This is a genomic window from Pseudomonas sp. m6p, assembly GCF_055760375.1.
In genome coordinates, this window is record NZ_CM147084.1 from 846574 (window position 1) to 1076473 (window position 229900).

205 protein-coding genes, 3 pseudogenes and 1 riboswitch (2 of these 209 running past the window's edge) are annotated in these 229900 nt (G+C 60.2%); of the genes and pseudogenes, 146 read left to right on the plus strand and 62 right to left on the minus strand.

Annotation, left to right across the window (positions count from 1 at the left end; all coding sequences use genetic code 11):
- From ACYZUM_RS04050 to ACYZUM_RS04065, 4 genes are all read left to right on the plus strand, one after another.
- Window positions 1-7145: the 3' portion of a retention module-containing protein gene (locus ACYZUM_RS04050; protein WP_108181998.1), read on the plus strand. It extends 2203 nt beyond the left edge of the window; the window shows 7145 of its 9348 coding nt (coding positions 2204-9348); its start codon lies off the left edge, out of view; its stop codon occupies window positions 7143-7145.
- A 605-nt stretch (window positions 7146-7750) separates the two neighbouring features.
- Window positions 7751-9682 (plus strand): hypothetical protein, encoded by a 1932-nt coding sequence (locus ACYZUM_RS04055; RefSeq protein WP_108181999.1) that lies wholly within the window; start codon window positions 7751-7753, stop codon window positions 9680-9682.
- 103 nt (window positions 9683-9785) lie between these two features.
- Entirely contained in the window at window positions 9786-11711 is a 1926-nt protein-coding gene (locus ACYZUM_RS04060; RefSeq protein ID WP_108182000.1) for a hypothetical protein, read from the plus strand.
- Between the two features lie 290 nt (window positions 11712-12001).
- A complete protein-coding gene (locus ACYZUM_RS04065) occupies window positions 12002-14194 on the plus strand; it encodes an autotransporter outer membrane beta-barrel domain-containing protein (RefSeq protein ID WP_262948073.1) in 2193 nt (730 codons plus the stop codon).
- 68 nt (window positions 14195-14262) lie between these two features.
- Here the strand turns inward: ACYZUM_RS04065 and ACYZUM_RS04070 are convergent, their stop codons facing one another.
- From ACYZUM_RS04070 to ACYZUM_RS04095, 6 genes are all read right to left on the minus strand, one after another.
- Window positions 14263-18783, minus strand: a complete 4521-nt coding sequence (locus ACYZUM_RS04070; RefSeq protein ID WP_108182002.1) for a hypothetical protein — start codon at window positions 18781-18783, stop codon at window positions 14263-14265.
- A gap of 170 nt (window positions 18784-18953) precedes the next feature.
- On the minus strand, window positions 18954-20582 hold the full coding sequence (locus ACYZUM_RS04075; RefSeq protein ID WP_108182003.1) for a hypothetical protein: 1629 nt from the start codon (window positions 20580-20582) through the stop codon (window positions 18954-18956).
- A 32-nt stretch (window positions 20583-20614) separates the two neighbouring features.
- Window positions 20615-21520, minus strand: a complete 906-nt coding sequence (locus ACYZUM_RS04080; protein WP_108182004.1) for a hypothetical protein — start codon at window positions 21518-21520, stop codon at window positions 20615-20617.
- A 70-nt stretch (window positions 21521-21590) separates the two neighbouring features.
- A complete protein-coding gene (locus ACYZUM_RS04085; protein ID WP_108182005.1) occupies window positions 21591-25598 on the minus strand; it encodes an RCC1 domain-containing protein in 4008 nt (1335 codons plus the stop codon).
- Between the two features lie 118 nt (window positions 25599-25716).
- A complete protein-coding gene (locus ACYZUM_RS04090; protein WP_108182006.1) occupies window positions 25717-26112 on the minus strand; it encodes a YbaN family protein in 396 nt (131 codons plus the stop codon).
- Between the two features lie 10 nt (window positions 26113-26122).
- On the minus strand, window positions 26123-26710 hold the full coding sequence (locus ACYZUM_RS04095; RefSeq protein ID WP_007962155.1) for a UPF0149 family protein: 588 nt from the start codon (window positions 26708-26710) through the stop codon (window positions 26123-26125).
- Window positions 26711-27098: 388 nt separating this feature from the next.
- On the opposite strand from ACYZUM_RS04095, the gene recQ reads away from it, so the two are divergent.
- The 3 genes from recQ (at window position 27099) to ACYZUM_RS04110 (ending at window position 31702) form a co-directional block, all read left to right on the plus strand.
- Window positions 27099-29228: a DNA helicase RecQ gene (recQ, locus tag ACYZUM_RS04100; RefSeq protein WP_108182007.1), complete on the plus strand. Its 2130-nt coding sequence runs from the start codon at window positions 27099-27101 to the stop codon at window positions 29226-29228.
- Window positions 29229-29361: 133 nt separating this feature from the next.
- Window positions 29362-29796 carry a MarR family transcriptional regulator gene (locus ACYZUM_RS04105; RefSeq protein ID WP_027613988.1) on the plus strand — a complete coding sequence of 145 codons (435 nt, stop codon included), beginning with the start codon at window positions 29362-29364 and terminating at the stop codon, window positions 29794-29796.
- 127 nt (window positions 29797-29923) lie between these two features.
- Window positions 29924-31702 (plus strand): motility hub landmark protein FimV, encoded by a 1779-nt coding sequence (locus ACYZUM_RS04110; RefSeq protein ID WP_108182008.1) that lies wholly within the window; start codon window positions 29924-29926, stop codon window positions 31700-31702.
- Between the two features lie 142 nt (window positions 31703-31844).
- On the opposite strand, the gene ACYZUM_RS04115 is transcribed toward ACYZUM_RS04110, so the two are convergent.
- Window positions 31845-34034, minus strand: a complete 2190-nt coding sequence (locus tag ACYZUM_RS04115) for a patatin-like phospholipase family protein (RefSeq protein ID WP_041073095.1) — start codon at window positions 34032-34034, stop codon at window positions 31845-31847.
- 71 nt (window positions 34035-34105) lie between these two features.
- Between ACYZUM_RS04115 and ACYZUM_RS04120 the strand changes: the two genes are divergently transcribed.
- A complete protein-coding gene (locus ACYZUM_RS04120) occupies window positions 34106-34393 on the plus strand; it encodes an Rdx family protein (RefSeq protein WP_027613985.1) in 288 nt (95 codons plus the stop codon).
- Here the strand turns inward: ACYZUM_RS04120 and ACYZUM_RS04125 are convergent.
- Both ACYZUM_RS04125 and ACYZUM_RS04130 read right to left on the minus strand, forming a co-directional pair.
- Entirely contained in the window at window positions 34387-35280 is an 894-nt protein-coding gene (locus ACYZUM_RS04125) for a DMT family transporter (protein ID WP_108182009.1), read from the minus strand. The genes ACYZUM_RS04120 and ACYZUM_RS04125 overlap by 7 nt on opposite strands.
- Before the next feature lie 175 nt (window positions 35281-35455).
- Window positions 35456-36220 carry an AraC family transcriptional regulator gene (locus tag ACYZUM_RS04130; protein ID WP_108182010.1) on the minus strand — a complete coding sequence of 255 codons (765 nt, stop codon included), beginning with the start codon at window positions 36218-36220 and terminating at the stop codon, window positions 35456-35458.
- A gap of 135 nt (window positions 36221-36355) precedes the next feature.
- Between ACYZUM_RS04130 and ACYZUM_RS04135 the strand changes: the two genes are divergently transcribed.
- On the plus strand, window positions 36356-37171 hold the full coding sequence (locus ACYZUM_RS04135; RefSeq protein WP_041073087.1) for a UDP-2,3-diacylglucosamine diphosphatase: 816 nt from the start codon (window positions 36356-36358) through the stop codon (window positions 37169-37171).
- Between the two features lie 77 nt (window positions 37172-37248).
- Here the strand turns inward: ACYZUM_RS04135 and ACYZUM_RS04140 are convergent, their stop codons facing one another.
- Window positions 37249-37839: an HD domain-containing protein gene (locus tag ACYZUM_RS04140; RefSeq protein ID WP_108182011.1), complete on the minus strand. Its 591-nt coding sequence runs from the start codon at window positions 37837-37839 to the stop codon at window positions 37249-37251.
- A gap of 26 nt (window positions 37840-37865) precedes the next feature.
- Window positions 37866-38177 (minus strand): Mpo1-like protein, encoded by a 312-nt coding sequence (locus ACYZUM_RS04145; protein ID WP_047292440.1) that lies wholly within the window; start codon window positions 38175-38177, stop codon window positions 37866-37868.
- Window positions 38178-38341: 164 nt separating this feature from the next.
- Here ACYZUM_RS04145 and ACYZUM_RS04150 point away from each other — a divergent pair, with 164 nt between their 5' ends.
- Window positions 38342-39397 carry an AraC family transcriptional regulator gene (locus ACYZUM_RS04150; RefSeq protein ID WP_198759098.1) on the plus strand — a complete coding sequence of 352 codons (1056 nt, stop codon included), beginning with the start codon at window positions 38342-38344 and terminating at the stop codon, window positions 39395-39397.
- Here the strand turns inward: ACYZUM_RS04150 and ACYZUM_RS04155 are convergent.
- Window positions 39354-40808 (minus strand): TrkH family potassium uptake protein, encoded by a 1455-nt coding sequence (locus tag ACYZUM_RS04155; RefSeq protein ID WP_047292446.1) that lies wholly within the window; start codon window positions 40806-40808, stop codon window positions 39354-39356. The genes ACYZUM_RS04150 and ACYZUM_RS04155 overlap by 44 nt on opposite strands.
- Window positions 40809-40929: 121 nt before the next feature.
- On the opposite strand from ACYZUM_RS04155, the gene ACYZUM_RS04160 reads away from it, so the two are divergent.
- Window positions 40930-41496 carry a nitroreductase family protein gene (locus tag ACYZUM_RS04160; protein ID WP_108182012.1) on the plus strand — a complete coding sequence of 189 codons (567 nt, stop codon included), beginning with the start codon at window positions 40930-40932 and terminating at the stop codon, window positions 41494-41496.
- A 90-nt stretch (window positions 41497-41586) separates the two neighbouring features.
- Here ACYZUM_RS04160 and ACYZUM_RS04165 read toward each other — a convergent pair whose 3' ends face one another.
- The 6 genes from ACYZUM_RS04165 to ACYZUM_RS04190 form a co-directional block, all read right to left on the minus strand.
- Window positions 41587-42927, minus strand: coding sequence for a sensor histidine kinase (locus ACYZUM_RS04165; protein ID WP_041073074.1), 1341 nt, complete (start codon window positions 42925-42927; stop codon window positions 41587-41589).
- Window positions 42928-43097: 170 nt separating this feature from the next.
- Window positions 43098-43547, minus strand: coding sequence for a Spy/CpxP family protein refolding chaperone (locus ACYZUM_RS04170; RefSeq protein WP_108182013.1), 450 nt, complete (start codon window positions 43545-43547; stop codon window positions 43098-43100).
- 217 nt (window positions 43548-43764) lie between these two features.
- Entirely contained in the window at window positions 43765-44442 is a 678-nt protein-coding gene (locus tag ACYZUM_RS04175; protein WP_041073070.1) for a response regulator transcription factor, read from the minus strand.
- Window positions 44443-44449: 7 nt separating this feature from the next.
- Entirely contained in the window at window positions 44450-44860 is a 411-nt protein-coding gene (locus ACYZUM_RS04180; protein ID WP_041073068.1) for an SH3 domain-containing protein, read from the minus strand.
- Between the two features lie 287 nt (window positions 44861-45147).
- Window positions 45148-45447 carry a YciI family protein gene (locus ACYZUM_RS04185; RefSeq protein ID WP_025110562.1) on the minus strand — a complete coding sequence of 100 codons (300 nt, stop codon included), beginning with the start codon at window positions 45445-45447 and terminating at the stop codon, window positions 45148-45150.
- Between the two features lies 1 nt (window position 45448).
- A complete protein-coding gene (locus tag ACYZUM_RS04190; protein ID WP_027613975.1) occupies window positions 45449-46045 on the minus strand; it encodes a septation protein A in 597 nt (198 codons plus the stop codon).
- A gap of 87 nt (window positions 46046-46132) precedes the next feature.
- On the opposite strand from ACYZUM_RS04190, the gene ACYZUM_RS04195 reads away from it, so the two are divergent.
- The 6 genes from ACYZUM_RS04195 to rluB all read left to right on the plus strand — a co-directional run bounded on the left by ACYZUM_RS04195 (window position 46133) and on the right by rluB (window position 51108).
- Window positions 46133-46996 carry a PHP domain-containing protein gene (locus ACYZUM_RS04195; RefSeq protein WP_041073066.1) on the plus strand — a complete coding sequence of 288 codons (864 nt, stop codon included), beginning with the start codon at window positions 46133-46135 and terminating at the stop codon, window positions 46994-46996.
- A gap of 13 nt (window positions 46997-47009) precedes the next feature.
- Complete coding sequence (locus ACYZUM_RS04200) at window positions 47010-47639, plus strand: L-threonylcarbamoyladenylate synthase (protein ID WP_007966016.1); 630 nt, start codon at window positions 47010-47012, stop codon at window positions 47637-47639.
- Between the two features lie 123 nt (window positions 47640-47762).
- The gene (locus ACYZUM_RS04205; protein ID WP_171061841.1) at window positions 47763-48461 is read left to right on the plus strand and encodes a segregation and condensation protein A; all 699 of its coding nucleotides are present in this window, start codon (window positions 47763-47765) and stop codon (window positions 48459-48461) included.
- Between the two features lie 11 nt (window positions 48462-48472).
- Window positions 48473-49450 (plus strand): SMC-Scp complex subunit ScpB, encoded by a 978-nt coding sequence (gene scpB / locus ACYZUM_RS04210; RefSeq protein WP_108182014.1) that lies wholly within the window; start codon window positions 48473-48475, stop codon window positions 49448-49450.
- A gap of 103 nt (window positions 49451-49553) precedes the next feature.
- Window positions 49554-49745, plus strand: a complete 192-nt coding sequence (locus ACYZUM_RS04215; protein WP_003222773.1) for a DUF1289 domain-containing protein — start codon at window positions 49554-49556, stop codon at window positions 49743-49745.
- Window positions 49746-49887: 142 nt separating this feature from the next.
- Window positions 49888-51108 (plus strand): 23S rRNA pseudouridine(2605) synthase RluB, encoded by a 1221-nt coding sequence (rluB, locus tag ACYZUM_RS04220; RefSeq protein ID WP_003222775.1) that lies wholly within the window; start codon window positions 49888-49890, stop codon window positions 51106-51108.
- A gap of 177 nt (window positions 51109-51285) precedes the next feature.
- Here rluB and ACYZUM_RS04225 read toward each other — a convergent pair whose 3' ends face one another.
- Both ACYZUM_RS04225 and ACYZUM_RS04230 read right to left on the minus strand, forming a co-directional pair.
- The gene (locus tag ACYZUM_RS04225) at window positions 51286-52251 is read right to left on the minus strand and encodes a M29 family metallopeptidase (protein WP_108182015.1); all 966 of its coding nucleotides are present in this window, start codon (window positions 52249-52251) and stop codon (window positions 51286-51288) included.
- A gap of 70 nt (window positions 52252-52321) precedes the next feature.
- The gene (locus ACYZUM_RS04230; protein WP_003222780.1) at window positions 52322-52459 is read right to left on the minus strand and encodes a hypothetical protein; all 138 of its coding nucleotides are present in this window, start codon (window positions 52457-52459) and stop codon (window positions 52322-52324) included.
- 893 nt (window positions 52460-53352) lie between these two features.
- On the opposite strand from ACYZUM_RS04230, the gene ACYZUM_RS04235 reads away from it, so the two are divergent.
- The 3 genes from ACYZUM_RS04235 (at window position 53353) to ACYZUM_RS04245 (ending at window position 56798) form a co-directional block, all read left to right on the plus strand.
- A complete protein-coding gene (locus ACYZUM_RS04235) occupies window positions 53353-54771 on the plus strand; it encodes an amino acid permease (protein WP_041073059.1) in 1419 nt (472 codons plus the stop codon).
- 115 nt (window positions 54772-54886) lie between these two features.
- Window positions 54887-55300 (plus strand): alternative ribosome rescue aminoacyl-tRNA hydrolase ArfB, encoded by a 414-nt coding sequence (arfB, locus tag ACYZUM_RS04240; RefSeq protein ID WP_041073058.1) that lies wholly within the window; start codon window positions 54887-54889, stop codon window positions 55298-55300.
- Between the two features lie 199 nt (window positions 55301-55499).
- Window positions 55500-56798 (plus strand): hypothetical protein, encoded by a 1299-nt coding sequence (locus ACYZUM_RS04245; protein WP_108182016.1) that lies wholly within the window; start codon window positions 55500-55502, stop codon window positions 56796-56798.
- A gap of 63 nt (window positions 56799-56861) precedes the next feature.
- On the opposite strand, the gene ACYZUM_RS04250 is transcribed toward ACYZUM_RS04245, so the two are convergent.
- The 6 genes from ACYZUM_RS04250 to phhA form a co-directional block, all read right to left on the minus strand.
- Window positions 56862-58061, minus strand: coding sequence for an MFS transporter (locus ACYZUM_RS04250; RefSeq protein WP_108182017.1), 1200 nt, complete (start codon window positions 58059-58061; stop codon window positions 56862-56864).
- A 103-nt stretch (window positions 58062-58164) separates the two neighbouring features.
- Window positions 58165-58347, minus strand: a complete 183-nt coding sequence (locus ACYZUM_RS04255) for a hypothetical protein (RefSeq protein WP_007965516.1) — start codon at window positions 58345-58347, stop codon at window positions 58165-58167.
- 70 nt (window positions 58348-58417) lie between these two features.
- The gene (locus ACYZUM_RS04260) at window positions 58418-58549 is read right to left on the minus strand and encodes a hypothetical protein (protein ID WP_256198933.1); all 132 of its coding nucleotides are present in this window, start codon (window positions 58547-58549) and stop codon (window positions 58418-58420) included.
- 258 nt (window positions 58550-58807) lie between these two features.
- Window positions 58808-60001: an amino acid aminotransferase gene (locus ACYZUM_RS04265; protein WP_108182018.1), complete on the minus strand. Its 1194-nt coding sequence runs from the start codon at window positions 59999-60001 to the stop codon at window positions 58808-58810.
- Window positions 60001-60357: a 4a-hydroxytetrahydrobiopterin dehydratase gene (locus ACYZUM_RS04270; RefSeq protein ID WP_003222798.1), complete on the minus strand. Its 357-nt coding sequence runs from the start codon at window positions 60355-60357 to the stop codon at window positions 60001-60003. The genes ACYZUM_RS04265 and ACYZUM_RS04270 overlap by 1 nt, the downstream gene beginning before the upstream one ends.
- A gap of 118 nt (window positions 60358-60475) precedes the next feature.
- Entirely contained in the window at window positions 60476-61267 is a 792-nt protein-coding gene (phhA, locus tag ACYZUM_RS04275) for a phenylalanine 4-monooxygenase (RefSeq protein WP_108182019.1), read from the minus strand.
- Between the two features lie 384 nt (window positions 61268-61651).
- On the opposite strand from phhA, the gene ACYZUM_RS04280 reads away from it, so the two are divergent.
- The 41 genes from ACYZUM_RS04280 to fliJ all read left to right on the plus strand — a co-directional run bounded on the left by ACYZUM_RS04280 (window position 61652) and on the right by fliJ (window position 110361).
- Complete coding sequence (locus ACYZUM_RS04280) at window positions 61652-63214, plus strand: sigma-54-dependent transcriptional regulator (protein WP_108182020.1); 1563 nt, start codon at window positions 61652-61654, stop codon at window positions 63212-63214.
- Between the two features lie 271 nt (window positions 63215-63485).
- A complete protein-coding gene (locus tag ACYZUM_RS04285; RefSeq protein ID WP_007965507.1) occupies window positions 63486-64226 on the plus strand; it encodes a flagellar basal body rod protein FlgF in 741 nt (246 codons plus the stop codon).
- Window positions 64227-64271: 45 nt separating this feature from the next.
- Window positions 64272-65057 (plus strand): flagellar basal-body rod protein FlgG, encoded by a 786-nt coding sequence (flgG, locus tag ACYZUM_RS04290; RefSeq protein ID WP_003222804.1) that lies wholly within the window; start codon window positions 64272-64274, stop codon window positions 65055-65057.
- Between the two features lie 51 nt (window positions 65058-65108).
- Window positions 65109-65804 (plus strand): flagellar basal body L-ring protein FlgH, encoded by a 696-nt coding sequence (gene flgH, locus ACYZUM_RS04295; RefSeq protein WP_007965503.1) that lies wholly within the window; start codon window positions 65109-65111, stop codon window positions 65802-65804.
- Window positions 65805-65831: 27 nt separating this feature from the next.
- Window positions 65832-66920 (plus strand): flagellar basal body P-ring protein FlgI, encoded by a 1089-nt coding sequence (locus ACYZUM_RS04300; RefSeq protein ID WP_161794916.1) that lies wholly within the window; start codon window positions 65832-65834, stop codon window positions 66918-66920.
- Window positions 66921-66931: 11 nt separating this feature from the next.
- The gene (gene flgJ / locus ACYZUM_RS04305; RefSeq protein ID WP_108182021.1) at window positions 66932-68218 is read left to right on the plus strand and encodes a flagellar assembly peptidoglycan hydrolase FlgJ; all 1287 of its coding nucleotides are present in this window, start codon (window positions 66932-66934) and stop codon (window positions 68216-68218) included.
- 21 nt (window positions 68219-68239) lie between these two features.
- Window positions 68240-70285 (plus strand): flagellar hook-associated protein FlgK, encoded by a 2046-nt coding sequence (gene flgK / locus ACYZUM_RS04310; protein ID WP_041073045.1) that lies wholly within the window; start codon window positions 68240-68242, stop codon window positions 70283-70285.
- A gap of 13 nt (window positions 70286-70298) precedes the next feature.
- Window positions 70299-71870, plus strand: coding sequence for a flagellar hook-associated protein 3 (locus tag ACYZUM_RS04315; protein ID WP_473061297.1), 1572 nt, complete (start codon window positions 70299-70301; stop codon window positions 71868-71870).
- Window positions 71871-71979: 109 nt separating this feature from the next.
- Window positions 71980-75573, plus strand: a complete 3594-nt coding sequence (locus ACYZUM_RS04320) for a glycosyltransferase (RefSeq protein WP_108182023.1) — start codon at window positions 71980-71982, stop codon at window positions 75571-75573.
- 220 nt (window positions 75574-75793) lie between these two features.
- The gene (locus ACYZUM_RS04325) at window positions 75794-77800 is read left to right on the plus strand and encodes a calcium-binding protein (protein WP_108182024.1); all 2007 of its coding nucleotides are present in this window, start codon (window positions 75794-75796) and stop codon (window positions 77798-77800) included.
- Window positions 77801-78055: 255 nt separating this feature from the next.
- A complete protein-coding gene (rfbF, locus tag ACYZUM_RS04330; protein ID WP_108182025.1) occupies window positions 78056-78829 on the plus strand; it encodes a glucose-1-phosphate cytidylyltransferase in 774 nt (257 codons plus the stop codon).
- Window positions 78811-79893, plus strand: a complete 1083-nt coding sequence (gene rfbG / locus ACYZUM_RS04335; protein WP_108182026.1) for a CDP-glucose 4,6-dehydratase — start codon at window positions 78811-78813, stop codon at window positions 79891-79893. Before rfbF ends, rfbG begins: the two co-directional genes overlap by 19 nt.
- Complete coding sequence (locus tag ACYZUM_RS04340) at window positions 79890-80450, plus strand: dTDP-4-dehydrorhamnose 3,5-epimerase family protein (RefSeq protein WP_108182027.1); 561 nt, start codon at window positions 79890-79892, stop codon at window positions 80448-80450. Before rfbG ends, ACYZUM_RS04340 begins: the two co-directional genes overlap by 4 nt.
- Window positions 80447-81673 (plus strand): class I SAM-dependent methyltransferase, encoded by a 1227-nt coding sequence (locus ACYZUM_RS04345; RefSeq protein ID WP_108182028.1) that lies wholly within the window; start codon window positions 80447-80449, stop codon window positions 81671-81673. The genes ACYZUM_RS04340 and ACYZUM_RS04345 overlap by 4 nt, the downstream gene beginning before the upstream one ends.
- Entirely contained in the window at window positions 81670-82521 is an 852-nt protein-coding gene (locus ACYZUM_RS04350; RefSeq protein WP_108182029.1) for an NAD-dependent epimerase/dehydratase family protein, read from the plus strand. Before ACYZUM_RS04345 ends, ACYZUM_RS04350 begins: the two co-directional genes overlap by 4 nt.
- Window positions 82518-83588: a class I SAM-dependent methyltransferase gene (locus ACYZUM_RS04355; protein WP_108182030.1), complete on the plus strand. Its 1071-nt coding sequence runs from the start codon at window positions 82518-82520 to the stop codon at window positions 83586-83588. The genes ACYZUM_RS04350 and ACYZUM_RS04355 overlap by 4 nt, the downstream gene beginning before the upstream one ends.
- Window positions 83589-83605: 17 nt before the next feature.
- Window positions 83606-84343 (plus strand): cephalosporin hydroxylase family protein, encoded by a 738-nt coding sequence (locus ACYZUM_RS04360; protein WP_047292500.1) that lies wholly within the window; start codon window positions 83606-83608, stop codon window positions 84341-84343.
- 55 nt (window positions 84344-84398) lie between these two features.
- Window positions 84399-87314, plus strand: coding sequence for a TIGR00180 family glycosyltransferase (locus tag ACYZUM_RS04365; RefSeq protein WP_108182031.1), 2916 nt, complete (start codon window positions 84399-84401; stop codon window positions 87312-87314).
- 30 nt (window positions 87315-87344) lie between these two features.
- Complete coding sequence (gene pseB / locus ACYZUM_RS04370) at window positions 87345-88346, plus strand: UDP-N-acetylglucosamine 4,6-dehydratase (inverting) (RefSeq protein ID WP_108182032.1); 1002 nt, start codon at window positions 87345-87347, stop codon at window positions 88344-88346.
- A complete protein-coding gene (gene pseC, locus ACYZUM_RS04375; protein WP_108182033.1) occupies window positions 88343-89500 on the plus strand; it encodes a UDP-4-amino-4,6-dideoxy-N-acetyl-beta-L-altrosamine transaminase in 1158 nt (385 codons plus the stop codon). Before pseB ends, pseC begins: the two co-directional genes overlap by 4 nt.
- A 31-nt stretch (window positions 89501-89531) precedes the next feature.
- Window positions 89532-90152 carry a pseudaminic acid biosynthesis-associated methylase gene (locus ACYZUM_RS04380; RefSeq protein ID WP_047292509.1) on the plus strand — a complete coding sequence of 207 codons (621 nt, stop codon included), beginning with the start codon at window positions 89532-89534 and terminating at the stop codon, window positions 90150-90152.
- The gene (pseF, locus tag ACYZUM_RS04385) at window positions 90149-90844 is read left to right on the plus strand and encodes a pseudaminic acid cytidylyltransferase (RefSeq protein ID WP_108182034.1); all 696 of its coding nucleotides are present in this window, start codon (window positions 90149-90151) and stop codon (window positions 90842-90844) included. The genes ACYZUM_RS04380 and pseF overlap by 4 nt, the downstream gene beginning before the upstream one ends.
- Window positions 90841-92346, plus strand: a complete 1506-nt coding sequence (gene pseG / locus ACYZUM_RS04390) for a UDP-2,4-diacetamido-2,4,6-trideoxy-beta-L-altropyranose hydrolase (protein ID WP_108182035.1) — start codon at window positions 90841-90843, stop codon at window positions 92344-92346. Before pseF ends, pseG begins: the two co-directional genes overlap by 4 nt.
- Window positions 92339-93391, plus strand: coding sequence for a pseudaminic acid synthase (pseI, locus tag ACYZUM_RS04395; RefSeq protein WP_108182036.1), 1053 nt, complete (start codon window positions 92339-92341; stop codon window positions 93389-93391). The genes pseG and pseI overlap by 8 nt, the downstream gene beginning before the upstream one ends.
- Before the next feature lie 227 nt (window positions 93392-93618).
- Complete coding sequence (locus ACYZUM_RS04400; protein WP_108182037.1) at window positions 93619-94545, plus strand: ketoacyl-ACP synthase III; 927 nt, start codon at window positions 93619-93621, stop codon at window positions 94543-94545.
- A gap of 86 nt (window positions 94546-94631) precedes the next feature.
- Window positions 94632-95921, plus strand: a complete 1290-nt coding sequence (locus ACYZUM_RS04405) for a motility associated factor glycosyltransferase family protein (protein WP_108182038.1) — start codon at window positions 94632-94634, stop codon at window positions 95919-95921.
- Window positions 95918-96190, plus strand: a complete 273-nt coding sequence (locus tag ACYZUM_RS04410) for a hypothetical protein (protein ID WP_108182039.1) — start codon at window positions 95918-95920, stop codon at window positions 96188-96190. Before ACYZUM_RS04405 ends, ACYZUM_RS04410 begins: the two co-directional genes overlap by 4 nt.
- A gap of 235 nt (window positions 96191-96425) precedes the next feature.
- The gene (locus tag ACYZUM_RS04415; protein ID WP_007958307.1) at window positions 96426-97286 is read left to right on the plus strand and encodes a flagellin domain-containing protein; all 861 of its coding nucleotides are present in this window, start codon (window positions 96426-96428) and stop codon (window positions 97284-97286) included.
- A gap of 72 nt (window positions 97287-97358) precedes the next feature.
- On the plus strand, window positions 97359-97718 hold the full coding sequence (locus ACYZUM_RS04420) for a flagellar protein FlaG (protein WP_047292524.1): 360 nt from the start codon (window positions 97359-97361) through the stop codon (window positions 97716-97718).
- Between the two features lie 83 nt (window positions 97719-97801).
- Window positions 97802-99274, plus strand: coding sequence for a flagellar filament capping protein FliD (gene fliD / locus ACYZUM_RS04425; protein WP_047292526.1), 1473 nt, complete (start codon window positions 97802-97804; stop codon window positions 99272-99274).
- A gap of 129 nt (window positions 99275-99403) precedes the next feature.
- A complete protein-coding gene (fliS, locus tag ACYZUM_RS04430) occupies window positions 99404-99802 on the plus strand; it encodes a flagellar export chaperone FliS (protein ID WP_027614233.1) in 399 nt (132 codons plus the stop codon).
- Window positions 99803-99813: 11 nt separating this feature from the next.
- Window positions 99814-100110, plus strand: coding sequence for a flagellar protein FliT (gene fliT / locus ACYZUM_RS04435; protein WP_041073003.1), 297 nt, complete (start codon window positions 99814-99816; stop codon window positions 100108-100110).
- 172 nt (window positions 100111-100282) lie between these two features.
- A complete protein-coding gene (locus tag ACYZUM_RS04440; protein ID WP_108182040.1) occupies window positions 100283-101758 on the plus strand; it encodes a sigma-54 dependent transcriptional regulator in 1476 nt (491 codons plus the stop codon).
- A gap of 125 nt (window positions 101759-101883) precedes the next feature.
- Window positions 101884-103077: a sensor histidine kinase gene (locus ACYZUM_RS04445; RefSeq protein ID WP_179294989.1), complete on the plus strand. Its 1194-nt coding sequence runs from the start codon at window positions 101884-101886 to the stop codon at window positions 103075-103077.
- 5 nt (window positions 103078-103082) lie between these two features.
- The gene (locus tag ACYZUM_RS04450) at window positions 103083-104474 is read left to right on the plus strand and encodes a sigma-54-dependent transcriptional regulator (protein ID WP_108182041.1); all 1392 of its coding nucleotides are present in this window, start codon (window positions 103083-103085) and stop codon (window positions 104472-104474) included.
- A 127-nt stretch (window positions 104475-104601) separates the two neighbouring features.
- Window positions 104602-104931, plus strand: a complete 330-nt coding sequence (fliE, locus tag ACYZUM_RS04455; RefSeq protein WP_003222869.1) for a flagellar hook-basal body complex protein FliE — start codon at window positions 104602-104604, stop codon at window positions 104929-104931.
- Between the two features lie 15 nt (window positions 104932-104946).
- The gene (gene fliF, locus ACYZUM_RS04460) at window positions 104947-106734 is read left to right on the plus strand and encodes a flagellar basal-body MS-ring/collar protein FliF (RefSeq protein ID WP_027614236.1); all 1788 of its coding nucleotides are present in this window, start codon (window positions 104947-104949) and stop codon (window positions 106732-106734) included.
- The gene (fliG, locus tag ACYZUM_RS04465) at window positions 106727-107746 is read left to right on the plus strand and encodes a flagellar motor switch protein FliG (protein ID WP_007920042.1); all 1020 of its coding nucleotides are present in this window, start codon (window positions 106727-106729) and stop codon (window positions 107744-107746) included. Before fliF ends, fliG begins: the two co-directional genes overlap by 8 nt.
- A 4-nt stretch (window positions 107747-107750) precedes the next feature.
- Window positions 107751-108557, plus strand: coding sequence for a flagellar assembly protein FliH (gene fliH, locus ACYZUM_RS04470; protein WP_108182042.1), 807 nt, complete (start codon window positions 107751-107753; stop codon window positions 108555-108557).
- Window positions 108547-109905, plus strand: a complete 1359-nt coding sequence (gene fliI / locus ACYZUM_RS04475; protein WP_047292537.1) for a flagellar protein export ATPase FliI — start codon at window positions 108547-108549, stop codon at window positions 109903-109905. The genes fliH and fliI overlap by 11 nt, the downstream gene beginning before the upstream one ends.
- 6 nt (window positions 109906-109911) lie before the next feature.
- The gene (gene fliJ / locus ACYZUM_RS04480; protein ID WP_108182043.1) at window positions 109912-110361 is read left to right on the plus strand and encodes a flagellar export protein FliJ; all 450 of its coding nucleotides are present in this window, start codon (window positions 109912-109914) and stop codon (window positions 110359-110361) included.
- Window positions 110362-110398: 37 nt separating this feature from the next.
- On the opposite strand, the gene ACYZUM_RS04485 is transcribed toward fliJ, so the two are convergent.
- Complete coding sequence (locus ACYZUM_RS04485) at window positions 110399-110752, minus strand: hypothetical protein (RefSeq protein ID WP_108182044.1); 354 nt, start codon at window positions 110750-110752, stop codon at window positions 110399-110401.
- A 218-nt stretch (window positions 110753-110970) separates the two neighbouring features.
- Here ACYZUM_RS04485 and ACYZUM_RS04490 point away from each other — a divergent pair, with 218 nt between their 5' ends.
- The 12 genes from ACYZUM_RS04490 (at window position 110971) to flhB (ending at window position 120495) form a co-directional block, all read left to right on the plus strand.
- The gene (locus ACYZUM_RS04490) at window positions 110971-111276 is read left to right on the plus strand and encodes an STAS domain-containing protein (protein WP_108182045.1); all 306 of its coding nucleotides are present in this window, start codon (window positions 110971-110973) and stop codon (window positions 111274-111276) included.
- 5 nt (window positions 111277-111281) lie between these two features.
- The gene (locus tag ACYZUM_RS04495; RefSeq protein WP_108182046.1) at window positions 111282-112985 is read left to right on the plus strand and encodes an ATP-binding SpoIIE family protein phosphatase; all 1704 of its coding nucleotides are present in this window, start codon (window positions 111282-111284) and stop codon (window positions 112983-112985) included.
- A gap of 30 nt (window positions 112986-113015) precedes the next feature.
- Window positions 113016-113363: an Hpt domain-containing protein gene (locus tag ACYZUM_RS04500; RefSeq protein WP_108182047.1), complete on the plus strand. Its 348-nt coding sequence runs from the start codon at window positions 113016-113018 to the stop codon at window positions 113361-113363.
- Between the two features lie 106 nt (window positions 113364-113469).
- Complete coding sequence (locus ACYZUM_RS04505) at window positions 113470-114864, plus strand: flagellar hook-length control protein FliK (RefSeq protein ID WP_142580034.1); 1395 nt, start codon at window positions 113470-113472, stop codon at window positions 114862-114864.
- Window positions 114865-115089: 225 nt separating this feature from the next.
- On the plus strand, window positions 115090-115593 hold the full coding sequence (gene fliL, locus ACYZUM_RS04510) for a flagellar basal body-associated protein FliL (RefSeq protein WP_041072981.1): 504 nt from the start codon (window positions 115090-115092) through the stop codon (window positions 115591-115593).
- 9 nt (window positions 115594-115602) lie between these two features.
- The gene (gene fliM / locus ACYZUM_RS04515) at window positions 115603-116571 is read left to right on the plus strand and encodes a flagellar motor switch protein FliM (RefSeq protein ID WP_003222890.1); all 969 of its coding nucleotides are present in this window, start codon (window positions 115603-115605) and stop codon (window positions 116569-116571) included.
- A 56-nt stretch (window positions 116572-116627) separates the two neighbouring features.
- A complete protein-coding gene (fliN, locus tag ACYZUM_RS04520) occupies window positions 116628-117086 on the plus strand; it encodes a flagellar motor switch protein FliN (RefSeq protein ID WP_003222891.1) in 459 nt (152 codons plus the stop codon).
- Window positions 117087-117539, plus strand: a complete 453-nt coding sequence (fliO, locus tag ACYZUM_RS04525) for a flagellar biosynthetic protein FliO (protein ID WP_095139378.1) — start codon at window positions 117087-117089, stop codon at window positions 117537-117539.
- Window positions 117539-118297, plus strand: coding sequence for a flagellar type III secretion system pore protein FliP (gene fliP / locus ACYZUM_RS04530; protein ID WP_041072977.1), 759 nt, complete (start codon window positions 117539-117541; stop codon window positions 118295-118297). Before fliO ends, fliP begins: the two co-directional genes overlap by 1 nt.
- A complete protein-coding gene (gene fliQ, locus ACYZUM_RS04535; RefSeq protein WP_041072975.1) occupies window positions 118294-118563 on the plus strand; it encodes a flagellar biosynthesis protein FliQ in 270 nt (89 codons plus the stop codon). The genes fliP and fliQ overlap by 4 nt, the downstream gene beginning before the upstream one ends.
- A 3-nt stretch (window positions 118564-118566) precedes the next feature.
- A complete protein-coding gene (gene fliR, locus ACYZUM_RS04540) occupies window positions 118567-119352 on the plus strand; it encodes a flagellar biosynthetic protein FliR (protein ID WP_108182049.1) in 786 nt (261 codons plus the stop codon).
- Window positions 119353-119355: 3 nt separating this feature from the next.
- Window positions 119356-120495 (plus strand): flagellar biosynthesis protein FlhB, encoded by a 1140-nt coding sequence (gene flhB / locus ACYZUM_RS04545; protein ID WP_108182050.1) that lies wholly within the window; start codon window positions 119356-119358, stop codon window positions 120493-120495.
- A gap of 245 nt (window positions 120496-120740) precedes the next feature.
- Here flhB and ACYZUM_RS04550 read toward each other — a convergent pair whose 3' ends face one another.
- Window positions 120741-121100: a DUF6124 family protein gene (locus ACYZUM_RS04550; RefSeq protein ID WP_108182051.1), complete on the minus strand. Its 360-nt coding sequence runs from the start codon at window positions 121098-121100 to the stop codon at window positions 120741-120743.
- 541 nt (window positions 121101-121641) lie between these two features.
- On the opposite strand from ACYZUM_RS04550, the pseudogene ACYZUM_RS04555 reads away from it, so the two are divergent.
- Window positions 121642-121728, plus strand: a pseudogene (locus tag ACYZUM_RS04555) (hypothetical protein); the annotation flags it as partial.
- A 39-nt stretch (window positions 121729-121767) separates the two neighbouring features.
- Here ACYZUM_RS04555 and ACYZUM_RS04560 read toward each other — a convergent pair.
- The 4 genes and pseudogenes from ACYZUM_RS04560 to ACYZUM_RS04575 form a co-directional block, all read right to left on the minus strand.
- Window positions 121768-122136: a hypothetical protein gene (locus tag ACYZUM_RS04560; protein ID WP_473061298.1), complete on the minus strand. Its 369-nt coding sequence runs from the start codon at window positions 122134-122136 to the stop codon at window positions 121768-121770.
- Window positions 122137-122406: 270 nt separating this feature from the next.
- Window positions 122407-123387, minus strand: coding sequence for an IS5-like element IS1384 family transposase (locus ACYZUM_RS04565; RefSeq protein ID WP_010466230.1), 981 nt, complete (start codon window positions 123385-123387; stop codon window positions 122407-122409).
- 39 nt (window positions 123388-123426) lie between these two features.
- Window positions 123427-125904: a hypothetical protein gene (locus ACYZUM_RS04570; protein ID WP_473061299.1), complete on the minus strand. Its 2478-nt coding sequence runs from the start codon at window positions 125902-125904 to the stop codon at window positions 123427-123429.
- 342 nt (window positions 125905-126246) lie between these two features.
- Window positions 126247-126360 (minus strand): annotated as a pseudogene (locus tag ACYZUM_RS04575) (DUF6124 family protein); the annotation flags it as partial.
- A gap of 221 nt (window positions 126361-126581) precedes the next feature.
- On the opposite strand from ACYZUM_RS04575, the gene ACYZUM_RS04580 reads away from it, so the two are divergent.
- The 15 genes from ACYZUM_RS04580 to ACYZUM_RS04650 all read left to right on the plus strand — a co-directional run bounded on the left by ACYZUM_RS04580 (window position 126582) and on the right by ACYZUM_RS04650 (window position 142025).
- A complete protein-coding gene (locus ACYZUM_RS04580; RefSeq protein ID WP_108182054.1) occupies window positions 126582-127244 on the plus strand; it encodes a hypothetical protein in 663 nt (220 codons plus the stop codon).
- A gap of 221 nt (window positions 127245-127465) precedes the next feature.
- Window positions 127466-129595: a flagellar biosynthesis protein FlhA gene (gene flhA, locus ACYZUM_RS04585; RefSeq protein ID WP_041072957.1), complete on the plus strand. Its 2130-nt coding sequence runs from the start codon at window positions 127466-127468 to the stop codon at window positions 129593-129595.
- A gap of 11 nt (window positions 129596-129606) precedes the next feature.
- Window positions 129607-130947, plus strand: a complete 1341-nt coding sequence (flhF, locus tag ACYZUM_RS04590) for a flagellar biosynthesis protein FlhF (RefSeq protein ID WP_041072955.1) — start codon at window positions 129607-129609, stop codon at window positions 130945-130947.
- 113 nt (window positions 130948-131060) lie between these two features.
- Window positions 131061-131891, plus strand: coding sequence for a flagellar synthesis regulator FleN (gene fleN / locus ACYZUM_RS04595; RefSeq protein WP_003222917.1), 831 nt, complete (start codon window positions 131061-131063; stop codon window positions 131889-131891).
- Window positions 131888-132628 (plus strand): RNA polymerase sigma factor FliA, encoded by a 741-nt coding sequence (gene fliA, locus ACYZUM_RS04600; protein ID WP_007920004.1) that lies wholly within the window; start codon window positions 131888-131890, stop codon window positions 132626-132628. The genes fleN and fliA overlap by 4 nt, the downstream gene beginning before the upstream one ends.
- A gap of 167 nt (window positions 132629-132795) precedes the next feature.
- The gene (locus ACYZUM_RS04605; protein WP_003183998.1) at window positions 132796-133167 is read left to right on the plus strand and encodes a chemotaxis response regulator CheY; all 372 of its coding nucleotides are present in this window, start codon (window positions 132796-132798) and stop codon (window positions 133165-133167) included.
- Between the two features lie 18 nt (window positions 133168-133185).
- Complete coding sequence (locus ACYZUM_RS04610) at window positions 133186-133974, plus strand: protein phosphatase CheZ (RefSeq protein ID WP_027613919.1); 789 nt, start codon at window positions 133186-133188, stop codon at window positions 133972-133974.
- A gap of 54 nt (window positions 133975-134028) precedes the next feature.
- Window positions 134029-136311, plus strand: coding sequence for a chemotaxis protein CheA (locus ACYZUM_RS04615; protein WP_108182055.1), 2283 nt, complete (start codon window positions 134029-134031; stop codon window positions 136309-136311).
- A 49-nt stretch (window positions 136312-136360) separates the two neighbouring features.
- Entirely contained in the window at window positions 136361-137497 is a 1137-nt protein-coding gene (locus ACYZUM_RS04620; protein WP_041072948.1) for a protein-glutamate methylesterase/protein-glutamine glutaminase, read from the plus strand.
- Complete coding sequence (locus ACYZUM_RS04625; protein WP_007967839.1) at window positions 137497-138237, plus strand: flagellar motor protein; 741 nt, start codon at window positions 137497-137499, stop codon at window positions 138235-138237. The genes ACYZUM_RS04620 and ACYZUM_RS04625 overlap by 1 nt, the downstream gene beginning before the upstream one ends.
- Before the next feature lie 15 nt (window positions 138238-138252).
- Window positions 138253-139143 (plus strand): flagellar motor protein MotD, encoded by an 891-nt coding sequence (motD, locus tag ACYZUM_RS04630; RefSeq protein ID WP_003222931.1) that lies wholly within the window; start codon window positions 138253-138255, stop codon window positions 139141-139143.
- Window positions 139144-139186: 43 nt separating this feature from the next.
- Complete coding sequence (locus ACYZUM_RS04635; RefSeq protein WP_003222933.1) at window positions 139187-139975, plus strand: ParA family protein; 789 nt, start codon at window positions 139187-139189, stop codon at window positions 139973-139975.
- A 118-nt stretch (window positions 139976-140093) separates the two neighbouring features.
- Window positions 140094-141056: a CheW domain-containing protein gene (locus ACYZUM_RS04640; RefSeq protein ID WP_108182056.1), complete on the plus strand. Its 963-nt coding sequence runs from the start codon at window positions 140094-140096 to the stop codon at window positions 141054-141056.
- Window positions 141057-141146: 90 nt separating this feature from the next.
- The gene (locus ACYZUM_RS04645; RefSeq protein ID WP_003222936.1) at window positions 141147-141632 is read left to right on the plus strand and encodes a chemotaxis protein CheW; all 486 of its coding nucleotides are present in this window, start codon (window positions 141147-141149) and stop codon (window positions 141630-141632) included.
- Window positions 141633-142025 (plus strand): DUF2802 domain-containing protein, encoded by a 393-nt coding sequence (locus tag ACYZUM_RS04650; protein ID WP_007961680.1) that lies wholly within the window; start codon window positions 141633-141635, stop codon window positions 142023-142025. It abuts the gene before it with no gap.
- A 92-nt stretch (window positions 142026-142117) separates the two neighbouring features.
- Here ACYZUM_RS04650 and ACYZUM_RS04655 read toward each other — a convergent pair whose 3' ends face one another.
- Together ACYZUM_RS04655 and fliK are read right to left on the minus strand one after the other, a co-directional pair.
- Window positions 142118-142447, minus strand: a complete 330-nt coding sequence (locus ACYZUM_RS04655; RefSeq protein ID WP_108182057.1) for an EscU/YscU/HrcU family type III secretion system export apparatus switch protein — start codon at window positions 142445-142447, stop codon at window positions 142118-142120.
- On the minus strand, window positions 142444-144024 hold the full coding sequence (fliK, locus tag ACYZUM_RS04660; protein ID WP_108182058.1) for a flagellar hook-length control protein FliK: 1581 nt from the start codon (window positions 144022-144024) through the stop codon (window positions 142444-142446). Before fliK ends, ACYZUM_RS04655 begins: the two co-directional genes overlap by 4 nt.
- Window positions 144025-144221: 197 nt before the next feature.
- Between fliK and ccmA the strand changes: the two genes are divergently transcribed.
- The 10 genes from ccmA (at window position 144222) to ACYZUM_RS04710 (ending at window position 151603) form a co-directional block, all read left to right on the plus strand.
- Window positions 144222-144857, plus strand: coding sequence for a cytochrome c biogenesis heme-transporting ATPase CcmA (gene ccmA, locus ACYZUM_RS04665; protein WP_045122041.1), 636 nt, complete (start codon window positions 144222-144224; stop codon window positions 144855-144857).
- Window positions 144854-145522: a heme exporter protein CcmB gene (gene ccmB, locus ACYZUM_RS04670; RefSeq protein ID WP_108182059.1), complete on the plus strand. Its 669-nt coding sequence runs from the start codon at window positions 144854-144856 to the stop codon at window positions 145520-145522. Before ccmA ends, ccmB begins: the two co-directional genes overlap by 4 nt.
- A gap of 77 nt (window positions 145523-145599) precedes the next feature.
- Complete coding sequence (locus ACYZUM_RS04675) at window positions 145600-146355, plus strand: heme ABC transporter permease (RefSeq protein ID WP_108182060.1); 756 nt, start codon at window positions 145600-145602, stop codon at window positions 146353-146355.
- A complete protein-coding gene (gene ccmD / locus ACYZUM_RS04680) occupies window positions 146352-146528 on the plus strand; it encodes a heme exporter protein CcmD (RefSeq protein WP_108182061.1) in 177 nt (58 codons plus the stop codon). The genes ACYZUM_RS04675 and ccmD overlap by 4 nt, the downstream gene beginning before the upstream one ends.
- On the plus strand, window positions 146525-146980 hold the full coding sequence (gene ccmE / locus ACYZUM_RS04685; protein WP_041072935.1) for a cytochrome c maturation protein CcmE: 456 nt from the start codon (window positions 146525-146527) through the stop codon (window positions 146978-146980). Before ccmD ends, ccmE begins: the two co-directional genes overlap by 4 nt.
- A gap of 3 nt (window positions 146981-146983) precedes the next feature.
- Entirely contained in the window at window positions 146984-148972 is a 1989-nt protein-coding gene (locus ACYZUM_RS04690; protein WP_108182062.1) for a heme lyase CcmF/NrfE family subunit, read from the plus strand.
- Window positions 148969-149505 carry a DsbE family thiol:disulfide interchange protein gene (locus ACYZUM_RS04695; protein WP_041072930.1) on the plus strand — a complete coding sequence of 179 codons (537 nt, stop codon included), beginning with the start codon at window positions 148969-148971 and terminating at the stop codon, window positions 149503-149505. Before ACYZUM_RS04690 ends, ACYZUM_RS04695 begins: the two co-directional genes overlap by 4 nt.
- A complete protein-coding gene (locus ACYZUM_RS04700) occupies window positions 149502-149972 on the plus strand; it encodes a cytochrome c-type biogenesis protein (protein WP_108182063.1) in 471 nt (156 codons plus the stop codon). Before ACYZUM_RS04695 ends, ACYZUM_RS04700 begins: the two co-directional genes overlap by 4 nt.
- Window positions 149969-151171, plus strand: a complete 1203-nt coding sequence (gene ccmI / locus ACYZUM_RS04705; protein WP_047292588.1) for a c-type cytochrome biogenesis protein CcmI — start codon at window positions 149969-149971, stop codon at window positions 151169-151171. Before ACYZUM_RS04700 ends, ccmI begins: the two co-directional genes overlap by 4 nt.
- A gap of 27 nt (window positions 151172-151198) precedes the next feature.
- Window positions 151199-151603, plus strand: a complete 405-nt coding sequence (locus tag ACYZUM_RS04710; RefSeq protein WP_041072925.1) for a hypothetical protein — start codon at window positions 151199-151201, stop codon at window positions 151601-151603.
- A 58-nt stretch (window positions 151604-151661) separates the two neighbouring features.
- Here the strand turns inward: ACYZUM_RS04710 and ACYZUM_RS04715 are convergent, their stop codons facing one another.
- From ACYZUM_RS04715 to ACYZUM_RS04730, 4 genes are all read right to left on the minus strand, one after another.
- Window positions 151662-152237, minus strand: coding sequence for a PIN domain-containing protein (locus ACYZUM_RS04715; RefSeq protein ID WP_047292593.1), 576 nt, complete (start codon window positions 152235-152237; stop codon window positions 151662-151664).
- Window positions 152234-152701: a helix-turn-helix domain-containing protein gene (locus ACYZUM_RS04720; protein ID WP_047599956.1), complete on the minus strand. Its 468-nt coding sequence runs from the start codon at window positions 152699-152701 to the stop codon at window positions 152234-152236. The genes ACYZUM_RS04715 and ACYZUM_RS04720 overlap by 4 nt, the downstream gene beginning before the upstream one ends.
- Window positions 152702-152785: 84 nt before the next feature.
- The gene (locus ACYZUM_RS04725) at window positions 152786-153673 is read right to left on the minus strand and encodes a LysR family transcriptional regulator (RefSeq protein ID WP_108182064.1); all 888 of its coding nucleotides are present in this window, start codon (window positions 153671-153673) and stop codon (window positions 152786-152788) included.
- 183 nt (window positions 153674-153856) lie between these two features.
- Entirely contained in the window at window positions 153857-155044 is a 1188-nt protein-coding gene (locus tag ACYZUM_RS04730) for an MFS transporter (protein WP_047292599.1), read from the minus strand.
- A gap of 243 nt (window positions 155045-155287) precedes the next feature.
- Here ACYZUM_RS04730 and ACYZUM_RS04735 point away from each other — a divergent pair.
- Window positions 155288-155908, plus strand: a pseudogene (locus tag ACYZUM_RS04735) (DUF5666 domain-containing protein).
- Between the two features lie 144 nt (window positions 155909-156052).
- On the opposite strand, the gene ACYZUM_RS04740 reads toward ACYZUM_RS04735, so the two are convergent.
- The 8 genes from ACYZUM_RS04740 to gcl all read right to left on the minus strand — a co-directional run bounded on the left by ACYZUM_RS04740 (window position 156053) and on the right by gcl (window position 165800).
- Window positions 156053-157048 carry a sulfate ABC transporter substrate-binding protein gene (locus ACYZUM_RS04740; protein ID WP_041072913.1) on the minus strand — a complete coding sequence of 332 codons (996 nt, stop codon included), beginning with the start codon at window positions 157046-157048 and terminating at the stop codon, window positions 156053-156055.
- A 178-nt stretch (window positions 157049-157226) separates the two neighbouring features.
- Window positions 157227-158051, minus strand: a complete 825-nt coding sequence (locus tag ACYZUM_RS04745; RefSeq protein WP_086791480.1) for an ion transporter — start codon at window positions 158049-158051, stop codon at window positions 157227-157229.
- A 21-nt stretch (window positions 158052-158072) separates the two neighbouring features.
- Entirely contained in the window at window positions 158073-158987 is a 915-nt protein-coding gene (locus ACYZUM_RS04750) for an urea transporter (protein ID WP_108182065.1), read from the minus strand.
- Between the two features lie 209 nt (window positions 158988-159196).
- A complete protein-coding gene (pyk, locus tag ACYZUM_RS04755; RefSeq protein ID WP_108182066.1) occupies window positions 159197-160612 on the minus strand; it encodes a pyruvate kinase in 1416 nt (471 codons plus the stop codon).
- Window positions 160609-161883 (minus strand): glycerate kinase type-2 family protein, encoded by a 1275-nt coding sequence (locus ACYZUM_RS04760; protein ID WP_108182067.1) that lies wholly within the window; start codon window positions 161881-161883, stop codon window positions 160609-160611. Before ACYZUM_RS04760 ends, pyk begins: the two co-directional genes overlap by 4 nt.
- Window positions 161884-162053: 170 nt before the next feature.
- A complete protein-coding gene (locus ACYZUM_RS04765) occupies window positions 162054-162947 on the minus strand; it encodes a 2-hydroxy-3-oxopropionate reductase (RefSeq protein ID WP_003222962.1) in 894 nt (297 codons plus the stop codon).
- 139 nt (window positions 162948-163086) lie between these two features.
- A complete protein-coding gene (hyi, locus tag ACYZUM_RS04770) occupies window positions 163087-163869 on the minus strand; it encodes a hydroxypyruvate isomerase (protein ID WP_108182068.1) in 783 nt (260 codons plus the stop codon).
- Between the two features lie 155 nt (window positions 163870-164024).
- A complete protein-coding gene (gene gcl / locus ACYZUM_RS04775) occupies window positions 164025-165800 on the minus strand; it encodes a glyoxylate carboligase (protein ID WP_041072901.1) in 1776 nt (591 codons plus the stop codon).
- A 269-nt stretch (window positions 165801-166069) separates the two neighbouring features.
- On the opposite strand from gcl, the gene ACYZUM_RS04780 reads away from it, so the two are divergent.
- Entirely contained in the window at window positions 166070-166510 is a 441-nt protein-coding gene (locus tag ACYZUM_RS04780) for a GlcG/HbpS family heme-binding protein (protein WP_095667156.1), read from the plus strand.
- A gap of 212 nt (window positions 166511-166722) precedes the next feature.
- Window positions 166723-167181, plus strand: coding sequence for an REP-associated tyrosine transposase (locus ACYZUM_RS04785; protein ID WP_108182069.1), 459 nt, complete (start codon window positions 166723-166725; stop codon window positions 167179-167181).
- Between the two features lie 112 nt (window positions 167182-167293).
- Here the strand turns inward: ACYZUM_RS04785 and ACYZUM_RS04790 are convergent, their stop codons facing one another.
- Complete coding sequence (locus ACYZUM_RS04790; protein ID WP_007969638.1) at window positions 167294-167899, minus strand: TetR/AcrR family transcriptional regulator; 606 nt, start codon at window positions 167897-167899, stop codon at window positions 167294-167296.
- 134 nt (window positions 167900-168033) lie between these two features.
- On the opposite strand from ACYZUM_RS04790, the gene ACYZUM_RS04795 reads away from it, so the two are divergent.
- Window positions 168034-168948 carry a DUF808 domain-containing protein gene (locus tag ACYZUM_RS04795; RefSeq protein WP_108182070.1) on the plus strand — a complete coding sequence of 305 codons (915 nt, stop codon included), beginning with the start codon at window positions 168034-168036 and terminating at the stop codon, window positions 168946-168948.
- Window positions 168949-169121: 173 nt separating this feature from the next.
- Here the strand turns inward: ACYZUM_RS04795 and ACYZUM_RS04800 are convergent, their stop codons facing one another.
- Both ACYZUM_RS04800 and ACYZUM_RS04805 read right to left on the minus strand, forming a co-directional pair.
- On the minus strand, window positions 169122-169910 hold the full coding sequence (locus ACYZUM_RS04800) for an MlaA family lipoprotein (protein ID WP_108182071.1): 789 nt from the start codon (window positions 169908-169910) through the stop codon (window positions 169122-169124).
- Complete coding sequence (locus tag ACYZUM_RS04805) at window positions 169903-171201, minus strand: serine/threonine protein kinase (RefSeq protein WP_041072894.1); 1299 nt, start codon at window positions 171199-171201, stop codon at window positions 169903-169905. The genes ACYZUM_RS04800 and ACYZUM_RS04805 overlap by 8 nt, the downstream gene beginning before the upstream one ends.
- A gap of 223 nt (window positions 171202-171424) precedes the next feature.
- Between ACYZUM_RS04805 and ACYZUM_RS04810 the strand changes: the two genes are divergently transcribed.
- Window positions 171425-171793 (plus strand): hypothetical protein, encoded by a 369-nt coding sequence (locus ACYZUM_RS04810; protein ID WP_108182072.1) that lies wholly within the window; start codon window positions 171425-171427, stop codon window positions 171791-171793.
- A gap of 93 nt (window positions 171794-171886) precedes the next feature.
- Here ACYZUM_RS04810 and ACYZUM_RS04815 read toward each other — a convergent pair whose 3' ends face one another.
- Complete coding sequence (locus ACYZUM_RS04815) at window positions 171887-173482, minus strand: glycoside hydrolase family 17 protein (RefSeq protein WP_108182073.1); 1596 nt, start codon at window positions 173480-173482, stop codon at window positions 171887-171889.
- 301 nt (window positions 173483-173783) lie between these two features.
- Here ACYZUM_RS04815 and ACYZUM_RS04820 point away from each other — a divergent pair, with 301 nt between their 5' ends.
- The 3 genes from ACYZUM_RS04820 to ACYZUM_RS04830 all read left to right on the plus strand — a co-directional run bounded on the left by ACYZUM_RS04820 (window position 173784) and on the right by ACYZUM_RS04830 (window position 176844).
- The gene (locus ACYZUM_RS04820) at window positions 173784-174635 is read left to right on the plus strand and encodes a glycine betaine ABC transporter substrate-binding protein (protein WP_041072889.1); all 852 of its coding nucleotides are present in this window, start codon (window positions 173784-173786) and stop codon (window positions 174633-174635) included.
- A gap of 242 nt (window positions 174636-174877) precedes the next feature.
- A complete protein-coding gene (locus tag ACYZUM_RS04825) occupies window positions 174878-175189 on the plus strand; it encodes a DUF485 domain-containing protein (RefSeq protein WP_041072887.1) in 312 nt (103 codons plus the stop codon).
- On the plus strand, window positions 175186-176844 hold the full coding sequence (locus ACYZUM_RS04830; protein ID WP_041072885.1) for a cation acetate symporter: 1659 nt from the start codon (window positions 175186-175188) through the stop codon (window positions 176842-176844). Before ACYZUM_RS04825 ends, ACYZUM_RS04830 begins: the two co-directional genes overlap by 4 nt.
- A gap of 971 nt (window positions 176845-177815) precedes the next feature.
- On the opposite strand, the gene gltA is transcribed toward ACYZUM_RS04830, so the two are convergent.
- A complete protein-coding gene (gene gltA, locus ACYZUM_RS04835; RefSeq protein ID WP_003222994.1) occupies window positions 177816-179105 on the minus strand; it encodes a citrate synthase in 1290 nt (429 codons plus the stop codon).
- 363 nt (window positions 179106-179468) lie between these two features.
- On the opposite strand from gltA, the gene sdhC reads away from it, so the two are divergent.
- The 12 genes from sdhC (at window position 179469) to ACYZUM_RS04895 (ending at window position 193935) form a co-directional block, all read left to right on the plus strand.
- Window positions 179469-179843 carry a succinate dehydrogenase, cytochrome b556 subunit gene (sdhC, locus tag ACYZUM_RS04840; protein WP_016773673.1) on the plus strand — a complete coding sequence of 125 codons (375 nt, stop codon included), beginning with the start codon at window positions 179469-179471 and terminating at the stop codon, window positions 179841-179843.
- On the plus strand, window positions 179837-180205 hold the full coding sequence (gene sdhD, locus ACYZUM_RS04845) for a succinate dehydrogenase, hydrophobic membrane anchor protein (protein WP_003222999.1): 369 nt from the start codon (window positions 179837-179839) through the stop codon (window positions 180203-180205). Before sdhC ends, sdhD begins: the two co-directional genes overlap by 7 nt.
- A 3-nt stretch (window positions 180206-180208) precedes the next feature.
- Window positions 180209-181981, plus strand: a complete 1773-nt coding sequence (gene sdhA / locus ACYZUM_RS04850) for a succinate dehydrogenase flavoprotein subunit (protein ID WP_007962857.1) — start codon at window positions 180209-180211, stop codon at window positions 181979-181981.
- 11 nt (window positions 181982-181992) lie between these two features.
- Window positions 181993-182697, plus strand: coding sequence for a succinate dehydrogenase iron-sulfur subunit (locus ACYZUM_RS04855; protein ID WP_003223007.1), 705 nt, complete (start codon window positions 181993-181995; stop codon window positions 182695-182697).
- A 259-nt stretch (window positions 182698-182956) separates the two neighbouring features.
- Window positions 182957-185788, plus strand: a complete 2832-nt coding sequence (locus ACYZUM_RS04860) for a 2-oxoglutarate dehydrogenase E1 component (RefSeq protein ID WP_086794958.1) — start codon at window positions 182957-182959, stop codon at window positions 185786-185788.
- Between the two features lie 42 nt (window positions 185789-185830).
- Window positions 185831-187054 carry a 2-oxoglutarate dehydrogenase complex dihydrolipoyllysine-residue succinyltransferase gene (gene odhB / locus ACYZUM_RS04865; RefSeq protein ID WP_041074387.1) on the plus strand — a complete coding sequence of 408 codons (1224 nt, stop codon included), beginning with the start codon at window positions 185831-185833 and terminating at the stop codon, window positions 187052-187054.
- Window positions 187055-187151: 97 nt separating this feature from the next.
- Entirely contained in the window at window positions 187152-188588 is a 1437-nt protein-coding gene (gene lpdA, locus ACYZUM_RS04870; protein ID WP_041074385.1) for a dihydrolipoyl dehydrogenase, read from the plus strand.
- 201 nt (window positions 188589-188789) lie between these two features.
- Window positions 188790-189956: an ADP-forming succinate--CoA ligase subunit beta gene (gene sucC / locus ACYZUM_RS04875; RefSeq protein WP_003223015.1), complete on the plus strand. Its 1167-nt coding sequence runs from the start codon at window positions 188790-188792 to the stop codon at window positions 189954-189956.
- Window positions 189956-190837, plus strand: coding sequence for a succinate--CoA ligase subunit alpha (gene sucD, locus ACYZUM_RS04880; RefSeq protein WP_003223019.1), 882 nt, complete (start codon window positions 189956-189958; stop codon window positions 190835-190837). The genes sucC and sucD overlap by 1 nt, the downstream gene beginning before the upstream one ends.
- Window positions 190838-191225: 388 nt before the next feature.
- Entirely contained in the window at window positions 191226-192539 is a 1314-nt protein-coding gene (gene brnQ, locus ACYZUM_RS04885; protein ID WP_047292845.1) for a branched-chain amino acid transport system II carrier protein, read from the plus strand.
- 257 nt (window positions 192540-192796) lie between these two features.
- Window positions 192797-193534, plus strand: coding sequence for a DUF599 domain-containing protein (locus tag ACYZUM_RS04890; protein ID WP_108182074.1), 738 nt, complete (start codon window positions 192797-192799; stop codon window positions 193532-193534).
- Window positions 193534-193935, plus strand: coding sequence for an MAPEG family protein (locus ACYZUM_RS04895; protein WP_041074377.1), 402 nt, complete (start codon window positions 193534-193536; stop codon window positions 193933-193935). The genes ACYZUM_RS04890 and ACYZUM_RS04895 overlap by 1 nt, the downstream gene beginning before the upstream one ends.
- Before the next feature lie 88 nt (window positions 193936-194023).
- Here ACYZUM_RS04895 and ACYZUM_RS04900 read toward each other — a convergent pair whose 3' ends face one another.
- Window positions 194024-194260 (minus strand): hypothetical protein, encoded by a 237-nt coding sequence (locus ACYZUM_RS04900; RefSeq protein ID WP_007962865.1) that lies wholly within the window; start codon window positions 194258-194260, stop codon window positions 194024-194026.
- A 158-nt stretch (window positions 194261-194418) separates the two neighbouring features.
- On the opposite strand from ACYZUM_RS04900, the gene ACYZUM_RS04905 reads away from it, so the two are divergent.
- The 4 genes from ACYZUM_RS04905 (at window position 194419) to ACYZUM_RS04920 (ending at window position 198127) form a co-directional block, all read left to right on the plus strand.
- On the plus strand, window positions 194419-194895 hold the full coding sequence (locus ACYZUM_RS04905; protein WP_108182075.1) for a PaaI family thioesterase: 477 nt from the start codon (window positions 194419-194421) through the stop codon (window positions 194893-194895).
- Window positions 194892-195344, plus strand: a complete 453-nt coding sequence (locus ACYZUM_RS04910; protein WP_108182076.1) for a PaaI family thioesterase — start codon at window positions 194892-194894, stop codon at window positions 195342-195344. The genes ACYZUM_RS04905 and ACYZUM_RS04910 overlap by 4 nt, the downstream gene beginning before the upstream one ends.
- Window positions 195345-195425: 81 nt before the next feature.
- A complete protein-coding gene (gene htpG, locus ACYZUM_RS04915) occupies window positions 195426-197330 on the plus strand; it encodes a molecular chaperone HtpG (RefSeq protein ID WP_108184369.1) in 1905 nt (634 codons plus the stop codon).
- A gap of 68 nt (window positions 197331-197398) precedes the next feature.
- Window positions 197399-198127: a dienelactone hydrolase family protein gene (locus tag ACYZUM_RS04920; RefSeq protein ID WP_108182077.1), complete on the plus strand. Its 729-nt coding sequence runs from the start codon at window positions 197399-197401 to the stop codon at window positions 198125-198127.
- Between the two features lie 157 nt (window positions 198128-198284).
- Here ACYZUM_RS04920 and ACYZUM_RS04925 read toward each other — a convergent pair whose 3' ends face one another.
- Together ACYZUM_RS04925 and ACYZUM_RS04930 are read right to left on the minus strand one after the other, a co-directional pair.
- A complete protein-coding gene (locus tag ACYZUM_RS04925; protein WP_108182078.1) occupies window positions 198285-199148 on the minus strand; it encodes a pirin family protein in 864 nt (287 codons plus the stop codon).
- Between the two features lie 61 nt (window positions 199149-199209).
- The gene (locus ACYZUM_RS04930; protein WP_027614046.1) at window positions 199210-199626 is read right to left on the minus strand and encodes an OsmC family protein; all 417 of its coding nucleotides are present in this window, start codon (window positions 199624-199626) and stop codon (window positions 199210-199212) included.
- A 129-nt stretch (window positions 199627-199755) separates the two neighbouring features.
- On the opposite strand from ACYZUM_RS04930, the gene ACYZUM_RS04935 reads away from it, so the two are divergent.
- Both ACYZUM_RS04935 and ACYZUM_RS04940 read left to right on the plus strand, forming a co-directional pair.
- A complete protein-coding gene (locus ACYZUM_RS04935) occupies window positions 199756-200811 on the plus strand; it encodes an amidohydrolase family protein (RefSeq protein WP_108182079.1) in 1056 nt (351 codons plus the stop codon).
- Between the two features lie 130 nt (window positions 200812-200941).
- A complete protein-coding gene (locus ACYZUM_RS04940) occupies window positions 200942-202567 on the plus strand; it encodes a methyl-accepting chemotaxis protein (protein WP_108182080.1) in 1626 nt (541 codons plus the stop codon).
- Window positions 202568-202760: 193 nt separating this feature from the next.
- Here ACYZUM_RS04940 and ACYZUM_RS04945 read toward each other — a convergent pair whose 3' ends face one another.
- The 3 genes from ACYZUM_RS04945 to purM are packed head-to-tail and all read right to left on the minus strand — an operon-like array spanning window position 202761 to window position 205191.
- On the minus strand, window positions 202761-203474 hold the full coding sequence (locus ACYZUM_RS04945) for a DUF3108 domain-containing protein (RefSeq protein ID WP_007962880.1): 714 nt from the start codon (window positions 203472-203474) through the stop codon (window positions 202761-202763).
- Window positions 203475-203482: 8 nt separating this feature from the next.
- Complete coding sequence (purN, locus tag ACYZUM_RS04950; RefSeq protein WP_108182081.1) at window positions 203483-204133, minus strand: phosphoribosylglycinamide formyltransferase; 651 nt, start codon at window positions 204131-204133, stop codon at window positions 203483-203485.
- Complete coding sequence (gene purM / locus ACYZUM_RS04955; RefSeq protein WP_047292867.1) at window positions 204133-205191, minus strand: phosphoribosylformylglycinamidine cyclo-ligase; 1059 nt, start codon at window positions 205189-205191, stop codon at window positions 204133-204135. The genes purN and purM overlap by 1 nt, the downstream gene beginning before the upstream one ends.
- 374 nt (window positions 205192-205565) lie before the next feature.
- Between purM and ACYZUM_RS04960 the strand changes: the two genes are divergently transcribed.
- The 5 genes from ACYZUM_RS04960 to ACYZUM_RS04980 all read left to right on the plus strand — a co-directional run bounded on the left by ACYZUM_RS04960 (window position 205566) and on the right by ACYZUM_RS04980 (window position 210244).
- Window positions 205566-206618: a DUF2066 domain-containing protein gene (locus ACYZUM_RS04960; protein WP_108182082.1), complete on the plus strand. Its 1053-nt coding sequence runs from the start codon at window positions 205566-205568 to the stop codon at window positions 206616-206618.
- A 31-nt stretch (window positions 206619-206649) separates the two neighbouring features.
- Window positions 206650-207723 carry an AI-2E family transporter gene (locus tag ACYZUM_RS04965; protein ID WP_041074356.1) on the plus strand — a complete coding sequence of 358 codons (1074 nt, stop codon included), beginning with the start codon at window positions 206650-206652 and terminating at the stop codon, window positions 207721-207723.
- A 219-nt stretch (window positions 207724-207942) separates the two neighbouring features.
- Window positions 207943-208647, plus strand: coding sequence for a DnaA regulatory inactivator Hda (hda, locus tag ACYZUM_RS04970; RefSeq protein ID WP_025111852.1), 705 nt, complete (start codon window positions 207943-207945; stop codon window positions 208645-208647).
- A gap of 225 nt (window positions 208648-208872) precedes the next feature.
- Entirely contained in the window at window positions 208873-209487 is a 615-nt protein-coding gene (locus ACYZUM_RS04975; protein WP_108182083.1) for a C40 family peptidase, read from the plus strand.
- Window positions 209488-209707: 220 nt separating this feature from the next.
- On the plus strand, window positions 209708-210244 hold the full coding sequence (locus ACYZUM_RS04980) for a C40 family peptidase (protein ID WP_034156233.1): 537 nt from the start codon (window positions 209708-209710) through the stop codon (window positions 210242-210244).
- Between the two features lie 132 nt (window positions 210245-210376).
- Here ACYZUM_RS04980 and ACYZUM_RS04985 read toward each other — a convergent pair whose 3' ends face one another.
- Both ACYZUM_RS04985 and ACYZUM_RS04990 read right to left on the minus strand, forming a co-directional pair.
- Complete coding sequence (locus ACYZUM_RS04985; protein ID WP_108182084.1) at window positions 210377-211690, minus strand: PQQ-dependent sugar dehydrogenase; 1314 nt, start codon at window positions 211688-211690, stop codon at window positions 210377-210379.
- A gap of 66 nt (window positions 211691-211756) precedes the next feature.
- Window positions 211757-212341 (minus strand): hypothetical protein, encoded by a 585-nt coding sequence (locus ACYZUM_RS04990; RefSeq protein ID WP_041074348.1) that lies wholly within the window; start codon window positions 212339-212341, stop codon window positions 211757-211759.
- Between the two features lie 164 nt (window positions 212342-212505).
- A riboswitch (cobalamin riboswitch) is annotated at window positions 212506-212736 on the plus strand.
- An 81-nt stretch (window positions 212737-212817) separates the two neighbouring features.
- Between ACYZUM_RS04990 and cobO the strand changes: the two genes are divergently transcribed.
- The 14 genes from cobO to ACYZUM_RS05060 all read left to right on the plus strand — a co-directional run bounded on the left by cobO (window position 212818) and on the right by ACYZUM_RS05060 (window position 224523).
- Window positions 212818-213429: a cob(I)yrinic acid a,c-diamide adenosyltransferase gene (gene cobO, locus ACYZUM_RS04995; protein WP_041074346.1), complete on the plus strand. Its 612-nt coding sequence runs from the start codon at window positions 212818-212820 to the stop codon at window positions 213427-213429.
- Window positions 213426-214826 carry a cobyrinate a,c-diamide synthase gene (locus ACYZUM_RS05000; RefSeq protein WP_108182085.1) on the plus strand — a complete coding sequence of 467 codons (1401 nt, stop codon included), beginning with the start codon at window positions 213426-213428 and terminating at the stop codon, window positions 214824-214826. Before cobO ends, ACYZUM_RS05000 begins: the two co-directional genes overlap by 4 nt.
- Entirely contained in the window at window positions 214823-215473 is a 651-nt protein-coding gene (gene bluB / locus ACYZUM_RS05005; protein ID WP_086794931.1) for a 5,6-dimethylbenzimidazole synthase, read from the plus strand. The genes ACYZUM_RS05000 and bluB overlap by 4 nt, the downstream gene beginning before the upstream one ends.
- Window positions 215470-216378, plus strand: a complete 909-nt coding sequence (cbiB, locus tag ACYZUM_RS05010) for an adenosylcobinamide-phosphate synthase CbiB (RefSeq protein ID WP_108182086.1) — start codon at window positions 215470-215472, stop codon at window positions 216376-216378. The genes bluB and cbiB overlap by 4 nt, the downstream gene beginning before the upstream one ends.
- A complete protein-coding gene (cobD, locus tag ACYZUM_RS05015; protein ID WP_108182087.1) occupies window positions 216371-217363 on the plus strand; it encodes a threonine-phosphate decarboxylase CobD in 993 nt (330 codons plus the stop codon). Before cbiB ends, cobD begins: the two co-directional genes overlap by 8 nt.
- The gene (locus tag ACYZUM_RS05020; RefSeq protein ID WP_108182088.1) at window positions 217360-218811 is read left to right on the plus strand and encodes a cobyric acid synthase; all 1452 of its coding nucleotides are present in this window, start codon (window positions 217360-217362) and stop codon (window positions 218809-218811) included. Before cobD ends, ACYZUM_RS05020 begins: the two co-directional genes overlap by 4 nt.
- Window positions 218812-219039: 228 nt before the next feature.
- Window positions 219040-219561, plus strand: a complete 522-nt coding sequence (cobU, locus tag ACYZUM_RS05025; RefSeq protein WP_108182089.1) for a bifunctional adenosylcobinamide kinase/adenosylcobinamide-phosphate guanylyltransferase — start codon at window positions 219040-219042, stop codon at window positions 219559-219561.
- Window positions 219558-220613 carry a nicotinate-nucleotide--dimethylbenzimidazole phosphoribosyltransferase gene (gene cobT, locus ACYZUM_RS05030; protein WP_108182090.1) on the plus strand — a complete coding sequence of 352 codons (1056 nt, stop codon included), beginning with the start codon at window positions 219558-219560 and terminating at the stop codon, window positions 220611-220613. Before cobU ends, cobT begins: the two co-directional genes overlap by 4 nt.
- Entirely contained in the window at window positions 220610-221185 is a 576-nt protein-coding gene (cobC, locus tag ACYZUM_RS05035) for an alpha-ribazole phosphatase family protein (protein WP_108182091.1), read from the plus strand. The genes cobT and cobC overlap by 4 nt, the downstream gene beginning before the upstream one ends.
- A gap of 1 nt (window position 221186) precedes the next feature.
- Window positions 221187-221918, plus strand: a complete 732-nt coding sequence (locus tag ACYZUM_RS05040; RefSeq protein WP_108182092.1) for an adenosylcobinamide-GDP ribazoletransferase — start codon at window positions 221187-221189, stop codon at window positions 221916-221918.
- 201 nt (window positions 221919-222119) lie between these two features.
- A complete protein-coding gene (locus ACYZUM_RS05045) occupies window positions 222120-222524 on the plus strand; it encodes a MarR family winged helix-turn-helix transcriptional regulator (protein ID WP_007950413.1) in 405 nt (134 codons plus the stop codon).
- Between the two features lie 53 nt (window positions 222525-222577).
- Window positions 222578-223786, plus strand: coding sequence for an MFS transporter (locus ACYZUM_RS05050; protein ID WP_108182093.1), 1209 nt, complete (start codon window positions 222578-222580; stop codon window positions 223784-223786).
- A complete protein-coding gene (locus ACYZUM_RS05055) occupies window positions 223783-223908 on the plus strand; it encodes a hypothetical protein (RefSeq protein WP_256198942.1) in 126 nt (41 codons plus the stop codon). Before ACYZUM_RS05050 ends, ACYZUM_RS05055 begins: the two co-directional genes overlap by 4 nt.
- A gap of 54 nt (window positions 223909-223962) precedes the next feature.
- The gene (locus tag ACYZUM_RS05060) at window positions 223963-224523 is read left to right on the plus strand and encodes a glutathione peroxidase (protein ID WP_108182094.1); all 561 of its coding nucleotides are present in this window, start codon (window positions 223963-223965) and stop codon (window positions 224521-224523) included.
- A 180-nt stretch (window positions 224524-224703) separates the two neighbouring features.
- Here ACYZUM_RS05060 and ACYZUM_RS05065 read toward each other — a convergent pair whose 3' ends face one another.
- From ACYZUM_RS05065 to ACYZUM_RS05075, 3 genes are all read right to left on the minus strand, one after another.
- Entirely contained in the window at window positions 224704-225975 is a 1272-nt protein-coding gene (locus tag ACYZUM_RS05065; RefSeq protein WP_142580144.1) for an outer membrane protein transport protein, read from the minus strand.
- A 146-nt stretch (window positions 225976-226121) separates the two neighbouring features.
- Window positions 226122-226604 carry a hypothetical protein gene (locus tag ACYZUM_RS05070; protein WP_108182096.1) on the minus strand — a complete coding sequence of 161 codons (483 nt, stop codon included), beginning with the start codon at window positions 226602-226604 and terminating at the stop codon, window positions 226122-226124.
- A 274-nt stretch (window positions 226605-226878) separates the two neighbouring features.
- Window positions 226879-227103: a hypothetical protein gene (locus ACYZUM_RS05075; protein WP_007962908.1), complete on the minus strand. Its 225-nt coding sequence runs from the start codon at window positions 227101-227103 to the stop codon at window positions 226879-226881.
- Window positions 227104-228113: 1010 nt separating this feature from the next.
- Here ACYZUM_RS05075 and ACYZUM_RS05080 point away from each other — a divergent pair.
- Together ACYZUM_RS05080 and ACYZUM_RS05085 are read left to right on the plus strand one after the other, a co-directional pair.
- On the plus strand, window positions 228114-228437 hold the full coding sequence (locus ACYZUM_RS05080) for an SEL1-like repeat protein (protein WP_084234297.1): 324 nt from the start codon (window positions 228114-228116) through the stop codon (window positions 228435-228437).
- A gap of 175 nt (window positions 228438-228612) precedes the next feature.
- Window positions 228613-229900, plus strand: partial view of a DNA recombination protein RmuC gene (locus tag ACYZUM_RS05085; protein ID WP_473061353.1) — the 5' portion only. The gene runs 77 nt beyond the window's last position; the window shows 1288 of its 1365 coding nt (coding positions 1-1288); the start codon lies at window positions 228613-228615; its stop codon lies off the right edge, out of view.

Consider the following 229900-nt stretch of genomic DNA (forward strand, 5'->3'; position numbering starts at 1 on the left):
TCACTAACGGTGTGGCCGCCGGCTTCCCACAATCGGTGACCACGCCGCTCGGCAGCACACTGACCATCACAGGTTTCAACGCAGCGACCGGTGTGGTCAGCTACAGCTACACCCTCGACCACAACGACGCCCATCCAACCGCCAACGGCGCCAACAACCTGCCTGAACAATTTGCCGTCACCGTGGTGGACGACAACGGCACGACTGCCAATGCGACCCTCGATGTGAACATCATCGACGACCTGCCAAAAGCGGTGAACGATTCCAACGCCAACACCGCTTCGGAAACCCTGCTGACCCTGACAGGCAACGTGCTGACCAACGACGTACAAGGCGCCGACCGCGTACCCACCGGCCCGGTCACCGCCGGTACCTTCACCGGCACCTATGGCACCCTGGAGCTGCACACCGACGGCACTTACACCTACACGCTCAACCCGACCGATGCCGACTTCAAGAATCTGCACGGCGGCGGTAACGGCACAGAGACGTTCACTTACACCATCACCGATTCTGACGGTGACACCAGCACCGCGAATCTGGTGCTGCAGATCCACAACAACGACGATCCGGTGGTCCTCAACGGTCTCGACGTCAACGGCGGCGAACTCACGGTCTACGAGAAAAACCTCAGCACCGGCAGCGCTCCTGACCCAACCGCGCTGACCCAAAGCGGCACCTTCACGATTACCGCTTTGGACGGCGTCACCACGCTGACCGTCGGCGGCATCGCGGTCGTCACCAATGGTGTGGCCGCCGGCTTCCCACAATCGGTGACCACGCCGCTCGGCAGCACACTGACCATCACAGGTTTCAACGCAGCGACCGGTGTGGTCAGCTACAGCTACACCCTCGACCACAACGACGCCCATCCAACCACCAACGGCGCCAACAACCTGCCTGAACAATTTGCCGTCACCGTGGTGGACGACAACGGCACGACTGCCAATGCGACCCTCGATGTGAACATCATCGATGACCTGCCAAAAGCGGTGAATGACAGCAACGCCAATACCGCTTCGGAAATTAACCTCACGCTGACCGGCAACGTCCTCACCAACGACGTACAAGGCGCCGACCGCGTACCGAGCGGCCCGGTCACCGCCGGTACCTTCACCGGCACCTATGGCACCCTGGAGCTGCACACCGACGGCACTTACACCTACACGCTCAACCCGACCGATGCCGACTTCAAGAATCTGCACGGCGGTGGAAATGGTACAGAGACGTTCACCTACACCATCACCGATTCTGACGGTGACACCAGCACTGCGAATCTGGTGCTGCAGATTCACAACAACGACGATCCGGTGGTCATCAGCGGCCTGGACGTGAACGGCGGCGAACTGACGGTCTACGAGAAAAACCTCAGCGACGGCAGCGCGCCGGATTCCTCGGCACTGACCCAAAGCGGCACGTTCACCATCACCGCTCTGGATGGCGTCACCACGCTGACCGTCGGCGGCATTGCTGTGGTGACTAATGGTGTGGCTGCTGGCTTCCCGCAATCGGTGACTACACCGTTGGGCAGCACGTTGACCATCACCGGTTTCAACGCAGCAACCGGTGTCGTCAGCTACAGCTACACCCTCGATCACAACGATGCGCATCCAACCGGCAACGGTGCCAATACCTTGCCTGAGCAATTTGCCGTAACGGTGGTGGATGACAACGGCACCACCGCCAACGCGACCCTCGACGTCAATGTGGTCGACGATCTGCCTAAAGCCGTGGATGACAGCAACACCGGCACCGCCTCGGAAAGCCAGTTGATCCTGACCGGCAATGTCCTGACCAACGACGTCCAGGGCGCCGACCGCGTGCCGACCGGCCCAGTGACTGCCGGGACTTTTACCGGTACCTACGGCACGCTGGAACTGCACACTGACGGCACTTACACCTACACACTGAACACCAACGACGCCGACTTCAAAAACCTGCACGGTGGCGGCAACGGCACCGAAAATTTCACCTACACCCTCACTGATTCCGACGGCGATACCAGCACCGCCAACCTCGTCCTGCAGATCCACAACAACGACGATCCGGTGATCCTCAACGGTCTCGACGTGAATGGTGGCGAACTCACGGTCTATGAGAAAAACCTCAGCGACGGCACCAGTCCCGATGCATCGGCGCTGACTCAGAGCGGTACCTTCACCGTGACCGCGCTCGACGGTCTGCAAACCCTGACCGTGGGCGGCATCAACGTCGTCACCGGTGGTGTGGCCGCAGGTTTCCCGCAATCAACCGTCACGCCGTTGGGCAGCACGCTGACCATCACCGGCTACAACCCGGCGACCGGCGTGGTCAGCTACAGCTACACCCTGGTCGATAACGAAACCCATCCGAACGGCAATGGCGCCAACAGCATCACCGAGAACTTCAACGTGGTGGCGACTGACACTGACGGCAGCACCGCCAGCGGCCAGATCAACGTCAACATCATTGATGATCTGCCGAGCGCGCACGCCGATTCCGCCTCGGTGGCGGAGGGCGGCACCGTCAGCGGCAACGTGCTCGACAATGACATCGGCGGCGCCGACGGCCCGGCGGTGACCGGCGCGGTGGTCGGTGTGCGCGCCGGCTCCGACACCTCGACCTCGGCCATTGGCGGCCTCAACAGCAACATCAATGGCACCTACGGTTACCTGACGCTGGACGCCAACGGCAACGCGGTCTATCACAGCAACCCTAATGCCGTGAACGGCCCCGGTGCGGTGGATGTGTTCACCTACACCGTGCGCGATTCCGATGGCGATGAAAGCACCACCACCATCACCATCGATGTCGCCAACAGCAAGCTGTATGCGACCAGCGACACCGACGTCACCGTCTACGAAAAAGCCCTCGACCTGACCAAGGACGGCGCCGATCTGGCCCCGGGTACGGTCACCGGCAGCGACCCGACCAATACGGGCGAAACCGCCTCCGGCACACTGGTCGGTTCGGTCACCGGTGCGGTCGGCGCCATCAGCTATGCGCTGGTCGGCAGTGCCACCGGCAACTACGGGCAGATCGTGCTCAACCCCAACGGCACTTACACCTACACCCTGACCTCGCCCGCGACCACCACACCGCATGCCGACGACGGGGCCAATACCCTGACTGAAACCTTCACCTATCAGGCCACCGATTCGCTGGGCAATGTGGTCACCAGCACCATCGTCGTCAGCATCGTCGATGACGTGCCCAAAGCCCTCAACGACAGCAACGCCACCAGTGCCTCGGAAACCCAGCTGACCCTGACCGGCAACGTGCTGACTAACGACGTGCAAGGCGCGGACGTGGTCGCCATCGGACCGAATGCCGGGCCGATCACTGCCGGTACGTTCACCGGGACTTACGGTACGCTGGTGCTCAATGCCAACGGCACTTACACCTACACGCTTAACCCGGCTGACGCCGCTTTCAAGGCGCTGCACGGCGGTGGAAACGGCACCGAGACATTCACCTACACGCTCACCGATGCCGACGGCGATACCAGCACCGCCAACCTGGTGCTGAACATCCACAACAACGACGATCCGGTGGTGCTCAACGGCCTCGACGTCAATGGCGGCGAACTCACCGTCTACGAGAAAAACCTCAGTGACGGCACCAGCCCTGACACCCCGGCGCTGACACAGAGCGGTACGTTCACCGTCACGGCCCTGGATGGCCTGCAAACCCTCACTGTCGGTGGCATTGCCGTCGTGACCAACGGGGTCGCCGCAGGCTTCCCGCAATCGGTGGTGTCGCCGCTGGGCAGTACGTTCACCGTCACCGGTTACAACCCGGCGACCGGCGTGGTCAGTTACAGCTACACCCTGGTGGATAACGAAAATCACCCGACCGGCAACGGCGCCAACAGCCTCACCGAAAACTTCAACGTGGTCGCGACTGACACCGACGGCAGCACCGCCAGCGGCCAGATCAACATCAACATCATCGATGACCTGCCGACCGCCAAGGCCGACACCGGCTCGGTGGTGGAGGGCGGTACGGTGAATGTCAGTGTGTTGGGCAATGACGTCACTGGTGCGGACGGCGCAACGGCGGGTGGTGCTGTGGTCGGCGTGCGCGCCGGCGGCGACACCTCAAGCTCGGCGATCGGCGGCCTCAACAGCAACATCAACGGCACTTACGGCTACCTGACGCTGGACGCGGCGGGCAACGCCATTTACCACAGCAATCCAAACTCGGTGAACCCACCGGGCGCCACCGACACGTTCACCTACACCATCCGCGACGGCGACGGTGATGAAAGCACCACCACCCTCACCATCAATGTCGCCGACAGTAAACTGATTGCGTCGGTCGATCAGGACGTGACGGTCTACGAAAAAGCCCTCGACCTGACCAAGGACGGCCAGGACCTGGCGCCCGGCACGGTCACCGGCAGCGACCCGAGCAACACCGGCGAAACCGCCACCGGTACGCTGGTCGGTGCGGTCACCGGCGGCAGCGGGGCAATCACCTATACCCTGGTCGGCAGCGCCACCGGCACCTACGGGCAGATCCAGCTCAACGCCGACGGCACCTACACTTACACCCTGACCTCAGCACCGAAAACCACGCCGAACGCCAACGACGGCGCCAACACCCTGAGCGAAAGTTTCACCTACAAAGCCACCGATGCGCTGGGCAACAGCACCACCAGCACCCTCGTGGTCAACATCGTCGATGACGTGCCCAAAGCCGTGGCGTCGGACCGCTCGGTGGCGGCGGTGGAGATCGATTCCAATCTGCTGATCGTCCTCGATATTTCCGGCAGCATGGTCGACCCGTCCGGCGTGCCGGGCCTGTCGCGGCTGGATCTGGCGAAACAGGCGATCAGTGCCTTGCTCGACAAATATGACGACCTCGGCGACGTCAAGGTGCAACTCGTCACCTTCAGCAGCAGCGCCACCGACAGGACCTCGGTGTGGGTTGACGTAGCGACCGCCAAATCGATTCTCGCCGGCCTCTCGGCGGGCGGCGGCACCAACTACGATGCGGCGGTGGCGATGATGCAAACCGCCTTCAATACCTCCGGCAAACTCACCGGGGCGCAGAACGTCGGTTACTTCTTCTCCGATGGCAAACCGACCACCGGCCAGGAAATCGGCACCGCCGACGAGACCGCGCTGAAGAACTTCCTCGATGCCAACAGCATCAAGAACTACGCCATCGGCCTGGGCAGTGGTGTGAGCAACGCCAACCTCGACCCGCTGGCCTATGACGGTATCAGCCACACCGATACCAACGCGGTGGTCGTCACCGACCTCAATCAGCTCAATTCGGTGCTGTCGGGCACTGTGGAAGGTGCGCCAGTCACCGGTTCGCTACTGGGCGAGGGCGGTACCTTCGGCGCCGATGGCGGCTTCATCAAATCCATCGTGGTCGACGGCACCACCTACACCTATGACCCGCGCGCCAACAGCGGCCAGGGTTCATTGACCGCCAGCGGCGGCACCAACCACGGTACGTTCAATACCGTGAACAACACGATCAGCATCGCCACCAACAACAGCGGCACCCTGGTAATCAACCTCGACACCGGCGACTACAGCTACACCTCGCAGAAAACCACGACCACGGTGATCACCGAGAACATCGGTTTCACCCTCAGCGACAATGACGGCGACCTCGCCAGCTCGACGCTGACCGTGAAAGTGATCCCCAACTCGCCACCAGTGGCGGTGGACGACCACGTCATCACCAACGTGCTGTCGAGCAGCGTCACGGTGCCGGGCGAACTGTTGCTGGCCAACGACACCGACCCGGATGGCGACACGCTCAACGCCTCACCAACCACCTTCAACACCGGGTGGGTGGCCAAGGGCGCGGACTTCACCGGTACCGGCGCGATCACGTTCAACGGCACCAGCAACACGGCGGCCAACCAGAACCTGGCCGACGTGCGTAACGCGTTCGCGGCGAACACCGCCGCGATGACCGCGGTGCTGGTGGTCAGCGGTTACCTCGGTGCGGTGACCAACGCCAATGCCAACGATGAGGACTTGATCACCGTCAAACTGAAGCAGGGCGAAACCCTCAACCTGGATCACAACCTGGCGGCCGGCCACGTCACCATGGAGTACTCGGTCAACGGCGGCGCGTTCGTCAGCATCGCCGACGGCGACACCATCACCGCCAGCGCCGACGGTACGTACCAGATCCACGTGACTAACATCAGCAACACCAGCGGCAGCAACCCGACGGCAGCGGAAAATTACCAACTGACCATGACGGTCAACTACGCCGGCGCCCACGACGTGACGCCGGACTTCAACGGCACCTACACCGCCAACGACAACCATGGCGGCAGCGACACCGCCAACGTCAACATCACCTATCAGGATGGCCACACCCTCACCGGTACTGCCGGGGATGACATTCTGGTAGCAGGCAGCGGCAACAACCTCCTCAATGGTGGCGACGGCAACGACGTACTGACCGCCGGTTCCGGCAACAACGAGATGCACGGCGGTGCGGGCAACGACTTGCTCTACAGCGGTCCGGGCAACGACATTCTCGACGGCGGTACCGGCATCGACACGGTCAGCTATGCCCATGCCACCGCCGGGGTTACGGTCAACCTCGGCCTGCTCGGTGCGCAAAACACCATCGGCGCCGGCACTGACACGATCAGCAACATCGAAAACCTGGTCGGCTCGAACTTCAACGACACCCTGACCGGCGACAACAATAACAACGTGATCAACGGCGGGCTGGGCAACGACATCCTCAACGGTGGTGGTGGCGATGACCTGCTGATCGGCGGCATGGGCAACAACACCCTGACCGGTGGAGCGGGAGCGGACACCTTCCAGTACCTCAAGGGCAACACTGGCCACGACACCATCACCGACTTCACCCCCGGCACCGACAAGCTCGACCTGTCACAACTGCTGCAAGGTGAAAACGGCACCACCGCGTCGCTCGACGACTACTTGCACTTCACCGTCACGGGCAGCGGCGCCTCGGTGCTCACCAGCATCGACGTCAGCGCCCTGGCCGGCGCCACGCCGAACCAGACCATCGACCTGGCTGGCGTCAACCTCGCCAGTCATTACGGTGTAACGCCAGGGGCAGGTGGAGTGGTAGCCGGTGGGCACGACACGGCGACGATCATCAGCGGCATGCTCAATGATCATTCGTTGAAGGTGGACACGGTGTGATCAAGGCCTGAAGCGACAAAACCCGCCGTCCCGATCATCGAGGCGGCGGGTTTTTTCTGTCTGGAGAACTGCGTTGCCAGTGAGTCAGACTTCGCGAGCAGGCTCGCACACATTGAATTTATGGTGCTCACCATTTTGTGAGCAACAAAGCTCCCCTGTGGGAGCGAGCCTCACAGTCGAGCAATCCCCCGACTGAATGCAATCGGTCAATTGTGGGAACTGGCTTGCCAGCGATGGCGGCCTACCAGCCGACCAATCCCCACCTGAATACACGCATTCCAACTGTGGGAGCGGGCTTGCTCGCGAACAGGCCGGCACTTTCAACATCACTGATGTCTGACCTGACGCCTTCGCGAGCAATCCCGGCCCACAGGGGACTGTCGTCGGACACAACACTGTGACTACACGGCTACGAGGTGGGCGCGAACTTCGTTTCGGATAAACGCCACTGCATTTTGCGTCGAATACCATGGTCGTTTCCGACGGGCGGTAGCAATACCTGTAATTTCTGACAGTAGGCAGGGCTTTTTACCCGGCATTAAATGAGGCCGTCACCCAGACAGCCCAAATCGCGCTGCCGTGATTGTCGAAAAGGAAGGCCGGAGATGGCGAAGTCCAAAGAACCTGGCGAACAGGCATCCGTTGACGATGCGACTCTGGAAGCTGTGCAGATCGACGCGCCGAAGGTGCCTGCCGTGCTGGATCCCGATGACCCGTGGGGGCTACTGCCTTTGTCGGCACTGGGTGATGATCTGGCCGTCACGTTCATGGATTTTCAACAGGGGGCTCCTGGGCCGGGCGAGGCCGATCTGGTCGAGCTGGGATTCATGTCTAAAGGTGCGGCTTTTCAAATGGTCGATGAAAAGTGGTATCCGACAAGCGATCCCATTGATTTTCCGCAAACACTGAAAGTGCCGAGTTATCGGCTCAAGGAAGGTGTTTACGAGGTGGCGATCCGGATTTCCAGGTACGGCAACAATCCGGTCGAAGGTGATCGCAAAACCCTGACCATCGATACCAGCAAACCCAATTTCGGCAACACACCTGGCCCGGTGGTATTCCCTGCCGAGTTGGGCGGAGTCGTTACCGAAACCTATCTCATCCAGGAGGGCGAGGTCAGTGTGCTGGTGCCCTGGTATATCGATGCAGCAGTGGGCGACCGTGCCGAGTATTACTGGACCGATAACGCCAGCCCGCCGGACTCTGAAGTGCCGATACGCGAGCAAGAGTTCAGCCCGGAAGATATCGCCGACAAACGCCTGCGCATCACCGTGTACGCCGATGAGATTCGTGTCTGGGGCCCGGGTCGTCGCGCCCTCTATTACTATCTGAGGGACCGGGCCGGTAACGAAGGGCCCCGCTCCATTCTTTCGTGGATCGAGGTTGACCTGTCGCCCGCACCGGGTGCGCTGCAACCGCCCAAAGTGCCGCTGTCCGACCGGGGAGTGCTTGATCGGCAACAGGCGCGTGACGGTGTGGTCGTGGAAATCCCCGAGTACGACTTTGCAGACGCTACACACTGCGCTGCCATCTACTGGGATGACATTCTGGTCGATGAAATTCCAATCGATCCTGCGGACTTTCCGGCGATTGTCCCGGTGCCATGGTTGAACTTGCACGCCAGGGGCGACGGACCGCGCCAGGCCAGTGTCTATTACCGGATTCGCCAAGGCTCGACGTATGGGCCTCCTTCTCCGTCGACTTTGGTTGCCGTCGACTTGACGCTGGCAGGACAGGACCATGCCAACGCACCGGCGCTGCTCAACGCAGAGCTGGCGCTGGTTGAGGTGTATGGAGAAAAAACCCTCACCCTCAATACCTTGCTCAGCGCCGATTACGGTTATCCGGCCACGGTAAAACTGAAACTGTATGACGCCCCGCAGGCCGGCCAGGTACTTGAGCTTTATTGGGGAAGCTACCCCGGTTTCGTTGCTCGCTATGTGGTCAAGGCTTCAGATGTGGCCGGCAAAACAATCTGGCTTTCAGTGCCCTGGAATGTCATCGATACCGATAAGGAGAATCCGGCACTGCCCGTTTATTACACCACCAGTAATGGCGTGAATCAGCAGCAGTCGCTGCCAACTCCAGTCAGGGTGCAGATATCGAATCTGAAAGAGCCGGTCTTTCCAGATGCGGGAAAAGAAGGGGTGCTTCATTGCTGTTCCAGACCCCGACTCTGGGAGGGCGTCAAAGTCAGAGTCCGGGCCGATGTACGCATCGAACAGGGCGATACCATCACCCTGGTCTGGCAAGGTTGTGCCGGGCCCAACGGCACCCAGCCGATTGAAGGTACTTACGCAGAAATGAGAAGGGAGTTGACGACGTACCAGCCCGGGGAGGATGTCGACATAGTCGTAGACGACTACGACACCCTGATTGCACCCATGGTCAATCGAGGTTCTGCACTGGTTCATTATCGGTTGAAAAAGCGCGATGGTGACCGAGGTAACTCGCTTGCAGACTTCGTGATCATCAATCGCACCCTGCCCAGCGGTGAAATATGTTCACCCACCAACGATTTATGTAACGAAAACTGACGAGTTTCGCTTCGTGCAAGAGCAGTAAATGCCGGGTGTCTGTCTGGGAATCTGCAGTGGGAACAGATGGCTTGGCGAATCCATTTGATCAGGAGAACAGGCAATGAACAACTTGAAGATGTTATCCAAGGCAGAGGCTGCCCGTAGAAAACTGTATGTGTTGCGCCAGTCGCTGGGGACTCGGGCGGGCATACCGCCGGAAGTTGAAAATTTATTGCCGGCACTTCCAGGCGATAACGTGAAAAAGTTGCAGTCGGCTCGTCAGGGAAGAGACTGCGATGTGGATGTTAAGGATGTGCAAGGACCTGAAGGTTCAAAGCCAGAAGAATTATGGATTGCGTTGTTCAAGGGAGACGAGAAGTTAACAGAGTATAAACAAGTGCCGTTTCCAAATGTTGATTTTAAAATGATCTTGCCAGGGCTTCATACTGCAACCCCTGGTCCATTCAGGATGAAATATATAGTTGATTATGGTGGTGTCCAAAATATATCTGACGAGTCGCTGTTTTATATTGACAACGTACCGCCCAACCATGGTAACCCGGGTGGCGTTGCGACACCGCCCGACGAAGTAATTGATGGGGTGTTGACGCGTGAAATTCTTGATGCAGGCGAGTATATAACTATGACAGTGCCTGCACCCGATGATGTCGCACAGGGTGATATTTATCGTGGTTATTATGGACGTCTGAAGGAAGGTATTCTTGTTGATACTTTTATAGTTGAGGAGGACTCTACTTCTCCTATCCTAATGAATATTCCTACGAGTCTGATTAAGGGTGTGGGTGAAGGGGAGTTTAATTTTTACTGTGTGTATCAAGATCGGGTAGGAAATGTCGGGAAGGATGGCGAACCATTTAAATTCACCGTGGAACTGACACCAAGACCCAGCGGTTTGCAGCCACCAGAGGTACCAGTGAACGATGACGGTGTAACCGATCTGAAGGATGCCTACCCTGTTCTGGATGTGGTTATTCCAACATTTGACAATGGCTTGCCAACTGACAAGGCCGTGGTCACTTTCGATGGAAAACCTCAGACTGGCATACCTACCGACGGCACGAGTGAAGTGATCGTCAGCGTTCCTTTTGCGGATGTGGCGCTCGGTGGCGACGGACCTCGGGAGGCAACGGTGACTTACGCAATCGTTCGCAATGGCAAGGAATTCCCGGGACCAACAGGGGTGACAGTCGACATTGATTTTACTATCCCCGGCCCGTCTAATCCGCAACCCGACCCGGATTTGGGCAACCCGAACCTGGGCGAACTGGTAGTCAAGGGCTCAAGCAAAGATGATGAATTGGTGGAAGACGACATTGGCACTGATGTCGATATAGATCTGGATCTTCCAACTGGGCTCAAGGCCACCGATGTTATCACCCTGGTCTGGGAAGGCCAGAAAGTTGCCGCACCCGAAGGTGTGTATACAGTAACTGGATTGGAAGATCCTGATTTCAAGGTCCCACTCACACTTAAATCGGAGGTGTTTGAAGCAACCAAAAACGGCAGGAAAACAGCTCGTTATGTGATTACCAATCCGGCCAATGGTGAAAATGAAAATCCATCCCTGCCTACCCCAGTCAAAGTCGCTATATATCCCGTGTCCTTGCCTGCTCCGGTCATCCAGCATCTTTATACCAATCCGGGGGGCATCGTGTATCTGAATTGCAATTCGCTTCGGGATATACCCGTCATTGGGTCGGCTGCAGTTGTCCGGGTCGCTGGTGGTGGCTCTCTTGTAGCAGACATGAAATTGGATTTTGTCTGGTCGCGAAGCAAGCTTGAGCCGGGAGCGCCTGATATTGAGGATTATACGTTCGAGAAGCAATTGCAGGGCAGTGAACATTTAAATGGGTTCGAAGTTTACTTGCCATTCGCTGATGCACTTCGCCCGATCAAGGACGGGAATGGCAAAATTGTATATTCAACGGTGATCGATGGGGACACTCATTCCTCTGCAGAACAAGCGGTCAGGGTCGTTGTCGCGGATTTCGACGGTAAATATTGTGACGGATCCACAGGCGCGTAAACGTGTCTTTTGAAGGGGGGGCGTGTATTGCGCTTCCCTCCTTCTGTCTGTCCGTGTACCGGGTATTAATCTCTATCAAGTTCAGGATTATTCCTACAGAAATGATGATGGGCTTCTTGTACATTGCCCCGCAGTTTTGCTGGTAATTCAGCGCAAGTATTTCCCTCGAAAAGTGGTAAGGAGGTCATATGGGTTGTCGTACATGTCTGTTTTTGTCAACGTGGTCAGGAACACGTCTGGCATGGTTGTCCCTGGTGCCAGTTTTCTCTACCAGCCCTCTTGTTTTTGCCTTGACGTCGGTTGGAGCAGGGCAAACGCAGAATATCGATCAGAACACTGCGCCGGATAATTACATTGCCCGCGATGGCGGCGTATTGAACGCCAGTGGTGCGAGTACTTTTGAGGTATCGATCAACTCGGGAGCGCAGTTCAATGCCTTGGGCGGGACTTATTCGGGCAGGCTTGGCAGCGCGGGCATTGCCGTCAGCAACGCCGCTGCCAATGTGTCTGATGCCACGGTGACGGGCTCGCGCATGGGCATGTTCATCGGACGTAACAGTGGTACCACCACCGGTTCAACCGCTGTGATCAGCGGCAGTCGGATCACTGGCCAGACGTCGGGGATCGAAACCAGTGGCGGCAGTGATATTCAACTGACCGATACCCACCTGAGCGCCACTGGGGCAAGCGGTGTGGGTCTGAACGCCTTCGGTGCAGAGGTCCGGGCGGTGGGGGGCAGCATGACGGGGGGCATGAACGGTATCCGGTTGCGTCCGGATCTCGGTGGGGTCGGCAATGGTGCCAATGTGTCTCTGGACCATGTCCTGGTGCAAGGACTCAGCGGGGCAGCGATCCTCGCGAATTCTGGAGTCAATGCGCAGATACGCGTGCTGAACGGAACCCAACTGCTTGCCGGCAATAGTGTGCTGCTTGACGTACAGGATGCCTCGACCGTGATCATGTCCGTGGAGGGCAGTACGCTGGAAGGCAATATCAACATTGCCGGCAACAGCACCGGCAACCTGACCTTCGATCAAGGCCGGATGACCGGCGATGTGCTGGTCGAAAACGGTTCGACCGCCAACGTCACCCTGCAGAACAGTTCGCAGTTTACCGGCCGTCTCGACAAGGTCGATGGCGTGACCGTCAACAGCGGTTCGATCTGGACCCTGACGGGCAACGACACCGTAGGAACTCTCGCGATGAGTGGTGGGACGGTTCGCTTTGGTGCGCAGGATGTACCGAATACCTTCTACCAATTGAACGTCGGTACGCTCGCCGGTTCGCCGGACGGTTCCAGCACCTTCGCGATGAAGGGCAACTTCGCCACGGGCCAGCATGACTTGCTCAATGTCACAGGTGTGGCGACCGGGTCGTTCGGGTTGCTGGTGGCGGCGTCCGGTCTGGATGCCGTGAATCCGCAGCAACTGACTCTGGTGCGCACCGCCGCTGGTGATGCGCAATTTGCTTTGACGGGCGGGCGAGTGGATCTCGGTGCCTGGTCCTATGACCTGGCCCAACGACAAGGTGGAACGGGCGGTACGGAATGGTTCCTCGACCCGACCACCCAGGTGATCAGCCCCGGCGCCAGTGCGGTACTGGCCTTGTTCAATTCTCCGATTACCCTGTTGTACGGCGAAGCCAGCTCATTGCGCAGCCGCATGGGTGAGTTGCGGTTCAACGGTGGCCAGTCGGGCGCCTGGGTACGCACCTATGGCAACCAGTACAACGTGTCCGAAAGTTCCGGTGTGGCGTACAAGCAGAACCAGCAAGGGCTTTCCCTCGGGGCCGACGCCCGACTCAATGACAGCGATGTACTGGGGGGCGTGATGGTGGGCTTTAGTGAGTCCGATCTGAGTCTTGAACATGGCACCTCGGGCACGGTCAAGAGTTACTACTTCGGGCCCTATGTGACGTGGATGGACCGCGACACCGGTTACTACGTTGACGGTGTGCTGAAATTCAACCGTTTCCGGAACGAGGCCAAGGTCGGTTTGAGCGACGGCACCCGTGCCAAGGGCGATTACGATAACTGGGGTGTCAGCGCATCGGTTGAAGGCGGTCGTCACATCAAGTTGAGCAACGATTACTTCATTGAACCCTTCGTTCAGTTTTCGGCAGCGCAGATCCAGGGCAAACGCTTCAGCCTGGACAACGACATGCAGGCCGATGGTGATCGTACCCGCTCTTTCCTGGGCAAGGCAGGCGCCACAGCCGGGCGCAACTTCGACATTGGCAATGGTGCCGTTGCGCAACCTTATGTACGTGCAGCGATAGCTCACGAATTTGCCAAAAACAACGAAGTGCAGGTCAACAACAACGTGTTCAACAATGACCTGTCGGGTTCACGGGCGGAGTTCGGCGCTGGTGTGGCGGTGGCCATGTCGGACAAATGGCAGGTGCATGTCGATCTGGATTATGCCAATGGCGAGCATATCGAACAGCCTTGGGGAGGGAATGTAGGGGTGCGGTATAGCTGGTAAGTCACGGCCCCCGAATACAGGAAAGCCGCTACTCCTTCAGAGAGTAGCGGCTTTTTTGTGCCTGGCCTTTATGCGCGTCGAATGCCTACGCCACCGGCGGTTGCGCCGGCGCCACCGAAATCGGGTCGGGTCTCAGTCTGGCCTGTGGCCGGGTAGATCACCATCCGTTTGGCGAAGCCGCCCGAGTCAGACGCCCAGCACCAGCCCTCGATGGTGCGTTGACCGGCGTAGTTATTGATATAGGCTCGCCATTCGGCCAGAGAAGGAATTCTTCCTCCCATACCGGCCGCCGCGTTTGCACATTGGGTGTAGGTATTGAAGACGCCTGTGCCAAACAAATGGTCCACGTTTGAAGTGGTGACGGTGTAACTGGCGGTTTGATTGGCACCGTCCGTAACCGTGATGGTTGCCGAATCGTTGCCCTTGGAAATGACGCGCCCGCTGCTGACGTTGACTTCCGCAACGTTGGGGTTGCTGGAAGCATATCTGTAGGGAGGCACGCCGCCACTTGCCGATCTGTCGCCAAAGGCGCCGGAAGGAGGGTTGGTTGGTGTGTTGCCATCCCTGAAGTGCCAGGCATTCAGACTCATGGGTGCCGGGTTGATGGTCAGTGGCGGAATCGGTGAGATAACCCTGAACGTGCGCGCCCCCGAGAACTGCCCGGTGCTCACGGCCTTCGCCGTGATCGAGTGCGAGCCCAGCCCAACACCCAGTGTTGTGGTCCAGGTACTGCCTATGGCACGCACTGTGTGTTTGGGCGAGTTGTTGTCGTGGATTTGCACTTCGAAATCAGGGGTGACATTACCTCGCAGTGTGACGGAGGTGCTTTTGGTTTCCGCACCGTTCAGCAGCTCGCTGATGCCATCGTGCACAGACGTGATCGTCACTGGGGTGTGGGCGGCCACATTGAAGTTGAACGGCTGACTTTCGACCGGATCAACGGGGTAGAGCGCCTTTGCCGACAGGCTGTGTGACGTCACTCCCAACCCTGTGACAGTCGAGCGCCATTGCCGATCGACACCGACAGTGACGGGCGGGCCGATAGCTGTACCTTTGTTGTAAACCTGAATCTGTTCTTTGGGTGTCGCCTGTCCCAGCAGAGCAACCGTTGAGTCATAGGTGGTTTCGTTCTGCCTTAACGGCCCTCTGCTGTCGGTCACCGAGGTGATGCTCGGGGAAATGAACGCGGCAACGGTGAACGCCCTCGGTGGTGCAGATATGGGTTCGCTGCCGTACTCGGCTTTGGCCGTCAGACTGTACGTTTTTAACGTCAGATTGCCGTAGGAATATTCCCAGTCGCCGCTGGGTTTGACATCTATCGTGTCTATCGGAGTGTTTCCATCGCTAAGCGTGATCTTTTCATTGAGACTGGCTTTGCCGTGCAGCGTGACACTCTTGTAGTAGGTCGTCCCGCCCGCATCGACGTCGCCTTTCACATCGACCACACGAGAAATGGTCGGTGTGACGGCTTGCCCGACGCGAAAAGGATAGGGGGGGCTCAGCTCTGGCTGAATGTCATAAAGCGCCTTGGCATTGAGTACGTAACTTTTCACCGTCAATCCGGAAAGTGTATGTCGCCAGACTCCGCTTGTGTCGACAGGGAGGTCGATGATTGGTGTCCCGCTTTGTTGAAGCTGAATCCACTCGTTGAGTGTAGCGCTGCCTTCGATCATGACACTGTTGTCGTAGGTGATGGCGTTGGGTTCGACCAGACCTCTGGAGTCGGTCACTGTGTTGATCTCCGGGGTTTCAGCGAACTTGACCTCGAAGGTCCTGGGATTGCTGGTGACCGGATCGGCGTCGTACAACGCCTTGGCGGTAATGCTGTAGGGTTTCTCGGTCAAACCGCTGATGATGCGGGTCCATTCGCCTTTTTCATCTACGGCCGCGGTGCCCAGGGATGTCGAAACTGCATCGAAAAGTTCAACTGTTTCATCGCGAGTTGCAGTGCCTTTGACAGTGACCTCCTTGTAACGGGTTTTCCCCCCTTCGGGTACGTCGCCACGGGCATCTGTCACGCGGGTGATGGCAGGCGTCACCCAGTCGTATCGGGTTCTGATCGTCAGCGGCAATCTCGGAAACTCAATCACATCGGCTTCTTGAGCGCTGCCATCGAACGAGACTTTGCAAATCACGTTTGCCGGTGTGGAATGTCCCAGTTTCATCAATTCGCTTCTGAGCAGGATTTCATTCAGCCCGCTGCCGACCTGCGCCGGAGTGATCTCGTCGCCCTCGAGCATCCGGATGACGTAGTCGCCGCCCGCCGTTGTCTTGCCTTCCACCTTGAGCCAGAGGCGTTGTTTGAGGGCAATGTAATGCCACTTGGCAACGAGCGTTGTGGCGTTCCCGTTGAACGTCATCAGATCCAGGATCCGGTTGTTGTCTGACTCAGATACGTCGGGGCGAGGCAGATCCTTCTCAGGGTCGTCGAATCCCGTGACTCTCAGGCCCAGCGACTCTGATTCAGTCTCGTGGCCATAGCGGCGCACGAAGTACTTCACGTCCACGGTTTTGTTGATGTTGGGGCCAATGAGCGTTGGAGGAAGATGAACGTCCACGCTGCCACTGCTGTGCCCGGGAAGCTCAAGATCTGTTGATGTGCCGGCGCCTGGCGTTCCGATCCAGTGCAGGGGGATGATATCGAGGGCCGGATCCATACTGTCGTAGCTGACGTTGACGTCCACCCCGTTCAACCCATCCATTGCTTTGAGTACGGCGTTCGGTGCCTGTTTGACTTGCGGCGGTGGCAATTCACCTACCAGCGACCCGATCAGCAGATTGAGTACGGCGGAGTGACTGTATAAACCTGTGGTCGCGTGCTTTAACGAGTAACGCACCTTGACGTACTGCCCGATACTGATCGTCACGAAGTTCGCGGGCACTCGAAATCGCAGCGTTTTACCGGCGCTCAGCGAGGTGATGGGCAGCCAGTCGCTGGTGCTGCCGAACGGGTGGGTCGCTTGCCAGTACCAGGTCACGATGTCGTCTTTTTGCGTTGGCGGATTTTCGATGAGTATGTGGACGACATCGTAGACTTTGGAAGGGTCGAGCACATCGGGGTTCTTGTCGGCTTCCTCCACCTCGGGCCTGGTCAGTGTCGCGGTGACGGCTTGCACCTTGACCAACAGATGCTCTGAATCACTGACGCCGAAGAGCTCCGACTTGTCATTGGACACGGTGTACCAAAGATCGAGACTGCCGTTGTGGAGCACGCCGATGTGCTCTGCGTCGATGTAGGCAGTGAAAAAGCCTTCTTTCGCCTCGTTGGCACTGACGGTGTGCGTGAGTTCATGGACATAGGGCTGATCGTTGGACTTTTTTCCTATCCAGTGAATGGCGACCAGATCGCCATTGGCAATGCTCAGGTACTTGATCAGTACCGTGGCGTAAGGCCTGTCCGACTCGAGTAGGTCACCCAGCAACTCGACAATCGTCGGTGCGTCCGGCATCGAAACCTCACCCACCACGTCGGCGAATTCGCGTTTGGAGGATAACGGCGGACTCCCGTCTGCCTTCGTCAGCACGTAGGAGGCATCAGCCCGGCCCATGGCGATGGCGCGGACTTGCGCGTACGGCACCTTGAATTCCATGACGCTCGGAATGTTCTCCACCGGTTTGGTTTCGGTGTGAATCAACGGATTTCCGGTGAAGGGGGTGCCGATCCAGGTCATTTTCACAGAGTCGTTCAGCGCGAAATCCGAGCCCTGGATGTGGACCTGGACCGTGACGTCCTCCTTGTTCAAGTTGATGATCGTGATGATCTGATTGACCGATTCCTTGATAATCGGGGCATCCAGCCGCCAGGCGCCGGCGTCGACGGCGACCCGCGTGCGTTTGGAGTGCCGGGAAGACCAGTTCCATACTTCATCGTGAGGGTCGTACTTGACTTCCAGTGTCGCGCTGTCGCCACCGGCCAGAATGTCTTCCTGTGTGGCGACGATCACGATGGGATCCTTGCCTTCCGCCTGCGTGAGTGTGACGAGGTGCGGCGCCAGGGTATGGCTGCCCCAGCGCATCAGAATCGTGTCTCGCACCCTGATTTCCGGATAAGCAGGAACCGTGAGGGGAACGCCTTTTTTTGCCCACTCTGCGTCGATCAAGCCCTGATCGATGATTTCCTGTGGCAATTGGGCGATGTGCAGTTCGGAGTGCCCGTCGGGCAGATGAGGTTCCCTGTCTCGGCCACCGGGGCTGGTGAGCTTGACGAAAAACAGCGACACCACAGAGGGATCGTCCGGCGCGGTTTCGCCGAACCGGGTCAACTCATAAAAACACTCATGCAGACCGGGGGTGAACAACGCTTTGTCCAGATAAAAGAACAGGTGCGTGTCTTTTTCCCCCGCTTCAACCTTTCGGGTGAACACCGGAACGTCGTCCCAGTAAACGACATTTTCATCACCCTCCAGCATGTCGAGGTACGCCACGATTACGCACAGCACACCGCTGGCGTTTTCCTCGACCACTGCAATATTGATCCCGCCATCGGCCTCCTCGACTGGCGTGACTGCGCCGCTGATCTGCATGGGCCGAAGCGCCAGGGTGACCGGCTGGTCGAGATGGGGAAACAGAAGCGGACTGGGGGTGAGCATGACGAAACTCCTGAACGAGCACGCAATGGGATCGCAGACGGTTTTTTATTGAACCTGAGGGGCGGGGAGAGGGGTACTGTCAGATCTGACAGGTGCGCAGGGTCTTTCGACCAACGGTTCCAGGATCATGGTCTGCGTGCGTAGCCGTTCTGGATCCCGGGGCTATCACCCTAGTCGTCCCGCATCGCCCTTGGCTGGAACGGGATTGCTGTCGACAAAGCCTGCGTGCTCGAATCTCCCAGAGCCTGATCCTCGACGTCATAAGCGAACGTCGAACCAGGTGCTGCCGTTAACAGCACACGCACGACCGGAAGGAAGCGCCCCGTGACCTGGAAATAATCGCGTTGAATGTATCGAGCCCCTACCAGCCCGTCTCCAGCTTGTAGAGAGGGGGTGAAAACGGCGAACGCCTCGAGTGGCAGGTGTTGCGGATCGTCTTCGGTCCACGCCGCCATGATCAATTCGTTCCAGCCCAAAGGATCAGTGGCGTCGGGCCGTACCGTGGTCGCCAGCTGAAAGTTTTGCGCTTGGGTGTTGAACGCGCACGTGCGGGTGGGGCCGGTGGCGTAACGTGCGATCCACAGCTCCCGGGTGGTGATACCCAGCTCCTCGCACTGGCCGCCGTGGGTTCGACAGATATCGGCCGAGCCGGAGGTGCCGGCGTCAAATGGGTACAGGCAGCGAACGGTCAATGGTTTGCCGGAGGGGGCAAAGGACTCCCGGACAATGAACCCCTGTGGTTTGTAGGTGCGGGTAATCCGTGTACCGTCCGCGATGTAGGTGAACGAAACCCCATTGCCGTTTATGGAGCTGTCACTGGGATCCCAGGAGTGATAGGCGGTGGAGACATTGGTCGAGCGCACCAGTACACCACTGCAGTGGAATGCAGCGCTATTGCCCTGGCAGGTTGTTCGCGTGTCCACTGATCGCGCATTCAAACGCGCAACCACATCGTAGCCGATGTACAACTGGTCCTGAAGGTTGAAACCGAACACCCTGTCCGCAGGCTGGCCGAGATCCATGCGCAGGATCGGCAACCACTCACCGGTAGCCTTGAAATAATCGCGTTGATCTTTCTGTGCTCCGAGCAGTGAGCCGGTCTGCGTCACGTCATAAAACAATGCTTGCAGTGCCAGCTTCGCAGGGGCCAGTTCGTCCCAGTTACGCACCTGCACCCGCATCGGTCGTGCAGACCACGTGGCATCAAGCCCTTGGTGTGCAAGCAGGCTGGCCTTGAACTGTGCGGGGTTCTGGCTGCTGAGTGAGCATTGCGCGACAGCCTCATTGGATTGCCGTGCGAAGTGCTCGAGCCAGCCTTGTGCGTCAGTCACGCCCAGCGCCGTGCAGGAACTGATGTCCGGCGCTCGTTGCACTGCGGCGGAGGCCCAGCCGCAGCCCATTTTCGGTCTGGTGGCGGGTATCGGAAATTCGAACGGATAGGCGCACAGAACATCCAGCGATTTGCCCAGGCCGATCGCGGTGAACGGATCACTGAATACCGCACCGTATGCTTGCGCCAGCGTGCGGGTGCCGAGGTCGGTGCGCAGATAGTTCATGCCCTCTGCGCCGAGTTGTGTGGCGTCTGCATTGTGTTTCCAGAACTCTCCAGTTCCCTGACTGCCACGCAGCAATACACCGCTGCAAAAATACGCCGGGTTGTCTCCTGGACACTGGCTGAGGGTACTCTGGTAGCACTGGTTGAGCAGGTGAGCGGTTTCCGGACCGGTTGCGGCTTGGCTGACACTGCCGAACAGCGCCAATCCGAGCAACAGCCATCTGATTCGCAACGTGCTGCGCATGGCGATCTCCACAAGTCTTTGGTCGCAGCTGCTCAAGCCTGGGAAATACCCAAAACCTGCCAGAACGAGGCGGTGTCCTGGCTGGATGCGTTGTCATTGACCGAAGAACCGTTGAGGTCGTAAGTCCAGGCGGTATTGGCGCCCAGGACGTCGGCGGTCCATACCGGGTAGTTCAGCCACTCGAGGAAATCCGCGACGGGGCCGCTGTCGGGGAAATAAAGCGTCCATAGCCGTTTCGTCTGGGCGAGGGTGATCGGTTGCAGTTTTGCAGCGGTACAAATTCTGGTCATGCCCTCCCAATCCGCGCCCGCACTCAGGAAGTGCACCTCCTGAATACCCTTGACGGTGAGTGGGTATTCGCGGCTCTCGTTCTGGCTGTCAGTCGCGCGAATCGTGCAGGCGCCGTTGCGCAGGGCGGTGATCTCGCCCGATTGTGCATCGGCACTGGCGATCGACGGATCGCTGCTGTCGTAGGTGTAGGGCGCCTGACCCCACGTGGCTACACGGGTCATGCGCGCTGCCGACGGAGGCGCAAGCGGGGGCTTGTCGACGCAGGCGACGTAGTTTTCAGTGCTCAGATCCAGTGTGGCGGCAGCGACGAAACCCGTCTGCAATTTCAGATCCAGGGTGTCCGAAGTTTCGCGAGTGCTCTGATACAGCTGCACTTCGTAGCGAATCGGTACGATGTCATTTTCGTCGGCAACAAATTCCGAAGCGTCGACCTTGAACACGACATCCTTGCCGACAGCACCGTCGCTGATCGGCATGTCATCGGTGTAGGTATCGCCGACGAACAAGTAAACGTGATCGAGGTACCTCATGGGCGTCCAGTGTTCTATCGTGACGGTCGCCCCGTCGGGTGGAAGCGTCTGCGGGTCCAGAATGCCGAGGGGGGCTTCCTTTACAATCGGCGCCCGCAGGTTGTTGGTCTGGCTCATATCTCCCTCTCCTCAGATCAGATAGGCGGCGCTCGGGTGAGCGCCGCACAGCAAGGCATCGTTGAGAATGTCAGGGGGTGTTGAGCCTGGCCAAACGACTGGCCTTGAGGGCCAGACCGCGGGTGGCCGCATTGGCGTAGTACGACACCTGGCCTTTGAGCCGGTCTTGAGCGGCGCTGCTGTCGCCGCCGGCGAGAGCATTGCCCCAGGTCACTACTTCGCCGTCGGAAGTGAGCGCCGTAAAAGCATGACGGTTGGCGTAGATGGCGGTGACGTTGAGCAGTTTGTCCGCGACGGGCGTGGTATCTCCGCCGAGCAACGGGTCTCCCCAGGCCACGACGGTTCCATCTTTGCACACAGCGGCGAACGCTCCAGCGGTAGCGGCCAATTGAACAAGATCGTCCCTGCCGGCGATCGTGTCAGGTATCAGGCCACCCGAATTGGCCGCGGGCCATCCAACGACGTGACCGCTGTGTCGAAGCGCTGCAAACGCGTTCGAACTGGAGACGACTGAGATGATATCCGTCAGGGAGCGGATTTCAGCGGGAAGTTCCCCGCCATACGTTGAGGGTCCCCAGCCTGTGATTTGTCCGCTCAAGAGTATGACGATAAAGGCTTGAGCATTTGCACAGGCAAGCGCCTTGATGTTGGTCAGGCCGGCGACATCGTCGGATACGGCGCCGCCTTTCCCGAGATCGCCCCAGGCGACCACACTGCCATTGTTCCGAAGTGCAGCGAACGCGAAGCCATTGCCGATCACATGTTTGATATCGGTCAGGCTGGCGATATCTGCAGGAACAACACCGCCAAACCCCACTCCACCTCCCCAGGCCATCACCTGGCCGGTCGCTCTGAGGACGGCGAACGCATTTCCGGCTGGCGTCAGTTCGACTGCATCTCTCAAGACCAGGATTTCGGCGGACGGGGTTCCGCCTTTGTCAGCGGTGCCCCAGGCATGGACTGTTCCATCGGTTTTGATGCCCGCAATTGCAACGCTGTTGCCCGCAAGCAGTTTGAAGTCCGTAGGGTCCACCGTGCCCATTTCTCCACCCTGACCTGCAGTCCCGGGCCATGCCACGGTGAAATTGTTGGTGCGAATTACCGCGTAGGAACTGCCTGAACAAGCCGCCCTGGCAATGTCGGTGAACGTCTGAAAGGTTGGCGGGATTTTCTGGCCATTCAATGGGTTACCCCACGCTGCCAGATTGTTCTTGTCCCGCAGCGCCACGAATGCGCCGTCATTGGCGGGATTGCCAGGGCCGCCGGTGCCAAATATATTGACTCTGTTCAGGGTGACCTGGTCGTCGCTGGTGCGAACTTGCAAGGGGGCATACGGGTCGGTATCAGCCCAGATCTGCGCTTTCGTCCAGGTGCTGTCGTCAGCGTATTTCCACTCTGCCTCTACGCGTTGCAGGGTGTCTGCGTTGAAGGCGGATATGAGCCAGCTGGAGCTGCTCTCCCGATAAATCCCCTTGTTGTAACGCGCCCCGATGACCCGCAACTTGCCGCTGCCGATCACCTTGCGCACATCGTAGACCGTCGGGTTGGAAGGACCATCGGTTCCGCCGGCCTTGCGTTTGATTTCGTAGCTCAAGGCGATGCTTCGCCCGTCGTTGGCGTTGATCACGCTATGCGGCACCTTGATCACGGCCAGCTCTTTGTCGGCTTGCGCGGACGTCACGGTATGCGGATACGTGGTAGTGGTTTGACCCTCGACCGTTACCGTGATTTCGTCGTCTGTCTTCAGAAATGCGGTTGCCGGTATCACCACCGTTGCGCCGTCTGGATAAACATCGTCCGGGTTCAACTGATCTTTTTGAAGACCGGTTGCCTCCCTGAACGTGGCGTCTGGCAGCTTGAACTCCGTTGCCTCGACTCTCAGCGGATAATTCGCACCGGGGGCCTGGCCACCCTCCAACAATGCTACGTAATAACTGATCACCACATCTTTGTTCAGGCAGGCGAGCAGGATGGATTGCGCAACCGTGAACTCGACGGGTTTGCCCTGGTTGTTTGAGCTGACGGATCTGTTATCCGTGTGCACGGTCTCGCCGTCCGTTGTGGCCCACGTCATGTAAAAATGATCGCCGGCGTTTTCTGGGCGATTGGCGGCAATCTTGACGGTTGCACCGTCCGGGGCATCGGCGGGGTCGAGGATTCCACCGGGGGCCTGCACCACTTCCGCTGGATCCAGCAGTGGTTGCTCTGCCTTGCCGACGACAAAGGTCAAAGGATTGGAGTAGCTGGTGGTATCGGTTTCCTTGCGCCAGATCCGGTAAGTGACAGTTATCTTCTTTCCGCGATTGGGTTCAATGTGTGCCGCTACGAAGGCGGCATTGAGCGTGAAGGGCACATCCTTGTCGGCCGAGAGGGCGTTGAGAGTGATGGAGTCTTCCTTCTTGCCTGTGACCTCGCCATCCCACGTATAGGTGACTATGTCGCCAGACTTGCTTGGCGTACCGGTGGGTCTTGGCGCAGTGAGTTTACTGGCGCCTGCGGGAAGGTCGCCGGGTTCCAGTCCACCATTCTGCTCTCCCAGAACGATGGGCTGCACCAGCTCGAACTGCGGTTCGCCGATGTTGACGGGGGCCGCGGTTCGAGAGTGGCGCCTGATGATTTCGCCGTCTTCGTCCGCAAGCAGTGTATAGGACCCGTCTACAGTTCCGCCGTTGAGGGTGGAAATGTGTATGCCGTCGATAGGAATGACAAAACCATCTTCGTTGCTCACTTCGTCCTTGTCCGGAAAATACCAGTCGAAGCTTGGGTTATGAATGGTGCCATTGGGGCGCTTGCCGAACCATCCAACTTCGATTGCCATGCCTACTTCAATAATCGGATTGTGTGGAATCCGAAAAGCGGTTTGAGTGAGTTCGGGGTCAATAGCGCCATTTTCCTCATCATCGAAAGTTGGTGCGGCCAGTTGATCCGGTTCGCCCACAATCTGCACGAACTGGCCCTTGGATCGAAGCGGGTCTGCGCTTCCATCGCGTATCAGGCGGTAAGAGAAAGTGGCTTGGGTTTTTGCCAGCTTTCGCGCATCCGAGTTCTGGATTACCAACTCGTAGGTGTGTGGCAAGTTGTCAATGGTCACCAAGGGAGCAACGGCCTCGATCGGATCGCCCTCTACCGTGGTGCCGCGCATCTTCAGTTCGATTTTGTCGCCAAGCTTGAAGTCCGGGGCTCTGGCTACCACTTGAACGACGACGTTGTCGTCACCTAATTTCTCAAGATCAAGCACGTTGTTGATGGCCGGCGCGACAATAGGGGCGAGCAGAAGATTTGTGCCCACCGAGACTACGATCCGGGTTTCCGTGCACCAGTCTTCTGCGAAGTTTCCCGTGATGTCGAAAGCAATGAAGCTCACAGCAAGGCCTGAATCATCGGTATCGCCGGCCTTCTCGATCATGGCTTTGTCGACCACGATTTCGATCGGATTGTTGACGGGATCACTGATTTGCTCGGCGGTGACCGGTTCGGATTCTTTGAACACTCCACCCCACGTCACCTTCATCCTGTCACCGACCGCCACGTCAGGATAAGGCACGCCGGAACCGGATTGAGCGCGGACGATAATCGGCACGCCTTCTTCAGCGATGTCCTTATCCACGCCGCCATTGACGATTTCCGGATCGATATACATATACAGCCCGGAGTGGCCGGGGCCTGGCAACGTATCTTGCCCGCCCGGAATCTCGAGTTTTTCGTATATTGCGGTCGGGGGATTCTGGGGTTCCCACGCTTGATTGATTCGTTTAACTCGGTAATTCAGGGTATGCGAGCCGGTCCGGGCGTGCCGGGGGGCGACGAATAGTGTTACGCGCTGATTCACCTCGGCGGCTTCCCTGATGGTGGTCTGAGCAACGACGTTACCATCCTTCAACAGTTCGACGTCGTCACCGATGCCCATCTCGCTCCATGGCAAAATGTAAGTCAGCAGTCCTTTTTCGGGGTGTACCCCCATCGCTGCGGCCCAATTGATCCCCCACTCACCGGAAGGCAGCTTTTCGGGTTGCTTGTCGGGGATTTCCAGCTCGGCGAGTGCCAACGCGGGAATTCTTTTCGCAGGTTTTTTCAACATGGCAGACACTCCTGTCGAGGGATGGGCGACGGAGTGATTTAAGGATTGAAGTCGATCGCCTGGCTACTGTCAGATCTGACAGGTGAGCAGGGTTTTTCGACGAACGGTTACTGAGCGCTCAGCGTTTGTGCAGGGTTTTCTGGCGCAGAAGGTAGACCGTCACCAGCACTGCACTGGTCAACATGAACCCGCGCGCCCACGGCAGCGGCACCAGGTAGCATGAGAACAGAATGCTCACCCACATCAGCCCGATCGCGTAGACCTTGCCCTTGAGCGGTATGCCGTTGCCGTCCAGATAGTCACGGATCCACGGCCCGAGCCGGGGATGCTCGACCAGCCATTGATAAAAGCGCGGAGAGCTGCGCGCGAAGCAGGCCGCAGCAAGCAGAAGGAAAGGGGTGGTGGGCAGAACCGGCAGGAAAATCCCGATCACCCCCAATGCCACGCTGAGCCAGCCGATGGCCAGCAGGATGTAGCGCAACATCAGGGAGCGGTTGCCTATGGGGTTGTCCATAGGCCGGATCTTAGTGGTGACGTGGCTTGAGGATCGCCGGTTTTTCGTCTGGCGCCTGGCACAGCAGGTACAGCGCGGTCAGGGCTTCGGGGATCTGCACGATCATGTCGTCCATCAGGTTGGCGTCTTTGGCGATGTCTTCGAACTCTGGCTGCTCGTCGAACAGGCCGGAACCGACCATGATCGGCAGGAGCATTTCGCTGACTTCTTCTTCGGCGGTCTCGAACCAGGCCGCTTCGCGCAGGAATACGCCTTCCATGAAGCCGATGCACCAGCCGCGCAGTTCGGAGTCGTCCGGCTCATCACCGAGGTCCAGATCGCACGGCAGTTCGAATTCTTCGTCGGACGCCAGTTGGCGGGCGATGTGCGCCTTGAGGCCAATCAGCGTAGCTTCGATCTCTTCACGCTGGGCTTCGCTGCTGTAATGCGGCTCTTCGGCGAACAGGGCGTCGATCCACTCACGCTCCGGGACGTCTTCTGCACAGATCGACAGGGCGGTCAGGTAACCGTGAGCGGCCACGTAATCCAGCGCCTCTTCGTGCAGCTCGTCGGCGTCGAGAAAGACTTGCAGGCGGGTCAGTTGCTCAGCGAAGGACATTACGGGGCTACCTTGGGGGAATAAACAATGCGGGAATTCTAGGCCTTCTTGCTCGCTCAAGCCAGCCGTATGGCAGATTTGCCCCGCCACGGCCCGCATATCCACCAATGATCCCTGTAGGAGCTGCCGAAGGCTGCGATCTTTTGATTTTGTTTTTCAAGATCAAGATCAAAAGATCGCAGCCTTCGGCAGCTCCGACAGAGGGGTGCAGGAATGACTCTACTCAGCGGCCCCCCTCGTCGGGGAGGCCTCGGGTATACTGCCGCGTTTTGCGCTCCCTGCTCGTATTGCGGTGGTCTGGCAATGCGCTCTTACGTTTTGTTTAAGCAGCCTTGGCTGTCCTGAACCAGCCTGTGCAGGGATGTTTCGGTAGATTTTTGGAGTTTTTATGCTCGAACAGGCTCAACGCGTCCTCAAGGACATCTTCGGCTACGACAGTTTCCGTGGCCGTCAGGGTGCAATCATTGAGCGCGTGGCCAGCGGCGGTGATGCGCTGGTACTGATGCCTACCGGTGGCGGCAAGTCCTTGTGCTTCCAGGTCCCGGCGTTGCTGCGCGAAGGCCTGGCGGTGGTGGTGTCGCCGTTGATCGCGCTGATGGACGATCAGGTCGCCACCCTCGAAGAGCTGGGCGTGGCCGCCGCCGCGCTGAACTCCACGTTGAGCGCCGAACAGCAGCGCGATCTGGCGGCACGGATCAAGCGTGGTGAAGTGAAAATGCTCTATCTGGCGCCCGAGCGTCTGGTGCAGCCGCGCATGCTGTCGTTCCTGCAAGGTTTGAACATTGCCCTGTTCGCCATCGACGAAGCGCACTGCGTGTCGCAATGGGGCCACGACTTCCGCCCGGAATACCTGCAACTGGGCCAGTTGGCGGAAATGTTCCCGGACGTGCCGCGCATCGCCCTGACCGCCACCGCCGACAAGCGTACCCGCGAAGAAATCGTCACCCGCCTGCACTTGCAGAACGCCGAGCGCTTCCTGTCGAGCTTCGACCGCCCGAACATCTTCTATCGCATCGTGCCCAAGGAGCAGCCGCGCAAGCAGTTGCTCGCATTCCTTGCCGAACGGCGCAGCGATGCCGGCATCGTCTATTGCCTGTCGCGCAAGAAGGTTGAAGAAGTTGCCGCGTTCCTCAGCGAGCAGGGCTTCCCGGCGCTGCCGTATCACGCCGGTCTGCCCAATGATTTGCGCGCCTATCACCAGAAGCGCTTCCTCAACGAGGAAGGCCTGATCATGGTCGCCACCGTGGCGTTCGGCATGGGCATCGACAAGCCCAACGTGCGTTTCGTCGCGCACCTCGATCTGCCCAAATCCCTTGAAGCCTACTATCAGGAAACCGGGCGCGGCGGTCGTGATGGCCTGCCGGCGGATGCGTGGATGGCCTACGGTCTGCAAGACGTGGTGATGCTCAAGCAGATGCTGCAGAACTCCGAAGGCGACGAGCGCCACAAACGCCTGGAGCAGCACAAGCTCGACGCCATGCTTTCGCTCTGTGAAGAGACCCGCTGCCGCCGGCAGACGCTGCTGGCCTATTTCGATGAAGACATGCCCGAGCCGTGCGGTCACTGCGACAACTGCGTCGACGGCGTGCAGACCTGGGACGCCACCGAGCCGGCGCGCCAGGCGCTGTCGGCGATCTATCGCACCGGCCAGCGCTATGGCGTCGGCCATCTGGTGGACGTGTTGCTGGGCAAGGACAACGAGAAGGTTCGCAGTTTCGGTCATCAGCATCTGTCGGTGTATGGCGTCGGCAAGGCGCTGAGCGAAAGCGAATGGCGCTCGCTGTTCCGGCAACTGGTGGCGCGTGGTCTGGCCGACGTCGATCACGAGGGCTATGGCGGCCTGCGCCTCAGCGACACCTGCCGGCCTTTGCTCAAGGGCGAGGTGACGCTGGAACTGCGCCGCGATCTCAAGCCGCAAGTCACCGCCAAGACCGCCAGCAAGAGCCCGGCCAGTCAACTGGTGCGTGGCGAAGAGCGCGAGCAGTGGGAAGCCTTGCGCGCGCTGCGACGCAAACTGGCCGAAGAGCATGGCGTACCGCCGTACGTCATCTTCCCCGACTCGACGCTGCTGGAAATGCTCCGCAGCCAGCCAACCTCGCTGGCCGACATGGCGCGGGTCAGCGGCGTTGGTGCGCGCAAGCTGGAGCGTTACGGCGAGGCCTTCCTCGAGATCCTCGGCGGCGAGGCCGAGGCGCCGAAAGTGGTGGCCGACGTGCGCCACGAACTGATCAGCCTGGCCCGCGCCGGCATGACCCCGATGCAGATCGCCGGGCAGTTGCAGTGCTCGGAAAAGAACGTCTACACCATGCTCGCCGAGGCCATTGGCAAACAGCAATTGTCGCTGGAGCAGGCGCTCGACCTGCCTGAAGAACTGATGGGCGAAGTGCAGGATGCGTTCCTCGACGGCGAGGGCGAGTTGCCGTCGGTCGCCGAAGTCGCCGAGCTGTTCGCCGGTCGGGTTCCGGAAGGCGTTCTTTACTGCGTCAGGGCTGCGTTGCAATCTGAGTTTGAAATGTAAGAGGGCGTTTGCGCCAACCGTCAGGCAGTTGTAACGATTCAGTACAGGTCGGCTCTTGCCTATAGCCAAATGTCATGCTTAGCTGACTAATAATTAGTTTTTCTCTATTTGTCAGTCTACTCATGAGTGTTTTATGCCGTTAACCGATCAACACCGCTTTGGCATGCAACTGGCCCAGATGTCCCGTGGCTGGCGCGCCGAACTGGATCGCCGACTGGCGGGCCTGGGATTGTCCCAGGCCCGCTGGCTGGTGCTGCTGCATCTGGCGCGATTTGAAGATGCGCCGACTCAACGCGAGCTGGCGCAAAGCGTCGGCGTCGAGGGGCCGACCCTCGCGCGTTTGCTCGACAGTCTGGAAAGCCAGGGCCTGGTACAACGCCAGTCGGTGATGGAAGACCGCCGGGCGAAAAAAATCGTGCTCTGCGCACCTGCGCTGCCGCTGATCGAACAAATCGAAACCATTGCCACGCAACTGCGCCACGAATTGTTCGAAGGCGTCGACGAGGCGGATTTGAAGGTGTGCATGCGGGTTCACGGGCACATTCTGGGCAACCTGGAAAAATCTTGAGGCATAACCGCGTGCCGGTTTTTTGAGAGATCGCGCTGAGCAGACTATAAGAACTACTGGGCAATATCGTGTTCGTACCGGATGTGCGAACGCATAGAAACCGGTTTTGCTTATCTAAGGGATGCTCATGCACGCAAGTCGGCACGTGGTACTGCGCAGTGGCGCCAAATGGCTGCTGGTCGCTGGCGTTTTCAGCTATTCGACCTGGTCGATGGCACTGGGCCTGGGGGACATCACGGTTCACTCGGGTCTCAATCAGCCATTCAAGGCCGACATTGCGCTGGTGGATGCCGCTGGCCTGAGTGCCAGCGATCTCTCGGCCAGCCTGGCCACGGCAGATGAATTCGGCCGGGCCGGGGTGGAACGGGTGTTCTTCCTCAATGACCTCAAGTTCACCCCGATCCTGCATGGCAATCGTCAGATGATCCGGGTGACCTCGCGCAAGCCGGTCAAGGAACCCTTTCTGAATTTTCTGCTGCAGCTTGATCAGCCCAATGGCCGCCTGCTGCGCGAGTACACGGTGCTGATCGATCCGCCTGGATCGCCCAGTATCGTACCGGCCACGGATGAACCCGATCCCCATCCGCAATCCTCTGAATTTCCCGCCGTCGAGCCTGCCACCGCGGCACCTCAGGCAGCCCAGGGCAAACGCGAGGCGCCGTCCTCAGCGCCGGCATCTCCAGCGGCGGCTTCACCCGCCAGCGATGCCCTCGCGGAGCAATTGGCGGCCAGCGTACTGCTCAATCAGCAACTGCAAAAGACGGTGGACGAACTCAACGTCAAACTGCAGGCGCAGGATGTGCAGATTGCCGACGGTAAAAAACAAGTCAGTGATCTGCAAACGCGGTTGACCGAAGTGCAAAAGCCTCCGGCACCGGTGGTTACGCCGCCAACCCCAGCGCCAGCACCCACCGCGCCGCCCGTCGAGGACAATGATCTCAACTGGCCGCTGTTCGGCGGCTTGCTGCTGTTGTCGGGCTTGCTGGTGGGTGGGCTATTCGTGCGCCGTCGCCGGCAACTGGCCGAAAATGCAGCGCCGCTGGCGCTTGCCCCGACCGGTCACGAGCCGGATCTGGACGACAGACCCGCTGCGCCCTCGATCAGCCTCAGTGCAACACCCGAGCATCGTGAAGAGCCGGCGGCGGGGGATGTGCTGGAGGCGGTGGGGATTTATCTGGCCTATGGACGCCTGAACGAGGCCGTCGGGCTGTTGCGCGATGCCTTGGACAAAGAGCCGGAGCGAACCGATCTGGGCGTGCAATTGCTTGAAGTGTTGGGGCGCCAGGGCGACAGTGCCGCTTATGAGCAGCAGGAAAGCCAATTGCGCGGGGCAGGAGTCGATCCTCTGCAACTGGAGGCGATCCGGGCGCGTCATCCAAAGCTCACCCGTGTTGCAGCGATCACACCGGTGTTGCCTGTCATCGCTGCAGCACCGATTGCGCCAGCAGTACCACCAGCGCCTGAGGATGACTTCGAATTGAACCTGGGCGAGCTGTCGATGGCTTCAAGTTGGGATCTTGAGGACCGTCGTACGGCCGCAGATCAGCCATCCGCGGGCGCCCCCGCGTCGGACTCAAGCCTTGAAGTGTTGCCGGTGGAGTTCGAGTTGCCCGAAGCCACCGTGAAAGACGAGACGGAGCTGGAGTGGATTCCCGAACCCGACGCACAGCCACTGGATGATGACTTTCTCAATGAATTTGGCGACCCGCCGCCATCACTGGCGCTGGAGCCACTGACACTGCAGGAGCCGGAACCTGCTGTCGCTTCGGTGAAGCTTGAACAGGCGCAAACCTGTATTGATGACGGCGATATCGACAGCGCCATTGCCTTGCTCAATGAGTTGCTCAAGGAAGGGGACGAGCCCCTCAAGCAAACGGCGCGGACGTTACTCGCGGGTATTCGCTGACGGTTGAATCAGCGCAATTGTGCAGTGACTGGACTATCGCCTTCGCGAGCAAGCTCGCTCCCACAGTTGGAATGCGTTCCATTATGGGCGCGAGCTTGCTCGCGAAGGCGTCAGGGTCGACCACATCAATCCACCTGAATGATCAGAACGTCTGCCCCAGATTCAGATAAACCGCCTGCTCATTCGCGTCATTCAGGCCATAGGTGAAATTCAACGGTCCCAACGGCGTATCGAAACCGATGAATACACTGGCGGCATTGATGTAGCCGCTGTCGAATTCGTTGTCGTTGTTCCACGCCCGGCCGCGTTCCAGCGAGGCGCCGGCATACAACGGGAAGTCCAGTGGCAGGTACGAACGCGGGGTCAACCGGCGGTAATACACCGCGCGCATCAGGCTGACGTTTTGCCCGGAGATCGAATCCTCGCGAAAGCCCGACAATTGCCGTGCGCCGCCGAGCAGGAAGCTTGAGGTCACCACGTTGGTGTCATCCAGCGTACGTCCATAGCGGCCACCGAGAATCAGCGTATCCGGACCGCGACTCATGGCTTTGTCCAGCTTGAATTCCCACTGGCGGTAACGGGTGTCCGAACCCAGGCTTGGTTCGAATTGCAGCAAGGTCAGGCTGATGTCTTTGCCGTCGTGGGGGTAGTAAACGTTGTCCAGCGAGTCGAACGAATATTTCAGCGAATAGAAGCCCTCGTTGAAGTGTTCGCTCGGCAGGTCCTGATCTCCAATGCGCACGTCGGCCTTGCCCCAGGCTTCGCCGACGCCGAAACGCACTTCGCCGTTGTTGCCGATCTGCCGTCCGACATTCAGGGCCATACCGTAGCGTTCGACCCGGTATTGGGCGATCGGATCGTTGTCGAGCACCGCGTCGACGTTCTGCGCCTGGAACACCAGTGAGGGCGCGATGAAGTAGCGCGAGCCGACATCCAGCGGTTGATAGAACTCGGTATACAGTTCCTGTTTGTCGCCGATCTGCGCCCGGGTCAGCCATTCCGCGCCGAGACGGTTGATGCCGTTGATGCGATAGCTGGCGCCGAGGTTGAAAGCGCTGTCGCCGCGCATGTCGTCCGACAGGTTCAGGCCGACCCGCAGGTAATCGGTGCCGCTGCGTTTGCCTCGGGCGCTGATCACCAGCGTGTGATCCTGGCCCTTGTGCACCACGCGGTACTGCACCTGTTCGAAGTAATCGAGGCCGTACAGCGTGCCCATGTCCGAATGCAGTCGACCGAGATCCAATGGCTCACCGATGGGCTGGCGGATGTAGTAGCGGATCACGTCGTCACCGACTTTCGAATTGTTCTCGACCTTGATCGCGGTGATGATCGGCGTGCGCTGGCCCGGGGCGCGGGCAGCGTTCAGTTCGGCGTCCTGGGATTGTTGAGGTTTGAGCTGAGCGAGGCGGGTGTCGAGAATCCGCGTGGCGCGGTAACCGGCGTCGATCATTTCCTGGGCTTTGCCGAAATCAGTGACCCCGAATGCCGCCAGCGCCGGCTGGATCAGCACGTCGCCGGGTTTGAGGGCGGCCAGTTGCTCTTCGGAGTTGCGCCGGGTCATCAGGGTGATCGACTGGTTCAGCACATCGACCACGGTGGTCAGTTGCTTGCGGTTGCGCAGCGGGGTACCGATGTCGACCACGATCGCCACATCGACCCCCATTTCCCGCGCGACGTCGAGCGGGATGTTATCGGTCATGCCGCCGTCCACCAGCAGCCGGCCGTCCAGTTCGACCGGGGCGAACACCGCCGGGATCGACATGCTGGCGCGGATCACCTGCGGCAAGTGACCTTTGCGGAACACCACTTTTTCGCCGTTGGCGATGTCGGTGGCGACCGCGCGGAACGGGATTGGCAGCTTGTCGAAGTCGCGGGTGTCGCTGGTATGCGCCAGCAGGCTTTCCAGCATCAGCGCCAGGTTCTGGCCCTGAATCACCCCCAGCGGCAGGCCGAGGCTGCCGTCATCGCGGAAACTCAGTTGCTGTTTCACCAGAAAGTCACGGTCGTCCTGTTTGCGGCGAAACGGCACGTCTTCCCGGGGCGGGGCATCGGACAGTGCCTGTTGCCAGTCGATGTTCAACGCGAGTTTTTCCAGCTCATCGATTTTGTAGCCCGAGGCATACAGGCCACCGACCACCGCGCCCATGCTGGTGCCGGCAATCGCATCGATCTTGATGCCTTGCTCCTCAAGGGCCTTGAGCACGCCAATGTGCGCCAGACCACGGGCAGCACCGCCGGACAGCACCAGGCCGACTTTCGGGCGGGTGGCTTCGGTGGCATTCACAAATAACGGCAGCAAGCCAAGCAGCAGGCAGAACAGCAAACGGCGCATGGTGAGTCTCGGGGCAAGCGATAAAGCCGGCTATTATAGCGGCGCCCTCTGTCTCAGGAGTTTCAGCGAACATGTCTGCTGCAAAACCGGAAATCGTCATCACGTATTGCACCCAATGCCAGTGGCTGCTGCGCGCCGCGTGGCTGGCGCAGGAACTGCTCAGCACTTTCGGCGACGACCTCGGCAAGGTCTCGCTGGTGCCCGGCACCGGCGGGGTATTTCACATCAGCTGCGACGATGTGCAGATCTGGGAGCGCAAGGCCGACGGCGGCTTTCCCGAGGCCAAGGTGCTCAAGCAGCGAGTCCGCGATCAGATCGACCCTGAGCGCGACCTCGGCCACAACGACCGCACTCAGTGAGACGCAGCTTCGGCCGCGACGGTTTTCTTGTCGGCACTGCCTGACATCCGCGCGGAGACGACGATGGCGACGATGATCAGCGCGCCGCCGACCAGCATGCGCACAGTCGGGTTTTCATCGAACAGCAACCAGGCGACGGTGATGCCGTAAACCGGCTCCATGGCGAACACCACGGCGGCGGTGCGCGCCTTGATCACCGCGAGGCTGGCGACAAACAGGCTGTGCGCAACGCCGGTGCAGAACACCCCGAGCAGGCTGATCCACAGCCAGTCCATCGCGCGTACTTCGCTCAGTTGCGGGGCCGCGACCGGCAGCAGACACAGCGCCACCACCACGTTTTGACACAGCGCCGCCTGCACCGCCGGGATACGTCCGGAGCTGGCACGGTTGGTCAGCGACAGCAAGGCGAACAGCAGGCCTGAGAGTACCGCCCAGAGCAGGCCGGTCGTGGCGCCGCTGGCCAGATCGAACGCCGGGGTGACCAGCACCAGACCGACGCTGACCAGCACCACCAGCACGATTTCATTGGCGCGGATGCGTTCGCGGAAAATCAGCCCTTCAAGTATCACCGTGAACGCCGGGAAACTCGCGAAGCCCAAGGTCGCAATCGCCACCCCGGCGACTTTCACCGCGATGAAAAAACTCACCCAGTGCCCGGCCAGCAACACGCCGCTGAGTGCCAGACGGCGCCAGTCGACCGCCTGCAGTTTCTGCCAGCCGTGCTGCCTGGCGAAGCGGGCGAAAAAGGCCAGGGCGAGCACGGCAAACGCCGCACGTCCGAAGACGATAACCGCCGGTGAGGCGGCCGCGAGTTTGCCGAACACACCGGTCAGGCCGAACATCAGAGCGCCGATATGCAGGGCGCCGAGGGCAGTACGCGGAGTCATTGCAATCCTTAATCCGAACACGGTTTCAAATGTAGGAGCTGCCGCAGGCTGCGATCTTTTGATCTTGCTTTTGATCTTGAAAAGTCAAAGTCAAAAGATCGCAGCCTTCGGCAGCTCCTACAGGGAGCATGGGCAAACATTGAAACGTGTTGCGGCGCAGAAGTCTGTCGGCGAACTAGCGTTTTTTGTCGCAGGAATCGCGGCGTAACTGGCCCGGTGATGCGCCAAACTCCCGCAATACCGCCGCCGCGAACGCACTTTGCGAACTGTAGCCGACCCGGCAGGCGATTTCGCCAATGGGCAGCGCCGTGTCGCGCAGCAGGCAAACCGCCTTGTGCAGCCGCCGGCTGCGAATGTAGTCCATCGGCGTCTGCCCGCATTCCGCCATGAACCGTGCGTGCAGCCGGGCGCTGGACAATCCGGCGATCTGCGCCAGATCGGCCACTTGCAGCGGGTAGGCGGCGTATTGTTCGATGTGCGCATCCAGCGCCGCGTAGGGCAGACGCCGCGCCGAGTGTTCGGCAGGTCTGACGTGATTCAGGCTGGCGAGCAGCAACACCGCGCCTTGCTGGGCGATCAGCGGGTCCGTGACCGCGCTGTTCGCCAGCCAATTGACCAATTGGCTTTGCCCGGCATCAAGGGACAACCGCGCAGGCTGGTCGAGCAAGCGCTGACTGGCGTCGGCGTGCTCGCCCAGCGAGTCGTTCAGCCATGGCCCGTCGGGTACGTCCAGCACCAGACAACGGCTGCCATCGGGGCTGCCGCAGGCGTGATGCGCGCCGCCGGGGACGACCACGAAACTCTGCTGGCGCACCTGGCTGCCCTGACCCTCGACTTCGAAATCCAGCGCACCGGACAGACCGAACACCAGTTGCGCGTGGTCGTGGCTGTGGACGATCAGGTCGTGGGTGTATTGGCGCAGAGTCAGGATCGGGCGCATGGCAGAGGTCTCCGAAGTGAGCGCCAGTCTACACCGGGGCACGGGCTTGCGCGCTGTCACACGACTGACGCCTGCCTGTCATGGTCGATTCACCCGGCGCGTGCACAGTGGCGAAAACATCGCAGAGGGTTGCCCATGACCAGCGCCGAGCTCGCCAGACCCAGCCGTAAACAACGGGTGCGCACCTTGTGGATTTCCGATGTGCATCTGGGCACACGGGACTGCCAGGCCGAGCACTTGTCGCAGTTTCTCAAGGGCTACCACGCCGACAAGATCTACCTGGTCGGTGACATCATTGACGGTTGGAAGCTGCGCGGCGGCATGTACTGGCCACAGGCGCACACCAACGTGATCCGCCGCCTGCTGACCATGAGCAAGCGCGGCACCGAGGTGATCTACGTCACCGGCAACCACGACGAATTCCTGCGCCGTTATTCGAAGCTGATCCTCGGCAACATCCAGTTGGTCGATGAGGCCGTGCATGTCACGGCGGATGGCCGGCACCTGCTGGTGATTCACGGCGATCAGTTTGACGTGATCACCCGCTATCACCGCTGGCTGGCCTTTCTCGGCGACTCGGCCTACGAGTTCACCTTGACCCTCAACCGCTGGCTCAATCACTGGCGTGCCCGTTATGGCTACGGCTACTGGTCGTTGTCGGCGTACCTGAAACACAAGGTGAAGACGGCGGTGAGCTTCATCAGCGACTTCGAAGAAGCCATCGCCCACGAATGTGTGAAACGCGAATTGCACGGCGTGGTCTGCGGGCATATTCACCATGCCGAGATCCGCAAGGTCGGGGAGGTGGACTACCTCAACTGCGGCGATTGGGTGGAGTCGTGCACGGCGTTGATCGAGCACTGGGATGGCACGATCGAGTTGTATCGCCTGGCGGATGCGCAGGCGCGGGAGGCTCAGCTCAAGGCGGCCAAGGTTGCCGAGATCGCATAAAGGCAAAAGATCGCAGCCTGCGGCAGCTCCTACACAGGTCTCATGTAGGAGCTGCCGCAGGCTGCGATCTTTTGATCTTACGCCGGGGCGTGTTCTTCCATCGCGGCCTTGTAGATCGAATGCTTGGGCTGCGCAAACAGCCGTTCCATCATCGGCTCGAAGAAACTCAGCGGCAGGCTGTCATACGCCGGATCGAACGCCGCCGCATCGTACCTGGCGCAGAACTCCACCGTCGCCTGATACTGCGGATGCTCGGCGAATTGCTCGCGCAGGTGCCGATCCATGCCCAGATGATGGAAGAAGTAGTAACCCTGAAAGATCCCGTGCTTCTCGACCATCCACAGATTTTCGGCGCTGACGAACGGTTTGAGAATCGCCGCCGCGATGTCCGGGTGGTTGTAAGAGCCGAGGGTGTCGCCGATGTCATGCAGCAGCGCACAGACCACGTATTCCTCGTCACGGCCATCGCGATAGGCGCGGGTCGCGGTTTGCAGCGAGTGGGTCAGGCGATCCACCGGGAAGCCGCCGAAATCACCTTCCAGCAACTTCAGATGCGCGACGATCCGCGACGGCAATTGCCGGGCGTAGGCGCTGAAGTCTGCGGCGATGATCGCCCAGTCTTCCTGCGTGCCATCCTGCATGTGGGTGAAGCGGGCATTGGCGTTCATCGGCAAGCCTCCTGGTGTGTCGGGTTTCAGAACGCCACGCGGCCGAGGATCATGTCGCGGTACATGACGAAATCGCCGAGCAGGCTGTACAGCGGATGCTGGAAAGTCGCCGGACGGTTCTTCTCAAAGAAGAAGTGCCCGACCCAGGCAAAGCTGTAACCGGCCAGCGGCAGGGCCAGCAACAGTAGCCAGGCGCCCTTGGCGAGGGTCATGGCCAGAATGAAAATCACCAGCGTGGTGCCGATGAAATGCAATCGGCGGCAGGTACTGTTGGCGTGTTCGCTGAGGTAATACGGATAGAACTCGGCGAAGCTGTTGAATGGCTTGATGTTTTCCACGACTGCGATCTCTGTGGTTATTGTTCTGACGGCAAGTTGTTCGGCGGGTAGCCTATTTGAGTCTAGAGTGAACACTGGTATCAGCCAGTGACAATGGGCGCCACTTTAGTATCCTTCGCTAATCGGGTCGCAACATGTGATCCATCATGTAAAAGAATAACGCCATGAGCGAACGAACGACTTCTGCAAGCTGGGCGATGGGGATTGTCAAAGCATTGGAGATGGACGGCCTGGATTGCCGGGTACTGTTCAAGCAACTGGGGCTCGATTACGCCGCCCTGAATGATCCGGATGCGCGCTTCCCGCAAGATTCCATGACCCGCCTCTGGCAACGGGCGGTCGAGCTGTCCGGCAACCCGGCGATCGGCTTGAACATGGGCAAAGTGGTGCGTCCGGCCTCGTTCCATGTCGCCGGCTATGCCTTGATGTCGAGCAACACCTTGGCCGAAGGCTTCCAACGGCTGGTGCGTTATCAGCGGATCATCGCCGAAAGTGCCGACCTGAGTTTTCGCCTGCTCGAAGAAGGCTATGCGCTGATTCTGACCGTGCATGGCGATCACCTGCCGCCGACCCGGCAGAGCGCCGAAGCCTCGCTGGCCTGTGCGTTGGGCCTGTGCAGCTGGTTGACCGGGCGCACCCTGCATCCGGTCAAAGTGTTGTTTCAGGGCGACGAACCCGCCGATCTGCAACCTTACCGGCAAGCCTTCCACGCGCCGCTGATGTTCAACGCGCCGTACGATGCGTTGATTTTCGAACGGGCCGACATGGAAGCACCGCTGCCCACCGCCAACGAAGCCATGGCGCTGTTGCACGACCGGTTTGCCGGGGAGTACCTGGCGCGGTTTTCTGAAAGTCGCGTGACCCACAAGGCTCGGCAGGTGCTGTGTCGCTTGTTGCCGCAGGGCGAACCCAAGCGCGATACGGTGGCGCAGACCCTGCATCTGTCGCAGCGTACCTTGCAGCGGCGGTTGCAGGAGGAGGGCACGAGTTTTCAGCAGTTGCTCGACGACACCCGCCGTGAACTGGCCGAGCAGTATCTGGCGCAGCCGAGCATGACCTTGCTGGAGATTGCGTATCTGCTGGGGTTTGCCGATCCGAGCAACTTCTTCCGCGCGTTCCGTCGCTGGTTCGATACCACGCCCGGCGATTACCGGGCGCGGCTGTTGCAGGCGCCGGTCAGTGACGCCAAAAGGCCGGAATACACAGCACAAACACCGTAATGATCTCCAGTCGGCCGAGCAGCATGCCGAACGACAGGATCCACTTCGCTGCATCCGGCAGGGTGGCGAAGTTGCCCGCCGGGCCAATGGTCTCACCCAGGCCCGGGCCGACGCCGGACACGGTGCTGGCGGCACCGGTCAGCGCAGTCATCCAGTCCACGCCGAGCAGCGACAGCAGCAGGGCGATCACGCAAATGGTGATGGCGAAGAAGAACGAAAAGGTCAGGATCGAGCGCACGATCTCTTCGTCGAGACGGTGGCCGTTGTACTTCTGCTTGATCACCGCGCGCGGGTGAATCAGCTGGTTAAGGTTGGCCTTGAGCAGGATGTAGGCGACCTGGAAACGGAAGATCTTGATCCCGCCCGCGGTCGAGCCGGAGCAGCCGCCGACAAAGCCCAGATAGAAAAACAGCATCAGCGAAAAGTTGCCCCACAGGCTGTAGTCGCCGAGGGCGAAACCGGTGGTGGTGACCACCGAGGTCACGTTCAGCGCCACGTGCCGCAGCGCCTCCAGCCAGTGCAGCTTGGTGGTCCACCAATACCAGGTGCCGAGCACCAGCCAGGTCACCAGCAACATGCCGAGCAGGCCCTGCACCTGCTGATCCTTGATCAACGCCTTGCGATTGCCGCGCATGGTCGCCACGTACAGGGTGAACGGCAGGCTGCCGAGAATCATGATCACCACCGCGACCCAGTGCACCGCCGGTTGTGTCCACTTCGCCAATGACTGGTCGGAGGTCGAGAAACCGCCAGTGGATATTGCCGACATCGCGTGGTTGATCGCATCGAACGGGCTCATCCCGGCCCACCAGAACGCCAGGCTGCCGAGGATGGTGATACCGACGTACGCCGCGACAATCAGGCGCGCCACCATGTGCGAACGCGGCATGACCTTTTCCGAACGGTCGGACGATTCGGTCTGGAACAGGCGCATGCCACCGATGCGCAGCAACGGCAGAATCGCCACCGCCATGCCGATGAAGCCGATACCGCCGAGCCAGTGCAGCAGCGAGCGCCACATCAGAATCCCCGGCGACATGCTGTCGAGCCCGCTAAGCACGGTCGAGCCGGTGGCGGTGATGCCGGACATGCTTTCAAAGAACGAGTCGGTGTAGCTGATGTGCTGAGTCAGCAGGAATGGCAGCGCGGCGAAAATACACACCACCAGCCAGCTGCTGACCGTCAACAGGTACATGTCACGCGGGCGCAGATGGATGTGTTCCGGGCGTCCGGGAATCACCAGTGCAAGGCCGGCGAGGAAGGTGATCATGCTCGCCCAGAGGAACGACGGCAGGTCACTGGTGCGCTCGAAAATCACCAGGGTGGCCATGGGCACGACCATGGCGACGGCCAGGGTGATCAGGAAGATGCCGATGATGAAACCAATGATCCGTAAGGTCGGCAACGCCATGAAGTCCGCTCGGGCTGAAGTGGGAAGGGCGCCATTCTACCCGTGAGGCAGGGCATGTAAACCGGCATCCCGTTGGCAGATGAAGCTAGAATAGCCGCACATTTTTCTCAGGAGGTGGCCGATGCAGGCTCTCGACGCGTTGCTCAACCGTGTTTCCGTTCCACGCCTGGTCGAACCAGCCCCCACTGCCGAGCAGCGCGAAGCCCTGTTTGGCGCAGCCCTGCGCGCACCGGATCACGGCCACTTGCAGCCGTATCGTTTCCTTACAGTCGAAGGGGCGGCGCGCGAGCAAATGGGCGAGTTGCTGGCCGAAGCGGCGCAGATGCAGGAAGGTGAAGTCACTGAAGCGATGATCGACAAGGCGCGCAACGGCCCGCTGCGGGCGCCGCTGGTGGTCGTGGTGATCGCGAAACTGCAGGAACACGTCAAGTATCCGAAGGCCGAGCAGTTGCTGGCGGCGGGGTGTGCGGCGCACGGGATTCTGCTGGCAGCCTATGCGCAGGGGATTGGTGCGGTGTGGCGTACCGGTGATCTGGCCTATTCGGCGCACGTGGCCAAGGGGCTGGGCCTGGCTGAAGGCGAGCAGGTGATTGCCTTCCTGTATCTCGGCACGCCGCAGAAAGAGCCGCGCGTTGCCGAGAAGGTTGATCTGGAGGAGTTCGTCAGCGCCTGGCCGGGCAAGGTTTAAAGTCAAAAGATCGCAGCCTGCGGCAGCTCCTACAGGTGTTTCGGCTCTGTAGGAGCTGCCGCAGGCTGCGATCTTTTTTTCATCGAAAGTCTAAGGTTGGACGATAGCCCCTGGCACCAGCGGCAATTCCAGGCTGGCAATAAACCCGCCCTCGGGATGATTGGCCAGGGTCAGACTCCCGCCATGCCGCTCCGCCGCCCGCCTGGCAATTGCCAGGCCCAAGCCATGTCCCGCCGCCGTTTGCCCCGGCGCCCGGTAAAACGGTTCGCCCAACTGGCTCAGGTGCTCGGCCTGCACGCCCGGCCCGTGGTCGCGTACGCTCACGACAATCCGCTCGCCCTGACGCGTAGCCTGCATCTCGATGGCCTGGCCCACCGGGTTGAAGCGCTGGGCGTTGCGCAACAGGTTGTCGACGGCGCGCTCGATCATGGTCGGCCATCCGGTCAGATTCAACTGAGGCTCGGCGTTCAGGCGCACGGTCTGCTCGGGTGAGCCGAGCTGAGCATCTTTCTGCAAGGTGCCGAGCAGGGCGTTCAGGTCCACCGCTTCGGCACTGGCGTTGTCGGCATCGACCCGCGCCAGCACCAGAATTTCGCTGATCAACGCTTCCAGCCGATCGCACTCGCGGGTCAGGCGTGGCCAGAGTTTTTCCCGTTCTTCAGGATTGGCCCGTTCCGCCAGCGCCAGCGCGATGCGCAGTCGTGCCAGAGGGGAACGCAGTTCGTGGGACACATCGCGCAGCAACTGGCGCTGACTGCCGATCAGGCTTTGCAGGCGCGCCCCCATGCGGTTGAAGTCGTTGGCCAGCACGCCGAATTCGTCGCGACGGTTGGCCAGTTTCGCCAGGCTGTTCTGTTGATAGGTGGTCTGCCCCAGATCATGCACCGCACCGCGCAAACGGCTGAGCGGGCGGGTGATGGAGAAGGTCACCAGCAGGCTGAACAGGGTCAGTACCACCAGCGCGATACCCAGCGCACTCAGCGGCCAGAGCAGGCTTTCACGGTGCCACGCATCGAGCTCCGGGTGCGGAATGCGGAAGATGAACAGGTAGGTGTCGCCGGTTTTTTCGCTGGTGAATTCGTCGGTCAGGCGGCGCCAGGGCAGACGTCGGTCATCGTTGTTCTGTCTGGCTTCGAAGGCGGCGGCGCGACGCGGGAAGGTGCCACGCACCACCGGGTCGCCGCTTTCGTTCAGCACCTGGACGTCAATGTGGTACTGGCGTTTGCGCTGTTGAAGGATGTCCTGCGCGGCGTCTTCGCCCTGGGCTTCGTAGGTTTGCGTCCATTCGGCGGCCAGCGTGTTGAGGCCCGGATGGCGGCTGAGGATCCACGCGTCCTGATTGAGCATGTGCCCGAGCAGGATCGACAGCCCTGCCACCAGGGCGATGGCCAGCCAGAAGCTCGCGAGAATACGCCAGAACAATGAACGCACAGAAATTCCTCAATCAAACGCTTAACCCCTGTAGGAGCTGCGGCACGCTGCGATCTTTTGATCTTATTTTTCAGAAGCAAAATCAAAAGATCGCAGCGTGCCGCAGCTCCTACAGAGGGCGGATGTGAACAGGCCCGACCGGGTAAGCCGTCGGGCCTGTGATTAGAACATTATTGCGCCTTTTGCGGCTGTTGCGCTTTCCACGCCTTGAACTCGGCCCATTCGGCGCGGCGTTCAGCCTGTTTCTTCTGGAACTCGTCGAATTTCTTCTGTTGATCCGGTTTCAGCAGGTTGCGTACGTCAGCTTCGGCTTTCTTGTGGTTGGCCGCCATCTCGTCTTTCATGGCTTTCTGGTCAGCCGGCGAGAGTTTTTCCAGGTACTTCTCGACCACCTGGCGACGTTCGTGCATCTGCTCGCCCATGATCTTGCGGATCTGATCGCGCTGTTCGCGGGTCAGGTCGAGTTGGCTGTACGGGCCTTTGCCGTGTTCGCCGTGCATCTGACCGCCGTGGCGTGGGCCGTCGAGCGGGCCACCCATCGGGCCACCATCCTGTGGCATGGCCATGGCGACGGTTGGCAGAGCGGCAGCGAACATCAGAGCGATAAGAGTCTTGCGCATGGTGTATCTCCTTGTCTCGTTCCCGGTACGTTCCGGATGAGTTCAGATTACGGAGATCAAGGTCAGCGGCGGTCAGCGCTGCGTAAAGCTTGGGTAAAGACGCTTCGTTTCCAGCCTTACACATATCCCCTGTAGGAGCTGCCGAAGGCTGCGATCTTTGTTTTTGAAGATCAAAAGATCGCAGCGTGCCGCAGCTCCTACAGAGAGTGAGGTGTCTTCAGAGGCTGTAGTAGTAACCACGGCTGCGCAGGGCGACGATGCGTGGGCGGCCGTCGGGGTGCGGGCCGATCTTCTTGCGCAGGTTGCTGACGTGCATGTCGAGGCTGCGGTCGTACAGGGTCAGCTTGCGCCCGAGGGCCAGTTGCGCCAGTTCCTGCTTGTCCAGCGGTTCGCCGGGCTGCTTGAGCAGGGCTTCGAGCAAACGACTTTCGGAAACGGTGAGGGTCAGTTCTTTCTCATCGATGCTGACCACGCCGCGCACCGGGCTGAAGCTCAGGTCGCCGAGTTCGAGTTGGGTCGATACGGCGGCCGGGTGACTGCGGCGCAGCACGGCGCGCAGACGCGCGGTGAGTTCACGCGGATCGCAGGGCTTGGCCAGGTAATCGTCGGCACCCAGTTCCAGACCGAGAATGCGATCCAGCGGTTCGCCACGGGCCGAAAGCATCAGCACCGGCAGCTCTGCGTGCTCGCTGCGCAATTGCTTGAGCAGTTCCAGACCGCTGCCATCGGGCAGCATCACGTCCAGCACCACCGCCGCCGGGGCCGATTCGGCCAACGCCTTGCGCGCGCTCTGGCCATCGTGGCAGGCACGCACCAGGAAGCCTTCCTGGCTCAGCCAGCTACTCAGGAGTTCACACAACTCCTGGTCATCATCAATCAGTAACAGCTCGCTCATGACTCACTCAATTTAGCCATTGCCGACGTTTTCGGCTTGCTCCACTGGCAAAGATACCGCACAGCAGCGCCAATAGCGCTACCCCGGCGCCCGTAACGAACCATTGCTGCTGTTCGGTCAGCAAACGCGGCAAGGGACTTGCCTGGGCTTCCTTGAGTTGCAGCTTCAGGCGCTGATTCTCCTGGCGCAACCGGGCAAGCTGGGCGCTTTCGCGGGTGTTGTCGGCATTTTGCAGTTGTTTGCTCAGTTCTTCCCGCTGCTGCTCGCTGGCCTTCAGGCGCTGCTGCAACTCGGTAATCTGGCTGCCGGCACTTAATGACAATGGCGTGGAGCTGCCGCTTTCGGTGGTTTCCTCACCATGGGCGGGCGCCATGATCGTCAACGTGACCCACATCAGACACAACGGACCTTTGCGCATTGCGATTCCTGCTAGCAAATGGATATTGGGCAGGTTGTCGGCAGGCAAACGAGAATAATGAGCGATTGAGAGCGGTGAGAAGCGGGAAGGTTCAGTGCCAGAGGCAATGTCGAGCGTGGTGAGTTGAACAATTTGAGCTTGGGGAGTCATTGTGGCGAGGGAGCTCTTGCTCCCGCTGGGGCGCAAAGCGCCCCCCGCTTTTCAACTCATAGGCAATGGGACTGCTGCGCAGTCCAGCGGGAGCAAGCTCCCTCGCCACAGAGTCCCTCGATATCTTTTGAAGCTGGTTACGGCAAGACTTGCTTGAACGGCTTGACGATCACGCTGGCGTACACGCCGGCGGCGATGTACGGATCGGCGTCGGCCCAGGCCTGGGCGGCGCTCAGGGAGTCGAATTCGGCGACGATCAGGCTGCCGGTGAAACCCGCAGCGCCCGGATCATTGCTGTCGACCGCCGGGTGCGGGCCGGCCAGCACGATGCGGCCTTCGCCCTTGAGCACTTGCAGGCGTTCGAGGTGGGCCGGGCGCGCGGCGAGGCGGGCTTCGAGCGAGTTGGCGACGTCGGTGGCAATGATAGCGTAGAGCATGTCAGTCCTCGGTTTTTGGCGTTGTGGTATCGGCGTCGTGCAGATGGCGGGACAGGTAGATGCCCTGACCGACCAGGAACAGCACGGTCATGCCCAGGCTGCCGAACACCTTGAAGTCGACCCAGATGCTCTGGAAGGTGAATGCCACGAACAGGTTGGCAGCGCCGCAGAACAGGAAAAAGGCGATCCAGGCGATGTTCAGGCGGGTCCAGACCGGATCCGGCAGGGTCAGCGCGTGGCCCATGATGCGTTTGATCAGCAGGCGGTCACCGATGAAGTGGCTGCCGATGAAGGCCAGGGCGAACAGCCAGTTGACCACCGGGGCTTTCCACTTGAGGAAAGTCTCGCTGTGGAAGGCCAGGGTCAGGCTGCCGAACACCAGGCAGGCGATCAGGGTCAGCCATTGGCTTTTTTCCAGCTTGCGCTGCTTGATGAACAGCGCGCCGTAGACTACCAGTGAGCTGATGATCAGCATCGCCGTGGCGCTGTAAATACCGCCTACAGTCACCTCATGGCCGGCGATGTCGACGACCCGTGGATCCAGTTTGTAAACGATGAAAAACAGCAGAAGCGGGATGAAATCGATGAATTGTTTCACAGTGAGAGCCAGAAGCTGGATGTGGCGGCATAATAACAAACATATGGGCGCGCGATAGCGCCAGCTGATTTGAGGTTACAACTCCCCGTGAATGTTGATTTGCACTGCCACAGCACGGCCTCCGATGGCGCCTTGGCGCCGGCGGTTCTGGTTGCGCGTGCGTTTGAAAACGGCGTGCGAGTCCTGGCGTTGACCGATCATGACACCCTAGAAGGCCTCGCCGAAGCGCGCAGCGCTGCCGAAGAACTGGGCATGCAGTTGGTCAACGGCGTCGAACTGTCCTGCACCTGGGGCGGGGCGACCATCCATGTGCTGGGTTACGGTTTCGACGTCAACGCCGCGCCACTGGTCGAGGCCATCGCCAAATTGCACGATGGCCGCTGGCTGCGGTCGGAAGAAATAAGCCGCAAGCTCGGCCTCAAAGGTATGCCCGGTGCCCTCGACGGCGCCCGGCAGATCCAGCAGGAGCTGGGCGACAGCGGCAACGCCCCGGCCCGTCCGCATTTTGCCGACTGGATGGTGCGTGAAGGTTTTGTAAAGGATCGCGCCGAGGCGTTCCGTAAATGGCTCGGCGCCGGCAAGCTGGGTGACGTCAAGCAACACTGGCCGACGCTGGAAGACACCGTCAGCACCCTGCGCGCCGCCGGAGCGTGGGTCAGTCTGGCGCATCCATGGCACTACGATTTCACCCGCAGCAAGCGCCGAAAGCTGATTGCCGACTATATTCAAGCGGGCGGGCATGCAATCGAAGTGGTCAATGGCCATCAGCCCGCGGAACAGGTCGGCAGCCTGGCAATCCTTGCCCGCGAGTTCGGTCTGCTGGTCAGCGCCGGCAGTGATTTCCATGGCCCTGGAGGCTGGTCGGAGATTGGCCAGTACCGGCCGGTTCCCGAGGACCTTCCACCCCTGTGGTGTCGGTTCAAACATGACACAGTTATTGCCGCCGTCTGAACAGGTAGAAAACGTGAGTCAATTTTTCCAGATCCATCCAGAAAACCCGCAAGCGCGCCTGATCAAACAGGCGGTCGAGATCATCCGCAAGGGCGGGGTGGTGATTTATCCCACGGACTCTTCCTACGCCATCGGTTGCCAGATCGGCGACAAGACCGCGATCGAGCGCGTGCGCCGTCTGCGTCAGCTCGACGAAAAGCACAACTTTGCGCTGATCTGCAGCGACCTGTCGCAACTGGGCAACTACGCCAAGATCGACACCGGCACCTTCCGCATTCTCAAGGCGCATCTGCCGGGGCCTTACACCTTTATCCTCAACGCCACCCGCGAAGTGCCGCGCCTGTTGCTGCATCCGAAAAAACGCACCATCGGCCTGCGGGTGCCGAGCCATCCGATTGCTTTGGCGTTGCTGGCCGAACTCGGCGAGCCGCTGATGAGCGTGACCCTGATCATGCCCGGCGATGAAGATCCGCTGAGCGATCCGTACGAAATGCGCCAATTGCTTGAACATCAGGTGGACCTGATCATCGACGGCGGTTTCGGCGGGATCAAGGCATCCACCGTGATTGACCTGACCGGCGACGACCCGGAAGTGATCCGCGTCGGTTGCGGCGACCCCGCGCCGTTCATGGTCGAGGCCTGAATGTCCGCAGTGGAAACCGTTGTCGATCCCCAGGCCGGCGCCCAGCAGGAACTGCCGTTTGCCATGGTCTATGGCCAGGCTGTCACGGAAATGCCGCTGGACCTGTACATCCCGCCGGATGCGCTGGAAGTGTTTCTCGAAGCCTTCGAAGGCCCGCTTGACCTGCTGCTGTACCTGATCCGCAAACAGAACATCAACATCCTCGACATCCCGGTGGCGGAAATCACCCGTCAGTACATGGGCTATGTCGAGTTGATGCAGTCGGTGCGCCTGGAGCTGGCCGCCGAGTACCTGGTGATGGCGGCGATGCTGGCCGAGATCAAGTCGCGGATGCTCCTGCCACGGGCCGAAACCGTCGAAGACGAAGAGGACGACCCGCGCGCCGAACTGATCCGCCGCCTGCAGGAATACGAGCGCTTCAAGGCTGCCGCCGAAGGCATCGACGGCCTGAGCCGGGTCGGCCGCGATGTTGTGGTGCCCAAGCTCGACGCCCCGGAGGCCCGGGCGCGCAAGCTGTTGCCGGATGTCGCGCTGGAAGAAATTCTGATGTCCATGGCCGAAGTGCTGCGCCGGGGCGACATGTTCGAGAGCCATCAGGTCAGCCGCGAGGCACTGTCGACCCGCGAGCGCATGAGCGATGTGCTGGAACGGCTCAAGGGCGGCGGGTTTGTGCCGTTCGTCGAGCTGTTCACCGCCGAAGAAGGTCGCCTCGGTGTGGTGGTGACCTTTATGGCGATCCTTGAACTGGTCAAGGAATCCTTGGTCGAGCTGGTGCAGAATGAGCCGTTCGCCGCGATCCACGTGCGAGCCCGAGCCGAATAACGAGTCGAAACATGAACCTGACTGAACCCCGCGAGCTGGCGCCCCTGCTTGAAGCCTTTCTGTTGGCCTCGGGAAAACCGCAATCGCTTGAACGCCTCTACGAACTGTTCGAAGAAGGCGAGCGCCCTGAACCGCCGGTCTTCAAGAAAGCCCTGAGCCTGCTGGCCAAGTCCTGCGAGGGCCGTGCGTTCGAGCTCAAGGAAGTCGCCTCCGGCTACCGCTTGCAGATCCGCGAGAAGTTTTCGCCGTGGGTCGGGCGTTTGTGGGAAGAGCGGCCACAGCGCTATTCCCGTGCGCTGCTGGAAACCATGGCGCTGATCGCCTATCGCCAGCCGATTACCCGAGGCGAGATCGAAGACGTGCGGGGCGTGGCGGTCAACACCAACATCGTCAAAACGTTGATCGAGCGCGAGTGGATCCGCATCGTCGGTTACCGCGACGTGCCGGGCAAACCGGCGATGTTCGCCACCACCAAGGCGTTTCTCGATCACTTCAATCTGAAGAACCTCGAAGACCTGCCGCCGCTGGCCGAACTGCGCGAGATGGAAACCGAGCCCGTCCTCGATTTCGACGACGCACCGGTGCCGCAGGGCTTGCAGGAACAGGCCGACGCCAGCGCCGAGCCGGAAGAGCCGAAGGAAGAAACCAGCTTCCACAGCTTGCTGCTGGAACTGGACAGCATGGAGGAGGGGATCAAGACCGACTTCGATGATTTGTTGCGCGATGCGGCGGACGGGGAGGCGTCGGCGACTGAGCCGGAAGTCGAGACCGTCGAGTCGGCGATTGAAGTTGAACTTGAGGCCGAGCCTGAAGCCGAACCGGAAGAAGACATTCTTGGCGTTGCCGAGGCCCGGGAAAAACTTCTCGCTGCCGTCGCTGCCCTCGAACAACCGGCGCTCGAGCCCGAGTCCGAGCTGAGCCAGGAAGAAGCTGAAGCCCGCGCCCTGGCCGAAGCCATCGAAGCCGAACGCCGCGAGTTCGAGGACTGAGGCGCGCCGAAAAGATCGCAGCCTGCGGCAGCTCCTACAGGAACCGCATTCCAATGTTGGAGCTGCCGAAGGCTGCGATCTTTTGATCTTCAAGGGAGACCCCATGAGCTCGACCAAAGACCCCTGCATCAGCCTCTGCAAATTCACCGACGACATCTGCCTCGGCTGTGGCCGCAGCAAGCGCGAAATCCGCGCCTGGAAGAAACTCGACAAGGACGACAAGCGCACAGTGCTGGCGGAAGCCGCGCTGCGCCTGATCAAACTCGGTGGCGCCGGTCGGCGGAAAAAGAAATAACTGTCGATCGATCAGCTAGTCTCTGATGCGCGATGGCGCACATCCGCGTATGATTCGCGACCCTTCGGCGATCCCTTCGCCCGAAAACCAGATTTCAATGCTTCAGGCGCCGCCTGAACAGACCACACCGGGAGGTGCCCAGATGAGTGACATCAATCAGAAAGACGACCAGGAAATCGGCCCAGCAGGCGAAAAACTGCAGAAAGTCCTCGCCCGTATCGGCGTCGGCTCGCGCCGTGACGTTGAAGCCTGGATCAGCCAGGGCCGGATCAAGGTCAATGGCAAAGACGCCACCCTCGGTCTGCGCGTCGACATGCACGATGCCATCACCATTGATGGCAAAGTGATCAAGCGCGAAGAGGCGGCCGAGTCGGTCCGCCGCGTGATCATGTACAACAAGCCCGATGGCGAGATCTGCACCCGTGACGACCCGGAAGGCCGTCCGACCGTGTTCGACAAACTGCCGCGTCCGAAAGAAGGCCGCTGGATCAACATCGGTCGTCTCGACATCAACACCACCGGTCTGCTGATGTTCACCACCGACGGTGAGCTGGCCAACCGCCTGATGCACCCGTCCTACGAGATGGACCGTGAGTACGCCGTGCGTGTACGCGGTGAAGTCGACGATGAAATGATCGAGCGCCTGAAGGCGGGCGTGGTATTGGAAGACGGCCCGGCGCGTTTCACCGACATTCAACAGGCTCCGGGCGGCGAAGGCTTCAACCACTGGTATCACTGCGTGGTGATGGAAGGCCGTAACCGTGAGGTTCGTCGTCTGTGGGAATCCCAGGGCCTGGTGGTCAGCCGTCTGAAGCGCGTGCGCTTCGGTCCGGTATTCCTCAACTCCGACCTGCCGATGGGCCGCTGGCGCGAAATGAGCCAGTACGAAGTCGACGTGCTCAGCGCCGAAGTCGGCCTGACCCCGGTAGCGATGCCGCAACTCAACGCCAAGAGCAAGGACAAGCTGGAGCGTATGCAGCGTAAATCGTCGCGGCCTATGGCCAAGACCGAGCGCGTGCGCACCCTGCGTCCCGCCGCTGGCGCGCCGACCGGTCCGCGTCCGAGCCGTGAGCCGCAGATTGAAGGCGAGCGTCCGGGTCGCAAGCCAGTGGCCCGTGACGGCGAGCGCGCACCGCGTCCGGCCAACGGTCGCACCGAGCGTGGCGAAGGTCGTGCGCCGGCCGGTCGTGGTACGCCAGTGGCGGATCGTCCTGCGGACACCACCAACAAGCGTCCTGCCAAGCCGGCACCGAAGCGTCCGGGGATCAAATTGGTCGACGGCGACAAGCCATCGGGCAAGCGCCGTGGCGCACCGGCCGGTTCTGGTCAGCGTCCAGGCTTCGGTCGCAAGAAGCCTGAGTGATCAGCTTTAGTGCCTGAATGAAAAACGCCAACCGCAGGGTTGGCGTTTTTTTTTCGTCTGGCAGAAGTTGTGTAGCGACTGATTCGGCCTCTTCGCGAGCAGGCTCGCTCCCACACTGGAATTGCGTCAAACACAAATCCCTGTGGGAGCGAGCCTGCTCGCGAAGGCGTCAGTCGCCTAAAACACAAAGCGTCCGTCAAACACCGGCTTGTCATCCAGCGCCAACACCCCGCCGGAGAAAATCAGGTCCAAATGATGACTGCCCTTGGCGCCACCGCCGAGGCCCAGGTGCAGGCCGCAATGGCGCTCCTCGAAACCGGCATTGCGCGCATACAGATCCTTGACCCCTTCGTTGGTACCAATCCCCAATTCCTCAATGCGCCGGTTCGACGGATTGGCGTCCAGGTACTTGTTGAAATCATGCTCCAGCCCCGGCACATCGGTGGCGATGCGGCTGATGGTCGAGTTCTCGATCCACAGTTCCAGTGGCGACTCCAGCACGCCGTACTTGCGCGCAAACGGGATGGTGCTGAGGAACGTGCCCTTGAATTTCACATGGCCGTTGATGGCTTCGCTGTGGGTGGCGATTTCGCCGGGGGCCAGGTCGAAGTTGCCGACGCCGTTGATGTCGGTCCACTTCTTGATGCTGCTCAGCGGCGTTTCAAACCATGAGCCGTGGTCGTCCTTGAAACTCAGCGTGGTCGCTTGGGACATGCGCTGGATCAAGTGACTGTTGAGCCCGGCGATACGCTGCGGCGTCACGCTGAAGGTGTCGTAGAAATAGTCGCCGTAATCCTTGAACAACAGCGACTTCTTCCAGTTTTCCGCCATCACGCCTTGCAGGGCGCGCACGAACTCCGGGCCGTCGGGGCGCGGGTTGGGCAGCGTGGAAGAGTCGTAGAAGAAAATGTACAGATCGCTGTCGGCAATCGCCGCCGTCAGCGTTGCGGTGCTTTCCAAGTCCAGGCGTCTGGCGCTGAAGGTGAAGCGGAGATGATCGCCGGCCTGTTCAGCGATGGCGCCGGTCAGGGCTTCGTAATCGGCGGTGTGGCCGAGCAGTACCTTCGCCGAGTCGAGACCGGCAAGGGCAGGGTGATGTTCGAGGTAGTAAAGGAAATGCGAGATCGCGCGGGGCTTATCCATGAGTCCTCCCTGACTGACCGTGAGAAAGCGGCAGGCACGACCGGCCGGATCGTGCCTGCCCGGGGATGTCTTACAGAGGCCACATCGCCGTGCCGAACGGAACCACCGCGTCGGCTTGCATCATTTCCACGGCGGCCTCATGGGTTGGCGCTTCAAACCATTCGTCCAGTTGCAGTTCGGTGTCCAGGTCTTTTTCCAGTGCTTGCATGGTCGATCTCCTAGATGACGTTCACGGTTATGACTGGCCGGTCGAGGTGGCCGGCAAGACGTGAAGAACCTAGTTCAGGGTGTTTTGTAATGCAAAAAATTATTTATTTAAAATTTAAATAAACTTTTTATTCTGTTTTTAAGCGGCGATTTTCTTATTTGAAAACAAAAAACTAAGCGGCCACTTTCATTAGCAAGCTAGCTACCGTCAATTTGCAGACGTCCTACAGAATTTTCCGAAATGGAAAATCCGCGTTACGCGTTGTAAAGAAAAATTTACGAAAACCCCGGTAAATCCCAGTGAATTCACTTCCTTGCCGACGCTGTAAGGAAAACCTGCCGAGGCCCGGCTGCAAAGGCCCCGCGCAGGGCTCTGGCGCGCTTGTTTCAGCCTCGTTTGCAGGGTGAGATGCGCCTCATGCCTGTCGTGCAGGTGCATAACAAGAAGGAGGCGCAATGAACGCCGAGATTGATCTTCACTTCTCTCCGTGGGGCGGTTTTTCGCTCGTCCCCGTCGATGGCCTGCAAAGGCCTGACTCATTTTTTGCAGTCGCCCGAGTGTCTCGAGGCGGACCCACGCAATCCCGGCAAGCGCCACGCTGATCCAGCGGGGTCTGGCAGCAGGGGGTTAGCGGTGTACAATGCGCCGCGTTTTAACTGTGACCCTCTGCGTAATCGCGTAAACCTCAAGGTTATCCGCCTTGTTCACTCCGCCGCGTCACAAGCGTGTCGGGTTCGATTTCGTCACAGATAAAAACAAACAGGTGACGCATGACCGTTGTAAAAACGCTGAATTCCTGGTGCTTGCGCTGGGGTTTGATCGGGGTTGTCTGAAATCGCAACCTTGCAGCAACGTCTACTGAACATCATCAAACCTTGCGTGGGACCTTTTTCATGAGTGGACAAAACTCGCAATCAGGCGAGCTGAAACGCGGCCTGAAAAATCGCCATATTCAACTGATCGCCCTCGGTGGCGCGATCGGTACCGGATTGTTCCTCGGCTCGGCCGGGGTCCTGAAATCCGCCGGCCCGTCGATGATCCTCGGCTACGCCATCTGCGGCTTCATCGCCTTCATGATCATGCGCCAGCTCGGCGAGATGATCGTCGAAGAGCCGGTGGCCGGTTCCTTCAGCCATTTCGCACACAAGTACTGGGGCGGTTTTGCCGGTTTCCTGTCGGGCTGGAACTGCTGGATTCTGTACATTCTGGTGGGCATGTCGGAGCTGACCGCGGTCGGCAAGTACATCCACTACTGGGCGCCGGACATCCCGACCTGGGTCACCGCCGCTGCATTCTTCGTGCTGATCAACGCGATCAACCTGGCCAACGTCAAAGTCTTCGGTGAAGCCGAATTCTGGTTCGCGATCATCAAGGTCGTGGCGATCGTCGGCATGATCGCGCTGGGCAGCTACCTGCTGGTCAGCGGCCATGGCGGCCCGCAGGCCTCGGTCAGTAACCTGTGGTCGCACGGCGGGTTCTTCCCCAACGGCGTCAGCGGCCTGGTGATGGCGATGGCGATCATCATGTTCTCCTTCGGCGGTCTGGAAATGCTCGGTTTCACTGCAGCCGAGGCCGACAAGCCGAAAACCGTGATCCCGAAAGCGATCAACCAGGTGATCTACCGCATCCTGATTTTCTACATCGGCGCGCTGGTGATCCTGCTGTCGCTGACCCCGTGGGACAGTCTGCTGGAAACGCTCAATGCGTCCGGCGATTCGTACAGCGGCAGCCCGTTCGTGCAGGTGTTCTCGATGCTCGGCAGCAACACCGCCGCGCACATCCTCAACTTCGTGGTGCTGACCGCGGCGCTGTCGGTGTACAACAGCGGTACTTACTGCAACAGCCGCATGCTGCTGGGTATGGCCGAGCAAGGCGATGCGCCTAAGGCCTTGTCGAAAATCGACAAACGCGGCGTGCCGGTGCGTTCGATCCTCGCGTCCGCGGCGGTCACGCTGGTGGCGGTGTTGCTTAACTACCTGATGCCGCAACAGGCGCTGGAACTGCTGATGTCGCTGGTGGTGGCCACCCTGGTGATCAACTGGGCGATGATCAGCTTCTCGCACTTCAAGTTCCGCCAGCACATGAACAAGACGCAGCAGACGCCGCTGTTCAAGGCGCTGTGGTACCCGTACGGTAACTACGTCTGCCTGGCGTTCGTCGCGTTCATCCTCGGCGTGATGTTGTTGATCCCGGGCATTCAGATCTCGGTGTACGCGATTCCGGTGTGGGTCGTGTTCATGTGGGTCTGCTACGTGATCAAGAACAAACGCGGTGCGCAGCAGGCGCTGCACGCGGCGAGTGCTTCCAAGTAAGCGCTGAGGCAAAAACGACAAACCCGGCCAATGTGCCGGGTTTTTTATTGCGCCTTCGGCAGCTCCTACAGGGTTGATGGCGTATCCTGCTGCTTCTGAATACGGACGCTTTTCCATGCTGGTGATTTCCAACAACGTGCATCTGCCGGATGCCGAGATCGAACTGACGGCCATTCGCGCGCAGGGCGCCGGTGGGCAGAACGTCAACAAGGTCTCCAGTGCCGTGCACCTGCGCTTCGACATTCCGGCCTCGTCCTTGCCCGAGTTCTACAAGGAGCGGCTGCTGGCGCTGCGCGACAGCCGCATCACCAGTGATGGCGTGCTGATTATCAAGGCTCAGCAATACCGCACGCAGGAGGCCAACCGCGCCGATGCGCTGCAGCGTCTGACCGAGCTGATTCTCAGCGCCACCAAGGTCGAAAAGAAACGCCGCCCGACCAAGCCGACCCTCGGTTCGAAGAAGCGCCGGCTCGAATCCAAGACCAAGCGTGGCAGCATCAAGGCCGGGCGGGGCAAGGTGGATTTTTAAGGTTTGGCGCCCTGGAATTATTCCATTTCATCATAAGCGGGCATTGCATCCATTTCGTCCCCCTCAACTTAAATGCATTTCCGGATATTGAAATACACACTTATAACCAATCGGTCTGCCAGGCTGTCATATATGACAGGTGTGCCGGATGGCTGCCTCACGTTTACTGAGCTCTCTTTTCTAGATTGAGTAAAAGCAAATGAATAACTTAATTAATGGGCGTGGTACTCCAGATACTGATTTTGGTGTGCGTGGTGAGGTCGTTCTTTATGGAAAGAAAGGTCAGCGACTCCAGGCTCGGGTCGTCACTCTTCTTTCGGAGCCGAACAGAATTCTTTGCGGCGCCACTGACGAGGAGCTGCAAGAAACTTACCTGTCCATGCTTGATGAAAGAGGTCGTATCGACCAGAGCTTCGGAAATTTGGGTACAACTGTTTTTAAGCTATCGGATTTTTTTCCTGAGTGGGGTCTGGCGCAGCCCTATAGCGTGAAATTTGATAGTGCTCATGGCAAGTATGTGTTGGGGTACTTCGCTCGTAAAGACGGCTTTAATCGTGCTACCGGCCTGGCTCGATTTGACTTGAATGGGCAGCTCGATAAAGCGTTTGGTAACAACGGTGTCATGTTGTGGAGTCTGGATGTGAAAGAGGCTGTTCCTGTCAGTTCGAAAGTCCAAAAGGTGGAGCAGCCGTTGACTGATAAGGGGCGCGACTACCACGGATCGATGGAGTTATTAGACGATGGTGGTGTATTGCTTTTGACTACGCTTGACTACCGTGGCTGGGTAGATCGAGCATTTCTAGTCAAAGTGAAGAGCAGCGGAACCCTGGACGAAGGGTATGGTAATCGTGGGTGGCGATTGGTTATTCGAGGTTCGAGTGGTTTTGTCATAGGAGAGGACTTGGTCAGGCTGGGTGATGATTTTCTCGTCGCCGCTTCAGAGGGTTCTCCTGATAAGAAGTGGTTTGTTGGCAGATATGATGCTGAGGGCGAGCTCGATACTGATTTTGCGGTCGAGGGTTATTATGATGGAGCGCCTTCGGTTAAAGACATCATTCTGAAACGCGACGATCGTTCTCGGTTTTATATTGTCGGTACTTCGAATAATGGAGTTCCGCAGTATCTGTCTCTCCAGCTACAGCGGCGCGAGCTGGATGGCGAGGAAGATCCACTTTTTGGCGACCAAGGATGGACAGGGTCTATCGGTAATGAGTTCAGCGATATCTATATGACGAAAGCAGTCCTCTATAATTTGAAATCAACCGTTGTAGTAGCAGGTTATGCTTATTTGCGTGTTGGGTCGGATAGCCAGGCATTTATTGCCAGCATTGAACAAGACATGGGGTGGGATGCGGAGTTTGGTAAGGCTGGAAAGGTTATATTTCCAAAAGACCAGATTATTCATGATCTCGCGGTTCAGGAAGATCGAAAAATTGTGTTTGTTTCCAGTAAAAACAGAGAGAGCGATAGCTTCACCGTCCTCCGTTTGCATGGTTAGTGTATAAAAACGGAAGCTGTCTATTGGCCATTCGGAATCGACTGAATGGCCAATATTGGGCGATCAGTGAAAGTGGTGTTTTGGCGCGCAGCGATACAAATACATACTCAGGATCAGGCCGCTCAGCGCAGCGAGGGCGGCGAACAGGAAGATCGAGGCAAAACCGAAGCCCGACGCAATGGCCCCGGCCAACGGCCCGGTGATCCCCAGCGACAAGTCGATGAACAGCGAATAAGCGCCAACGGCCGCGCCACGGCTGGAGGCCGGCACCAGGTTCACCGCTTCCACGCCCAGCGCCGGGAACACCAGCGAGAAGCCGAAACCGCTCAGCGCCGCCCCGGCCAGCGCCCAATGTGCGTCGGGCGCCAGCCACAGCAGCAACAGGCCCAGGGTTTCCACCGACAGACAGGCAATCGCCACGCGAAAGCCGCCGAGGCGGTTGATCAGGTTGCCGAACAGCAGCCGCGCGCCAATGAAGCTGGCGCCGAACAGGCTCAGGCACAACACCGCGTTATCCCAGTGCTGAGTGGCGTAATACAGGGTGATGAAGGTGGCGATGGTGCCGAAACCAATCGAGCCCAGTGCCAGTCCGCAGCCGTGCGGGAACACGCGACCGAGCACATGCATGAACGGCAGACGCTCGCCGGCGACAATCGGCGCGGCGGTTTTCGGCCAGGCCAGCAGCAGACCCAGCGCTGCCAGCAGAATGATGCTGACGCCCATGCTCCACAGCCCCAGCTGGCCGACCAGCCACACGCCGAACGGCGCGCCCACCGCCAGCGCGCCATAACTGGCGATACCGTTCCACGAAATCACTTTGGCGGTATTCGCCGCGCCAACGCGGCCGATGCCCCAGCCGATTGAACCGGAGCCGACCAGGCTTTCCGCGCTGCCCAGCACCAGACGGCCGATCAACAGGCTGATCAGGCTGAGCATCGGCAAGTTGGGTGTCCAGGCCGAAATCAGCATAAATACACCACTCAAGCCGCAACCGGCCAGACCAATCATCACCGCGCGTTTGCTGCCCTGGTTGTCGATGATCTTGCCGGCGTACGGACGGCTGAGCAGGGTGGCGAGGTATTGCACGCTGATCACCAGTCCGGCGATCACCGCGCCAAAGCCCAGATCACTGTGGACGTAACCCGGCAACACCGCGAGCGGAATGCCGATGTTCAGGTAGCCGATAAAGGTGAAGAGGACGATAGAGACGACTTGCAGCGTGACCGCCAGGGGGCGCTGGGGTTGTGGCATAGAGGACGACATGGGGAACGATCCACGGCAAAGCAGGATTAGATAGGCTGCTTATGATACCGGCGCGAACGCGTCTGGGGCGGGGAAAAGTAAAACTATTTGCCGGATGGGGGTATCAGGGTTTGGCCGGGGCGACCAGTTGCGTGGTGACGAGGGCGGCGAGGGCGTTTTCTTCGCTGCCAAAACGGGCGAGCAAAGCAGCCTGTTTTTCCGGAGAGAGGCGCTGCCAGATCTCGATCATTTTCTCGGTGGCGCCGATCAGGACGGCGGCTTGGCTTTCGGAGAATTCGTCGGTCATGGCGGGCTCGGTTTCAGGCAGTGTGGAAAGCGCATCTTAGCGCTTTCCACACGGTCTGTACGGCGGGGTTTTACTCTTCGTGGTCGGCCTTGCGGCTGTCAACGGCTTCTTTCGGCTCGGGCTGTTGGGCACCGGCTTGTTGCGTGGTCGTCTGCTCAGGTACGTGCAGGCTTGGGAAGGGGAGATTAGGAATCTCGTGCATGGTTGCGCTCCTCGCTAAGTCTGTTGATAGATCTGGTAGATCCGCGCTTCTTGAAAGCCTGCGCAGGATACAGCAGGAAAAATGACAATCAGACTTTTAATTCAAAATAATGCGACAGATGGCCGCAGGGGAGGAGGCTCACCGCGAAACAACTGTAGGAGCTGCCGCAGGCTGCGATCTTTTGACTTTGATTTTTAAAAACAAAGATCAAAAGATCGCAGCCTGCGGCAGCTCCTACAGGGTTTTGTGTGGCTGGATCTATTTGCTGACGTCAGCGATGGCTTGTGCCAGCAATGCGAGGCGGGTCGCATCGATCCCGGCAACGTTGGCCCGGCCCGAGCTGACCATGTACACGCTGTGCTGCTCACGCAGTTGTTTGACCTGCTCCGGCGACAGGCCGGTGTAGGAGAACATCCCGCGTTGCACGCCAATGTGCGCAAAGCGCTCACGCAAACCGTGCGGCTCCAGTGCTTCGACCAGACCGCTGCGTAACTGGGCGATGCGCAAGCGCATGGCTTCCACTTCGTCGGCCCAGCGCGCTTTCAGCTCCGGGTCGGCGAGGATGGTCGCGACAACCGCTGCACCGTGATCCGGTGGCGTCGACCACAGGTTGCGGGCGATGTTGGCCAGTTGGCTGCGAATGTCGATCAGTTTGTCGGCGGTTTTCGCGCAAACAATCAGCGCCCCGGTGCGGTCGCGGTACAGGCCGAAGTTTTTCGAGCAGGAGCTGGTGATCAGCAACTCGGGCACTTCGGCAGCGAACAGCCGGGTCGACCATGCGTCCTGCTCCAGCCCGTCGCCAAAGCCCTGGTAGGCGAAGTCGATCAGTGGCAGCAGGTCACGCCGGCGCACGACGTCGAGCACACGCTGCCAGTCGTCGTGACTCAGGTCGAAACCGGTCGGGTTGTGGCAGCAGGCATGCAGCAGCACCACATCGCCTTGCGGCACTTCGTTGAGCACGGCAAGCATCGCGTCGACGTCGAGGCGGTTGTCGCTGCCCACGTAGGGGTAGTGACTGACCTTGACCCCGGCGGCGGCGAAAATCGTTTCGTGGATCGGCCAGGTCGGGTTGCTCAGCCAGACGCCCTTGCCCGGCAGGCACTGGGCGATGAAGTCGGCTGCCAGACGCAGGGCGCCAGTGCCGCCCGGAGTCTGGGTGGCGCCGGCGCGCTGTTCGGCGATCAGCTTCGAGTCGGCGCCAAGCACCAGCTCATTGATGACCTTGCCGAACAATGGGTTGCCGTGCCCGCCGATGTAGGTCTTGGTGTCCTGGCTTTCGACCAGTCGCGCTTCGGCGATTTTCACCGCTTCGGGGATCGGCGTCAGGCCCTGGGCATCCTTGTAGACGCCAACGCCGAGGTCGAACTTGCGCGGGTTACTGTCCTGCGCATAGGCCTCCATCAAACCGAGGATCGGGTCGCCGGGTACCCGGCCGATGGCGTCAAAGTGCATTACTTGCGTCCTTCTGCGGTCTTGGCCACTTCGTCAGTGCGCGCGGCCATGATGAAGTCGTTGCGGTGCAGGCCTTTGATCGAGTGGCTCCACCAGGTCACGGTGACTTTGCCCCACTCGGTCAGCAGACCCGGGTGGTGACCTTCGGCCTCGGAGATCTCGCCGACGGCGTTGGTGAAGGCCAGTGCGTGCTTGAAGTTTTTGAACAGGAAGACTTTCTCCAGCTGCATGATGCTGTCGCGCACTTCGATGTTCCAGTCAGGGATCTGCTTGATCAGGATCGGCAGTTCTTCGTCGCTGACTTGTGGCGCATCGGCACGGCAGGCTTCGCAGTGGGCTTGGTTCAAAGTGGACATGGTGTGATTCCTGAAATCGAGTGTGTTTTTTTTATAGAAACTATCGGTCCGTCAATGCCGTCACGCTAAACCAAAGTGGCGGCGACTGACAGACTCAATTGTCAGCAAAAGTCGCGGATCACGCGGCTTTCGGTTTTGGCGGAAACTTCGGTGCGTGCAACCCCAACTGCATGCCTTCCTTGACCATGCCCATGATGTCTTCGTGGGCCAGGTCGAACAGGCGCTTGAGGTTCGGCAGGACAAAATAAAGTGGCTGCAGGATGTCGATGCGATACGGCGTGCGCATGGCTTCCAGTGGGTCGAAGGCCTGATGCTCGGGCTCGTCCGACAGCGAATAAACGGTTTCCTTCGGCGAGGACAGGATGCCGCCGCCATAGATGCGTTTGCCTTGCGGGGTGTCGACCAGGCCGAACTCGATGGTCATCCAGTACAGGCGCGCCAGGTACACGCGCTCTTCCTTGGTGGCCTGCAGGCCGAGCTTGCCGTAGGTATGGGTGAATTCAGCGAACCATGGGTTGGTCAGCAGCGGGCAGTGACCGAAGATCTCGTGGAAGATGTCCGGCTCTTGCAGGTAGTCCAGTTCTTCGCGGGTACGAATGAATGTAGCCACCGGAAACTGCTTGCTGGCGAGCAATTCGAAGAAGGTCTGGAAGGGGATCAGTGCCGGGACGCGGGCAACCTGCCAACCGGTGGTCTCACCGAGCACCTTGTTGATCTCGCCCAGTTGCGGAATGCGGTCATGGGGCAGACCGAGTTTTTCGATACCGTCCAGGTATTCCTGGCACGCGCGACCCTCGATCACTTTCAGCTGGCGGGTGATCAGCGTGTTCCACACCGCATGTTCTTCGGCGGGGTAGTCGATAAAACCTTGCGCATCGGGCTCGCGGGCCACGTATTGCGTCTGTTTCATACTGCTCTCCTGCTAGGGGAATTCGTTCTTGTTATGTCCAGCGATGGGGTCAGGATTACCCGAGAGTGGGGCGGGATGCAGCAGGTTGAACGCGTTCCTTGTAGGAACAATCGCCATATTTCGTAAAAAAATCGTTACGCTTTGGCCTGTATCTCGCATTTGCGGTGATTTTCAGGTTTGAAAAGGGCTGTGGCTGTCACATAATCTTGACAACTATCTGCGCGCCTCGACAGAAAAGTCAGGCGCTACCCCCTGTGGGAGCGAGCCTGCTCGCGAATGCGGTCTGTCTGACACATCTATGCTGAGTGTGCAGCCGCCTTCGCGAGCAGGCTCGCTCCCACAGGTCTGTGTTCAACCTTATTGCTGGTTTGTCGGGTCATTCATATGCGTATCAAAGTCCACTGCCAAAACCGCATCGGCATCCTGCGTGACATTCTCAATCTCTTGGTCGAGTACGGGATTAACGTTGCGCGCGGTGAGGTCGGCGGCGAGCATGGCAATGCGATCTACCTGCACTGCCCGAACCTGATCAACATTCAGTTCCAGGCGCTGCGGCCGAAGTTCGAAGCGATTGCCGGGGTGTTTGGGGTCAAGCGCGTCGGGTTGATGCCCAGTGAGCGTCGGCACATGGAGTTGAATGCGTTGCTTGGCGCGCTGGAATTTCCGGTGCTGTCGATCGACATGGGCGGCTCGATCGTTGCCGCCAACCGCGCGGCCGCGCAGTTGCTTGGGGTGCGCGTGGACGAGGTGCCGGGGATTCCGCTGTCGCGCTACGCCGAGGATTTCGACCTGCCGGAACTGGTACGCGCCAACAAATCGCGAATCAACGGCATGCGCGTCAAGGTCAAGGGCGACATCTTTCTCGCCGACATCGCGCCACTGCAATCGGAGCACGACGACAGCGAAGCCATGGCCGGTGCGGTGCTGACCCTGCACCGCGCCGACCGCGTCGGCGAGCGCATCTATAACGTGCGCAAACAGGAGCTGCGTGGCTTTGACAGTATCTTCCAGAGTTCGAAGGTGATGGCGGCGGTGGTGCGTGAGGCCCGGCGCATGGCGCCACTGGATGCGCCGCTGTTGATCGAAGGCGAAACCGGCACCGGCAAAGAATTGTTGGCGCGGGCCTGTCACCTCGCCAGTCCACGCGGGCAGTCGCCATTGATGGCGCTCAACTGCGCGGGGCTGCCGGAGTCGATGGCCGAGACCGAACTGTTCGGCTACGGCCCTGGCGCGTTCGAAGGCGCGCGCGCCGAAGGCAAACTCGGTCTGCTGGAACTGACGGCGGGCGGTACGCTGTTTCTTGATGGCGTCGGCGAAATGAGCCCGCGCTTGCAGGTGAAGCTGCTGCGCTTTCTGCAGGACGGCTGCTTCCGCCGGGTCGGCAGTGATGAAGAGGTGTATCTGGATGTGCGGGTGATCTGCGCCACTCAGGTCGACTTGTCCGAGCTGTGCGCGCGCGGCGAGTTTCGTCAGGATCTGTATCACCGCTTGAATGTGCTGTCGCTGCACATCCCGCCGCTGCGCGAATGCCTCGACGGTTTGACACCGCTGGTGGAACACTTCCTCGATCAGGCCAGTCGGCAGATCGGTTGCTCGCTGCCGAAACTGGCGCCGGCGGCGATGGAGCGTCTCAGTCACTACCACTGGCCGGGCAACGTGCGACAGCTGGAGAACGTGCTGTTTCAGGCGGTCTCGCTGTGTGATGGCGGCACGGTCAAGGCCGAGCATATTCGCTTGCCGGACTACGGCGTGCGTCAGCCGCTTGGCGATTTCTCGCTGGAAGGCGGGTTGGACGAGATCGTCGGACGCTTCGAGAAAGCGGTGCTGGAGCGGCTGTACTCCGAGCACCCGAGCAGTCGGCAACTGGGTAAGCGACTGGGGGTTTCGCATACCACCATCGCTAATAAGTTGCGTGAGTATGAGGTCGGTAAAGACTCTGAAGCTTGAGATCAAAAGATCGCAGCGTGCCGCAGCTCCTACAGGGGGAGGCATTTCAATGTAGGAGCTGCCGAAGGCTGCGATCTTTTGATCCTTTGCCGCCAAGCGGCATAACACCGCCGGTTTTTCGACTTCGATACATTTCCAATTGCCCCGTAAAACCCCGCAAGTCCTTTGTTTACCGGGCCGCAAGCCGCCAGAAAAAAGTTGGTCTGCAAATTGCTTATGGCTCAGCAGTACAGCGGTGGGCGGCAAACGTCCGGCATGCAGAGGAAAGAGTGTGGACAAGTACCTTTATGTGGCAATGACCGGCGCCAGTCAGAACGCACTGGCGCAAAAGGCCCATGCCAACAACCTGGCGAACATCTCCACCAATGGTTTTCAGCGCGACCTGGAGCAGGCGCGTTCGATGCCGGTGTTCGGTGACAGCTTTCCGGCGCGTGCGTTTGCCATGAGCGAACGGCCCGCCACCGACTTCACCGCCGGTTCGCTGGTGCAGACCGGCCGCGACCTCGACGTGGCTGTGACCGGCAACGGTTTTATTGCCGTGCAGAACCCCAACGGCGGCGAAAGCTACGTGCGCACCGGCAGCCTCAATATCGACGCCCTCGGCGTATTGCGCGCCGGCAACGGCATGCCGGTATTGGGCAACGGCGGTCCGATCGCCGTGCCGCCGGAGCAGCAGGTCGAAGTCGGTGAAGACGGCACCATCAGTATTCGTGCGATGGGCGAAGGCCCGCGCGTCATGGCGGAAGTCGACCGGATCAAACTGGTCAACCCGGACATCAAGAACCTCAACAAAGGCCTCGACGGCTCGATCTACACCAAGGACGGCCAGCCGGCGCCGGCCGATGCCAACGTCAAACTGGTGTCGGGTTTCCTTGAGTCGAGCAACGTCAATGCCGTGGAAGAAATGACCTCGGTGCTGGCCCTGGCCAAGCAGTTCGAGTTGCACGTCAAGATGATGAACACCGCCAAAGACGACGACCAGGCCATGGCTCGGGTCTTGCAGATCAGCTAATTATCAGAACGTCGCGCCGTAAAACAGGCGCACGAGGAGAATCGAATGCTTCCGGCTCTATGGGTTGCCAAAACCGGTCTGTCCGCCCAGGACACCAACCTGACCACCATTTCCAACAACCTGGCGAACGTCTCGACCACGGGTTTCAAACGTGACCGTGCCGAGTTCCAGGACCTGCTGTATCAGATCAAGCGTCAGCCAGGCGCCCAGTCGACCCAGGACAGCGAACTGCCGTCGGGTCTGCAACTGGGTACCGGTGTGCGCATCGTCGGTACCCAGAAAAACTTCACCGCCGGCAGCCTGCAAACCACCGAGCAGCCGCTGGACATGGCCATCGACGGTCGCGGTTTCTTCCAGATCCTGCAGCCGGACGGCACCACGTCCTACACCCGTGACGGTACTTTCCACCTCGACTCCAACGGCCAGATCGTCAACGCCAGCGGTTTCGCCCTGGAGCCGGCCATCGTCATCCCGAACAACGCGCAGAGCTTCACTGTCGGCACCGACGGCACCGTCTCGATCACCGTGCCAGGCAACCCGGCCGCTCAAGTGATCGGCAACCTGCAAACCGCCGACTTCATCAACCCGGCCGGTCTGCAGGCGGTGGGTAACAACCTGTTCCTGGAAACCGCTGCTTCCGGCGCGCCGCAAATCGGTACCCCGGGCCTGAACGGTTTCGGTACCACGCTGCAGAACACCCTGGAAGGTTCCAACGTCAGCACCGTTGAAGAGATGGTCAACATGATCACCACTCAGCGCGCCTACGAGATGAACTCCAAGGTGATCTCCACTGCCGACCAGATGCTCTCGTTCGTAACGCAGAATCTGTAATCAAGTCTATGGGGCGGCCTGAGGCCGCCAGCAACACCGTGAGGTAGGGTCATGAAACGCTTCGTATCTGTTCTGGCATTGGGTGGGGTCGTCTCGCTCGCGGGCTGCGTCGCACCGACGCCCAAGCCCAATGACCCTTACTACGCTCCGGTGTTGCCACGCACGCCATTGCCGGCGGCGGCCAACAACGGCTCGATCTATCAGGCCGGCTTCGAGCAGAACCTGTACAGCGACCGCAAGGCGTTCCGGGTTGGTGACATCATCACCATCACCCTGAACGAGAAGACTCAGGCGAGCAAGAACGCCAACTCCCAGGTGGCCAAGAACAGCAAGACCGGCATCGGCCTGACCTCGCTGTTCGGCGGCAGTGGCACTACCAACAACCCGTTGGGTGGCAATGACCTGAGCCTCGACGTCGGCTACAGCGGCGACCGTGCGACCAAGGGCGACAGCAAGGCCGCGCAGGGCAACACCCTGACCGGCTCGATCACCGTGACCGTGGCCGACGTGCTGCCCAACGGCATCATCGCCGTGCGCGGCGAGAAGTGGATGACCCTCAACACCGGCGACGAGCTGGTGCGGATCGCAGGTCTGGTGCGTGCCGATGACATCGCCACCGACAACACCGTGTCGTCGACCCGCGTCGCCGATGCGCGCATCACCTACTCGGGCACCGGTTCGTTTGCCGATGCGAGTCAGCCAGGCTGGTTCGACCGTTTCTTCCTCAGCCCGCTGTTCCCTTTCTAGGTGGCGACTTTGAATTTCAAGAGCCTCATGCTGGCGGCGGCCCTGTTGTCCGCTGCCTTTGGTGCCCACGCCGAGCGGCTGAAAGATATCGCCAGCATTTCCGGTGTGCGTTCCAACCAGTTGATCGGTTACGGCCTGGTGGTCGGGCTTAACGGCACCGGCGACCAGACGACGCAAACCCCGTTCACCCTGCAGACCTTCAACAACATGCTCTCGCAGTTCGGCATCAAGGTGCCGCCGGGATCGGGCAACGTGCAGTTGAAAAACGTTGCGGCGGTGTCGGTGAGTGCCGATCTGCCAGCGTTCGCCAAACCGGGTCAGCAGGTCGACATCACCGTGTCTTCGATCGGTAACTCCAAGAGCCTGCGCGGCGGCACCCTGTTGCTGACCCCGCTCAAAGGTATCGACGGCAACGTCTACGCCATCGCTCAGGGCAACCTGGTGGTCGGCGGTTTCGATGCCGAAGGGCGTGACGGTTCGAAGATCACCGTCAACGTTCCGTCGGCCGGTCGTATTCCGGGCGGTGCGTCGGTGGAGCGTTCGGTACCGAGCGGTTTCAACCAGGGCAACAGCCTGACGCTGAACCTCAACCGCTCCGACTTCACCACCGCCAAGCGCATCGTCGACAAGATCAACGACATGCTCGGCCCTGGCGTGGCGCAAGCCATCGACGGTGGCTCGATTCGTGTGACGGCACCGCTCGATCCGAGCCAGCGCGTCGACTATCTGTCGATTCTGGAAAACCTTGAAGTGGACCCGGGGCAGGCGGTGGCGAAAGTCATCATCAACTCGCGCACCGGCACCATCGTCATCGGCCAGAACGTGAAAGTCTCGCCGGCCGCCGTGACCCACGGCAGTCTGACCGTGACCATCACCGAAGACCCGATCGTCAGCCAGCCGGGTCCGTTGTCCAATGGGCAGACGGCCGTGGTGCCACGCTCGCGGGTCAATGCCCAGCAGGAAGCCAAACCGATGTTCAAGTTCGGCCCGGGCACCACCCTCGACGAGATCGTGCGGGCGGTGAACCAGGTGGGCGCGGCACCGGGTGACCTGATGGCCATTCTCGAAGCTCTGAAGCAGGCCGGCGCGTTGCAAGCCGACCTGATCGTGATCTGAGGACGGCGACCATGGATATGCGCAAAGGCAGTCTGGTGGGCACGGGCGATTCGGGTTCGTACTCCGACCTCAATCGTCTGAACCAGCTCAAGGTCGGCGACAAGAACAGCGATGCGAACATGCGCAAGGTGGCGCAGGAATTCGAATCGCTGTTCCTTGGCGAAATGCTCAAGTCGATGCGTTCGGCCACCGAGGCGTTGGGTAAAGACAACCCGATGAACACCCCGGCGGCCAAGCAATATCAGGAAATGTACGACCAGCAACTGGCGGTCTCGCTGTCCCGTGAGGGCGGGGGGATCGGTCTGGCCGACGTGCTGATGAAGCAGATGTCGAGGAACAAACCGCTGGCGCCAGGCGAGGCGGCGGCCGCGTCCGCCGCCAAGCAAGAGGCGGCGAAAGCGGCTGCGGTGCAGACGCCGATTGCCGCCGGCACGACCGCCACCCACGGGCCGTTATCGCGGCTCAATGGCGAGCGTCCGCTGTGGGCGTCGCGTTCCGGGCGTGTCGCCGCGACCGAAGCCTCGCACAGCAATGACATGGCCATGATCAACAAACGTCGTCTGGCCTTGCCGCCGAAACTGGCCGATCGTTTGCTCGCCGGTCTGGTGCCTTCCGCCACGCCGACCGCCGCCAATGCCTTGCCGCAACGTGCCGCAACGACGGCCACCACCGGCGCCGGTCCGCTGTACAACGGCGACTGGCTGGCCCGTGCCGAAGACGCCAAGGCGTCCGGCGGGCAGATGCAGATTTACGGCCGGGCGATGGCGCAGATTCCGCTGGCGCCGGCCAAGCGCGCGTTCAGCTCCGCTGACGAATTCGTCAACACCATGTTGCCGATGGCCAAAGAAGCCGCCGCGCGTATTGGCGTCGATCCGCGTTATCTGGTGGCGCAGGCCGCACTGGAAACCGGCTGGGGCAAATCGGTCATGCGTGCCCAGGATGGCAGCAGCAGCCACAACCTGTTCGGCATCAAGGCCAGCAGCAACTGGACCGGCGATTCGGCCCGGGCAATCACCAGCGAGTTCCGCAACGGGCAGATGGTCAAGGAGACGGCGCAGTTCCGTTCCTATGCCTCGTACAAGGACAGTTTCCACGATCTGGTGACTTTGCTGCAGACCAACAATCGCTATCAAGATGTCGTGAAGTCGGCCGATAACCCAGAACAGTTTGTACGCGAGTTGCAAAAGGCCGGTTACGCGACCGACCCGAACTACGCGACGAAGATTTCGCAGATTGCCAAGCAGATGAACAGTTTCGAAAACTACGCTGCGGCCGGCGTTTCAACGACGCCTCTATAAACACACGGTAAGGTTTGAATCATGAGTTTGCTCAATATCGGGATGTCGGGGTTGTCCGCGAGTTCTTCCTCTCTCGCGACCACAGGTAACAACATTGCCAACGTCGACACCGCCGGTTATTCACGCCAGCAAACCGTGCAGAGCACCAAGTCCTCGCAGCAGTTCGGCAACGTCTTCATCGGGACGGGGACGACCCTGGCCGACGTGCGCCGGGTCTACAACTCTTACCTCGAAAACCAGCTGCATACCGCCACCTCGCTCAATAGCGAAGCGGCTGCGTACGGTGCCCAGGCCACTGCACTGGATGCCTCGATGTCCGACACCAACACCGGCCTGACCGGTGTGCTGCAGAAATTCTTCACCTCGATGCAGGGCGTGGCGACCTCTGCCACGGACGACACTTCCCGTCAGTCGGTGCTGACCGGCGCGCAGGCGCTGACCAGCCGTTTCAATGCCCTGGCCAAACAGCTGAACGATCAGAACACCACGATCAACGGCAACCTTGCGGACATGACGTCGCAAGTGAACAAACTGGCCACCTCGATTGCTAATCTCAACCAGAAGATCGGCGAGATTTCCACTAGCGGCGGTCAGCCGAACGATCTGCTCGACAGCCGTAACGAAGCGGTGCGCCAGCTCTCCGAGCTGACCGGTGCGCAGGTCGTCGAGCGTGGCACCAGTTTTGATGTGTACATCGGCACCGGCCAGCCGCTGGTGATCGGCAACACCACCAACACCCTGAGCACCGTGCCGAGCAAGGATGATCCGACGCGCATGGCCATTCAGATGGACCGTGGCTCAAGCGTCATCGACATCACGTCGGCCATGAGCGGCGGCGAAATCGGTGGTCTGCTGACCTACCGCAAAGAAGTGCTCGATCCGTCGCTCAACGAGTTGGGCCGTGTCGCGCTGGTGGTGGCCGACCAAGTTAACAGTCAGCAGGCCCAAGGCATCGACAAGAACGGTGACTTCGGTGCAGCGATTTTCAACAACATCAACAGTGCCGCGCTGATCAGCCAGCGCAGCATCGCGCAGGCGGGCAATAGCGCCGGCTCGGGCAACCTCGATGTCACCATCAAGGACACCGGCAAGCTGACCACCAGCGATTACCAGGTGACCTTCACCAGCGCCACCAATTATTCGGTCAAGCGCTCCGATGGCACTGACATGGGCTCGTTCAGCACCACGACCACGCCACCGCCAGTGATCGACGGCTTCACCCTGGCCCTCAACGGCGGGGCACTGAGCGCGGGCGACACGTTCAAGGTGACGCCGACCCGTAACGCGGCGAGCTCGATTCAGACCGTATTGACCGATCCGAAGAAAGTCGCGGCGGCAGCGCCGTTGACCGGCGTGGCCAGTGCCAACAATTCCGGTACCTACACCCAGCCGACGCTGACCGACTCGATCGACATCTACAACCCTGCGTCGCAGACCGAGTTGCAAAATGCGCTCAAATATTCGACGCCGGTCAAGCTGGTGTTCGGTGCGGTCGCCAGTGGCAGCCAGTCGTACAACATGGTCGACGCCAAGGGCAACACCATCGGTTCGGGCACCATCGTGCCGGGGCAGGCCAACACCTTGAACCTCAAGGTCGGTATGGTCGACTCCACCGGCGCGCCGGTGATGGACACCACGGTCACGCCGAACGTGCAGAAGACCTTCACCGTACAGACCACCGTGGGCGCGACGCCGAAGTCCGGCGAAACCTTCACCATCAACCTGACCGGCGCGGCCTCTTCGGACAACCGCAACGCCCAGGCACTGGTTGGCCTGCAGACCAAACAGACCGTGGACACCGGCAGCGGCAGCAAAGGCATCAGCCTGACCGACGCTTACAACAAACTGGTGACCAACGTCGGTACCAAGGCTGCACAGAGCAAGTCCGACAATGACGCCACCTCGGTGATCCTCGATCAGGCCAAGGGCGCGCGTGATTCGCTGTCCCAGGTCAACCTCGATGAAGAGACCGGCAACCTGGTCAAGTATCAGCAGTACTACACAGCGTCTTCGCAGATCATCAAAGCTGCGCAGGAAACTTTCGCCACGCTGATCAACAGTCTTTAAGGAGTCGTAATTCATGCGCATTTCCACCGCCCAGTATTACGCGACGCAAGCTGCTCAATATCAGCGCAACTACAGCAAGACGGTCGCGACCGCCAACGAAGCGAGCAGCCTGCAGCGCATCAACACCGCTGCCGACGATCCGATCGGCGCCGGTCGTCTGCTCAAGCTGGGTCAGCAAAGTGCGATGCTCGACCAGTATCAGGGCAACATCGACACCACCAAGAGTGCGCTGACCGTGCAGGAGTCCACTCTGAACTCCATTACCACGGCTTTGCAGCGCGCCAAGGAAATCGGCCTGGCGGCCAACAACGGCATCGCCACCGACGACAACCGCAAGGCCTATGCGGCAGAGCTGAGCCAGATCCAGCAACAAGTGCTGGGCCTGATGAACTCCAAGGATGCCAACGGTAACTATCTGTTCTCCGGTTCCAAGACCGATACCGCGCCGTACTCGCAAAACGTCGACGGCACCTACACCTACAACGGCGACCAGACCCAGATCAACCTGGGCATTGGCGACGGCATGTCGGTCGCGACCAACACCACCGGTTGGGATGCGTTCCAGCAGACCATCAACACCAGCCGTACGCAGACCAACATGACCGCTCCGGCGGTGGATGACGGTCGTGTGGTGCTGTCCAACGGTACGGTTGGTACCGCGGCGACCTACAACGCCAAGTTCACGGCGGGCCAGCCATACACCGTGGATTTCATCAGCAGCACGCAGTTGAAAATCACCGATGCCCTGGGCAACGACGTGACGTCCGAGGCCAGTCAGAACGGTCTGATCAGCAACAGCAATGGTGCCAACCAGACGGTCAGCTTCCGTGGCGTCGACATGAAGTTGAACATCAACCTCAAGGCCGGCGACACCAACCCGGATGCGGTCATCGCCGGTCACAGCTTCCAGCTGTCGGCCACGCCTGACTCGTTTACCACCGCGCGCAGCCCGGGCAACCCGTCGACGGCGGTCATCACCGGCTCCAGCGTGACCAACCAGACGGCGTACAGCGCGGCCTTCCCGTCGGGCGGCGGCGCGGTGCTGAAGTTCACCAGCGCCACCGATTTCGACCTGTACGCGGCCCCTGTGACCGCCGACAGCAAGCCGGTGTCGTCGGGCACCATGGTCGGCGGCAACGCCACGGCCGCCGGTGTGACCTTCGCCATTGGCGGTACGCCGGGCGCGGGCGATCAGTTCTCGATCCAGTCCAACAACCACCAGCCCCAGAACGTGCTCGACACCCTGGGCCAGATGGTCACGGCGCTGAATCTGCCGGTCGACGGTGATCCGGTGGTCAAACAGCAATTTCAGGGGGCCATGGAGTCGGCGTTGAGCAACATCGACAGCGCCTCCAACCAGATTGGCGCCGCCGTGACGTCGATCGGTGCGCGCGGTCAGTCGCTGGATGACCAGGACACCACCAACCAGAGCCTGATCCAGGCCAACACCACGACTCAGGGTTCGATCCGTGATTCGGATCCGGCCGAGGTGATGACCCGCCTGACGTTGCAACAGACCATGCTGCAAGCCTCGCAACTGGCGTTCAGCAAGATCAGTCAGTTGGGTCTGTTCAACAAGATCTGACGTTGGACGGGCGCCTCGGTGCCCGTTTGTCTCGTCCCTCAGTTAATGTTTTTTTGCGGTTTCATGGGCTCGCTTTACCGAGCGGGCTCGTACCGCCTGTGAGCCCGCCGTGAATTCACTTCCTCTCGTCAGTCTGGTCATTCCCGCCTTCAATCCGCGCTTCTTCGAGCGGACGTTGAACAGTGCGGTGAGCCAGACTTATGGCCAACTCGAAATCATCGTTTGCGACGACAGTCGCGGCAGCGAGATTGAAGCCATCGTTGCGGCGGTAGTCGAGCAGTCCGGCGTCGCCGTGCGTTACGTGCGCAATCCGCGCACCCTGGGCATGGTCGGCAATCTCCAGGCCTGCCTGGAACAGGCGCAGGGCCAATTGGTCAAATTTCTGTGCGACGACGACCATCTCTATGCCGCCTGTGTTGAACAGCAAGCGCAGGAAATGGTGCGTGAGGAAGTCCGGCTGGTGCTGGCTCAGCGCCTGTTCTGGGACGCTGACGACATCATTCTTCCGGCACGTCTGGAAAACACTTCGCTGTCTCCGCTCAGTGGCTTGTTCAAGGGTGACGACCTGCTGGGTATCTTTGAAAAATTTCCGGTCAATGTGCTGGGTGGGTTCACCAATGCGCTGTTCCGCCGGGAAGATCTTGTCGAGTTGCTGCCGGCGTTGACTCAGGAAGGCCACTGTTTTGTGGCAACCCTGGATTTCGCGCTGTTCGTCTGTCTGATGCGGCGCGGCAATGTGGCGGTGTCCAACAATGTGCTGAGTGCCGAGCGTCTGTACCCGGAGCGCCTGAGCGCCCAGCAGTCGATGAAGGATGCGGTTGAAGTCGAGCGCGAGTGGATTCTGCAAATGCTCAAGGCGCGCAGCGGCGAATCTGCGCCTGCGCCGGGTTGGGTTCGCTACATCCCGCTGACCAAGGCTGATGAGACACCCCGGGTCTGGGAAGAGCTGCCTCTGAGCCGCACCCTGGGTACCAAGCAGAGTCGGCAGGAGTGGTGTGTCGGCATCGACAGTTGGAGTTTTGCCGAGCTTTACGCGCAATGGCTGGAGTGCCGGGTGCTCACCGAGGGGCAGCGCAAGTTGCTGCCGGAGACCCTGGCTGGCTGGTCGCATCAGCCGCGCATCGTCCCGATCGTCATCGATCGCGACGGCAGTCGCGACGGCGTCGAGCGCACGCTGGAGGCGCTTGCCGCACAGGATTATCTGCCGGAACTGATTCTGGTGCTGTCCGCTGCCTGTTCCGAGGCCGAGCTCGATGGTTGGGTGTTCCGCATGCCGTTGCAGGACGACGGACTGGAGCAGATCAATGCATTGTTACCGCAACTGGAAGGGGCCGACTGGTTCTACCTGCTGCAGGCCGGCGATCGTCCGGTGGTGTCGGCGTTGTTGATCATGGCCGAGCGCATCGCCCATTCTGCGGCGCTGACGTGTCTGTACAGCGATGAAGGCAGCCTGCGCAACGGCGAATCGGCGGAGCCTGCGTTCAAACCGGATTTCAACCTCGACCTGCTGCGCAGTTACCCGTACGTCGGGCGCGCGCTGGCGTTCAAGCGCGAACGCTTTCTGGCGCTGGGCGGATTCGCGGCGACGTTCGCCGAACTGGCCCCCCACGACGTGCTGTGGCGCATGGTCGAGAGTGATGGTACGCAGGTGGTCGGGCATGTCGCCGAAGTTCTGGTGCAATCGCCCTTCGATCTGTCCGCCTGGCTCGCCGCTCCGGCGGTCATCGAGCAGAATCCGCGTGTACTCGAGGCCCATCTGCAGCGCCTGGGCATTGCCCACGAAATCCGCCGTGGCAGTTCCGGGTTGCTCAATCGTGTCGACTATCGCCATGCCCGGCGTCCGCTGGTGTCGATCATTATTGTGACCAAGGACCAGACGGCTGCCTTGCAGCGCTGCGTCGAGACGCTGTTGGAGAAGACCGCTTACTCCGAGTACGAGTTGTTGCTGGTCGACAACGGCAGCGAAAGCACCGAAGCGCGGGCCTGGCTGGACGGTATGGCAGAGCTGGGCGGCGAGCGGATTCGTGTCCTGAACTACCCGCAGCAGGGCAACGCAGCGGCGCTGCATAATTTTGCGGTAGGGCAGGCGCGTGGTGAATACGTGCTGCTGCTCAATTCGTTTGCGGTAATCACCCAGGCCGACTGGCTCGACGAACTGCTCAATCATGCGCAGCGTCCGGAAGTCGGCGTGGTCGGCGCCAAGCTGTTCAATCCTGATGGGTGCGTGCTGCACGCGGGTCTGATTCTTGGTCTGCAAGGCGCAGTGGGTTTGCCGTTCTATGGTCAGTCGTTGCAGTCGGATGGTTACATGTTCCGGCTGCAAGCGGTCCATGACCTGAGTGCTGTCGGTGGCGATTGCCTGATGGTGCGCAAGGCGGTTTATGAATCTGTCGCCGGTCTCGATGAGCAAGCGCTGAAACAGGCGCTGAATGTTGTGGATCTGTGCCTGAGGATCGGTCAGGAAGGATACCTGGTGGTGTGGACCCCTTATGCCTTGCTGGCACTGGGCGCACGCCCCAGTGTTCAGGCGACGGCAGAAGAGGAGCAATTGCAGCTTCAGGAGCAGGAAACCTTCTACCAGCGCTGGTTGCCGCGCATTGCCCGTGATCCGGCCTTCAACGTCAATTTGTCGTTGCAGGGTGTCGGTGCGACGAGCTTCAGCCTGGAACCGGGCCTGCGTACCGGCTGGAGTGCATTTTCCCGGGCGCAGTTGCCGAACGTGCTTGCCGTGCCGATCAACGCCTCGGCCATCGGTCACTACCGCATGAGCCAGCCGCTGATTGAACTGGAAGCGGCCAACCGCGCTGAAGGGCGGATTTGCTATGGCCTGCCGTCGATCATTGATATCGAGCGTCAGTCCCCGGACGTGATTGTTCTGCAAGGGCGTTATTCGCAAAGTGCCATCGATGAAATTCCGCCGCTGAAGAAGTTCTGCCATGCCCGGCGCATTTTTGAACTCGATGATTATGTGATCGACGTTCCTCATCGCAATGCGCATATTCGCAACATGCCCAATAAACAGGAAATGGAGCGGATGGTACGCAGTGCGATCAGTCTGTGTGATCGGGTGGTGGTATCGACCCAGCCACTGGCCAATGCATTGTCGGACATGCACCACGACATTCGCGTCGTCCCCAACATGCTCGCGCGCAACTTGTGGACTGACTTGCGCAGCCAGCGCCGCACTTCGAAAAAACCACGGGTCGGCTGGGGCGGTGGCACCAGTCACCACGGCGACCTGGCGGTGATTGCCGATGTCGTGCGTGAGCTGGCCAATGAAGTCGACTGGGTGTTCTTCGGCATGTGCCCGGATGATCTGCGTCCGTACATGCATGAATTCCACGGGGTAATCCCGTTGGAAGTGTACCCGGCCAAACTGGCAAGCCTGAATCTCGATCTGGCGCTGGCACCACTGGAATTCCACATCTTCAACGACTGCAAGAGCAACCTGCGTCTGCTGGAGTACGGCGCCTGCGGTTACCCGGTGATCTGCACCGATACCGAGGCCTATCGCGGCTACCTGCCGTGCACCCGGGTCAAGACCAACAGCACCGATGAATGGCTGCAGGCGATCCGCATGCACCTGGCCGATCCCGATGCGAGCTATCGCATGGGCGATGAACTGCGAGAAATCGTATTGCGCGACTACGTACTGCGGGGCGACAACCTGCGCTATTGGGAAAACGGCTGGCTGGCGGATTGACCGGCACTGCTGAAAAAGGCGACTTTCGAGTCGCCTTTTTTGCGTCTTAAATATCCTGTTTGTATCAGTATCGACACTTTTTTACCGCAGAGCCTCAAGCATAGCGCTTTTCCTGTCGATACTTCTCTATTCGCTGACCTCGGACGGTTGCTGCTGGCGTGATCGGCTTGTTACCGGGAGGCAGGTTTCCGGATTCAACAACAATGCAAGGAAGAAGCAAATGGCAGTGATTTATGGGACGAGTGAAGCCGATGTCATGAGCGGCAGTGAAGGCAACGACGAGCTCTTCGGACTGGAATCGGATGATCAGATCTGGGGGACTGCCGGAGCCGATCTGCTGGATGGTGGCGAGGGTTTTGATTTTGTGGATTATCGAATCATGTCTTCGGGCGTCAGCGTCGATATCCGCCAAGGGCTTGCCAGCGTCACGAAGGCAGATGGTTCCATTGACACGCTGGTTGCCATCGAAAAAGTGGTCGGCAGCTTCCTCGATGACACCCTTGCCAGTTCGGTTTCCGGCGTCACGCTGGAAGGCAGTGGCGGGGATGACGTTTACGTCATCGGCAGTGAGGGCGTGACGATCATCGAAGACGAGCGCGGCGGCTACGACGAGTTGCGCACCAGCGTTAACATCCAGAAGATGGACCCGTTCCTCGACAAAATGACCTTCACCGGAACCGGCGACTTCAAGGGCTACGGCAATGCCGAGCACAACGTGATCATTGCCGGCGCCGGTAATGACTGGCTGTGGGGTGGCGACGGCGGCGATCAGTTCATTGGCGGTGAAGGATTCGATACCGTCAGCTACACCGACAGCCTTGAAGGCGTCAGTATCGAGCTCTCGAGCATTTGGGGCGCCACTGGTATTGCATTCGGCGATACCTACTCGAGCATCGAGGCCGTGCAGGGTTCGAATTTCAACGATGTGATCTTCGCCGGCGCAAGCGCAATGGTCATGGACGGTGCCGATGGCTTTGACGCCGTCGATTACAGCCGTTCCAACGACGCGGTCAGCATCGAGTTTCGTGATGGCAAGGGCTTCGGTTCCGGCGACTACGCCGAGGGCGACACCTTGATCAATGTGGAAAAGGTTATCGGGACTAACCTGGACGATCACTTCACTGCCAACTCGGGCGGCGTGACCTTCGAAGGTGGCTGGGGCAGCGACGTCTACACGATCAACAGCGAGGGTGTGACCATCGTCGAGACAGACTCAGGCATGGGGTTTGACGAGCTGTACACCAGCCTGTCGGTCATGAAGATGGATCCGTTCATCGAGCAAATGACCTACACCGGTACAGCCGATTTCACCGGTTATGGCAACGATTCCGACAACTACATCTTCGGCGGCAGCGGCGATGACCTGTTCTACGGTGGCGCCGGACGGGATGTCTTCGTGGGCGGCGCGGGAACGGACATCGTCAGCTATGAGGACAGCGACACGGGTGTGCTGGCCACGCTGTGGAGAATCGGCCAGAACGGCACGGCTGACGGTGACACGCATTACGATGTCGAAGGCTTGCGTGGCAGCCATTTTAACGATGAGCTGGGTGCCAACAGGGAAGATACGATTCTGGAAGGCAGCAGTGGTGACGATACCCTGAACGGCAACGATGGCAACGATCATCTCTATGGCGGGCTGAAGTCCGGTCTCGACGGCGACGCGGCGCAGGCTGACAAATTGTTCGGCGGCAACGGCGATGACGTCATCGTTAGTGCTGCGAATGACCTGGGCACTGTGGCGGAGGGTGGACAAGGCAGTGACACCATCACGGTCCACAACGGCAGTGCCTTTGGTGATGACGGTTTTGACGTGCTCACCGGCACCGGCAACAGTTATCTGTTGTCAGGTGGCAGTGGCAACGACGTGCTGAACCTCAATCTCACGGGGCAGTCGGGCACTGGCGGCATCGCATTGGGCGGTATGGGTGACGATACCTATATCGTGAACACCACTGGGTTGGTATCGATTCAGGACGAGGGCTGGGATATCAATGACACCCTGATCCTGAACAGCATCGCCAATATCAGCCAGTTGAACGTCACCCGCATCGGTGACGACGCCTATCTGCATGGTGCCAACGACGGCAGCGCCGGCGTTCCCGACAACGGCGTGAAGCTGCAAGGCTGGTACGCCGGGTACAACAACATCGAACATCTGCAGACCGCTGACGGCCAGTCCTACGACCTGCCGGCCACGATCGATGGATTCGCGATGTTTGGCTGATCCGTCCGATTCATTGAAGTGGCTTGATGAAGGGGATGATTCCGGCAACGGACTCATCCCTTTTTCATGCCTTGAACTCCCGCCGACGCAGCGCTCGCGGAGCTGGCGCGTTTCCTGCAAGTCCCCCTCAAATCGCCATAAAACGAGCGCTCGCGGTCATCGCAGCGGCGCCGCAGGCGGCAAAAGGGTTAGCCAGACGGCCCGCATCGCTCAACCAAGCCATGCGCAGCCCGGTGACGAACGAGAGGGGAGACGATGAAGGCAGTTATTTTGGCGGGTGGCCTCGGCACGCGCATCAGTGAAGAGTCGCACCTCAAGCCCAAGCCCATGATCGAGATCGGCGGCAAGCCAATTCTCTGGCACATCATGAAGCAGTATTCCGCTCACGGAATCCACGACTTCGTGATTTGCCTGGGCTACAAGGGCTACGCGATCAAGGACTTCTTCGCCAACTACTTCCTGCACACCTCCGACGTCACGTTCGACATGCGCAATAACCGCATGGACGTGCACCAGAACTACAGCGAGCCGTGGAGCGTCACCCTGATCGACACCGGCGAGGAAACCATGACCGGTGGCCGTCTGCTGCGTGCCGGGCGTTACCTCAAGGATGAAGAGGCGTTCTGCTTCACCTACGGCGACGGCGTTTCCGACATCAACATTGCTCAACTCGTCGATTACCACAAAGCCCACGGTCGCCTGGCCACCGTCACCGCGGTGCAGCCGCCGGGACGTTACGGCGCCCTCGAGCGGCAAGGCGATCAGGTGCTGGGTTTCACCGAGAAACCGCGCGGCGACGGTGGCTGGATCAACGGCGGCTTCTTCGTGCTGTCACCCAAAGTCCTGTCCTATATCGCTGGCGATGAAACCACTTGGGAAGCCGAGCCGCTGGCGCGTCTGGCTCAGGAAGAACAGTTGAACGCCTTCGAACACGAAGGCTTCTGGCATCCGATGGACACCCTGCGCGACAAGAACCACCTCGAAGCGCTGTGGCAGAGCGGGGAGGCCCCATGGAAGCAATGGGCCTGAGTGCGGATTTCTGGCGCGGCAAACGCGTACTGATTACCGGCCACACCGGTTTCAAAGGCAGCTGGCTGACCCTGTGGCTGCAAAGCCTCGGCGCGCACGTCAGCGGTTTTTCGCTGGATCCGTCGACCGAACCGAGCCTGTATGAACTGGCGCGGGTTCACGAAGGGATCAACGATCAACGTGGCGATCTGCGTGATCTCGGCGCGTTGCTGGAGATCATCGCCGACACCGAGCCGGAGATCGTCTTGCATCTGGCTGCGCAGCCACTGGTGCGTGAAGGTTATCGCGACCCGCTGGGTACTTATTCCAGCAACGTCATGGGCACGCTGAACCTGCTCGAAGCGATCCGCCAAGTCGGTTGCGTGCGCGCCTGCGTGCTGGTGACCACCGACAAGGTCTACGCCAACAAGGAATGGCTGTGGCCGTACCGCGAAGACGAAGCCCTCGGCGGTCACGATCCTTACAGCAGCAGCAAGGCTTGCTGTGAACTGTTGGCACAGTCTTACGCCGCGTCGTTTTTCCCGGCCGACAAGTACGCTGAACACGGTCTGGCCCTGGCCACCGCGCGCGCCGGCAACGTCCTGGGTGGCGGCGATTTTGCCCCTGAACGGCTGATTCCCGACGTGCTCAAGGCCTGGACCGCAGACGAGCCGGTGACCCTGCGTTACCCGCAAGCCGTGCGCCCGTGGCAGCACGCGCTGGAACCGCTGGCCGGTTACCTGCAACTGGCTGCCGGCCTCTACGAGCAAGGCCCGGAATACGCCGGGGCGTGGAACTTCGGCCCTGGCGAGGCCGACATGTGCAGCGTCGGCGAAGTGGTCGAACTGCTTGCCAACCGCTGGCCACAGGCACGCGGTTTGCGCATCGAAAAAAGCGAACTGCACGAGGCCGGTCTGTTGCGTCTGGACAGCAGTCGCGCCCGTCAGGTGCTGGGCTGGCAGCCACGCTGGACCTTGCAGCAATGCCTGACCCAGACCCTCGACTGGCATCTGGCGTGGCAGAACGGCGATGACATGCGCAACGTCACTCTCGGCCAACTGAACCTGTACCGAGGCGCGCTGTGAGCGAGTTTTCCTTGAAACAGCTGCCGCTGGCGGGGCTGTTCAACGTCCAGCACAAGCGCTTCGAAGATCAGCGCGGGCACTTCGCTAGGCTGTTCTGCGAGGGCAGCCTGAGCGCGTTCGGCCGCGAATTTCATATCCGCCAGATCAACCATTCCTGCACCCGTGAAAAGGGCAGCGTGCGCGGTCTGCATTACCAGAACGCCAACGCTCCGGAAGCCAAGCTGATCACCTGCCTGCGCGGTGAAGTGTGGGACGTGGCGGTGGATCTGCGTCCGGATTCCGAGACCTTTCTGCACTGGCACGCCGAGCACCTCAAGGCTGGCGACGGTCGCAGCCTGTTGATTCCGGCCGGGTTTGCTCACGGTTTTCAGACCCTGACCGAAGACGCCGAACTGCTTTACCTGCACAGCGCCGACTATGCGCCGGAGCACGAGGGCGGCTTGTCGGTGAACGATCCACGGCTGGCGATTGCCTGGCCGTTGCCTGTCAATAATTTGTCAGCGCGGGATTCTAGCCATCCCGCGCTCGATCAACACTTTGCCGGAGTGCGTCTATGAACTGCCGTGGGTGCGCCGCACCGCTGAGCCTGCCGCTGATCGACCTCGGCACCTCGCCACCGTCCAACGCCTACGTGCACGCCGAGCGCCTGGAACAGGCCGAGCAATGGGTGCCGCTCAAGGTCGCCGTGTGCCAGCAATGCTGGCTGGTGCAGACCGAGGATTACACCCGCGCCGACAGCCTGTTCGACGCCGAGTACGCCTATTTCAGTTCGTTCTCCAGCACCTGGCTGGCCCACGCCGAGCGCTATGTCGCCGAGATGGTCGAGCGCTTTGACCTGAGCGCCGACAGCCGTGTGGTCGAAGTCGCAGCCAACGACGGTTACCTGCTGCAGTACGTCGCCGCTCGCGGCATTCCGTGTCTGGGTGTCGAGCCGACCCGCAGCACCGCGCAAGCGGCGCGGGAAAAGGGCCTAGAGATTCGTGAAGTGTTCTTCGGTTGCGACAGCGCTGCGCAACTGCACAGCGAAGGTTGGGGCGCCGACCTGATGGCCGCCAACAATGTGCTCGCGCATGTGCCGGACATCAATGATTTCCTCGGTGGTTTCGCCACGCTGCTCAAGCCGACCGGCGTCGCTACCTTCGAATTTCCGCAACTGCTGACGCTGATGGCCGGCGCGCAGTTCGACACGCTGTACCACGAACACTATTCGTACCTGTCGCTGACCGCCGTGCAGACTTTGTGCGAGCGCAATGGTCTGGAAGTGTTCGACGTCAGTCAGTTGAGCACCCATGGCGGTTCGCTGCGGGTGTTCGTGCAGCGCCAGGACGGTGAGCGTCGTGCGGTGCAGCCAGCGGTGCAGCAACAGTTGCAGGCTGAGCTCGCTGCCGGGGTGAAAACCCCTGAGTACTACGCGACCCTCGCGCCGGCTGCCGAACGCATCAAGCATGAACTGCTGCGCTTCCTGTTGCAGGCCAAGGTCGAGGGCAAGCGTGTGGTCGGTTACGGCGCGGCGGCCAAGGGCAACACCTTGCTCAACTACGCCGGGATCAAACCGGATCTGCTGGCGTGGGTGGCCGATGCCAACCCGCACAAGCAGGGCAAGTTTTTGCCGGGCAGTCGTATTCCGATTGTCGCGCCGGCGCAGATCGACATCGAACAACCGGACTACGTGCTGGTGTTGCCGTGGAACCTGCTGCACGAAGTCAGTCAGCAACTGGGGCAAGTGCGTCAGTGGGACGGGCGCTTCGTGATCGCCGTGCCTGAGATGAAAGTCCTGTGAAAGTCCTGGTCACCGGGGCCACGGGCTTCGTCGGTCGGCATCTGGTCGCGGCGTTGCTGGCGCGCGGCTGCGCGGTACGGGCGGTGGCGCGTAATGTCGAGACCGCGGCGAGCATGCAGTGGATCAACGACGTCGAATTCGTCGCGGCGGATATTCACGCGTCGGATCTCGACATTGCGGCGCTCACCGACGGTATCGACGTGCTGGCGCACTTGGCCTGGCCGGGGTTGCCGAACTATCGGGCGCTGTTCCATTTCGAGCACAACCTGATGGCCGACTACCGCTTTATCAAAGGCGCGGTCGAGGCGGGCGTACCGCAAGTCCTGGTAACCGGCACCTGCTTCGAGTACGGCATGCAAAGCGGCCCGCTCAGCGAAAGTGTCGAGCCGCAGCCGAGCAATCCTTATGGTCTGGCCAAACACACGCTGCAGCTGTTTTTGCAAAATCTGCAGCAGGAAAAACCGTTCACCTTGCAGTGGGCGCGCCTGTTCTACCTGCATGGCGAAGGGCAGAACCCCAACAGTCTGCTGGCGGCGCTGGACCGGGCGATCGATAGCGGCGATGCGTCATTCAACATGTCTGGCGGCGAGCAGCTGCGGGACTTTTTGCCGATCGCCAGCGCCGCCGATTACCTCGCCGCGATCGTCCATCAGCGCGATTTCAACGGCGTGATCAATTGCGCCAGCGGCCAGCCGGTATCGGTGCGCGCACTGGTTGAACAACGTCTGCGCGAGCGCGGTGCGGCACTGAATCTGAACCTCGGCCATTACCCCTATCCGACCCATGAACCGATGGCGTTCTGGGCCGTGACCGAGCGTTTGCAACAGCTACTGGGAGAACCGCAATGAGGCACGAGTTGTATCGGGTCACCGACCTGCCGGTGTTGCAGAACCGCACCTTTGCCGACCCTGAATCGGCAAAGGCGTCGGCCAGCGCCGACATGCTGCTGGTGCAGGATGAGCGCAGCGGCCTGATCTTCAACGCCGCGTTCGATGCCGACAAGCTCAGCTATGACGCCGACTATCAGAACGAACAGGCCCATTCGGGCCAGTTCCAGAAGCACCTGAGCGACGTCGAAGGCATCATCGCCAAACACTTCAAGGGCCAGGAGCTGATCGAGGTCGGCTGCGGCAAGGGCTACTTTCTTGAGTTGCTCAAGGGCCTCGGTTATTCGATCACCGGGATCGATCCGGCCTACGAAGGCGAAAACGCCGACGTGATCAAGGCGCCGTTCACCCGAGGTCTAGGCCTGGCAGCTGACGCCATTGTCCTGCGCCATGTGCTGGAACACATCGAAGACCCGGTCAGCTTTCTGGCGGTGATCGCCGAAGCCAATCAGGGCGGGCAGATCTACATCGAAGTGCCGTGCTTCGACTGGATTCTCGAGCACAAGGCCTGGTTCGACTTGTTCTACGAGCACGTCAATTATTTCCGCCTCGATGACCTGCGCCGGATGTTCGGCACCGTGCACGAGGCCGGCCACCTGTTTGGCGGCCAGTACCTGTACATCGTCGCCGACCTGTCGACGTTGCGCCTGACCCCGGATCAACCGGTGCCACGCCTGACGCTGCCGGACGGTTTCACGGCGAGCCTTGAGCGTGCAGTGCAGATCATCCAGTCCGCACCTGAACAGGGTTCGGCGATCTGGGGCGCGTCGTCCAAAGGCGTGATCTATTCGCTGTTCCTGCAGCGCGCGGGTGTCGCGGTGGATCGCGTGGTGGATATCAACCCCGCCAAGCAGGGACGTTATCTGCCACTGAGCGGCGCGCGGGTGTCCTCGCCGCAAGAGGCCATGGATGCCTTGCCCGAAGGCGCCAACCTGTTTGTGATGAACTCCAATTACCTCGAAGAAATCAAGCGGATGACCGGTGGACGTTACGTCTATCACGCCGTTGACAGCGCTTCGTTCCAGTGACCCTTGAGATTTTGAAAATGACCGACAACAGCATCAACAAAGCCTTCGAAGCCGAGTGCCGGGAACAGATCGCCCAGCAGGGTGACGACCAGAAACTGACTGGCCTGGCCCGTGATTTCTTCAACGAATCGGCCAAACACAAGTACAGCTATCACTTCTCGTGGATGGGCCGCCCGATCATCCAGCTGCCGCAGGACATGATGGCAATGCAGGAGATCATCTGGCAGGTCAAGCCGGATCTGGTCATCGAGTGCGGCATCGCCCACGGCGGTTCGATCATCTATTACGCCTCTCTGCTGGAACTGCAAGGTCACGGCGAAGTGCTGGGCATCGACCTCGACATCCGCCCGCACAACCGTGAAGCGATCGAAAGCCACCCGATGGCCAAGCGCATCAAGATGATCGAAGGTTCGAGCATCGACCCGGCCATCGCCGCTCAGGTGCAGGCTGCGGCCAAAGGCAAGAAGGTCATTCTGGTGCTCGACTCCAACCACACCCACGACCACGTGCTCGAAGAGCTGCGCCTGTATGCGCCGCTGGTGTCGGTCGACAGCTACTGCGTGGTGATGGACACCGTGGTTGAAGACATGCCGGCCGATTTCTTCCCGGATCGCCCATGGGGCCCGGGCGACAACCCGAAAACCGCGGTGTGGAAGTACCTGGAAGAGAATCAGGACTTCGAGATCGACCAGCAGTTGCAGAACAAGCTGCTGATCACCGTGGCGCCGGACGGCTATCTGCGTCGCGTTCGTTAATTCGCACCATCACCAAAGCGTTATCTCGGCGAGTCGCCGGTTGTGGAGAGAAGTTATGCAAGGCAAGTACAGTTCTGAACTGACGCTACCGCTCAACGAGCTGTTGACCGTGGTGCTGATTACTCATAATCGGCCGGCGTTCCTGCGTCGGGCGGTGAAGTATTACAGCAGCTTGCCCTGCCGGATCATGGTGCTGGATTCCACACCCGAGCGGCCGGAAGGGGATTTTTCCGCCGTCGATTACCATCACGTGCCGCAGTTCGCCTACTGGGGTATGCAGGCCAAACTGGCGTACGGTGTAGAGCGACTGACCACGCCGTACATGGTGCTGGCGGCTGACGACGATTTCATCCTGCATGATTCGCTGGCCGAGTCCGTCGGTTTCCTTCAGGCGAATCCGGACTATGGCATGTGCCACGGCTATTGCCTGATGTACCTGACGCTGTCGGGTGGAGTGAGCTATTACCGCCGCGACAAGAAAGTCCAGGAAGACTATGCGTCCGAGCGGGCTCAGGATCGGGTTATCGACTACATGAGTCAGTACATCCCGCCGTTTTATGCGGTGACCCGTACTGATCTGATGAAAACCTGGCACTCGGCATTGCCGGCGGGGACCAATTTCCAGTGGCAGGAAATCGGCCACGTGTACTTCCTGCTGGCGAGTGCCAAGGCGCGGATTCTGCCGATGCCCTATGTGGTGCGCGAGATCAACTATGGCAATTCCGAGCACAGCACCGAGGTGTATCACTCGCTGACCTATGTTGATGCCAAATCGGTCGCCGAGCGTGAAGCCTTTGCCGAGTTCCTTGCCTCACTGCCCACCGGCATCAAGGATCTTGATGCGCAAGAGGGGAAGGCGTTTGCCCTGCAGAGCTTCGAGGCGATGGTTGACAGTCTGCAAAGCGGCAGGGCACTCACGGCGGAGCTGATTATCCAGTCCACCTGGAATCAGTCGCTCAAGAGGCCTGACCGGCGGTTCGGGCCTTTGCAGTACGTCGAGATGCCGTTCTACAACCAGCCATTTTTCGATCGTCTCGAACAGTTCGAATTCATGCTGCACGCCATGCCCGCCGGGCGCATTCAACTGCGGGACCTGGAGGGTGTGTGGACCCGTCAGGCGCACTTGCTGCAGGCGCGCAACAACGATACCCCGGAAAGTGTTCTGGATCGTTTGTGGCAGGCGCACGACCTGAATGCGTTCAACCGCACCGTGGTCAAGCGTCTGGCGCAACAGCTGGAACTGGCCGGCGAGGACGAAGAAGCGCAGAACATGCGCGACTGGAATGCTCGTCTCGATGCGTTGACGGTGGAAGACCATCATCAGGTATTCGACCAGACGCAGTCGGGTCGACTGCTCAAGTGGCTGGATTCGCGTCAGGCCGATGGCGCTCAGTTGGCATCGATTGCCGAGCACCTGTCGGTCAACGGCGGTGGCCCGCAGTTCGGCATTTTCCTGCTGGATCTGGACAACGACATCGACAAGTTGCAGGTCAGCCTCGACAGTTTGCTTGAAGGTCAATGCAAGGCTTTCAGAATTGTCGTGTTCACCACCGGCGAAGCACCGGCGGCTACCACGGCGCAGAACACTTTGCACTTTGTCCGGGTTACGCCGGCCAACCTGGTCGACAAACTCAATCAGAGTGCCAGTCAGTCGCCGTGCGACTGGGTGCTGCTGGCTGAGGCGGGCGATGAGTTCACCGCCAGTGGTTTGTTGCGCGCCAGTCTGGAGTTGATGTCCGCGGGCGATTGCCGTGCCGTTTCCACCGACGAGATCCAGCGCGGGGAGAAGGGCGCGCTGGTGGATGTGTTCCGTCCCGGCTTCAACCTCGATCTGCTCTTGAGCCTGCCGGGGCTGATGGCACGGCACTGGCTGGTGCGCCGTGACACGTTGGTCGAGGTGGGTGGCTACCGCGCCGATTTCAACAAGGCGCTGGAATTTGACGTGCTGCTGCGCATCATCGAAGAGCACGGTTTGAACAGCCTGGCCCACCTCGACGAACCGCTGCTGATCACCGAAGCCGCGTCGCTGGAAGAAAACGCGCATGAGCGTCTGGCGCTGTTGCGCCACCTGGGCAATCGCGGTTACAAGGCCAAGGTCACCTCGGCGGTGCCGGGCATTTATCAGATCGATTACCACCACAGTGATCGTCCCCTGGTATCGATCGTGATTCCGGCCGGCGATGACCTGCCAGCCTTGCAACGCTGTCTCGAAGGGGTGCAGCTGCGCACCCGTTATTACCATTACGAGATCCTGATCGCCACCACGGCCACGCAGTCAGCCCAGGTCAACGACTGGCTGGGTACTTACCAGCATCCGAAAGTCCAGGTGCTGCGTGCCGAGCAATCGCTGAGCGTACCGGCATTGCTCAACGCTGCCAGCCGCCAGGCGCAGGGCGAGTATCTGGTATTGCTCGCGGCCGACGCGGAAGTGGTCAACCCGAACTGGCTGGACTCGCTGCTCAACCATGCCCTGCGTCCGGAAATCGGCGTGGTTGGGCCGAAGCTGGTCGATCGCGACGGCAAACTCAGCCAGGCCGGGCTGATCCTCGGTATGAATGGCGGGGTGGGTTCGGCGTTCGTCGGTGAGAAACATGATGCCGACGGCTATCTGTACCGGTTGTCGGTGGAGCAGAACTGCTCGGCGGTATCGAACGTGTGCCTGATGGTGCGCAAAGAACTGTTTGAAGCGCTGGGTGGTCTGGACGACAGCACATTCGGCGACGCTTTCAACGATGTCGATCTGTGTCTGAAAGCCGCTCAGGCCGGTTACCTCACGGTATGGACGCCATCGGTGCAGGTCCTGCATCAAGGCGCGATTGCCCAGGCACCCCGGGCACTGGCCGCGCTACAGGAAAAATGGGCCGCCGCGTTCGCTCAGGATCAGGCGTACAACGCCAACCTGAGCCTGAGCGGCAAAGGGTATGGTCTGAACGACAGTGCGTCGCTGGACTGGTCGCAGTTACTCGCTTGAGTCCGTCGGACAAGCAACAGGAATCAGCACATGTTCAACGGTAAATCGATCTTCATCTCTGGCGGCACCGGCTCGTTCGGGCGCAAATTCATCGCCCGTCTGCTTGAGCAATACCAGCCCAAGCGCGTGGTGGTGTTCTCCCGCGATGAGCTCAAGCAGTACGAAATGCAGCAGACGTTCAACGCGCCGTGCATGCGCTACTTTCTCGGTGACGTACGCGACGCCGACCGTCTGCGGCAGGCCATGCGCGGCATCGACTACGTGGTGCACGCGGCGGCGCTCAAGCAGGTGCCGGCGGCGGAGTACAACCCGACCGAGTGCATCCGCACCAACGTCAATGGTGCGGAGAACATCATCGCCGCCGCCATCGACAATGGCGTGAAGAAAGTCGTCGCGCTGTCCACCGACAAGGCCGCCAGCCCGATCAACCTGTACGGCGCGACCAAGCTGCTCTCGGACAAGTTGTTCGTCGCCGCCAACAACATTGCCGGCGAACAACAAACGCGTTTTGCCGTGGTGCGCTACGGCAACGTGGCGGGCTCGCGGGGTTCGGTGGTGCCGTTCTTCAGCAAGCTGATTGCCGACGGTGCGCAGGAGCTGCCGATCACCGACGAGCGTATGACGCGCTTCTGGATCACCCTCGATCACGGCGTGCAGTTTGTCCTCGATAGCTTTGCGCGGATGCACGGCGGCGAAGTGTTCGTGCCGAAGATCCCGTCGATCCGCATCGTCGATCTGGCGCGAGGCATGGCCGAGCATCTGCCGCACAAGAACGTCGGTATTCGTCCCGGGGAAAAACTGCATGAACTGATGGTGCCGCTGGACGATGCGCGGATGACCCTGGAATTCGAGGATCACTACACCATCCAGCCTTCCATCCGCTTTACCAGCGTCGATGTCGATTTCTCCATCGACAAGCTTGGCGAACATGGCCGGCCGGTGAGTGAAGATTTCGAATACCGCTCCGACACCAATCCGCACTACCTCACGGTCGGGCAGATCGCCGAGCTGCACGCGAAGTTGTCGGCATGATTCCCTACGGTCGGCAGAGCGTTGATCAGGCGGACATCGATGCAGTGGTCGAGGTTTTGCAATCGGACTGGTTGACTCAGGGCCCGACCATCGAGCGTTTCGAGCAGGCAATGGCTGCACGCTGCCAGGCCGACTTCGCCGTGGCGGTGTGCAACGCCACGGCGGCGCTGCACATCGCTTGCCTCGCTGCCGGCCTGGGCCCGGGCGACCGTTTGTGGACCTCGCCGAACACTTTTCTGGCCTCAGCCAACTGCGGGCGCTATTGCGGCGCCGAGGTGGATTTCGTCGACATCGATCCGCTGACCTGGAACCTCGATGCTTATGCTCTCGCCGCGAAGCTCGATCAGGCCGAGCAGGACGGCACACTGCCGAAAGTGTTGGTGGCGGTGGCGTTCTCTGGGCAGAGCTGCGACCTGCGCAAGATTGCCGAACTGGCCGAGCGCTACAACTTCACGGTGATCGAAGACGCCTCGCACGCGGTGGGCGCCAGCTACGCCGGGCGTCCGGTGGGTTGCGGGGAGTTTGCGGCGATGACCGTGTTCAGTTTCCACCCGGTGAAGATCATCACCAGTGCCGAAGGCGGCATGGTCCTGACCAATCGCCCGCAACTGGCGGAGCGCCTGCAACGCTTGCGCAGCCATGGCATGACCCGCGATCCGCAGCAGATGAGCGAACCCAGCCACGGCCCGTGGTATTACCAGCAGATCGAGCTGGGCTTCAATTACCGGATCACCGATTTGCAAGCGGCGCTGGGTCTGTCGCAACTGGCCAAACTGGACGGGTTTATCGCCCGTCGCCGCGAACTGGCGGCGCGTTACGACCGGTTGCTGGCCTACCTGCCACTGACCTTGCCCAGCGCGCAGCCGGAGGCGGAATCGGCGTGGCACCTGTACGTGGTGCGCCTGCAGACCGAACGCATCGGCCTGACCCATCGTCAGGTGTTCGAAGGCTTGCGTGCCGCCGGTATCGGCGTGAACCTGCACTATATTCCTGTGCATTTGCAGCCGTACTATCGCGACCTGGGTTTTGCCGAAGGCGACTTCCCCGAAGCCGAGCGTTATTACGCCGAGGCGATCAGCCTGCCGCTGTATCCGCTGCTCAGTGATGAGCAGCAGGATCATGTGGTCGAGCAATTGCGCCGGCTGACCGAATAAACCCCGCTGCGGCGGCGAATGAGACTGTGCAATGCGTGATCTGAGTGAGCAGGAAAAATTCTGGCAGGGCGATTTCGGCAACCAGTACGTCGATCGTAACGTCGGTCAGCCGCTGGTCGCGGCCAACCTGGCGTTATTCGCCAAGGCCCTGAGCCGCGCCGGGCGCATCGACAGTGTGGTTGAGCTGGGCACCAATGCCGGCAACAACCTGCAGGCGCTGCGTCAACTGCTGCCGCACAGTGAATTGTTCGGCGTCGAGATCAATGAAAGCGCCTGCGCGCAGGCGCGGGCACTGGGCATCGCGCAGATCTGGCACGGCTCGCTGTTCGACTTTCCGCGCGAGCGCAGTTACGACCTGACCCTGAGCAAAGGCGTGCTGATCCATCTGGCGCCGGAGCTGCTGCCGACTGCCTATGCGCAGTTGTATGCGTTGAGCCAGCGCTACATCCTGATCGCCGAGTACTACAACCCGGTGCCGGTGGAAGTGTCCTATCGCGGCAACAGCGGCAAGCTGTTCAAGCGCGATTTCGCCGGGGAAATGCTTGATCGTTATGCCGATCTGCAATTGCTCGATTACGGCTTTGGTTATCACCGTGACCCGCAATTCCCGGTGGACGACATCACCTGGTTCCTGCTGGAAAAACGTCCTTGAACAGCGTCGCAATCATCCCGGCCCGTGGTGGCAGCAAGCGCATCCCGCGCAAGAATCTGCTGACGTTCGACGGCGTGCCGATGATTGTCCGCTCGATCCGAACGGCGCTTGACAGTGGCCTGTTCGAACAGGTGGTGGTCAGTACCGATGACGCGGAAATTGCCGAGCTGGCGCTGGCTCACGGTGCGCAAGTGCCGTTCCTGCGCCCGGCTGAACTGGCGGATGATTTCACCGGCACCGCTGCGGTGATCGTACATGCCTTGCAGCAACTGCCAGCCTTCGATTACGCCTGCTGCGTGTACGCCACGGCGCCGTTGTTGCAGGCGCGATTTCTGCGCGAGGGATTCGAGTTGTTGCAGCAGCATCCGCAGAAGTCGTTTGCTTTTTCGGTGTGCAGCTTTGGTTTCCCCGTGCAGCGGGCGCTGACGCTGGACGGGCAGGGCGCATTGACCGCGTTGTACCCGGAATTCCGCCAAACCCGCTCGCAGGATCTGCCCGAAGCCTTTCAGGACGCCGGCCAGTTCTACTGGGGCCGCAGCGAAGCGTGGTTGCGCGGTGAAGTGTTGTATTCGTCCGTGAGTCTGCCGGTGATTCTGCCGCGACATCTGGTGCAGGACATCGACACGCTGCAAGACTGGAAACGCGCCGAATACCTCTACGCCGCGCTCAAGGCCGGCGGAGAACTGCAATGAGAGTGCTGATCCGCGCTGACGCTTCGCCGACCATCGGCAGTGGCCACATTGCCCGTTGCCTGACGCTGGCGCGGGTGCTGCGCAAGCAAGGCAGTCATGTCGCGTTTGCCTGTCGGCGGTTGCCCGGGCATCGGCTCGATGCCTTGGCTGCCGAAGGTTTCGAGACCTTCGCCTTGCCGGACTTCTACCCCGACGAAGACCCGCAGCAAGCCATCGAATCGATGCTGCCGTGGCAGGCAGACATCGAGGCGCTGGACGCCTTGCTGGCAGGTCACGCCGCATTCGACTGGATCATCGCCGACCACTACGGCCTCGATCATCACTGGCAAACCGCAGCGCGCCGTTGGGCACCTCGGATCGCGGCAGTAGACGATCTCGCCACTCGCCGTTACAGCGTTGATCTGCTGCTCAATCAGAACCTGTCCGGTCTCAGCGCAAACTATGCGCCGCTGCTGCCCGAAGGCTGCCGTACCTTGCTCGGCCCGCGCTACGCCATGTTGCGCGAAGAGTTCGTCTGCCCGGCCATTGCGATCAAGCCCAAGGCGCGGCGGGTGCTGGTGAATTTCGGTGGTTTCGATGCGGCGATGCAGACCCATCACGCGATGTTGGCGCTGAAGGACTTCACCGAACTGGAAGTGGATTTCGTCTCCGGTGCAGACAACCCGGCGTGGGCGCAAATGCAGGCACTGGCCGCAACACGGCCGCATTGGCGCCTGCACAGTTTCGTCAGCGATTTCCAGCAGCGCATGACCGCGGCCGATCTGTTTATCGGCGCCGGTGGCGGCACCAGTTGGGAGCGCGCGGCGCTGGGCCTGCCGACCCTCTGCATCGCGGTATCGAACAATCAGCAGGCCAACGGCGAAGTGATGGCGGCGGCGGGGGCGCATGTGTTCATGGGTGCTCGCGAGCAGGTCAGCGTCGAACAACTGCGCGACGCCATCGGTTTTGTCGTCGACAATGTCTATCTGCGCCAGAGTCTGGCCGAGCGTTCACGGCAACTGGTCGATGGGCGCGGTGCGTTGCGCGTGGCGGCAGCGCTGGCCGGAGCCGTGCTCACGCTGCGCCCGGCGACCCTCGATGATGCGCAATTGCTGTTCGACGGGCGCAATGCCGAGGCTGTGCGGCGCTGGTCACTGGACACGGCTGCAATCGAATGGCCGCAGCACCTGAACTGGCTGACGGCGAGCCTGCGCAACCCGCAGCGTCTGCTGTTGATTGCCGAGGCCGATGACGGCCCGGTCGGCGTCTTGCGTTATGACTTGCGTGGATTCGAGGCTGAAGTGTCGCTGTATCTGCTGCGCGGGCGTTTTGGTCTGGGCTGGGGCAGGGCGCTGCTGGCGCGAGGTGAGGTGTTCGTCCGCGAGCACTGGCCGCAGATGACCGCCATTACCGCTCAGGTGCTGCCGGGCAATCGTCCGTCTTTGAATGTGTTTCGTGACGCCGGATTCACCCAGAGTGCCTGCGCGTTCACTAAGGTTTTGAAGGATCACCGCGATGAGTAGTTTCAAGATTGGAGAGTGTCTGATCGGTGCCGATGCGCCGCCGTTCATCATTGCCGAGATGAGCGGCAACCATAACCAGTCGCTGGAGCTGGCGCTGCAGATTGTCGAAGCCGCCGCCAAGGCTGGGGCGCATGCCTTGAAGCTGCAGACGTACACCGCGCAGACCATGACCCTGGATCTGGCCGAGGGCGAGTTTTTCATCAAAGACCCGAATAGCCTGTGGGCGGGTACTTCGCTGTACGACCTGTATGAGAAGGCCCACACCCCGTGGGAGTGGCACGCGCCGATTTTCGCTCGGGCCAAAGAACTGGGCATGCTCGCGTTCTCGACGCCGTTCGATGACACGGCGGTGGACTTTCTCGAAAGCCTCGACGTGCCGGCATACAAGATCGCCAGTTTCGAAAACACCGACCTGCCGTTGATCCGTCGTGTGGCGGCGACCGGCAAACCGCTGATCATCTCCACCGGCATGGCCAGCATCGCCGAGCTCGACGAAACCGTGCGCGCCGCCCGCGAGGCGGGATGCAAGGATCTGGTGCTGCTCAAGTGCACCAGCACTTACCCGGCAACGCCGCTCAACAGCAACGTGCGCACGATCCCGCATCTGCGTGAACTGTTCGGTTGTGAAGTCGGGCTGTCCGATCACTCCATGGGCGTGGGTGTGTCCGTGGCCGCCGTGGCACTCGGGGCAACGGTGGTGGAAAAGCACTTTACCCTCGACCGTTCGGCAGGTGGCGTCGACGCCAGTTTCTCGCTGGAGCCTGCGGAGCTGGCCAGTCTGGTGGTCGAAACCGAACGCGCCTGGCAAGCCATGGGCCAGGTGCATTACGGCGTCACCGAGGCCGAGCGCAAGTCGCTGGTCTATCGCCGCTCGCTGTACGTCACTGCCGACATGGCGGCCGGTGAGCCCTTTTCCGGGGACAATCTGCGCGCCATTCGCCCTGGTCTCGGTCTGCCGCCCAAGCACACCGATGCCGTCCTCGGTCGCCGCGCTCGTCAGGCGATCAAACGCGGCACGCCGCTGGACTGGTCGTTGGTCGAATAACCCGATCTGCCACCGATTCGGCAAAATAGCGTGACCTGCGAGTCATAACGCGCATCTTCACTGTATTGTATTGACCGGGGAGATGGCGCCTGGCCGTGTATTCGGTTCCAGTGATAGCCCTTTGCGCTCCCCGTGGCTGCCCGTTGTGGCGGCCGTTTTCTGTTTGTCGGCGCCCCTCGAATCCTTGCGAGCGGTGGTTTTGGGCTGTTTTTTATTGGGAAGCCGTAATGATTGGCATAAAAAGCATTGCGAGCTACGTTCCTGTAGCCGGCGTGGACAATTACGCACAAGGTGCAAAATTCGAGAAGGATGAAGAATTCATCCTTGGCAAAATCGGTTCGGCCTTCCTGCCGCGCAAAGATGCTGAACAGGAAACCTCCGATCTGTGCGTGGAAGCGGCCAATGCGCTGTTTGCCAGCAACCCTGAATTGAAACGTGAATCAATCGACGCGTTGATCGTCGTCACCCAGAACGGTGACGAAGAAGGTCTGCCGCACACCGCTGCGATTGTCCAGGACAAACTCGGTCTGCCGACAAGTGTTGCGGCGTTCGACATTTCCCTGGGCTGCTCCGGTTACGTCTACGGCATTTACGCGATCAAGGGCTTCATGGAAGCCGCCGGCCTGAAGAACGGCCTGCTGATCACCGCTGACCCGTATTCGAAAATCGTCGACCCGGAAGACCGCAACACCACCATGCTCTTCGGCGATGCCGCCACGGCGACCTGGATGGGCGAAGACCCGGCCTGGGCGTTGGGCAAGGCCAAGTTCGGCACCGACGGTTCCGGCGCGCCACACCTGAAAGTCACCGATGGCGTGTTCTTCATGAACGGCCGTCAGGTGTTCAACTTCGCGCTGCTCAAAGTCCCGGCGCACTTGCACGAATTGCTCGACGACTCCGGCCTCAAGGCTGACGACATCGACGCCTTCTGCATTCACCAGGGCAGTGCGGCGATTGTCGATGCGGTGGCCCGGCGTTTCGAAGGCGAGCCGGAGAAGTTCATCAAGGATATGGTCGAGACCGGCAATACCGTGTCGTCGAGCATCCCGCTGCTGCTGGAAAAACACGTACTCGATTCCGACTGGCAGCGCATTGCCCTGAGCGGTTTCGGTGTCGGTCTGTCGTGGGGCTCGGCGATCATCTATCGTCCTTGAGTCGGTCAAAAACGGCGGATACAAAAATAGCGTTCAAGGTTACCCTTGAACGCTATTTTTTTTGCCTGAATGGAGCGCTAGGCGGCATGAGCGAGTTTTTCCAACCCAACGCCCAGGTCATCCAGCAACGCTGGCCGGCGTTGTTCGAGCGGCTGATGGCGGAAGACAGTTCAGCTCTTCAGGCCGAGCTGGTGCAGGGCTTGGGCTCGACGCTCAGCGTCAATGGCATTCAACTGACCAGTCGCCACGACCGCATCCATGAAGCCCGCATCCAGGCGGCCAGCCTGGCGGAAAAACCGCAGCTGCATGTGTATGGCACGGGTCTCGGTGATCTGCCAACGGTGCTGCTGGAGCGCGCCGGACTTGAGCGGTTGTACGTGCATATACTCAATGGCGCGTTGTTCGCCCTGGTGCTGCAACTGCTCGATCAACGCCAATGGCTGGAAGATCCGCGTGTGCAGCTGTTCTATGCCGGTGATCTGTCAGACATCTGCACACCGTTTTTCGCGTTGCCGGCGGAGGTGCTGCTGGCCGATGACTTCAACGCGAAGATCCGCGATCGGCTGGTCAGCGAAGTGCACTTGAGCTTCAACAATCGTGAATTCGATCCACATTTGCCGTTCATTCAGCAGCGTCTGCAGGACTGTTTGCCGGTGTTGCTGGGCGATGATGATGTGGCGCAGTTGTTCGGCACGGCCAGTGGCCGGGAAGTCTATGTGATTGGCACCGGGCCGACGCTCGAAGGACATTTCCAGCGTCTGGCGGCGGTGCGCGCGCAGGCTGAACGTCCGTTGTTGATGTGTGTGGATACCGCTTACCGGCCATTGCGTGAGCACGGGATCGTCCCGGATCTGGTGGTCACCATTGATCAGCGCATCAGCTTCCGGCATCTGCCGTTCGAGGACTCCGCTGGCATCCCGCTGGTGTATCTGCCCATGAGCGATCCTGCGGTGTTGACCGCGTGGAAGGGCAAACGCTACGGCGGTTACTCGGCTAGCCCGGTTTACGCCGCGTTGCGCGAGCAATACCCGCGCGGACAACTGCATGTCGGTGGCAGCGTGATTCATCCGGCGGTGGATCTGGCAGTAAAGATGGGTGCATCGCGCATTACCCTGTTCGGCGCCGACTTCGCCTTCCCGATGAACAAGACCCATGCCGGCTGGAATGACGGTGATCTGGGGCCGGGGGTCGATCAGGCGCGGCATTGGGTGCAGGACGGCCATGGCCGGCGGGTCAGCACCCAGCTGAACTTTCGCGGCTATCTGTGTGTGCTGGAGCGCTATATCGCCGCGCATCCGCAGGTGCAGTTCTTCAACAGCAGTCGGGCAGGCGCACTGATCGCCGGGACACAGTTCAATCAGGAGTTTGTGCAATGACGACGATTGAGCAGTGCGTCGACGAGTGCCGTCAGTGCGCCGGGTTGTTTCGTCTGGGGCGTGACGTTGAGGCGGCGCTGGATATGGTCGAGGTGTTCGAGGGCGCGCAGCAGTTGCTGATGTCCGCGCCGGCGACGGTACAGCAGGACTGGGCCTTGGTACTCACGCAGATGTTCGACTGTCAGGAGCGTCAGGACTGGTTGGGCCTGGCTGACTGGATGGAGTACGAGTTGATCGAAGTGTTGCAAAAAGCACGATCGTCAAACTGACCGACCGCACTGGCCCGCGGCTTTGCGTGCGGGTCGGTTTTATGGCGTCATTTTTTCGCAGGTGGGGGCGCTAAGCCCTTGTTTTCTCGGGGGTGGCAGGGTGATGGCAAATTTTTTTCAAAAAGCCCTCAAGCAACCTGCCAACCCGACGATAACTATTACGAAGGTTCTCTAGGCCATTCCAGGCGGTTGCCAGGGCCGGAAGCCGCAGTACCCAACCAACGAGGAATTCGTCATGGCTTTAACAGTAAACACCAACACCACGTCGCTGAACGTTCAAAAGAACCTGAACCGCGCTTCCGACGCTCTGTCGACTTCGATGCAGCGCCTGTCTTCCGGCCTGAAAATCAACAGCGCTAAAGACGACGCTGCTGGCCTGCAGATCTCGAACCGTATGTCTTCGCAGATCCGTGGTAACACCCAAGCCATCCAGAACGCCAACGACGGTATCTCCGTTGCTCAGACCGCTGAAGGCGCTCTGCAAGCTTCGACCGACATCCTGCAGCGTATGCGTGAACTGGCTGTTAAAGCACGTAACGGCACCAACGGCACTGCTGACCAGACCGCAACCAACGCTGAATTCGCTCAGATGTCTGACGAAATCACCCGTATCTCGGCTGCTACCAACCTGAACGGCAAAAACCTGCTGGACGGTTCGGCTGGTACTGTGACCCTGCAAGTTGGCGCAAACACCGGTTCGGCTAACCACATCGACCTGGTACTGAGCTCCAAGTTCGACGCCGTCAGCCTGTCCGTAGGTAGCGGTACTGTAGTTCTGACCGGTACCACCGGTACTGGCGCTGGTTCTGCTTCGCAGAACATCGACAACGCGATCACTGCAATCGACGCCGCTATCGCTGCAATCGGTGCAACTCGTGCCAGCCTGGGTGCTTCGCAAAACCGTCTGACCAGCACCATCCAGAACTTGCAGAACATCACCGAGAACACCACTGCTGCACAAGGTCGCGTACAAGATACCGACTTCGCCGCAGAGACTGCTAACCTGACCAAGCAGCAAACCCTGCAACAGGCTTCGACCTCTGTTCTGGCTCAAGCCAACCAACTGCCTTCCGCTGTACTGAAGCTGCTTCAGTAATTCGGAATGAGTTTGGGCGGGAGGGTGCGCTGGTCGCGCTCTCTCGCTTTTTTACGTTAGGAGGTGATGAGCATGGACATGAGCGTAAAGCTTAACGTGTCTTATCCGGCTCCCAAGCCAGCGACACCTGTTGCTGACAAGCCGTCGGAGACGCCAAAAGTTGCATCGGCCGACGCTCCGGTCGCTGACAGGAAAAGTCAGCAAACGGATGACGCCAAGTTGAAGCTGGCCGTGCAAGAGATCGAGAAGTTCGTTCAATCGATCAAGCGTAACCTGGAGTTCTCGATCGACGAGCACTCTGGCAAGGTCATCGTCAAGGTGATCGCAAGCGAGACGGGTGAGGTCGTACGCCAGATCCCCTCCGCCGAAGCACTCAAGCTCGCAGACAGCCTCGCCAACGCAAGCCATGTGTTGTTCGACGCCAAAGTCTGATAGCTGGCATGAATAGTGTTTGTCTTTCTTGAATGACGCCTGGATGGGTCAAAAGTCTGGCAACAATCTGAAGGGAGATGCACATGGCAAGTCCAATTCTACCGGGTTCCGGACTGGGTTCCGGCCTGGACATCGGCGCGATCGTGACCGCGCTGGTCAACGCCGACAAGTCGCCGAAACAGACGCAGATCGATTCCGCGACCAAGACCAATACCCTGAAGATTTCCGGTGTCGGCACGTTGAAAAGTGCGCTGACCGCGTACCAGACGGCGATGACCAACCTGGGCAGCAAGACCAACCCGGCATTTGCCGGCTTCACGGCGACCTCGAGCAACACAGCGATTCTCGGCGCCACCTCCGATAACACCGCGGTGTCGGGGACTTACAACGTTGTTGTCAACCAATTGGCCACTGGCTCGAAAGTTGCCAGCGCTTCTTTCGCCGGCGGTGCTGCCAGTGCCATTCCGAGTGGTACCCTGAAAATCAGTCAGAATGGCACTGATTACAATGTCACGATCCCGGCCAATGCGACCTTGCAGAGCACGCGTGATGCGATCAACACGGCTCAGGGCGCCAATGGCATTTCTGCCAACATCGTGACTGACAGCAGTGGTGCTTCGCGCCTGGTGATCAGCTCCAACAAGACTGGCGCGGGTACCGATCTCTCTGTCAGCGGGATCGCCGGTCTGGAGATCGACGGTACTCAGTCGATGGGTACTAATCCGGCGGCAGGCGCCTCGGGCAACGTCAATGGCCTTGCACAAGATGCCAAGGTGACCATCGACGGCCTGCAGGTTTCCAGCAAAAGTAACACGGTCAGTGGTGCAATCAGCGGCCTGACCCTGAATCTGACCACTGTCAGCCCTGTCGTTGGTGGCGTTGCCACGCCGACCGTTGTCAGCGTCGATACCAACACCAAAGGGCTGCAGGCTTCGGTTCAGGCGTTTGTTGACGCCTACAACACCCTGAAGACCACCATCGACACCCTGTCCAAGGCGACACCGGACGCCGATGGCAAGCTGACGGTGCAGGCCGCTTTTACCGGTGACTCGTTGCCGCGCTCGCTGATCTCCGACATTCGTGGCCAGTTGACAGCTCCTGGTGCTGGTGCAGAGGGTTCTTTGTCCTATCTGTCGGAGATCGGTGTGATGACCGATCGCAACACCGGCAACCTGACGTTTGATACTGCTGCGTTCACCAAAACCATGGCTCAGCCCGGGAAGGCTGGCCAGGTGCAGCAGATGTTCACCGGGACTAACGATACCAACGGTCTGCTGGCGCGCATGAACAAGGCGGTGGATCCGTATCTGAAGGCACCTGCCGGTAGCGCACCTACTGCCGTAGGCCTGCTTGATCAGCGCATGTCCATCCTGAACAACAACACCAAGAGCCTGACCAGTCAGCAATTGGCGCTGGATTTGCGTGTGGCCAACCTGACCAAGACGTTGACGGCCAAGTACAACGCCATGGACTTGCTGGTAGGGCAGATGAAAGCGACGGCCAGTAACATCACGTCGTTCTTCAGCTCGCTGAACGCTCAGCAATCCGCGAAGTAACCCGCAAGAACGACAAAAACCCGGCTACGCTTTATCGGCGTGCGCCGGGTTTTTGTCTTTTGATCTAAAGTTCTGTGATTCGTTGGCGATACACTGGTTATACGAGTCATTGTGGCAATGAGGTAGAACATGAATCCAATGTTAGCCCTTCGGCAATATCAGAAAGTCGGCGCGCACGCCCAGACCTCCGAGGCGAGCCCGCACCGTCTGGTACAAATGTTGATGGAAGGCGGGCTGGCCCGCATCGCTCAGGCCAAGGGTGCCATCGAGCGCAAGGACATTCCTGGCAAGTGCACCTCGATCAGCAAGGCCATTGGCATTGTCAGCGGTCTGCGCGAAGGTCTGGACCTGGAAAAGTGTGCCGATGAACTGGCCGATCTGGACGGGCTGTACATCTACATGATGAAGCGCCTCGCCGAGGCCAACATCAACAGCGATCCGCGCATTCTCGATGAGGTCGCCGGCTTGCTGAGCACGGTCAAAGAAGGCTGGGATGCCATCGCCCCCGAGCCTGCTCCGCAGTTTTGAAGGAGAGCACCATGAGTCTTGTATTGCAGCGAATCGCCGACACCCGTGAAGCGCTGGTCAGTGCGCTGGCTGAACGCAACTGGGAAGCCATTGGCGAGCTGGATCTGGCTTGCCGATCCTGCATGGAAGACGTCATGGTCGAGGCCTCGCTGGATGAGGAGGCCTTGCGCAATAACCTTGAGGAGCTGCTCCACGTCTACAAGGAGCTTCTGGAGGCGGCGATGGGTGAGCGGCAGGCGATAGCCAACGAGATGTCGCAGATCACCCAAGCGCAAAAGGCGGCAAAGGTTTACCATCTGTTTGGTTAATTAACCCCCAGTTAATCCAGACATGTGCGCCATAAATTTGACTGTGCACGGTTTTTTGACTTAACTAGTGGCTGTTTTCAGATTTCAGGCGTCTACAGGCACAAGGTGTCCTGCAAGCGTCTCGCTTGCCCCATTTTTCGGGCATTGAGTTGACTAGGGAAGTTGCTATTGCATGTGGCGTGAAACCAAAATTCTGCTGATCGATGACGATAGCGTCCGCCGCCGCGACCTGGCGGTGATTTTAAATTTTCTCGGCGAAGAAAATTTACCCTGCGGCAGCCATGACTGGCAGCAGGCTGTCGGCTCTTTGTCATCAAGTCGTGAAGTCATCTGTGTACTGATCGGGACGGTAAATGCTCCGGGTGCACTGTTGGGCTTGTTAAAGACACTCTCGACATGGGATGAGTTCCTTCCGGTTTTGCTGATGGGCGATAATTCTTCCGCCGAGCTGCCGGAAGACCAGCGCCGCCGGGTGCTTTCGACGCTGGAAATGCCACCCAGCTACAGCAAACTGCTCGACTCCCTGCACCGTGCCCAGGTCTATCGCGAGATGTACGACCAGGCCCGTGAGCGCGGCCGTCATCGCGAACCCAACCTGTTCCGCAGCCTCGTCGGCACCAGCCGGGCGATCCAGCATGTCCGTCAGATGATGCAGCAAGTGGCCGATACTGACGCCAGTGTGCTGATCCTCGGCGAGTCCGGCACCGGCAAGGAAGTGGTTGCGCGCAACCTGCATTACCACTCCAAGCGTCGCGACGCGCCATTCGTGCCAGTCAACTGCGGGGCGATCCCGGCAGAGCTGCTGGAAAGCGAACTGTTCGGGCACGAGAAGGGCGCCTTCACCGGCGCGATCACCAGCCGGGCCGGGCGTTTCGAACTGGCCAACGGCGGTACGCTGTTCCTCGATGAAATCGGCGACATGCCGCTGCCGATGCAGGTCAAGCTGTTGCGCGTGCTGCAGGAGCGTACCTTCGAGCGTGTGGGCAGCAACAAGACTCAGAGCGTCGACGTGCGCATCATTGCCGCGACTCACAAGAATCTCGAAAGCATGATCGAGATCGGCACCTTCCGCGAAGATCTCTACTATCGCCTGAATGTGTTCCCGATCGAGATGGCGCCGTTGCGTGAGCGCGTCGAAGACATCCCGCTGCTGATGAACGAACTGATCTCGCGCATGGAGCACGAAAAGCGCGGTTCGATCCGCTTCAACTCGGCAGCGATCATGTCGCTGTGCCGTCACGGCTGGCCGGGCAACGTCCGCGAGCTGGCCAACCTGGTGGAGCGCATGGCGATCATGCATCCGTACGGGGTCATCGGCGTGGTCGAGTTGCCGAAGAAATTCCGCTACGTCGACGACGAAGACGAGCAGATGGTCGATAGTCTGCGCAGCGATCTCGAAGAGCGCGTGGCGATCAACGGTCATACCCCGGACTTCACCGCCAACGCTTTGCTGCCGCCGGAAGGTCTGGACCTCAAAGACTACCTCGGTGGTCTGGAGCAGGGCCTGATCCAGCAGGCACTGGACGATGCCAATGGCATTGTGGCGCGTGCCGCCGAACGCCTGCGCATTCGTCGTACCACGCTGGTGGAGAAGATGCGCAAGTACGGCATGAGCCGGCGCGAAGGTGATGAACAGGCGGATGATTGACGCCTGTTTTTCAACGTCTTCATTTATAAGCGGTTTTTTTTAGGCACGGGTATTGCTACGTCCCTCGCAACGTTCCGTTTAACTGACGGTCAGCCAAGCGAGAGAACACAATGCCCCACGCCCAGATGTCTTCTGCCTCCAATGCCGAGGGGCAATCGTCGTCCGTAGAGCAGGCGAGCCGTCAGGGGCTTGAGCAGGCGTTCGCGCTGTTCAATCAGATGTCCAGTCAATTGACCGACTCCTACAGCATGCTTGAAGCCCGGGTCACCGAGCTCAAGGGCGAGTTGGCCGTGGTCAGTGCTCAACGCATGCAGGAGCTGGCCGAAAAAGAACGTTTGGCCAACCGCCTGCAAAACCTCCTTGATCTGTTGCCCGGTGGCGTCATCGTCATCGACGGGCACGGCATGGTGCGCGAAGCCAATCCGGCGGCTATCGAGTTGTTGGGGTTGCCTTTGGAAGGCGAATTGTGGCGCCACGTGATCGCCCGATGCTTCGCCCCGCGCGAGGATGATGGTCATGAAATCTCTCTGAAAAACGGTCGGCGACTGTCGATTGCCACCCGCTCGCTGGATGCCGAGCCGGGGCAATTGGTACTGCTCAACGATCTGACAGAAACCCGCCACCTTCAAGATCAACTGGCGCGTCATGAGCGTCTGTCATCGCTGGGGCGCATGGTCGCCTCGCTGGCCCATCAGATCCGCACGCCGTTGTCCGCCGCTTTGCTCTACGCCAGTCATTTGACTGAGCAGGAATTGCCGGTCGCGACCCAGCAGCGCTTTGCCGGACGCCTCAAAGAGCGCCTGCACGAGCTGGAGCATCAGGTGCGTGACATGCTGGTGTTCGCCCGCGGCGAGTTGCCGTTGACTGACCGCATCACCCCCAATGCCTTGATGCAGTCGCTGCAAGCGGCAGCGTTGACCCATGTGCAGGACTTGCCTATTCGCTGGCAGTGCGACAGTCATGCCGGCGAATTGCTGTGCAACCGCGACACGCTGGTCGGGGCTCTTCTCAATCTGATCGAAAACGCGATTCAGGCCAGTGACGGCAACGTGCGCCTGAAAGTGCATTGCTACACCCGCGACAACAGCCTGCGCCTGTGCGTCAGCGACAGCGGCAGCGGTATAGATCCGGTGGTGCTCGAGCGTCTCGGCGAGCCATTTTTTACCACAAAAGTCACCGGCACCGGGCTCGGCCTGACCGTGGTCAAGGCTGTGGCGAGGGCACATCAGGGAGAATTGCGGCTGCGTTCGCGGGTTGGGCGCGGCACGTGCGCGCAGGTGATCCTGCCGCTGTTTTCCGCTGTACAGGGAGCTGAGTAAACGTCATGGGCATCAAGGTTTTGCTGGTCGAGGATGACCGCTCGTTGCGCGAAGCGCTGGCCGATACGCTGTTGCTGGCAGGCCACGACTACCATGCCGTCGGCAGCGCCGAAGAGGCGTTGCAAGCGGTCGAGCGCGAAGCGTTCAGTCTCGTGGTCAGTGACGTCAACATGCCCGGCATGGACGGCCATCAACTGCTTGGACTGTTGCGCGCCCGGCAGCCGCAACTACCGGTGCTGCTGATGACCGCACACGGCGCGGTGGAGCGAGCGGTCGATGCGATGCGCCAGGGAGCGGCGGATTATCTGGTCAAGCCGTTCGAGCCCAAGGCTCTGCTGGACCTGGTTTCGCGGCATGCGTTGGGCTGTATCAGCGTCGCTGATAGCGACGGGCCGGTGGCGGTCGAGCCGGCCAGTGCGCAACTGCTCGACTTGGCGGCGCGGGTAGCGCGCAGTGATTCCACGGTATTGATCTCCGGCGAGTCTGGCACCGGCAAGGAAGTGCTGGCGCGCTACATTCATCAGCAATCCCATCGTGCCAGCCAGCCGTTCATCGCGATCAACTGCGCGGCGATTCCCGACAACATGCTTGAGGCCACGCTGTTCGGTCACGAGAAGGGCTCGTTCACCGGCGCCATTGCGGCGCAGCCCGGCAAATTCGAACAAGCCGATGGCGGCACCCTTCTGCTCGACGAGATTTCCGAGATGCCTCTGGGCCTGCAGGCCAAGTTGCTGCGGGTGCTGCAGGAGCGTGAAGTCGAGCGTGTGGGGGCGCGCAAGCCGATCGCGCTGGATATTCGCGTGGTCGCGACCACCAACCGTGATCTGGCCGGCGAAGTGGCGGCGGGGCGCTTCCGTGAAGACCTTTTTTACCGTCTGTCGGTTTTCCCTCTGGCGTGGCGTCCACTTCGCGAGCGCACTGCCGATATCTTGCCGCTGGCCGAGCGGTTGCTGAACAAACACGTCAATAAAATGAAGCACGCACCGGCGAAACTGTCGCCGGAAGCCAAGGCTTGCCTCATCGGTTACCCATGGCCGGGCAATGTCCGTGAGCTGGATAACGCCATTCAACGGGCGCTGATTCTGCAGCAGGGCGGTTTGATCCAGCCGCAGGATTTCTGCCTGACGGGCGCGGTGACGTTCAGTGCTGCGCCGTCCGTCGCGCCGGTGCAGCCGCTGGTGCGCGAGATCGAAGTCGAGGCTGAATCCGCCGGTGCGCTGGGCGATGACCTGCGGCGTCGGGAGTTTCAGATGATCATCGATACCCTGCGCACCGAACGCGGCCGGCGCAAGGAAGCCGCGGAAAAGCTCGGTATCAGCCCGCGAACCCTGCGCTACAAGCTGGCGCAAATGCGCGATGCCGGGATGGACGTCGAAGGCTATCTGTTCGCAACCTGAGCGCTGGCGCGAATGTTTGAAAGTGCTTTTCTGAAAGGCTGCCCGATAGCTGGCACCCTTGTTGCTAATACCTGTGTACCCGCCGAGTGAGTGTCAAAAAATTGCGGGCCGCCCAAGAGAGTAGACCATGAGCCAAGGTATTGAATTTAATCGGTTGATGATGGACATGAAGGCCATGAAAATGGACGCCATGGCCACGCCGAAATCGACTGCCGCCGTCCCTGAACTGGCAGGCAGCAGCTTTTCCGACATGCTCGGTCAGGCCATCAACAAAGTCAGCGATACCCAGCAGGCCTCGACTCAGTTGGCCAACGCATTTGAAATCGGCAAAAGCGGCGTTGACCTGACCGACGTGATGATCGCCTCGCAGAAAGCCAGCGTGTCGTTCCAGGCTCTGACCCAGGTGCGCAACAAACTGGTTCAGGCTTATCAAGACATCATGCAGATGCCGGTTTAAGGACGAGATTGAGTCATGGCAGAAGCAGTCGCCGATAACGTTCCGGCCAAGGCCACCCCGATAGACGGCAAACCGCCGCTGTTCGGCCTGTCCTTTCTGGAAAACCTCTCCGAGATGACCATGTTGCGTCAGGTGGGCCTGTTGGTCGGCCTGGCTGCGAGCGTGGCGATTGGCTTTGCCGTGGTGCTGTGGTCGCAGCAGCCGGATTACCGTCCGTTGTACGGCAGCCTTGCCGGCATGGACGCCAAGCAGGTCATGGATACCCTGGCCTCCGCCGACATCCCTTACACCGTCGAGCCGAACTCCGGCGCCTTGCTGGTCAAGGCTGACGACCTGTCCCGTGCGCGGATGAAACTCGCGGCCGCTGGTGTCACTCCCAGCGACGGCAACATCGGTTTCGAAATCCTCGACAAGGAACAGGGTCTGGGCACCAGCCAGTTCATGGAAGCGACCCGTTACCGTCGCGGCCTCGAAGGCGAACTGGCGCGCACCATCTCCAGCCTGAACAACGTCAAGGGCGCCCGCGTGCACCTGGCGATTCCGAAGAGCTCGGTGTTCGTGCGTGATGAGCGCAAGCCAAGCGCTTCGGTTCTGGTCGAGTTGTACTCCGGACGTTCGCTGGAGCCGGGTCAGGTGGTGGCGATCATCAACCTGGTGGCGACGTCCGTGCCTGAACTGAGCAAATCGCAGATCACCGTCGTCGATCAGAAGGGCAATCTGCTCTCCGATCAGGCGGAGAACTCCGAAATGACCATGGCCGGCAAGCAGTTCGATTACAGCCGCCGCATGGAAAGCATGCTCACCCAGCGCGTGCACAACATTCTGCAGCCGGTACTGGGCAACGATCGCTACAAGGCTGAAGTCTCGGCCGACATCGATTTCAGTGCCGTCGAATCGACCGCCGAGCAGTTCAACCCGGACCAGCCGGCGTTGCGCAGCGAGCAGTCGGTCAATGAGCAACGCACCGCCAGCAATGGTCCGCAAGGTGTTCCGGGGGCGCTGAGCAACCAGCCGCCGGCGCCGGCCTCGGCACCGCAAACCACCGGTGGTGCGCAGGGCTCTACCGGCATGATTCAGCCCGGTCAGCCACTGGTGGATGCCAACGGTCAGCAGATCATGGACCCGGCCACCGGCCAGCCAATGCTCGCACCGTACCCGGCGGACAAGCGTCAACAATCCACCAAGAACTTCGAACTCGACCGTTCCATCAGCCACACCAAGCAGCAGCAGGGTCGCCTGAATCGTCTGTCGGTGTCGGTAGTGGTCGACGATCAGGTCAAGGTCAATGCAGCCAACGGGGAAACCACCCGCGCACCGTGGAGCGCCGATGAACTGGCGCGCTTCACCCGCCTGGTGCAGGACGCGGTCGGCTTCGATGCCAGCCGTGGCGACAGCGTCAGCGTGATCAACATGCCGTTCTCCGCCGAACGCGGTGAAGTGGTTGCCGATATTCCGTTCTACTCCCAGCCATGGTTCTGGGACATCGTCAAACAAGTGCTGGGTGTGTTGTTCATCCTGGTGCTGGTGTTTGGTGTGCTGCGTCCGGTGTTGAACAACATCACCGGCGGCGGCAAAGGCAAGGAGCTGGCCGGTCTGGGCAGCGACGTGGAACTCGGTGGCATGGGCGGCCTGGACGGCGACCTGGCCAACGACCGCGTGAGCCTCGGTGGTCCGCAGAGCATTCTGTTGCCGAGCCCGAGCGAGGGGTACGACGCACAACTGAATGCAATCAAGAGCTTGGTGGCCGAGGATCCGGGTCGCGTGGCTCAGGTCGTGAAAGAGTGGATTAACGCAGATGAGTGATAACCGAGCCGCAACCGTCAAACTGAACAAGGTCGACAAAGCTGCAATTCTGCTGCTGTCCCTGGGTTCGACCGATGCCGCGCAAGTGCTGCGCCACATGGGCCCGAAAGAGGTTCAGCGGGTGGGTGTGGCCATGGCTCAGATGGGCAACGTCCATCGCGAGCAGGTCGAGCAGGTCATGAGCGAGTTCGTCGACATCGTCGGCGACCAGACCAGCCTCGGCGTCGGTTCCGACGACTACGTGCGCAAAATGCTTACCCAGGCCTTGGGCGAAGACAAGGCCAACGGCCTGATCGACCGCATCCTGCTCGGTGGCAACACCAGCGGCCTCGACAGCCTGAAATGGATGGAGCCGCGCGCGGTTGCCGACGTGATCCGTTACGAACACCCGCAGATCCAGGCCATCGTCGTCGCGTACCTCGACCCGGATCAGGCCGGTGAAGTGCTCGGCAACTTTGACCACAAGGTGCGCCTGGACATCATCCTGCGCGTTTCGTCGCTGAACACCGTGCAACCGGCTGCGCTGAAAGAGCTGAACCAGATTCTCGAGAAGCAGTTCTCCGGCAACTCGAATGCCTCGCGCACCACCCTGGGTGGCATCAAGCGTGCGGCGGACATCATGAACTTCCTCGACAGCTCGATCGAAGGCCAGCTCATGGACTCGATCCGCGAAGTCGACGAAGACCTGTCCGGTCAGATCGAAGACCTCATGTTCGTGTTCAACAACCTCGCCGACGTCGACGACCGCGGCATCCAGGCGCTGTTGCGCGAAGTATCCTCCGACGTGCTGGTGCTGGCCCTCAAGGGTTCGGACGAAGGCGTCAAGGAGAAGATCTTCAAGAACATGTCCAAGCGTGCCGCCGAACTGTTGCGCGACGACCTCGAAGCCAAAGGCCCGGTGCGCGTCAGCGACGTGGAAACCGCGCAGAAAGAAATCCTCACCATTGCCCGTCGCATGGCCGAAGCCGGCGAAATCGTGCTCGGTGGCAAGGGCGGCGAGGAAATGATCTAAGCCCATGGACAAGCATGACGAGTCAGTGACGGATCTGATCCGCGCCCGCGATGTCCGTGGTTTCGAATCCTGGGCACTGCCCAGCTTCGATCCGCCGAAACCGGAACCCGAGCCGGAGCCGGAGCCCGAACCGCCGGAAATGGAAGAAGTGCCGCTGGAGGAAGTCCAGCCACTGACCCTGGAAGAACTCGAAAGCATCCGTCAGGAGGCCTACAACGAGGGCTTTGGCATCGGTGAGAAGGAAGGTTTTCACAGCGCCACGCTCAAGGTGCGTCAGGAAGCCGAAGTGGCGCTGGCGGCGAAACTGGCCAGCCTCGAGCAACTGATGACCCATTTGTTCGAGCCGATTGCCGAGCAAGACACGCAGATCGAAAAGTCGCTGGTCGACCTTGTGCAACACATCACCAGACAGGTGATCAAGCGCGAACTGGCGATCGATTCCAGCCAGATCGAACACGTCATGCGCGACGCGCTCAAGTTGCTGCCGTTGGGCGTGGACAACGTGCGCCTGTACGTCAATCCGCAGGACTTCGAACAGGCCAAGGCCTTGCGCGAACGCCATGAGGAAACCTGGCGCATCGTCGAGGACGAGTCGCTGATGCCCGGTGGTTGCCGGGTTGAAACCGCGCACAGCCGCATCGACGCGAGCATTGAAACCCGCATCACCCAGGTCATGGGCAAGCTGTTTGACCAATTGCACGAACAGTCTCTGCACCCGGCTGCGCCGGATCTGAGTCTGGACATTCCTGAAGAAAGCCAACTGGCGGCTGCGCCTGAAGAGCCGCTCGCGGACATCCCCGATGCGCCTTGAACGCACCAGTTTCGCCAAGCGCCTCAGCACCTATGCCGACGCCACTGACATCGCTGGCGCGCCGATTCTCGAAGGCCGCCTGCTGCGCATGGTCGGCCTCACCCTCGAAGCCGAAGGCTTGCGCGCCGCCATGGGCACACGCTGCCTGGTGATCAATGACGACAGCTATCACCCGTCCCAGGTGGAAGCGGAAGTCATGGGGTTTTCTGGCAGCAAAGTCTTCCTGATGCCGGTCGGCAGCGTCGCCGGCATCGCCCCGGGCGCCCGTGTGGTGCCGCTGGCCGAAACCGGTCGTCTGCCGATGGGCATGAGCATGCTCGGTCGCGTACTCGACGGTGCCGGACGGGCGCTGGACGGCAAGGGCGGGATGAAGGCTGAAGACTGGGTGCCGATGGACGGCCCGACAATCAACCCGCTCAACCGCGACCCGATTCACGAACCGCTGGATGTCGGCATTCGTTGCATCAACGGTTTGCTGACGGTCGGGCGTGGTCAGCGTCTGGGCCTGTTCGCCGGTACCGGTGTCGGTAAATCGGTGCTGCTGGGCATGATGACCCGCTTCACCGAGGCCGACATCATCGTCGTTGGTCTGATCGGTGAGCGGGGTCGAGAAGTTAAGGAGTTCATCGAGCACATCCTCGGTGAAGAAGGCCTCAAGCGTTCGGTGGTGGTCGCCTCACCGGCGGACGATGCGCCGCTGATGCGTTTGCGCGCGGCGATGTACTGCACGCGGATCGCCGAGTATTTCCGCGACAAGGGCAAGAACGTCCTGTTGCTGATGGATTCGCTGACCCGTTTCGCTCAGGCTCAGAGGGAAATCGCTCTGGCCATCGGCGAGCCGCCAGCGACCAAGGGTTATCCGCCCTCGGTGTTCGCCAAACTGCCGAAACTGGTGGAGCGCGCCGGTAACGCGGAAAAGGGCGGGGGTTCGATTACTGCGTTCTACACCGTGTTGTCCGAAGGCGATGACCAGCAGGACCCGATTGCCGACTCGGCGCGGGGCGTGCTCGACGGCCATATCGTGTTGTCCCGGCGGCTGGCCGAGGAAGGGCACTATCCGGCCATCGACATCGAAGCCTCGATCAGCCGGGTGATGCCGGCGGTGGTTTCGGCGGAACACATGCAGCGTGCGCAGTACTTCAAACAGCTGTGGTCGCGCTATCAGCAGAGCCGCGATCTGATCAGCGTCGGCGCTTACGTCGCCGGTGGTGACCGCGAGACCGATCTGGCGATCAATCTGCAGCCGCAACTGACCCGCTACCAGCGGCAGGGGCTGAACGACAAGATCAACATGGGCGAGAGCCAGGCCTATCTGGAAACCCTGTTCGCGCCTGCGGCGGGCGGGTAACCGGCCATGGCCGTGAGTCGCGCCGCACGTCTGGCACCGGTGGTGGAAATGGCCGAACAGGCCGAAAAAACGGCCGTCCAGCGTCTGGGATACTTTCAGGGCCAGGTCAAGGTGGCTGAAAGCAAACTCGCCGACCTCGATGCCTTTCGTCTGGATTATCAAGAACAGTGGATCGTACGCGGCAGCGACGGGGTTTCCGGGCAATGGTTGCTGGGTTATCACGGCTTTCTGGCGCAACTGGACACCGCGATCGACCAGCAGCGGCAAAGCCTGGTCTGGCACCAGAACAACCTGATCAAGGCGCGAGACGCCTGGCAGCAGGCGTTCGCCAAGGTCGAAGGCCTGCGCAAACTGGTGCAGCGCTACCGCGAAGAGGCGCAACGCCTCGAAGACAAGCGAGAGCAGAGGTTGCTGGATGAGTTGTCGCAGCGTTTGCCGCGGCACGATCCATACTGATGCGACGCGGCAGTACCGCTTTAAACGATATCTTGAATCAAGCGGCTGACACGCTGAACGTGAATGCCTTGGATTGACCCAGCGTGATTGATTTACGTCTTACGGTGAAGTACACACTGACCGTTTTTCCCACTAGTTCCCAATCGTCGACCGAGTTGATTTTCGTGCCAACTTCCCCATTCGTAACTCCCGTGGAAGAAACTTTGGCGAGTTTTTCGTAGTGCACATTCCCGTCAGCGTCAAAGACAAATGTGACTTCGTCGTGTAGCTCTGTACGGTATCGCGCCATAACAATGGCTTCGCCTCGTTCATACTCTGCATGGCTGATCCGGGTGGGCGACACTGTGTTTTTCAGGTGTGGCGCTGGGTAGGTTTCTTTTGACGAGCCCATGAGTCATATCCTTCGATTCGAGCGCAGCGATTTTGCTGCCACTTGATGATGGGTTTGGATAGTCATTGCGCACACTGACAGATCTGACAGTTACGACGAACGGTGCGCTCAGCGGGCGCAAACGAATCCATGGTTATTTGTTGCTGCAATCGGGTTGCTGGCCGCTCTACCAAGTGCTAAACCTTGTACACGTTCGTCAATGACAAGGAAGCCAGTCAATGTCTGTCGTTACAGAAGTCTCTCCGGATGGTCAAAAACTGACGATTTCGGTCAGGGGGCGGTTCGATTTCGGGCGCCATCAGGAATTTCGCGAGGCCTATGAGCGGCTTAACCGCAAGCCTGACTCCATCGTGGTCGATCTGAAGGACGCCACCTACCTCGACAGCTCCGCGCTGGGCATGCTGCTCCTGCTGCGCGATCACGCCGGCGGCGACGACTCGGACGTGCGGGTGGTCAACAGCAACTCCGACGTGCGCAAGATTCTCGCCATCTCCAACTTCGACAAACTGTTCGACATCAGTTGACGGCCATGCAGGCGCAAGAGCCGCTGACGATCCTGATCGCCGAAGACAGCGCCGCCGACCGGTTACTGTTGTCGACCATCGTCCGGCGTCAGGGACATGAAGTACTGACCGCCGCCAATGGCGCCGAAGCGCTGGAAGTGTTTCGGCGCCAGCCGCTGCATCTGGTGCTGATGGACGCGATGATGCCGGTGATGGACGGCTTCGAAGCGGCGCGACAGATCAAGGCGCTGGCGGGCGAAACCCTGGTGCCGATCATCTTCCTGACCTCGCTGACCGAAAGCGAAGCGCTGGCACGCTGCCTGGAGGCGGGCGGCGACGACTTTCTGGCGAAGCCGTACAACCAGGTGATCCTTGCCGCCAAAATCAAGGCGATGGATCGCTTGCGTCGTTTGCAGGCCACGGTGCTGCAGCAGCGCGACCTGATTGCCAAGCATCACGATTACCTGCTCAACGAACAACGCGTGGCCAAAGCGGTGTTCGACAAGGTCGCGCATTCGGGTTGCCTGAGCGCGCCGAATATTCGCTACCTGCAATCGCCCTATGCATTGTTCAACGGCGACCTGCTGCTGGCGGCCTACACGCCGGCCGGCGACATGCATGTGCTGCTCGGTGATTTCACCGGCCACGGTCTGCCGGCGGCGGTGGGGGCGATGCCGTTGGCCGAAGTGTTTTACGGCATGACGGCCAAAGGTTACGGCCTGGCCGAAACCCTGCGCGAGATGAACGCCAAGCTCAAGCGCATCCTGCCGGTGGACATGTTCTGCTGCGCGACCATGCTTTGCCTGAGCTTTCAGCGTCGTACTGTGGAGGTGTGGAACGGCGGCATGCCCGAAGGCTATCTGCACCGGATCGCCACGGGCGAACGGCTGCCGCTGCCGGCGCGGCATTTACCGCTCGGTGTGCTCAGCCCGCAGGCGTTCGACGATCGCACCGAAGTGCAGGCCATGGCGGCAGGGGACCGCGTGTTCCTGCTGTCAGACGGCGTGATCGATACCACTGACGCCGATGACCGCTTGTTTGGTGTCGAGCGTTTGCAGCAACTGTTTGCCGCCAATCGTGAACCGGACAACCTGTTCGCCGAGATCGAGCAGGCCTTGCACGCCTTTCGTGGCGAGCCCCGCGACGATGTGAGCATGGTCGAGATCAGTCTGTTGGAGGCGACGCAGGTGATGCCGTCGGCGCCGGTGTACTCCGACAGCGGCCAATCCTGTCCGCTGGACTGGTCGGTCAGCTTCGAGTTTCGCGGTGCGACGCTCAGGCGCTTCAATCCTTTGCCGTACCTGCTGCAATTGTTACTGGAAGTGCATGGATTGCGCACTCAGGGTGGCGCAATCTACAGCGTGCTTGCCGAGCTGTATTCCAATGCACTGGAGCATGGCGTGCTGGGGCTCGATTCCAGCCTCAAGCGCGATGCCGCTGGATTCGCTCGCTACTACGAGCAGCGCAATGCACGACTCGAAGCGTTGCAGGACGGTTATGTGCGCGTGCATCTGCAAGTCAGGCCACAAGGTGCCGGTGGTTGTCTGGTCATCCGCGTCGAGGACAGCGGCAAGGGGTTTGACGTGGCGCGCGTGATGGAGCGACCGCTGGACGGCGTCCGTCTGTCGGGGCGCGGCGTCAGCTTGATTCGGCAATTGGGGCATAACGCCAGTTGGTCGGACGAAGGTCGCAGTGCTTGCGTAGAGTTTTTCTGGGAGGTTAGGGCATAATTCGCCGATTCTTGATCAAGGAGTGAACAAGTGACTGACCAACATGTGGATCGCGAAGTACTCGATGCGTTGCGCGAAGTGATGGAAGACAGCTATCCGGATTTGCTGGATACCTTCCTGACCGATTCTGAAAGTCGCTTGCATCAATTGCAAAAGACCGCCGACGCCAAGGTGTTGGCCGAGGTCGCCCATAGTTTCAAGGGCAGCGCCAGCAACATGGGCGCCGTGCGACTGGCGACGCTCTGTCAGGCGCTCGAGGCGGACGCCAGAAACAAAAGTCCCGCCGAAATCGTCGATCTGGTGGCGGACATCAGCAGCGAATTTGCCGATGTGCGAACTGTCTACGAAGACGAACGCCAGCACGCCCTCACGCATTGAATCCTGCCGTCCGGCGCTTTTCGCCAGCGCCGGACGAAACTGGCCCGACACTTGCAATAATCCCCGTCAACTGTACCTACGATCCCAGTGCAGCGGAGACCGTGTCATGCCTGCGACCCCCAATGTTCTTCTTCAATCTGCCGCCCAGGCCAAGGCGCAAGCCGCTGCTGTCAAAGCACCGGTCGTGGCTGCAGACACCGGGGACAAGGCCTCAAGCTTCGCTCAGGTGTTCGCCGATCAAGGCCCGAAAAAAAATCTGCCAGGCACTGACAGTTCGTTGAAACCGGCACGTGACAAGGTTGCCGACAACAGCGACAAGAAAGATCTCGGCAAGGATAAGTCTGCCGCCTCGCAACAGACCGTTGCCGATAGCGGCAATGCCTTGCCTGCCGACAAGACCGCTTCGACTGCATCCGATGATCAGGCGGCCGCTGACAAGGCCGTCGCCGAGGCTGCCGCTGACAGCACGCAGACGCCAGTGGCGGACACCCCCCCGGTAGATCCGGCGCTGGATCCGGCGCTGGTGCAAACCGTGCAACCGCTGGTGACTGCACCGGCGGTGCCCGCGCCAGTCGCTGCAACACCGGAGCCGGTCAAGGCCGAGACGCCGGTCGTGGCTGCAACCGTTGCGCCAGCCGTGGTCAAAGACCCGGCGGCATCGACCGATAGCGCTTTCGACCCGGCGGCCGATCCACTCGATTCGCTGCCGGCGGTGCGCATGGCGATGGAGCAGGGCGGACACATTTCTGCCAGCAGTCAGGCGCAACCCAAAGCTACGCCGGCCCAGACTCAGGCCGACGGTGAATTGACTGCGGCGCAGAACTTCGCTGCCGGCATGGCCAGCATGCTCGACGTACAGGCCGACAAGGACAGCACCAGTCAAAGCGGCGAGAAAGCCTTCAGCGGTCTGATCGACGATGGCCTGAAAGATCTCAAGTCTGCCACCAGCGACACTCGAGTCGATGATTTCGCCAACCGTCTGGCGGCGCTGACTCAGGCGGCTACGCCGAAAACCGCGAACGCGGTGCCGGTGAATCAACCGATCGCCATGCACCAGAGCGGCTGGACCGAAGAAATCGTCAACCGCGTCATGTACCTGTCCAGCGCCAACCTGAAGGCGGCGGATATTCAATTGCAGCCGGCAGAACTGGGGCGTCTGGATATTCGGGTGAACATGGTTCCGGACCAGCAGACCCAAGTGACCTTCATGAGCGCGCATCCAAGCGTGCGTGAAGCGCTCGATGGTCAGATGCATCGCCTGCGTGACATGTTCACCCAGCAGGGCATGGGCCAGGTTGACGTCAACGTCTCCGACCAGAGTCGTGGCTGGCAGGGTCAGCAGGGTCAGGAACAGGCGCAGCACGGTCAGAGCGGCCGCACCAGCGCTGCTGGCGGACGTCTGGATTCGGCGGACGAAGAACTGACGCCGGCAGCCGTGGCTGAAGCCGCTGCGCAAACTACCAGCGTGATCGGCAGCAGCGCCGTCGACTACTACGCCTGATTCAAAGTATCCACAAAAACCTGTGGGAGCTGGCTTGCCAGCGATGGCGCCGGCACATTCAAAACCAATGTGTCAGACCAATCGCTATCGCTGGCAAGCCAGCTCCCACAGGGCTTGTATCGATTCATGCACCTCGCTCCTCCAACGCTCCGACACTTCTGGCATAACACTTGCTCTTGCCTTGCCGTGCGACTGTGAAAACCCGATTAGTGACGGATTATTGGCATGGCGAAGAGCGAAGCAGCAGCTGTAAAAGACCCCGCGACCAAAGGCAAACTCAAGATGATCATCCTGATCGTGGTGGCTCTGCTGCTGGCGATCGGTGTGTCCGTGGGCGCGACCTGGTACTTCATGCACAGCGCTCAGAGCAAGCCTGCCGCCGCGGCCGAGACCGCGCCGGTCGGCAAGCAGCCGGCGATTTTCGAGCCGATGGCGCCGGCGTTTGTCGCCAACTACAACCAGAACGGCCGTCAGCGCTACATGCAGGTGAGCATCACCATGCTGGCGCGTAACCAGGCTGATCTGGACGCGCTCAAAGTGCACATGCCGGTGATCCGCAACAACCTGGTGATGCTCTTCTCCGGTCAGGATTTCGCCACACTGGCGACCCCGGTCGGCCAGGAGATGCTGCGCCAGAAGGCCACAGCCAGCGTCCAGGAAGTGGCGCAGAAAGAGCTGGGCAAAGTGGTGATCGAACAGTTGCTTTTCACTAATTTCGTACTGCAGTAGGAACACGACATGGCCGTGCAGGATCTGCTGTCCCAGGATGAAATCGACGCGCTGTTGCATGGCGTCGACGATGGTCTGGTACAGACCGATAACGCTGCCGAACCCGGCAGTGTCAAAAGCTACGACCTGACCAGCCAGGATCGCATCGTCCGTGGACGCATGCCGACCCTGGAAATGATCAACGAGCGTTTTGCCCGTTACACCCGCATCAGCATGTTCAACATGCTGCGCCGCTCGGCGGACGTTGCCGTCGGTGGCGTACAGGTGATGAAGTTCGGCGAATACGTGCACTCGCTGTACGTGCCGACCAGCCTCAACCTGGTCAAGATCAAACCGTTGCGTGGTACCGCACTGTTCATCCTCGACGCCAAACTGGTGTTCAAGCTGGTGGACAATTTCTTTGGCGGCGACGGCCGTCACGCCAAGATCGAAGGGCGTGAATTCACCCCGACCGAACTGCGCGTGGTGCGCATGGTGCTGGAGCAGGCCTTCGTCGATCTGAAGGAAGCCTGGCAGGCGATCATGGAAGTCAATTTCGAGTACATCAACTCGGAAGTGAACCCGGCCATGGCCAACATCGTCGGCCCGAGCGAAGCGATTGTGGTCTCCACCTTCCACATCGAACTCGACGGCGGTGGCGGTGACCTGCACGTGACCATGCCGTACTCGATGATCGAACCGGTGCGCGAAATGCTCGACGCCGGTTTCCAGTCGGACCTCGACGATCAGGACGAGCGTTGGGTCAACGCCCTGCGTCAGGACGTGCTCGATGTCGACGTGCCGATCGGCGCCACCGTGGCCCGCCGTCAGTTGAAGCTGCGCGACATCCTGCACATGCAGCCGGGCGATGTGATCCCGGTCGAAATGCCGGAAGACATGATCATGCGCGCCAACGGCGTACCGGCCTTCAAGGTCAAGATGGGCTCGCACAAAGGCAACCTCGCGTTGCAGGTGATCGAGCCGATCGAGCGGCGCTGAAGCGCCGCTCTCACCCCCACGCATTTAACTGAATTGTTGCCCGCCGAGGACAAATGATGAACGACGAAATGAACGCCCAGGACGATCAGGCACTGGCCGACGAATGGGCTGCGGCCCTGGAAGAGACCGGTGATGGCAGCCAGGCTGACATCGATGCGCTGCTGGCGGCCGACGCTGGCGCTGCAAGCTCCAACCGTCTGCCGATGGAAGAGTTCGGCAGCGTGCCGAAGAACAACGATCCGGTGACGCTGGATGGCCCGAACCTCGACGTGATCCTCGACATCCCGGTGTCGATCTCGATGGAGGTGGGCAGCACCGACATCAACATCCGCAACCTGCTGCAACTGAACCAGGGTTCGGTGATCGAGCTCGATCGTCTGGCCGGCGAGCCGCTGGACGTACTGGTCAACGGCACCCTGATCGCGCACGGCGAAGTGGTGGTGGTCAACGAGAAGTTCGGCATCCGCCTGACCGACGTGATCAGCCCAAGCGAACGCATCAAGAAGCTGCGCTGAGTGAAACGATTTCTCTGGGCTTTGCTGGCACTGCCATTGAGCGTGCTGGCCGCCGAGCCGTCGACGGCGACCACCGTGCCCGCTGCCACCGCGCCGATGGTCAACAGCGGCGTGGCCGGGCAACTGACGCAACTGGTGTTCGGTCTGTTGCTGGTGCTGGGGTTGATCTTCTTCCTCGCCTGGCTACTGCGCCGGGTGCAGCAGGCCGGGCCGGCGGGCAAGGGCCAGGTGATCGAACTGATTGGCTCGCGCGCGCTCGGTCCGCGTGACCGGTTGATGCTGGTGCAGGTCGGCAACGAGCAAATTCTGTTGGGCTTGAGCCCCGGCACCATTACGGCGCTGCACGTGCTCAAAGAGCCGGTGCAAGTGCCGAGCAGTAGCGAAAAAGCGACCCCGGAATTTGCCCAGCATCTGCTGAAGATTCTCGGCAAGGATCAGAAGGATAAGAAGTAATGGCTGCGCTCCGCATCGTCTTGACGCTGGCCCTGATGCTGGCCGCGCCACTGGCATTCGCCGCCGATCCGTTGTCGATCCCGGCGATCACGCTGGGCACCAACGCCGACGGCGCGCAGGAATACTCGGTCAGCCTGCAGATCCTGCTGATCATGACGGCGCTGAGCTTCATTCCGGCGGCCGTGATTCTGATGACCAGTTTTACCCGGATCATCATCGTCTTCTCGATCTTGCGTCAGGCCCTCGGTCTGCAGCAGACGCCGTCGAACCAGATCCTCACCGGCATGGCGCTGTTCCTCACCATGTTTATCATGGCCCCGGTGTTCGACCGGGTGAACAACGATGCGCTGCAGCCGTACCTGGCGGAAAAGCTCACCGCGCAGCAAGCGGTGGAAAAGGCCCAGGTACCGATCAAGGACTTCATGCTCGCGCAGACCCGCACCAGCGATCTGGAGCTGTTCATGCGTCTGTCCAAGCGCACCGACATCGCCACCCCGGATCAGGCGCCGCTGACCATTCTGGTGCCGGCGTTCGTCACCTCCGAGCTGAAAACCGCGTTCCAGATTGGCTTCATGATCTTCATCCCGTTCCTGATCATCGACCTGGTGGTCGCGAGCGTGCTGATGGCGATGGGTATGATGATGCTCTCGCCGCTGATCATTTCGCTGCCGTTCAAGATCATGCTGTTCGTGCTGGTGGATGGCTGGGCGCTGATCATCGGCACTCTGGCCAGTAGCTTCGGAGGTGTCTCGCCATGACGCCGGAAGTTGCGGTCGATATCTTTCGTGAAGCGCTGTGGCTGACCACTTTGATGGTCGCGATTCTGGTGGTGCCGAGTCTGTTGGTCGGCTTGTTGGTGGCGATGTTTCAGGCCGCGACGCAGATCAACGAACAGACCCTGAGCTTCCTGCCGCGTCTGTTGGTGATGCTGGTGACGCTGATTGTGGGCGGTCCATGGATCGTGCAGACGTTCATGGAATACATCATCCAGCTCTACAAAAACATCCCGATGGTCATCGGCTGAGCCATGCAATCGCTGCTTCAGCTGACCGACACCCAGATCAGTACCTGGGTGGCGTCGTTCATGTTGCCACTGTTTCGTGTCGCCTCGATGCTGATGGTCATGCCGGTGTTCGGCACCACGCTGGTGTCGCGGCGGATACGCCTGTATTTCGCCGTGGCCATCACCGTATGCATTGCCCCGGGACTGCCGCCGATGCCGGAGGTCAGTCCGCTGGCGCTCAGTGGCTGGTTGCTGATTGGCGAGCAGATTCTGGTCGGCGCGGTGCTGGGGTTTTCCCTGCAACTGTTTTTTCAGGCGTTTGCCGTGGCCGGGCAGATTGTCGCGATCCAGATGGGTATGGGCTTCGCTTCGATGGTCGACCCGGCCAACGGCGTCTCGGTGGCGGTCATCGGCCAGTTCTTCACCATGCTGGTGACCTTGTTGTTCCTGTCGATGAACGGCCATCTGGTGGTCTTCGAAGTGCTCACCGAGAGCTTCACAACGCTGCCGGTCGGCGGCGGCTTGATGACGGCGCAGTACTGGGAGTTGGCCGGCAAACTCGGCTGGGTGCTCGGGGCGGCGTTGTTGCTGGTGTTGCCGGCGGTCACGGCGCTGCTGGTGGTCAACATTGCGTTCGGCGTGATGACCCGCGCCGCGCCGCAACTGAACATTTTCTCCATCGGTTTTCCGCTGACGCTGGTGCTCGGTCTGTTCATCGTCTGGGTCGGTCTGGCGGACATCCTCAATCAGTATCAACCGCTGGCCTCCGAGGCCCTGCAGTTGCTACGCGAACTGGCACGGGCGCGCTGAGCCATGGCTGAGAGCGAAAGCGGTCAGGACAAAACAGAAGACCCCACGGAGAAACGCAAAAAGGACTCCCGTGAGAAGGGTGAGATTGCCCGCTCCAAAGAGCTCAACACCCTCGCGGTGATGCTCGCCGGCGCCGGTGGTCTGCTGATCTTTGGCGGCATGCTGGCGCAGGAATTGATGGACCTGATGCGCCTCAATTTCAATCTTTCGCGGGAAGTGATCATGGACGAGAAGTCCATGGGCACCTTCCTGCTGGTCTCGGGCAAGATCGCCCTGTTAGCGATCCAGCCGGTCATGATTACTTTGTTGCTGGCCGCATTGATCGGGCCGATCTCCCTCGGCGGCTGGCTGTTCGCCGCCGGCTCCATGGCGCCGAAATTCAGCCGGATGAACCCCGGTGCGGGCCTTAAACGCATGTTCTCGATGAAGGCCGTGATCGAACTGGTCAAGGCATTGGCCAAGTTCATCATCACGCTGTTTGTGGCACTGATGGTGTTGTCGGCCGACATCGATGACTTCCTGCGGATCGCCCATGAACCGCTTGAGCAGGCAATCATTCACAGCGTGACGCTGGTGGGCTGGAGTTCGCTGTGGCTGGCCTGCGGGCTGATCATCATCGCGGCGGTCGACGTGCCGGTGCAGCTCTGGGAAAGCCACAAGAAACTGCTGATGACCAAGCAGGAAGTGCGCGACGAGCACAAGGATCAGGAAGGCCGGCCAGAGGTCAAACAGCGCATCCGCCAGACCCAGCGCGAGATGTCGCAGCGGCGGATGATGGCGGCGATTCCCGACGCCGACGTGGTCATCACCAACCCGACCCACTACGCCGTGGCGCTCAAGTACGATTCGGAGAAGGGCGGCGCGCCGGTCCTGCTGGCCAAGGGTAGCGATTTCCTCGCGCTGAAGATCCGCGAAATCGCCGTCGCCAACAACGTCATGCTCCTCGAATCGCCGGGGCTGGCGCGCTCGATCTACTACTCCACCGAGCTGGAACAGGAAATCCCCGGCGGCCTGTACCTGGCTGTCGCCCAGGTGCTGGCCTACGTCTACCAGATCCGCCAGTACCGCGCCGGCAAGGGCAAACGTCCGGATCCACTCAAGGACGATTTGCCGATCCCGCCGGATTTGCGCCGCGATGCCTGACGCTTGCCGTGATCAAAAAAACCGCCGCCCCGGTTTGACGAGGCGGCGGTTTTTTTATGCCCGACCCAATGATATTTCGGCGCCTGTCGCCGTCATTGTGGTGAGGGGATTCATCCCCGATTGGCTGCGCAGCGGCCCTAAAACCTGAGACTTCGATCTTTCAGGAATACCGCGTGCTCTGGTTTCGCGACTGCTGCGCAGCCGATCGGGGATGAATCCCCTCACCACAGTTCTTGCCTGCCTTCTTAGCCTGCCAACTCCAGATTATCCAGCGCCCGATTCACCGCCAGCTCCCCCAGCATGATCAATTGCGCGATCCCTAATAGGGTTCGTCGCTGCGAGGCGGGTATGAGGTGGGCGAAGTCATTGGCGATGGTTCTGGCTGAGGCGAGTGTCTCGCAGGCATCGGCCAGCAGTTCTTCGTTTTTGAAGTCGGCGGTCACGGCGTACATCCTGCGGGTTCTGCGCGGCGGTGGGGTGGCTCCGGGCGCACAGAGGTAGTGGTCGAGCGCGCGGTCGGCGGCATCGTGGAGTTTTTTCGAATCGAGGGATTCGTAGGGGGAGTTGGGGTCGGTTTCGGGTGGGTTGGGTGTTGGTTTGATCATGGTGAAGCTCCGTGGTTGATTTGGCCGCCACGGCTCATCGCTAAACAAGTAAAGGTGGCGGCTGTACGCAGGTTAGCGATCCGGGTCACAGAAACCCCGGGTAGACCCGAAGGTCTCCCGCGCACAGCCACCATGACGCCAAGTGCAGATAGACAAACCTGCAATTGAGACTGGGGATTGAGCGTCTGTAAGGTATCGGATCGCTAAACCCGATCGCTGATTCGTCAGCGACCGATCCACAATAGAACCCGCCCCCAAGGCGCACAAGCCGGCGGATTCTGGCGTAGCTGTAGGCAATGGCGCAAGGAGGTGTAGCTTTGGAGGCGTGTCTGAAGGTGTCTTTTAAACGCCTTGGTTTAAAATAGCGATTTGCGCTGACTTCACTGGCCTCTTCGCGAGCAAGCTCACTCCCACATTGGGAATGCGTTTCTCTGTGGGAGCGAGCTTGCTCGCGAAACGGCCATCCGGGTCAACAGAAAAATCTCGATCAAGCCCCGCTGCTTAAGTCACTGGTTAAATATGACCGTCCCCTTTTCTTACTCGCCAATACCGCGCCGGTAAGGGCAAACGCCCGGATCCACTCAAGGATGATTTGCCGATCCCGCCGGATTTGCGTCGCGATTCCTGAGGCTGGGTTTCCTGCATTGAAACCCCGTCTTTGCGCAGATCAGGGGAAGAATGAAAAGTGATCCAGCACAATCCAGTCGAATACATTGATCAGTATTTCAATTCTGGTTATTCCGATTGCGCTGAATTCGACGAGATGGGCGTCAGAACGCGAAAGAGTAAATGTTCTTTCTCCCAACGGTTGACCCGCTGTGTTGTAAAAAGAAGCGGTGGTGTTTTCGTATTCTGTCCCGTGTTGCCAAAAACTGACTTTTGAATAGGTTGATTTGAGATCAATTCTGCACCGCTGTGGGTTCGGGTATCTATAGCCAAGCTGCAGTACTTGCCCGCTAATTTTGCCGGGGACTGGGGGGCTTTCATGGCGAAGAACTCCCATTTGTCCGCCACCTGAAATAAAGGTAATGGTCATGCTCGGGAGTTCGATGCGCTGGCCAACTGTTATGAGTTGATTAGGTGTGTCATCAAAGTTCTCATACAGAGGAGGTGAAAAGTTTTTTATGCCATAGGAGCGTAGCGGAAAGGTTACCGCGTTAGGGATGGTCTGAAGTAGCCATGTATTTCCCCGGCATACCACCTAGCGCAACTTTTAAACTCGCCAAATGATCAAAAAACAATCAATTCGACGAGTATTTCTTACGTTTTCGCCACCCGGACCCCACTCCGGTGGCCATTTCCCGCATTACAGGCGCACCTCTCCTGCATTCGTCAGTAAATGTCGGCGCGCCATCCACAGGTTCGACAGAGCGAACAGTGTCACCAGTTGCGCCGTGTTTTTGGCCAAGCCGCGAAAGCGCACCTTGGTGTAACCGAACTGGCGCTTGATTACCCGGAACGGATGCTCGACCTTGGCGCGCACCTGAGCCTTGGCCTTTTCAATCTTGCGCTTGGCTTTGTACAGCACGCTGCGCTTATCGAGTTTTTTGTAGGTGCTGCGGCGTGCCGCCACCTGCCAGATAACTTCACGTCCTTCATGCTCGGGCCGCTTTTCGACACCGGTGTAGCCTGCATCGGCGCAGACCACGTTTTCGTCGCCATGCAGCAATTTGTCCACCTGGGTGACATCCGCCACATTGGCCGCCGTGCCCACTACGCTGTGCACCAGACCCGATTCGTCATCGGCGCCGATGTGGGCCTTCATGCCAAAATAATACTGGTTTCCCTTCTTGGTCTGGTGCATTTCCGGGTCGCGCTTGCCGTCCTTGTTCTTGGTCGAACTGGGCGCATTGATCAGCGTTGCATCGACGATGGTGCCCTGGCGCAGCGACAGGCCGCGGTCGCCCAGATAGCCATTGATGACAGCGAGGATGCCGGCCGCCAGCTCGTGTTTCTCCAGCAAGCGGCGGAAGTTGAGAATGGTGGTTTCGTCGGGGATGCGCTCCAGGTTCAGCCCGGCAAACTGGCGCAGGATCGTGGTTTCGTACAGCGCTTCCTCCATCGCTGGATCGCTGTAGCCGAACCAGTTCTGCAGCAGATGCACACGCAGCATCGCCATCAACGGGTAGGCCGGACGGCCACCTTCACCTTTCGGATAATGTGGCTCGATCAAAGCAATCAAGCCCTTCCACGGCACCACCCGATCCATCTCGATCAGGAACAACTCCTTGCGGGTTTGCTTGCGCTTGCCAGCGTACTCGGCGTCGGCGAAGGTCATCTGCTTCATCGGGAAACTCGGTGGGTGGGGTCGCGGTATTTTGCCAAATCAGAAAGTCTTTTTCAGAGTTTCCTTAGCTTTGATAGCAGACCCATCCAGGTTAACCGCGCACGCTATCTTCAGTTCCGTTCCTTCTTTGAGTTCTTTCAACCACTCAATTGGCGCCGCCACCGATAAGCCATCCACTGAATCATTAGGCTCTCCCGACCTTACTTCCTTGCTGACGGGGTCACCATTCTTGTTAAAACCTGCAACCGTCACCCAGATCGGTTGCCCCGGTTCGAACAACGGCCATTTCACCGCGAGTATCCGCGCGTTGGCCGTGAGTTCTTGAACGTCCAGTTCATTACTGGTGTTGCTGTCGATATTCGGTGTTGGGAAACGAGGGTCTTCATCGACCATTTTCAGCACGCTCACCTTGATCGCGCCTGATTGACCAGCCTGACTACCATTGCGATTCAAACTCCAGCGCAGCTCGATCACCTTTCCATGCCGCGCCGCAAGAAACGCCGGGCTCAACACCGTGTTCACCCGTTTGTTGCTGTTGAATTCGACCAACGGGAACGGCGGCCAACCCGGCGGTGGATTGACCTCCTCCAGGTTTGCCTTGTCGCCGCTGAGCGCTTCAAGAAATTCAATGCGCACCGTCACGCCGTTCGGGTAGGCCAGGACATCAATCGGATCGATGGCCGGTGCTACAAGAAACGGTGGCGGCAGCTCCGTCAGCGCCGTTCCGATGCGTAATGTCAATTCCCGGGATTGCCCCAGCGGCACGCTGCCGCGATGAATACTGTAATCCGCGACCACCGTGCCGTTCAGGTTGGCGGTCACGTATTTTTTATCCACGGTGATGCGTACCGGCCGGCCGGCGGTGGCGGGGATCAGGTCGACATGATCACTGATGCTGCCGCCGCTGGCGGAGCCGCGCCAACGGTAGTTCACGCGATCCTTGTCCTGGGTGCCGAGGTACGGCACCACCAGCGTGGCGCCGGTGGGTGGCACGTTGTCCGGGTCGAGCACGTCGTTGGCATCTGCGCCCTCGACTTCCGGCCGGTCGAACGCCGGCAAGGGCACGCCGACCTGCATCATGAACGGCAGCGAATCGCGGACGCTCAACAGCCCCGTTTCGCTGTTGGTGACGATGTAATAGACCTTGACGTTCAGGCCGTTGAAGCGCTGGATTTCGGCATTGCTCACGCTGCGCAGGACGGGCTGATTGTCTGCCACGTTGCCGACCGGACGGGGATCTTCGTAAAAAACGGTGTCGTTACCGGGCGTCCGGGCCCACCAGATCAGGTTGATCAGGTCGCTGCTGCTGCGACCGGGATACCAAGGGATGTTGACGGTTGCCCAAGTGGTTTCCGGTGGCAACGTCCCGCCCGGTGCTTCGTCAACGGTAGGGGCGGCCAACTGAGTGATGTCGCCAATTACCGTGACACTGAGATTTTTCGAAGGGCGGTCGCTTTCACCGTTGCGACGGCGCATATAGCCGACCGAGGCTGCGCCTTTGGCGATGGCTTTGACGGCGGCGTTGGGGATGGTGAAATCGAGCTGGAAGGGCACGTACAACACCTCTTTTTCCAGCGGTCCGACGATGATTTGCGACCCTTGCGCCGGGGTGCCGATCCAGGTCAGGAGCACCTTGTCGCCCACCTCAAAATCATCCTTGGTGATGTACACGCGGGCGTTCACATCGTCATCCCCGAGCTGATCGAGGTCGATGCTGACGGTTGGAGTGCCGTTGACCAGCACCTGCGGTTCGTCCAGCCGATTGCCGCCGAGGTCCACCAACAGGTGATGTGTCGCCGACCACGGCGCACGCTCGTCCGGGTAATTGCCGCAGCGATCAATGACCTGATAAGCCACCGCCACGCGCGCTCCGTCTCCGGCCGCCTCGATAACGGCGCGACTGAAAACGACGTCGATCGGGTTGCCGATCGGGTCCTGCGCCTGCTGGGGCGTAACGACATGCACCACTTGCTGGCTGCCCCAGCGGGCGAGAATGCGGTCGTATCGGGTGAGATTGCGGTAGGGCACGATGTGCATCGTCACCCCGCTGGGCGGCAGGGTCTCATCGACCTCGTCATGGGAGAGGGAGAACTTGAGATCGGAGTGGCCGTCATCGCCCGGAATGTCATCGTACTCGCCAGGCCGCGTGAGTTTGACCAGCAAGGTCATGACGGGGGTCGAGTCCTCCGGGGTCTGGTTCTTGCGCGTGATCCGGTAGAAGACTGGCGTGGCGTCCCCCTCAAACACGTGGGCCTTGGCAATGGTGAAACTGACATCCCGGTTGACCTCGGCGTCGTTCTCGATGAGTTTGCTCCAGACCGCTGCACTGTCATTACCCCAGAACACTTCGGCATGGTCGCCAATGGACATGGTCAGCCAGGCGGGAATGACGCCTTGCAGATCGCCTTCCACGGCTCTGATGGGGATGCCGCCGTCATAGTGTTCGGCAGGGCTGAGGTTGACCAGTGCCGGAAAATACAGAGGTCTGAGGGCTTGAGGGGTTTGCTGGCTGGACATCTGGCGAACTCCGGTCGGGGGCTGGGTGACGGAGTTATTGAGCGCGCGTTGGAGGAATTGGGCACCTGTCAGATCTGACAGGTGCTGGCGGGTTTCCGACAAGTGGTCATGTGGGCTGAAGGAAAGAGGCGACAAACCGCAGCCGGGTTAAATGAGGTGGCGATTTTTTTATGCCTGCAGACATGTATCGGCCGTGAGGCCGCCTTCGCGAGCAAGCTCGCTCCCACAGGGATTGGGGTCGATCACAAACCTGTGCCTACACGCCGAACCTGTGGGAGCGGGCTTGCCCGCGAAGACGTCAGCAGCCGCAACGCCTCATTCAAGGCTTGTCACCAAACCGTGTTACTGCGGCAACTCCAGATTATTCATCACCCGATTCACCGCCAGTTCGCCGAGCATGATCAGTTGCGCAATGTCCAATAGCGTCCTGCGCTGCGACCTCTTCGCGAGCAAGGCCGCTCCCACAGGGGGGCTGTGTGATACCCCCAATCTGTGTTCATTGCGACGCGATTCCTGATAAATCAAAAGACTGCGACCTTCCGCCTGTCTGAAAAAGGCCTCTACCTGTTAGTTCTGACAGTGGACACAAAGGGCATTCAGCTATCCCATGTTCCTTGGCAGGTTTCCCGGGCAAGTCGCCTTCTGACCTGTCTTAAATATTCGCCAAGGAGAAGGTCATGCCAGAGAACTACAGAAAGCTTGAAGGAATGAGGTTCGAGTTCGTTTCCGGGGCGGTGGCGAAAGAGTCTGATCATATCGCTTGCACGTTCACTTTTAAGGCGATGTTGGACTTCACGCATTTCGTGCACATGAGCAATGCGTATGTGCCGGGCTATCTCGATTCGTATATCAATGCGATCAAGCCAAGGTTGGACGGGGTAGCCCACCATAGTCTCTACAACCGATTCAATAGTGCCGCTGGCAACATTGGCACCGTTGAAGAGTTGGTCAGGGTTTTCTCTTCGCCCAATAACTACTCCGATACATGGGGGAGCAATGGCACTGCCCTGCAGATGCGTTATCACAAACCACAATTTCACATGGTTGATGATCAGTTACAGGTCACGGGTGGGCAGGACTTTCGATGGGAGGTCGAGGGGGAGATCGAGCCGCAGGATGTGCCGGACATTTACTTTGTCTGGGCACTGATTGTGTTGAAGGCGTACCCAGAAGATCCTTTTCATCAGCCTGAGGAAATCGTGACCTTAGGCTATTCTGAGGAGGCGTTTGTCGACGTGGGAGGGAGTCCGATCCGTAAGGGTACGCGCTACCTGGTGGGCCGCGATTTGCGTCTTGGTGCGATTAATCCAGCGCAAATTTTGACTGCCGGATATCCGTGAGTGCGCGGTTTTTTCTGATTTTTGTTCACCTGCGCTAAGGGTGATAGTCGTCCTGCGTCTGTTTCGCGGTCGGCTCCATGGCGCCCAGCTTCTTTCAAGACACTTCCCCTGGAGCAAACCTCAATTTCAATCCCCGGCAAAAGTTGGAAGGCTTCTTGCAGTAGCCGCCGTGCGCCTGCTTCGGGCGTCAAAAGTTTGCTTTAAAGGAACGGGGAAAACCGGTGGATCGCTCTCAGTTATTCAACACTGCTCGCTCGAATGTTGCCGACCTCAGTCGAGGCAATCTGGGCGTGCCGTTGTTGCTGCTGGTCATGCTGGCCATGATGATGCTGCCGGTGCCGCCGTTCCTGCTGGACGTGTTCTTCACCTTCAACATCGCCTTGTCGATTGTCGTCCTGCTGGTCTGCGTGTACGCGTTGCGGCCGCTGGATTTCGCGGTGTTCCCGACGATTCTGCTGGTGGCGACGCTGCTGCGGCTGGCGTTGAACGTGGCCTCGACGCGGGTGGTGATGCTCCACGGTCAGGACGGCCACGCCGCCGCCGGCAAGGTGATCCAGGCCTTCGGTGAAGTGGTGATCGGCGGTAACTACGTGGTCGGTATCGTGGTCTTCGCGATCCTGATGATCATCAACTTCGTCGTGGTGACCAAGGGTGCCGGGCGGATTTCCGAGGTGAGCGCGCGCTTCACCCTCGACGCAATGCCTGGCAAACAAATGGCGATCGACGCCGACCTCAACGCCGGTCTGATCGACCAGAACCAGGCCAAGGCGCGCCGTCAGGAAGTCGCGCAAGAGGCTGAGTTCTACGGTTCGATGGACGGTGCCAGCAAGTTCGTGCGGGGTGACGCCATTGCCGGCTTGCTGATCCTGTTCATCAACCTCATCGGCGGCATGGCGGTCGGTATCTTCCAGCACAACATGAACTTCGCCGACGCCGGCAAGGTGTACGCCTTGCTGACCATCGGTGACGGTTTGGTGGCGCAATTGCCATCACTGTTGTTATCGACAGCGGCAGCGATCATGGTGACCCGTGCTTCCGGTTCGGAAGACATGGGCAAGCAGATCAACCGGCAGATGTTCGCTTCGCCCAAAGCACTGGCAGTGGCGGCTGGTCTGATGGCGGTCATGGGCTTGGTGCCGGGCATGCCGCACTTCTCGTTCCTGAGCATGGCCGCGCTGGCGGCCGGTGGCGCGTACCTGTTCTGGAAAAAGCAGAACGTCGCCAAGGTTCAGGCCCTGCAAGAGGTTCAGCGTCAGCAGGAACTGCTGCCGTCGCCGGCCCGCGCCATGGAAACCAAGGAGCTGGGCTGGGATGACGTGACGCCGATCGACATGATCGGCCTGGAAGTTGGCTATCGCCTGATCCCGCTGGTCGATCGCAATCAGGGCGGGCAGTTGCTGGCGCGGATCAAGGGCGTGCGCAAGAAGCTCTCGCAGGACCTGGGCTTCCTGATGCCGACCGTGCATATCCGTGACAACCTCGATCTGGCGCCGAGTGCCTACCGCCTGACCCTGATGGGCGTGATCCTGGCCGAAGCCGAAATCTACCCGGATCGCGAACTGGCGATCAACCCGGGGCAGGTCTACGGCACGCTCAACGGCATTACCGCCAAAGATCCGGCTTTCGGCCTGGAGGCGGTGTGGATCGAAGTCAGCCAGCGCGCGCAGGCGCAATCGCTCGGGTACACCGTGGTCGACGCCAGTACCGTGGTCGCGACGCACTTGAACCAGATTCTGTACAAACACTCCAGTGAGCTGATCGGCCACGAAGAAGTGCAGCAACTCATGCAATTGCTGGCCAAAAGCTCGCCGAAACTGGCTGAAGAGCTGGTGCCGGGTGTGGTGTCGCTGTCGCAATTGCTCAAGGTGCTGCAGGCATTGCTGGCCGAACACGTGCCGGTACGCGACATCCGCAGCATTGCCGAAGCCATCGCCAACAACGCCGCCAAGAGTCAAGATACCGCCGCTTTGGTGGCCGCCGTACGCGTCGGCGTATCCCGCGCCATCGTCCAAAGCATTGTAGGCACTGACTCCGAGCTGCCTGTGATCACCTTGGAACCAAGGTTGGAACAAATATTGCTCAATAGTCTGCAGAAGGCAGGACAAGGCTCGGAAGAGGGCGTTCTGCTGGAGCCAAGCATGGCCGAGAAGCTGCAGCGTTCGCTCATCGAAGCGGCGCAGCGCCAGGAAATGCAAGGTCAACCGGTGATCCTGTTGGTAGCAGGCCCGATCCGCGCGATGCTCTCGCGTTTCGGTCGCCTCGCCGTCCCGGGGCTGCACGTGTTGGCCTACCAGGAAATTCCGGACAACAAGCAAGTGACCATCGTTGCGACAGTAGGGCCCAACGGCTGAGGTAGTGGTTTATGCAAGTTAAGCGTTTTTTCGCCGCCGATATGCGTCAGGCCATGAAGCTGGTTCGTGATGAGCTGGGCGCTGATGCCGCCATCATTGGCAACCGCCGCATTGCCGGCGGCGTCGAGCTGACGGCGGCGCTGGATTACAAGTTGTCGGCGCTGGCGCCACGGGTGCCGAACATGGAACTCGAGGACGAACTGCGCAAGACCCAGTCGCGCATCGTCACCGCTCAGGCCGAACTGAGCCTGCGTGGCGAAGCCGATGGCAATAGCAATCGCCAGATCTTTGCCGGGCTGCCGTTGACGGCCGGCCTGCCACTGACCGCTGCCGAGCCGTTGAGCGAACCGACCTACGCCGCCCCGGCGCGTCCGGCGCCGGCAGCTGCACCAGCATCGGCGGGTGTCGATCCGCGTGCGCTGGATTCGATGCGTTTCGAATTGAACAGTCTGCGTGAGCTGATGGAAGTGCAGCTCGGCACCCTGGCCTGGAACCAGCTGCAAGGCAGCCGTCCGGCGCAAGCCAATCTGTATCGCCGCCTGCAGCGCATCGGTCTGTCCGGGCCGTTGTCGCGCGACCTGCTGGCGATGATCACCGACATCGAAGAACCGCGTCAGGCCTGGCGTATGCTGCTCGCGCACCTGGCGCGGATGATTGCCGTACCGGAAGTCGAGCCGCTGGAAGAGGGCGGGGTGATTGCCATGGTCGGCCCGGCCGGCATGGGCAAGACCACCACCCTGGCCAAACTCGCTGCGCGCTACGTGCTCAAGTACGGCGCGCAGAATGTGGCGCTGGTCAGCATGGACAGCTTCCGCATCGGTGCGCAGGAGCAACTCAAGACCCTGGGGCGGATTCTCAACGTGCCGGTGACCCACGTCGATCCGGGCCAATCGCTGGTTCAGGCGCTGGACCCTCTGCTGCGCAAACGCGTGGTGCTGATCGATACCGCCGGCCTGCAGGCCAGCGATCCGGCGCTGCGCATGCAGCTGGAAAGTCTGGCCGGGCGTGGCATCCGTTCAAAAAATTATCTGGTGCTGGCAACCACCAGCCAGAAACAGGTTCTAACCGCCGCTTATCACAGTTACAAGCGTTGCGGGCTTGCCGGCTGCATCCTGACTAAACTGGATGAGACGGCCAGCCTTGGCGAAGTGTTGAGCCTGGCGATCAGTCATGAACTGCCGGTCGCGTACCTGACCGATGGCCCACGGATTCCGGATGATCTGCATCTGCCGCGCCGTCATCAGTTGGTCAGCCGCGCCGTCAGCGTGCAAATGCAGGAAGAACCCAGCGAAGAAGCCATGGCTGACATGTTCGCTGATATCTACCACAGCCCGACCAAGCAGGTTGGCTGAGGTAATGAACAGTTTTTGTACCTACATCGATGGTCTGCCATGCATTGTTCCGGTTGTGAACGCGCAGCCAGTAATGTGGCCTCCGTCTATGCAAGACAAGGTAAAGAAATAACATGGGCAGCATGCATCCCGTACAGGTGATCGCGGTGACCGGCGGCAAAGGTGGCGTCGGCAAGACTAACGTGTCAGTGAACTTGTCTCTGGCGCTGGCAGAGCTTGGCCGTCGGGTCATGCTGCTGGACGCTGACCTGGGGCTGGCGAACGTCGACGTTCTGCTGGGACTGACCCCCAAACGCACGCTGGCCGATGTAATCGAAGGCCGCTGCGAGCTGCGCGACGTGCTGTTGCAGGGCCCCGGCGGGATCCGCATCGTGCCGGCCGCTTCCGGCACCCAGAGCATGGTGCACCTGAGCCCGGCGCAACATGCCGGTCTGATTCAGGCCTTCAGCGACATCGGCGACAATCTCGATGTACTGGTGATCGACACCGCTGCGGGCATTGGTGACTCGGTAGTCAGTTTCGTGCGCGCCGCGCAGGAAGTGTTGCTGGTGGTCTGCGACGAGCCGACCTCGATCACCGACGCCTACGCGCTGATCAAACTGCTCAACCGCGACTACGGCATGAACCGCTTCCGCGTCCTCGCCAACATGGCGCAGAGTCCGCAGGAAGGGCGCAATCTGTTCGCCAAGTTGACCAAGGTCACGGATCGCTTTCTCGACGTCGCCTTACAATACGTCGGCGCGGTGCCGTACGACGAAAGCGTGCGCAAGGCAGTGCAGAAGCAGCGAGCGGTCTATGAAGCCTTTCCGCGTTCCAAGTGCGCGCTGGCGTTCAAGGCGATCGCACAGAAGGTCGATACCTGGCCGCTGCCTGCCAACCCGCGTGGGCACCTTGAGTTTTTCGTCGAGCGCCTCGTGCAGCAAACGGCAGGGCCTGTGTTATGACCGCCAGCGGTATGAACTACTACAAGAAATCGGCACGTGACGCGCAGTACGAGTTGATCGAGCGTTACGCGCCACTGGTCAAGCGCATTGCCTATCACTTGCTGGCGCGCTTGCCGGCGAGTGTGCAGGTTGAAGACCTGATTCAGGCCGGGATGATCGGCCTGCTCGAAGTCTCGACCAAATATGACGCCAGCAAAGGCGCCAGTTTCGAAACGTACGCGGGCATTCGGATCCGCGGCGCGATGCTCGATGAAGTGCGCAAAGGGGATTGGGCACCACGCTCGGTTCACCGCAACACCCGTATGGTCAGCGACGCAATTCGCTCAATTGAAGCTAAAACCGGCCGTGATGCTAAAGATCACGAGGTTGCGGCCGAACTCCAATTGAGTCTCGATGATTACTACGGGATTTTGAATGACACGCTGGGCAGCCGGCTGTTCAGTTTCGACGATCTGCTGCAGGACGGCGAACACGAAGGGCTGCACGAGGATGGCGCCAGTGCTCATCTTGAGCCGTCACGCGATCTGGAAGATGAACGCTTCCAGGCTGCGCTGGCGGACGCGATTGCCAATTTGCCGGAGCGTGAGCGACTGGTGTTGGCGCTGTACTACGACGAAGAACTGAACCTCAAGGAAATCGGTGAAGTCCTTGGCGTCAGTGAATCGCGGGTCAGCCAGTTACACAGCCAGTGCGCGGCCCGTTTGCGGGGGCGTTTGGGGGAGTGGCGAGCGCGCTGAAGGCAGTGTGGGGACACTGCGAACGAGGCTGGTGCGGTGATGAACGGCACCGGTCTTGCTCTGTTGTGCTCCAGACAGTCATCGAGTGCTTTGCCGGATTGATTGAAATGGCGCGTCCAGGTGCTGGGCGCGTTTAAGACTGCTTGGAGGTCGAATTGGACAAGAACATGAAAATCCTCATCGTTGATGACTTCTCAACGATGCGGCGGATCATCAAGAACCTGCTGCGTGATCTGGGGTTCACCAACACCGTCGAGGCCGACGATGGCACCACTGCCATTCCGGTGCTCAACAGCGGAAGCATCGACTTTCTGGTAACGGACTGGAACATGCCGGGCATGACCGGTATCGACCTGCTGCGCCACGTGCGTGCCGATGAAAAACTCAAGCACCTGCCCGTGCTGATGGTGACTGCCGAAGCCAAGCGCGAGCAGATCATCGAAGCGGCCCAGGCCGGCGTGAACGGCTACGTGGTCAAACCTTTCACGGCTCAGGCGCTGAAAGAAAAAATCGAGAAGATTTTCGAACGCATCGGCTGATGAACGCGCGGGGGAGCTATGGAGCATAACGAATCTTCACAGGGCGATTTCGAATCGACCCTGAAAAAACACGCGGTCGAACTGGTCGAGAGCCTTGAAAAAGGCAGGTTCGGCGACGCTGTGCAACTGATCCATGAGCTCAATCAGACCCGTGACCGTGGCCTGTATCAGGAAGTGGGCAAGCTCACACGCGAACTGCACAGTGCGATCGTCAACTTCCAGATCGATCCGCACATGCCACAGGCCGAGGAAGTGTCGCAAATCACCGACGCCACCGAACGCCTGGGCTATGTGGTCAAGCTGACCGAAGCCGCGGCCAACCGCACCATGGATCTGGTGGAAAGCGCCACCCCGGTGGTCAATGGCCTGGCTGAAGAAGCCCAGGCGCTGAGCACCGATTGGGGCCGCTTCATGCGTCGTGAAGTCGGGGCTGAAGAGTTCCGCGAACTGGCGCGCCGGGTCGACGGTTTTCTGTCACGCAGCAGCACGGACAACCGTGCGGTGTCGAGCAACCTGAACGACATCCTGCTGGCTCAGGATTACCAGGACCTCACCGGTCAGGTGATCAAGCGTGTGACCCAACTGGTCACCGAAGTCGAAAGCAATTTGCTCAAACTCGTCCTCATGGCCAGTCAGGTTGACCGCTTTGCGGGCATCGAACACGACCGTGCCGCGATGCTTGCAGAAAAAGATCCACAAAAACATCTCTCGCAGGGTGAAGGTCCGCAGATTCATGCCGATAAACGAGAAGACGTTGTGTCCGGTCAGGACGATGTGGACGATTTGTTATCCAGCCTCGGATTCTAGAGTTTTGGAATTTTAGGTTTTTTGGGTTTTTAGACCTGTAGGAGCACCCCATTAATGAGCTTCGGCGCCGATGAAGAGATCCTTCAGGATTTCCTGGTTGAGGCCGGCGAGATTCTTGAGCAACTGTCCGAGCAACTGGTCGAGCTGGAAAGCCGCCCGGATGACGCAGATCTGCTCAACGCAATTTTTCGCGGTTTCCACACTGTAAAAGGGGGCGCCGGCTTCCTTCAGCTCAACGAGCTGGTGGAGTGCTGTCACATCGCCGAAAACGTGTTCGACATCCTGCGCAAGGGTGAGCGTCGCGTTGATGCAGAACTGATGGACGTGGTGCTTGAAGCACTGGACGCGGTGAACAGCATGTTCAGCGAAGTCCGTGAACGTGCACCGATCACGGCCGCCACTCCGGAACTGCTGGCCGCGCTGGCGCGTCTGGCCGAGCCGCAATCGGCGGACGAAGCTCCGGCTTCGCCGGTGGCCGAGATGATCGAAGAGCTGGTCGTCGAAGGCGATTCGAGCGATTCGGGCGACATCACCGATAACGAATTTGAACAGCTGCTGGATTCGCTGAACGCCGTCAAGGCTGAAGCCGAAGCCCCGGCCGCTGCTGCGCCTGCGCCGGCTGCCGATGCGGCCGCCAGCGATGAAATCACCGACGCCGAATTCGAGTCGTTGCTCGATCAGTTGCACGGCAAAGGCCAGTTCGCGCCAGACGCCGTGGCACCGACTGCGGCTGCTCCGGCGGCACCGGCGGCGGGCGACAGCTCGGACATCACCGACGACGAATTTGAAGCACTGCTCGATCAATTGCACGGCAAGGGCAACTTCGCCGTTGAAGCGCTGGAATCGGCTATTGCTTCGGCACCGGCTGCGCCTGCCGCACCGGCGGCCGCGGCTGCCGGCAGCGACCTGATCAGCGATCACGAATTCGAATCGCTGCTCGACGAATTGCACGGTAAAGGCAAGTTCACCGACGTTGGCGCCGCTGCTGCGGGCACCGCATCGACCGTGGCTGCGCCTGCTGCCAAGGCCGTCGCCGCTCCGGCTGCTGCGCCGAAGGCTGCGCCCAAGCCTGAGCCGAAAGCCGAAGCGCCAAAACCGGCCGCCGCTGCTGCACCGGCGCCGGCCCGTGCTGCCGCTGCTCCGCCGCCGGAAAAACCGGCGAGCGAAGCCGAAACCACCGTGCGTGTCGACACTGCGCGTCTCGACGAAATCATGAACATGGTCGGCGAACTGGTGCTGGTGCGTAACCGCCTGGTGCGCCTGGGTCTCAACAGCGGCGACGAAGCCATGTCCAAGGCCGTGTCGAACCTCGACGTGGTCACGGCGGACTTGCAGACCGCGGTGATGAAGACCCGGATGCAGCCGATCAAGAAGGTCTTCGGGCGCTTCCCGCGTCTGGTTCGTGACCTCGCGCGCCAGCTCAAGAAAGAGATCAACCTGGAACTGGTGGGTGAAGAAACCGACCTCGACAAAAACCTTGTCGAGGCCTTGGCCGACCCGCTGGTCCACTTGGTGCGCAACGCGGTCGACCATGGCATCGAGTCACCGGAAGAGCGCGAAGCTTCGGGCAAGGCCCGTGGCGGTCGCGTGGTACTGGCCGCCGAGCAGGAAGGCGACCACATCCTGTTGTCGATCTCCGACGACGGCAAGGGCATGGACCCGAACGTGCTGCGTTCGATCGCGGTAAAACGCGGTGTGATGGACAAGGACGCGGCCGATCGCCTGAGCGATACCGAGTGCTACAACCTGATCTTCGCCCCGGGTTTCTCGACCAAGACCGAGATCTCCGACGTGTCCGGCCGCGGTGTCGGCATGGACGTGGTGAAAACCAAGATTTCCCAGCTCAACGGTTCGATCAACATCTACTCGACCAAGGGCCAGGGCTCGAAGATCGTCATCAAGGTGCCGCTGACGCTTGCGATCATGCCGACCCTGATGGTCATGCTCGGCAATCAGGCGTTTGCGTTCCCGTTGGTCAACGTCAACGAAATCTTCCACCTCGACCTGTCGACCACCAACGTGGTGGATGGCCAGGAAGTGGTGATCGTGCGGGACAAGGCGCTGCCATTGTTCTACCTCAAGCGCTGGCTGGTCAGCTCCGCCGCTCACGAAGAGCAGCGCGAAGGCCATGTGGTGATCCTGTCGGTGGGCACCCAGCGGATCGGCTTCGTCGTCGATCAACTGGTCGGCCAGGAAGAAGTGGTCATCAAGCCATTGGGCAAAATGCTGCAGGGCACTCCGGGCATGTCCGGCGCCACCATCACCGGTGACGGCCGCATCGCGTTGATCCTCGATGTTCCAAGCATGCTCAAGCGTTACGCGACGAAGCGTATTTGAATCCGGGGCGGCGGGGCGACGACGTCCCGCTGCACCTAATGGAGTGTTTATGGCAGTCAAAGTCCTGGTGGTGGACGATTCGGGTTTTTTCCGCCGCCGCGTCTCGGAAATTCTTTCAGCGGATCCGAGCATCCAGGTGGTCGGCACGGCTACCAACGGTAAAGAGGCGATCGATCAGGCCCTGGCCCTCAAGCCGGACGTGATCACCATGGACTACGAGATGCCGATGATGGATGGCATCACGGCGGTGCGGCACATCATGCAGCGCTGCCCGACCCCGGTGTTGATGTTCTCCTCGCTGACCCACGAAGGCGCCCGGGTGACCCTGGATGCGCTGGACGCCGGTGCGGTGGATTTCCTGCCGAAGAATTTCGAAGACATTTCTCGTAACCCGGAGAAGGTCAAGCAACTGCTGTGCGAGAAGGTCCACAGCATCTCGCGCAGTAACCGTCGTTTCAGTGCCTACAGTGCGCCGGCTCCGGCCGCTGCACCGACGCCTGCACCCGCCCCGGCGGCTTCGAGTTTCAGCAGCCACAGCACTGCTGCTCCGACGCGTCCGGCTCCAGCTCCAGCACCTGCTCGCGCGCCAGCCGCCAGCGCGTCGTCGCCGGCACCGAAACGCAAAGCCTACAAACTGGTTGCCATCGGGACTTCGACCGGCGGCCCGGTTGCCCTGCAGCGGGTGCTGACCCAGTTGCCGGCGAACTTCCCGGCGCCGATCGTGCTGATCCAGCACATGCCGGCGGCGTTCACCAAGGCCTTTGCCGAGCGTCTGGACAAGCTGTGCCGCATCAGCGTCAAGGAAGCCGAGGATGGCGACATCCTGCGTCCGGGCCTGGCGCTGCTGGCCCCGGGTGGCAAGCAGATGATGATCGACGGCCGTGGCGCGGTGAAAATCCTGCCGGGCGACGAGCGTCTGAATTACAAGCCGTGCGTGGACATCACCTTCGGTTCGGCGGCCAAGTCCTACGGCGACAAAGTTCTGGCGGTGGTCCTTACCGGCATGGGCGCCGACGGCCGTGAAGGCGCACGTCTGCTCAAGCAGGGCGGCAGCTCGGTATGGGCCCAAGACGAAGCAAGCTGCGTGATCTACGGCATGCCGATGGCCATCGTCAAAGCCGATCTGGCTGACGCGGTCTACGGCCTGGACGACATCGGCAAGCACATCGTCGAGGCGTGTATCTGATGGATGTTTTAAGCCTTATCGGGATTATCCTGGCGTTCGTCGCCATCATCGGCGGCAACTTCCTTGAAGGCGGTCACCTCGGCGCGCTGGCCAACGGCCCGGCGGCGTTGATCGTCCTCGGTGGCACCATCGGTGCAGCGCTGTTGCAATCGCCGATGAGCGCCTTCAAGCGCGCCATGCAGATCCTCGCCTGGATCCTGTTTCCGCCACGGGTGGACCTGGCTGGCGGCATCGACCGCGTGGTCAACTGGAGCCTCACCGCGCGCAAGGAAGGCCTGCTCGGCCTGGAAGGCGTCGCCGATGCCGAGCCGGACAACTACTCGCGCAAAGGCCTGCAACTGCTGGTCGACGGCGCCGAGCCGGAAGCGATCCGCAGCATCCTCGAAGTGGACTTCTACACCCAGGAAGCCCGCGACATCGAAGCGGCCAAAGTCTTCGAAAGCATGGGCGGCTACGCGCCGACCATCGGCATCATCGGTGCGGTGATGGGCCTGATCCATGTGATGGGCAACCTCGCTGATCCGACGCAATTGGGCAGCGGCATTGCCGTGGCATTCGTCGCGACCATCTACGGCGTGGCCAGTGCCAACCTGGTGTTGCTGCCGGTGGCGGCCAAGCTCAAGTCAATCGCGTTGCGGCAGTCGCGTTATCGCGAAATGTTGTTGGAAGGTATTTTGTCGATCGCCGAAGGTGAAAACCCTCGCTCTATCGAGCTGAAGCTTCAGGGCTTCATGGATTGATGGGGGTAATGGACTATGGCTCGCCGCAGGCATCAGGAAGAACACGTTAATCACGAGCGCTGGCTCGTGTCCTACGCGGATTTCATCACGCTGCTGTTCGCGTTCTTCGTGGTGATGTACTCGATCTCGTCGATCAACGAAGGCAAGTACAAAGTCATTTCCGAAGCGCTGATCGGGGTTTTCACTGACTCCGATCGCTCGCTCAAGCCGATCCCGATCGGTGAGGAACGACCGAAAACCGTCACCCCGGCCAAGCCGCTGGTCAAGGACAGCGAGCAGGTCGACGCCGGTATCGCCGGGGCCAGCGATCCGCTGAAAAGCATCGCCGATGACATCAGTGCCGCGTTCGGCGACCTGATTGCTTCCAACCAGATGACCGTGCGCGGCAATGAGTTGTGGGTCGAGATCGAACTCAATTCCAGCCTGTTGTTCGGCAGTGGCGACGCGATGCCGAGCGACATCGCCTTCAACATCATCGACAAGGTCGCGGCGATCCTCAAACCGTTCGATAACCCGATCCATGTCGAAGGTTTCACCGACGATCAACCGATCCGCACCGCGCAGTACCCGACCAACTGGGAGCTGTCCTCGGCGCGTTCGGCGAGCATCGTACGGATGCTGGCGATGCAGGGCGTGAACCCCGGGCGTCTGGCCTCGGTGGGTTACGGTGAGTTTCAGCCGGTGGCCAACAACGCCACCGCCGAAGGCCGGGCGAAAAACCGTCGTGTGGTGCTGGTGGTGTCGCGCAATCTCGATGTGCGCCGCAGTCTGACCGGTACCGGGACCGCCAATGCGCAACCGGACGCCGCATTGAAGCGTGCTGGCACACAAACTGCACCGACCCCGGTCAAGACGCCGGGACGCGAGAGTGCCGTCAATTCTCCGTCGCCCGCATTAATACGCTGAGCTATGTCTCGGTCGAGGATCTCGGCCGGGAGGAACGAACCGAATGAGAGTCTGGGCAGTCGCCAATCAAAAGGGTGGTGTCGGTAAAACCACATCTTCCATCGCTTTAGCCGGATTGCTGGCGGAGGCGGGCAAGCGCGTGGTTGTGGTCGATCTCGACCCGCACGGCTCGATGACCAGCTATTTCGGCTACGACCCCGACAGCCTGGAACACAGCAACTACGACCTGTTTCTGCACAAGGGCAGCGTGCCGCAAGGCTTGCCCGGGCAGTTGCTGTTGTCGACCAGCGACGAACGCATTTCCCTGTTGCCGTCGAGTACCGCACTCGCCACCCTTGAGCGCCAGTCGCCGGGGCAGAGTGGTTTGGGCCTGGTGATCGCCAAGAGTCTGGCGCAGCTGTGGCAGGACTTCGATTACGCGATCATCGACAGCCCGCCGTTGCTCGGCGTGTTGATGGTCAACGCCCTGGCCGCGAGCCAGCAACTGGTGATCCCGGTGCAGACCGAGCACCTGGCCGTCAAAGGTCTGGAGCGCATGGTCAACACCTTGGCGATGATCAACCGCTCGCGCAAACAGGCGCTGCCGTTCAGCATCGTGCCGACCCTGTTCGACCGCCGCACCCAGGCGTCGCTGGGCACCTTGCGCGTGCTGCGCGACAAGTTTCCGGAAGAGATCTGGCAGGGTTACATCCCGGTCGATACCCGTCTGCGTGATGCCAGCCGGGCCGGGGTCACGCCTTCGCAGTTCGACGGCAAGAGTCGTGGCGTGCTGGCGTACCGCGCGTTGCTCAAGCACCTGCTGGCGCAACAACTTGTTCCGCAGGTGGCCTGAGCATGATCTCCATTCGTGTAGGAGCTGCCGCAGGCTGCGATCTTTTGATCTTGCCTGGCGTTGCTCCTGAAAAGATCAAAAGATCGCAGCCTGCGGCAGCTCCTACAGGGAGTTATGCATGAATCGGCCGGTGAAGTTGACGTCGAAACCGCAGTTGGCGTTGCAGTCCTATCTGGACAGCTTGCTGCAGGAAATCCCTGACGAGTTGCCGCCAGTGGAAATGCCGGTCGAGGCGCCGGTCGAGGTGGCCGAAAGTGCTGCGGCGCTGGATGAATTCCAGGCCGCGGTACTGGAAGAGCAGGCGCGTGATGCGCAGAAAGCCGCCAAACCTGCCGCCCCGGTTGTCGCGCCTGCCGCCGCACCGATCGCCAAGGCGCCAGTGGCGTTGATCGAAGAAGCCGAGCCGCCACGCGCGCCGGTTTCGACACTCGCACCGCTGCTGCAAACCCAATTGCTGAAAACCGCGCCGGAACCGGTCGTGGCCGAACCTGCGCCAGTTGCGCCGGCACCCGTCGAGCAGACGCTGGTGCCGCCGGTGGTGGAAGTTCACCTGCCGCCAAGCAACACGCCACCTCCGGTGGACACCGATGGCCGTCCGGCCTGGGCTGCCGAAGCGTTCGAGTGCCTGTTGTTCGATGTTGCCGGGCTGACGCTGGCGGTGCCGCTGGTGTGCCTGGGCTCAATCTATTCGCTGGCCGGCCACGAGTTGACGCCGCTGTTCGGGCAGCCGGAATGGTTCCTCGGGATTCTGCCGAGCCAGGCCGGCAATCTGAAAGTCTTGGACACGGCGCGTTGGGTCATGCCGGATCGCTATCGCGATGACTTCCGTCAGGGCCTGCAGTACGTGATTTCGGTACAAGGTTACGAATGGGGCCTGGCGGTGCATCAGGTCAGCCGTTCGTTGCGTCTGGATCCGAATGAAATCAAATGGAGAAGTCACCGGGGTCAGCGGCCATGGCTCGCCGGCACGGTGATCGAGCACATGTGTGCATTACTTGATGTAGCCGCGCTGGCCGAGTTGATCGCCAGCGGCGGGGCAAAGCACTTGGGCGGCCACAAGCCGCTACATAAATCGACATAGCAGCCGACATAACAGTCAGGCGAAGGCATTTTTCAATGCCTCCACACAGAACACACACCGCCCAGTGCGGTTTTTTCGAGGGGTCAGGGTATGAGTAGTCAGGCGACGAATGCAAAAGGTTCTGAAGATCCGATCCTGCAATGGGTGACCTTCAAGCTGGACAACGAAACCTACGGCATCAACGTGATGCGCGTTCAGGAAGTCCTGCGGTACACCGAAATCGCGCCGGTACCGGGTGCGCCAAGCTACGTGCTGGGCATCATCAACCTGCGCGGTAACGTGGTCACCGTGATCGACACCCGTCAGCGCTTCGGCCTGAACAGCGGCGAGATCAGCGACAACACCCGTATCGTCATCATCGAAGCCGACAAGCAAGTGGTCGGGATCATGGTCGACAGCGTGGCCGAAGTGGTTTACCTGCGTCAGTCGGAAATCGAGACCGCGCCAAACGTCGGCAACGAAGAGTCGGCCAAGTTCATCCAGGGCGTGTGCAACAAGAACAACGAGTTGCTGATCCTGGTCGAGCTGGACAAGATGATGAGCGAAGAAGAATGGTCGGAACTGGAGAGCATCTGATTGATTCTCGAAGTTGCGGTCATTGTCCTGTTCCTCTTCTGGGCAGGCACGCTGGCAATGTTTCTGGCGTACATCAAGGCGCAGCGGGTGATCGCGGCGCAACAGGCTCAGGGCGATGCGCTGCGTGACCAGCGCATCAAGGACCTGGCCAAGCGTGTCGACGACTACCAGAACGGCAACGTGCGTATGGGCGAAGCCCTGCACGAGCTGCGCTCGGTCGTCGGTCCGTTGCCGGACAAGATTGTCGCGCTGGAACAACGCGACCCGTCGAGCCTGTCGTTCGCCCAGGCGGCGAAACTGGTGGGCATGGGCGCGAGCGTCGATGAGCTGACTCAGTCCTGCGGCTTGACCCAGGCTGAGGCGGAGTTGATGCGCAAGTTGCACAGAAGCTGAAGATCAAAAGATCGCAGCCTGCGGCAGCTCCTACATTGGAACGCGCTTCCCTGTAGGAGCTGCCGAAGGCTGCGATCTTTTGCTTTCAAGGCTTAATAATCATCCCCGCGCGCGGTAACGTCCTTCTCGACCATCGGCGCATCCGGATCCTGTCCCTCGGGGAATTTCCCCTTCAGATTCCACGCAAACGCGATGATCTCGGCAATCGTGCGGTACAGCTCTTCGGGGATGCTGTCGCCCAGTTCCATTCGCGCCAACAGGCGCACCAGCTCGGCGTTTTCATAGATCGGCACTTCGCAGTCGCGGGCAATGCGCAGGATTTCTTCGGCCAGTTCCTCGTCGCCCTTGGCGGTGAGGGTCGGGGCGTGGTTGCCGTCGTATTTGAGGGCGATGGCCTGGCGTGGAACAGTGGAATCGTTCATGCGGTTTCGTCGACCCAGCGGTGTTCGAGACGGGTTTGATTGCCTAGCGGCGGGGTGCCGAGGTGGCAGTCGAGATCACCGACGTTCAGCCCGCGATCAAGCAGACGCTGGCGCAGCGCGAACAGGTTGGTTTCGATCAGGTCGGCGGTGTACGGGCGCTCGGCCCACAGCTGGCTCGACAGACTGCCGGCAATCAGCTGCGCCTGAATTTGCATCGGCCCCAACGGCTCCATATCGAACGCCAGATCGACGCGCCACAGTTGCTGTTTGGGCTCGCGCTCGTCGCGGCGTTCGTTGGGTTGCGGTTCTCTTTCCGGCGCTTCTTCGCGCTGGAACTTGACCTGCAACGGCACGATGTCCTGCAGGTTGCGCATGGGGATTTCCAACTGCCAGGTGCTGAGCAGGCGGCCGTCATCGGTGACCCCGGTCTGTTCCAGACTCGACAACTGATGGCTTTGCAGGCGCGACACGGCGGCTGCAGCGAGGCGCAGCAGATGTTCCAGATCGCCTTCGCCGTCCTGGCTTTGCAGCAGGCGGTCGGGCAGCGGGAAACTGCTCGGCACGGGTTTGGCGCTGACCTGGCCGAGGGTGCCGAGGGCGTTGCGCACGAAACTCGGCAGCGCTTGCGCCAGGGTGTTGGCGGCAATGATCGCGTTGAAACTGGCATTGCCCGGCACACCCGGGGACAGTTGCGCGATCAGTTTGAGCAGATCGGCTTTCATGTCCGGGGCCAGCGCCGGATTCTGTCCGGTCAGCAATTTGGCTTCGAGGAAGGCGCCACTGTTGGCCAGGGCCAGGGCCACGCCTTTGGCGCTGCTCATCTGCTGCACATCGGGCAAATTGGCAAGCAGACGCACGACGGCAGCGCGCAGATCCTGCGAAGTCTGATCATCGTCGCTCGGCAGGTTTTGCAAAGCATTGAGCAAACCGTCCAGCGAGCCTTGGCGACTTTGTTGGCCGAGCAGTTGCTGGCTCACCGCCAATTGCTCCTGACGGCTGCTCAGTGGCACGAATTTGAGGGTTTGCGAGTCTTCGACCAGTGCCGAAAGCAGGGTTCCGATGCGCAGCGGCGTCGGGCTGTCGATGTCCAGCGTGGCGCCACTTTGCGCGGTGTTGAGCAGACTGACCAGCGAGCGGTACACCGTCGGCTGCCCCGGCACTTGCGGCAGTGTCTGCGAGGTCAGCACCTTGCCTTGCAGCAGTGTGCCGACCGGCAATTGCGCGGTATCGATGCGGGTGAGGGCGGCGACGCTGCTGGCAATCGCCTGTTGCACGGTGATCGCCAGATTGCCCGCCGACGGCTGGGTGACGGCCAGGTTGGTACCGGTTGGCAGCGGCAGGTTGCTGCTGGCCTGCACGGTGGTCTGGCGGCCGCCGTCGACGGTGACCTTGAGCAACAGTTGAAAGGTCTGATCCGCCTGCTTGAGTGACAACACCTCGGCCTGAGCGCTTTGCCCGGCACCGATCAAGCCTTCGACCGGGGTCAGCAGCTTGAGCAACTCACCGCTCATCACCAGCGGACGCGTGTTCGCCGGGGTGGTGGGCGGAAGCGGGAGGATGTTCATTTCGCCTGTCATACGCGGACACAACCTGAGGAAATTGCGCTCTTGGGAGTAAGGCACGCCATGTATAATGCCGCGCGTCTTGCGCTTCGTTCAGAAAACATAGCAATTGTTTGATCCAGCTCTCTGGTTCGCACCGTCATTGCATTTATCCTGCATCTCTTTAACGGCCGCGCCAGAGCCGACTTGAACCGTATAAGGCCCGTGATCCCTTGACCAGTCCTGTCCTGCAAACCGTTGCCCTTGCCTGCGAGCGAGACCTGCGGCTGCTCTTCGAAAATCTCGAATTAAGACTGGCCAGTGGCGATATGGTGCAGATCAGCGGCCCCAACGGCAGCGGTAAGACCAGCCTGCTGCGCCTGTTGTCCGGGTTGATGCAGCCGACCAGCGGTCAGGTGCTGCTCAACGGTCAGCCTTTGACAGCACAACCGAGCGAACTGGCGCGCAACCTGTTGTGGATCGGCCACGCCGCCGGGATCAAGGACCTGCTGACCCCGGAAGAGAACCTGTCCTGGCTCTGCGCCCTGCATCGGCCGGCTGAACGCGAGGCGATCTGGCAAGCACTGGCAGCCGTAGGATTGCGCGGTTTCGAAGATGTTCCCTGCCACACCCTGTCCGCCGGTCAGCAACGCCGCGTGGCACTGGCGCGGCTGTATCTGGACAGCCCGCCGCTGTGGATTCTCGACGAGCCGTTTACCGCGCTCGACAAACAGGGCGTGGCGCAACTTGAAGAGCACCTGGCCGGGCACTGTGAACGCGGCGGTTTGGTGGTGCTGACCACGCACCACACGCTGAGCCGGATGCCGGCCGGTTATCGCGATATCGATCTGGGGAACTGGGCAGTATGAGTGTGTTCGGCCTGCTGGTTGCCCGTGAGTCCCGCCTGCTGTTTCGTCGCCCGGCGGAACTGGCCAATCCGCTGATTTTCTTCGCCATCGTTATCGCCTTGTTCCCGCTGGCCGTCGGCCCGGAAACTCAAGTCTTGCAAAACCTGTCCCCGGGGTTAGTCTGGGTGGCCGCGCTGTTGGCGGTCCTGCTGTCGCTGGACGGATTGTTTCGCAGTGATTTCGAAGATGGCTCTCTGGAACAGTGGGTCCTTTCGTCGCACCCGCTGCCCCTGCTGGTGCTGGCCAAGGTACTGGCACACTGGATGTTCTCGGGACTGGCACTGGTTCTGCTCTCGCCGTTGCTGGCGTTGATGCTCGGTCTGCCGGTCGCCTGTCTGCCAGTGTTGCTGTTTTCTTTGCTGCTGGGTACCCCGGTGCTGAGCTTGCTCGGCGCGGTGGGCGCGGCGCTGACAGTCGGTCTGAAACGCGGCGGCCTGTTGCTGGCGTTGCTGATTCTGCCGTTGTACATACCGGTGTTGATCCTTGGCAGTGGCGCCTTGCAGGCCGCCTTGCAAGGCATGCCGGCGACCGGGTATCTGCTGTGGCTGGGTAGCCTGACCGCCCTGGCGATCACCCTGACACCTTTTGCAATAGCGGCTGGCCTGAAGATCAGCGTCGGCGAATAATGAGGTCTGGTTAAAATTTAACCAGCAAAGACCCTGAGACCGCTCACATCGATGAGCGGCACCGTGATGGAAACAGTATGAACTGGACCTGGTTTCACAAGCTCGGCTCGCCCAAGTGGTTCTACGGCATCAGCAGCAAGTTCCTGCCGTGGTTGAGCATCGCAGCGTTGCTGCTGATCAGCATTGGCGTCGTCTGGGGCCTGGCCTTCGCGCCGCCGGATTATCAGCAGGGCAACAGCTTCCGCATCATCTATATTCACGTGCCGGCGGCGATGCTCGCGCAGTCGATTTACGTGATGCTGGCGGTGTGTGGCGTGGTCGGCCTGGTGTGGAAAATGAAACTGGCCGACGTCGCCCTGCAATGCGCGGCGCCGATCGGCGCGTGGATGACCGCCGTGGCGCTGGTCACCGGCGCGATCTGGGGCAAGCCGACCTGGGGCTCGTGGTGGGTCTGGGATGCGCGGATGACGTCGATGCTGATTCTGCTGTTCCTGTATTTCGGGGTGATTGCGCTGGGCAACGCCATCAGCAACCGCGACAGCGCCGCCAAGGCCTGCGCCGTGCTGGCGATCGTCGGGGTGATCAACATCCCGATCATCAAGTACTCGGTGGAGTGGTGGAACACCCTGCACCAGGGCGCGACCTTCACCCTCACTGAGAAACCGGCGATGCCCGCTGAAATGTGGCTGCCGCTGTTGCTGACGGTGCTGGGGTTCTACTGCTTCTTCGGTGCCGTGCTGTTGCTGCGCATGCGCCTTGAAGTGCTCAAGCGCGAAGCGCGCGCCAGTTGGGTCAAAGAAGAAGTGCAGAACAGCCTGGAGGCCGCGCGATGAGTTTCGCTTCATTTGGCGACTTTCTCGCCATGGGCCACCACGGCCTGTACGTCTGGTCGGCCTACGGCATCTGTCTGGTGGTGCTGATCCTCAACGTGGTCGCACCGATTGCGGCCCGCAAGCGCTATCTGCAACAAGAGGCGCGTCGTCTGCGCCGGGAGAACGGCAAGTGAATCCGCTGCGCAAAAAACGTCTGACCCTCATTCTGGCGATCCTGGTCGGGGTCGGCGCTGCCGTCGGCTTGGCCCTCAGCGCCCTGCAGGAAAACATCAACCTGTTTTACACGCCGACCCAGATCGCCAACGGCGAAGCGCCGCACGACACGCGCATCCGCGCGGGCGGCATGGTCGAGAAGGGCTCGCTGCAGCGTTCGCCGGACTCGCTGGACGTCAAATTCGTCGTCACCGACTTCAACAAAGCCGTGACCATCACCTACCGCGGGATCCTCCCGGATCTGTTCCGCGAAGGGCAGGGCATTGTCGCCCTGGGCAAACTCAACGCCGACGGCGTGGTGGTGGCCGATGAAGTGCTGGCCAAGCACGACGAGAAGTACATGCCGCCGGAAGTGACCAAAGCGCTGAAAGACAGCGGTCAATCGGCACCGACCCCAGCGAAGGAGGGTTGATCGATGACGTCTGCACTGTTTATTCCCGAACTCGGCCATCTGGCGATGATTCTGGCGCTGTGTTTTGCGCTGGTGCAGGCCGTGGTGCCGCTGTTCGGTGCGTGGCGCGGTGACCGCATGTGGATGGGCCTGGCCCAGCCGGCGGCGTGGGGCCAGTTTGCGTTCCTGCTGTTTGCCTTCGGTTGCCTGACCTACGCGTTCATGACCGACGATTTTTCGGTCGGTTACGTGGCGATGAACTCCAACAGCGCCTTGCCGTGGTACTACAAGTTCAGCGCGGTATGGGGCGCCCACGAAGGGTCGCTGCTGCTGTGGGCGTTGATCCTCGGTGGCTGGACCTTCGCCGTGTCGGTGTTCTCCCGGCAGTTGCCGCAAGTCATGCTCGCCCGGGTGCTGGCGGTGATGGGCATGATCAGCACCGGTTTCCTGTTGTTTCTGATCCTCACGTCGAACCCGTTTTCGCGGATCCTGCCGCAGATTCCGGCGGATGGTCGTGACCTCAATCCGCTGCTGCAGGACATCGGCCTGATCGTGCATCCGCCGATGCTCTATATGGGGTATGTGGGTTTCTCGGTAGCGTTTGCCTTCGCCATCGCCGCACTGCTCGGTGGTCGTCTTGACGCCGCGTGGGCACGCTGGTCGCGCCCTTGGACGATTGTCGCCTGGGCCTTCCTCGGCATCGGCATCACCCTCGGTTCATGGTGGGCGTACTACGAACTCGGCTGGGGCGGCTGGTGGTTCTGGGACCCGGTGGAAAACGCCTCGTTCATGCCATGGCTGGTCGGCACCGCGCTGATTCACTCGCTGGCGGTCACGGAAAAACGTGGCGTGTTCAAGAGCTGGACGGTGTTGCTGGCGATTGCCGCGTTCTCGCTGAGCCTGCTTGGCACGTTCCTCGTGCGTTCCGGCGTGCTGACTTCGGTGCACGCGTTTGCCTCCGATCCTGAACGCGGCGTGTTCATCCTGATCTTCCTGCTGTTCGTGGTCGGTGGTTCGCTGACGCTGTTTGCGTTGCGCGCGCCGGTGGTCAAGAGCCAGGTCGGCTTCAACCTGTGGTCGCGTGAAACCCTGTTGCTGGGCAACAACCTGGTGCTGGTGGTAGCGGCGTCGATGATTCTGCTCGGCACCCTGTATCCGCTGATTCTCGATGCGATCAGCGGCGCCAAGCTCTCGGTCGGCCCTCCTTACTTCAATGCGCTGTTCATCCCGCTGATGGCGTTGCTGATGCTGGTGATGGCGGTCGGCGTGATCGTGCGCTGGAAAGACACCCCGGTGAAGTGGCTGGCGAACATGCTGACTCCGGTGCTGCTCGGTAGCGTCGCATTGGCCGTGGTGGCCGGTGTCGCCTATGGCGATTTCAACTGGGCGGTGATCGCGACGTTCCTGCTCGCTGCGTGGGTGTTGCTCGCCGGCGTGCGCGACATCTTCGACAAGACCCGCCACAAGGGCCTGATCAAAGGTCTGCCAAGCCTGACTCGCAGCTACTGGGGCATGCAGATCGCGCACCTGGGCATCGCCGTGTGCGCCCTCGGTGTGGTGCTGTCGAGCCAGAACAGTGCCGAACGCGACCTGCGTCTGGCGCCGGGCGAGTCGATGGACCTGGCCGGTTATCACTTCGTCTTCGAAGGCGCCAAGCACTTTGAAGGGCCGAACTTCACCTCCGACAAGGGCACCATCCGGGTGATCCGCGACGGCAAGGAAGTCAGCGTGCTGCACCCGGAAAAACGCCTGTACACGGTGCAGAGTTCGATGATGACCGAGGCCGGGATCGACGCCGGTTTCACTCGCGATCTCTATGTCGCCCTGGGCGAGCCGCTGGAAAACGGCGCGTGGGCGGTGCGGGTTCACGTCAAACCGTTCGTGCGCTGGATCTGGTTTGGTGGTCTGCTGACCGGTCTGGGCGGATTGCTGGCGGCGCTGGATCGGCGTTATCGAGTCAAGGTCAAAGCCCGGGTGCGTGAAGCCCTCGGCCTGCAAGGAGCGGCTGCATGAGACGTTGGTTGATGCTGGTACCCCTGGCGATTTTTCTGCTGGTGGCGGTGTTTCTTTATCGCGGTCTGTACCTCGATCCGGCGGAGCTGCCGTCGGCGATGATCAACAAGCCCTTCCCGGAATTCAGCCTGCCGAATGTGCAGGGCGACAAGACCCTGACCAAGGCCGACATCCTCGGCAAACCGGCACTGGTCAACGTCTGGGGCACCTGGTGCATTTCCTGCCGGGTCGAGCACCCGGTACTGAACAAACTGGCCGAGCGCGGCGTGGTGATCTACGGCATCAACTACAAGGACACCAACGCCGATGCGTTGAAGTGGCTGGCCGAATTCCACAACCCGTACCTGCTGGACATTCGTGACGACGAAGGTTCGCTGGGTCTGAACCTCGGCGTGTACGGCGCGCCGGAAACCTTCTTCATCGACGCCAAGGGCATCATCCGCGACAAGTACGTCGGGGTGATCGACGAACAGGTCTGGCGCGAAAAACTCGCAGCCAAATATCAGGCACTGGTCGATGAGGCCAAGCCATGAAGCGCTTTATCGCTGCCGTGGTCTTGGGCCTGAGTCTGGCCGGTATGGCGCATGCCGCGATCGACACCTACGAGTTCGCCAAGGAAGGTGATCGCGAGCGTTTCCGCGAGTTGACCAAGGAACTGCGCTGCCCCAAGTGCCAGAACCAGGACATCGCCGACTCCAACGCACCGATTGCCGCAGACCTGCGCAAAGAGATTTTCCGCATGCTCGGCGAGGGCAAGGACAATCAGCAGATCATCGATTTCATGGTTGATCGCTACGGTGATTTCGTCCGCTACAAACCGGCGCTCAACGCCAAGACTGCACTGCTGTGGTTCGGCCCGGCCGGGCTGCTGCTTGGCGGTCTGGTGGTGATTGTGCTGATCGTGCGCCGTCGTCGCGGTCAGCGCGCCGAAACCCCGTCATCGCTGTCCACCGAAGAACGTCAGCGCCTCGACCAACTGTTGGATAAAAACCAAGAATGATTGATTTCTGGCTTGCCGCAGGGCTGTTGCTTCTGGTCGCCCTGAGTTTTCTGCTGATTCCGGTTTTGCGTGGCCGTCGCGCCCAGCGTGAAGAAGATCGGACTGCCCTGAACGTCGCGCTGTATCAGGAACGCGTCGCCGAGCTGCAAGCGCAGCAGGCCGAAGGCGTGCTCGATGCCGCGCAAATGGACAGCGGTCGTGCGGAAGCAGCGCGTGAGCTGCTCGCCGATACCGAGGGCGTTGCCGCGCCGCGTGTGTCGAAACTGGGCAAGCCGTTGCCGTTGTTGGCCGCGGTGCTGGTGCCGGTGTTGGGCCTGGGTCTGTACCTGCATTTCGGTGCTGCCGATAAAGTCGAACTGACCCGCGAATTCGCCCAGGCGCCGCAGTCGATGGAAGAGATGACTCGGCGTCTGGAACGAGCCGTCGCCGCGCAACCGGATTCGGCGGAAGGTCTGTACTTCCTCGGTCGCACCTACATGGCCCAGGATCGTCCGGCGGACGCGGCGAAGATGTTCGAACGCGCCGCCAACCTTGCGGGTCGCCAGCCGGAACTGCTCGGCCAGTGGGCACAGGCGCAGTATTTTGCCGACGGTAAAAAGTGGTCGGACAAGCTCCAGGCCCTGACCGACGAAGCGCTGAAAGCCGACCCGAAAGAAGTCACCAGCCTCGGTCTGCTCGGCATCGCCGCGTTCGAAGGCGAGCGTTATCAGCAAGCCATCGACTATTGGAATCGCCTGCTGGCGCAATTGCCAGAGGACGACAAGTCCCGCGAAGCCCTGCAGGGTGGCATCAACCGCGCCACTGAACGGCTTGAAGCCAGCGGCGGCAAGGTCGCCGCCGCACCGGCTGCCAAGGTTGCCGCACTGCTCAAGGTGCGCGTCGATCTGGCCAGCGAACTCAAAGGCAAGGTGCAACCGGGCGACAGCGTGTTCATCTTCGCCCGTGCCGTTTCAGGCCCTCCGGCACCGTTGGCGGCCAAGCGTCTGACCGTGGCGGACCTGCCGGTGACCGTCGAACTGGGCGATGCCGACGCGATGATGCCGCAGTTGAAACTGTCGAACTTTCCTGAAGTCCAACTGGTTGCGCGCATCTCTCGCGCCGGTCAACCGACCGCCGGGGAGTGGGTGGGTCGCAGCGGCCCTCTGGCCAGCAGCACCACCGCACCGCAAACACTGACCATTGACAGCCCGGACCAATAACCCCGGAACCCACAGGAAAGCACCGCCATGCACAGCCTCGCCCGCATCACCGTCATTACATTGGCCTTGAGCATGAGCGCATGTGCGGTGCACCGACCGGAACCGACCACCAACCTGCCACCCATCCCGCCGTCACAACCGAGCCCGACCCCGTCGACCTCGCCGACACCCGGAAAAAGCATCCCGGCCAAACCGTCCAAGCCAGTCCCGCGCACCTCAGCCAGTTTCGCCCCGCCACCGGGCGGCAACAGCCACTGGGACCAGAAACTCGGGGTCTACGTCCTCGACGACCAGCCCAACACCTTCTACCGCCAGCGCACCTACTTCCGCTGGAACAACGGCTGGACCCGCTCAATCAGCCCCAATGGCCCGTGGGAAGACACCGACATCCACGGCGTGCCGCCGGGGTTGGGCAAACAGTTCGGGCAGTGATGAGCACGCGGCGATCTTTGGATCGCCGTTTGTTTGTCTGGTGTTCCAAAACGAGTATTCAGAGCATCGCACGGTAGGCGCTTAGCGCCCGAACTGACTCGACCAATCCCTGGCGCCGCAAAAGATCAAGGAACGGCTCGATCTCCATTGGCGGAAATTTCAGTTGTTGGCGCTGTCGTTGCGCCGCAGCGATAACAGCTGCCGGATCAAGGTGAAACAGGTTCTCGACAAACTCATCTGGGTGTTGGGCCTCGACGCCATAGGGGGCGAGGCAGGTATCGGGAAAATCTTTCAGGTTGAATGTCACGATCACCCCAGCGCCGCAGCGTATGGCTGCAGCCAATACATGGCGGTCGTTGGGATCGGGCAGGGAAAGTCCGGTGATCAGCGCTTCATAGTCACAGACACAGGCATCGGGTATCGCACGATCCATAAGCTCGGACGTGCGATCCAGTTGCTCCATCGTCAGATCGGTTCGGTTCTTCAATAAATTGCGTTTCCATTCGCCGTGAATCTCCTGGGTCCATCGGGCTCGAAATCGCCCCGAAAGCGCGAGCCACATCAGCAAGTCTCTAAGCGGGGCGGGGTACAAAACACATGCATCGTATACAGCGGTGAAAGGGGAATGCCTCACTCGTATCCTGTCCTTAAAGCCTGTGCCTGCTCCGCGAGAAGCGCCATTGCCTGCTCGCTGGCGGTGTCGCGCCGGGTTTTATAGTCCATCAAATCGGCGAAACGCACACGTCGGTGCTTGCCGGTTTTGTGGTAGGACAACTCGCCGCTTTCCAGCAGTTTTATCAGGTGCGGGCGTGAGACATTGAGCAGGTCGGCGGCTTCCTGAGTGGTCAGCTCGGCATGCACCGGTACGACTTTGACCGCGTTACCCTCGGCCAGCGCCGCCAGAATATCCATCAGCAGTTGTAATGCCGAGGTTGGCAGCTCGACCTGATGCGCCTGGTTCTGTTCGTCGAAAATCTGGATGTGCTGTGTTTCGAATTGGGTCGCCAGGTAGGCGGCGAGCGCGCGTTTGCCTTCAATTGCGGCTTTGACTTCGCGCTCCACCGGGAGGTTGAGAGAGGGGTGAAGGACGATCGACATAATGAATTCCAGCATTCTGAAGAGTAGATGCTGGAACGTTATTCGAATTAAACGAAAATCGCAATAAACGAAACGGAAGCCGGTTCAGTTCAGGTGTGTCAGCAAGTTTTCCATGTACTCCACAAACGCCCGCGCCTTCGCACTGACCATCCGCCCCGTGGGGAACACCGCCCACAAATCCTGATCCGGCAACCGCCAATCATCCATCACCGCCCTGACCGCGCCGCTTGCCAGCTCCGGGGCGAACATCCATTGCGAGGCAATCGCCAGGCCCTGATCGGCCAGCACGGCTGCGCGCAAACCTTCGGCGGCGCTGACGCGCAGGCGGCCGGTCAAGGTTTGTGTCTGCTGTTCGCTGCCTTTGGTGAAGGTCCAGGTGGCGCCGCCGCTGAGGTTGTAGACAATGCCTTGATGCTGATCCAGATCGGTCGGGCCGCCTGGCTCGCCGTGGCGAGCAAAGTAGCCCGGGGAGCCGAGCACCACGCGGCGGCAGTCGGCGATTTTGCGCGCGGTGAGGCTGGAGTCACTGAGCGGGCCCATGCGCAGGGCGACGTCGATGCCTTCTTCGACCAGATTGATGTTGCGGTCATCGAGCATCAGGTCGATGTTCAGGTGCGGATGCTGAGCGAGAAACGCCCCCAGTTGCGGCACGACGTGCAGGCGACCGAACGTCACCGCCGTGCTGATCCGCAGGTTGCCGCGCAAACCGCCGGCACTGCCACGGGCAGCGTTATCGGCCTCATTGGCTTCGTCGATGGCGCGTCTGGCTCGCTCGAAAAACGCCAGGCCGGCTTCGGTTGGCGTCAGGCCACGGGTCGAGCGCAGCAACAGGCTGACCGCCAGGCGTTTCTCCAGTTGAGCGATGGTTTTCGACACGGCGGGTTGGCCGATATTCAGCCGTCGGGCGGCGGCGGAGAACGAGCCGGTTTCGACCACGTAGACGAAGGTTTCCATGGCAGCGAGGCGGTCCATCTCAGGTCCTTGTGCAATCTTCAAGCATTCAGAGGTGCCCTGTGGGAGCGAGCTTGCTCGCGAATACGGTCTGACATCCAGCGGATGGGTTGACTGATCCGGCGCCTTCGCGAGCAAGCTCGCTCCCACAGGGGGACGTTGTGTCTTTAGTACTCGGTTTTTGCCGAGCGAGCTGCTGATGACTTAAGCGGTTGCCAAAGAACCACGTTGCGAAGCACTCAAAAACCGCACCAGCGCCAGCAGCGGGAACGCGCTGCCGACAATCACGATCCACAACCAGCCGCCATGCTCATATACCGCACTGGCGACCGACGAGCCGAAGGCGCCGCCGATGAAGATGCTGGTCATGTACAGCGCATTCAGGCGACCACGGCTTTTGGCGTCCAGCGAATAGACCGCACGTTGGCCGAGGACCATGTTCATCTGCACGCAGAAATCCAGTACCACGCCGGTCACGGCCAGGCCGATGACGCTGTAGGCCGGGTGGATGAAGGCGGGCAGGAAGCTCAGGCTGGCGAACAGCATGGCCAGCAGCGAGGCGATGCGGGTGTGGCCGGCGTCCGCCAGGCGTCCGCTGATCGGCGCGGCGATGGCACCGATGGCGCCGACCAGGGCGAAGATCGCGATCTCGCTCTGCGACAGGCCATGGTTGCGCGCCAGTTCCAGTGGCACGGCGGTCCAGAACAGGCTGAAGGTGGCGAACATGCAGCCCTGATAAAACGCGCGCTGACGCAGTACCGGTTGCTGGCGCAGCAATGTCCACAATGAGCCAATCAGTTGGCCGTATGTGGCACTGTGATCCGGTTGACGCTTGGGCACGGTCAGCGCCAGCACCACGCTGATCGCTGCCATCAACGCCGCAGCAATCATGAACATCGCGCGCCAGCCGAAATGGTCAGCCACCACGCTCGAAACCGGTCGGGCCAGCAGAATGCCCAACAGCAAGCCACCCATGATCCCGCCGACCACCCGACCCCGGGATTCTTCCGGCGCCAGATGCGCGGCCAGCGGAATCAGGATCTGCACCGACACCGAACTGAAACCCACCAGCAGCGAGATCAGCAAGAACACATTCGGCTGACTGGTGAACGCCGCGCCGAGCAGGCTGGCAATGGCCACTACGGTGGTGATGATCATCAGTCGGCGGTTTTCCAGCAGGTCGCCCAGCGGCACCAGGAAAAACAGACCCAGCGCATAACCGATCTGTGTGAGCGAGACGATGAAGCTGGCCATGGTGTCGGAGAGGCCGATGTCCGGTGCGATCAGACCAATGATCGGTTGCGCGTAGTAGATGTTGGCGACGATGGCACCGCAGCAGAAGGCGAACAGCAGCACCATGCCTCGGGTCATTGCGTGAGTTGTAGCGTTCATAAGGTTTCTCGATCCAGCGAAAGGGAATGCGGTGAGGCTAAGGGACGCACCGACGTGGCGGTAGAAGCCTTGTATCGATATCAGTTATTCCGTTGCGGAATGATTGGCTTCAAGCGCGGTGTCGTCCATCGGCGAACCTTGCGTCCGGCCGGAGAGCGTCGATGATACATTCACTTACATCTTCTTCGATAGCGTGCTTATGTTTACCGCTGCTGTTCAACTGTTTACCAACGGAGGATTGCCATGTTGCGTCGGCTGCTGCGTCACACCACCACGATTGTCCTGATCGGTCTGCTTGGCGCCAGCGCAGTACAGGCTGCGGATGCCCCGGGAATGCGGATCGGCGTACGCGGCGAGATCACCGGAGTCAGCGCTGACTCGTTGAAAGTCCACGTCAACAGCGGCGAGAACGTGGTGATTCAATTGACCGCTGACACCAAAGTGCGCGCCGTCACCCTGGCCAATATCGAGGACATCAAGCCCGGCAGCTACATCGGCTCGGCGGCCATGCCGCAGGAGGACGGCACGCTCAAGGCGCTGGAAGTGCACGTATTCCCGCCGGAACTGGCCGGCAGCGGCGACGGCCATCGGCCGTTCGACCTGGCCAAGGGCAGCAGCATGACCAATGGCAGCGTCGGTGATCTGGTGGTGAGCAATGGCCGGGTGCTGACCGTCAACTAAAAGGGCGGGCAGCAGAAGATTCTGGTGCCGGAGGATGTGCCGATCGTCAACCTGATGCCAGGGGATCGGAGTTTGCTCAAGGTTGGGGTGAAGATCGTGACGTTCGTCACGCAAGACGCGGACGGCACGCTGACCGCCCAATCGATTTCCGCTGGCAAGGACGGCGTCACGCCGCCGATGTAACTGTAGGAGCTGTCGAAGGCTGCGATCTTTTGATCTTGGTTTTTAAAATCAAAGTCAAAAGATCGCAGCCTTCGGCAGCTCCTACAGGGGTTCGCCACAAAAAAGGCGACCTGTTGAGGTCGCCTTTTTCATGTCCGCCAAATCTTACTGGCTGTAGATCTGATCAAAGATCCCGCCATCATTGAAGTGGGTCTTCTGCACCGAACGCCAGTCGCCGAAGGTCTTCTCAACCGACAGGAAGTCGACTTTCGGGAAACGATCGGTGTACTTCGCCAGCACCGCCGGGTCCCGTGGACGCAGGTAGTTGGCGGCGGCGATTTCCTGACCTTCCGGCGACCACAGGTATTTCAGGTATTCATCGGCGGCGGCGCGGGTGCCTTTCTTGTCGACCACTTTGTCGACCACTGACACCGGTGGTTCGGCTTCGGCGGAGACGCTTGGGTAGATCACTTCGAACTGATCGCGACCAAACTCGCGAGCGATCATTTCGGCTTCGTTCTCGAAGGTCACCAGCACGTCGCCGATCTGGTTGGTCATGAACGTGGTGGTCGCGGCGCGGCCACCGGTGTCGAGCACTGGCGCTTGCTTGAACAGTTTACCGACGAAGTCTTTGGCCTTGTTCTCGTCACCACCATTCTTCAGCACGTAGCCCCAGGCCGAGAGGTAGGTGTAGCGACCGTTGCCCGAAGTTTTCGGGTTCGGCACGATCACCTGCACGCCGTCCTTGAGCAGGTCCGGCCAGTCTTTCAGGGCTTTCGGGTTGCCTTTACGGACGATGAACACGGTGGCCGAGGTGAACGGCGCGCTGTTGTTCGGCAGGCGAGTGACCCAGTTGTCCGGCACCAGTTTGCCGTTGTCGGCGAGGGCGTTGATGTCGGTTGCCATGTTCATGGTGATGACGTCAGCCGGCAGGCCATCGATCACCGAGCGCGCCTGCTTGCTCGAACCGCCGAAGGACATTTGCACGGTGATGTTTTCGTTGTGCTCGGCCTGCCAGTGTTTTTGGAACGCAGTGTTGTAGTCCTTGTAGAAATCGCGCATCACGTCATAGGAGACGTTGAGCAGGGTCGGTGCGGCTTGAGCCACGCTGCCAAAGGCAAGACCGGCGGCGAGAAGTGAGGCGCCAAAGAGTTTTTTCACTGCGCATTCCTTGTTTTGTTTTGTGTAGGAGCTGCTGGCTGCAATCTTTTGATTCTGTTTTTAGAGAATCAAGATCAAAAGATCGCAGCCTGCGGCAGCTCCTACAGGGGGTGATGTTTAATTGCCACTGACTATAACGGGGCACGCATAGTCGTTTAAAGATTAAAAAGCTCTGTGCTTATTCCACTTTCTTAAACAGCTGACTGCCACACCGCGAGCAAAACGCCGCGCTGTGTTCATGGCTGCTTTTCTTGCACACCGGGCAGTCGTGTTGCAGCTGTTCGCCGCGCATGGCGTTGGCCAGTTCTGCGGTGAAGATCCCGGTGGGCACGGCGATGATCGAGTAACCGGTGATCATCACCAGCGAGGAAATCACCTGGCCCAGCGGAGTCTTGGGCACGATGTCGCCGAAGCCTACCGTGGTCAACGTCACGATAGCCCAATAGATGCCTTTGGGGATGCTGGTGAAGCCGTGTTCCGGGCCTTCTATCACGTACATCAGGGTGCCGAACACCGTCACCAGCGTGCAGACGCTGACCAGGAACACCACGATCTTCTGCTTGCTGCCGCGCAGCGCCGACATCAAATAGTTGGCTTGCTTGAGGTACGGGCTGAGCTTGAGTACGCGGAAGATCCGCAGCATCCGAATGATCCGGATGATCAGCAGGTACTGCGCATCGCTGTAATACAGCGCGAGGATCCCCGGCACGATCGCCAGCAGATCCACCAGTCCGTAGAAACTGAAGGCGTAGCGCAACGGCTTCGGTGAGCAATACAGGCGCAGGATGTATTCACCGAGAAAAATGACCGTGAAACCCCACTCGATGTAGGCCAGCACATCGGCGTAGTTCTGGTGAATGCTGTCGATGCTGTCAAGCATCACCACCACCAGGCTGGCGAGGATGATCAACAGCAGGGTGCCGTCAAAGCGCCGCCCGGCGAGGGTGTCGCTCTGGAAAATCATCACGTAAAGCCGTTCACGCCAACTGTTGCTGCTGTCCATGGATAACGCCTGAATTGAAGATCAGCGCAGCCTAGGTTGATTGTCCCCCTGTGCGCAAGGCGTGGCGTCGACGGCCGCTTTACCGAGCATCTGGATCCCGGCGCGGATCAGCCAGCCGGCGAGGATGAACGGCGCGGTCAGCGTCGCCAGACCAAGGGCGGCGAACAGCGGCGTGACCAGCAGCGCAAGGACGACGCCCAGCAGCGGCAGCCACGGTTGTTGACGCTGTGAACTGAAGGCGAGGGCGGCGAGCACCGCGTTGTAACTGCCCAGTCCCAGCAACGCTGCAGCGGTTTCGTGGTGTAGCAGGCTGGAGGCGAGACCGATGGCCGACGCCAGCACTGCCCAGCAGAACGCCCGGCGATCAGCGATCAACAGACCGATGCCGATCAACGCGCCGGCCAGCGGATGACCGAGGAACATCACCTGACCCAGTCCACGCAGTTCAGCGGCGAGCAGGTTCAGCGAGGTCATCTCGATGTGTGTCATCGGCGCAGACGGTTCGGCGAACAACAGTAACACCCAGCTCATTGCTACAAACGGTGAGGTGTAGGCCGGTATCGATCGGCTGCGGTACACGTATTTGAGCCATTGCTGAGTGACCATCGCACTGAGGCCACCGGCCGCCAGAATCAGCGGCGGCAGCATCGGCGACCACGGGAAATACAGGCTGAGCACCAAGCCAAGCAGCACGCCGTTGTAACTGAACAATCCGGCCTGACGATCCGCTTTGGCATAGTTACGTCGCTGTGCGGTGAGCAATCCAGCAACGGCACCGAGCAGCGCGCCGGCAAACAGCACCGGCGCAGTGAGCAGGATCGCCAGCAGGCACAACAGGCCGCACAGCGGATGGCGCTGGAGGAATATCTGACTGAAACCGTTGAGCAAAGCCTCGGCCCAGTCGGGGCAGTGGGTGTTGAAATGATTGGCAGGCATGTTGAATAAATCTGGGCAGTGGGACAATCAAAAGGTCTTGCTTACCTGTGGTGAGGGGATTTATCCCCGATGGCTGCGAAGCAGCCCCAAATCGGTGAATGCGGTTTTTCTGTGAAAACCGTCACTCTCTTGAAAGCGGTGACTGCTGCGCAGTCAATCGGGGATGAATCCCCTCACCACAGGTTTTGTATTCACATCAAAAATATGGGTCAGATCAGCGTTTCGATCCGCAGCGAGTTGGTCGATCCCGGCTGCCCGAACGGCACACCGGCGGTGATCAGCAACGTATCGCCGCGCTCGGCCATGCCTTGCGCCTGGGCGATTTCCAGCGCCGTCGAACACACTTCATCGACCTGACGCAGGCGATCGTTGACCACCGAATGAATCCCCCACGCCACGCTCAAACGCCGCGCGGTCTGCAGGTTCGGCGTCAGGTTGAGGATCGGCGCTTTCGGTCGTTCCCGTGCTGCGCGCAACGTCGAAGCGCCCGATTCGCTGTAGTTGACCAGCACCGCCACCGGCAGCACGTTGCTGATGCGGCGGATCGCGCAACTGATCGCATCGGACACCGTTGCCTCGGCTTTCGGTCGGCTGACGTCGAGTTGAGTCTGATAGTCCGGACCGTTTTCCACCTGGCGAATGATCTTGCTCATCATCTGCACGGCTTCCAGCGGGTATTCACCGGAGGCGGTTTCGGCCGACAGCATCACCGCATCCGCGCCTTCAGCCACAGCATTCGCCACATCAGTGACTTCGGCGCGGGTCGGGGCCGGGGAGAAACGCATCGATTCGAGCATCTGCGTCGCCACCACCACCGGTTTACCCAGTTCGCGGCAGGTGCTGATGATGTTTTTCTGGATCTGCGGCACGCTTTCGGCAGGGACTTCCACGCCGAGGTCGCCGCGAGCGACCATGATCGCGTCGCTCAACTGGGCGATTTCGCGCAGTTGCTCAACCGCTGACGGCTTCTCGATTTTCGCCATCAGAAAGGCCTTGTCACCGATCAGCTCGCGGGCTTCGAGAATGTCTTGCGGGCGTTGCACAAACGACAGCGCCACCCAGTCCACCCCCAGCTCCAGGCCGAAGCTCAGGTCGCGGCGATCCTTGGCCGTCAGTGGGCTGAGGTCGAGCACCGCTTGCGGCACGTTCACGCCTTTGCGGTCCGACAGTTCGCCGCCATTGAGCACGGTAGTGTCGATCGCGTCGGAGTATTTGCTGACCACGCGCAGGCGCAGTTTGCCGTCATCCAGCAGCAGATCCATACCCGCTTCGAGCGCGGCGATGATCTCCGGGTGCGGCAGGTTCACCCGGCGCTCATCACCGGGTGTGGCGTCCAGATCGAGGCGGAAGGCCTGACCGCGATGCAGCTGCACCTTGCCGTCGGCGAACTTGCCGACGCGCAGTTTCGGCCCCTGCAAGTCCATCAGGATCCCCAGCGGATAGTTGAGCTGGCGCTCGACCTCGCGGATCCACTGATAGCGCTTGGCGTGGTCGGCGTGATCGCCGTGGCTGAAGTTCAGGCGGAAGATGTTGACCCCGGCCTCGACCAGCTCACGGATGTCTTCGATGCCATCGACGGCAGGTCCGAGGGTGGCGAGGATTTTGACCTTTTTATCAGGCGTCATGATTTGCAGTTCTCAAGGATCAGGATGGCGCGGAAGTCGTTGACGTTGGTGCGGGTCGGCTCGGTGACGATCAGCGCATCGAGCGCCTCGAAGTAGCCGTAACCGTTGTTGTTATCCAGCTCGTCGCTGGCGCTCAATCCGAGGGCGGCGGCGCGGGCGTAGCTGTCCGGGGTCATGATTGCGCCGGCGTTGTCTTCCGAGCCGTCGATGCCGTCGGTGTCACCGGCCAGCGCGTAGACGCCGGGCTGGCCCTTGAGGCTGTCAGTGAGGCTGAGGAGAAATTCGGCGTTGCGCCCGCCACGGCCATTGCCGCGCACGGTCACCGTGGTTTCACCACCGGAGAGAATCACGCAAGGCGCAGCCAGTGGCTGCCCATGGTTGATGATCTGTCGGGCAATGCCGGCGTGGACCTTCGCCACTTCGCGGGACTCACCTTCGAGGTCGCCGAGGATCAGCGTGCTGAAACCGGCCTGACGGCATTTCACCGCCGCTGCATCCAGCGATTGCTGCGGGCGCGCGATCAACTGGAAATGACTGCGGGCCAGGCTTGGATCGCCGGGTTTGACGGTTTCCGATTCCGGGCTTTGCAGCCAGTTGCGCACCGAGGCCGGGACTTCAATGCCGTAGCGTTTGAGGATCGCCAGCGCTTCGGCGGAAGTGCTCGGGTCGGCCACGGTCGGGCCGGAGGCGATGACCGTGGCGAGGTCGCCCGGCACATCGGAAATCGCGTAGGTATACACAGTGGCAGGCCAGCAGGCCTTACCGAGGCGGCCGCCCTTGATCGCCGAGAGGTGCTTGCGCACGCAGTTCATTTCGCCGATGGTCGCGCCGGATTTGAGCAGGGCTTTGTTGATCGACTGCTTGTCCGCCAGGGTGATGCCTTCAGCCGGCAGGGCGAGCAGGGCAGAGCCGCCACCGGACAGCAGGAAGATCACGCGGTCGTCTTCAGTCAGATTGCTGACCAGTTCCAGCACGCGTTTGGCCACGGCCAGGCCGGCAGCGTCCGGTACCGGGTGCGCGGCTTCGACCACTTCGATTTTTTCGCACGGGGCGCCGTGACCGTAACGGGTCACTACCAGGCCCGAGACTTCTCCCTGCCAGCTGCGCTCGACCACTTGTGCCATGGCAGCGGCGGCTTTGCCGGCGCCGATGACGATCACCCGACCCGTGCGATCGGCAGGCAGATGGGCTTCGAGGACCTGGTTCGGATGGGCCGCGTCGATGGCTGTGGCAAACAGCTCACGCAGCAGTTGTTGCGGATCGACCGACATGGCGGGCTCCCGGAATTCTTGTTATTGGGATGGAACGACAACGGTGCAGCGACGCGATCCTTGTGGGAGCTGGCTTGCCAGCGATTCAGGCGCCGCGGTCATTCAGGCAGACCGAGTCGATGCCATCGCGGGCAAGCCCGCTCCCACAGGGAGCGAGCCAGAAGCGCAGATTACTTCTTGTCGCGAATCGAGAAGTTGGCCATGTGTTCCAGGCCCTTGATCAGCGCCGAGTGGTCCCAGTTGCTGCCACCGATGGCTGCGCAGGTGCTGAACACTTGCTGGGCGTTGGCGGTGTTCGGCAGGTTGATGTTCAGTTCCTTGGCACCTTGCAGGGCCAGGTTCAGGTCCTTCTGGTGCAGGCTGATACGGAAGCCCGGATCGAAGGTGCCTTTGATCATGCGCTCGCCGTGCACTTCGAGGATCTTCGACGAAGCGAAACCGCCCATCAGCGCTTCACGCACCTTGGCCGGATCAGCACCGTTTTTCGAAGCGAACAGCAGGGCTTCAGCCACGGCCTGAATGTTCAGCGCGACGATGATCTGGTTCGCCACTTTGGCGGTCTGACCGTCGCCGTTGCCACCGACCAGAGTGATGTTCTTGCCCATGGCCTGAAACAGCGGCAGGGCACGTTCGAAGGCATCGGCGTCGCCACCGACCATGATGCTCAGGGTCGCAGCCTTGGCGCCGACTTCACCACCGGATACCGGGGCGTCGAGGTATTGCGCGCCTTTCTCGTTGATCTTCTTGGCGAAGGCTTTGGTGGCGGTCGGCGAGATCGAGCTCATGTCGATCACCACTTTGCCTTTGCCGATGCCGGCAGCGACGCCGTCGGCGCGGAACAGCACGTCATCGACCTGCGGGGTGTCCGGCACCATGACGATGATGAATTCGGCTTCCTGCGCCACTTCGCGCGGGTTGGCCAGGGCGACGGCGCCAGCGGCGACCAGATCGGCTGGAGCGGCGTCGTGGTGCGCCGACAGGAACAGGCTGTGACCGGCTTTCTGCAGGTTCGAAGCCATTGGGTGGCCCATGATGCCGGTGCCGATAAATCCGATTTTAGCCATGAGAAAATCCTCTTGTTTTTGTGTGGCTCTCTGTAGGAGCTGGCGAAGCCTGCGATCTTTTGATCTTGATCTTGATCTTGAAAAGCAAAGTCAAAAGATCGCAGCCTTCGGCAGCTCCTACAGGAATGACCGTGTTCGATCAGATTGCGTTATGAGTTTTAAGCCAGCCCAGACCGGCTTCAGTGGTAGTCAGCGGCTTGTACTCGCAGCCGACCCAACCCTGATAACCAATCCGATCCAGGTGTTCGAACAGGAAGCGGTAGTTGATCTCGCCAGTGCCCGGCTCGTTGCGCCCTGGGTTGTCCGCGAGCTGCACGTGGTTGATCTCGGCCAGGTGCGATTGCAGGGTGCGGGCCAGATCGCCTTCCATGATTTGCATGTGATAGATGTCGTATTGCAGGAACAGATTGGCGCTGCCGACCTGCTCGCGAATCGACAGGGCTTGCGCCGTGTTGTTCAGGTAGAAACCCGGGATGTCGCGGGTGTTGATCGCTTCCATCACCAGTTTGATACCCGCCGCCTGCAGCTTGTCGGCGGCGTACTTGAGGTTGGCGACGAAGGTCTTTTCCACAGTGGCATCGTCGACGCCTTGCGGGCGGATACCGGCCAGGCAGTTGACCTGGGTGTTGCCCAGCACTTGCGCGTAGGCAATCGCCAGATCGACCCCGGCACGGAACTCTTCAACGCGATCCGGCAGGCAGGCGATACCGCGCTCGCCCTTGGCCCAGTCACCGGCCGGCAGGTTGAACAGCACTTGGGTCAGCCCGTTGGCCTCGAGCTTTGCCTTGATTTCGGCAGAGCTGAAGTCGTACGGGAACAGGTATTCCACGCCACTGAAACCGGCCTTGGCGGCGGCGTCGAAACGGGCAAGGAAATCCTGTTCGGTGAACAGCATTGACAGGTTGGCTGCGAAACGCGGCATGGTGGTCTCCTGTTGCGAATTAATGATGATGGCTTTGTGTAGGAGCTGCCGCAGGCTGCGATCTTTTGATCTTGATCCTGAAAAACAAGATCAAAAGATCGCAGCCTGCGGCAGCTCCTACAGGGGAGTAACCGCGGCCATCAAATCCCGGCAGATCAGTCGAGCAGCGAAATCGCCGTTGGCGCGTCGTTGCCGACCAGCGCCAGGTCTTCGAATTCGTTGACGGCGTTGATCTCGGTCCCCATGGAGATGTTGGTCACACGCTCCAGGATGATTTCGACGATCACCGGCACTTTGAACTCTTCGATCAGCTCTTCGGCCTTGCGCAGGGCAGGGGCGATGTCCGCCGGTTCGAACACACGCAGTGCCTTGCAGCCCAGGCCTTCGGCGACGGCGACGTGGTCGACACCGTAACCGTTGAGTTCCGGCGCGTTCAGGTTATCGAAGGACAGCTGCACGCAGTAGTCCATTTCGAACCCGCGCTGTGCCTGACGGATCAGGCCCAGATACGAGTTGTTCACCACGACGTGGATGTAAGGCAGTTTGAACTGAGCGCCGACCGCCAGCTCCTCGATCATGAACTGGAAGTCATAGTCCCCCGACAGGGCCACGACTTTACGGTTCGGATCGGCCTTGACCACGCCCAGCGCTGCCGGAATGGTCCAGCCCAACGGCCCGGCCTGACCGCAGTTGATCCAGTGACGCGGCTTGTAGACGTGCAGGAACTGCGCGCCGGCAATCTGCGACAGACCAATGGTGCTGACGTAGCAGGTGTCTTTGCCGAACACCTGGTTCATTTCTTCGTAAACGCGTTGCGGCTTGACCGGCACGTTGTCGAAGTGGGTTTTGCGCTGCAGGCTGGCCTTGCGCTGCTGGCAATCCTGCAGCCAGGCACTGCGGTTTTTCAGCTTGCCGGCGGCTTGCCATTCGCGGGCGACTTCGATGAACACGGTCAGCGCCGCAGCGGCGTCGGAAACGATGCCCAGGTCCGGGGTGAACACGCGGCCGATCTGCGTGCCTTCGATGTCGACGTGAATGAACTTGCGACCTTCGGTGTAGACGTCGACCGAACCGGTGTGACGGTTGGCCCAACGGTTACCGATGCCCAGCACCACATCGGATTTGAGCATCGTGGCGTTGCCGTAACGGTGCGACGTCTGCAGACCGACCATGCCGACCATCAACGGGTGATCGTCCGGAATGGTGCCCCAGCCCATCAGGGTCGGGATCACCGGAATACCGGTCAGCTCGGCGAACTCCACCAGCAAATCGCTGGCGTCGGCGTTGATGATGCCGCCACCGGCCACCAGCAATGGACGCTCGGCCTGATCCAGCAGCGCCAGCGCCTTTTCGACCTGAACGCGGCTCGCGGTCGGTTTGGCCAGCGGCAGTGGCTGGTAGGCGTCGATGTCGAATTCGATTTCAGCCATCTGCACGTCGAACGGCAGGTCGATCAGCACCGGGCCTGGGCGACCGGAGCGCATTTCGTAGAAGGCTTTCTGGAACGCGTAAGGCACCTGGCCCGGCTCCAGAACGGTAGTCGCCCACTTGGTGACAGGCTTGACGATGCTGGTGATATCGACCGCCTGGAAGTCTTCCTTGTGCATACGGGCGCGGGGTGCCTGGCCGGTGATGCAAAGGATCGGGATCGAGTCGGCCGAGGCGCTGTAGAGCCCGGTGACCATGTCGGTGCCGGCCGGGCCGGACGTACCGATGCACACGCCGATGTTGCCGGCCTTGGTGCGGGTGTACCCCTCGGCCATGTGCGACGCGCCTTCGACGTGGCGAGCGAGGACGTGATCGATGCCACCGACTTTTTTCAGTGCGGAGTACAGCGGGTTGATCGCTGCACCCGGAATGCCAAAAGCGGTATCAACCCCTTCACGGCGCATCACCAGAACGGCGGCTTCGATTGCTCTCATTTTGCTCATGGTTTTGTGCCTCTTTACGTTTTGTAATTGTATACAAGTGGCTTTGCGCAGAGTGTATTCACGGCGGACGGCGCAGGTCAATCCATTTTCTCAAGCGCCTGTTTCATTCGTCGGAAGCCCGGTTCTGCTGTGGCTTTTCGTCGCATGTGGCGCTTTTCGAGAATTATTGTATACAAAAAAATAATTCATTGTGTTCTATTTGTGGCATCGGGCTGCGGCACAACCGCGCAGCTCCACGACTTTCCCAATAACAAAATGAGGACGGCACCATGAGCGCTTTAACCTTGAAAGTCGCAGTCAACCTGGTCGAACAGGCCATCACTACCGGGCGCGGGATCAATGCCGCGCCGCTGACCATCGCGGTACTCGACACCGGCGGCCACCTGATCACCCTGCAACGCGAAGACGGCGCCAGCCTGCTGCGCCCGAACATCGCCATCGGCAAAGCCTGGGGCGCCATCGCCCTGGGCAAAGGCTCACGCCTGCTGGCGCTGGACGCCCAACAACGCCCGGCGTTCATCGCCGCGCTCAACAGCATGGGCCAGGGCAGCGTCGTCCCGGCCCCGGGCGGGGTCTTGATACGTGATCAGGCGGGGAATGTGCTGGGGGCGATCGGGATTAGCGGCGATCTGTCGGATATTGATGAGCAGGTCGCGATCAAAGCGGTGGAGGCGCTGGATTTGCGGGCGGATGCGGGGGTGGCGGCTTGATCTTTAGCGGCTGATTAACCGCCTTCGCGAGCAGGCTCGCTCCCACATTGGATTTGTGTCTAGACACAAAATGTCTGAGTACCCCAGTCCCCTGTGGGAGCGAGCCTGCTCGCGAAGGCGATCTTCCGTACACATCTTGCTAAAAGTCTGACGCTTGCGCGGAAATTCACTGAACTAGCCTTTTCATAATCAGGACATGAAAAGGCAAGGGAATGCTGGATCTATCTGCTTCAAATCGTTTGCGCATTGGTCGCTACTCCGAACAAAACCGCATCTACTTACTGACTGCCAATACGACGGGAAGGCAGCCTGTTTTCGGCGACTTTGCACTGGGTCGATTGGTCGTCAGCCAATTTCGCATCGCAGACGAAATGGGGTTTGCCAACTCGTTGGCCTGGGTCGTCATGCCAGATCATTTTCATTGGCTAATCGAATTGAAGCGTGGTTCGCTCAGCGAGTTGATGCAGCGTACAAAATCCCTCAGCACCAAATCCGTAAATCTCTCGACGGGTCGAAAGACCCGTCTTTGGCAATCTGGCTTTCATGATCGTGCATTGCGCAGAGAAGAAGATCTGGTGAAGTTGGCTCGGTACATCGTCGCCAACCCATTGCGGGCAGGTTTAGTGCAGAAGCTTGGCGACTATCCGCTGTGGGATGCGATTTGGGTCTGACAGTCAAACCTGGTCGCTCCATTCGCGAGCAAGCTCGTTCCCACATTGGATCTGCGGCGTTCACAAATCCCTGTGGAAGCGAGCCTGCTCGCGAAGCGGTCACCGCGGTCTATCAGTCCGGCTCACACCCTTTCAGCACCAGCCGAATAATCGTCTGCGCCGCCGCCTCGTAATCCGCCTCGTCCAGCTTGTCCTTGCCGGTAACTGCAGAAATCTGCCAGTCGAAGTCGGCGTAGGTCTGGGTCGCGGCCCAGATGCTGAACATCAGGTGGTTGGGGTCGATCGGGGCGATCTGGCCGCGGTCGATCCAGCTCTGGATGCAGTCGATGTTGTGTTTGGCCTGGCTGTTGAGCTGCTCGACCAGGTCGGCGCTCAGGTGCGGGGCGCCGTGCATGATTTCGCTGGCGAACACTTTGGAGGCGAAGGGCAGGTCGCGGGAGATGCGGATCTTCGAGCGGATGTAGCCGCTGAGCACTTCGCTCGGCACGCCGTCCGGGTTGAACGGGGTCGAGGCCTGCAGGATCGGCACGATGATGCTTTCCAGGACCTCGCGGTAGAGGTTTTCCTTGGACTTGAAGTAGTAGTAGACGTTGGGCTTGGGCAATCCTGCCTTGGCGGCGATGTCGCTGGTTTTGGTCGCAGCGAAGCCCTTGTCGGCAAATTCCTCACTGGCGGCACGCAGGATCAGTTCTTTGTTGCGCTCGCGGATTGTGCTCATAAACCCGGTGGTTCCTTGCCTGTTCTGGCGGTTGCGCATGGTAGCACCGGCCTCGCGCATGGCTCAAGAATGCCCCGTGTGGCCCGCAGTCGCGGTATGCTGCGCGGCATTATTCACATAAGGAAACACGATTCATGGCAGGAAGCAGTTTGCTGGTGCTGATCGACGATATTGCCACCGTTCTGGATGACGTGGCGTTGATGAGCAAAATGGCCGCGAAGAAGACCGCCGGGGTACTCGGCGATGATCTGGCGCTCAATGCCCAGCAAGTCTCCGGAGTTCGCGCCGAGCGGGAAATTCCCGTGGTCTGGGCAGTGGCCAAGGGCTCGTTCGTCAACAAACTGATTCTGGTGCCGTCGGCGCTGGCGATCAGCGCATTTGTGCCGTGGCTGGTGACGCCGCTGTTGATGGTCGGCGGCGCGTACCTGTGTTTTGAAGGTTTCGAGAAACTCGCGCACAAGTTCCTGCACAGCAAGGCCGAAGATGATGCCAACCACGCGCAACTGAGCGCGGCGGTGGCCGAGCCGACCACCGATCTGGTGGCCTACGAGAAGGACAAGATCAAAGGCGCAATCCGCACCGACTTTATCCTCTCGGCGGAAATCATCGCCATCACCCTCGGCACCGTGGCCGACGCTTCGCTGACTCAGCAAGTGATCGTGATGTCGGGCATCGCCATCGTCATGACCGTGGGCGTTTATGGTCTGGTGGCCGGCATCGTCAAGCTCGACGACCTGGGCCTGTGGCTGACCCGGAAATCGGGTGCAGCAGCAAAAAACATTGGCAACGCGATCCTGCGCGCCGCGCCGTACATGATGAAAGGCCTGTCGGTGATCGGCACGGCGGCGATGTTCCTGGTCGGTGGCGGCATCCTCACCCACGGTATTCCGGTGGTGCATCACTGGATTGAAAGTGTCGGTGCAGCGGCTGGCAGTGCCGGGTTTGCCGTGCCTGTGTTGCTCAATGGCGTAGCGGGGATTATCGCGGGCGCGGCAGTGCTGGCGGTGGTGTCGGTCGTCGGCAAAATCTGGCGCGCGATCAAGGGATAAACACATCACCCCTGTGGGAGCGAGCCTGCTCGCGAAGGCGTCGAGTCAATCACCCCTTTCGGGTCTGATTCACCGCATTCGCGAGCAGGCTCGCTCCCACATTGGATTTCAGTGATCCATGAAAAAGGGCCATTCGACTCGCATCGAATGGCCCTTTTTCGTTGCCGCTGAAGTTACTCGGCAATCTGCAGCTTGCGCGACTCGGTGTAGACGTAGCGCACTTTCTCGTACTCGAACGGCGAGTTCATCTGGCCGTAGCGGAAGTTGGTCTGGTAGCGCTTGTCGACGGCGCGCAAGGCCCAGATTTCCGGGTGGTTGGAGCTGACTTCAGAAACGTTCAGGTAGTTGATCGCCGATTCGGCGGTGTAGTCCACGGCCAGGCCGGCGGTGTCGCGGATGTTCGACGGGCCGAGAATCGGCAAGACGAAGTAGGCGCCGCCCGGTACGCCGTAGAAACCCAGGGTCTGACCGAAGTCTTCGCTCTGGCGCGGCAGACCCATGGCGGTCGCCGGGTCCCACAGGCCGGCAATGCCGATGGTGGTGTTGAGCAACAGGCGCGCGGTGGTTTCCATCGAACGCTTGCCCTTGAACTGCAGCAGGCTGTTGACCAGGTTTGGCACGTCGCCGAGGTTGTTGAAGAAGTTGCTCACTCCGGTGCGCAGGAAGCTCGGCGTCACGTAGCGATAACCGTCGACCACCGGCAGAAACACCCATTGGTCGAAGCGGTAGTTGAAGTGGTAGACGCGGCGGTTCCACGACTCCAGCGGGTCATAGACGTTGAGCGCGTTGAGTGTCGAGCGTTCGAACTCACGCTGGTCCAGCCCCGGGTTGAACTTGAGTTTGGACAGCGGCTCCTTGAAGCCGTCGCTGTCGACCACCACTGGCGCGTTGGCTTTGCTGTTGTCGGCCTGGGCCACGCCTGCACCGAGGAGCGCTGCAATCAGCAGGAGATATTTAGCCACGGAAGAACTCCAGCATGGCGTCGCTGTTGACGCGGTAGTTAAGGTTGCCGCAATGGCCGCCCAGTGGGTAAACAGTCAGGCGATCGCCGAAGGTCTTGCGCAGGAAACCGAGGTCGCCAGGGCCGAGAATCACGTCGTCAGCGTTGTGCATGACGGCGATTTTCGGGCTGTCGTGCAGGTAATCCTTGAGTGCGTACAGGCTGACCTGGTCGATCAGTTGCAGCAGGCTGCCGCCGTCGGTACGGGCGCGCCACATCGGGATCACCTGTTCGGTCAGGTAGCAGTCGAAGTCGCATTGCAGCGCACGCTTGAGAAACGGCGTGAGGCTGGTGCCTTCGGTGATCGGGAATTTCGGCGGGGTGATCAGGCCACGACGGTTGATCAGGTCGGAGGTGAAGGCAATGTCGGCGGCCGAGAAACGGAACGAGGTGCCGATCAGCATCGCCATCTGTTCGTTGGTCAGGTGCTGCTTGGACTGCTGGAAGTCGTAGAGCAGGGCGTCGTTGAGGTCGATGTAGCCTTTCTGCTGGAAGTAGCGGGTCAGCTTGTTCAGCACCAGTTCATAGAAAGTGGTGCTGTTGTTGATGCCCTTCACCTCGGTCTGCACCAGCTTGTCGAGGTTGCTGATGGACGTGTAGAGGTTGACCGGCGGGTTGAGCAGCAGGACTTTCTTGAAGTTGAAACTGCGTCGGGTCTCGTCCAGGTGCGCGACAAACGCGGCATCCAGCGCGCCAAGGCTGTAGCCGCTGAGGTAGTACTCGGTGACCGGCAGTTTGGGATGTTGCGCGCGCACGGCTTGCATCACCCGGTACATGTCTTCGGCGTCTTCCTTGGTGATGCCCGGGGTGGCGAAGCGTGAAGCGGCGCTGATGAAGTCGAAGCTGGTGGGCGACGACAACTGCACGACGTTGTAGCCGGCCTTGTAATAAAGCTTTTTCAGGTATTCATTGAGCGAACTGTCATAACGAGCACCGGTGCCGGCGATCAGGAAGATCAGCGGCGCCGGTTTGTCCTGCTCGGCGATACGGTAGGTGAGTTTTTTCACCGGCCAGAAGTTGTCCGGGAGGATGAAGGCCCGTTCCGGGCGCAGGGTGATGCTGTGGTCGGACTGATTGATCTCGTCGTTCGACGGCAATTCCGGACGCAGGTCCGGTGGCGTGGTGGCGATGGTCGCCTCGAACGGGTTGGTCAGGGGATAGCCATAACTGGCGGCATCGATATCCACCGCCAGTGCGGACGCACTCAGAATAAGGCCGCTGAACAGCGCGGCGAAGCGCAAGGAACGGAGCATGACTGGATCCCTTAAAGGAAGGTGCCGAATGAAGTTCGCAGGCTATGACCACCGGGCTTGCGCCAAAGTGCCATGCCTCGGCACCAAACAGGCAGAATTCGGAGTAATAGTAGCTGGACGATACACGTTGCAAGGCGCGGATGACCAGTTAACAGTTGTTAGTGCTTGCCAATGCGTGCGGGCAGATTAAGCTGGCCGCCGATTTCGTTGATTGGAGAGATTCATGTCCCGCCGCTTGCCCGTGATTCTGTTGCTCGTGCTGTTGCCGCTGTGGCTGGCCGCCAGTTATGGCGCGCGTTATGGCTTCATGGAGGATGGGCAGTGGGTCGGCATCTGCGTCGATGAGGCGAGCCGCTGGGAATGCACGGTGCGCTCGAATCTGGGGCTGATGATTCACTTCAAGGTATTGGGCTGGACCGCGCTGGGTGCGGCGTCGCTGGGTTTTGTGCTGCCGGGGCGGGCAGGGTGGTGGCTGGCGGTGCTGGCGCTGGTGTTCGGGTTGCCGGCGCTGGCGTTGTACAACACGACGCTGGCGGTGTTCGCGGTGGTGATTGCCGGATTGCGGCTGGTCCGGGCATCCCGCAGCGCCTGACAGAAAAAGATCGCAGCCTTCGGCAGCTCCTACAAGGGGCAGTGAACCCTGTAGGAGCTGCCGAAGGCTGCGATCTTTTGATCTTGCTGCTAATCAGCGACTGCGAACCCGCAGACAGCGCCACAACGCCGCCACCATTAACCCGCTGACCAGCGCCCAGCCCCACGCCTGCTGATTCAACAAGCCTTCTTCATACAGCTGCGGCGCAATGCCGGCGCCGATGATAAAGGTCAGCAGGGCGATTTCCCGACGCGGCACGTTGACCGGGCGGCACACATACACCAGCGCCGGCAGAATGAACGCCATGCTGGCGAAGCTGCGATAACGCGCATCGAAGACCATCTCCAGCATCATCACCGCTGCTGCAAAACCGGCCACGGCAACCAGCCATCCGGCGCGGCGTTCCAGCAGACTGAACGCGCGTTCACGCCAACCCTGGCGGGCGCTCAGGCTCAGCGCGGCATGTGCCAGCACCAACAGATTCAATACGGTCAGCAAGCCGACCCACAGCCATTCGCTGGCAAACCGTGTGGTCACTCGCGCCAGATCGCCCCAGGCGCCGATCGAGCAGGCGACCAGCGCACCGAGCAGCGGCAGGATCAATGCCGATCGGGTGGTGCGCACCCGGCCGCCGAGCAGCAGTGTGCCGAGGAAAATCAGGCCGCCGACGCCCAGCCATGCCTTCCAGTAGGGCACATTGGTCACCGGCCCGGCGAGCACGCCCTTGTCCTGGCGATCGGCATCGAACAGGCCCCAGTAACCGCCGACTGCACCTTCGCTGCCACGCTTCCATGGCTGGTCGAACGCTTCGATCAAGTTGTAATGCCAGCCTTCCTTCTCGGCCATCGCGACAAAACCACGAATGAACTTGGCCTCGTTGACCCGGCTCGGCAGGGCGGTTTCGCGCTGACGACCCTCGCTGGGCCAGCCGGTCTCGCCGATCATCACGTCTTTGGGCGCGAATTTGTTGCCGAACACCTGGCGTACGTCCGCCACATGTTGCAGGGCGACGTCGATGTTCGACGGATCATCTTCCCAGTACGGCAGCAAGTGAATGGTCAGGAAATCCACCGCCGGCGCGACTTCCGGGTGCTTGAGCCAGAACTCCCAGACATCGGCATAGGTGACCGGTTGCTTGACCTGGCTTTTGACCTTGTTGATCAGCTTCGCCAGTTGCGCGCCGGTGACTTCCTTGCGCAGCAGCGCTTCGTTGCCGACGATCACCGCGCTGACCACATCCGGGTTGGCGTTGGCCGAGGCAATCAGCAGGTCGACTTCCTTTTCAGTGTCCACCGGGTTGCTGTTGACCCAGGCGCCGATCATCAGCTTCAAACCGTGCTTGCGCGCCAGTTCCGGCAGGGCTTCGAGGCCGGTCATTGAGTAGGTGCGGATGCATTCGAAGCGCGTCGCCAGCAGGGCGAGGTCGGCGTCCATGCGTTCCGGGCGCAGTTTGAACGGCACGTCGAACGGCGACTGATCCTTGTCGAACGGCGTGTAGGAGGCGCATTGCAATTTGTGCGTCGGGGTCGCGGCATCCGGCAGAATCACCGGTTTGCCGAGGCCGTACCAGAAGCCACCGAGGGCCAACAGGCCGAGCAGGCAGGCAAAGAGATAAGGAACAAGCGGGAAGCGGGAGGTCGCGGACATGGTCAGGCCGAGTGGCTGCAAAGCGACGCATGTTACCTGCATTTATCCGCGGGTTGGTGGCCTGCATGATTTGCACATGCAAAGTTCGGGCGGATTGTCTGGCGCCAATTATTCAGAGGTGATTAATGGCCTTCTGATGTCGTTTCTCGGTGTATTGAGGTCGCTGACAGAGCAGGTCGCGTTTGGCGTCAGGCCGATGATCGAAAGCGTCAGTACCCTTATAGAAAAGACGACTGATGTTCGGACGAGTTTACGGTCAGGCGTGATGGGGGCGCTGTGCACCATAACAATACGTTGACGATGCCCGGCATCCGTCGGGCGCAGCATTTCGGGGAAGTAAACGATGAAGATGCGACGACTTTTAGGCGCAGGTGCCGCTCTGGTGCTTGCGATGAGTTCCACATTCGCCAGCGCTGAAAAACAGACCCTGAACATCGGTTACGTTGACGGCTGGTCCGACAGCGTCGCGACCACCCACGTGGCGGCCGAGGTGATCAAGCAGAAACTCGGCTACGACGTGAAGCTGCAAGCCGTCGCCACCGGGATCATGTGGCAGGGCGTGGCCACCGGCAAACTCGATGCGATGCTATCGGCCTGGTTGCCGGTGACCCATGGCGAATACTGGACGAAGAACAAGGATCTGGTCGTCGATTACGGCCCGAACTTCAAGGATGCGAAAATCGGCCTGATTGTGCCGGAGTACGTCAAGGCGAAATCGATCGAAGACCTCAAGACCGATGACAGCTTCAAGAACCGCATCGTCGGCATCGACGCCGGCTCGGGCGTGATGCTCAAGACCGATCAGGCGATCAAGGATTACGGCCTGGACAAATACACCCTCAAGGCCAGTTCTGGCGCCGGCATGATTGCCGAGCTGACCCGTGCCGAGAAGAAGAACGAATCGATTGCCGTCACCGGTTGGGTGCCGCACTGGATGTTCGCCAAGTGGAAACTGCGCTTCCTTGACGACCCGAAAGGCGTGTATGGCGCGGCTGAAACCGTAAACAGCATCGGTAGCAAAGAACTGGCTACCAAGGCACCGGAAGTGGCCAAGTTCCTGAAAAACTTCCAGTGGGCGTCGAAAGACGAGATCGGCGAAGTCATGCTGGCCATCCAGGACGGCGCCAAGCCTGACGCGGCGGCCAAGGATTGGGTCGCCAAGCACCCGGACCGCGTGGCTGACTGGACCAAATAAAAGCAACACCGCCGTACCCCACTGTGGGAGCGAGCCTGCTCGCGAATGCGATCTGTCAGTTGATACATATTTCGACTGATCTGACGCTTTCGCGAGCAGGCTCGCTCCCACAGTTTTTTTTGTGTGCTGAAAATTGGCGAAAACGTCATGTCGTTCTAATACTAAGGTCGTCTGGAAGCCGTTCCGCAGCCGCATACAGTGGATACGTTCCAACAATAATCTGTGCTGCGAGGATAAAAACAATGAACGACAGCATTTACCTCTCGATTCAAAACAGCCCGCGCTTCAAGGAGCTGGTGAGAAAAAGAGAAAAATTCGCCTGGATACTCTCGGCGATCATGCTCGGGCTGTATTCCGGATTCATTCTGTTGATTGCTTACGGGCCGCAAGTGCTCGGAGCGAAACTCAGCCCCGGGTCTTCGATTACCTGGGGCATTCCGATCGGTGTCGGGCTGATTGTCTCGGCCTTCGTCCTGACCGGTATCTACGTGCGACGCGCCAATGGCGAGTTTGACGACCTGAACAATGCGATTCTCAAGGAGGCTCAGCAATGATCCGGCGTCTACTGGCTCTTTTGAGCATCGCAGCGTTCGCTCCAGCCGTCTGGGCCGCTGACGCCTTGACCGGCGAAGTCCACAAACAACCGCTCAACGTTTCCGCGATCGCCATGTTCGTGGTGTTCGTCGGTGCGACCTTGTGCATCACCTACTGGGCGTCCAAGCGCAACAAGTCGGCCGCTGACTACTATGCGGCGGGCGGCAAGATCACCGGTTTCCAGAATGGTCTGGCGATTGCCGGCGACTACATGTCGGCGGCGTCCTTCCTGGGGATTTCCGCGCTGGTGTTCACCTCTGGCTACGATGGCCTGATCTACTCGATCGGCTTCCTGGTGGGCTGGCCGATCATTCTGTTCCTGATCGCCGAGCGTCTGCGTAACCTGGGTAAATACACCTTTGCCGACGTGGCGTCCTACCGCCTCGGGCAAACCCAGATCCGCACGCTGTCTGCCTGCGGTTCGCTGGTGGTGGTGGCGTTCTACCTGATCGCGCAAATGGTCGGTGCCGGCAAGCTGATCCAGCTGCTGTTCGGCCTCGACTACTACGTGGCGGTGATTCTGGTCGGTATCCTGATGTGCCTCTACGTGCTGTTCGGCGGCATGCTGGCGACCACTTGGGTGCAGATCATCAAGGCGGTGCTGTTGCTGTCCGGTGCTTCGTTCATGGCGCTGATGGTGATGAAGCACGTCAACTTCGACTTCAACATGCTGTTCTCCGAGGCGATCAAGGTTCACCCCAAAGGTGAGGCGATCATGAGCCCGGGCGGCCTGGTGAAAGACCCGATTTCGGCGTTCTCCCTCGGTCTGGCCCTGATGTTCGGTACCGCTGGTCTGCCACACATCCTGATGCGCTTCTTCACCGTGAGTGACGCGAAAGAAGCGCGCAAGAGCGTGCTGTATGCCACCGGCTTCATTGGCTACTTCTACATCCTGACCTTCATCATCGGCTTCGGCGCGATCCTGCTGGTCAGCACCAACCCGGCCTTCAAGGATGCAGCGGGCGCTCTGCTCGGCGGCAACAACATGGCGGCGGTGCACCTGGCTGACGCAGTGGGTGGCAGTATCTTCCTCGGCTTCATCTCGGCGGTGGCGTTCGCGACCATTCTGGCGGTGGTGGCCGGTCTGACTCTGGCCGGTGCTTCGGCGGTGTCGCACGACCTGTATGCCAGTGTGATCAAGAAGGGCAAGGCCAACGACAAGGATGAGATTCGCGTGTCGAAGATCACCACCATCGCCCTGGGTGTGCTGGCGATTGGTCTGGGCATCCTGTTCGAAAGCCAGAACATCGCGTTCATGGTCGGCCTGGCGTTCTCGATTGCAGCGAGCTGCAACTTCCCGGTGCTGTTGCTTTCGATGTACTGGAAGAAGCTGACGACCCGCGGCGCGATGGTCGGTGGCTGGTTGGGGCTGGTGAGTGCGGTGGGTCTGATGATCCTCGGCCCGACCATCTGGGTGCAGATTCTGCATCATGAGAAGGCGATCTTCCCTTACGAGTACCCGGCGTTGTTTTCGATGATCATTGCGTTCATCGGTATCTGGTTCTTCTCGATCACCGACAAGTCGGCGGCGGCCGAGAACGAGCGGGCGCTGTTCTTCCCGCAGTTTGTGCGTTCGCAGACGGGGTTGGGGGCGAGTGGGGCGGTTTCGCACTAAGATCTGGTTACATGGTTTGAGTGGAATGCCCTGGTTGAGAGATCGGGGCATTTTTTTGTGGGCGGTTATCGAGCGGGTTGTGTTTTTTTGTGGGGGATGGGGTACATATCCGTTGCTGCGGTAACGGCCTCCTAGGGTTCCGCCCTTACGGCGGGTCACTTTTGACAAACGCCTCAAAAGTAACCAAAAAGGCTTTACCCTGACGTTCGGCCCTCGCTTGGGCTCGGGTTCCTTCGCTCCGGGATTCATCCGGGGGGCAGCGCCTACGGTTTGCTTCGCTGCACCTCCTCTCGCTGTGTTTGGCTGCGCCAAACGGTCGCTGCGCTCCCACCCCCGGATAAATCCCTCCACTCAGCCTGCCGACGGGCCCTCAGATCAAAAGCGGTACTCGAGCTAACGCTCATCGTGTTGAGTGGTGAAAAGCTAGCGCTTGGCTTTGGCGCTTCTGTGGGAGCGAGCTTGCTCGCGAAGGCGGCCTGACAGCCGACCAAATTCCAACTGAAAACACCCAATCCCCTGTAGGAACTGCCGAAGGCTGTGATCTTTTGATCTGCTTTGGCTTTGGCTTTGGCTTTTGATCTTAAGCCCCTTCGGCAGGCCGAGCGTAGGTGTCCATCAGGGGGTTAGGCGCGCAGCGCCGTGCGGCGAAGCCGCATACATCGAAAGGAGGTGCAGCGAAGCAAACCGTAGGCGATGCCCCCGGATGGGCACCGTAGCGAGGGAACGCTGAGCCTAAGCGAAGTGCCGTACGCCGGGGCAAAGCCTTTTGGGTTACCTTTTCGGCGTCTGGAAAAGGTGACTCGCTGTAAGAGCGAAACCGCCAGCGGCAGCACTCGCAGCAACGGATATGCCCACAAATGCCCAAAAGCCAGTCGGCCCCCAGGCCGCTGCGACCCCACAAACAAAAACGGCCTCTATATAAATAGAGGCCGTTCCCGATACAACTTCAAGACGTTATCGCAAGACAAGCCTTATTTGCGGTCTTCCAGCTTGGTGATATCACGCGACTCATAGCCAGTGTACAACTGGCGCGGACGGCCAATCTTGTACGGGCTGGAGAGCATTTCTTTCCAGTGCGAAATCCAGCCGACAGTACGTGCCAGGGCGAAGATCACGGTGAACATGCTGGTCGGAATGCCGATCGCCTTGAGGATGATCCCCGAGTAGAAGTCGACGTTCGGGTACAGCGAGCGTTCGATGAAGTACGGGTCGGTCAGGGCGATCTCTTCCAGGCGCATGGCCAGTTCGAGTTGCGGATCGTTGTTGATGCCCAGTTCTTTCAGCACTTCGTCGCAGGTCTGCTTCATCACAGTCGCGCGAGGGTCGCGGTTCTTGTAAACGCGGTGACCGAAGCCCATCAGCTTGAACGGGTCGTTCTTGTCCTTGGCCTTGGCGATGAACTTGTCGATGTTGGACACATCGCCAATCTCGTCAAGCATGGTCAGAACGGCTTCGTTCGCACCGCCGTGGGCAGGGCCCCACAGTGCGGCGATGCCGGCGGCGATACAAGCGAACGGGTTGGCACCCGAAGAGCCTGCCAGGCGCACGGTGGAGGTCGATGCGTTCTGCTCGTGGTCGGCGTGGAGGATGAAGATCCGGTCCATGGCCTTGGCGAGTACCGGGCTGATCGGTTTGATCTCGCACGGGGTGTTGAACATCATGTGCAGGAAGTTTTCCGCGTACGTCAGGTCGTTGCGCGGGTACATCATGGGTTGGCCCATGGAGTACTTGTAAACCATCGCTGCCAGGGTCGGCATCTTGGCAACCAGACGGATCGCGGAGATTTCGCGATGCTGCGGGTTATTGATGTCCAGGGAGTCGTGGTAGAAGGCCGAAAGGGCGCCGACTACGCCGCACATGACGGCCATCGGGTGGGCGTCGCGACGGAAGCCGTTGAAGAAGGTTTTCAGCTGCTCGTGAACCATGGTGTGGTTTTTCACGGTGCTGACGAACTGGGCCTTCTGTTCTGCGGTCGGCAGTTCGCCGTTGAGCAGCAGGTAGCAGGTTTCCAGGTAGTCCGACTTTTCAGCCAGCTGTTCGATCGGGTAGCCGCGGTGCAACAGAATGCCGTTGTCACCGTCGATATAGGTGATCTTCGATTCGCACGAGGCGGTCGACATGAAACCCGGGTCGAAAGTGAAGCGGCCCGTGGCCGTCAGGCCCCGAACATCGATTACATCGGGACCAACGGTGCCGGTTAAAATGGGCAGCTCGACGGGGGCTGCGCCCTCGATGATCAACTGCGCTTTTTTGTCAGCCATGTGGCCTCCTATTTATGCTTGAACCATCAGACAGACCCCCCACGCAGGGCCCGCACCACTATAGTGAGATAAATTCGAATGTCAATTTGCCTAAAGTCTTGCTCCAGAAGGCTTTAAGCGCACTTTTTCCTCGAAATTGACTGCCATTTACGCCTTTTATACGACTTGTGCAATCAGCTATTTGGGGTAGGTGATTGCGTTGTCATTAGTAGCCTAACTGTCTATACTCGGCCACCGACCGCCAAGGGCTTTTGGGCTTGCTTTCATTGGGGGTCGCATCCCTGGGTGGTGGTTACCTGACCAGTGCACTCCCCAACAACTTTGCCCTGATTGTTAGGGGCTCTTCAGTGTGAAAAAAAAGCCGTGAAAAGCCAACGACCTGTAAACCTAGACCTAAGGACCATCAAACTCCCAGTCACTGCTTACACGTCCATTCTTCACCGTATCTCCGGTGTCATCCTCTTCGTGTGCCTTGCCATCATGCTTTACGCATTGGACAAGTCGCTGAGCTCCGAGGAAGGCTTCGGTCAGGTGAAGGCGTGTCTGACCAGTCCGCTAGCCAAGCTAGTGATTTGGGGCATCCTGTCCGCTCTGCTGTATCACCTGGTAGCCGGTGTGCGCCATTTGATCATGGATATGGGCATCGGTGAGACGCTGGAAGGCGGCAAGCTGGGCTCGAAAATCGTTATCGCCGTTTCCGTGGTGGTAATCGTTCTGGCAGGAGTCTGGATATGGTAACTAACGTCACGAACCTCTCGCGTTCGGGCCTCTATGACTGGATGGCGCAACGTGTGTCGGCGGTCGTTCTCGCGGCTTACTTCATCTTTCTGATCGGATACGTCGTGGCCCACCCAGGCCTCGAGTACGCCCAGTGGCATGAACTGTTCGCCCACAACGGGATGCGTATTTTCAGCCTCCTGGCCCTTGTTGCTCTCGGCGCTCACGCCTGGGTCGGCATGTGGACCATCGCGACTGACTACCTGACGCCAATGGCGTTCGGCAAGTCCGCGACGGCTATACGTTTCCTTTTCCAGGCAGTATGCGGCGTTGCGATGTTCGCTTACTTCGTCTGGGGTGTGCAGATTCTCTGGGGTATCTGAGTCATGGCTAACATTCCAACGATTTCTTTCGACGCCATCATTATTGGTGGTGGCGGTGCTGGCATGCGCGCTGCGCTGCAGCTGGCACAGGGCGGTCACAAGACTGCGGTGATCACCAAGGTTTTCCCGACCCGTTCGCACACTGTATCCGCCCAGGGCGGCATCACCTGCGCGATCGCGTCCGCTGACCCGAACGATGACTGGCGCTGGCACATGTACGATACCGTCAAGGGTTCCGACTACATCGGTGACCAGGACGCTATCGAATACATGTGTCAGGAAGGCCCGGCTGCCGTTTTCGAACTGGACCACATGGGTCTGCCGTTCTCGCGTACCGAGCAAGGCCGTATCTACCAGCGTCCATTCGGTGGTCAGTCCAAGGACTACGGTAAGGGCGGCCAGGCTGCTCGCACCTGCGCAGCATCCGACCGTACCGGGCACGCGCTGCTGCACACCCTTTATCAGGGCAACCTGAAAGCCGGTACCACGTTCCTGAACGAGTACTACGCTGTCGACCTGGTGAAAAACCAGGAAGGCGAGTTCGTCGGTGTGATCGCGATCTGCATCGAAACCGGCGAAACTTCGTACATCCGTGCCAAGGCCACCGTACTGGCCACTGGCGGTGCCGGTCGTATCTACGCCTCCACCACCAACGCCCTGATCAACACCGGTGACGGCGTTGGCATGGCTCTGCGTGCTGGCGTACCGGTACAAGACATCGAAATGTGGCAGTTCCACCCGACCGGCATCGCCGGCGCCGGTGTACTGGTTACAGAAGGCTGCCGTGGTGAAGGTGGTTACCTGATCAACAAGCACGGCGAGCGTTTCATGGAGCGTTATGCTCCGAACGCGAAAGACCTGGCTGGTCGTGACGTGGTTGCCCGTTCGATGGTTAAAGAAATCATCGCCGGTAACGGTTGCGGTCCGAATGGCGACCACGTAATGCTCAAACTCGACCACTTGGGCGAGGAAGTGCTGCACAGCCGTCTGCCAGGCATCTGCGAACTGTCGAAGACTTTCGCACACGTTGACCCGGTGGTTGCGCCGGTTCCGGTTGTTCCGACCTGCCACTACATGATGGGCGGCGTTGCCACCAACATTCATGGTCAGGCGATCACCCAGAACGCCGAAGGCGTGGACCAGATCATTCCTGGCCTGTTCGCCGTAGGTGAAGTGGCTTGCGTATCGGTACACGGTGCCAACCGTCTGGGCGGCAACTCGCTGCTCGACCTGGTGGTATTCGGCCGCGCTGCCGGCCTGCACCTGGAGAAGGCGCTGACCGACGGCATCGAATACGACGACGCTACCGAAGCCGACATCGAAGCAGCCCTGTCGCGTCTGAACGCGCTGAACGGCCGTACCGATGGCGAAGACGTGGCAACCCTGCGTCGCGAGCTGCAAAGCTGCATGCAGAACTACTTCGGCGTATTCCGTACTGGCGAATACATGCAGAAGGGTATCGCTCAGCTGGCCGATCTGCGCAAGCGCATCGCCAATGTGAAGATCAACGATAAGTCGCAAGCGTTCAACACTGCGCGTATCGAAGCTCTGGAACTGCAAAACCTGCTGGAAGTGGCTGAAGCTACCGCCATCGCGGCCGAAGTACGTAAAGAGTCCCGCGGCGCTCACGCCCGTGAAGACTTCGAAGACCGTGACGACGAAAACTGGCTGTGCCACACCCTGTACTTCCCGGGTGAGAAACGCGTCGCCAAGCGTGCCGTAAACTTCTCGCCGAAGACTGTTCCGACTTTCGAACCTAAAGTCCGGACTTATTAAGGGTGATCGCCATGTTGCAAGTCAGTGTTTATCGCTACAACCCTGATCAGGACGCTGCGCCGTTCATGCAGGAATTCCAGGTCGATACCGGTGGTAAAGACCTGATGGTGCTGGACGTGCTGGCCCTGATCAAAGAGCAGGACGAGGGTTTCTCCTATCGTCGCTCTTGCCGTGAAGGTGTCTGCGGCTCCGACGGCATGAACATCAACGGCAAGAACGGTCTGGCGTGCATCACGCCGCTGTCCGCTGTCGTAAAAGGCAACAAGTTGATCGTTCGTCCGCTGCCAGGTTTGCCGGTTATCCGTGACCTGGTTGTCGATATGAGCATCTTCTACAAGCAATACGAGAAGGTTAAGCCTTACCTGCAGAACGACACGCCGGCTCCGGCCATCGAGCGTCTGCAGTCCCCTGAAGAGCGTGAAAAGCTCGACGGTCTGTACGAGTGCATCCTGTGCGCCTGCTGCTCGACCTCGTGCCCGTCCTTCTGGTGGAACCCGGACAAGTTCCTGGGTCCAGCGGCCCTGCTGCAAGCGTACCGCTTCCTGGCAGACAGCCGCGACACCAAGACGTCCGAGCGTCTGGCTTCGCTCGATGACCCGTTCAGCGTTTTCCGCTGCCGGGGCATCATGAACTGCGTCAACGTATGTCCGAAAGGCCTGAACCCGACTAAGGCCATCGGTCACATCCGTAACATGCTGCTTTCGAGCGGCGTGTGATTCAGCTGCTGTAACCGTAGAACCGCTGTAACGAAGAGGCTGTGGCGCGGGCTTCAACCCGCGTCATGGCTATAACCAGAGCAGTAGCCACAAGCTGCCGCTCTTATTTTGAAGAAATGAGACAAGCAGGGGCATCCGGGCTGGTACCCGGACTATCAGCGTGATCCTAAGTGGCTTGTTTTGGTCGCTGCATTCGGACTTCTGCAAGTTTGCTCGGTATTGACGCCGATGGTGTTCCCCTAACCGAGGGTGACCAAGCATGCAAGAAAGCGTGATGCAGCGCATGTGGAACAGCGCCTACCTTTCAGGTGGAAACGCTGCCTATGTGGAAGAGCTTTATGAGCTCTACCTGCACGACCCTAACGCTGTGCCAGAAGAGTGGCGCACCTACTTTCAGAAGCTGCCTGCCGACGGCAGCTCTGCCACTGATGTTTCGCACTCCACAATTCGCGATCATTTCGTGCTGCTGGCAAAGAACCAGCGCCGCGCTCAACCGGTTTCCGCCGGGAGCGTGAGCAGTGAGCACGAGAAGAAGCAAGTTGAAGTGCTGCGATTGATCCAGGCCTACCGTATGCGTGGCCACCAGGCAGCCCAGCTTGACCCGCTGGGGCTGTGGCAGCGTCCTGCACCTGCAGACCTGTCGATCAATCATTACGGCTTGACCAATGCCGATCTTGATACGACCTTCCGTGCCGGCGACCTGTTCATCGGCAAAGAGGAAGCGAGCCTACGCGAAATTCACGAAGCGTTGCAGCAGACATATTGCCGCACCATCGGCGCTGAATTTACGCACATCACCGATTCCGAGCAGCGCCAGTGGTTCCAGCAGCGTCTGGAAAGCGTGCGCGGTCGTCCGACGTACTCCGCTGACATCAAGAGCCACCTGCTTGAGCGCGTGACGGCCGGTGAAGGCCTGGAAAAATACCTGGGCACCAAATACCCGGGCACCAAGCGTTTCGGTCTGGAAGGCGGCGAAAGCCTGATTCCGATGCTCGACGAACTGATCCAGCGTTCCGGTTCCTACGGCACCAAGGAAGTCGTCATCGGCATGGCCCACCGTGGCCGTCTGAACGTGCTGGTCAACACCTTCGGCAAGAACCCGCGCGAGCTGTTCGACGAGTTCGAAGGCAAGAAGAAGGTCGAGCTGGGTTCCGGTGACGTTAAATACCACCAGGGCTTCTCGTCCAACGTGATGACCGCCGGCGGTGAAGTTCACCTGGCCATGGCGTTCAACCCGTCCCACCTGGAAATCGTTTCCCCGGTGGTAGAAGGTTCGGTTCGCGCCCGTCAGGATCGTCGTAACGACCCGACCGGTGAGAAGGTTCTGCCGATCTCCATCCACGGTGACGCTGCATTCGCAGGTCAGGGCGTGGTCATGGAAACCTTCCAGATGTCGCAGACCCGCGGTTTCAAGACCGGCGGTACCGTGCACATCGTGATCAACAACCAGGTCGGTTTCACCATCAGCAACCCGCTGGACTCGCGTTCCACCGAGTACGCCACCGACGTTGCGAAGATGATCCAGGCGCCGATCCTCCATGTGAATGGGGATGATCCGGAAGCCGTGCTGTTCGTCACTCAGCTGGCCATCGACTATCGCATGCAGTTCAAGCGTGACGTGGTGATCGACCTGGTCTGCTACCGTCGTCGCGGCCACAACGAGGCCGACGAGCCAAGCGGCACCCAGCCGCTGATGTATCAGCAGATCACCAAGCAGCGCACCACCCGTGAGCTGTACGCTGATCGTCTGACTCAGGCCGGTGTGCTCGACGCAGAGCGTGTACAGGCGAAAGTCGACGAGTACCGCAACGCGCTGGACAACGGTCTGCACGTGGTGAAATCGCTGGTCAAAGAGCCGAACAAAGAGCTGTTCGTGGACTGGCGTCCGTACCTGGGCCACGCCTGGACTGCGCGTCACGACACGCGTTTCGACCTGAAGACCCTGCAGGAACTGTCCGCCAAGCTGCTGGAAATTCCGGAAGGCTTCGTGGTTCAGCGTCAGGTTGCGAAGATCTACGAAGACCGTCAGAAGATGCAAGCCGGCGGCCTGCCGATCAACTGGGGTTACGCCGAAACCATGGCGTACGCGACCCTGGCGTTCGAAGGTCACCCGATCCGCATGACCGGTCAGGACATCGGTCGCGGTACGTTCTCGCACCGTCACGCTGTGCTGCACAACCAGAAAGACGCCGGCACCTACATTCCGCTGAAGCACCTGTACGAAGGTCAGCCACGCTTTGACCTGTACGACTCGTTCCTGTCGGAAGAAGCGGTACTGGCCTTCGAATACGGCTACTCGACCACCACGCCAAACGCGCTGGTGATCTGGGAAGCCCAGTTCGGCGACTTCGCCAACGGTGCACAGGTTGTTATCGACCAGTTCATCACCAGCGGCGAACACAAGTGGGGTCGTCTCTGCGGTCTGACCATGCTGTTGCCGCACGGCTACGAAGGTCAGGGTCCTGAGCACAGCTCGGCACGTCTTGAGCGTTATCTGCAACTGTGCGCCGAGCACAACATTCAGGTGTGCATGCCGACCACTCCGGCGCAGATCTACCACTTGCTGCGCCGTCAGGTGATTCGCCCGCTGCGCAAGCCATTGGTCGTTCTGACTCCAAAGTCGTTGCTGCGCCACAAACTGGCCATCTCGACCCTGGAAGATCTGGCCGAAGGTTCGTTCCAGACCGTGATCCCGGAAATCGACGCCCTGGACCCGAAAAAGGTCGAGCGTGTTGTTCTGTGTAGCGGCAAGGTCTACTACGACCTGCTGGAAAAACGTCGTGCCGAAGGCCGTGACGATATCGCCATCGTGCGTATCGAGCAGCTGTATCCATTCCCTGAGGACGACTTGAAAGAAGTCCTGGCGCCTTACACCAACGCCAAAGCGGCCGTCTGGTGTCAGGAAGAGCCAATGAACCAGGGCGCCTGGTACTGCAGCCAGCACCACCTGCGTCGCAGCATCGGTAACCTCAACAAATCTCTCGTACTCGAGTACGCGGGCCGTGAGGCTTCTGCTGCACCTGCATGTGGTTACGCATCGATGCACGCCGAGCAGCAGGAAAAACTGCTGCAAGACGCGTTTACCGTTTAACGCCTTCGCGCACCTGAAACCGAATTTAAGGAACCACAGATAATGGCTATCGAGATCAAAGCCCCCACTTTCCCGGAATCGGTTGCCGATGGCACCGTTGCCACCTGGCACAAACAACCGGGCGACGCCGTCAAGCGTGACGAACTGATCGTCGACATCGAAACCGACAAAGTCGTACTGGAAGTGCTGGCTACCGCCGACGGCGTGCTGGGCGCAATCGTCAAGAACGAAGGCGACACCGTTCTGTCCGACGAAGTCCTGGGCTCCATCGTTGAAGGCGGCGCTGCTGCCGCTGCTCCAGCCGCCGCTGCTGCTCCGGCTGCTGCTGCCGCTGCCCCGGCTGCTGCCGAAGGCGAAGACGATCCTGTTGCTGCTCCGGCTGCGCGCAAGCTGGCTGAAGAAAACGGCATCAACATCGCTTCCGTTGCCGGCACCGGCAAAGGCGGTCGTGTGACCAAGGAAGACGTGGTGGCTGCTGTTGCCGCGAAGAAAGCCGCTCCGGCTGCTGCACCTGCCAAGGCTGCTGCTCCGGCTGCCGCTGCGCCGGTATTCGCTGCTGGTGACCGCGTTGAAAAACGTGTGCCGATGACCCGTCTGCGTGCCAAGGTTGCCGAGCGTCTGGTAGAAGCCCAGTCGAACATGGCGATGCTGACCACGTTCAACGAAGTCGACATGACCGAAGTCATGGCCCTGCGTTCGAAGTACAAGGACCTGTTCGAGAAGTCCCACAACGGCGTACGCCTGGGCTTCATGTCGTTCTTCGTCAAGGCGGCCACCGAAGCGCTGAAACGCTTCCCGGCGGTCAACGCTTCGATCGACGGCGCAGACATCGTTTACCACGGCTACGCCGACATCGGTGTTGCCGTTTCCAGCGACCGTGGTCTGGTTGTTCCGGTTCTGCGTAACGCCGAGCTGATGAGCCTGGCTGAAATCGAAGGCGGCATCGCCACATTCGGCAAAAAAGCCCGTGACGGCAAACTGTCGATGGAAGAGATGACCGGTGGTACCTTCACCATCACCAACGGTGGTACCTTCGGCTCGATGATGTCGACTCCGATCGTCAACCCGCCGCAGGCAGCGATTCTGGGCATGCACAACATCATCCAGCGTCCTATGGCCATCAACGGTCAGGTCGTGATCCGTCCGATGATGTACCTGGCACTGTCCTACGATCACCGTCTGATCGATGGCAAAGAAGCTGTAACCTTCCTGGTGACCATCAAGAACCTGCTGGAAGATCCGGCTCGTCTGTTGCTGGATATCTGATAGAAGCAGCCATGCGCTGCGGGTGGCGTATCGTCGGCAACGACGGTACGGCCCGCAGCGCGCGGCTTGAAGCTTTTCGCTAAAGAGGATTTTTTGAATGTCGCAGAAATTTGACGTAGTAGTGATCGGTGCCGGCCCTGGCGGCTATGTAGCTGCCATCAAGGCCGCGCAGCTGGGGCTCACCACTGCCTGCATCGAGAAGTACACCGACGCTGAAGGCAAACAGGCCCTCGGCGGTACTTGCCTGAACGTCGGCTGCATTCCGTCCAAGGCGCTGCTGGACAGCTCCTGGAAGTACAAGGAAGCCAAAGAGAGCTTCAACGTTCACGGTATCTCGACCGGCGAAGTCAAAATGGACGTCGCTGCGATGGTTGGCCGCAAGGCTGGCATCGTCAAGAACCTGACTGGCGGCGTTGCCACCCTGTTCAAGGCTAACGGCGTTACTTCGATCCAGGGCCACGGCAAGCTGCTGGCTGGCAAGAAGGTCGAAGTCACCAAGCCGGACGGTTCGGTTGAAGTCATCGAAGCCGAAAACGTCATCCTGGCCCCAGGTTCGCGTCCGATCGACATTCCACCGGCTCCGGTCGATCAGAAAGTCATCGTCGATTCGACTGGCGCTCTGGAGTTCCAGGCCGTACCTAAGCGTCTGGGCGTGATCGGCGCTGGCGTGATCGGTCTGGAACTGGGTTCGGTGTGGTCGCGTCTGGGTGCAGAAGTGACTGTCCTGGAAGCCCTGGACACTTTCCTGATGGCAGCCGACACCGCTGTTTCCAAGGAAGCGCTGAAAACTCTGACCAAACAGGGTCTGGACATCAAGCTGGGCGCTCGCGTGACCGGTTCGAAAGTGAACGGCGACGAAGTCGTTGTTAACTACACCGATGCCAACGGCGAACAGACCATCACTTTCGACAAGCTGATCGTAGCCGTTGGTCGCCGTCCGGTGACCACTGATCTGCTGGCTGCCGACAGCGGCGTGACCCTGGACGAGCGCGGTTTCGTGCACGTTGACGATCACTGCGCCACCACCGTACCGGGCGTCTACGCCATCGGTGACGTGGTGCGCGGCATGATGCTGGCGCACAAGGCCTCGGAAGAGGGCATCATGGTTGTCGAGCGCATCAAGGGCCACAAAGCCCAGATGAACTATGACCTGATCCCATCGGTTATTTATACTCACCCGGAAATCGCGTGGGTTGGCAAAACCGAGCAGGCCTTGAAAGCCGAAGGCGTTGAAGTTAACGTCGGCACCTTCCCGTTCGCCGCTTCCGGCCGTGCCATGGCCGCCAACGATACCGGTGGTTTCGTCAAGGTCATCGCTGATGCCAAGACTGACCGCGTATTGGGCGTGCACGTGATTGGCCCGAGCGCTGCAGAACTGGTTCAGCAGGGCGCGATCGGTATGGAATTCGGCACCAGCGCTGAAGACCTGGGCATGATGGTTTTCTCCCATCCGACCCTGTCTGAAGCCTTGCACGAAGCTGCTCTGGCGGTGAATGGCGGCGCCATCCACATTGCCAACCGCAAGAAGCGTTAAGACACACAATAAGAAACCACGGCGGTAACGGCCCGTCGTGAGCCTTGCGAGCAAGTCTCACCGCGGAATGTCCGCTGGACGCAGTCTTGCGTAGCTGAATCGGGTAACCGGAAGGCTACGCAAGCAGCAGTCACAGGTGGCGCGGCACTCATCAAGAGCGCAGCGCCGAATGCGCAGTACCTAACGAAGACGGTAAAAAGCATGAATCTTCACGAGTATCAGGGTAAGCAGCTGTTCGCTGAATACGGCCTGCCAGTTTCCACTGGTTACGCAGTAGACACCCCGGAAGCAGCAGCAGAAGCTTGCGACAAAATCGGCGGCAGCGAGTGGGTTGTCAAAGCCCAGGTCCACGCCGGTGGTCGCGGTAAAGCGGGCGGCGTCAAGCTGGTTCGCAACAAAGAAGACGCCAAGGCCTTCGCACAGCAGTGGCTGGGCAAGCGTCTGGTGACTTACCAGACTGACGCCAATGGTCAGCCAGTCACCAAGATCCTGGTTGAATCGTGCACTGATATCGCTAAAGAGCTGTACCTGGGCGCTGTCGTTGACCGTTCGAGCCGTCGCATCGTGTTCATGGCTTCCACCGAAGGTGGCGTGGACATCGAGAAAATCGCTCACGACACTCCAGAAAAAATTCTGAAAGCCACTATCGATCCACTGGTTGGCGCTCAGCCATTCCAGGGTCGCGAGCTGGCGTTCCAACTGGGTCTGGAAGGCAAGCAAGTTGCCCAGTTCGCCAAGATCTTCGTCGGTCTGGCCAAACTGTTCCAGGATCACGATCTGGCCCTGCTGGAAGTGAACCCGCTGGTGATCAAGGCTGACGGCGATCTGCACTGCCTGGACGCCAAGATCAACATCGACGCCAACGCCATGTACCGTCAGCCTAAGCTGAAGACTTTCCACGATCCGTCGCAAGACGATCCGCGCGAAGCGCACGCTGCCAAGTTCGAACTGAACTACGTAGCCCTGGAAGGCAACATCGGCTGCATGGTCAACGGTGCCGGCCTGGCCATGGGTACCATGGACATCGTCAACCTGCACGGCGGCAAGCCAGCCAACTTCCTCGACGTAGGTGGTGGTGCTACCAAAGAGCGCGTGACCGAAGCCTTCAAGATCATCCTGTCCGACACCAACGTCGCTGCAGTACTGGTCAACATCTTCGGTGGCATCGTTCGCTGCGACATGATTGCCGAAGGCATCATCGGCGCCGTGAAAGAAGTCGGCGTGAAAATCCCGGTTGTTGTTCGCCTTGAAGGCAACAACGCTGAGCTGGGCGCTAAAGTACTGGCAGAAAGCGGTTTGAACATCATCGCTGCTACCAGCCTGACCGACGCTGCTCAACAAGTTGTCAAAGCTGCGGAGGGCAAATAATGAGCGTCCTGATCAATAAAGACACCAAAGTTATCTGCCAGGGTATTACCGGTTCGCAAGGTAGTTTCCACACCCAGCAAGCCATCGAATACGGCACCAAGATGGTTGGTGGTGTAACTCCGGGCAAAGGCGGCACCGAGCACCTGGGTCTGCCAGTGTTCAACACCGTTAAAGACGCAGTCGCAGCCACTGGCGCTACCGCCAGCGTGATCTACGTTCCGGCTCCTTTCTGCAAGGACTCGATCCTGGAAGCGGCGTTCGGCGGCATCAAGCTGATCGTCTGCATCACCGAAGGCATTCCTACCCTGGACATGCTGGACGCTAAAGTTAAGTGCGACGAGCTGGGTGTTACCCTGATCGGCCCTAACTGCCCAGGCGTGATCACTCCAGGCGAATGCAAGATTGGCATCATGCCAGGTCACATTCACTTGCCAGGCAAGGTCGGTATCGTTTCGCGTTCCGGCACCCTGACCTACGAAGCTGTGAAGCAGACCACTGACGCCGGTTTCGGTCAGTCGACTTGCGTCGGCATCGGTGGTGACCCGATCCCGGGTTCGAACTTCATCGACATCCTGAAGCTGTTCCAGGAAGACCCGAAGACCGAAGCGATCGTGATGATCGGCGAGATCGGCGGTTCGGCTGAAGAAGAAGCGGCTGCCTACATCAAGGCACACGTGACCAAGCCGGTTGTTTCCTACATCGCGGGTGTGACTGCTCCTCCGGGCAAGCGCATGGGCCATGCTGGCGCAATCATCTCTGGCGGCAAAGGCACTGCAGACGAGAAATTCGCTGCGCTGCAAGACGCAGGCGTAAAAACCGTGCGTTCGCTGGCAGACATCGGCAAGGCCCTGGCCGAGCTGACCGGTTGGGCTGTCAAGTAAGCCTCGTGCTTGACTGACGCTTCACCAGACAAAGGCCACCTTCGGGTGGCCTTTGTTGTTTCTGAAGATCAAAAGATCGCAGCCTTCGGCAGCTCCTACAGATGATCTTGTGTAGGAGCTGCCGAAGGCTGCGATCTTTTGATCTTTGCTTTGTTTATGAAATTTAAATGCGTAAACGCGACACCGACACGTCGTGTATCGGATAGTTCGCCCTCAAACAGTGCGTTTGTCAGACAAATTCGTTAGGCTAGCAGCCATTTTTGCGTCTGCCGCTCACAAGGCATGCAACGCGCTAAACGGGTCAGCCCCATACGGACTGACAGCATTTCCCTGACCCAAAAGGGAAATCCCCCTCTAAATTCCGATTCAGTAGTGTGGTATTTCCTTAATGAAAGTTTTGAAAGGTCAGGACATCCTGGCACTGGGCTTTATGACATTTGCCCTGTTCGTCGGGGCCGGCAACATCATTTTCCCGCCTATCGTCGGCCTGCAGTCCGGACCTAACGTCTGGATGGCGGCGCTGGGCTTTTTGATCACGGCAGTCGGCCTGCCGGTGGTCACCGTTGTCGCTCTGGCCAAGGTCGGCGGGGCGATGGACGCGCTGAGCAGCCCGATTGGCAAGATCGCCGGTGGTGTCCTCGCCGCGGCGTGCTACCTGGCGGTCGGCCCGTTGTTCGCCACCCCGCGGACTGCGACCGTCTCCTTTGAAGTGGGTCTGGCGCCACTGACCGGCGAAAGTCCGCTGGCGCTGTTCCTCTACAGCTCGGTGTACTTCCTGCTGGTGTTCTTCATCTCGCTGTATCCGGGCCGTCTGCTCGATACCGTGGGGCGTTTCCTCGCGCCGCTGAAAATCATCGCCCTGGCGGTACTCGGTATCGCCGCGTTCGCCTTGCCGGCCGGTGATATTGGCCAGGCTACGCCTGAATACGTCGCGGCACCGTTCTCCCAGGGCTTCATCAATGGTTACCTGACCATGGATACCCTCGGCGCGCTGGTCTTCGGCATCGTCATCGTCAACGCGATCCGCTCCCGTGGCGTCGAGTCGCCTGCGCTGATCACCCGTTACGCAATCATTGCCGGCCTGATCGCCGGTGTCGGTCTGGCGCTGGTGTACATCAGCCTGTTCCGCCTCGGCTCCGGCAGCCACGAAGTCGCGGTCGGTGCCACTAACGGCGCGGCGGTGCTGCATGCTTACGTGCAACACACCTTCGGTTCGCTGGGCAGCGGTTTCCTCGCGGTGCTGATCTCGCTGGCGTGCCTGGTGACGGCGGTCGGTCTGACCTGCGCCTGCGCCGAGTACTTCAGTCGCGTACTGCCACTGTCCTACAAGACACTGGTGATCATCCTGGCCGCGTTTTCGCTGCTGGTGTCAAACCTGGGCCTGACCAAGCTGATCGCGTTCTCGATCCCGGTACTGACCGCAATCTACCCGCCGTGCATCGTTCTGGTGGCCCTGAGCTTCTGCAAGGACTTCTGGCATGAACACGGGCGGATCCTCGGCCCGGTCATGCTGGTGTCGTTCCTGTTCGGCACCATCGACGCGCTCAAGGGCGCCGGTCTGGCTGACTGGATGCCGTCGCAGCTGGCGCACCTGCCGCTGAGTGAGCAGGGTCTGGCGTGGCTGGTGCCATGCGTGATGACCCTGGTGGTCGCCGTGGTCTGCGATCGCCTGCTGGGCAAGCGCAGCGAAGCCGTTGCCTGACGTTGTCTGACCCGCCACAAGCGGGTCTTCAGCGCTTAAACAGAAATGCCCCGTATCAATCGATACGGGGCATTTTTTATGGGCGTCTGGCAGTGTCTTTTTCCGCGAGCTAACGTCGAAGGGTTGCCGAAGTCTTGATGTGGGAGCGAGCCTGCTCGCGAAAGCGTTGTGTCAGCCGCCATCAATGTTGTGCGATACGCCGCTTTCGCGAGCAGGCTCGCTCCCACAGGTAGCATCCATACTCCACAGGGAATTGCATGTCGTTCATCCAAGCCAACCTGATCCACCTGCTGGCCGCGCTCTGGTTTGTCATCTGCTGGGGCGGCTACACCCGTTATGCGTCGTGGAAGGCCCGCGATACCGCGTGCCTGGCCAGTGTGTTGCACCTGTATCGCGAAGACTGGATGCGCCGCATGCTCCTGCGTGACAACCGCATCGCCGACGCCAGCGTTATCGGCAATCTGGAGCGTAACGCCTCGTTCTTCGCCTCCAGCACCCTGATTATTCTTGCCGGTATTCTGACCGTGCTCGGTGCGTCCGAACGCGCCGTGTCGTTGCTGGCGGATATCCCGATGGTGCAGCAGGCATCGCAGGGCATGTCGGAGATCAAGTTGCTGTGCCTGGCGCTGGTGTTCGTCTATGCGTTTTTCACGTTCAGTTGGTGCATGCGTCAGTACAACTTTGCGGCGGTGCTGGTCGGCTCAGCGCCAATGATCGGCGAGCGCCAAGTGTCCGAGCAGGAGCGCAAGGCGTTCGCAATGCGGGCGGCACGGGTGATTTCGATGGCGGCCAACCAGTTCAACTTCGGTCTGCGTTCCTACTACTTCGGCATGAGCATGCTGGCGTGGTTTGTCAGCCCATGGTTGTTCATGTTGATGAGTGCCGGTGTGGTTCTAGTGTTGTACCGCCGCGAGTTTCATTCCGACGTGCTCGATGTGATGGTCTATACCCCTACAGAGGCGCCATTGCCCGAAACCAATAAAGAGGCCGCTTGATGAGTATTCCGTTCTGGTGTGTGTTTATCAGTGCATTGTTGATCTACATCGCGCGTATGCCGGTGGGTAAAGCCATGAAAGAGCAGGGCGGTTACAACAACCACCTGCCGCGCCAACAACAGGCGCAACTCACTGGTTATGGCGCGCGGGCGCTGGCGGCGCATCAGAACTGCATCGAAGCGTTCATCCTCTTCGCCGTGGGTGTGCTGATGGCGCACACCACGCAAACCCAAGGCTGGTTGATTGATGCTCTGGCAATCATCTTTGTGATCGCGCGGATTCTTTACGTGTGGTTGTATCTGGCGGATAAACCAGCCCTGCGCAGTCTGGTGTGGCTGGTCGGCCTGCTCTGCAGTTTGTTGCTGATGATTAGTCCGACTTTTAGAACCGTATTGCTCTAAGAAAGCCTCTAAGCCAAGACTGACCAAAAATCACAGGCAAAAGAAAACCCGCACTTGGCGGGTTTTCTTTTTCTGCATCAAGTCGCAATTATTGCTTCTTGGCAGCTTCTTCTTGAGCAGCTTGATTCGATTCAGCCTGAGCTTTGGCAGCTTCGGCGTTTTCTTTTGCTGCGTCGTTCACTTTATCCTGAGCTTTGTTCATGTCCTGCTGAGCTTGCTCAGCATGTTGGTTGGCATCTTGAGCTTTGTCCTCGGATTTTTTATCGCAGGCAGCGAGACCGAGGGAAGCGGTCAACATCAAGGCAATAGCTAAAGTCTTACGCATGGGGTGTTTCTCCTTATGGAAAATAACTACTGGCCTTAAGAGCGCAGCGCCAAAGGTTAAGTTCCTCATTTTGTTCAGATATATAAGTTTGTTTTTCAGTGGAACTTTTGCCGTATTGCTTACTACTGGCAAAAGGCTCTAACGAGAGTAATTATCAAATGGCTGAAAACCCCGTTTTTGAGCGCGCGACACGCTTTCTCTCCGCGCTGCGCCATTGTCAGGTGCTCGGTTTGACGGTGCACAGCGCCAACAGCGAAGGGCTGACAGTGAAGCTGCCGTACAGCGCGCAAATCGTTGGCAATCCGCAAACCGGGGTCATCCACGGCGGCGCGATTACTTCGCTGATGGACACCGCATGCGGCATGTCCACATTGTGCGTGCTCCCGGAATTCGAAGTCTGCCCGACCCTGGACCTGCGCATCGACTACATGCACGCCGCAGAGCCGAACAAGGACGTCTACGGTTTCGCCGAGTGTTATCGGGTCACCACCGATGTGATCTTCGCCCGCGGTTTTGCCTATCAGGACGATCCGCAGCAACCCATAGCCCATGTTGTTGGCACGTTCATGCGCATGGGCAAGGGGCTGAAAGGCACCCAGGGATTTGGCGGCAGGATCAAAGGAGAACTTCGATGAGCGATGACTGGAAGCAACAACTGCTGCTGGCTCACGCCCAGGGCGATTACGCGCCTTTGCTGCAGATGATTCCCTACGCCGGGCTGATCGGCGTCGAATGCTCGCGAGTCGGTGATGACCTGCTATTCAAGCTGCCGGCGAACAAGGACAACATTGGTAACCCTTTATTGCCTGCGATCCATGGCGGGGTGATCGCCGGATTCATGGAGCTGGCAGCCGCGTTGCATTTGTTGATCTTCACCGGAGCGCCCGGGGTACCGAAGATCATCGATTTTTCCCTGGATTACCTGCGCGCCGGGCAGTTTCGCGACACTTGGGCCAAATGTCAGGTCTGCCGTCAGGGCCGGCGCGTGGCCAACGTCGCCATTGCGGCCTGGCAAAGTACCGAGAGCGAACCGATCGCCACCGCCCGTGCACACTTCAAAATCGATGAGCCCTTGAAATCCTGAACGCTGCCCCCAACTCAGTGAACAACCCGCCGCCGACCCTCCGGGTCGCGGCCACTGCCATCTGATTGGAGTTTGATGACCATGAGTGTGGAAACTCAAAAGGAAACCCTGGGCTTCCAGACCGAGGTAAAGCAGCTGCTGCACCTCATGATCCATTCGCTGTATTCCAACAAGGAAATCTTCCTTCGCGAATTGATCTCGAACGCCTCTGACGCTGTCGACAAGCTGCGCTTCGAAGCTCTGGCCAAGCCGGAATTGCTCGAAGGTGGCGCTGAACTGAAAATCCGTGTGAGCTTCGACAAGGACGCCAAGACCGTCACCCTCGAAGACAACGGTATCGGCATGAACCGTGACGATGTGATCACCCACCTGGGGACCATCGCCAAATCCGGTACCGCCGATTTCATGAAGAATCTCTCGGGCGATCAGAAGAAAGATTCGCACCTGATCGGCCAGTTTGGTGTGGGCTTCTACTCCGCCTTCATCGTGGCGGACAAAGTCGATGTGTACAGCCGTCGCGCCGGCACTCCTGCCAGCGAAGGCGTGCACTGGTCGTCGAAAGGCGAGGGCGAGTTCGAAGTTGCCACTATCGACAAGCCAGAGCGTGGTACCCGCATCGTCCTGCACCTGAAGTCCGGTGAAGACGAGTTCGCCGATGGCTGGCGTCTGCGCAACATCATCAAGAAATACTCCGACCACATCGCGCTGCCGATCGAGCTGCCGAAAGAAGTGGCTGCTGCCGAGGGCGAAGAGAAACCAGCGGTTGAATGGGAAACCGTCAACCGCGCCAGCGCCCTGTGGACCCGTCCGCGCACTGAAGTGAAGGACGAGGAATACCAGGAGTTCTACAAGCATATCGCCCACGACTTCGAAAACCCGCTGGCCTGGAGCCACAACAAAGTCGAAGGCAAGCTCGAGTACAGCTCGTTGCTGTACGTGCCGGCCCGCGCGCCGTTCGACCTGTACCAGCGTGAAGCGCCGAAAGGCCTGAAGCTCTACGTGCAGCGCGTGTTCGTGATGGATCAGGCCGAGTCGTTCCTGCCCCTGTACCTGCGCTTCATCAAAGGTGTGGTCGACTCCAACGACCTGTCGCTGAACGTGTCGCGGGAAATCCTGCAGAAAGACCCGATCATCGACTCGATGAAGTCGGCGCTGACCAAGCGCGTGCTGGACATGCTGGAAAAACTGGCGAAGAACGAGCCGGAGCAATACAAGGGCTTCTGGAAAAACTTCGGTCAGGTCATGAAAGAAGGCCCGGCAGAAGATTTCGCCAACAAGGAAAAAATTGCCGGTCTGCTGCGCTTCGCATCGACCACCGAAGGTGATGGCGAGCAGATCGTCGGTCTGGCTGACTACCTGACGCGCGCCAAGGAAGGTCAGGACAAGATCTACTACCTCACCGGTGAAACCTACGCGCAAGTCAAGAACAGCCCGCACCTGGAAGTCTTCCGCAAGAAAGGCATCGAAGTGCTGCTGCTGACCGATCGCATCGACGAGTGGCTGATGAGCTACCTCAGCGAATTCGACGGCAAGACCTTTGTCGACGTGGCACGCGGTGATCTTGATCTGGGCAACCTGGACTCGGAAGAGGACAAGAAAGCTGCAGAAGAAGTCGCCAAGTCCAAAGAAGGTCTGGTCGAGCGCCTGAAAACCGCGCTGGGCGACTCCGTTGCCGAGGTTCGCGTCTCTCACCGTCTGACCGACTCGCCAGCCATTCTGGCCATCGGTGAACAGGACCTGGGCCTGCAAATGCGCCAGATCCTCGAAGCCAGCGGACAGAAAGTGCCGGAGTCGAAGCCGATTTTCGAATTCAACCCGAGCCACCCGCTGATCGAGAAACTCGACGGCGAGCAGAACGAAGGGCGTTTTGGCGACCTGTCGCACATCCTCTTCGATCAGGCCGCTCTGGCGGCTGGCGAAAGCTTGAAAGACCCGGCCGCTTATGTGACCCGTCTGAACAAGCTGCTGGTTGAGTTGTCAGCCTAATCACGATGTAGAAAAACCCGCTTCGGCGGGTTTTTTCATTCTGGTGTTTAACTAATCAGGAGTCAGAAATGAGCCAAGTTACTGTTCGTTCCGTGGTCTATCAGTTGGATGGTCAGCCCTATGAAGGTCGTCTGGCGTTCGACGCCGAGCACAAGGGCGCGCGCCCGGGCCTGTTGATGGCGCCGAACTGGATGGGCGTCAGCGCCGGTGCCGAGGAGATCGCCAAGTCGGTCGCGGCCAAGGGTTACGTGGTGTTGATTGCTGACGTGTACGGGCAGGCAGTGCGTCCGCAGAACGCTGACGAGGCCGGCGCGGCGATGATGCCGCTGAAGAACGATCGTGCACTGCTGCGCAAGCGTATGCAGGCGGCGTTCGAACAACTGCAGAAGCAGGGCGAGGCGGCGGTCGATACCTCGAAGCTGGCAGTGTTCGGTTTCTGCTTCGGCGGTTGCTGTGCGCTGGATCTGGCGCGTACCGGTGCACCGGTGAAGGCGGCGGTGTCGTTCCACGGCACGCTTGACTCACCGAACCCGGCCGATGCGCAGAACATCAAGGGCTCAGTGCTGGTGTTGCACGGTGCTTCCGACCCGTTGGTGCCGAAAGAGCAATTGCCGGCGTTCGAAGATGAAATGAACGCGGCGAAGGTCGATTGGCAGTTGCTCAGCTATGGCGGTGCGGTGCACTCATTCACCGATCCGCATGCCAATGTGCCAGGCAAGATGATGTACGACGCGAAGACCGCCCAGCGTGCGTTCAAGTCGATGCATGATCTGCTGGAGGAAGTGTTCAACGGCTGATTGTGCAGTCAGGCATTGACTCGGTTGGTGCCTGATCTGGCCTCATCGCTGGCAAGCCAGCTCCCACAGTGTTCGATTCGTTTGCTGGATATTTGTCCGGCGCTAAACCTGTGGGAGCTGGCTTGCCAGCGATGGCTGACTAACAGGCGACACAGAGCTAAGGCAATTCAATCCGCTCAACTTCCCCCGGTACCGTCGGCCAATCCCCGGCCGCCCACTTGCGCCGCGCCTCATCGATCGCCGCCGGATCGCTCGCGACGAAATTCCAGTTGATCCGCCGTGGCCCGTCCAGTGCTGCGCCGCCAAACACCACCGCGTGCACATCGCTTTCGGCAAACAGGCTCATCGCTTCCCCGCCCGGCAACACCGCCAGCGCGTGGGGTTCGAGGGGCTCGCCATTCAATTGCGCATCGCCACTCAGCACATACACCGCGCGTTCTGCGTGCTCGGTCGGGATCAGCAGTGTGGTCGCGGTCTGCATCTTCACTTCGGCATACAGCGTAGGAGAAAGCACCGGCACCGGCGATTCCAGGCAAAAGCCTGACCCGGCAATCATCCGAATCTGCACGCCAAGGTTATTGCTGACCGGCAAGGTTGCGGCCGGGTGATGGCTGTAATGCCCAGGGCCTTGCTCATGATCCTTGGGCGAAGCCAGCCAGATCTGCAAACCGTGCATCGTGAAGCTTTGCGCCCACAACGGCGCGGGCGTGCGCTCGACATGGGCAATCGCACTGCCGGCGGTCATCCAGCTGACATCGCCGGCGCTGACCACTTGATCGGAGCCAAGGCTGTCCTTGTGCTGGATCTGCCCTTCGAAGAGGTAGGTCAGGGTCGACAGACCAATGTGCGGATGCTGTCGGATGTTCATGCCTTTGCCCGTCGGATAAACCGTCTCGAGCATGTGGTCGAAAAATACAAATGGCCCGACGCTGCGGCATTTGGCTGACGGCAGCGGGCGCAGGATCGGCTGGCCTTCGACGTCTTCGGCGCGCGGGCGGATGATCAGTGGTTGCGTATCCATGGTGCATTCCAGGCTGAGCGGGTGATGCCAGAAGCATAACCCGCCGCTGGCAAGAGGGTGATTACTGGCTGTCGAAGCCTTGTGGAGCGTGGGTTTCGATGCTGACGTCGGTGGTGGTCATCAGTTTGTGGATCGGGCAGCGATCGGCGACGCGCAGCAGTTCTTCACGCTGGGCATCGGTGAGGACGCCCTTGAGGGTAAGCGTCACATGCAGGGCATATTTGCCTTTCTGCTCTTCGCTGTTGTCGCGCTTGACCTCGACACCCACGCCGGTCAGCGGGATGTCTTTCTTCTTCGCGTACATTTTCAGGGTCAGGGCTTTGCAGGCACCGAGCGCGGCGTCGAAGTAGTCGTGTGGCTCGGGGGCTGAGCCTTCGCCGCCGGCAGACTTCGGCACGTCGGCAAATAATTCGTGGTCATCGATCTGTACGGTGTGACGAAAACCTTCGGCGGAGACGGTATTGACGGTAACAGTCATGGCAACCTCACTGGCAGTAGGAAAAAGTCGTGCGATCAAAAAAGACCTTGCAGTTATAGAGCATTCCCACAGAGCCGCGTTCCACTTTCCTGCAAGATGAACCCTTGTTGTCGGCTCAAGGTCTAGGCTATGCCTACCTGTCGGAGATTACTTGTGTCCCTGTTTCGTTTGAGTCTTGCCTGCCTGCTGGCATGTGCCGGTACCGCCAGCGCCCGCGATTACACTTACAGCGATGCGCACCTGCACTATGTGGATTTTTTCCAGGAGACCGCCGGCATGGCGAAATTGCTCACGGCCATGCAGGACAATTCCATCGACCATGTGATGATTTCCGGCATTCCCGTGGCGAAGAAATGGCATGAAGACGAACCCAAACGTCCACGCTATTACGCCGGTGATGACGCCGACGCCTACTGGTACAGCGCCACCGACGTGATCGTTGCCGATGCCGTGCAGAAACTGACGCCGGAGCAGCGTCTGCACTTTCATCCATTCCTCTCAGGCTTCAACCCTAACGACAAGAACTCTGCCGCACACATCCAGCGCCTGCTCGATCTGTATCCGGGTCTGTGGCAGGGCATCGGCGAAGTGTTCACCCGCCATGATGACCTGACGGCACTGACCGCTGGCGATACCCCTCGGGCCAATAACGAAGCGATGAAGCGGATATATCACCTGGCCGCCGAAAACGATCTGCCGGTGATGCTGCATTCCAACATCACTTCCAAGCGTGAGAAAAATCCGCTGTACCTGAAGGAAGTTGAAGAACCGCTGCGAAATCACCCGCACACCCGGTTCATCTGGGCGCACGCCGGCACCAGTGCGGAGATCCATCGGCACCAGACGCAGTTGGAATTCCTTCTGCCCACCGTCAGCCGGATGTTGGAGGCTTACCCGAATCTATTCATCGATCTGTCGTGGAGCATGCTCACGCCGTATCTGCTGGATGAGCAGGGCAAGCCGCGTGCGCAATGGCTGGCATTGGTGGAGAAATACCCTGAGCGCTTTATGCTGGGTTCGGATGTTGTAGGCCGATTCAACAAGCTCGGTGAGGAAATGCGCAGTTTCACGCCGTTCCTTGATGCCTTGCCCGAAGACGTGGCGCGTAAAGTCGCCCGGGATAATTTCTTGGCGATATTGCCGCGAACAGCAGCAAAGTCCGGGAAATCCGCGCTGAATCGTTAATGCCGAGGGTTCGAAGTATCAAGGCCTTTTGATATCACCTTTTCGTCTTACGCAAATTTGCGCGGGGCCGATACCTTCTAGAGCAACCAGCTGCAGGGTTGATGCAGCGCTTTTGGAAGGAACCAGAGTAATGAGCATCCGTAGTCTCAATATTGCGCCGCGTGCCGGCCTGGGTTTTGGTGTGTTGGCCTTGATGGTGTTTGCCTTGGGGGCGTTCGCCCTGCTGCAAATGTCGAACATGCGCGCCCAGTCGGATGAGGTCGACAACAACTGGCTGCCGAGCGTGATGGCGGTTGGCGAGATGAGTCAGGACATGCTGCGCCTGCGTGCGCTGACCATGCGTCTGTTGCTCAATCGGGATCCGCAGGCGCTGGCGCAGAATGTCGCCAAGCTCAATGACCTGCGCGGTGTGTTGAGCGAAGCCCAGCAACGCTATGACGTGTTGATCGTGTTGCCCGAAGAGCGCAAGTTGTTCGACCGCTTCAAGGTCGCCGAGCACCAGTATCTGGAGTTTCAGGCGCAGGTCATGCAGTTGTCCGCGCAGAATCGGGTGGAGGAGGCGGCGGCCATTCTCAACGGTGAGATGAGCCCCTTGGCGGACGACATGGCGGTCACCCTCAAAGAGTTGGTCGAGCTGAACAAGCACAACGCCAACCTTGCCACCGAAGCGGCGCGCCTGGTCTTCATCAATTCGCGGGTCTGGGTCGGCGTGATGATCGGCATCACTGCACTGATCACCATCGGTCTGGCGCTGTTGCTGACCCGCAGCATCGTCTTGCCTCTGACGCAGTCGCTGGGCGTGGCGGAAGTGGTGGCCGGTGGCGATCTGACGGGCGATATCAATATCTCCGGCAAGGACGAACCGGCGCGGCTGCTGCAGGCGCTGAAAAGCATGCAGCACAACCTGCGCGACACCATCCGGCAGATTTCCGAGTCGTCCAGTCAGTTGGCTTCGGCTTCGGAGGAGCTGAGTTGTGTCACCGAAGACGCCACACGTGGGCTGCACCAGCAGAGCCTGGAGATTGAACAGGCCGCCACGGCGGTCAATCAGATGACGGCTGCCGTTGAGGAAGTGGCGAGCAATGCGGTGGCGACGTCCGAGGCGTCACGCGAGTCTGATCGCATCGCCCAGCGTGGTCGCGAGCAGGTCCGGCAGACCGTGACATCAATCGAATCCCTGGCAGATGACGTCACGTCGAATGCCACGCAGGTGGAGGACCTGGCGCAGAAGGTTCACGGCATCAGCAAGGTGCTGGATGTGATCCGCTCGATTGCCGAGCAGACCAACCTGCTCGCGCTAAACGCTGCGATCGAGGCGGCGCGGGCCGGCGATGCCGGTCGCGGCTTCGCGGTGGTGGCCGATGAGGTGCGGGCGCTGGCCCATCGCACCCAGCAATCGACCCAAGAAATCGAACAGATGATCGGCGGTATCCAGCAGGGCACCGATTCGGCGGTCAATTCGATGCAGCAGAGCAGCCTTCGCGCCAATTCAACGCTGGAACTGGCGAAGGCGGCGGGTGAGGCGCTGGAAGAAATCGCCTCGGCGTTCACCTTGATCAACGAGCGCAACCTGGTGATCGCCAGCGCCTCGGAGGAGCAGGCGGCAGTGGCGCGGGAGGTGGACCGCAATCTGATGAATATTCGCGATCTGGCGACGCAGACTTCTGCCGGGGCTAATCAGACCAGTGCGGCGAGCCAGGAGTTGTCGCGGCTGGCGGTGGATTTGAACAATATGGTGGCCAAATTTTCGGTCTGATCTGACCGCTGAAGATCGAGCTGAACCCTGTGGGAGCGAGCCTGCTTGCGAAAGCAGTGTATCAACCACAAACATGTCGGCTGAACTGACGTCTTCGCGAGCAGGCTCGCTCCCACAGGGGATATGTGTCGTCGCGAAAACTGCAGGCATAAAAAAGCCCCGCATCTGCGGGGCTTTTGGTTGTAGCGGCGGATCAGCTGCCTTTAACGGTTTTGCCGTTGACCGTGCCGTCCTGGAGCATGATGTTGTACTCCTTGCCGTCGGTTTCAACCTGTTGCAGACGGACCAGCAGGTAATCCCAATCCTTGGCGAACCACAGCACAGTGATGCGCTTGCTTTGTGTCGGGTCACGCACGCGCTCGACCTTGATTGCATCGATCTTGCCGGCCTTGGTGTCGACTTTCTCGGCACCCAGTACACGGAAGTCATAGGTGTCGACTTCACCGTCGTCGACCACCTGATAGCTCATGGTCTTTTTGCCGGCGGCCACGTCATGCTGCAGCGCCAGCTGGTAGGTCGACTTGTCGACCATGCCACGGTTCAGCGGGATCTTCACCGCGTCGCCACGGTCTGTGCCGGTGACCATCTTGCTGTTCCAGTCGAAGTCCAGATCAGCCTTTTTCGCTTTGCCCAGACCGCCACGTTCGAAGTGGTAGGACTGCGGCAGCAGGGTGTCCTTGTCCAGGGTCAGGGTGCTTTCTTCAGTCAGGCTGGCAATCATCATCGACGCCTTGAAGCTGAGTTTCCAGACGCCGTTGGCTTCCTTGGTCAGGCTGCGTTCGGCGGTGCCACTCATGGGCAACTGTTTCCAGTCGGCAGTGTAGCTGGCGGAGAACGGTTGAAGGTCTGCCGCCTGCGCGAAGGGCAGGGCGAGCAGAGCGCAAGCGAAGAGCAGGGCGCGACGCATAAAATCTCCTAGTGTCGAATCAAGTGGCCGCTGGCCGCGAGTAACTGGCCATCCAGTAAAGCACCTTGCTCACCGAGTGCCAGTCGGCCTTCGGCAAACCAGCGTACAGCCATCGGGTAGATCAGGTGTTCCTGGACATGCACTCGCTGCGCAAGTGTCTGCGGCGTGTCGTGCAACTCTACCGGTATTACTGCCTGTACGACCAGTGGTCCACCATCGAGTTCCTCGGTGACGAAGTGCACGGAGCAGCCGTGTTCCGCGTCGCCGGCCTCGAGCGCCCGCTGATGAGTGTGTAACCCTTTGTATTTGGGCAGCAGCGACGGGTGGATATTGAGCAGGCGACCCTGGTAGTGACGCACGAAATCAGCGCTGAGAATGCGCATGAAGCCGGCCAGCACCACGAGTTTCGGGTTGAATTCGTCGATCAGTTCGATCAGGGCCGCATCGAAGGCCTCGCGACCTTCGAAGGCCTTGTGATCCAGCGAGCGGGTGGCGATACCCGCGTCACTGGCGCGTTGCAGGCCGTAGGCGTCGGCGCGGTTGGAAATCACCGCGGCGATGCGGACCGGGCTGTCGCCGGTCCGCGTGCTGTCGATCAGAGCCTGCAAGTTACTGCCGGTGCCGGACAACAGCACCACGACATCACAGGTCTGGGACATCAGTGAGCCTTGAGGTTTTTCAGCTCGACTTGAGCAGCGCCTTCGGCAGCGGCAGCGATCTGGCCGATGACCCAAGGTTGCTCACCAGCGTCACGCAAGGTGTTGAGGGCGACTTCAACGTGTTCCTGAGCCACGCAGATGACCATGCCAACGCCGCAGTTCAGCACGCGGTGCATCTCGGTCTCGTCAACGTTGCCTTTCTCTTGCAGCCAGTCGAAGACCGCCGGGCGAGTCCAGCTGGCCACGTCAACCACGGCCTGAGCGCCTTTTGGCAGAACACGCGGGATGTTGTCCAGCAGGCCGCCACCGGTGATGTGGGCCATGGCCTTGACTGCGCCGGTGTCCTTGATCAGCTTGAGCAGCGGCTTCACGTAGATGCGGGTCGGGGCCATCAGCAGGTCGGTCAGCGGCTTGCCGTCGAGCTGAACGGTTTCGATGTCGGCGCCGGACACTTCGATGATCTTGCGGATCAGCGAGTAGCCGTTGGAGTGCGGGCCGGACGATGGCAGGGCGATCAGCGCGTCGCCGGTGGCGACTTTCGAGCCGTCAATGATGTCGGCTTTTTCCACGACGCCGACGCAGAAGCCGGCCAGGTCGTAGTCTTCGCCTTCATACATGCCAGGCATTTCAGCGGTTTCGCCGCCAACCAGAGAGCAACCAGCCAGTTCGCAGCCTGCACCGATACCGGTGACGACGGTGGCAGCCACGTCGACGTTCAGCTTGCCGGTGGCGTAGTAGTCGAGAAAGAACAGCGGTTCAGCGCCGCACACCACCAGATCGTTGACGCACATGGCGACCAGGTCCTGGCCGATGCTGTCGTGCTTGTTCAGGTTCAGCGCCAGGCGCAGCTTGGTGCCAACGCCATCGGTGCCGGAAACCAGCACAGGCTGCTTGTAGCCGGCCGGGATCTCGCAGAGGGCGCCGAAACCGCCCAGGCCGCCCATGACTTCCGGGCGCGCAGTGCGCTTGGCGACGCTCTTGATGCGTTCGACCAATGCTTCACCGGCGTCGATGTCTACACCGGCGTCCTTGTAGCTCAGGGAGGGTTGCTTGCTCATGATCCAGGCCTTTAGGGGAGGGGATTCAGGGGTAACGACCGAGTTCAGCGGGAACATCGAAATCGAGAGGGCGATGGCCTTACGCGAATTTCGGGGTGCCCGGCTGTTGCCGGTCTGCGAAGGCGCGCGATTTTATCAGGCTTGAGGGGCAGCGGCCATCCTCGCGCCGACGGGCAGGGGCATAATCAGCGGAAATTTTTTGCAATTGTGCCGGGTGGCTGCCTGTATAAGGTGTACCGATTAACCGTCTATCGTTATCCCTGTGCAAAAACTTACCGCCGCCGTGTGAATGTTTTGCGATGGCAGATTGTCACAGCCTTGCTTAACCGGTTCACGCGGCCTGTTCCAGCCGCTCCTGTCGACGGGAATTTTCCATGCGTTTTTGTAAATTGTTGGTTGTGGGTTTTTTGTCCGTGGTCAGCCTGGCGAGTCATGCCGAAAACCTCAGAGGTCTCTATCAAGTGCGTCAGCCGGTCAGCAGCCAGGCGCCGGAAGAGCGCGATCGCGCCACGCAGGCGGCGCTGGATACGCTCGTATTGCGCCTGACCGGCGACCCGAAGGCTGTGCAGAATCCAGGACTGGCGACGATTCGCAAAGACCCGCAGCAGATCATCAGTCAGTTCGGTTTTGATGCCGGGCCACCGGAAGTGCTGAAAGTCGATTTCGACCCGGCCACCACTGAGCAGGCGCTGCGTCGTGCGGGATTGTCGTTGTGGGGCGCGAGCCGGCCGTCGATCCTGAGTTGGTGGCTGAACGATTCGACTGAAGGTTCGAGCCTGGTCGGTGACGGTCAGGCAGCGGCGGCACCACTGCGTGCGGCGGCTCAGCATCGTGGTTTGCCCTTGCGTTTGCCGCTGGCTGATTTGAGTGAGCAACTGGTGGCCACCGCGCCAGTGCTGGATGGCACCGATCCCGCACCATTGCGCGGCGCTTCGGAGCGTTACGGTGCGGATGCCTTGCTGGCGGTGCATGCGCACGAAGAGGGTGGGCAGTGGCAGGCCAAGTGGCATCTGTGGCTGGGCGATCAGAAAGAGGCCGGCAGCGTGCAGGGTGCCGATCAGGCTGGCGTGGCCGATGCGGTAATGCTGGCGGTAGCGGAGCGTCTGGCGCCGCGATTTGTCGCCAAGCCTGGTGCTTCGGGCCAACAGACCCTGGAAGTGCAGGGCATGAATCTTGAGCATTACGCCACACTGCTGCGGTTACTCGAACCGTTTGGTGTGCGTCTGCAAAGTGTCGATGGTGATCGCATCGTGTATCGGGTCAACGGCAGTGCCGATCAGTTGCGCGCGCAGTTGTCGTTAGCGAAGTTGCAGGAGCTGCCGGCTGAAGCGCCGGCGCCCGTGCCGGCGCCACAACCGGCTGTTGTCGGTGCAGCGCCGGTTGCCGCGCCGGCCCCTGCGGCATCGTCGTTGCGGTTTCGCTGGTAAGTCTTTCCTTATATAGAAGCAGGAGTGATACATGGCCGATACGCGGCGTTGGTTCTGGCTCGGTGGGGTGGTCCTGCTTTGCGCGTTTGTCTGGTTGCTGCACCCGATCCTCACGCCGTTTCTGGTGGCGCTGCTGCTGGCGTACCTGTTCGATCCGCTGGTGGATCGCCTTGAACGACTCGGACTGTCCCGCACCTGGGGCGTGATCGCGGTGTTTGCCTTGTTCACCCTGATTGTCACCACGTTGTTGCTGGTGTTGGTACCGATGCTCGCCAAGCAGTTGTTGCGCTTGTACGAACTGGCACCGCAGATGCTCGATTGGCTGCAGCACACGGCGCTGCCGTGGGCGCAGTCGAAACTGGGCCTGTCGGACGGTTTCTGGAAGTTCGACAAGGTCAAGGCTGCAATCAGTGAACACATGGGGCAAACCACTGACATCGTCGGTGTGGTGCTGAGTCAGGCCACGGCTTCAAGCCTGGCGCTGATCGGCTGGCTGGCGAATCTGGTGTTGATTCCGGTGGTGAGTTTCTACCTGCTGCGTGACTGGGATGTGATGATGGCCAAGATCCGCAGCCTGCTGCCCCGTGACCGTGAAGAAACCATCGTCTCGCTCGCGGGTGAGTGCCACGAGGTGCTCGGCGCGTTCGTGCGCGGGCAGTTGCTGGTGATGCTGGCGCTGGGCGTGATTTACGCAGCGGGTCTGATGATCGTTGGGCTGGAACTGGGGCTGTTGATCGGCCTGATCGCCGGTCTGGCGGCCATCGTGCCGTACATGGGCTTTGTCATCGGCATTGGCGCGGCGCTGATTGCCGGCTTGTTCCAGTTCGGTGGTGATCTGTATCCGATGATCGGAATCGTGGCGGTGTTCATGGTCGGGCAGGCGCTCGAAGGCATGGTGCTGACGCCTTTGCTGGTGGGTGACCGGATCGGTCTGCATCCGGTGGCGGTGATTTTCGCGATTCTGGCCGGCGGCGAGCTGTTCGGCTTTACCGGTGTGCTGCTGGCATTGCCGGTGGCGGCGGTGATCATGGTGCTGGTGCGTCACGTGCACGATTTGTACAAGGACTCGGATATTTACAGCGGGACCGATGAGCCCGAGTTGTAATCCGATCACGGGCGGCCCGGCATTGTGCCGGGTTGGCCCGGGTTTTGCGGCGGGTTCGTTCGATACCGCGTCAGAGAAACTGTCATAAAACCAGCGTGTTAACGCAAACCTTTGATTTTGCTTGGGGTCTGTCGCATTGTGCGCTCAGCTTCACGGGTATAAACTTCGCAAACATTACACAGAGGCCACTAACGGTTCCTTGAGAACTGTTCAGTCAGCATGAAACCGATTCAGCTGCCCCTAGGTGTGCGTCTGCGTGACGACGCCACCTTCATCAACTACTACCCAGGCGCCAATGCCGCTGCACTCGGCTATGTCGAGCGCCTATGCGAAGCCGACGCCGGTTGGACCGAAAGCCTGATCTACCTGTGGGGCAAGCACGGGGTAGGGCGTACGCATCTGTTGCAGGCGGCTTGCCTGCGCTTTGAGCAGATGGGTGAGCCGGCGGTGTACCTGCCGCTGGCCGAATTGATGGATCGCGGTATCGAAATCCTCGACAACCTTGAGCAGTACGAACTGGTCTGCCTGGATGACTTGCAGGTGATTGCCGGCAAGCCGGACTGGGAAGAGGCGATGTTTCATCTGTTCAACCGCTTGCGTGACAGCGGTCGGCGTTTGCTGATTGCCGCTTCAACCTCGCCACGCGAGCTGCCGGTGAAACTGGCTGACCTCAAATCGCGCCTGACGCTGGCGCTGATCTTCCAGATGCGCCCGCTTTCCGATGAAGACAAATTGCGTGCCCTGCAATTGCGTGCTTCGCGTCGCGGCCTGCACCTGACCGATGAAGTCGGACACTTTATTCTGACCCGCGGCACCCGCAGCATGAGTGCACTGTTCGACCTGCTCGAACAGCTGGATCAGGCCTCGTTGCAGGCGCAACGCAAGCTGACAATTCCGTTCCTGAAAGAGACCCTCGGTTGGTAGTCAGCCCTTGAAATACGAGGCTTTCAGCACGTTTCGACATATTTCAGGCGCCAGAAAATCCGCGTTTCCGCAACGTATGCAGACCGCGTATCGAGTCAAATGGGCTTAAGCGCTTAGATGTAAACGAGAAACCGGGAAGTCACAAAAAGATCGATTGAATTTGCAAATGAGGCCGATAGCGGGCATAGTCTCGGCTTCTTTACAACTTCAGCCACGGTCGTGCCCATGCTAAATCGCTTCGCACCCCTCGTGCCTCTCGCACTCGTCACCCTGTTGTTCGGTTGCGCTGCTCATTCTCCAGTTCAAGAGCAGCCTCAGCAGGTTAAAAATTCTGCCACTGCCCAGTCTTCCGTTACTTACCAGGAAGAGCTGGACACCGAAAAAGAACTCTCGGACTTCAACAAGAAGCCGTACGAGCTCCCGGTTCTGGCCGACAGTATCCTTGAACGCGGCATGTCCCTGATCGGTACCCGTTACCGTTTCGGCGGCACCTCTGAAGCCGGTTTCGACTGCAGCGGTTTCATCGGTTACCTGTTCCGCGAAGAGGCCGGCATGAATCTGCCGCGCTCCACCCGTGAAATGATCAACGTGGATGCGCCTCTGGTCTCGCGCGGCAACCTTGAGCCGGGCGATCTGCTGTTCTTCGCCACCAACGGTCGTCGCGGTCGTGTAAGCCACGCCGGGATCTACCTGGGTGACAATCAGTTCATCCACTCCAGCAGTCGTCGCAGCGGCGGTGTTCGCATCGACAGCCTGGGTGACAGCTACTGGAGCAAGACCTTCATCGAAGCCAAACGCGCGCTCGCGATGGCTCCGACCGTGGTCACCGCTCGCAAGTAATTCCCCCGTTGTCGCCACGTCCGTGGCGACAAGAACGGTGCCCGGCAAGGGAGTAGACCTAGACTTTACAAGGTGAAGTTAAAGTCTTACTTGAAGTTTGCCGCGTAGCCGCTAGAATCCTGTATCTATATTGATGGCAAACCGCCTGCGTGCTCCGCAGGCGGTTTTGTTTCTGTCCATTCGGCAGAGAAAGCCGCAGCCAGATCAGGATGTTCTGCTTATGACGATGTCGGCCCGCCTCACATTGATTTTCTTCGCAGCGCTGCTCAGCGCCTGCGCCAGCCGCACCCCGCCGCCTGCGCCCGTGGTACGCGCTCCGGTGGTGTTCGGGCCCTCCCAAGCTTTTTCGCCCGCTGCTGAAGACGTGCTGTTTCGCGCGCTGGGCCTGGTTGGCACGCCCTATCGCTGGGGCGGCAACACGCCAGACTCCGGGTTTGATTGCAGCGGTCTGATAGGTTTCGTCTACCGCGATGCCGCCGGCATCTCCCTGCCGCGCTCCACCCGCGAGATGATCGTGATGCAGGCGCCGAATGTGGGCAAGGAAGGGTTGCAGACCGGCGACCTGATCTTCTTCGCCACCAACGGCGGCTCTCAGGTCAGCCATGCGGGGATCTACGTGGGGGAAGGTCGCTTCGTGCATGCGCCAGCAACCGGCGGCACAGTGAAGCTGGACAGCCTGTCGAAGGCGTATTGGCAGAAGGCGTATCTGAGTGCCAAGCGGGTGTTGCAGCCGGAGCATCTGGCGCATAACCCGTAGTAAAAATAGCAGCCATTCCAATGTGGGAGCGAGCCTGCTCGCGAAAGCGGTGTATCAGTCAACCCAATGGAGGCTGACACTACGCATTCGCGAGCAGGCTCGCTCCCACAGTTGTTTCAGGTCAGGCAAAAGTTACTTGGCGGACGAAACCCGCCAAACCTTGTTCCCCACATCATCCGCCACCAGCAAACCACCTTGCTGGTCGATTGCCACGCCTACCGGGCGGCCCAAAGCGTTCTCGTCCTTGTCGAGGAAACCGGTCAGCACATCCACCGGTGCTCCGTTCGGCTTGCCGGCGGCGAATGGTACGAAAATCACCTTATAGCCACTGTGCGGTTTGCGGTTCCACGAGCCGTGTTGACCGATGAACGCGCCTTCCTTGAACTGCGCCGGCAGGCTGTTGCCTTCGGCGAAGGTCAGGCCCAGCGAGGCAGTGTGCGGGCCGACGGCGTAGTCCGGAGCGATGGCCTTGGCCACCAGATCCAGATTCTGCGGCTTCACCCGCACATCCACGTGCTGGCCGTAATAGCTGAAAGGCCAGCCATAGAAGCCACCGTCCTTGACCGAGGTGATGTAGTCCGGCACCAGGTCGCTGCCGATTTCGTCACGTTCGTTGACTGCTGTCCACAGCGCGCCTGTGGTGGGTTCCCACGCCAGACCGTTGGGGTTACGAATGCCCGAGGCGAAGATCCGGTGATTGCCGGTGGCGCGATCCACTTCCCAGATCGCGGCGCGACCTTCCTCTTTATCCAGACCATTCTCGCCGACGTTGCTGTTCGAGCCGACGGTGACATACAGCTTGCTGCCGTCCTTGCTGGCGATGACGTTCTTGGTCCAGTGATGGTTCAGCGTACCGCCAGGCAGATCGGTGACTTTGATCGGCTGGGTCTTGATCTCGGTCGCGCCGAATTCGTAGTGAAAGCGCAGCAGGCGATCGGTGTCAGCGACGTACAAATCGTTACCGACCAGGGTCATGCCAAACGGCGAATTGAGATTTTGAAGAAACACCGTGCGGGTCTCGGCCACGCCGTCGTGATCGGCGTCGCGCAACAAGGTGATGCGGTTCGGGCTTGGCACGCCGGCACCGGCTTTGCCCATGACTTTCTTCATCACCCAGCCGCGAATACCACTGCTGTCATCCGGCTTGGGCGGCGCGTTGGTTTCCGCCACCAATACGTCACCGTTGGGCAGCACGTAGAGCCAGCGTGGGTGATCGAGGCCTTCGGCAAATGCAGCCACTTGCGTACCGGCTGCGGCGGTCGGTTTGCCACCTGCAGGCCAGCCGACCGCTGGGGCGATGTTCACCGTCGGGATCAGGGTTTTGTTCGGTTCAGGCAGTTTCGGTGACGGACCGGTGCCGTCGGAAACCTGCAGGCTGGAGGATTCACCGCAGGCGGCGAGCCCTCCGGCGAGAGCGATGACGAGAGCGAGTCGGGTTTTGCGCATTGCTGATCTTCCCTATGAATGCATGCTTAATCATAGAGGAGCTTGCGCACCCGATGGTTCAACCGCTCAACCGCGGGCCTCTTTGAACAGCACGGCGATGCCCGGATGATAGTTGCCCGCTTCGCTGCGCAACTTGCGGTAGGCGTAGGGGAAATACCAGGCCACGGCGCAGCAGTGTTCCTTTTGCAGGTCGTCGACCATGTCCTGCAGTTCTTCGGGGCTGGCACTGTGCTGGGCCTTCTGCGGGGCGACGAACAGACAGCCGAGTTTGAGGTCACTGGCGAAGCTGATGCGTTTGGCATCGCTGGTGATGTCCAGCAGGGCCTGAGTCAGGTTGAGGTTGTTGACCCGCGGCCAGCGCTGGGTGGCCTGAAGGTAGGCGCGGTCTTCGGCCCCGGCGATGAACAGGTCGGCGCGGGCATTGCGCTCGCCGTCCTCGTTCTGCTTGCGGGTGGTGGTATCGCAGAGGGTAACCAACTCGGCCATCCATGCCGCAGCGGAGAGCAAGCCGAGATTGGCTTTCTCGTCATGCCAGTAGGGTGTGTCGTTGTCACCGCGTACCGCGTTGTAACGGTCAATACAGTCAAACCAGCGTTCAAGCACCGGGCGCAGGAATTCCAGGCGCGGGTTGCTGATGATCATGCCTTGCATCGTCATCATCCTTATTGTTGTGGTGTGCTTTTTCAATCAAAAGCATGGCTCTTTGATATCACTTGTCTCAGTGTGGCACAAGATTGGCGTCAGATAATTGATCGGCGGCAGTTATTCGCCCGACGGCCCCCTCTTTAATTGACGCTCCATCCCCAACCCTCTAACCTTCGCGGCTTGTTTCAGGTGCTCTGTGACGCGTGTCGACAGAGTGAAACAGGGAAGCCGGTGAGGGTTGTCTTCAGGTGAAAGACGATCACGATCCCGGCGCTGCCCCCGCAACGGTAAATGAGTGAAAACTGCGCATTGAGCCACTGTGTCGACCGACGCGGGAAGGCGCGCAGTCAGGCGATTCGCCGCTCATGAGCCCGGAGACCGGCCTGATCCATCCAGCGGCATCACGGTGGGCGATGCCAGGCTTTTTGCCGTCTGTTCTTGTGCCTGCCCGCCGTTATCCAGCCTCAACGGAGAGCTCCCCCATGACCGATTCCCCCGAGCGCGACGAACGCCATCTGGCGCGTATGCAGCGCAAAAAAGCCGTGATCGACGAACGCATCGCCAATTCGCCCGACGAGTGCGGCCTGGTGCTGGTGTTGACCGGCAATGGCAAAGGCAAAAGCAGCTCGGCGTTCGGCATGCTTGCCCGTGCCATGGGCCACGGCATGCAGTGCGGTGTGGTGCAGTTCATCAAGGGCCGCAACAGCACTGGCGAAGAACTGTTTTTCCGCCGCTTCCCCGAGCAAGTGCGTTTTCACGTAATGGGCGAGGGTTTCACCTGGGAAACCCAGGACCGCCAGCGTGACATCGCCGCCGCCGAAGCTGCGTGGGCAGTGTCCCGCGAGCTGCTGCGCGATCCGTCGATCGGCCTGGTGGTGCTGGATGAACTGAACATTGCCCTGAAACACGGCTACCTCGATCTGGATCGAGTGCTCAGCGACCTGCAGGCGCGTCCGCCGATGCAGCACGTGATCGTCACCGGCCGCGCGGCCAAACCGGAAATGATCGAGATGGGCGACACCGTCACCGAAATGGGTATGCTCAAGCACGCCTTCCAGGCCGGCATCAAAGCGCAGAAAGGCGTCGAACTTTGAATCAACCACGTCACTGCCCGGCGGTGCTGATTGCCGCCCCGGCCTCCGGTCAGGGCAAGACCACCGTCACCGCCGCGCTCGCTCGCTTGCATCGCAATCAGGGGCGCAAGGTGCGCGTGTTCAAGTGCGGCCCGGACTTCCTCGACCCGATGATTCTCGAGCGCGCCAGCGGTGCGCCGGTGTATCAAATGGACATGTGGATGGTCGGCGAGCAGGAAAGCCGCCGCCTGTTGTGGGAAGCCGCCGCCGAAGCCGATCTGATCCTGATCGAAGGCGTGATGGGCCTGTTCGACGGCACGCCGTCCAGTGCTGATCTGGCGCGGCATTTCGGCGTGCCGGTGCTTGGTGTGATCGATGGCACCGCCATGGCCCAGACCTTTGGTGCACTGGCGCTGGGGTTGGCGCGCTATCAGCCGGACCTGCCGTTTGCCGGGGTGCTGGCCAACCGCGTCGGCACTTTGCGTCATGCGCAATTGCTCGAAGGCAGCCTCACCGAAGGTCTGCGTTGGTACGGCGCGCTGTCGCGGGAAACCGGGATCGAGTTGCCGAGCCGCCATCTCGGTCTGGTGCAAGCCAGCGAACTGAATGATCTGGACCTGCGTCTCGACGCGGCCGCCCAAGCGTTGGCCAGCAGTTGCGAGGTAGCGCTGCCACCGGCCGTGGAGTTCGCCGCGCCTGAAGTGATCCCTGCTGAGCCGCTGCTCGACGGCGTGCGCATTGCCGTCGCTCGTGACGAAGCCTTTGCCTTCACCTACGGTGCCAGCCTCGATCTGCTGCGGGCGATGGGCGCCGAGTTGAGTTTCTTTTCGCCGATCCGCGATACCCAATTGCCCGACGCCGACAGTCTGTATTTGCCCGGTGGTTACCCGGAATTGCACCATGTCTCGCTGGCGCGAAACACCGCGATGCTGGATGCGATTCGCGCGCACCACGCCGCCGGCAAACCACTGCTTGCCGAGTGCGGCGGCATGCTCTATCTGCTCGACGCGTTGACCGATGTCGAAGGCACCCGCGCCGAACTGGTCGGGCTGCTGCGCGGTGAGGCAGTGATGCAAAAACGTCTGGCGGCACTGGCACTGCAAGCGGTGGATTTGCCGGAGGGCTCGCTGCGTGGGCACACCTATCACCATTCCCTGACCAGCACCGAGCTGACGCCGATTGCCCGGGGCATCAGCCCGAATGGCGGGCGCGGGGCGGAGGCGGTTTATCGGGAGGGGCGGATGACGGCGTCGTACGTGCATTTTTACTTTCCGTCGAACCCGACTGCGATTGCCGCATTGTTTGCGCCAGATCTCAAGGCCGCCATCGCTGGCAAGCCAGCTCCCACAGTGGCCGGTGTCATGCCTGAAGAAACGCGATCCCCTGTGGGAGCTGGCTTGCCAGCGATGGGGCCATGACCGACAACGCCTATTCCGAGGCCGAACGCGCAGCCGTCTACCGAGCCATCGCCGAACGCCGCGACATGCGCCACTTCACCGGCGGCACGGTCGAGCCGGAGCTGCTGCGCCGTCTGCTCGAAGCCGCGCATCAGGCGCCCAGCGTCGGTCTGATGCAGCCATGGCGCTTCATCCGCATCAGCGATCGCGCCCTGCGCGGGCAGATCCAGAACCTCGTCGAAGAAGAGCGCGTGCGTACCGCCGAAGCCCTCGGCGAGCGCAGTGACGAGTTCATGAAGCTCAAGGTTGAAGGCATCAACGACTGCGCCGAAGTGCTGGTCGCGGCGCTGATGGATGATCGCGAAAAGCACATTTTCGGCCGTCGTACGCTGCCGGAAATGGACATGGCCTCGCTGTCCTGCGCGATTCAGAATCTGTGGCTGGCGTCCCGTGCCGAGGGGCTGGGCATGGGCTGGGTGTCGCTGTTCGAACCGCAGGCGCTGGCCGATCTGCTGCAGCTGCCGGCCGGGGCCAAGCCATTGGCGGTGTTGTGCCTGGGGCCGGTCAAGGCATTCTATCCGGCGCCGATGCTGGTACTCGAAGGGTGGGCGCAGGCGCGGCCGCTCAATGAGTTGCTGTACGAAAATTATTGGGGAGTGAGTCAATGAGTGTGGCGTTGTTGAGTGTCGCCGCAGTCGCGCTGGATGCGCTGCTGGGTGAACCGAAACGCTGGCATCCGCTGGTGGCGTTCGGCAATTTTGCCGGGCGCGTCGAGCGCCGTTTCAATGCGGGCGGACGTGGCTGGCGCAGTCACGGGGTCACCGCGTGGGTGATCGCGGTGCTGCCGCTGACCTTGCTCGCGACCGCGTTTTCCTGGGCGCCGTACGTCGGCTGGATCGTCGAGATTCTGGCGCTGTATTGCGCCCTCGGCATGCGCAGCCTCGGTGAGCATGTCGCGCCGGTAGCTGCCGCCTTGCGCGCCGATGATCTGGAAGAAGCACGCAAACGCGTCGGTTATCTGGTCAGCCGTCAGACCAGCGAACTGGACAGCACCGCCGTCGCCCGCGCCGCCACTGAATCGGTGCTGGAAAACGGCAGTGACGCGGTGTTCGCCGCGCTGTTCTGGTTTGTCGTGGCCGGTGCGCCGGGGGTGGTGCTCTATCGCCTGAGCAATACGCTCGACGCGATGTGGGGCTATCGCAACGAACGCTTCGAGCGCTTCGGCTGGTGCGCGGCAAAAATCGACGACGTGCTCAACTACATTCCGGCCCGACTGGTGGCGCTGACCTACGCACTGCTGGGCAACACCCGGCTCGCCTGGAAATGCTGGCGCAGCCAGGGCCCGCAATGGGACAGCCCCAACGCCGGTCCGGTAATGGCGGCTGGCGCCGGTGCGTTAGGCGTCGAACTGGGCGGACCGGCGATTTATCACGGTGAGCTGCATGAGCGTCCGCAACTGGGCGAAGGTGCGCCGGCGGATGCCGATTCGATTGATCGCGGCTGGCAATTGGTCCAGCGCGGGGTATGGTTATGGCTGCTGATTCTCTGCGTGGGGGCTGAATTCTATGCTTGAGCACGGTGGCCGGCTGCGCAAGGCTGCACTCGATTACGGGATTGCCGAGGCCAACTGGCTCGACCTGTCCAGCGGGCTTGCGCCGTGGCCGTTTGCGGTGCCGCAGATTCCGTTGCGCGCCTGGGCACGCTTGCCGGAAACCGACGACGGGCTGGAGCAGGCCGCGTGTGATTACTACGGTGCTTCGCAGGTGCTGCCGGTGGCCGGTTCGCAAATGGCGATCCAGCTGCTGCCGCGTTTGCGCCGCGCCGGCAAGGTCGGTGTGTTGTCGCCGTGTTATGCCGAGCACGCCGAAGCCTGGCGTCGCAGTGGTTATATCGTGCGCGAAGTGCTGGAGCAGGAAGTGGAATTCTTTCTCGACAGCCTCGACGTGCTGGTGGTGGTCAATCCGAACAATCCCACTGGCCTGAGCCTGACACCGGCGCGGCTGCTCGACTGGCATGCGCGGCTGGCCCAGCGCGGCGGCTGGCTGGTGGTCGATGAAGCGTTCATGGATAACACGCCGCAGCTGAGCCTGGCCTCGCACACCCATCAAGTTGGCCTGATCGTCTTGCGCTCGTTCGGCAAGTTTTTCGGTCTGGCCGGGGTGCGTCTGGGGTTTGTGCTGGCCGAGCGCAAGTTGCTCAGGTTGCTCGCCGAACAGGTCGGGCCGTGGGCGGTGAGCGGGCCGACGCGGGTGCTCGGTCAGGCCTGTTTGCAGGACACCGAAGCGCACACTCGGCAACGTATTCGCAGCGATGAGGCCAGTGAGCGTCTGGCGCTGCTGCTGGAGCGCTATGGTTTCAAACCCCACGGTGGTTGTGCGTTGTTTCAGTGGCTGGTCACCGAGCACGCGCAAGCGCTACACGAGTTCATGGCCCGACGCGGGATCCTTCTGCGCATCTTCACCCACAACAGCAGTTTGCGTTTTGGCCTGCCGGCCAACGCCGCTGAAGAAGCGCGCCTCGAACAGGCGCTGCAAGCCTTTGCCAAGGAATCGAAATGACCACCGTGATGGTGCAAGGCACCACCTCCGACGCCGGTAAAAGCACGCTAGTGACGGCGCTGTGTCGCTGGGCCACCCGTCAGGGCGTGGCGGTGGTGCCGTTCAAACCGCAGAACATGGCGCTCAACAGCGCGGTGACCGCCGACGGCGGCGAGATCGGCCGGGCGCAAGCGGTGCAGGCGCAAGCCGCGCATCTTGAACCGCATACCGACATGAACCCGGTGTTGCTCAAGCCCAACAGCGACACCGGCGCGCAGGTGATCATCCATGGCCGCGCGGTCACCAGCATGAATGCGGTGGCGTATCACGACTACAAAGCCATCGCCATGCAAGCGGTGCTCGCGTCGCACGAGCGGCTGAGCGCGGCGTATCCGCTGGTGATGGTCGAAGGCGCCGGCTCGCCGGCCGAGATCAACCTGCGTGCCGGGGACATCGCCAACATGGGCTTCGCCGAAGCGGTGGATTGCCCGGTGCTGCTGATCGCCGACATCAATCGCGGCGGGGTGTTTGCGCATCTGGTCGGCACGCTGGAGCTGCTGTCGCCGAGCGAGCAGGCGCGGGTCAAGGGCTTCATCATCAACCGCTTTCGCGGTGACATCGCCTTGCTGCAACCGGGCCTCGACTGGCTGGAACAGCGCACCGGCAAACCGGTTATCGGTGTGCTGCCGTACGTGATGGATCTGCATCTGGAGGCTGAGGACGGCATCGACCAGCGCCAGACCGACAAGGCCGAGCAAGTGCTGAAAGTGGTGGTGCCGGTGCTGCCGCGTATCAGCAATCACACCGACTTCGATCCGCTGCGTTTGCATCCGCAGGTCGATCTGCAATTCATCGGCCCGGGGCAGGCGATCCCTGCCGCCGATCTGATCATCCTGCCCGGCTCGAAAAGCGTGCGCAGCGATCTTGCCTATTTACGTGCCAATGGCTGGGACGCGGCGATCAATCGGCACTTGCGCTATGGCGGCAAGTTGCTGGGGATCTGCGGCGGTCTGCAAATGCTCGGTGAGCAGGTGCACGATCCGCTGGGCCTGGAAGGCGCGCCGGGCTCCAGTGCCGGCCTCGGTTTGCTGGCGTTCGAAACCACGCTGGAAGCCGAGAAGCAGTTGCGCAATGTCCGTGGGCATCTGGCGCTGGAAAACGCCGAGGTCAGTGGCTATGAAATTCATGCCGGGGTAACGGTAGGCCCGGCGCTGGAGAACGCGGCGGTGCATCTGGAGGATGGTCGTTGCGATGGCGCGCAGAGTCTGGACGGGCAGGTGTTCGGCACCTACCTGCATGGCTTGTTCGAATCACCGCAAGCCAGTGCCGCGTTGCTGCGCTGGGCCGGGTTGAGCGCTGTGCAGGAGGTGGATTACCACGGTCTGCGCGAGCGCGATATCGAGCGGCTGGCGGATCTGGTGGAGCAGCATCTGGATACCGGGCTGCTGCGTCAGCTCTGCGGGATTTAGGCTGGCTGTTACGGCCTCTTCGCGAGCAGGCTCGCTCCCACTTTGGAACGCATTCCCATGTGGGAGCGAGCCTGCTCGCGAAGGGGCCGGTTGCCTCAATACATAAATGACAGGACATCTCCATCCTCCACAGGGGAGTGAGGTGTTTCAGCCACTGCGATCACTGTGGGAGCGGGCTTGCCCGCGAAGAGGCCGGTTGCCTCAACACTTAATTTTCAGGATGTCCCCATGCACCAACTGATCCTCGGCGGCGCCCGCTCCGGCAAAAGTCGCCTCGCGGAAAAACTCGCCAGCGACAGCCAGCTGGCGGTCACTTACATCGCCACCAGCCAGCCGCTGGACGGTGAAATGAACGCCCGCGTCGCCCATCACCGCGCCCGGCGTCCGGCCGAATGGGCGCTGATCGAAGAACCCATAGCGCTGGCCCGTGTCCTGCGTGAAAACGCCGGCGGCGAGCGTTGCCTGCTGGTGGACTGCCTGACCCTGTGGCTGACCAATCTGCTGATGCTCGATGACGCCGCGCGTCTCGCCGCCGAACGTGAAGCTCTGCTGGACTGCCTGGCGTCATTGCCGGGAGAAATCATTTTTGTCAGCAACGAGACCGGAATGGGTGTCGTGCCGCTGGGCGAATTGACTCGCCGCTACGTCGATGAAGCCGGTTGGCTGCATCAAGCTCTGGCCGAGCGTTGTCAGCGAGTCGTCCTGACTGTCGCCGGCCTGCCCCTGACCCTGAAAGGACCTGCGTTATGACTCAAGCGTGGTGGTTGAACCCGTGCCAATCCGTAAATACCGAGATCGTTGAACACGCGGCGGCGCGCCAACAGCAACTGACCAAACCGGCCGGCTCCCTCGGTCGCCTCGAAAGCGTGGCGGTGCAGCTGGCCGGATTGCAGGGGCAGATCAAGCCGACCCTCAAGCAGGTCTGGATCGCGATTTTTGCTGGTGATCACGGGGTGGTCGCGGAAGGTGTTTCCGCCTTCCCGCAGGAGGTCACCGGGCAGATGCTGCTCAACTTCGTCAGCGGCGGTGCGGCGATCAGCGTGCTGGCGCGCCAGCTCGATGCGCAACTGGAAGTGGTCGATCTGGGCACCGTGACACCTACGTTGAATCTGCCGGGCGTGCGTCATCTGAACATCGGCCCGGGCACGGCGAATTTCGCCAAAGGCGCGGCGATGACCCAAGCGCAGGGCGAACTCGCCTTACAGGCCGGTCGTGACAGCGTGCTGCGCGCCAAAGCGGCGGGCGCACAGTTGTTCATCGGTGGCGAAATGGGCATCGGCAACACCACTGCCGCCAGTGCACTGGCGTGTGCCTTGCTCGATTGCCCGGTGGCGCACCTGACCGGTCCCGGCACGGGGTTGAATGCCGAGGGCGTCAGCCATAAAGCACAAGTGATCGAGCGCGCACTGGCGCTGCACGCGGCGCAACGTGGCGATGCGCTGCAAACCCTGTTCAACCTCGGCGGGTTTGAAATCGCCGCACTGGTCGGCGCGTACCTGGCTTGTGCGCAGGAAGGCGTGGCGGTGCTGGTCGACGGCTTTATCTGCACGGTCGCTGCGTTGGTCGCGGTGCGACTGAATCCAGCCTGCCGCGAGTGGCTGCTGTTCGGCCACCGGGGCGCCGAGCCGGGCCATCGTCATGTGCTGGAAACCCTCAATGCCGAACCGCTGCTGGAACTCGGTTTGCGTCTGGGCGAGGGCAGCGGGGCGGCGTTGGCTGTGCCGCTGTTGCGTCTGGCCTGCGACCTGCACGGGCAGATGGCGACGTTCGCCGAAGCGGCGGTGGCGGATCGTCCGGCATGACGTTGCGTCTGGACCTGCTGCGCCACGGTGAGACTGAACTGGGCGGTGGGCTGCGCGGTAGCCTCGATGATGCGCTCACGGAAAAGGGTTGGGCGCAGATGCGTGCGGCGGTGATCGCGGGCGGGCCGTGGGATCGCTTGATCAGTTCGCCGCTGCAGCGTTGCGCGCGGTTCGCTGCAGAGCTGGGCGAGCAACTGAATCTGCCGGTGCAGTTGGACAAGGACCTGCAGGAACTGCATTTCGGTGCCTGGGAAGGGCAGAGCGCAGCGGCACTGATGGAGACCGATGCCGAGGCGCTGGGGTTGTTCTGGGCCGATCCGTATGCTTTCACGCCGCCGCAGGGTGAGCCGGTCAGTGATTTTGCGGCGCGCGTGCTGGGCGCGGTTGCGCGTTTGCATCAGGCCTATACCGGTGAACGCGTTTTGTTGATCAGTCATGGCGGCGTGATGCGTCTGTTGCTGGCGCAGGCGCGAGGTTTGCCACGTGAGCAGTTGCTCAATGTCGAAGTCGCGCATGCTTCGCTGTTCGCGCTCAGCGTCGAGGCCGATGGTTCGCTCAAGGAAGGTCACTGAGATGCTGCCACTGTGGATCGCCCTGCAATTTCTCAGCAGCCTGCCGATTCGTCTGCCGGGGATGCCGGAGCCGCAACAGCTCGGGCGTTCGCTGTTGTTTTATCCGCTGGTGGGGTTGCTGTTCGGGGTGATCCTCTGGGCATTCAACCTGGTATTGGCCGGCGCGCCGTTGTTGTTGCATGCGGCGCTGTTGCTGGCGGTGTGGGTGCTGCTCAGCGGCGCGCTGCATCTGGATGGTCTGGCTGACAGCGCTGATGCCTGGCTTGGTGGTTTCGGTGATCGCGAGCGCACGCTGACGATCATGAAGGATCCGCGCAGCGGGCCGATTGCCGTGGTGACGCTGGTGTTGGTGTTGCTGCTGAAGTTTTGCGCGTTGCTGGCGCTGGTCGAGCAAGGGCACGCGGTGATGTTGATCATCGTGCCGCTGCTGGGGCGCGCGGCGTTGCTGGGGCTGTTTCTGACCACGCCTTATGTGCGCGCGGGAGGTCTGGGGCAGGCGTTGGCTGATCATTTGCCGCGCAGGGCCGGTTGGTGGGTGCTGGGGGCGAGTGCGCTGGCCTGCTTGCTGATTACCGGGGTGAAAGCGATTGTTGCGCTGGTTGTCGCGTTCGTCGGGTTTGTCTGGCTGCGGCAGGTGATGATGCGGCGGTTGGGCGGGACCACGGGCGATACGGCCGGGGCGTTGCTGGAATTGCTGGAGATGGCGGTGCTGGTTGGGGTGGTGTTGGTCTGACAGGTGTCTGTTGCCTGTTCGGACCTCATCGCTGGCAAGCCAGCTCCCACAAGTATTGAGGCGTTTGCAGATTTTTTGAACACTTGCAAAAAACTGTGGGAGCTGGCTTGCCAGCGATGGGGATGTGTCAGACGCCACAATCCTTATTGATAAACTCATGTGCAACTTGATTTAACACAGTCGCGGGTATATACACGCATCATGCTTCCTTCTCAGTGTTTGTGCACCAACCTGCGTCGCGCCGCTCGTGGCGTCAGCAGGCATTACGACGGCGCTCTCGACGGCTTCGGGATCAACGTTGCCCAGTATTCTTTGCTGTGCAATCTGCAGCGTCTGGATCAACCGAGCATCTCGGAACTGGCCGAAGCCATGGGCCTGGATCGCAGCACCCTGGGGCGCAACCTGCGGGTGCTGGAAGGCGAGGGCTTGGTGGCGCTGGCCGAGGGCGAGGACATGCGCAACCGCATCGTCCGGCTCACCGAAACCGGTGCACAGCGCCTTGCGGCGGCGCTGCCAGCCTGGGAAGCGGCGCAACAGCGATTGATCGATCGCCTGGGCGCCGAGAAGCGTGAAACCTTGCTGCGACTGTTGGACGAACTGGCCTGAACGCCGGTTTTTCCGGATTTAAGCGGGTATATACCCGCGAACGGAGAATAACAATGACATCGATGTGGCGTACGTGCGGTTGGGTGTTGCTGGGAAGTGCGCTGATTCTGGCGTTGTCATTGGGCGTGCGGCACGGCTTCGGCCTGTTCCTGTCGCCGATGAGTGCACAGTTCGGCTGGGGGCGCGAGGTGTTTGCCTTCGCCATTGCCTTGCAGAATCTGATCTGGGGTCTGGCGCAGCCGTTCACTGGCGCGTTGGCTGACCGTTTCGGTGCGGCGAAAGTGGTGCTGGTCGGCGGCGTGCTGTATGCCGCGGGCCTGGTGTGCATGGGGCTGTCCGATTCGGCGCTGACCTTGTCGCTGAGTGCGGGTCTATTGATCGGTATCGGCCTGTCCGGCACCTCGTTTTCGGTGATCCTCGGCGTGGTCGGGCGTGCGGTGCCGCCGGAAAAGCGCAGCATGGGCATGGGTATTGCGAGTGCCGCCGGCTCCTTTGGTCAATTTGCGATGTTGCCGGGCACACTGGGTTTGATCGGCTGGCTCGGCTGGTCGGCGGCATTGCTGGTGCTGGGCCTGCTGGTGGCGCTGATCGTGCCGCTGGTGAGCATGCTCAAGGACAAGCCGCTGCCGGTGCTTGGCCATGAGCAGTCCTTGTCTGAAGCACTGCGCGAAGCCTGCTCGCACTCGGGGTTCTGGCTGTTGGCATTCGGCTTTTTCGTCTGCGGCTTTCAGGTGGTGTTCATCGGTGTGCATCTGCCGGCCTATCTGGTTGATCAGCATCTGCCGGCAACCGTCGGCACCACGGTGCTGGCGCTGATCGGTCTGTTCAATATCTTCGGCACTTACACTGCTGGCTGGCTCGGCGGGCGCATGTCCAAACCGCGTCTGCTGACGGCGTTGTATCTGCTGCGTGCGGTGGTGATCGTGCTGTTCCTGTGGCTGCCGGTGACGACGACGTCGGCGTACCTGTTCGGCATGGCCATGGGCTTCCTGTGGCTGTCGACGGTGCCGTTGACCAACGGCACGGTGGCGACCTTGTTTGGTGTGCGTAACCTGTCCATGCTTGGCGGTATCGTGTTCCTGTTTCATCAGCTTGGCTCGTTTCTCGGCGGCTGGCTGGGTGGCGTGGTGTATGACCGTACCGGGAGTTATGACTTGATCTGGCAAGTGGCGATTCTCTTGAGTCTGCTGGCGGCCGCGCTGAACTGGCCGGTACGCGAGCGTCCGGTGGCGCGTCTGCAGTCGGCGGTCGGCGCCGTATGAAGCGTTCCTGGCCGCGCATCGCCTTTACCGCACTCGGCGCGCTGTTGCTGGCGCTGGTGTGGTGGGGCTGGCATCAGGGCGGCCTGGCGTTGATGCAGTTGGGCATGGGCGCTTGCTTGTAGGCTTGGATGACGAGTAACGTCGGGAGTCTGATGACTGCTCAAAGGATGCCCGACATGCTCATGCGCTGGTGTGCTGTACCCGCGTTGCTGATGGCGTTGACCGGACTGGCCCAGGCCGTTGATTGCCCGGAGGCGCTGCAAGGTTCGTTGCCCAAGTTGCGCGCCAAGGAATCCGTCGATCTGTGCCAGCGCTACGCCGGCAAGCCGCTGGTGGTGGTCAATACCGCCAGTTTCTGTGGCTTCGCCCCGCAGTTCGAGGGCCTCGAAGCGCTCAATCAGCATTACAAGGCGCAAGGCCTGGAAATGCTCGGCGTGCCCTCCAATGACTTCAAGCAGGAGTCCAAGGACAGCGCCGAAACCGCCAAGGTCTGCTACGCCAACTACGGCGTGACGTTCACCATGACCGAGCCGCAGAAGGTTCGTGGCGATGAGGCGACTCACCTGTTCAAGGTGCTGGCCGAACAGAGCAGTGCGCCGAAGTGGAATTTCTACAAGTATGTGATTGATCGGCAGGGCAAGGTGATTGCCAATTTCTCCAGCCTTACCAAGCCGGATGATCCGGAGTTTATTGCGGCAGTTGAAAAGGCTATCGCCTCAAAACCACTGCAACCATGACCCTGTAGGAGCTGCGGAACGCTGCGATCTTTTGATCTTAAAAAACAAGATCAAAAGATCGCAGCCTCGTTTCACTCGACAGCTCCTACAGGTTGTAAATCTCAGGCACAAAAAAGCCCCGCTTTCTTTAAAGAGAGCGGGGCTTTTCTGTGGGCGAGGGGTTAGCCTCGCCGTGCAGCATCAGAAGCGGTAGGTAGCGCCGACGCCGAAACCGTTTGCCGAGTTTTCATACTTGGCGTCGTAGGTCTGGCCACGATCGTTCTGGTTGTGGACCTTGATCGACTCTTCTTTCAGGTACGAGTAAGCCACGTCGATGGTCAGGTCTTCGGTCGGGCTCCAGCCGGCACCGATGCTGAAGATGGTGCGGTCGCCGGTAGGAATGCGTGGCGAACGGTCGACGTTGTTGGTCGGCGACTGGTCGAAGGTCAGACCGGTACGCAATACCCATTCCTTGTTCAGCTGGTACGAAGTACCCACGGCGTAAGCCCAGGAGTCGTGCCAGTTCTGCTCTTCGGTGATCTCGCCAAACTGACCGGCCAGCAGCGGCTGTACGCCCGAGTTTTCAACGGTGATCTTCTTGAACTGGCTCCAGCGGGTCCAGGTCGAACCGGCGTAGACGTTCCAACGATCGTTGATCGCCTGAGTGACGGAGAAGTCCACGGATTCAGGGGTGGTGATCTTCAGCGAAGCGTCGTACTTCTGCTGGGCGCCCAGGCCGACGGCGCCCAATACGCCGTAGTTGACCTTGGTGTTGCCTTCGAGCTTGTAATCGACTTTCGAGTGATAGGTCAGACCCAGACGAGTGGTGTCAGTGGCTTGTACCAGCACGCCGATGTTGTAGCCCAGTGCGGTGTCGTCACCCTTGATCTTGACCTTGCCGTCCGGCGCAGCCTGAGTGATCGACAGGTTGGATTCCAGCGTGCCGTCGATGCGGTTGATGGTCGGACCGAAACCGATCGACACCACGTCGTTGAACTTGTAGCTGACAGTCGGCTGGAAGGTAATGACTTGTACTTCGGATTTGCTGCCGAAGTAACGGCCGGCAAAGCCTTTTTCGTAGTCGGTAATCAGGCCGAACGGCACGTATACGCCGAGGCCGAATGCCCAATGCTCGTCGATCGGTTTGACGTAGAAGCCCATAGGTACTGAGGTGAAGGGCACCATGTCGCCTTTGTTGCTGCCGCCGTTAGGGCTGGAGCTGGCGTCGCTGATATCGGTCTTGGCATCGAGGAATGCAACACCGCCGGTGACTTGTTCGCGCGTGAGGCGCGACATGCCGGCAGGGTTGCCATAAACAGTGCTTGCGTCGTCGGCAGAAGAGGATCGCCCAGCGTAACCAGTACCCATTCCGCTAATGCTGTGTTCGTTGATGGCAAAGCCAGCTGCGAAGATCTGGGTGGATGCCATGGTAACGGCGAGGCTAAGGGTGGTTTTGAGCATGACTTTTTTCATTATTAGAACTCCTGGTGATCACCGGGGCGAATATTACCAACATTTTCGTCCCAGCGCTATAGTCCCTATGCCTTGAGTTAGAGCGGTTTTGTAGGACAATCCGACCAGATTCGCGACCTGTTGAGCGATCTTTCAAAACTCGCCAGTCAACACGCGACCTGATTCACCGGTGAAACACACGTTTGCCAGGCGCAGGTGAAGTCGCGCAGACGGCCTTGCGGCTGGAAGGTCTGACGCCAGATTCGCGCCATGCCCAGCAGATCGCCCGGGGCGGGGAGGGTGGGGTGTTGTTCTTCTACCAGCAGCCAGGCGATGGCGGTGGCGTAACGCAGATTGACGGTCAATTCCAGGTGCGGGCCGCTAAGAAAAGCATGCTGGCTGGCGAGACCGCGAACAAGGCTCGCGCGCTCCGGATCCAGTGCCAGGTAGTGATCCCAAAGGGCTTGGTGGCGATGCTCGGCAATCCGGTAGAGGCCGTGGCCACGGCGGTCATGCAGGGCGGAGCCGAGGGCGGACTGGCTGGCGGCGATCCCCAGCAGCAGGGATTCGGCGGTTGCGCAGTGACGCCCCAGATAAATCAATGTGGGACGGATCACGTAGCGACACAGTTCGCTGGCAGCGATACCCATAATGCCCTCGATTCTTGTAATGGGGCGGCGAAACCTGAAGGGGCCTTGGCAGCGGTGGATCGACTCAGGCTCGCCGGAAGCGGATCAAGCCGCTTGAGTTGAAGTGTAGTGTCATATTCACGACGTAAAGGCCTGTTTTTAAAATATTTCCGACAGCGAGCGAAAAGCGTTATATCCGATGGTGCTTAGGCACCAGCGGCTAAAAGCGAAACATCGGGCAATAAAAAACCCCGCATTGTGTGCGGGGTTTTTGCTTTTGCAGCCTTTTCGGCTCTCAGGCAATCAACGCCTGACGCGTACGATCAATAATGGCCTGCAGCGGTTCGGCGCTGGAGTATTGATCGGGGTACAGACGCTCGCTGTGGCGAGCGATCCCGTGTTCATTGACCACGGTGAAGCTGAAGCAGCCTTTGCGAGCGGCCATGATCAGGCAGTTCATTGGGGCAAAAGCGTTGGTTAGGGTGCGAATGGCATCCTGAGTCTGGATTTGAGTAGACATAGTTATTAGGTGTTCCTACAAATGACACGGATAAGAACCGTGCAACGTTAAAACGTTCCAGTAATGTCGACCACCATTGGTCGAACAAAGAACCCGACTGGAACAAAGCAGCCAGTTTGAAGCGCTGATAAGTTGGCGCGCTTGGGCTGGCAGGTAGGTACTTAGGAGGACAGGCAACACATCGAGGGCAGAGGTTCTGGGCCCGGGGTGAAGATCCTGATCAATTTGCAGGTTGGTTCGGTCAGAGTAAGTGGTCTTCGCAGCACCCTTTGCATTCATTCAAAGGCTGTGCTGGCGCAAGATTTACCTGGAAACCATCGAGGGGTCGTTCCCGCTTTTTTCGGTGAAGGGCTTCTGGGAAGAAGGTTGACCGTGGGGATGTGTTCGACCGGAATTGACTTTCAGCTTGGTACTAACGCCGCGGATAGTAACGAAACGTCCTGGACAATGCAAACCCTGCGGCAAAAAAGATTTCGGTCGGTGGCGCGGATCGTGGGTGACAGGGCTGGCCCTTTCGCGAGCAGGCTCACTCCCACAGGAGAACAGGGACCGAATGTGGGAGCGAGCCTGCTCGCGAAGAAGCCGTCCGTCGCCACAAATGCGTGCAGCCATGCCCATCGCCAACCCGCTTATCCACTGCTCAGGGCGCAAAACGACCCGAAAAAGCGCATCGATATAACCGGGTAACAGGTACTTGTGCACATTAGTTGCGCAGACGGTAACCTCACTGTCATATCAATCCTGACCCCGGTGGCTGCCTGCATCAAAAGTTTAAGTCAATGAAAAATATCGTCTTTTTTTGTTGGTGAAAAAATCGTCAGTTTGACTGCGAGCCCCATTCCACAAGGCTTTGCGGAGGTTCGGGAGCGGTTGTCCACTGAGTTATCCACAGCTTCTGTGGATTGTCCCTAGCGCTTGCTCTAGGACGGGCGTGCCGGGTTTTTTTCGACTTTACCTGTACGAAAAAGAGAGTAGAGTGGCGCGCCTTCCGATCTGTCCCACAGTGTTTTATGAAGTTTCGCTCAGTATCAGACTCTGTTACCTCCGAACACCCTCGTGTTACCTCACCCAAGCGATTTTCCGTGCGTGTGGCCGAATGGCTGCTCGACAGCCCGCGGCTGGGCGATAGCCGTAATGCCAAGCATCTGGCGGGGCGTCTGCTCAAGCAACCGGCACGCGAAGGCGTAGTCGCGGCGCAAAGTCGCCTCGGCCAATTGATGTGCCGCGAGTGTGGCAATGCCCGGGATCGGCGCATCGGCCAGGATCTGCTGCGCCAGGCCGCTCGCGCCGGCGACCGTCGTGCACAACGGGAACTCGGTCTGCTCGAAGACTGAGCTGTCCAACACCCCACGCCTTGGTTAACCTTCAGGCTTTATCGGATCGGCAGGAGTGGCTATGGCTATGGACTTGACCAGCGTGTTGCTCGGTCTGGCGGGCGCGGGATTGCCGCTGCTGGCGCTGGCCTGGCAACTGCAGCGGCGGGCCAGCGACCGGCAAGCCGAGGTCGCCTTGCTCGAAGAGCGCCTGGCCATGGCGCAACTGGCGCAGGACGGGCTTAACGTGCAGTTGGAAGCCAGCCGCGATGAAATCGTCGACCTCGGCCAGGCCAATGCCGCCAGGCAGGCGGAGTTGGCGGCTCTGCGCCGCGAAGTCGAGTTGCTGCAGATCGAGCGCGATGACGCCCGTGACGCGTCCCACGCCTGGAACATCGAGCGCGCCAACAAAGAGGCCGAATTGCGTCGTCTCGACGCCCAGGCCGCGTCGCTGAACGCCGAACTGCGCGAGCAACAGGAAAGCCATCAACAACGCCTCAACGACCTGCAAGGCTCGCGCGATGAGTTGCGCGCGCAGTTCGCCGAGCTGGCGGGAAAGATCTTCGATGAGCGTGAACAGCGCTTTGCCGAGACCAGTCAGCAGCGCCTCGGCCAGTTGCTCGATCCGCTGAAAGAGCGCATCCAGTCCTTCGAAAAACGCGTGGAGGAAAGTTATCAGGCCGAAGCCCGTGAACGCTTCTCGCTGGCCAAGGAACTGGAGCGCCTGCAAGCGCTTAACCTGCGTCTGAGTGACGAAGCGACCAACCTGACCCGCGCCCTCAAAGGCCAGAAGACCCAAGGCAACTGGGGTGAATTGATCCTTGAACGGGTGCTGGAACATGCGGGTCTGGAGAAGGGCCGCGAGTACCAGACGCAGGTCAACCTCAAGGGGCCAGACGGCGAGCGCTTCCAGCCGGATGTGATTATTTACCTGCCGGGCGACAAGCAGGTGGTGGTCGACTCCAAGGTCAGCCTCACGGCGTATCAGCAGTACGTCGCCGCTGAAGACGACTCCCTCGGCCAGATCGCGATCAAGCAGCACGTGCTGTCGCTGCGCAGTCACGTCAAAGGCCTGGCCGGAAAGGATTACAAGCGTCTGGAAGGCCTGCACAGCCTCGATTTCGTGTTGCTGTTCGTGCCGATCGAAGCGGCATTTTCCGCCGCTCTACAAGCTGAGCCGACGCTGTTTCAGGAGGCGTTCGACCGCAACATCGTGATCGTCAGCCCGACCACGTTGCTGGCGACGTTACGGGTGATCGACAGCCTGTGGAAGCAGGAGCGACAAAGCCAGAACGCGCGGGAAATCGCCGAGCGTGCCGGCTGGCTGTACGACAAATTCGTGCTGTTCATTCAGGATCTGGACGAAGTCGGCAATCGCCTGCAACAGCTGGACAAGGCCTACAGTTCGGCGCGCAACAAACTCACGGAAGGGCGCGGCAACCTGGTCAGCCGCAGTGAACAGCTCAAACTGCTCGGTGCGCGGG

What these genes read in the sequence shown, in the direction of transcription:
- ACYZUM_RS04265 (WP_108182018.1), bottom strand. Translation starts at nt 60,001, where the DNA reads ATGCACTTTGACGCCATCGGCCGGGTACCCGGCGACCCGATCCTCGGT.
- ACYZUM_RS04990 (WP_041074348.1), bottom strand. Translation starts at nt 212,341, where the DNA reads ATGCAAGGCATGATCATCAGCAACCCGCGCCTGGAATTCCTGCGCCCG.
- flhB (WP_108182050.1), top strand. Translation starts at nt 119,356, where the DNA reads ATGGCTGAGAGCGAAAGCGGTCAGGACAAAACAGAAGACCCCACGGAG.
- ACYZUM_RS04635 (WP_003222933.1), top strand. Translation starts at nt 139,187, where the DNA reads ATGAGAGTCTGGGCAGTCGCCAATCAAAAGGGTGGTGTCGGTAAAACC.
- ACYZUM_RS04820 (WP_041072889.1), top strand. Translation starts at nt 173,784, where the DNA reads ATGAAGATGCGACGACTTTTAGGCGCAGGTGCCGCTCTGGTGCTTGCG.
- ACYZUM_RS04055 (WP_108181999.1), top strand. Translation starts at nt 7,751, where the DNA reads ATGGCGAAGTCCAAAGAACCTGGCGAACAGGCATCCGTTGACGATGCG.
- ACYZUM_RS04215 (WP_003222773.1), top strand. Translation starts at nt 49,554, where the DNA reads ATGAGCTCGACCAAAGACCCCTGCATCAGCCTCTGCAAATTCACCGAC.
- ACYZUM_RS04710 (WP_041072925.1), top strand. Translation starts at nt 151,199, where the DNA reads ATGCACAGCCTCGCCCGCATCACCGTCATTACATTGGCCTTGAGCATG.
- fliF (WP_027614236.1), top strand. Translation starts at nt 104,947, where the DNA reads ATGGCAGAAGCAGTCGCCGATAACGTTCCGGCCAAGGCCACCCCGATA.
- ACYZUM_RS04780 (WP_095667156.1), top strand. Translation starts at nt 166,070, where the DNA reads ATGAGCGCTTTAACCTTGAAAGTCGCAGTCAACCTGGTCGAACAGGCC.
- ACYZUM_RS04730 (WP_047292599.1), bottom strand. Translation starts at nt 155,044, where the DNA reads ATGAACGCTACAACTCACGCAATGACCCGAGGCATGGTGCTGCTGTTC.
- sucC (WP_003223015.1), top strand. Translation starts at nt 188,790, where the DNA reads ATGAATCTTCACGAGTATCAGGGTAAGCAGCTGTTCGCTGAATACGGC.
- ACYZUM_RS04450 (WP_108182041.1), top strand. Translation starts at nt 103,083, where the DNA reads ATGGGCATCAAGGTTTTGCTGGTCGAGGATGACCGCTCGTTGCGCGAA.
- ACYZUM_RS04490 (WP_108182045.1), top strand. Translation starts at nt 110,971, where the DNA reads ATGTCTGTCGTTACAGAAGTCTCTCCGGATGGTCAAAAACTGACGATT.
- ACYZUM_RS04380 (WP_047292509.1), top strand. Translation starts at nt 89,532, where the DNA reads ATGCGTGATCTGAGTGAGCAGGAAAAATTCTGGCAGGGCGATTTCGGC.
- purM (WP_047292867.1), bottom strand. Translation starts at nt 205,191, where the DNA reads ATGAGCAAGCAACCCTCCCTGAGCTACAAGGACGCCGGTGTAGACATC.
- ACYZUM_RS04980 (WP_034156233.1), top strand. Translation starts at nt 209,708, where the DNA reads ATGACGATGTCGGCCCGCCTCACATTGATTTTCTTCGCAGCGCTGCTC.
- ACYZUM_RS04250 (WP_108182017.1), bottom strand. Translation starts at nt 58,061, where the DNA reads ATGTCGTCCTCTATGCCACAACCCCAGCGCCCCCTGGCGGTCACGCTG.
- ACYZUM_RS04110 (WP_108182008.1), top strand. Translation starts at nt 29,924, where the DNA reads ATGCACGCAAGTCGGCACGTGGTACTGCGCAGTGGCGCCAAATGGCTG.
- rluB (WP_003222775.1), top strand. Translation starts at nt 49,888, where the DNA reads ATGAGTGACATCAATCAGAAAGACGACCAGGAAATCGGCCCAGCAGGC.
- ACYZUM_RS04810 (WP_108182072.1), top strand. Translation starts at nt 171,425, where the DNA reads ATGTCCCGCCGCTTGCCCGTGATTCTGTTGCTCGTGCTGTTGCCGCTG.
- scpB (WP_108182014.1), top strand. Translation starts at nt 48,473, where the DNA reads ATGAACCTGACTGAACCCCGCGAGCTGGCGCCCCTGCTTGAAGCCTTT.
- ccmB (WP_108182059.1), top strand. Translation starts at nt 144,854, where the DNA reads ATGAGTGTGTTCGGCCTGCTGGTTGCCCGTGAGTCCCGCCTGCTGTTT.
- fliT (WP_041073003.1), top strand. Translation starts at nt 99,814, where the DNA reads ATGAGTCTTGTATTGCAGCGAATCGCCGACACCCGTGAAGCGCTGGTC.
- ACYZUM_RS04400 (WP_108182037.1), top strand. Translation starts at nt 93,619, where the DNA reads ATGATTGGCATAAAAAGCATTGCGAGCTACGTTCCTGTAGCCGGCGTG.
- ACYZUM_RS04565 (WP_010466230.1), bottom strand. Translation starts at nt 123,387, where the DNA reads ATGAAGCAGATGACCTTCGCCGACGCCGAGTACGCTGGCAAGCGCAAG.
- ACYZUM_RS04160 (WP_108182012.1), top strand. Translation starts at nt 40,930, where the DNA reads ATGCAGGCTCTCGACGCGTTGCTCAACCGTGTTTCCGTTCCACGCCTG.
- ACYZUM_RS04410 (WP_108182039.1), top strand. Translation starts at nt 95,918, where the DNA reads ATGACGACGATTGAGCAGTGCGTCGACGAGTGCCGTCAGTGCGCCGGG.
- cobO (WP_041074346.1), top strand. Translation starts at nt 212,818, where the DNA reads ATGACCGATTCCCCCGAGCGCGACGAACGCCATCTGGCGCGTATGCAG.
- ACYZUM_RS04805 (WP_041072894.1), bottom strand. Translation starts at nt 171,201, where the DNA reads ATGCTCCGTTCCTTGCGCTTCGCCGCGCTGTTCAGCGGCCTTATTCTG.
- ACYZUM_RS04260 (WP_256198933.1), bottom strand. Translation starts at nt 58,549, where the DNA reads ATGCACGAGATTCCTAATCTCCCCTTCCCAAGCCTGCACGTACCTGAG.
- sucD (WP_003223019.1), top strand. Translation starts at nt 189,956, where the DNA reads ATGAGCGTCCTGATCAATAAAGACACCAAAGTTATCTGCCAGGGTATT.
- ACYZUM_RS04815 (WP_108182073.1), bottom strand. Translation starts at nt 173,482, where the DNA reads ATGCAGGTAACATGCGTCGCTTTGCAGCCACTCGGCCTGACCATGTCC.
- ACYZUM_RS04825 (WP_041072887.1), top strand. Translation starts at nt 174,878, where the DNA reads ATGAACGACAGCATTTACCTCTCGATTCAAAACAGCCCGCGCTTCAAG.
- ACYZUM_RS04225 (WP_108182015.1), bottom strand. Translation starts at nt 52,251, where the DNA reads ATGGATAAGCCCCGCGCGATCTCGCATTTCCTTTACTACCTCGAACAT.
- ACYZUM_RS04605 (WP_003183998.1), top strand. Translation starts at nt 132,796, where the DNA reads ATGAAAATCCTCATCGTTGATGACTTCTCAACGATGCGGCGGATCATC.
- fliN (WP_003222891.1), top strand. Translation starts at nt 116,628, where the DNA reads ATGAACGACGAAATGAACGCCCAGGACGATCAGGCACTGGCCGACGAA.
- arfB (WP_041073058.1), top strand. Translation starts at nt 54,887, where the DNA reads ATGCTGGTGATTTCCAACAACGTGCATCTGCCGGATGCCGAGATCGAA.
- pseI (WP_108182036.1), top strand. Translation starts at nt 92,339, where the DNA reads ATGAGTAGTTTCAAGATTGGAGAGTGTCTGATCGGTGCCGATGCGCCG.
- gltA (WP_003222994.1), bottom strand. Translation starts at nt 179,105, where the DNA reads ATGGCTGACAAAAAAGCGCAGTTGATCATCGAGGGCGCAGCCCCCGTC.
- htpG (WP_108184369.1), top strand. Translation starts at nt 195,426, where the DNA reads ATGAGTGTGGAAACTCAAAAGGAAACCCTGGGCTTCCAGACCGAGGTA.
- ACYZUM_RS04325 (WP_108182024.1), top strand. Translation starts at nt 75,794, where the DNA reads ATGGCAGTGATTTATGGGACGAGTGAAGCCGATGTCATGAGCGGCAGT.
- ACYZUM_RS04415 (WP_007958307.1), top strand. Translation starts at nt 96,426, where the DNA reads ATGGCTTTAACAGTAAACACCAACACCACGTCGCTGAACGTTCAAAAG.
- ACYZUM_RS04095 (WP_007962155.1), bottom strand. Translation starts at nt 26,710, where the DNA reads ATGTCCTTCGCTGAGCAACTGACCCGCCTGCAAGTCTTTCTCGACGCC.
- ACYZUM_RS04675 (WP_108182060.1), top strand. Translation starts at nt 145,600, where the DNA reads ATGAACTGGACCTGGTTTCACAAGCTCGGCTCGCCCAAGTGGTTCTAC.
- fliE (WP_003222869.1), top strand. Translation starts at nt 104,602, where the DNA reads ATGAGCCAAGGTATTGAATTTAATCGGTTGATGATGGACATGAAGGCC.
- ACYZUM_RS05080 (WP_084234297.1), top strand. Translation starts at nt 228,114, where the DNA reads ATGAAGTTTCGCTCAGTATCAGACTCTGTTACCTCCGAACACCCTCGT.
- ACYZUM_RS05075 (WP_007962908.1), bottom strand. Translation starts at nt 227,103, where the DNA reads ATGTCTACTCAAATCCAGACTCAGGATGCCATTCGCACCCTAACCAAC.
- ACYZUM_RS04910 (WP_108182076.1), top strand. Translation starts at nt 194,892, where the DNA reads ATGAGCGATGACTGGAAGCAACAACTGCTGCTGGCTCACGCCCAGGGC.
- ACYZUM_RS04765 (WP_003222962.1), bottom strand. Translation starts at nt 162,947, where the DNA reads ATGGCTAAAATCGGATTTATCGGCACCGGCATCATGGGCCACCCAATG.
- ACYZUM_RS04830 (WP_041072885.1), top strand. Translation starts at nt 175,186, where the DNA reads ATGATCCGGCGTCTACTGGCTCTTTTGAGCATCGCAGCGTTCGCTCCA.
- ACYZUM_RS04580 (WP_108182054.1), top strand. Translation starts at nt 126,582, where the DNA reads ATGCCAGAGAACTACAGAAAGCTTGAAGGAATGAGGTTCGAGTTCGTT.
- flhF (WP_041072955.1), top strand. Translation starts at nt 129,607, where the DNA reads ATGCAAGTTAAGCGTTTTTTCGCCGCCGATATGCGTCAGGCCATGAAG.
- ACYZUM_RS04440 (WP_108182040.1), top strand. Translation starts at nt 100,283, where the DNA reads ATGTGGCGTGAAACCAAAATTCTGCTGATCGATGACGATAGCGTCCGC.
- ACYZUM_RS04315 (WP_473061297.1), top strand. Translation starts at nt 70,299, where the DNA reads ATGCGCATTTCCACCGCCCAGTATTACGCGACGCAAGCTGCTCAATAT.
- ACYZUM_RS04445 (WP_179294989.1), top strand. Translation starts at nt 101,884, where the DNA reads ATGTCTTCTGCCTCCAATGCCGAGGGGCAATCGTCGTCCGTAGAGCAG.
- ACYZUM_RS04785 (WP_108182069.1), top strand. Translation starts at nt 166,723, where the DNA reads ATGCTGGATCTATCTGCTTCAAATCGTTTGCGCATTGGTCGCTACTCC.
- ACYZUM_RS04625 (WP_007967839.1), top strand. Translation starts at nt 137,497, where the DNA reads ATGGATGTTTTAAGCCTTATCGGGATTATCCTGGCGTTCGTCGCCATC.
- flgH (WP_007965503.1), top strand. Translation starts at nt 65,109, where the DNA reads ATGAAACGCTTCGTATCTGTTCTGGCATTGGGTGGGGTCGTCTCGCTC.
- ACYZUM_RS05065 (WP_142580144.1), bottom strand. Translation starts at nt 225,975, where the DNA reads ATGAAAAAAGTCATGCTCAAAACCACCCTTAGCCTCGCCGTTACCATG.
- ACYZUM_RS04570 (WP_473061299.1), bottom strand. Translation starts at nt 125,904, where the DNA reads ATGTCCAGCCAGCAAACCCCTCAAGCCCTCAGACCTCTGTATTTTCCG.
- ACYZUM_RS04080 (WP_108182004.1), bottom strand. Translation starts at nt 21,520, where the DNA reads ATGAGCCAGACCAACAACCTGCGGGCGCCGATTGTAAAGGAAGCCCCC.
- ACYZUM_RS05020 (WP_108182088.1), top strand. Translation starts at nt 217,360, where the DNA reads ATGACCACCGTGATGGTGCAAGGCACCACCTCCGACGCCGGTAAAAGC.
- cbiB (WP_108182086.1), top strand. Translation starts at nt 215,470, where the DNA reads ATGAGTGTGGCGTTGTTGAGTGTCGCCGCAGTCGCGCTGGATGCGCTG.
- ACYZUM_RS04750 (WP_108182065.1), bottom strand. Translation starts at nt 158,987, where the DNA reads ATGCCTGCCAATCATTTCAACACCCACTGCCCCGACTGGGCCGAGGCT.
- ACYZUM_RS05045 (WP_007950413.1), top strand. Translation starts at nt 222,120, where the DNA reads ATGCTTCCTTCTCAGTGTTTGTGCACCAACCTGCGTCGCGCCGCTCGT.
- gcl (WP_041072901.1), bottom strand. Translation starts at nt 165,800, where the DNA reads ATGAGCAAAATGAGAGCAATCGAAGCCGCCGTTCTGGTGATGCGCCGT.
- pseB (WP_108182032.1), top strand. Translation starts at nt 87,345, where the DNA reads ATGTTCAACGGTAAATCGATCTTCATCTCTGGCGGCACCGGCTCGTTC.
- ACYZUM_RS04700 (WP_108182063.1), top strand. Translation starts at nt 149,502, where the DNA reads ATGAAGCGCTTTATCGCTGCCGTGGTCTTGGGCCTGAGTCTGGCCGGT.
- fliS (WP_027614233.1), top strand. Translation starts at nt 99,404, where the DNA reads ATGAATCCAATGTTAGCCCTTCGGCAATATCAGAAAGTCGGCGCGCAC.
- ACYZUM_RS05050 (WP_108182093.1), top strand. Translation starts at nt 222,578, where the DNA reads ATGACATCGATGTGGCGTACGTGCGGTTGGGTGTTGCTGGGAAGTGCG.
- odhB (WP_041074387.1), top strand. Translation starts at nt 185,831, where the DNA reads ATGGCTATCGAGATCAAAGCCCCCACTTTCCCGGAATCGGTTGCCGAT.
- ACYZUM_RS04155 (WP_047292446.1), bottom strand. Translation starts at nt 40,808, where the DNA reads ATGGCGTTGCCGACCTTACGGATCATTGGTTTCATCATCGGCATCTTC.
- ACYZUM_RS04090 (WP_108182006.1), bottom strand. Translation starts at nt 26,112, where the DNA reads ATGGACAACCCCATAGGCAACCGCTCCCTGATGTTGCGCTACATCCTG.
- ACYZUM_RS05040 (WP_108182092.1), top strand. Translation starts at nt 221,187, where the DNA reads ATGCTGCCACTGTGGATCGCCCTGCAATTTCTCAGCAGCCTGCCGATT.
- ACYZUM_RS04640 (WP_108182056.1), top strand. Translation starts at nt 140,094, where the DNA reads ATGAATCGGCCGGTGAAGTTGACGTCGAAACCGCAGTTGGCGTTGCAG.
- ACYZUM_RS04925 (WP_108182078.1), bottom strand. Translation starts at nt 199,148, where the DNA reads ATGGATACGCAACCACTGATCATCCGCCCGCGCGCCGAAGACGTCGAA.
- ccmI (WP_047292588.1), top strand. Translation starts at nt 149,969, where the DNA reads ATGATTGATTTCTGGCTTGCCGCAGGGCTGTTGCTTCTGGTCGCCCTG.
- cobD (WP_108182087.1), top strand. Translation starts at nt 216,371, where the DNA reads ATGCTTGAGCACGGTGGCCGGCTGCGCAAGGCTGCACTCGATTACGGG.
- ACYZUM_RS04610 (WP_027613919.1), top strand. Translation starts at nt 133,186, where the DNA reads ATGGAGCATAACGAATCTTCACAGGGCGATTTCGAATCGACCCTGAAA.
- purN (WP_108182081.1), bottom strand. Translation starts at nt 204,133, where the DNA reads ATGTCCCAGACCTGTGATGTCGTGGTGCTGTTGTCCGGCACCGGCAGT.
- ACYZUM_RS04975 (WP_108182083.1), top strand. Translation starts at nt 208,873, where the DNA reads ATGCTAAATCGCTTCGCACCCCTCGTGCCTCTCGCACTCGTCACCCTG.
- ACYZUM_RS04230 (WP_003222780.1), bottom strand. Translation starts at nt 52,459, where the DNA reads ATGCAAGCACTGGAAAAAGACCTGGACACCGAACTGCAACTGGACGAA.
- flgJ (WP_108182021.1), top strand. Translation starts at nt 66,932, where the DNA reads ATGGATATGCGCAAAGGCAGTCTGGTGGGCACGGGCGATTCGGGTTCG.
- ACYZUM_RS04245 (WP_108182016.1), top strand. Translation starts at nt 55,500, where the DNA reads ATGAATAACTTAATTAATGGGCGTGGTACTCCAGATACTGATTTTGGT.
- ACYZUM_RS04900 (WP_007962865.1), bottom strand. Translation starts at nt 194,260, where the DNA reads ATGCGTAAGACTTTAGCTATTGCCTTGATGTTGACCGCTTCCCTCGGT.
- ACYZUM_RS04135 (WP_041073087.1), top strand. Translation starts at nt 36,356, where the DNA reads ATGACCAGCGCCGAGCTCGCCAGACCCAGCCGTAAACAACGGGTGCGC.
- brnQ (WP_047292845.1), top strand. Translation starts at nt 191,226, where the DNA reads ATGAAAGTTTTGAAAGGTCAGGACATCCTGGCACTGGGCTTTATGACA.
- ACYZUM_RS04360 (WP_047292500.1), top strand. Translation starts at nt 83,606, where the DNA reads ATGACCGACAACAGCATCAACAAAGCCTTCGAAGCCGAGTGCCGGGAA.
- ACYZUM_RS04485 (WP_108182044.1), bottom strand. Translation starts at nt 110,752, where the DNA reads ATGGGCTCGTCAAAAGAAACCTACCCAGCGCCACACCTGAAAAACACA.
- cobC (WP_108182091.1), top strand. Translation starts at nt 220,610, where the DNA reads ATGACGTTGCGTCTGGACCTGCTGCGCCACGGTGAGACTGAACTGGGC.
- fliJ (WP_108182043.1), top strand. Translation starts at nt 109,912, where the DNA reads ATGGCCGTGAGTCGCGCCGCACGTCTGGCACCGGTGGTGGAAATGGCC.
- pseG (WP_108182035.1), top strand. Translation starts at nt 90,841, where the DNA reads ATGAGAGTGCTGATCCGCGCTGACGCTTCGCCGACCATCGGCAGTGGC.
- ACYZUM_RS04560 (WP_473061298.1), bottom strand. Translation starts at nt 122,136, where the DNA reads ATGACCATTACCTTTATTTCAGGTGGCGGACAAATGGGAGTTCTTCGC.
- ACYZUM_RS04890 (WP_108182074.1), top strand. Translation starts at nt 192,797, where the DNA reads ATGTCGTTCATCCAAGCCAACCTGATCCACCTGCTGGCCGCGCTCTGG.
- ACYZUM_RS04895 (WP_041074377.1), top strand. Translation starts at nt 193,534, where the DNA reads ATGAGTATTCCGTTCTGGTGTGTGTTTATCAGTGCATTGTTGATCTAC.
- ACYZUM_RS04300 (WP_161794916.1), top strand. Translation starts at nt 65,832, where the DNA reads ATGCTGGCGGCGGCCCTGTTGTCCGCTGCCTTTGGTGCCCACGCCGAG.
- fliP (WP_041072977.1), top strand. Translation starts at nt 117,539, where the DNA reads ATGGCTGCGCTCCGCATCGTCTTGACGCTGGCCCTGATGCTGGCCGCG.
- ACYZUM_RS04420 (WP_047292524.1), top strand. Translation starts at nt 97,359, where the DNA reads ATGGACATGAGCGTAAAGCTTAACGTGTCTTATCCGGCTCCCAAGCCA.
- ACYZUM_RS04690 (WP_108182062.1), top strand. Translation starts at nt 146,984, where the DNA reads ATGACGTCTGCACTGTTTATTCCCGAACTCGGCCATCTGGCGATGATT.
- fliH (WP_108182042.1), top strand. Translation starts at nt 107,751, where the DNA reads ATGGACAAGCATGACGAGTCAGTGACGGATCTGATCCGCGCCCGCGAT.
- ACYZUM_RS04620 (WP_041072948.1), top strand. Translation starts at nt 136,361, where the DNA reads ATGGCAGTCAAAGTCCTGGTGGTGGACGATTCGGGTTTTTTCCGCCGC.
- ACYZUM_RS04855 (WP_003223007.1), top strand. Translation starts at nt 181,993, where the DNA reads ATGTTGCAAGTCAGTGTTTATCGCTACAACCCTGATCAGGACGCTGCG.
- pseC (WP_108182033.1), top strand. Translation starts at nt 88,343, where the DNA reads ATGATTCCCTACGGTCGGCAGAGCGTTGATCAGGCGGACATCGATGCA.
- pyk (WP_108182066.1), bottom strand. Translation starts at nt 160,612, where the DNA reads ATGACGCCTGATAAAAAGGTCAAAATCCTCGCCACCCTCGGACCTGCC.
- fleN (WP_003222917.1), top strand. Translation starts at nt 131,061, where the DNA reads ATGGGCAGCATGCATCCCGTACAGGTGATCGCGGTGACCGGCGGCAAA.
- ACYZUM_RS04270 (WP_003222798.1), bottom strand. Translation starts at nt 60,357, where the DNA reads ATGTCCACTTTGAACCAAGCCCACTGCGAAGCCTGCCGTGCCGATGCG.
- bluB (WP_086794931.1), top strand. Translation starts at nt 214,823, where the DNA reads ATGACCGACAACGCCTATTCCGAGGCCGAACGCGCAGCCGTCTACCGA.
- fliQ (WP_041072975.1), top strand. Translation starts at nt 118,294, where the DNA reads ATGACGCCGGAAGTTGCGGTCGATATCTTTCGTGAAGCGCTGTGGCTG.
- ACYZUM_RS04105 (WP_027613988.1), top strand. Translation starts at nt 29,362, where the DNA reads ATGCCGTTAACCGATCAACACCGCTTTGGCATGCAACTGGCCCAGATG.
- fliR (WP_108182049.1), top strand. Translation starts at nt 118,567, where the DNA reads ATGCAATCGCTGCTTCAGCTGACCGACACCCAGATCAGTACCTGGGTG.
- ACYZUM_RS04280 (WP_108182020.1), top strand. Translation starts at nt 61,652, where the DNA reads ATGCGTATCAAAGTCCACTGCCAAAACCGCATCGGCATCCTGCGTGAC.
- ACYZUM_RS04760 (WP_108182067.1), bottom strand. Translation starts at nt 161,883, where the DNA reads ATGTCGGTCGATCCGCAACAACTGCTGCGTGAGCTGTTTGCCACAGCC.
- ACYZUM_RS05060 (WP_108182094.1), top strand. Translation starts at nt 223,963, where the DNA reads ATGCTCATGCGCTGGTGTGCTGTACCCGCGTTGCTGATGGCGTTGACC.
- ACYZUM_RS04935 (WP_108182079.1), top strand. Translation starts at nt 199,756, where the DNA reads ATGCCTACCTGTCGGAGATTACTTGTGTCCCTGTTTCGTTTGAGTCTT.
- ACYZUM_RS04060 (WP_108182000.1), top strand. Translation starts at nt 9,786, where the DNA reads ATGAACAACTTGAAGATGTTATCCAAGGCAGAGGCTGCCCGTAGAAAA.
- phhA (WP_108182019.1), bottom strand. Translation starts at nt 61,267, where the DNA reads ATGAAACAGACGCAATACGTGGCCCGCGAGCCCGATGCGCAAGGTTTT.
- rfbG (WP_108182026.1), top strand. Translation starts at nt 78,811, where the DNA reads ATGGAAGCAATGGGCCTGAGTGCGGATTTCTGGCGCGGCAAACGCGTA.
- ACYZUM_RS04960 (WP_108182082.1), top strand. Translation starts at nt 205,566, where the DNA reads ATGCGTTTTTGTAAATTGTTGGTTGTGGGTTTTTTGTCCGTGGTCAGC.
- ACYZUM_RS04725 (WP_108182064.1), bottom strand. Translation starts at nt 153,673, where the DNA reads ATGGACCGCCTCGCTGCCATGGAAACCTTCGTCTACGTGGTCGAAACC.
- ACYZUM_RS04615 (WP_108182055.1), top strand. Translation starts at nt 134,029, where the DNA reads ATGAGCTTCGGCGCCGATGAAGAGATCCTTCAGGATTTCCTGGTTGAG.
- ACYZUM_RS04115 (WP_041073095.1), bottom strand. Translation starts at nt 34,034, where the DNA reads ATGCGCCGTTTGCTGTTCTGCCTGCTGCTTGGCTTGCTGCCGTTATTT.
- ACYZUM_RS04795 (WP_108182070.1), top strand. Translation starts at nt 168,034, where the DNA reads ATGGCAGGAAGCAGTTTGCTGGTGCTGATCGACGATATTGCCACCGTT.
- hda (WP_025111852.1), top strand. Translation starts at nt 207,943, where the DNA reads ATGAAACCGATTCAGCTGCCCCTAGGTGTGCGTCTGCGTGACGACGCC.
- ACYZUM_RS04505 (WP_142580034.1), top strand. Translation starts at nt 113,470, where the DNA reads ATGCCTGCGACCCCCAATGTTCTTCTTCAATCTGCCGCCCAGGCCAAG.
- ACYZUM_RS04180 (WP_041073068.1), bottom strand. Translation starts at nt 44,860, where the DNA reads ATGCGCAAAGGTCCGTTGTGTCTGATGTGGGTCACGTTGACGATCATG.
- motD (WP_003222931.1), top strand. Translation starts at nt 138,253, where the DNA reads ATGGCTCGCCGCAGGCATCAGGAAGAACACGTTAATCACGAGCGCTGG.
- ACYZUM_RS04550 (WP_108182051.1), bottom strand. Translation starts at nt 121,100, where the DNA reads ATGATCAAACCAACACCCAACCCACCCGAAACCGACCCCAACTCCCCC.
- ACYZUM_RS04905 (WP_108182075.1), top strand. Translation starts at nt 194,419, where the DNA reads ATGGCTGAAAACCCCGTTTTTGAGCGCGCGACACGCTTTCTCTCCGCG.
- fliL (WP_041072981.1), top strand. Translation starts at nt 115,090, where the DNA reads ATGGCGAAGAGCGAAGCAGCAGCTGTAAAAGACCCCGCGACCAAAGGC.
- ACYZUM_RS05055 (WP_256198942.1), top strand. Translation starts at nt 223,783, where the DNA reads ATGAAGCGTTCCTGGCCGCGCATCGCCTTTACCGCACTCGGCGCGCTG.
- ACYZUM_RS04185 (WP_025110562.1), bottom strand. Translation starts at nt 45,447, where the DNA reads ATGCTCTACGCTATCATTGCCACCGACGTCGCCAACTCGCTCGAAGCC.
- ACYZUM_RS04745 (WP_086791480.1), bottom strand. Translation starts at nt 158,051, where the DNA reads ATGGACAGCAGCAACAGTTGGCGTGAACGGCTTTACGTGATGATTTTC.
- sdhD (WP_003222999.1), top strand. Translation starts at nt 179,837, where the DNA reads ATGGTAACTAACGTCACGAACCTCTCGCGTTCGGGCCTCTATGACTGG.
- ACYZUM_RS04170 (WP_108182013.1), bottom strand. Translation starts at nt 43,547, where the DNA reads ATGCGCAAGACTCTTATCGCTCTGATGTTCGCTGCCGCTCTGCCAACC.
- ACYZUM_RS04655 (WP_108182057.1), bottom strand. Translation starts at nt 142,447, where the DNA reads ATGAACGATTCCACTGTTCCACGCCAGGCCATCGCCCTCAAATACGAC.
- ACYZUM_RS04150 (WP_198759098.1), top strand. Translation starts at nt 38,342, where the DNA reads ATGAGCGAACGAACGACTTCTGCAAGCTGGGCGATGGGGATTGTCAAA.
- ACYZUM_RS04920 (WP_108182077.1), top strand. Translation starts at nt 197,399, where the DNA reads ATGAGCCAAGTTACTGTTCGTTCCGTGGTCTATCAGTTGGATGGTCAG.
- ACYZUM_RS04130 (WP_108182010.1), bottom strand. Translation starts at nt 36,220, where the DNA reads ATGCGCCCGATCCTGACTCTGCGCCAATACACCCACGACCTGATCGTC.
- cobU (WP_108182089.1), top strand. Translation starts at nt 219,040, where the DNA reads ATGCACCAACTGATCCTCGGCGGCGCCCGCTCCGGCAAAAGTCGCCTC.
- fliD (WP_047292526.1), top strand. Translation starts at nt 97,802, where the DNA reads ATGGCAAGTCCAATTCTACCGGGTTCCGGACTGGGTTCCGGCCTGGAC.
- ACYZUM_RS04140 (WP_108182011.1), bottom strand. Translation starts at nt 37,839, where the DNA reads ATGAACGCCAATGCCCGCTTCACCCACATGCAGGATGGCACGCAGGAA.
- fliK (WP_108182058.1), bottom strand. Translation starts at nt 144,024, where the DNA reads ATGACAGGCGAAATGAACATCCTCCCGCTTCCGCCCACCACCCCGGCG.
- ACYZUM_RS04720 (WP_047599956.1), bottom strand. Translation starts at nt 152,701, where the DNA reads ATGTCGATCGTCCTTCACCCCTCTCTCAACCTCCCGGTGGAGCGCGAA.
- ACYZUM_RS04070 (WP_108182002.1), bottom strand. Translation starts at nt 18,783, where the DNA reads ATGCTCACCCCCAGTCCGCTTCTGTTTCCCCATCTCGACCAGCCGGTC.
- ACYZUM_RS04355 (WP_108182030.1), top strand. Translation starts at nt 82,518, where the DNA reads ATGAGGCACGAGTTGTATCGGGTCACCGACCTGCCGGTGTTGCAGAAC.
- ACYZUM_RS04495 (WP_108182046.1), top strand. Translation starts at nt 111,282, where the DNA reads ATGCAGGCGCAAGAGCCGCTGACGATCCTGATCGCCGAAGACAGCGCC.
- flgK (WP_041073045.1), top strand. Translation starts at nt 68,240, where the DNA reads ATGAGTTTGCTCAATATCGGGATGTCGGGGTTGTCCGCGAGTTCTTCC.
- ACYZUM_RS04860 (WP_086794958.1), top strand. Translation starts at nt 182,957, where the DNA reads ATGCAAGAAAGCGTGATGCAGCGCATGTGGAACAGCGCCTACCTTTCA.
- cobT (WP_108182090.1), top strand. Translation starts at nt 219,558, where the DNA reads ATGACTCAAGCGTGGTGGTTGAACCCGTGCCAATCCGTAAATACCGAG.
- fliM (WP_003222890.1), top strand. Translation starts at nt 115,603, where the DNA reads ATGGCCGTGCAGGATCTGCTGTCCCAGGATGAAATCGACGCGCTGTTG.
- ACYZUM_RS04365 (WP_108182031.1), top strand. Translation starts at nt 84,399, where the DNA reads ATGCAAGGCAAGTACAGTTCTGAACTGACGCTACCGCTCAACGAGCTG.
- sdhA (WP_007962857.1), top strand. Translation starts at nt 180,209, where the DNA reads ATGGCTAACATTCCAACGATTTCTTTCGACGCCATCATTATTGGTGGT.
- ACYZUM_RS04930 (WP_027614046.1), bottom strand. Translation starts at nt 199,626, where the DNA reads ATGACTGTTACCGTCAATACCGTCTCCGCCGAAGGTTTTCGTCACACC.
- ACYZUM_RS04175 (WP_041073070.1), bottom strand. Translation starts at nt 44,442, where the DNA reads ATGAGCGAGCTGTTACTGATTGATGATGACCAGGAGTTGTGTGAACTC.
- ACYZUM_RS04235 (WP_041073059.1), top strand. Translation starts at nt 53,353, where the DNA reads ATGAGTGGACAAAACTCGCAATCAGGCGAGCTGAAACGCGGCCTGAAA.
- ACYZUM_RS05070 (WP_108182096.1), bottom strand. Translation starts at nt 226,604, where the DNA reads ATGGGTATCGCTGCCAGCGAACTGTGTCGCTACGTGATCCGTCCCACA.
- flgG (WP_003222804.1), top strand. Translation starts at nt 64,272, where the DNA reads ATGCTTCCGGCTCTATGGGTTGCCAAAACCGGTCTGTCCGCCCAGGAC.
- ACYZUM_RS04695 (WP_041072930.1), top strand. Translation starts at nt 148,969, where the DNA reads ATGAGACGTTGGTTGATGCTGGTACCCCTGGCGATTTTTCTGCTGGTG.
- fliG (WP_007920042.1), top strand. Translation starts at nt 106,727, where the DNA reads ATGAGTGATAACCGAGCCGCAACCGTCAAACTGAACAAGGTCGACAAA.
- lpdA (WP_041074385.1), top strand. Translation starts at nt 187,152, where the DNA reads ATGTCGCAGAAATTTGACGTAGTAGTGATCGGTGCCGGCCCTGGCGGC.
- ACYZUM_RS04075 (WP_108182003.1), bottom strand. Translation starts at nt 20,582, where the DNA reads ATGCGCAGCACGTTGCGAATCAGATGGCTGTTGCTCGGATTGGCGCTG.
- ACYZUM_RS04085 (WP_108182005.1), bottom strand. Translation starts at nt 25,598, where the DNA reads ATGTTGAAAAAACCTGCGAAAAGAATTCCCGCGTTGGCACTCGCCGAG.
- recQ (WP_108182007.1), top strand. Translation starts at nt 27,099, where the DNA reads ATGCTCGAACAGGCTCAACGCGTCCTCAAGGACATCTTCGGCTACGAC.
- ACYZUM_RS04255 (WP_007965516.1), bottom strand. Translation starts at nt 58,347, where the DNA reads ATGACCGACGAATTCTCCGAAAGCCAAGCCGCCGTCCTGATCGGCGCC.
- ACYZUM_RS04120 (WP_027613985.1), top strand. Translation starts at nt 34,106, where the DNA reads ATGTCTGCTGCAAAACCGGAAATCGTCATCACGTATTGCACCCAATGC.
- ACYZUM_RS04645 (WP_003222936.1), top strand. Translation starts at nt 141,147, where the DNA reads ATGAGTAGTCAGGCGACGAATGCAAAAGGTTCTGAAGATCCGATCCTG.
- ccmD (WP_108182061.1), top strand. Translation starts at nt 146,352, where the DNA reads ATGAGTTTCGCTTCATTTGGCGACTTTCTCGCCATGGGCCACCACGGC.
- fliA (WP_007920004.1), top strand. Translation starts at nt 131,888, where the DNA reads ATGACCGCCAGCGGTATGAACTACTACAAGAAATCGGCACGTGACGCG.
- ACYZUM_RS04405 (WP_108182038.1), top strand. Translation starts at nt 94,632, where the DNA reads ATGAGCGAGTTTTTCCAACCCAACGCCCAGGTCATCCAGCAACGCTGG.
- hyi (WP_108182068.1), bottom strand. Translation starts at nt 163,869, where the DNA reads ATGCCGCGTTTCGCAGCCAACCTGTCAATGCTGTTCACCGAACAGGAT.
- ACYZUM_RS04985 (WP_108182084.1), bottom strand. Translation starts at nt 211,690, where the DNA reads ATGCGCAAAACCCGACTCGCTCTCGTCATCGCTCTCGCCGGAGGGCTC.
- ACYZUM_RS04965 (WP_041074356.1), top strand. Translation starts at nt 206,650, where the DNA reads ATGGCCGATACGCGGCGTTGGTTCTGGCTCGGTGGGGTGGTCCTGCTT.
- ACYZUM_RS04125 (WP_108182009.1), bottom strand. Translation starts at nt 35,280, where the DNA reads ATGACTCCGCGTACTGCCCTCGGCGCCCTGCATATCGGCGCTCTGATG.
- ACYZUM_RS04790 (WP_007969638.1), bottom strand. Translation starts at nt 167,899, where the DNA reads ATGAGCACAATCCGCGAGCGCAACAAAGAACTGATCCTGCGTGCCGCC.
- rfbF (WP_108182025.1), top strand. Translation starts at nt 78,056, where the DNA reads ATGAAGGCAGTTATTTTGGCGGGTGGCCTCGGCACGCGCATCAGTGAA.
- ACYZUM_RS04940 (WP_108182080.1), top strand. Translation starts at nt 200,942, where the DNA reads ATGAGCATCCGTAGTCTCAATATTGCGCCGCGTGCCGGCCTGGGTTTT.
- ACYZUM_RS04345 (WP_108182028.1), top strand. Translation starts at nt 80,447, where the DNA reads ATGAACTGCCGTGGGTGCGCCGCACCGCTGAGCCTGCCGCTGATCGAC.
- ACYZUM_RS04945 (WP_007962880.1), bottom strand. Translation starts at nt 203,474, where the DNA reads ATGCGTCGCGCCCTGCTCTTCGCTTGCGCTCTGCTCGCCCTGCCCTTC.
- fliI (WP_047292537.1), top strand. Translation starts at nt 108,547, where the DNA reads ATGCGCCTTGAACGCACCAGTTTCGCCAAGCGCCTCAGCACCTATGCC.